The 230,686-nt window shown below is 40.2% G+C and carries 192 protein-coding genes and 5 pseudogenes (2 of these 197 only partly in view); 111 read left to right on the forward strand and 86 right to left on the reverse strand.

Going from position 1 to position 230,686, the window contains the following annotated elements; genetic code table 11:
- The 3 genes from PNIG_RS16825 to PNIG_RS16835 form a co-directional block, all read right to left on the reverse strand.
- Window positions 1-3,203 carry the 5' portion of an SbcC/MukB-like Walker B domain-containing protein gene (locus tag PNIG_RS16825; RefSeq protein ID WP_089369022.1) on the reverse strand. 451 nt of this gene lie to the left of the window's left edge, so the window shows 3,203 of its 3,654 coding nt (coding positions 1-3,203); it begins with the start codon at window positions 3,201-3,203; its stop codon lies off the left edge, out of view.
- Complete coding sequence (locus PNIG_RS16830) at window positions 3,200-4,447, reverse strand: exonuclease SbcCD subunit D C-terminal domain-containing protein (RefSeq protein WP_089369023.1); 1,248 nt, start codon at window positions 4,445-4,447, stop codon at window positions 3,200-3,202. Before PNIG_RS16830 ends, PNIG_RS16825 begins: the two co-directional genes overlap by 4 nt.
- A 92-nt stretch (window positions 4,448-4,539) precedes the next feature.
- Entirely contained in the window at window positions 4,540-4,782 is a 243-nt protein-coding gene (locus tag PNIG_RS16835; RefSeq protein WP_011329698.1) for a hypothetical protein, read from the reverse strand.
- Between the two features lie 471 nt (window positions 4,783-5,253).
- On the opposite strand from PNIG_RS16835, the gene PNIG_RS16840 reads away from it, so the two are divergent.
- The 4 genes from PNIG_RS16840 (at window position 5,254) to PNIG_RS16855 (ending at window position 10,097) form a co-directional block, all read left to right on the forward strand.
- The gene (locus PNIG_RS16840) at window positions 5,254-7,704 is read left to right on the forward strand and encodes a M1 family metallopeptidase (protein WP_089369024.1); all 2,451 of its coding nucleotides are present in this window, start codon (window positions 5,254-5,256) and stop codon (window positions 7,702-7,704) included.
- Window positions 7,704-8,198 carry a DUF6702 family protein gene (locus tag PNIG_RS16845; RefSeq protein WP_086995497.1) on the forward strand — a complete coding sequence of 165 codons (495 nt, stop codon included), beginning with the start codon at window positions 7,704-7,706 and terminating at the stop codon, window positions 8,196-8,198. The genes PNIG_RS16840 and PNIG_RS16845 overlap by 1 nt, the downstream gene beginning before the upstream one ends.
- 430 nt (window positions 8,199-8,628) lie before the next feature.
- Window positions 8,629-9,240, forward strand: coding sequence for an HAD family hydrolase (locus tag PNIG_RS16850; protein WP_011329701.1), 612 nt, complete (start codon window positions 8,629-8,631; stop codon window positions 9,238-9,240).
- A gap of 131 nt (window positions 9,241-9,371) precedes the next feature.
- Window positions 9,372-10,097: a YebC/PmpR family DNA-binding transcriptional regulator gene (locus PNIG_RS16855; protein WP_011329702.1), complete on the forward strand. Its 726-nt coding sequence runs from the start codon at window positions 9,372-9,374 to the stop codon at window positions 10,095-10,097.
- 224 nt (window positions 10,098-10,321) lie between these two features.
- Here the strand turns inward: PNIG_RS16855 and PNIG_RS16860 are convergent, their stop codons facing one another.
- Window positions 10,322-12,505, reverse strand: a complete 2,184-nt coding sequence (locus PNIG_RS16860) for a malate synthase G (RefSeq protein ID WP_011329703.1) — start codon at window positions 12,503-12,505, stop codon at window positions 10,322-10,324.
- A gap of 238 nt (window positions 12,506-12,743) precedes the next feature.
- On the opposite strand from PNIG_RS16860, the gene PNIG_RS16865 reads away from it, so the two are divergent.
- On the forward strand, window positions 12,744-14,345 hold the full coding sequence (locus PNIG_RS16865) for an isocitrate lyase (RefSeq protein ID WP_089369025.1): 1,602 nt from the start codon (window positions 12,744-12,746) through the stop codon (window positions 14,343-14,345).
- 1,115 nt (window positions 14,346-15,460) lie between these two features.
- On the opposite strand, the gene PNIG_RS16870 is transcribed toward PNIG_RS16865, so the two are convergent.
- Both PNIG_RS16870 and tnpA (PNIG_RS16875) read right to left on the reverse strand, forming a co-directional pair.
- A complete protein-coding gene (locus PNIG_RS16870) occupies window positions 15,461-17,209 on the reverse strand; it encodes a S9 family peptidase (protein ID WP_226898108.1) in 1,749 nt (582 codons plus the stop codon).
- A 140-nt stretch (window positions 17,210-17,349) separates the two neighbouring features.
- The gene (tnpA, locus tag PNIG_RS16875) at window positions 17,350-17,763 is read right to left on the reverse strand and encodes an IS200/IS605 family transposase (RefSeq protein WP_089369026.1); all 414 of its coding nucleotides are present in this window, start codon (window positions 17,761-17,763) and stop codon (window positions 17,350-17,352) included.
- 37 nt (window positions 17,764-17,800) lie between these two features.
- Between tnpA (PNIG_RS16875) and PNIG_RS16880 the strand changes: the two genes are divergently transcribed.
- Window positions 17,801-19,015, forward strand: coding sequence for an RNA-guided endonuclease InsQ/TnpB family protein (locus PNIG_RS16880; RefSeq protein WP_024605726.1), 1,215 nt, complete (start codon window positions 17,801-17,803; stop codon window positions 19,013-19,015).
- Between the two features lie 48 nt (window positions 19,016-19,063).
- Here PNIG_RS16880 and PNIG_RS16885 read toward each other — a convergent pair.
- The 6 genes and pseudogenes from PNIG_RS16885 to PNIG_RS16910 form a co-directional block, all read right to left on the reverse strand.
- Window positions 19,064-19,270: pseudogene (locus tag PNIG_RS16885) on the reverse strand (S9 family peptidase); the annotation flags it as partial.
- A gap of 152 nt (window positions 19,271-19,422) precedes the next feature.
- Window positions 19,423-20,151 carry a 5-oxoprolinase subunit PxpA gene (locus PNIG_RS16890; RefSeq protein WP_089369027.1) on the reverse strand — a complete coding sequence of 243 codons (729 nt, stop codon included), beginning with the start codon at window positions 20,149-20,151 and terminating at the stop codon, window positions 19,423-19,425.
- Window positions 20,152-20,162: 11 nt separating this feature from the next.
- The gene (locus tag PNIG_RS16895; protein ID WP_089369028.1) at window positions 20,163-21,962 is read right to left on the reverse strand and encodes a glycoside hydrolase family 3 protein; all 1,800 of its coding nucleotides are present in this window, start codon (window positions 21,960-21,962) and stop codon (window positions 20,163-20,165) included.
- A gap of 196 nt (window positions 21,963-22,158) precedes the next feature.
- The gene (locus tag PNIG_RS16900; RefSeq protein WP_089369029.1) at window positions 22,159-22,944 is read right to left on the reverse strand and encodes a heme ABC transporter ATP-binding protein; all 786 of its coding nucleotides are present in this window, start codon (window positions 22,942-22,944) and stop codon (window positions 22,159-22,161) included.
- The gene (locus PNIG_RS16905) at window positions 22,945-24,000 is read right to left on the reverse strand and encodes a FecCD family ABC transporter permease (protein WP_011329709.1); all 1,056 of its coding nucleotides are present in this window, start codon (window positions 23,998-24,000) and stop codon (window positions 22,945-22,947) included.
- A gap of 5 nt (window positions 24,001-24,005) precedes the next feature.
- On the reverse strand, window positions 24,006-24,923 hold the full coding sequence (locus PNIG_RS16910) for a heme/hemin ABC transporter substrate-binding protein (protein WP_089369030.1): 918 nt from the start codon (window positions 24,921-24,923) through the stop codon (window positions 24,006-24,008).
- Between the two features lie 124 nt (window positions 24,924-25,047).
- Here PNIG_RS16910 and PNIG_RS16915 point away from each other — a divergent pair, with 124 nt between their 5' ends.
- The 8 genes and pseudogenes from PNIG_RS16915 (at window position 25,048) to PNIG_RS16960 (ending at window position 33,426) form a co-directional block, all read left to right on the forward strand.
- On the forward strand, window positions 25,048-25,743 hold the full coding sequence (locus tag PNIG_RS16915) for an energy transducer TonB (RefSeq protein WP_157696012.1): 696 nt from the start codon (window positions 25,048-25,050) through the stop codon (window positions 25,741-25,743).
- A 14-nt stretch (window positions 25,744-25,757) separates the two neighbouring features.
- Entirely contained in the window at window positions 25,758-26,309 is a 552-nt protein-coding gene (locus tag PNIG_RS16920) for a MotA/TolQ/ExbB proton channel family protein (RefSeq protein WP_011329712.1), read from the forward strand.
- Entirely contained in the window at window positions 26,302-26,715 is a 414-nt protein-coding gene (locus PNIG_RS16925) for a biopolymer transporter ExbD (protein WP_089369032.1), read from the forward strand. Before PNIG_RS16920 ends, PNIG_RS16925 begins: the two co-directional genes overlap by 8 nt.
- Window positions 26,716-26,861: 146 nt before the next feature.
- Window positions 26,862-28,949, forward strand: a complete 2,088-nt coding sequence (locus tag PNIG_RS16930; RefSeq protein WP_089369033.1) for a TonB-dependent receptor domain-containing protein — start codon at window positions 26,862-26,864, stop codon at window positions 28,947-28,949.
- A 45-nt stretch (window positions 28,950-28,994) separates the two neighbouring features.
- The gene (locus PNIG_RS16935; protein ID WP_089369034.1) at window positions 28,995-30,047 is read left to right on the forward strand and encodes a hemin-degrading factor; all 1,053 of its coding nucleotides are present in this window, start codon (window positions 28,995-28,997) and stop codon (window positions 30,045-30,047) included.
- An 827-nt stretch (window positions 30,048-30,874) separates the two neighbouring features.
- On the forward strand, window positions 30,875-32,392 hold the full coding sequence (locus PNIG_RS16950; RefSeq protein ID WP_089369036.1) for an RNA-guided endonuclease InsQ/TnpB family protein: 1,518 nt from the start codon (window positions 30,875-30,877) through the stop codon (window positions 32,390-32,392).
- 42 nt (window positions 32,393-32,434) lie between these two features.
- Window positions 32,435-32,967: pseudogene (locus PNIG_RS16955) on the forward strand (GGDEF domain-containing protein).
- A 249-nt stretch (window positions 32,968-33,216) separates the two neighbouring features.
- Complete coding sequence (locus tag PNIG_RS16960; RefSeq protein ID WP_002959120.1) at window positions 33,217-33,426, forward strand: cold-shock protein; 210 nt, start codon at window positions 33,217-33,219, stop codon at window positions 33,424-33,426.
- A 352-nt stretch (window positions 33,427-33,778) separates the two neighbouring features.
- On the opposite strand, the gene PNIG_RS16965 is transcribed toward PNIG_RS16960, so the two are convergent.
- The 3 genes from PNIG_RS16965 to udk form a co-directional block, all read right to left on the reverse strand.
- Complete coding sequence (locus PNIG_RS16965) at window positions 33,779-34,762, reverse strand: IS110 family RNA-guided transposase (protein ID WP_089369037.1); 984 nt, start codon at window positions 34,760-34,762, stop codon at window positions 33,779-33,781.
- Window positions 34,763-35,640: 878 nt separating this feature from the next.
- On the reverse strand, window positions 35,641-36,864 hold the full coding sequence (locus tag PNIG_RS16970) for a NupC/NupG family nucleoside CNT transporter (RefSeq protein WP_089369038.1): 1,224 nt from the start codon (window positions 36,862-36,864) through the stop codon (window positions 35,641-35,643).
- Between the two features lie 17 nt (window positions 36,865-36,881).
- Window positions 36,882-37,511, reverse strand: a complete 630-nt coding sequence (gene udk / locus PNIG_RS16975; protein WP_011329721.1) for a uridine kinase — start codon at window positions 37,509-37,511, stop codon at window positions 36,882-36,884.
- Between the two features lie 191 nt (window positions 37,512-37,702).
- Here udk and PNIG_RS16980 point away from each other — a divergent pair, with 191 nt between their 5' ends.
- The 5 genes from PNIG_RS16980 to PNIG_RS17000 all read left to right on the forward strand — a co-directional run bounded on the left by PNIG_RS16980 (window position 37,703) and on the right by PNIG_RS17000 (window position 42,212).
- Complete coding sequence (locus PNIG_RS16980) at window positions 37,703-38,920, forward strand: phosphopentomutase (RefSeq protein ID WP_089369039.1); 1,218 nt, start codon at window positions 37,703-37,705, stop codon at window positions 38,918-38,920.
- A gap of 13 nt (window positions 38,921-38,933) precedes the next feature.
- A complete protein-coding gene (deoD, locus tag PNIG_RS16985) occupies window positions 38,934-39,635 on the forward strand; it encodes a purine-nucleoside phosphorylase (protein ID WP_011329723.1) in 702 nt (233 codons plus the stop codon).
- 530 nt (window positions 39,636-40,165) lie between these two features.
- Window positions 40,166-40,909: a ferredoxin--NADP reductase gene (locus tag PNIG_RS16990; protein ID WP_086995474.1), complete on the forward strand. Its 744-nt coding sequence runs from the start codon at window positions 40,166-40,168 to the stop codon at window positions 40,907-40,909.
- Between the two features lie 214 nt (window positions 40,910-41,123).
- On the forward strand, window positions 41,124-41,864 hold the full coding sequence (locus PNIG_RS16995; protein ID WP_089369040.1) for a nuclear transport factor 2 family protein: 741 nt from the start codon (window positions 41,124-41,126) through the stop codon (window positions 41,862-41,864).
- Between the two features lie 27 nt (window positions 41,865-41,891).
- On the forward strand, window positions 41,892-42,212 hold the full coding sequence (locus PNIG_RS17000) for a hypothetical protein (RefSeq protein ID WP_011329726.1): 321 nt from the start codon (window positions 41,892-41,894) through the stop codon (window positions 42,210-42,212).
- Here PNIG_RS17000 and PNIG_RS17005 read toward each other — a convergent pair.
- Complete coding sequence (locus PNIG_RS17005; RefSeq protein ID WP_089369041.1) at window positions 42,202-43,095, reverse strand: tetratricopeptide repeat protein; 894 nt, start codon at window positions 43,093-43,095, stop codon at window positions 42,202-42,204. The genes PNIG_RS17000 and PNIG_RS17005 overlap by 11 nt on opposite strands.
- A 454-nt stretch (window positions 43,096-43,549) precedes the next feature.
- Here PNIG_RS17005 and tnpC (PNIG_RS17010) point away from each other — a divergent pair, with 454 nt between their 5' ends.
- Window positions 43,550-44,989 (forward strand): IS66 family transposase, encoded by a 1,440-nt coding sequence (tnpC, locus tag PNIG_RS17010; RefSeq protein WP_089369042.1) that lies wholly within the window; start codon window positions 43,550-43,552, stop codon window positions 44,987-44,989.
- Window positions 44,990-45,741: 752 nt separating this feature from the next.
- On the opposite strand, the gene PNIG_RS17015 is transcribed toward tnpC (PNIG_RS17010), so the two are convergent.
- The gene (locus PNIG_RS17015; RefSeq protein ID WP_086995465.1) at window positions 45,742-47,343 is read right to left on the reverse strand and encodes an ABC-F family ATPase; all 1,602 of its coding nucleotides are present in this window, start codon (window positions 47,341-47,343) and stop codon (window positions 45,742-45,744) included.
- A gap of 571 nt (window positions 47,344-47,914) precedes the next feature.
- Here PNIG_RS17015 and PNIG_RS17020 point away from each other — a divergent pair.
- From PNIG_RS17020 to PNIG_RS17045, 6 genes are all read left to right on the forward strand, one after another.
- A complete protein-coding gene (locus tag PNIG_RS17020) occupies window positions 47,915-48,511 on the forward strand; it encodes a class I SAM-dependent methyltransferase (RefSeq protein ID WP_089369043.1) in 597 nt (198 codons plus the stop codon).
- Window positions 48,508-50,046, forward strand: a complete 1,539-nt coding sequence (locus PNIG_RS17025) for a S24 family peptidase (protein ID WP_089369044.1) — start codon at window positions 48,508-48,510, stop codon at window positions 50,044-50,046. Before PNIG_RS17020 ends, PNIG_RS17025 begins: the two co-directional genes overlap by 4 nt.
- Window positions 50,047-50,634: 588 nt before the next feature.
- The gene (locus tag PNIG_RS17030) at window positions 50,635-51,060 is read left to right on the forward strand and encodes an ASCH domain-containing protein (protein ID WP_089369045.1); all 426 of its coding nucleotides are present in this window, start codon (window positions 50,635-50,637) and stop codon (window positions 51,058-51,060) included.
- Window positions 51,060-51,554: an AAA family ATPase gene (locus PNIG_RS17035; protein WP_089369046.1), complete on the forward strand. Its 495-nt coding sequence runs from the start codon at window positions 51,060-51,062 to the stop codon at window positions 51,552-51,554. The genes PNIG_RS17030 and PNIG_RS17035 overlap by 1 nt, the downstream gene beginning before the upstream one ends.
- A gap of 64 nt (window positions 51,555-51,618) precedes the next feature.
- Complete coding sequence (locus PNIG_RS17040; protein ID WP_089369047.1) at window positions 51,619-52,857, forward strand: hypothetical protein; 1,239 nt, start codon at window positions 51,619-51,621, stop codon at window positions 52,855-52,857.
- 114 nt (window positions 52,858-52,971) lie between these two features.
- Window positions 52,972-53,475: a GNAT family N-acetyltransferase gene (locus tag PNIG_RS17045; RefSeq protein ID WP_089369048.1), complete on the forward strand. Its 504-nt coding sequence runs from the start codon at window positions 52,972-52,974 to the stop codon at window positions 53,473-53,475.
- Window positions 53,476-53,621: 146 nt separating this feature from the next.
- Here the strand turns inward: PNIG_RS17045 and PNIG_RS19975 are convergent, their stop codons facing one another.
- Together PNIG_RS19975 and PNIG_RS17050 are read right to left on the reverse strand one after the other, a co-directional pair.
- Complete coding sequence (locus PNIG_RS19975) at window positions 53,622-53,774, reverse strand: hypothetical protein (protein ID WP_157696013.1); 153 nt, start codon at window positions 53,772-53,774, stop codon at window positions 53,622-53,624.
- A 24-nt stretch (window positions 53,775-53,798) separates the two neighbouring features.
- Window positions 53,799-56,951: a DEAD/DEAH box helicase gene (locus tag PNIG_RS17050; protein ID WP_089369320.1), complete on the reverse strand. Its 3,153-nt coding sequence runs from the start codon at window positions 56,949-56,951 to the stop codon at window positions 53,799-53,801.
- 1,002 nt (window positions 56,952-57,953) lie between these two features.
- On the opposite strand from PNIG_RS17050, the gene PNIG_RS17055 reads away from it, so the two are divergent.
- The 3 genes from PNIG_RS17055 (at window position 57,954) to PNIG_RS17065 (ending at window position 60,727) form a co-directional block, all read left to right on the forward strand.
- Window positions 57,954-58,937 carry an IS110 family RNA-guided transposase gene (locus PNIG_RS17055; RefSeq protein ID WP_089369049.1) on the forward strand — a complete coding sequence of 328 codons (984 nt, stop codon included), beginning with the start codon at window positions 57,954-57,956 and terminating at the stop codon, window positions 58,935-58,937.
- Window positions 58,938-59,114: 177 nt separating this feature from the next.
- The gene (locus PNIG_RS17060) at window positions 59,115-59,591 is read left to right on the forward strand and encodes a hypothetical protein (RefSeq protein WP_089369050.1); all 477 of its coding nucleotides are present in this window, start codon (window positions 59,115-59,117) and stop codon (window positions 59,589-59,591) included.
- A 2-nt stretch (window positions 59,592-59,593) separates the two neighbouring features.
- On the forward strand, window positions 59,594-60,727 hold the full coding sequence (locus tag PNIG_RS17065; protein WP_089369051.1) for a DUF1570 domain-containing protein: 1,134 nt from the start codon (window positions 59,594-59,596) through the stop codon (window positions 60,725-60,727).
- Between the two features lie 382 nt (window positions 60,728-61,109).
- Here the strand turns inward: PNIG_RS17065 and PNIG_RS17070 are convergent, their stop codons facing one another.
- Together PNIG_RS17070 and PNIG_RS17075 are read right to left on the reverse strand one after the other, a co-directional pair.
- Complete coding sequence (locus PNIG_RS17070) at window positions 61,110-61,781, reverse strand: hypothetical protein (protein WP_089369052.1); 672 nt, start codon at window positions 61,779-61,781, stop codon at window positions 61,110-61,112.
- A 143-nt stretch (window positions 61,782-61,924) separates the two neighbouring features.
- Window positions 61,925-62,929: a nuclease-related domain-containing protein gene (locus PNIG_RS17075; RefSeq protein WP_089369053.1), complete on the reverse strand. Its 1,005-nt coding sequence runs from the start codon at window positions 62,927-62,929 to the stop codon at window positions 61,925-61,927.
- A 307-nt stretch (window positions 62,930-63,236) separates the two neighbouring features.
- Here PNIG_RS17075 and PNIG_RS17080 point away from each other — a divergent pair, with 307 nt between their 5' ends.
- Complete coding sequence (locus PNIG_RS17080) at window positions 63,237-63,635, forward strand: DUF6088 family protein (RefSeq protein WP_011329741.1); 399 nt, start codon at window positions 63,237-63,239, stop codon at window positions 63,633-63,635.
- Window positions 63,625-64,575 (forward strand): nucleotidyl transferase AbiEii/AbiGii toxin family protein, encoded by a 951-nt coding sequence (locus PNIG_RS17085; protein WP_041454885.1) that lies wholly within the window; start codon window positions 63,625-63,627, stop codon window positions 64,573-64,575. The genes PNIG_RS17080 and PNIG_RS17085 overlap by 11 nt, the downstream gene beginning before the upstream one ends.
- A 163-nt stretch (window positions 64,576-64,738) precedes the next feature.
- On the opposite strand, the gene PNIG_RS17090 is transcribed toward PNIG_RS17085, so the two are convergent.
- From PNIG_RS17090 to PNIG_RS17100, 3 genes are all read right to left on the reverse strand, one after another.
- Entirely contained in the window at window positions 64,739-65,719 is a 981-nt protein-coding gene (locus PNIG_RS17090; protein ID WP_086996885.1) for a YecA family protein, read from the reverse strand.
- Between the two features lie 208 nt (window positions 65,720-65,927).
- Window positions 65,928-66,878 (reverse strand): glutathione S-transferase family protein, encoded by a 951-nt coding sequence (locus PNIG_RS17095; protein WP_089369054.1) that lies wholly within the window; start codon window positions 66,876-66,878, stop codon window positions 65,928-65,930.
- Between the two features lie 75 nt (window positions 66,879-66,953).
- A complete protein-coding gene (locus tag PNIG_RS17100; protein WP_058374694.1) occupies window positions 66,954-67,409 on the reverse strand; it encodes a DoxX family protein in 456 nt (151 codons plus the stop codon).
- A 144-nt stretch (window positions 67,410-67,553) separates the two neighbouring features.
- Between PNIG_RS17100 and PNIG_RS17105 the strand changes: the two genes are divergently transcribed.
- Window positions 67,554-68,441: a LysR substrate-binding domain-containing protein gene (locus PNIG_RS17105; protein WP_089369321.1), complete on the forward strand. Its 888-nt coding sequence runs from the start codon at window positions 67,554-67,556 to the stop codon at window positions 68,439-68,441.
- 91 nt (window positions 68,442-68,532) lie between these two features.
- On the opposite strand, the gene PNIG_RS17110 is transcribed toward PNIG_RS17105, so the two are convergent.
- Window positions 68,533-70,260: a potassium/proton antiporter gene (locus tag PNIG_RS17110; RefSeq protein ID WP_089369055.1), complete on the reverse strand. Its 1,728-nt coding sequence runs from the start codon at window positions 70,258-70,260 to the stop codon at window positions 68,533-68,535.
- A gap of 588 nt (window positions 70,261-70,848) precedes the next feature.
- Between PNIG_RS17110 and gshA the strand changes: the two genes are divergently transcribed.
- A complete protein-coding gene (gshA, locus tag PNIG_RS17115) occupies window positions 70,849-72,366 on the forward strand; it encodes a glutamate--cysteine ligase (RefSeq protein ID WP_011329747.1) in 1,518 nt (505 codons plus the stop codon).
- Between the two features lie 181 nt (window positions 72,367-72,547).
- On the opposite strand, the gene PNIG_RS17120 is transcribed toward gshA, so the two are convergent.
- Window positions 72,548-74,092, reverse strand: a complete 1,545-nt coding sequence (locus tag PNIG_RS17120; protein ID WP_089369056.1) for a hypothetical protein — start codon at window positions 74,090-74,092, stop codon at window positions 72,548-72,550.
- A 69-nt stretch (window positions 74,093-74,161) separates the two neighbouring features.
- A complete protein-coding gene (gene dgt / locus PNIG_RS17125; protein ID WP_089369057.1) occupies window positions 74,162-75,628 on the reverse strand; it encodes a dGTPase in 1,467 nt (488 codons plus the stop codon).
- 334 nt (window positions 75,629-75,962) lie between these two features.
- Between dgt and PNIG_RS17130 the strand changes: the two genes are divergently transcribed.
- Both PNIG_RS17130 and PNIG_RS17135 read left to right on the forward strand, forming a co-directional pair.
- Window positions 75,963-77,183 carry an alkaline phosphatase family protein gene (locus PNIG_RS17130; RefSeq protein WP_089369058.1) on the forward strand — a complete coding sequence of 407 codons (1,221 nt, stop codon included), beginning with the start codon at window positions 75,963-75,965 and terminating at the stop codon, window positions 77,181-77,183.
- 184 nt (window positions 77,184-77,367) lie between these two features.
- Window positions 77,368-78,525, forward strand: a complete 1,158-nt coding sequence (locus tag PNIG_RS17135) for a benzoate/H(+) symporter BenE family transporter (RefSeq protein ID WP_089369059.1) — start codon at window positions 77,368-77,370, stop codon at window positions 78,523-78,525.
- Between the two features lie 704 nt (window positions 78,526-79,229).
- Here PNIG_RS17135 and hemH read toward each other — a convergent pair.
- Window positions 79,230-80,249 carry a ferrochelatase gene (gene hemH / locus PNIG_RS17140; RefSeq protein ID WP_011329752.1) on the reverse strand — a complete coding sequence of 340 codons (1,020 nt, stop codon included), beginning with the start codon at window positions 80,247-80,249 and terminating at the stop codon, window positions 79,230-79,232.
- 491 nt (window positions 80,250-80,740) lie between these two features.
- Between hemH and PNIG_RS17145 the strand changes: the two genes are divergently transcribed.
- Both PNIG_RS17145 and arfA read left to right on the forward strand, forming a co-directional pair.
- Window positions 80,741-83,284 carry a TonB-dependent receptor plug domain-containing protein gene (locus PNIG_RS17145; protein WP_089369060.1) on the forward strand — a complete coding sequence of 848 codons (2,544 nt, stop codon included), beginning with the start codon at window positions 80,741-80,743 and terminating at the stop codon, window positions 83,282-83,284.
- 421 nt (window positions 83,285-83,705) lie between these two features.
- Window positions 83,706-83,906 (forward strand): ribosome alternative rescue factor ArfA, encoded by a 201-nt coding sequence (arfA, locus tag PNIG_RS17150; protein WP_058374703.1) that lies wholly within the window; start codon window positions 83,706-83,708, stop codon window positions 83,904-83,906.
- Window positions 83,907-84,071: 165 nt separating this feature from the next.
- Here the strand turns inward: arfA and PNIG_RS17155 are convergent, their stop codons facing one another.
- Complete coding sequence (locus PNIG_RS17155; RefSeq protein ID WP_089369061.1) at window positions 84,072-85,571, reverse strand: phospholipase effector Tle1 domain-containing protein; 1,500 nt, start codon at window positions 85,569-85,571, stop codon at window positions 84,072-84,074.
- Between the two features lie 161 nt (window positions 85,572-85,732).
- On the reverse strand, window positions 85,733-87,037 hold the full coding sequence (locus PNIG_RS17160) for an NAD(P)/FAD-dependent oxidoreductase (protein ID WP_058374712.1): 1,305 nt from the start codon (window positions 87,035-87,037) through the stop codon (window positions 85,733-85,735).
- A 273-nt stretch (window positions 87,038-87,310) separates the two neighbouring features.
- Here PNIG_RS17160 and PNIG_RS17165 point away from each other — a divergent pair, with 273 nt between their 5' ends.
- From PNIG_RS17165 to PNIG_RS17175, 3 genes are all read left to right on the forward strand, one after another.
- Window positions 87,311-89,260, forward strand: coding sequence for a RecQ family ATP-dependent DNA helicase (locus tag PNIG_RS17165; RefSeq protein WP_089369062.1), 1,950 nt, complete (start codon window positions 87,311-87,313; stop codon window positions 89,258-89,260).
- Window positions 89,261-89,305: 45 nt separating this feature from the next.
- The gene (locus tag PNIG_RS17170) at window positions 89,306-89,632 is read left to right on the forward strand and encodes a YkgJ family cysteine cluster protein (RefSeq protein ID WP_089369063.1); all 327 of its coding nucleotides are present in this window, start codon (window positions 89,306-89,308) and stop codon (window positions 89,630-89,632) included.
- 88 nt (window positions 89,633-89,720) lie between these two features.
- Window positions 89,721-90,101, forward strand: a complete 381-nt coding sequence (locus PNIG_RS17175; protein WP_089369064.1) for a VanZ family protein — start codon at window positions 89,721-89,723, stop codon at window positions 90,099-90,101.
- A 421-nt stretch (window positions 90,102-90,522) separates the two neighbouring features.
- Here PNIG_RS17175 and PNIG_RS17180 read toward each other — a convergent pair whose 3' ends face one another.
- Complete coding sequence (locus PNIG_RS17180; protein ID WP_208619505.1) at window positions 90,523-90,918, reverse strand: FAD:protein FMN transferase; 396 nt, start codon at window positions 90,916-90,918, stop codon at window positions 90,523-90,525.
- A 176-nt stretch (window positions 90,919-91,094) separates the two neighbouring features.
- Here PNIG_RS17180 and tnpA (PNIG_RS17185) point away from each other — a divergent pair, with 176 nt between their 5' ends.
- Complete coding sequence (tnpA, locus tag PNIG_RS17185) at window positions 91,095-91,526, forward strand: IS200/IS605 family transposase (RefSeq protein WP_089369065.1); 432 nt, start codon at window positions 91,095-91,097, stop codon at window positions 91,524-91,526.
- Window positions 91,527-91,604: 78 nt separating this feature from the next.
- Here the strand turns inward: tnpA (PNIG_RS17185) and PNIG_RS17190 are convergent.
- A pseudogene (locus PNIG_RS17190) lies at window positions 91,605-92,158 on the reverse strand (FAD:protein FMN transferase).
- A gap of 262 nt (window positions 92,159-92,420) precedes the next feature.
- Between PNIG_RS17190 and kdpA the strand changes: the two are divergent.
- The 4 genes from kdpA (at window position 92,421) to PNIG_RS17210 (ending at window position 97,353) form a co-directional block, all read left to right on the forward strand.
- Entirely contained in the window at window positions 92,421-94,151 is a 1,731-nt protein-coding gene (gene kdpA / locus PNIG_RS17195; RefSeq protein WP_244181081.1) for a potassium-transporting ATPase subunit KdpA, read from the forward strand.
- 19 nt (window positions 94,152-94,170) lie between these two features.
- Window positions 94,171-96,171 (forward strand): potassium-transporting ATPase subunit KdpB, encoded by a 2,001-nt coding sequence (gene kdpB, locus PNIG_RS17200; protein WP_208619503.1) that lies wholly within the window; start codon window positions 94,171-94,173, stop codon window positions 96,169-96,171.
- Between the two features lie 2 nt (window positions 96,172-96,173).
- Window positions 96,174-96,767: a potassium-transporting ATPase subunit KdpC gene (gene kdpC, locus PNIG_RS17205; protein WP_089369068.1), complete on the forward strand. Its 594-nt coding sequence runs from the start codon at window positions 96,174-96,176 to the stop codon at window positions 96,765-96,767.
- A 97-nt stretch (window positions 96,768-96,864) separates the two neighbouring features.
- Complete coding sequence (locus tag PNIG_RS17210) at window positions 96,865-97,353, forward strand: TorF family putative porin (RefSeq protein WP_089369069.1); 489 nt, start codon at window positions 96,865-96,867, stop codon at window positions 97,351-97,353.
- On the opposite strand, the gene PNIG_RS17215 is transcribed toward PNIG_RS17210, so the two are convergent.
- A complete protein-coding gene (locus PNIG_RS17215; RefSeq protein ID WP_089368182.1) occupies window positions 97,350-98,486 on the reverse strand; it encodes an ISAs1 family transposase in 1,137 nt (378 codons plus the stop codon). The two genes, PNIG_RS17210 and PNIG_RS17215, sit on opposite strands and share 4 nt — an antisense overlap.
- Window positions 98,487-98,655: 169 nt before the next feature.
- On the opposite strand from PNIG_RS17215, the gene PNIG_RS19980 reads away from it, so the two are divergent.
- The 8 genes from PNIG_RS19980 to corA all read left to right on the forward strand — a co-directional run bounded on the left by PNIG_RS19980 (window position 98,656) and on the right by corA (window position 107,192).
- Complete coding sequence (locus PNIG_RS19980) at window positions 98,656-98,817, forward strand: TorF family putative porin (RefSeq protein WP_167376944.1); 162 nt, start codon at window positions 98,656-98,658, stop codon at window positions 98,815-98,817.
- Window positions 98,818-98,838: 21 nt separating this feature from the next.
- Window positions 98,839-101,508 carry a sensor histidine kinase gene (locus tag PNIG_RS17220; protein WP_089369070.1) on the forward strand — a complete coding sequence of 890 codons (2,670 nt, stop codon included), beginning with the start codon at window positions 98,839-98,841 and terminating at the stop codon, window positions 101,506-101,508.
- A 5-nt stretch (window positions 101,509-101,513) separates the two neighbouring features.
- Window positions 101,514-102,191: a response regulator gene (locus PNIG_RS17225; protein WP_089369071.1), complete on the forward strand. Its 678-nt coding sequence runs from the start codon at window positions 101,514-101,516 to the stop codon at window positions 102,189-102,191.
- A 325-nt stretch (window positions 102,192-102,516) separates the two neighbouring features.
- Window positions 102,517-103,317, forward strand: a complete 801-nt coding sequence (locus PNIG_RS17230) for an undecaprenyl-diphosphate phosphatase (protein WP_089369072.1) — start codon at window positions 102,517-102,519, stop codon at window positions 103,315-103,317.
- Between the two features lie 9 nt (window positions 103,318-103,326).
- Window positions 103,327-104,295, forward strand: a complete 969-nt coding sequence (locus PNIG_RS17235) for a calcium/sodium antiporter (protein WP_089369073.1) — start codon at window positions 103,327-103,329, stop codon at window positions 104,293-104,295.
- Window positions 104,296-104,365: 70 nt separating this feature from the next.
- Entirely contained in the window at window positions 104,366-105,217 is an 852-nt protein-coding gene (locus PNIG_RS17240) for a mechanosensitive ion channel family protein (protein ID WP_089369074.1), read from the forward strand.
- Window positions 105,214-106,236 (forward strand): FAD:protein FMN transferase, encoded by a 1,023-nt coding sequence (locus tag PNIG_RS17245; protein WP_089369075.1) that lies wholly within the window; start codon window positions 105,214-105,216, stop codon window positions 106,234-106,236. Before PNIG_RS17240 ends, PNIG_RS17245 begins: the two co-directional genes overlap by 4 nt.
- Complete coding sequence (corA, locus tag PNIG_RS17250) at window positions 106,203-107,192, forward strand: magnesium/cobalt transporter CorA (protein ID WP_244181082.1); 990 nt, start codon at window positions 106,203-106,205, stop codon at window positions 107,190-107,192. The genes PNIG_RS17245 and corA overlap by 34 nt, the downstream gene beginning before the upstream one ends.
- A gap of 521 nt (window positions 107,193-107,713) precedes the next feature.
- Here the strand turns inward: corA and PNIG_RS17255 are convergent.
- The 3 genes from PNIG_RS17255 to PNIG_RS17265 are packed head-to-tail and all read right to left on the reverse strand — an operon-like array spanning window position 107,714 to window position 111,202.
- On the reverse strand, window positions 107,714-109,078 hold the full coding sequence (locus tag PNIG_RS17255; protein ID WP_089369077.1) for a TrkH family potassium uptake protein: 1,365 nt from the start codon (window positions 109,076-109,078) through the stop codon (window positions 107,714-107,716).
- Between the two features lie 3 nt (window positions 109,079-109,081).
- Window positions 109,082-109,735, reverse strand: a complete 654-nt coding sequence (locus tag PNIG_RS17260) for a potassium channel family protein (protein ID WP_036983676.1) — start codon at window positions 109,733-109,735, stop codon at window positions 109,082-109,084.
- Between the two features lie 12 nt (window positions 109,736-109,747).
- On the reverse strand, window positions 109,748-111,202 hold the full coding sequence (locus PNIG_RS17265; RefSeq protein ID WP_089369078.1) for a TrkH family potassium uptake protein: 1,455 nt from the start codon (window positions 111,200-111,202) through the stop codon (window positions 109,748-109,750).
- Window positions 111,203-111,408: 206 nt separating this feature from the next.
- Between PNIG_RS17265 and PNIG_RS17270 the strand changes: the two genes are divergently transcribed.
- The 4 genes from PNIG_RS17270 (at window position 111,409) to PNIG_RS17285 (ending at window position 116,243) form a co-directional block, all read left to right on the forward strand.
- Complete coding sequence (locus PNIG_RS17270) at window positions 111,409-112,734, forward strand: DUF4118 domain-containing protein (RefSeq protein ID WP_089369079.1); 1,326 nt, start codon at window positions 111,409-111,411, stop codon at window positions 112,732-112,734.
- Entirely contained in the window at window positions 112,727-113,395 is a 669-nt protein-coding gene (locus PNIG_RS17275) for a response regulator (protein WP_036983682.1), read from the forward strand. Before PNIG_RS17270 ends, PNIG_RS17275 begins: the two co-directional genes overlap by 8 nt.
- A 201-nt stretch (window positions 113,396-113,596) precedes the next feature.
- Complete coding sequence (locus PNIG_RS17280) at window positions 113,597-115,711, forward strand: ATP-binding protein (RefSeq protein WP_244181083.1); 2,115 nt, start codon at window positions 113,597-113,599, stop codon at window positions 115,709-115,711.
- A 19-nt stretch (window positions 115,712-115,730) separates the two neighbouring features.
- On the forward strand, window positions 115,731-116,243 hold the full coding sequence (locus PNIG_RS17285) for a response regulator (protein ID WP_147207677.1): 513 nt from the start codon (window positions 115,731-115,733) through the stop codon (window positions 116,241-116,243).
- A 21-nt stretch (window positions 116,244-116,264) separates the two neighbouring features.
- On the opposite strand, the gene tnpC (PNIG_RS17290) is transcribed toward PNIG_RS17285, so the two are convergent.
- The 3 genes from tnpC (PNIG_RS17290) to tnpA (PNIG_RS17300) are packed head-to-tail and all read right to left on the reverse strand — an operon-like array spanning window position 116,265 to window position 118,504.
- Window positions 116,265-117,809 carry an IS66 family transposase gene (tnpC, locus tag PNIG_RS17290; protein ID WP_086960352.1) on the reverse strand — a complete coding sequence of 515 codons (1,545 nt, stop codon included), beginning with the start codon at window positions 117,807-117,809 and terminating at the stop codon, window positions 116,265-116,267.
- A gap of 39 nt (window positions 117,810-117,848) precedes the next feature.
- Complete coding sequence (tnpB, locus tag PNIG_RS17295) at window positions 117,849-118,202, reverse strand: IS66 family insertion sequence element accessory protein TnpB (protein WP_254910727.1); 354 nt, start codon at window positions 118,200-118,202, stop codon at window positions 117,849-117,851.
- On the reverse strand, window positions 118,199-118,504 hold the full coding sequence (tnpA, locus tag PNIG_RS17300; RefSeq protein ID WP_010555472.1) for an IS66 family insertion sequence element accessory protein TnpA: 306 nt from the start codon (window positions 118,502-118,504) through the stop codon (window positions 118,199-118,201). Before tnpA (PNIG_RS17300) ends, tnpB begins: the two co-directional genes overlap by 4 nt.
- Before the next feature lie 68 nt (window positions 118,505-118,572).
- Here tnpA (PNIG_RS17300) and PNIG_RS17305 point away from each other — a divergent pair, with 68 nt between their 5' ends.
- On the forward strand, window positions 118,573-119,619 hold the full coding sequence (locus tag PNIG_RS17305) for an HD domain-containing phosphohydrolase (RefSeq protein WP_244181084.1): 1,047 nt from the start codon (window positions 118,573-118,575) through the stop codon (window positions 119,617-119,619).
- 51 nt (window positions 119,620-119,670) lie between these two features.
- Here PNIG_RS17305 and PNIG_RS17310 read toward each other — a convergent pair whose 3' ends face one another.
- Together PNIG_RS17310 and PNIG_RS17315 are read right to left on the reverse strand one after the other, a co-directional pair.
- Entirely contained in the window at window positions 119,671-120,288 is a 618-nt protein-coding gene (locus PNIG_RS17310; protein WP_089369081.1) for a glutathione S-transferase family protein, read from the reverse strand.
- A gap of 48 nt (window positions 120,289-120,336) precedes the next feature.
- Window positions 120,337-121,365, reverse strand: a complete 1,029-nt coding sequence (locus PNIG_RS17315; RefSeq protein WP_089369082.1) for an NADP-dependent oxidoreductase — start codon at window positions 121,363-121,365, stop codon at window positions 120,337-120,339.
- A gap of 481 nt (window positions 121,366-121,846) precedes the next feature.
- Here PNIG_RS17315 and PNIG_RS17320 point away from each other — a divergent pair, with 481 nt between their 5' ends.
- The 7 genes from PNIG_RS17320 to PNIG_RS17350 all read left to right on the forward strand — a co-directional run bounded on the left by PNIG_RS17320 (window position 121,847) and on the right by PNIG_RS17350 (window position 135,639).
- Window positions 121,847-123,052 carry an anhydro-N-acetylmuramic acid kinase gene (locus tag PNIG_RS17320; RefSeq protein WP_089369083.1) on the forward strand — a complete coding sequence of 402 codons (1,206 nt, stop codon included), beginning with the start codon at window positions 121,847-121,849 and terminating at the stop codon, window positions 123,050-123,052.
- 637 nt (window positions 123,053-123,689) lie between these two features.
- A complete protein-coding gene (gltB, locus tag PNIG_RS17325; RefSeq protein ID WP_089369084.1) occupies window positions 123,690-128,297 on the forward strand; it encodes a glutamate synthase large subunit in 4,608 nt (1,535 codons plus the stop codon).
- 20 nt (window positions 128,298-128,317) lie between these two features.
- Window positions 128,318-129,808 carry a glutamate synthase subunit beta gene (locus PNIG_RS17330; protein ID WP_089369085.1) on the forward strand — a complete coding sequence of 497 codons (1,491 nt, stop codon included), beginning with the start codon at window positions 128,318-128,320 and terminating at the stop codon, window positions 129,806-129,808.
- 147 nt (window positions 129,809-129,955) lie between these two features.
- Window positions 129,956-131,635 carry a dihydroxy-acid dehydratase gene (gene ilvD / locus PNIG_RS17335; protein WP_086998204.1) on the forward strand — a complete coding sequence of 560 codons (1,680 nt, stop codon included), beginning with the start codon at window positions 129,956-129,958 and terminating at the stop codon, window positions 131,633-131,635.
- 190 nt (window positions 131,636-131,825) lie between these two features.
- Window positions 131,826-133,772, forward strand: a complete 1,947-nt coding sequence (locus PNIG_RS17340) for a hypothetical protein (RefSeq protein WP_089369086.1) — start codon at window positions 131,826-131,828, stop codon at window positions 133,770-133,772.
- Between the two features lie 94 nt (window positions 133,773-133,866).
- Window positions 133,867-134,325 (forward strand): thioredoxin family protein, encoded by a 459-nt coding sequence (locus PNIG_RS17345; RefSeq protein ID WP_089369087.1) that lies wholly within the window; start codon window positions 133,867-133,869, stop codon window positions 134,323-134,325.
- Between the two features lie 183 nt (window positions 134,326-134,508).
- Entirely contained in the window at window positions 134,509-135,639 is a 1,131-nt protein-coding gene (locus PNIG_RS17350; RefSeq protein ID WP_089369088.1) for a DUF2971 domain-containing protein, read from the forward strand.
- Between the two features lie 146 nt (window positions 135,640-135,785).
- Here the strand turns inward: PNIG_RS17350 and PNIG_RS17355 are convergent, their stop codons facing one another.
- On the reverse strand, window positions 135,786-136,664 hold the full coding sequence (locus tag PNIG_RS17355; protein WP_089369089.1) for a LysR family transcriptional regulator: 879 nt from the start codon (window positions 136,662-136,664) through the stop codon (window positions 135,786-135,788).
- Between the two features lie 121 nt (window positions 136,665-136,785).
- Between PNIG_RS17355 and PNIG_RS17360 the strand changes: the two genes are divergently transcribed.
- The gene (locus tag PNIG_RS17360) at window positions 136,786-137,856 is read left to right on the forward strand and encodes a YeiH family protein (RefSeq protein ID WP_089369090.1); all 1,071 of its coding nucleotides are present in this window, start codon (window positions 136,786-136,788) and stop codon (window positions 137,854-137,856) included.
- A gap of 29 nt (window positions 137,857-137,885) precedes the next feature.
- Here the strand turns inward: PNIG_RS17360 and PNIG_RS17365 are convergent, their stop codons facing one another.
- Both PNIG_RS17365 and PNIG_RS17370 read right to left on the reverse strand, forming a co-directional pair.
- Window positions 137,886-139,205: a DASH family cryptochrome gene (locus PNIG_RS17365; protein WP_089369091.1), complete on the reverse strand. Its 1,320-nt coding sequence runs from the start codon at window positions 139,203-139,205 to the stop codon at window positions 137,886-137,888.
- Between the two features lie 134 nt (window positions 139,206-139,339).
- On the reverse strand, window positions 139,340-141,067 hold the full coding sequence (locus tag PNIG_RS17370; protein ID WP_024605507.1) for a DUF885 domain-containing protein: 1,728 nt from the start codon (window positions 141,065-141,067) through the stop codon (window positions 139,340-139,342).
- 216 nt (window positions 141,068-141,283) lie between these two features.
- Here PNIG_RS17370 and PNIG_RS17375 point away from each other — a divergent pair, with 216 nt between their 5' ends.
- Window positions 141,284-141,871, forward strand: a complete 588-nt coding sequence (locus PNIG_RS17375; protein ID WP_089369092.1) for a DUF4202 domain-containing protein — start codon at window positions 141,284-141,286, stop codon at window positions 141,869-141,871.
- Between the two features lie 96 nt (window positions 141,872-141,967).
- Here PNIG_RS17375 and der read toward each other — a convergent pair whose 3' ends face one another.
- From der to PNIG_RS17425, 10 genes are all read right to left on the reverse strand, one after another.
- A complete protein-coding gene (gene der / locus PNIG_RS17380) occupies window positions 141,968-143,431 on the reverse strand; it encodes a ribosome biogenesis GTPase Der (RefSeq protein ID WP_011329772.1) in 1,464 nt (487 codons plus the stop codon).
- 93 nt (window positions 143,432-143,524) lie between these two features.
- The gene (gene bamB / locus PNIG_RS17385) at window positions 143,525-144,703 is read right to left on the reverse strand and encodes an outer membrane protein assembly factor BamB (RefSeq protein WP_011329773.1); all 1,179 of its coding nucleotides are present in this window, start codon (window positions 144,701-144,703) and stop codon (window positions 143,525-143,527) included.
- Window positions 144,704-144,713: 10 nt separating this feature from the next.
- On the reverse strand, window positions 144,714-145,334 hold the full coding sequence (locus PNIG_RS17390; protein ID WP_089369093.1) for a YfgM family protein: 621 nt from the start codon (window positions 145,332-145,334) through the stop codon (window positions 144,714-144,716).
- A gap of 47 nt (window positions 145,335-145,381) precedes the next feature.
- On the reverse strand, window positions 145,382-146,662 hold the full coding sequence (hisS, locus tag PNIG_RS17395; protein ID WP_011329775.1) for a histidine--tRNA ligase: 1,281 nt from the start codon (window positions 146,660-146,662) through the stop codon (window positions 145,382-145,384).
- A 179-nt stretch (window positions 146,663-146,841) separates the two neighbouring features.
- Window positions 146,842-147,960, reverse strand: a complete 1,119-nt coding sequence (ispG, locus tag PNIG_RS17400) for a flavodoxin-dependent (E)-4-hydroxy-3-methylbut-2-enyl-diphosphate synthase (RefSeq protein ID WP_086998188.1) — start codon at window positions 147,958-147,960, stop codon at window positions 146,842-146,844.
- A 5-nt stretch (window positions 147,961-147,965) separates the two neighbouring features.
- Window positions 147,966-148,829: a RodZ domain-containing protein gene (locus tag PNIG_RS17405; protein WP_011329777.1), complete on the reverse strand. Its 864-nt coding sequence runs from the start codon at window positions 148,827-148,829 to the stop codon at window positions 147,966-147,968.
- Window positions 148,826-150,568 carry a type IV pilus biogenesis/stability protein PilW gene (pilW, locus tag PNIG_RS17410; RefSeq protein WP_089369094.1) on the reverse strand — a complete coding sequence of 581 codons (1,743 nt, stop codon included), beginning with the start codon at window positions 150,566-150,568 and terminating at the stop codon, window positions 148,826-148,828. The genes PNIG_RS17405 and pilW overlap by 4 nt, the downstream gene beginning before the upstream one ends.
- 146 nt (window positions 150,569-150,714) lie before the next feature.
- Window positions 150,715-151,845, reverse strand: a complete 1,131-nt coding sequence (gene rlmN, locus PNIG_RS17415) for a dual-specificity RNA methyltransferase RlmN (RefSeq protein WP_011329779.1) — start codon at window positions 151,843-151,845, stop codon at window positions 150,715-150,717.
- 169 nt (window positions 151,846-152,014) lie between these two features.
- A complete protein-coding gene (gene ndk, locus PNIG_RS17420; protein WP_011329780.1) occupies window positions 152,015-152,446 on the reverse strand; it encodes a nucleoside-diphosphate kinase in 432 nt (143 codons plus the stop codon).
- A 143-nt stretch (window positions 152,447-152,589) separates the two neighbouring features.
- Window positions 152,590-154,206 carry an esterase/lipase family protein gene (locus PNIG_RS17425; RefSeq protein WP_231613386.1) on the reverse strand — a complete coding sequence of 539 codons (1,617 nt, stop codon included), beginning with the start codon at window positions 154,204-154,206 and terminating at the stop codon, window positions 152,590-152,592.
- Between the two features lie 309 nt (window positions 154,207-154,515).
- On the opposite strand from PNIG_RS17425, the gene PNIG_RS17430 reads away from it, so the two are divergent.
- Window positions 154,516-155,016 carry an acyloxyacyl hydrolase gene (locus tag PNIG_RS17430; protein ID WP_307724741.1) on the forward strand — a complete coding sequence of 167 codons (501 nt, stop codon included), beginning with the start codon at window positions 154,516-154,518 and terminating at the stop codon, window positions 155,014-155,016.
- 258 nt (window positions 155,017-155,274) lie between these two features.
- Complete coding sequence (trhP, locus tag PNIG_RS17435) at window positions 155,275-156,681, forward strand: prephenate-dependent tRNA uridine(34) hydroxylase TrhP (protein WP_089369096.1); 1,407 nt, start codon at window positions 155,275-155,277, stop codon at window positions 156,679-156,681.
- Between the two features lie 79 nt (window positions 156,682-156,760).
- Here trhP and PNIG_RS17440 read toward each other — a convergent pair whose 3' ends face one another.
- Window positions 156,761-157,645: a LysR family transcriptional regulator gene (locus PNIG_RS17440; protein WP_244181085.1), complete on the reverse strand. Its 885-nt coding sequence runs from the start codon at window positions 157,643-157,645 to the stop codon at window positions 156,761-156,763.
- Window positions 157,646-157,923: 278 nt separating this feature from the next.
- Here PNIG_RS17440 and PNIG_RS17445 point away from each other — a divergent pair, with 278 nt between their 5' ends.
- From PNIG_RS17445 to PNIG_RS17455, 3 genes are all read left to right on the forward strand, one after another.
- Window positions 157,924-158,190 carry a hypothetical protein gene (locus PNIG_RS17445; RefSeq protein ID WP_089369097.1) on the forward strand — a complete coding sequence of 89 codons (267 nt, stop codon included), beginning with the start codon at window positions 157,924-157,926 and terminating at the stop codon, window positions 158,188-158,190.
- 24 nt (window positions 158,191-158,214) lie between these two features.
- A complete protein-coding gene (locus PNIG_RS17450) occupies window positions 158,215-158,517 on the forward strand; it encodes a hypothetical protein (protein WP_089369098.1) in 303 nt (100 codons plus the stop codon).
- Window positions 158,518-158,858: 341 nt separating this feature from the next.
- Window positions 158,859-159,980 (forward strand): PD-(D/E)XK nuclease family protein, encoded by a 1,122-nt coding sequence (locus PNIG_RS17455; protein WP_089369099.1) that lies wholly within the window; start codon window positions 158,859-158,861, stop codon window positions 159,978-159,980.
- A 247-nt stretch (window positions 159,981-160,227) separates the two neighbouring features.
- Here PNIG_RS17455 and PNIG_RS17460 read toward each other — a convergent pair whose 3' ends face one another.
- From PNIG_RS17460 to PNIG_RS17510, 11 genes are all read right to left on the reverse strand, one after another.
- On the reverse strand, window positions 160,228-160,944 hold the full coding sequence (locus PNIG_RS17460; protein WP_089369100.1) for a hypothetical protein: 717 nt from the start codon (window positions 160,942-160,944) through the stop codon (window positions 160,228-160,230).
- Window positions 160,941-161,681, reverse strand: coding sequence for an iron transporter (locus PNIG_RS17465; protein WP_089369101.1), 741 nt, complete (start codon window positions 161,679-161,681; stop codon window positions 160,941-160,943). Before PNIG_RS17465 ends, PNIG_RS17460 begins: the two co-directional genes overlap by 4 nt.
- On the reverse strand, window positions 161,668-162,021 hold the full coding sequence (locus PNIG_RS17470; RefSeq protein WP_089369102.1) for a cupredoxin domain-containing protein: 354 nt from the start codon (window positions 162,019-162,021) through the stop codon (window positions 161,668-161,670). Before PNIG_RS17470 ends, PNIG_RS17465 begins: the two co-directional genes overlap by 14 nt.
- Entirely contained in the window at window positions 162,014-163,327 is a 1,314-nt protein-coding gene (locus PNIG_RS17475; protein WP_089369103.1) for an ATP-binding protein, read from the reverse strand. Before PNIG_RS17475 ends, PNIG_RS17470 begins: the two co-directional genes overlap by 8 nt.
- A gap of 26 nt (window positions 163,328-163,353) precedes the next feature.
- Window positions 163,354-164,013: a response regulator gene (locus PNIG_RS17480; protein ID WP_089369104.1), complete on the reverse strand. Its 660-nt coding sequence runs from the start codon at window positions 164,011-164,013 to the stop codon at window positions 163,354-163,356.
- Window positions 164,014-164,020: 7 nt separating this feature from the next.
- Entirely contained in the window at window positions 164,021-164,668 is a 648-nt protein-coding gene (locus PNIG_RS17485) for a tetratricopeptide repeat protein (protein ID WP_089369105.1), read from the reverse strand.
- 23 nt (window positions 164,669-164,691) lie between these two features.
- A complete protein-coding gene (locus PNIG_RS17490; protein ID WP_089369106.1) occupies window positions 164,692-165,462 on the reverse strand; it encodes an SDR family oxidoreductase in 771 nt (256 codons plus the stop codon).
- Window positions 165,459-166,148, reverse strand: coding sequence for an iron-containing redox enzyme family protein (locus PNIG_RS17495; protein WP_089369107.1), 690 nt, complete (start codon window positions 166,146-166,148; stop codon window positions 165,459-165,461). Before PNIG_RS17495 ends, PNIG_RS17490 begins: the two co-directional genes overlap by 4 nt.
- Entirely contained in the window at window positions 166,141-167,610 is a 1,470-nt protein-coding gene (locus PNIG_RS17500) for an AMP-binding protein (RefSeq protein ID WP_089369108.1), read from the reverse strand. Before PNIG_RS17500 ends, PNIG_RS17495 begins: the two co-directional genes overlap by 8 nt.
- Window positions 167,607-168,260 carry a thermostable hemolysin gene (locus tag PNIG_RS17505; protein WP_089369324.1) on the reverse strand — a complete coding sequence of 218 codons (654 nt, stop codon included), beginning with the start codon at window positions 168,258-168,260 and terminating at the stop codon, window positions 167,607-167,609. The genes PNIG_RS17500 and PNIG_RS17505 overlap by 4 nt, the downstream gene beginning before the upstream one ends.
- 221 nt (window positions 168,261-168,481) lie before the next feature.
- The gene (locus tag PNIG_RS17510) at window positions 168,482-169,009 is read right to left on the reverse strand and encodes a helix-turn-helix transcriptional regulator (RefSeq protein WP_089369109.1); all 528 of its coding nucleotides are present in this window, start codon (window positions 169,007-169,009) and stop codon (window positions 168,482-168,484) included.
- A 158-nt stretch (window positions 169,010-169,167) separates the two neighbouring features.
- Here PNIG_RS17510 and PNIG_RS17515 point away from each other — a divergent pair, with 158 nt between their 5' ends.
- From PNIG_RS17515 to PNIG_RS17535, 4 genes are all read left to right on the forward strand, one after another.
- On the forward strand, window positions 169,168-170,244 hold the full coding sequence (locus PNIG_RS17515; protein WP_089369110.1) for an efflux RND transporter periplasmic adaptor subunit: 1,077 nt from the start codon (window positions 169,168-169,170) through the stop codon (window positions 170,242-170,244).
- Window positions 170,245-173,319, forward strand: a complete 3,075-nt coding sequence (locus PNIG_RS17520) for an efflux RND transporter permease subunit (RefSeq protein WP_089369111.1) — start codon at window positions 170,245-170,247, stop codon at window positions 173,317-173,319.
- Window positions 173,312-173,617: a DUF3240 family protein gene (locus PNIG_RS17525; RefSeq protein WP_089369112.1), complete on the forward strand. Its 306-nt coding sequence runs from the start codon at window positions 173,312-173,314 to the stop codon at window positions 173,615-173,617. The genes PNIG_RS17520 and PNIG_RS17525 overlap by 8 nt, the downstream gene beginning before the upstream one ends.
- A gap of 880 nt (window positions 173,618-174,497) precedes the next feature.
- Window positions 174,498-174,749, forward strand: a complete 252-nt coding sequence (locus tag PNIG_RS17535; RefSeq protein ID WP_089369113.1) for a YfhL family 4Fe-4S dicluster ferredoxin — start codon at window positions 174,498-174,500, stop codon at window positions 174,747-174,749.
- A gap of 16 nt (window positions 174,750-174,765) precedes the next feature.
- Here the strand turns inward: PNIG_RS17535 and PNIG_RS17540 are convergent, their stop codons facing one another.
- A complete protein-coding gene (locus tag PNIG_RS17540) occupies window positions 174,766-176,088 on the reverse strand; it encodes a histidine kinase dimerization/phospho-acceptor domain-containing protein (RefSeq protein ID WP_089369114.1) in 1,323 nt (440 codons plus the stop codon).
- A complete protein-coding gene (locus PNIG_RS17545) occupies window positions 176,088-176,759 on the reverse strand; it encodes a response regulator transcription factor (protein WP_089369115.1) in 672 nt (223 codons plus the stop codon). Before PNIG_RS17545 ends, PNIG_RS17540 begins: the two co-directional genes overlap by 1 nt.
- A 160-nt stretch (window positions 176,760-176,919) precedes the next feature.
- Here PNIG_RS17545 and PNIG_RS17550 point away from each other — a divergent pair, with 160 nt between their 5' ends.
- From PNIG_RS17550 to PNIG_RS17575, 6 genes are all read left to right on the forward strand, one after another.
- Window positions 176,920-177,741 (forward strand): TlpA disulfide reductase family protein, encoded by an 822-nt coding sequence (locus tag PNIG_RS17550; RefSeq protein ID WP_089369116.1) that lies wholly within the window; start codon window positions 176,920-176,922, stop codon window positions 177,739-177,741.
- Between the two features lie 9 nt (window positions 177,742-177,750).
- Window positions 177,751-178,524 (forward strand): thiol:disulfide interchange protein DsbG, encoded by a 774-nt coding sequence (gene dsbG, locus PNIG_RS17555; protein WP_089369117.1) that lies wholly within the window; start codon window positions 177,751-177,753, stop codon window positions 178,522-178,524.
- 260 nt (window positions 178,525-178,784) lie between these two features.
- Window positions 178,785-181,712 (forward strand): TonB-dependent receptor, encoded by a 2,928-nt coding sequence (locus PNIG_RS17560; RefSeq protein ID WP_089369118.1) that lies wholly within the window; start codon window positions 178,785-178,787, stop codon window positions 181,710-181,712.
- 143 nt (window positions 181,713-181,855) lie between these two features.
- The gene (locus tag PNIG_RS17565; protein WP_089369325.1) at window positions 181,856-182,491 is read left to right on the forward strand and encodes a methyltransferase family protein; all 636 of its coding nucleotides are present in this window, start codon (window positions 181,856-181,858) and stop codon (window positions 182,489-182,491) included.
- 182 nt (window positions 182,492-182,673) lie between these two features.
- Entirely contained in the window at window positions 182,674-183,549 is an 876-nt protein-coding gene (locus tag PNIG_RS17570; protein ID WP_089369119.1) for a sensor domain-containing diguanylate cyclase, read from the forward strand.
- A 99-nt stretch (window positions 183,550-183,648) separates the two neighbouring features.
- Window positions 183,649-184,365, forward strand: a complete 717-nt coding sequence (locus tag PNIG_RS17575; RefSeq protein WP_089369326.1) for an SIR2 family NAD-dependent protein deacylase — start codon at window positions 183,649-183,651, stop codon at window positions 184,363-184,365.
- A gap of 89 nt (window positions 184,366-184,454) precedes the next feature.
- On the opposite strand, the gene PNIG_RS17580 is transcribed toward PNIG_RS17575, so the two are convergent.
- Window positions 184,455-185,681, reverse strand: coding sequence for an RNA-guided endonuclease InsQ/TnpB family protein (locus PNIG_RS17580; protein ID WP_089369120.1), 1,227 nt, complete (start codon window positions 185,679-185,681; stop codon window positions 184,455-184,457).
- A 38-nt stretch (window positions 185,682-185,719) separates the two neighbouring features.
- Between PNIG_RS17580 and tnpA (PNIG_RS17585) the strand changes: the two genes are divergently transcribed.
- From tnpA (PNIG_RS17585) to PNIG_RS17595, 3 genes are all read left to right on the forward strand, one after another.
- Window positions 185,720-186,115 (forward strand): IS200/IS605 family transposase, encoded by a 396-nt coding sequence (gene tnpA / locus PNIG_RS17585; protein WP_089369121.1) that lies wholly within the window; start codon window positions 185,720-185,722, stop codon window positions 186,113-186,115.
- 101 nt (window positions 186,116-186,216) lie between these two features.
- Window positions 186,217-187,014 (forward strand): response regulator, encoded by a 798-nt coding sequence (locus PNIG_RS17590; protein ID WP_086997245.1) that lies wholly within the window; start codon window positions 186,217-186,219, stop codon window positions 187,012-187,014.
- Window positions 187,015-187,456: 442 nt separating this feature from the next.
- Window positions 187,457-187,693, forward strand: a complete 237-nt coding sequence (locus PNIG_RS17595; RefSeq protein WP_089369122.1) for a hypothetical protein — start codon at window positions 187,457-187,459, stop codon at window positions 187,691-187,693.
- Window positions 187,694-187,932: 239 nt separating this feature from the next.
- Here the strand turns inward: PNIG_RS17595 and PNIG_RS17600 are convergent, their stop codons facing one another.
- The gene (locus PNIG_RS17600; protein WP_089369123.1) at window positions 187,933-189,246 is read right to left on the reverse strand and encodes a M20/M25/M40 family metallo-hydrolase; all 1,314 of its coding nucleotides are present in this window, start codon (window positions 189,244-189,246) and stop codon (window positions 187,933-187,935) included.
- 443 nt (window positions 189,247-189,689) lie between these two features.
- Here PNIG_RS17600 and PNIG_RS17605 point away from each other — a divergent pair, with 443 nt between their 5' ends.
- Complete coding sequence (locus PNIG_RS17605; protein WP_011329809.1) at window positions 189,690-189,947, forward strand: type II toxin-antitoxin system Phd/YefM family antitoxin; 258 nt, start codon at window positions 189,690-189,692, stop codon at window positions 189,945-189,947.
- Window positions 189,935-190,234 carry a type II toxin-antitoxin system RelE/ParE family toxin gene (locus tag PNIG_RS17610; RefSeq protein WP_089369124.1) on the forward strand — a complete coding sequence of 100 codons (300 nt, stop codon included), beginning with the start codon at window positions 189,935-189,937 and terminating at the stop codon, window positions 190,232-190,234. The genes PNIG_RS17605 and PNIG_RS17610 overlap by 13 nt, the downstream gene beginning before the upstream one ends.
- A gap of 234 nt (window positions 190,235-190,468) precedes the next feature.
- On the opposite strand, the gene PNIG_RS17615 is transcribed toward PNIG_RS17610, so the two are convergent.
- Entirely contained in the window at window positions 190,469-191,149 is a 681-nt protein-coding gene (locus PNIG_RS17615) for an SDR family oxidoreductase (protein ID WP_089369327.1), read from the reverse strand.
- Window positions 191,150-191,204: 55 nt separating this feature from the next.
- Entirely contained in the window at window positions 191,205-192,203 is a 999-nt protein-coding gene (locus tag PNIG_RS17620) for a DUF4382 domain-containing protein (RefSeq protein WP_089369125.1), read from the reverse strand.
- A 226-nt stretch (window positions 192,204-192,429) separates the two neighbouring features.
- On the opposite strand from PNIG_RS17620, the gene PNIG_RS17625 reads away from it, so the two are divergent.
- On the forward strand, window positions 192,430-193,296 hold the full coding sequence (locus PNIG_RS17625; protein ID WP_011329813.1) for a mechanosensitive ion channel family protein: 867 nt from the start codon (window positions 192,430-192,432) through the stop codon (window positions 193,294-193,296).
- A 244-nt stretch (window positions 193,297-193,540) separates the two neighbouring features.
- Here PNIG_RS17625 and astB read toward each other — a convergent pair whose 3' ends face one another.
- Both astB and PNIG_RS17635 read right to left on the reverse strand, forming a co-directional pair.
- Entirely contained in the window at window positions 193,541-194,887 is a 1,347-nt protein-coding gene (astB, locus tag PNIG_RS17630; protein ID WP_089369126.1) for an N-succinylarginine dihydrolase, read from the reverse strand.
- A gap of 400 nt (window positions 194,888-195,287) precedes the next feature.
- A complete protein-coding gene (locus PNIG_RS17635; RefSeq protein WP_089369127.1) occupies window positions 195,288-195,722 on the reverse strand; it encodes a MarR family winged helix-turn-helix transcriptional regulator in 435 nt (144 codons plus the stop codon).
- A gap of 132 nt (window positions 195,723-195,854) precedes the next feature.
- On the opposite strand from PNIG_RS17635, the gene PNIG_RS17640 reads away from it, so the two are divergent.
- The 5 genes from PNIG_RS17640 to PNIG_RS17660 all read left to right on the forward strand — a co-directional run bounded on the left by PNIG_RS17640 (window position 195,855) and on the right by PNIG_RS17660 (window position 201,416).
- Window positions 195,855-196,283: an organic hydroperoxide resistance protein gene (locus PNIG_RS17640; protein WP_011329816.1), complete on the forward strand. Its 429-nt coding sequence runs from the start codon at window positions 195,855-195,857 to the stop codon at window positions 196,281-196,283.
- Between the two features lie 156 nt (window positions 196,284-196,439).
- Window positions 196,440-196,784, forward strand: coding sequence for a metalloregulator ArsR/SmtB family transcription factor (locus PNIG_RS17645; protein ID WP_089369128.1), 345 nt, complete (start codon window positions 196,440-196,442; stop codon window positions 196,782-196,784).
- Between the two features lie 162 nt (window positions 196,785-196,946).
- Entirely contained in the window at window positions 196,947-197,960 is a 1,014-nt protein-coding gene (locus PNIG_RS17650; RefSeq protein ID WP_089369129.1) for an ArsJ-associated glyceraldehyde-3-phosphate dehydrogenase, read from the forward strand.
- A 12-nt stretch (window positions 197,961-197,972) separates the two neighbouring features.
- Window positions 197,973-199,199: an organoarsenical effux MFS transporter ArsJ gene (gene arsJ, locus PNIG_RS17655; protein ID WP_089369130.1), complete on the forward strand. Its 1,227-nt coding sequence runs from the start codon at window positions 197,973-197,975 to the stop codon at window positions 199,197-199,199.
- Window positions 199,200-199,295: 96 nt separating this feature from the next.
- Entirely contained in the window at window positions 199,296-201,416 is a 2,121-nt protein-coding gene (locus PNIG_RS17660) for a methyl-accepting chemotaxis protein (protein WP_089369131.1), read from the forward strand.
- An 83-nt stretch (window positions 201,417-201,499) separates the two neighbouring features.
- On the opposite strand, the gene PNIG_RS17665 is transcribed toward PNIG_RS17660, so the two are convergent.
- Window positions 201,500-202,084, reverse strand: coding sequence for a TetR/AcrR family transcriptional regulator (locus PNIG_RS17665; protein WP_011329821.1), 585 nt, complete (start codon window positions 202,082-202,084; stop codon window positions 201,500-201,502).
- Between the two features lie 110 nt (window positions 202,085-202,194).
- On the opposite strand from PNIG_RS17665, the pseudogene PNIG_RS17670 reads away from it, so the two are divergent.
- Window positions 202,195-202,479 (forward strand): annotated as a pseudogene (locus PNIG_RS17670) (carboxymuconolactone decarboxylase family protein); the annotation flags it as partial.
- An 82-nt stretch (window positions 202,480-202,561) separates the two neighbouring features.
- Here the strand turns inward: PNIG_RS17670 and istB are convergent.
- Complete coding sequence (gene istB / locus PNIG_RS17675; RefSeq protein ID WP_024603886.1) at window positions 202,562-203,317, reverse strand: IS21-like element helper ATPase IstB; 756 nt, start codon at window positions 203,315-203,317, stop codon at window positions 202,562-202,564.
- Window positions 203,318-203,331: 14 nt separating this feature from the next.
- Window positions 203,332-204,876: an IS21 family transposase gene (gene istA / locus PNIG_RS17680; protein WP_024600838.1), complete on the reverse strand. Its 1,545-nt coding sequence runs from the start codon at window positions 204,874-204,876 to the stop codon at window positions 203,332-203,334.
- Between the two features lie 209 nt (window positions 204,877-205,085).
- Between istA and PNIG_RS17685 the strand changes: the two are divergent.
- Window positions 205,086-205,346 (forward strand): annotated as a pseudogene (locus tag PNIG_RS17685) (carboxymuconolactone decarboxylase family protein); the annotation flags it as partial.
- Between the two features lie 73 nt (window positions 205,347-205,419).
- Here the strand turns inward: PNIG_RS17685 and PNIG_RS17690 are convergent.
- Window positions 205,420-205,947 carry a hypothetical protein gene (locus tag PNIG_RS17690; RefSeq protein WP_089369133.1) on the reverse strand — a complete coding sequence of 176 codons (528 nt, stop codon included), beginning with the start codon at window positions 205,945-205,947 and terminating at the stop codon, window positions 205,420-205,422.
- Between the two features lie 61 nt (window positions 205,948-206,008).
- Here PNIG_RS17690 and PNIG_RS17695 point away from each other — a divergent pair, with 61 nt between their 5' ends.
- The 6 genes from PNIG_RS17695 (at window position 206,009) to PNIG_RS17720 (ending at window position 210,789) form a co-directional block, all read left to right on the forward strand.
- Window positions 206,009-206,371, forward strand: coding sequence for a DUF1294 domain-containing protein (locus PNIG_RS17695; protein ID WP_089369134.1), 363 nt, complete (start codon window positions 206,009-206,011; stop codon window positions 206,369-206,371).
- A gap of 110 nt (window positions 206,372-206,481) precedes the next feature.
- Entirely contained in the window at window positions 206,482-206,976 is a 495-nt protein-coding gene (locus PNIG_RS17700; protein WP_370446755.1) for a DsrE family protein, read from the forward strand.
- Window positions 206,976-207,599 (forward strand): SGNH/GDSL hydrolase family protein, encoded by a 624-nt coding sequence (locus PNIG_RS17705; RefSeq protein ID WP_089369136.1) that lies wholly within the window; start codon window positions 206,976-206,978, stop codon window positions 207,597-207,599. Before PNIG_RS17700 ends, PNIG_RS17705 begins: the two co-directional genes overlap by 1 nt.
- A gap of 81 nt (window positions 207,600-207,680) precedes the next feature.
- Entirely contained in the window at window positions 207,681-209,249 is a 1,569-nt protein-coding gene (locus PNIG_RS17710; RefSeq protein WP_089369137.1) for an EAL domain-containing protein, read from the forward strand.
- Between the two features lie 57 nt (window positions 209,250-209,306).
- Complete coding sequence (locus PNIG_RS17715) at window positions 209,307-209,828, forward strand: hypothetical protein (RefSeq protein ID WP_011329828.1); 522 nt, start codon at window positions 209,307-209,309, stop codon at window positions 209,826-209,828.
- A gap of 271 nt (window positions 209,829-210,099) precedes the next feature.
- Window positions 210,100-210,789 carry a response regulator transcription factor gene (locus PNIG_RS17720; RefSeq protein WP_089369138.1) on the forward strand — a complete coding sequence of 230 codons (690 nt, stop codon included), beginning with the start codon at window positions 210,100-210,102 and terminating at the stop codon, window positions 210,787-210,789.
- Window positions 210,790-210,841: 52 nt separating this feature from the next.
- Here PNIG_RS17720 and PNIG_RS17725 read toward each other — a convergent pair whose 3' ends face one another.
- The 4 genes from PNIG_RS17725 to PNIG_RS17740 are packed head-to-tail and all read right to left on the reverse strand — an operon-like array spanning window position 210,842 to window position 213,977.
- Entirely contained in the window at window positions 210,842-211,615 is a 774-nt protein-coding gene (locus PNIG_RS17725) for a CsgG/HfaB family protein (protein WP_011329830.1), read from the reverse strand.
- Window positions 211,615-212,025 carry a curli assembly protein CsgF gene (locus PNIG_RS17730; protein ID WP_011329831.1) on the reverse strand — a complete coding sequence of 137 codons (411 nt, stop codon included), beginning with the start codon at window positions 212,023-212,025 and terminating at the stop codon, window positions 211,615-211,617. Before PNIG_RS17730 ends, PNIG_RS17725 begins: the two co-directional genes overlap by 1 nt.
- A 1-nt stretch (window position 212,026) precedes the next feature.
- Complete coding sequence (locus PNIG_RS17735; protein WP_011329832.1) at window positions 212,027-212,428, reverse strand: curli production assembly/transport protein CsgE; 402 nt, start codon at window positions 212,426-212,428, stop codon at window positions 212,027-212,029.
- 43 nt (window positions 212,429-212,471) lie between these two features.
- The gene (locus tag PNIG_RS17740; protein ID WP_011329833.1) at window positions 212,472-213,977 is read right to left on the reverse strand and encodes a curlin; all 1,506 of its coding nucleotides are present in this window, start codon (window positions 213,975-213,977) and stop codon (window positions 212,472-212,474) included.
- A gap of 564 nt (window positions 213,978-214,541) precedes the next feature.
- Between PNIG_RS17740 and PNIG_RS17745 the strand changes: the two genes are divergently transcribed.
- Entirely contained in the window at window positions 214,542-217,046 is a 2,505-nt protein-coding gene (locus PNIG_RS17745) for a S8 family serine peptidase (protein ID WP_089369139.1), read from the forward strand.
- A 108-nt stretch (window positions 217,047-217,154) separates the two neighbouring features.
- Here the strand turns inward: PNIG_RS17745 and PNIG_RS17750 are convergent, their stop codons facing one another.
- A complete protein-coding gene (locus PNIG_RS17750; RefSeq protein ID WP_011329835.1) occupies window positions 217,155-217,637 on the reverse strand; it encodes a putative 4-hydroxy-4-methyl-2-oxoglutarate aldolase in 483 nt (160 codons plus the stop codon).
- 277 nt (window positions 217,638-217,914) lie between these two features.
- On the opposite strand from PNIG_RS17750, the gene yddG reads away from it, so the two are divergent.
- On the forward strand, window positions 217,915-218,835 hold the full coding sequence (yddG, locus tag PNIG_RS17755) for an aromatic amino acid DMT transporter YddG (protein WP_089369140.1): 921 nt from the start codon (window positions 217,915-217,917) through the stop codon (window positions 218,833-218,835).
- Window positions 218,836-218,875: 40 nt separating this feature from the next.
- Here yddG and PNIG_RS17760 read toward each other — a convergent pair whose 3' ends face one another.
- Complete coding sequence (locus PNIG_RS17760) at window positions 218,876-219,409, reverse strand: ankyrin repeat domain-containing protein (RefSeq protein WP_089369141.1); 534 nt, start codon at window positions 219,407-219,409, stop codon at window positions 218,876-218,878.
- A 111-nt stretch (window positions 219,410-219,520) separates the two neighbouring features.
- Window positions 219,521-221,056, reverse strand: coding sequence for a catalase (locus tag PNIG_RS17765; RefSeq protein WP_089369142.1), 1,536 nt, complete (start codon window positions 221,054-221,056; stop codon window positions 219,521-219,523).
- A 353-nt stretch (window positions 221,057-221,409) separates the two neighbouring features.
- On the opposite strand from PNIG_RS17765, the gene PNIG_RS17770 reads away from it, so the two are divergent.
- The 7 genes from PNIG_RS17770 to PNIG_RS17800 all read left to right on the forward strand — a co-directional run bounded on the left by PNIG_RS17770 (window position 221,410) and on the right by PNIG_RS17800 (window position 229,633).
- On the forward strand, window positions 221,410-222,090 hold the full coding sequence (locus tag PNIG_RS17770; RefSeq protein ID WP_089369143.1) for an HAD family hydrolase: 681 nt from the start codon (window positions 221,410-221,412) through the stop codon (window positions 222,088-222,090).
- Window positions 222,091-222,269: 179 nt separating this feature from the next.
- Window positions 222,270-223,991, forward strand: coding sequence for a purine-cytosine permease family protein (locus PNIG_RS17775; RefSeq protein ID WP_010553603.1), 1,722 nt, complete (start codon window positions 222,270-222,272; stop codon window positions 223,989-223,991).
- Window positions 223,992-224,051: 60 nt separating this feature from the next.
- A complete protein-coding gene (locus tag PNIG_RS17780) occupies window positions 224,052-225,575 on the forward strand; it encodes a mannitol dehydrogenase family protein (RefSeq protein WP_089369144.1) in 1,524 nt (507 codons plus the stop codon).
- Window positions 225,576-225,577: 2 nt separating this feature from the next.
- A complete protein-coding gene (locus tag PNIG_RS17785) occupies window positions 225,578-226,492 on the forward strand; it encodes a carbohydrate kinase family protein (protein ID WP_011329842.1) in 915 nt (304 codons plus the stop codon).
- Window positions 226,493-226,794: 302 nt separating this feature from the next.
- Window positions 226,795-228,267 carry a carbon starvation CstA family protein gene (locus PNIG_RS17790; RefSeq protein WP_011329843.1) on the forward strand — a complete coding sequence of 491 codons (1,473 nt, stop codon included), beginning with the start codon at window positions 226,795-226,797 and terminating at the stop codon, window positions 228,265-228,267.
- 175 nt (window positions 228,268-228,442) lie between these two features.
- Window positions 228,443-229,135 (forward strand): cupin domain-containing protein, encoded by a 693-nt coding sequence (locus tag PNIG_RS17795; protein ID WP_011329844.1) that lies wholly within the window; start codon window positions 228,443-228,445, stop codon window positions 229,133-229,135.
- A 117-nt stretch (window positions 229,136-229,252) separates the two neighbouring features.
- The gene (locus PNIG_RS17800) at window positions 229,253-229,633 is read left to right on the forward strand and encodes a SpoIIAA family protein (protein ID WP_089369145.1); all 381 of its coding nucleotides are present in this window, start codon (window positions 229,253-229,255) and stop codon (window positions 229,631-229,633) included.
- Window positions 229,634-229,682: 49 nt separating this feature from the next.
- Here the strand turns inward: PNIG_RS17800 and PNIG_RS17805 are convergent, their stop codons facing one another.
- Window positions 229,683-230,582, reverse strand: coding sequence for a LysR family transcriptional regulator (locus tag PNIG_RS17805; RefSeq protein WP_010553616.1), 900 nt, complete (start codon window positions 230,580-230,582; stop codon window positions 229,683-229,685).
- A 97-nt stretch (window positions 230,583-230,679) separates the two neighbouring features.
- Here PNIG_RS17805 and PNIG_RS17810 point away from each other — a divergent pair, with 97 nt between their 5' ends.
- Window positions 230,680-230,686, forward strand: partial view of a DMT family transporter gene (locus PNIG_RS17810; RefSeq protein ID WP_010553617.1) — the beginning only. The gene runs 869 nt beyond the window's last position; only the first 7 of its 876 coding nucleotides appear in the window; it begins with the start codon at window positions 230,680-230,682; the stop codon falls past the right edge of the window.

A 230,686-nucleotide genomic window follows, 5' to 3' on the forward strand; every position in this document is an offset into this window, starting at 1 on the left:
TTACCGGTTGCATCGCCTAATACTTTATTAAGTAAATGCCACTGATCAACTTGCGTTTTAAGCGTAGTTAACTCAGCTTGTTTGCCTTTGAGCGTTTTAGCATTTTGGTTGTGTTGCTCAATAGCGGTATTAGTGGCAAGCAAGCTATTTTGTAGCTCTGTTTGCTGGGTATTTAATACATTTAGCTGCTCAGTTAACTCATCGTGGTTTTTTGAAGGTTTGTCAGTATTTTGATGCTCAGTGTACGATTTTTGTTGCTGTTTAAGCGCCGCATTTGTATCGGTTAGCGTTTGTGATACTTGTTCAAACTGTTTTAAGTGCGCTTTAATTTGCTCGCTACTTAAGGTTAGTAAAATAGTGACCTGTTCGTGTGTTGCATCGCTATGTTGCGCTTTAAAGTCAGTAAACCACTCTAAGTAACGTGCCTCAAGGCTGGTTAGCTCCTGGGCGTGCTCTTGCAAGCGTTGCTCAACATTTTTAAGTGTTATGGCATGCTCGTCGCGCTGTTTAATTGCTTTTTCGTGCGCTTGTTGGCTGGCATTTAGCTGTGTTTGACATTGCTCAAGCTGCATGGCTAGTTTGGTTTGATAGTCGCTTGCGCTTATTTGCTCATTATTAAATAAAGCTAAGCGCTCGCTTTGCGTAATATTTTGCTGTTGCTGCGCTTTGGCTAAATCGTCATTTAATGCTTTAAGTGCGTGCTCACTTTTAGTGATTAATGGCGTTAATTGCTGTAGTTGCTGGTTTGCACTGTCGAGCTGTTTTTGGCTTTGCTCAAGCTGCGTTAGTGTTTGCTGGTATTGCTCAACCTGTTTGTTTAAATCGCTTAGGGTAAGCGATTCACTTTGCAGCTGCTGCCAAAAATCGCTGTGTTCAAATTGCGCGTTAAGCGCTGCGCTTAGCTCGTTTATTTGTACGCTTAGCTCGTTATGTTTACGGCTTAATTGGTTTAGCTGATTAGTTAACTCAACATGCTGGTTTTGTAATTGCTGCTGTGCGTGTTGCTCGGTTTTTAAAGCATTAAACTGCTGATTTACTTTTTCTTGTAAGGTACGCAGCTGTGTTTGTACTTCAAAGTACTGGGCTTTTTGCTCGCTGAGTTGCTTATAGGTTTCATCAAGCTTCTCGGTTGTTAAATCGTTAAGCTCGGTGCGTGCGTCTTGCATGGTCGTTTTAATTTCTAGCTGCTTAGCCTGTGCAATTTGTATTGCTTGGCTATGTTGCGTTTGCTCGGCCACTAACACAGCATGTTGTGTTTGGTGCTGATGCAGCTGGGTTTGGGCGCTATCGCGTTGCTGTTTTGCATTGTTATAAGCTGTTTCAAAATCGGCTATTAAGTTATTTAATTGCTGGTTTTGAGTGCTTGCATATGGGTGCTCAGTTGCACCGCACACTAAACATGGCTCGTTAGGAGCAAGTTGTGTACGTAAGTGTTCTACATTTTCACTGGCGCGAAGGCGTGCTTGGCTAAGCGTGTATTCGTTGTGCTTAAGCGTTTGCTCGCACGAAGCCAAATTTTGTAATAATGCGTTTTGCGCTTGCTCACTTTGGATAAGTTTTTCTGCAACGCGTGTTTGCTGTTGTGTGCTGTATTTTAGTTCATGATTAAACTGTTTATAGCGCTCGCGTTGATCTTTTAAGTAATCAATATTTTTAAGCTTTACATCGCACTGTTCAATATTAAATTGGCGTTGCTGCTCATTTAATTGGTTAAGATTTTTTTGCTCACTAGCAAGTAGCTGTTCTTGTGACTCAACCTTTGCATTTTGCGCGGTTAAAAGCGTCGCTTGCTTAGCCTGCTCAGCCACTAACTTTTGGTTTTGATGTGCCGTTGTTTTTAATTGCTCAGTTGCGTTTAAAAACTGATTAAAACTGTGCTGATAGTAATTCCAATCATTGGCTAAAGGTTTTAATTGTGTATGCGTAGTTAACCACTGCTGATGCTGGGCACTTAATTTTGTAGCTTCATCAAGCACAGATTGGCTTTGCTTAAATTGCTGCTGCAAATCGTTTAATTGTAATTGCTCTTTTTCGCTTTGCTGGGTAAGGCTTGCAATGGTTTGTGCTTGAATAGCTAATTGACTGTCGAGCTCGCGCGCTTTAGCAATAATAGGCTCAGCAGTTTGTTTTTGTTCTTTAGCTGTTTGTAATATCTCTTGGTGCTTACTAAGCGTATTAGCATGCGCAGTAATTATTGCAGTGTGATCTATACTTTTTAAGTCACTTACTTTCGTACTTAACTCAATATTTTGAGCTGTTAAACTTTTAAAGCGACTGCGGTTATCTTTAATTTCAAGTGCGCATTGTGCTTGTTTAGCTTGCTCACTTTGCTGAGCAATAGCATTAAGCTCGTTTTGCGCTTGTTGCTGGTTTTGCTGTGCTTGTTTAAGTGCTTGCTCAAGCGTATTGGCTTGTTTATACCAATTTAAATTTTTCTCTGTAGTTGTTAAGGTTTTTTTAGTGTGTTCAATTTGCAGTTTTAATTCATTAAGCGAAGTTTGTTTAGCGGCTAATTCATCTTCACTTAGTAATGTGTAACTTGCTAAACTCGCTTGGAGTAATTCAAACTTTTCTTTTAGCTCTTTATTACGCTCAAAAATACGTACACCAATACGGCTAAATTTATCGGTACCGGTTAAGCATTCTAAAAGCTGTGCGCGCTCATCGCCGGTGGCTTTTAAAAACGCGGCAAATTCGTGTTGCGCTAATAACACTGCTCGCGAAAACTGATCAAAGGTTAAGCCTATTTTGGCTTCTATTTGTTTTACTGTTTTACTTTTATCTGATGAAATTAACGTATCATCAGGTAACAAATAAAGCGTATGCTGTGCTGCTTGTAAATTGCCGTCGCTTTTGCCTCGCGAGCGATTAACGCTCCAACACGCTCGGTAACTTTCTTTATCTTGTCCTACAAAGTCTACTTCAGCAAAGCCATTAGACGTTCCTCGCCTAAGTAAATTACGTGCGTCATTAAGCCTAATGCTGTCGCCTTGAAACTCTACCTTATTGCCTCTATCGCCACCTAACCTTGCGGTTTTAGCATATAAAGCTAAGCAAATAGCATCTAAAATAGTACTTTTACCTGCGCCGGTATCGCCGGTAATTGCAAATAATCCGGCGTCTTTTAGCGGGGCTGCTAAAAAGTCTATTTCGGCATCAACAATAGAAGCTAAGTTATGAATACGCACTGCGGTTATTTTCATAGTTGCTGTTGCTCCTCTAGTTCGTTAATAACATCGTTTAATAGATTTTTTAGTGCGTCGGGTACGCTTTCACCGTGCATATCTTTGTCGTTTGCAAATGCTTGTTCTAATAAATTAAGTGGGTTGAGCATTTCAACTTCAGTTAAATCTTCAAATACTGCGCCGCCTTCATTGTTAGCTGATTGTTCGCGCACGCGCTCTATGCCACAAAAACGAATATGTTTACCCTCAAGAGCTTGTTCTATTTGTTCTCTGAAGGTGGTGTCGGTATCGCTAGATTTAAGTTTTACCCGTAAATAGGGTGCTATTGTATTGGCTGTGGTGTCGAGGGCTTTAATTTCCTCGCATAGCTCAGCTAATGGTACGCACTCCCCTTTCGGTAAAACTATTACATCGGCTAAACGAGGAATGTAAAGGGGGTTTACAGTTACACTAATTTGCTGTTTTTCATCGCTATTAAATTCAACTACATTTACTTGGTGGCTGTAATTTCGCTCTGAAAACGACATAGGAATTGGCGTACCGCTGTATCTAATGCATTCATTTTTAGCAACTTGCTGCGCTTTATGTAAATGCCCCAGCGCAACGTAGTGTGCTTGTTTACCAAATACGTTGGCAGATATGGCTTCTTCGCCGCCTATTACTAAGTTGCGCTCAGAGTCACTCGATATATCGCCGCCTTTAGCATGAAGGTGCCCCATAACAATTAACGGGGTATTTTCACTTTGTAAAGTAGCTGCATGCTCAAGGGCAAGTTCATATGCCTTTTTAACGCCTTGGGCATAGCTAGGGCCGCTTTTGGTTTGACTGAGTGTAGTTACATCGCTTGCGCGCAAAAATGGCATGGCAACGATTACAGCGCGTTTTTTGTTAGTGTTAATAGTGATTACGCTATCAGCCGCTGCTGTTGCCTCAAAACGCCCTACAACATGGGTATCAAATTGAGCGAGTAACGGTTGCGCGGCTAAAATACGATTTGCAGAGTCGTGGTTCCCGGCAATAATTACTACATGTAAATTAGGGCACTGCTTTTTGGCATCTTTAATAAATTGATAGAGTTGATTCTCGGCGCTAGCACTGGGGGTTGCAGTATGATAAATATCGCCAGCAACGAGCAGTAAATCTATTTGTTGCTCAACGAGAGTGGCTAACAGCCAAGTGAAAAAAGCAAGGTGTTCATGACGACGGTCATATTCATAAAATTGTTGGCCAAGGTGCCAATCAGAAGTGTGCAGAACTTTCATGTAGCGCTCTTAAAAAATCGTAAGAGCGCCAATATACCCAAGGCAGTTAAAGATGCAACCTTATAGGCTCATCTTGCTAGGGTGAATGGGCTTTAGCTAGCTCCTAAGCTAAACCAACCAACATAAATAAGAGGCAAGGCTAAAAGTGCCATAAATAACGGCAGTTTAATTGCTTTGGCTTTTTTAGCTTGTAACGCTTTCAATGCATTTTTTTCGTTACAAGCGGCCACTTTGTCAATATACAAATAACCTGAGTTTAAATACTGCTTACAGTTTTGCGCGTCTGCTGGAATAGCAATTAGTTTTTGCTGCTTTTTTAGAACATAAAAATCCATACACCACCACACTTTTCAACACTAAAATATTAATAAACATATTTGAAAATAATTATATTAAATTACCCTCAAATGAAAAAAGTGGGCGATTCTAAGTACAAATGGATACAAAGATCAACCTTAAACTTCACTATTGGCGGTTTCTCATACAAAGGGATTAACTTTTTTGCTAAATAATTACATTTGGCTACCTTTGAAGCCAAAATACAGAGGGAGATTTAGTAGCTGTAAGCCGTTATTTTTAGCTGATATTTGGCAATTATTTTTATTTAAAACGACAAACTGTAAAGCCCCTTTACAGTTTTATTATTTTAATTCACGTTTAATTAATTTTATCTAAAAGAATAATGCGCTTTAATTGTAAAAAAATAGTGAAAACTAGCCTGAAAAAGTCGCACTTTATCGTTATTTTATTGAAGAAAAACGATAATTTTGTCAAAGTGCGCACACTAAAATCTAACAGGTTTAATAATGAAAAAAATAATTTATACGCTAAGTGCGGTTATATTGCCAATAGCAATGTCGAGCACTGTTTTAGCGTCTGCTATTGAGCAAACCAAAGGCAGCTATATCGATAAGTTTCGTCAACTAGACGAAGCATTGCCAACACCAAATGTTTATAGAAGTGCTGCCGGAGAACCTGGCGAAAATTATTGGCAGCAACGCGTTAATTACGATATTGACGTACAATTAGACGAAAAAAAGCGCCGTATAAGCGGTAGCCAAAAAATAGAATATAAAAACAATTCACCACACACATTAAAGTACTTATGGTTACAGTTAGATCAAAACGTTTTTAAAAATGATTCAATTGCAGAAACCACTCAAACGTTTAAAAGTACTTTAACAAGTTTACCAGCCGATAAACCCGCCAAGTTAAGTTTAGGCGACCTTCGTCGTCAACAGTTTATGAGTGACAACGAGCTTGGCTATACAATTAGCAATGTAAAAGATGACAATGGCGACGAGTTACGTGTAACCGTAGTTGATACATTAATGCGCATTGACCTAAATAAACCGTTAAAGCCAGGTAAAGAAGCCGAATTTAGCATGAACTTTGCGTTTAACTTAGTTGAAGAAGATGCAGTAGGCGCACGTTCGGGCTATGAGCACTTTGAGAAAGATGGTAACGATATATTTTTAGTGGCGCAGTGGTTTCCGCGTTTAGCTGCTTATACTGATTACGAAGCTTGGACTAATAAAACATTTTTAGGTGGCGGCGAATTTACCTTAGAGTTTGGTGATTACGATGTTGAAATTACCGTACCTGCGGACCATATCGTGTCGGCAACGGGTAAGCTTAATAACGCAAGTAGCGTATTAACGAGCACGCAACGCAAACGTTTAAAGCAAGCCGAAAATGCTAAACGCCCTGTGTTTATTGTTAGTGAAGAAGAAGCGCTCGATAACGAAAAATCCAGTACAGATAAAACTAAAACTTGGCACTTTAAAGCTAATAACGTACGCGACTTTGCTTGGGCGTCGTCACGCAAATTTATGTGGGATGCTAAAGGCTATCAGCAAGGCGGTGATGAGCAGCCATTGGTTATGGCTATGTCGTTTTACCCTAAAGAAGGGGGCGATTTATGGAAAAAATATTCAACCGAAGCTGTTATTCACACTATGGAAGTGTATTCAAAGTATTCATTTGATTACCCATACCCAACCGCGCAGTCAGTAAATGGCCCTGTTGGTGGTATGGAATACCCAATGATCACCTTTAATGGCCCGCGCACTAAGCTGCAAGATGATGGAACTCGTACTTACTCTCAAGCAGAAAAACGATTTTTACTCGGTGTAGTGATCCATGAAGTGGGTCATATTTACTTTCCGATGATAGTAAACTCAGATGAGCGCCAATGGACTTGGATGGATGAAGGTTTAAATAGCTTTTTAGACGGTGTTGCAGGGCGAGAGTGGGATCCAAGCATTCCATGGGGTGTTGAGCCGCGCGATATAGTGGCGTATATGAAGTCAGAAATTCAAGTGCCTATAATGACCCAGTCAGACAGCGTATTGCGTTTAGGCCCTAACGCGTACACTAAACCCGCTGCTGCACTTAATATTTTACGTGAAGTTATTTTAGGCCGAGAGCTGTTTGATTTTGCGTTTAAAGAATACGCCCAGCGCTGGAAGTATAAGCGCCCTACCCCAGCTGATTTTTTTCGTACCATGGAAGAAGCTTCGGGTGTTGATTTAGATTGGTTTTGGCGTGGTTGGTTTTTTACCACAGATCACGTAGATATTGCTTTAGATAAGGTATATCAACTGCGTTTAGACACTAAAAACCCTGATATTGATTTTAGTCGCCTACGCGATATTGAAGCAAATAAGCCAACTTCGCTGTTTGTAGAGCGTAACCGCGCACAAGGTAAAAAAACCTGGGTAGAAGAAAATCCCGATGTTACAGACTTTTATGATGAAAACGACCGTTTTACCGTTACTAATAAAGAACGCAACGCGTACAACAAGTTTTTAAAGGGCTTAGAGCCGTGGGAGCGTAAAACGCTTGAGCGTGCAATAAAAGAAGACCAAAACTACTACGTAATGGAGTTTTCTAACGTAGGCGGCTTAGTAATGCCTATTCTATTAGAGCTGACTTTTGAAGATGGCAGCAAAGAAGAGCGTTATATTGCGGCCGAAATTTGGCGTCGTAATTATAAAAATGTGCAAAAACTAATAGTGACAGACAAAAATAAATCGCTGGTGTCGGTTACTATCGATCCGCGCTGGGAAACGGCTGACGTAGATATTGAAAATAATAACTACCCACGTCGTATTATTCCATCACGCATAGAAGTATTTAAAAAAGAAAAGAGCAAAGCAAAAGTAAGCCGCGATATTATGCAAGATATTAAAACCGAGCTTAAAAAAGACGAATCTAAAGGCGACGAAAATAATAATAGTGAGGAGCAACAATAATGCGCATATTGCTAATTATTGTTGGTTTATTAATTGCTGCGCCTAGCATGGCGCATCAATTAAAGTCGTCTGTTACTACTGTGCTTTTTAATAAACGTACTAATAATATTGAGCTAATGCATCGTTTTTATTTGCACGATACTGAGCATGCTGTGGCGCACTTATTTAAAGGTAAGGTTGATATTATTAGCAATAAAATAGATCAACAACGCTTTGCTAAGTATGTAGAGTCGCATGTTGCGCTACAAACGTTAAACGGTGAACCACTGCCGCTTAACTTTGTAGGAGCACAAGTTGATGGCAAGTTTTTTTGGGTTTACCAAGAAGCGCCAATTCCGGTAAAAATTGCAGGAATTAAAATGAGTAACGGTGCACTGCGCGACTTATGGCCTTCGCAAGTTAATATGGTTAACGTTGAAGGACAAGGAAAAATAAAAACCTTAAACTTTACTCAAGACGACACTTGGCTTGAAGCAAGGTTTGAGCAACAATAATCCTACAAACTACGCGCACAGTCACTGTGCGCGTTTTTGTTATTTTCATTCCCGTTTTTCTGATCGACTTAATACTAAATTACGTTAATATACCTTGTATATTAGTGTGCTTTTTAGCAAGCAAGGTAACCTGAACTTTGGATAATAAATCTATCTCAAGCAGCTACTTTCAGCGCTAACTGCGTTGAATTTACTTGCAATAGGCCAGCTATTGACGCGTAAATTCGCCTTGTTTTCACTGAAAATCTCTGGCTAGAGAAAATAAATTTAAATATAACTATGATTTAGTATGTTAGTAAATCTCTTAACCAGAGGTCAGGTTAGGTATATAAATTTTGTTATTCATCAGTGATTTAGTTTTATAAACGATGAAGTTATTTTTATATAGGGTTTAATTCAATGGGTATTAAATACAAGGAAGGATATATAAATGCAGATTGAAGCGATTAAAGGTGTGATTTTTGATTTAGATGGCACTTTAGTGTCATCAGAATTAGATTTTTCATTAATTAAAGCGCAAATAGGGTGCCCGTGTGAGCAAGACTTACTCGATTATATTGCCCAATTGCCTTCAGCATATATGCGCGAAGAAGCAATGAATATTGTACATCAGCATGAGTTACTCGACGCTCAACATGCCAAAATGCTACCCGGTGTGAGTGAGGCTGTAAATGCCCTTAAAGCTAAAAACATTCCAATGGCGATAGTTACACGCAATTTTGACAAAGCGGCCGCTATTAAGTTACAAAATAATCCACTGCCAATAGAAATAGTACTTACCCGAAGTGACGCGCCAGCAAAACCCGATCCGAGTGCATTAAATAATATTGCTACCTTGTGGAATATGAGCCCAAGTAATTTATTGTATGTGGGCGATTTTTTATATGATATTCAGGCAGCGCATAATGCCAATATGCGTGCATGTTTATACGCCCCCGATGTTACTCCTAGTTATGCTAGCCAGGCCGATTATGTATTACATGATTTTACGCAGTTAGTTACTTTAATTGACAATTACGCACAAAAAGTTGTGTTATGTTAAATAGCGCCTTGTTTATTTTTTTATGTAATTAGTGTGGTGTTATAAACGTTATATATTAACGTGGTGCTAGCCCAATACGTTTTGAATTGGTAAAATGTCGACAAGTTTAACGTATTCATTAGAGGTACATGATGGGCAGAGCATTTGAAGTTCGTAAAAGTTCGATGGCTAAAACGGCTAACGCAAAAACTAAAGTAAATTCAAAATACGGCAAAGAAATTTACGTTGCAGCTAAAAACGGCGAACCTGACCCAGATGTAAACCAAACTTTGCGCCGCTTAATCGAAAAGGCAAAAAAAGATCAAGTGCCTGCGCATGTTATCGAAAAAGCAATTGAAAAAGCCGCCGGTGGAGCAGGGGAGGATTACTCAACTGCACGTTACGAAGGTTATGGCCCTGGAAATTGTATGGTTATTGTTGACTGTTTAACCGATAACCCAAATCGTACTATTAAAGATGTACGTTTGCCTTTTACTAAAACAGATTCAAAAATTGGTACACCGGGTTGTGTAGCGCATATGTTTGATCATTTTGCTGTGCTTGGTTTTTCAGGCGATGACGACGAAGTTGTGTTAGAAGCACTAATGATGGCTGACGTTGATGTAACCGATGTTGAAGTAGAAGACGGTAAAGTATCGGTGTTTGCCCCACATACAGAATACTTTAAAGCTAAAACAGCCCTTGAAGAGGCGTTTGAAGGCATTAATTTTGAAGTAGACGAAATTACTTTTGTCCCGCAAGTGCATATTGAAATTACAGATGAAGAAGTAATTGCTAACTTTGATAAGTTCATCACTATGCTTGAGGATTGTGATGACGTACAAAATATTTATCACAACGCAATCATCAAAAACTAATTAAAGCTGTATATTAAAGCGGTAATAATTTAAGAAAAAGCGTGTTTTGTGTAAGCAAAACGCGCTTTTTTGTGGTTAAAAACTAATAACGGCTACTAAGATGAATGTTAGCCATTCACCTTAGTTATTAATAATGGCTGGTATTTTTGGCAAATAAATAAAAACCAGCACTTTGGCTGGTTTTTGTATGCTAACTAGGGTGTTTTATTACTTGAAGTTAAGTGTTAAGTACCCTGCTGCGCTTTATATTTTAAGCGGTAGCTGTGCAATAAAGGCTCAGTGTAGCCACTTGGTTGCTTAGCTCCTTCTAACACTAAGGCTAGTGCAGCTTGGTAGGCAATATTATTAGCAAGTGATTGCTCACTAATTGCCATAGGCTTATAAGCACTGTCGTGTTCATTTTGGCCATCTACCACTTTTGCCATTTTAGCCATGGTTGATCTAATTTGTTGCTCGCTGCAAATACCATGATGCAGCCAGTTAGCCATATGTTGGCTTGAAATACGCAGTGTTGCTCTGTCTTCCATAAGGCCAATGTGGTTTATGTCGGGCACTTTAGAGCAGCCAATCCCTTGGTCAATCCAGCGTACTACATAACCTAAAATACCTTGGGCGTTGTTTTCAAGCTCGGTTTTAATATCTTCTTTGCTAAGTAGCTCAGGCTCGTCCATTAATGGCGGGGTAAGTAGCTCATCTAGGCTGGCAATAGCACGCTTTGCAATGCTTTGCTGCTCGCTAAATACATCTACATCATGATAATGCATAGCATGCAGAGTTGCTGCAGTAGGGGAGGGCACCCACGCGGTATTAGCACCTGATTTAGGATGAGCTATTTTTTGCTCCATCATTAATGCCATTTTATCGGGCATAGCCCACATACCTTTACCTATTTGTGCTTTATGGCTTAAGCCACAAGCCAAACCAATGTCTACGTTGCGATCTTCGTAGGCGCTGATCCACGGCTCTAATTTAATAGCGGCTTTAGGCAGTACCACACCGGCGTGCATTGAGGTATGAATTTCATCACCTGTTCTATCTAAAAATCCGGTATTAATAAATACTACACGCTCTTTTGCTGCATGAATACAGGCTTTTAGGTTAGCTGAAGTACGGCGCTCTTCATCCATAATGCCCATTTTAATGGTGTTTTTTTCTAAGCCAAGTGCTTCTTCAACCATGTTAAATAGCGTGTTAGTTAATGCCACTTCTTCAGGACCATGCATTTTAGGTTTTACAATATTTATACTTTGCGCACTGGAGTTTTTAAGCGCACTGCTAGAATTTAAATCATGCAGCGCCGCTGTTGCAGTAAACATGGCGTCCATAATGCCTTCAAACACATCGTTACCGCTTACGTCGGTAATTGCTGGATTGGTCATTAGGTGGCCTACATTGCGCACAAACATCATGCTGCGGCCTTTTAAGCTTAGGGTTTCACCATTTAGCGCCGTATATTGTCGATCGCTTTGCAGGGTACGTTCAACTGTGTTATCGCCTTTTTTAAACGATTCAACTAAGTTGCCTTGCATTAAACCTAACCAGTTTTTATAAACTTGTACTTTATCCTCTGCATCAACCGCAGCTATAGAATCCTCGCAGTCCATAATAGTGGTAAGTGCAGCTTCAAGTACCACATCTTTTAAGCCAGCTTTATCTGCTTGGCCTATTGGGTGATGGTGATCTATATGTAGCTCAAGGTGTAGGCCATTATTTTTGAGCAAAATAACGCTAGGGTTTTGTGCTTCACCTTGGTAACCCACTAATTGCTCAGGCTTTTTTAGTTTGGTTTGTGAGCTGTCGCGTAGAGTAATTGACAGCGCACCGTCAACAACAGAATAATTAGTGCTCTCTATATGCGAGCCGTTTTCTAGTGGCAAGGCTTTATCTAAAAACTGCCTCGCGTATGCCATTACTTTAAAGCCACGAACTGAGTTATAAGTACGGCCTTTTTCGGCACCATCTTCTTCGCTTAGTACATCAGTGCCGTATAGGGCATCGTATAACGAACCCCAACGTGCGTTTGCAGCATTAAGTGCAAAGCGTGCATTGCTTACCGGCACTACTAGCTGTGGTCCCGCTGTTTGTGCTATTTCGGGCTCAACATTCTTTGTTTCAATACTAAAATTTTCAGGTTCGTTTACAAGGTAACCTATGTCGGTTAAAAACGTCTGGTACTGGGCTTTATCCCAGCTTTTATTAGCCAGATGATACTCATCAATTTGCTGTTGTAGCTGTTCGCGTTTAGCAAGTAGAGCTCTATTTACTGGCGTTAATGTTTGTACAATATGCGCAAAGCGCTGCCAAAATTGCTGCTCATTTAAATGTGTACCAGGTAATAGCTGGTTTTTAACAAAGTCAGCTAGTTGGTTGTCTACGCTGAGTCCTGAGTGAGTGAGAGTATGGGGCATTTTAATAATCCTTAAACGGTCGCGATATTGTAAATTTTAGTGTGCGTAGTGTAACCATAACGTAAAAAAGAGGGGTTGAGTGCATTTTACTCATTCATGATATGTATAGCCGCAATAACAACTATAAATTTACTAAATCTGAAAAATAAGCCTAATGTTTAATTAAGCGCTGCAGAGCAACTAAAGCAGTCACTCTCATAACACTATAATAATTTACCCCGTTCAAAGGATTTTAATTATGACTACATATAAAAGCGAAACAGATACATTAGCAACACTTTGTAAAAAACAAGGTAGTGCATGGAAAACCATTAACCCTGAATATGCAACACGTATGCGTTTACAAAATCGCTTTCGTACTGGGGTAGAAATTGCACAGTTTACTGCTGACATTATGCGTGAAGACATGGCCGCATACGACGCAGATACAAGCCAGTACACTCAGTCTTTAGGTTGTTGGCATGGATTTACTGCGCAACAAATGATGATGGCTATTAAGCGCCATCAAAAAACAACTAAGCGTAGTTATGTATACTTAAGTGGCTGGATGGTTGCGGCACTTCGTTCAGAGTTTGGTCCGCTTCCGGATCAAAGTATGCACGAAAAAACCTCAGTTCCGGCACTAATTGAAGAAATTTACACCTTTTTAAAGCAAGCCGATGCACGTGAACTAGACCATTTATTTAATGACCTAGATGCAGCTAAAGCAAACGGCGGCGACGTACAAGCGGTACTAGATAAAATTGATAACTTTGAAACGCACGTAGTGCCAATTATTGCTGATATTGATGCCGGTTTTGGTAACGAAGAAGCGACTTACCTACTCGCTAAAAAAATGATTGAAGCAGGTGCTTGTGCAATTCAAATCGAAAACCAAGTGTCTGACGCTAAGCAATGTGGCCACCAAGCAGGTAAAGTAACCGTACCGCACGAAGACTTTTTAGCTAAAATTAACGCAGTACGTTACGCATTTTTAGAACTGGGCATTGATAACGGTATTATTGTTGCGCGTACCGATTCACTAGGCGCCAGCCTAACGCAAAAAGTACCGGTTTCACAAACTCCAGGTGACTTAGCTAGCCAGTACAATGCATTTTTAGAAACTACGCCAATTAACGGTGTTGATGACTTAAATGAAGGCGACACTGCAATGAAGCTTAATGGCCAACTTTGCAAACCAACGCGCCTTGATAATGGTTTATTCCAGTTCCGCGAAGGTACAGAAAAAGACCGCGTAGTACTAGATTGTGTAACTAGCCTACAGTCGGGTGCAGATTTACTGTGGATTGAAACCGAAAAACCACATGTTAAGCAAATTGCTGAGCTGGTTAATCGTGTTAAAGAGCAAGTGCCAGATGCTAAGCTTGTTTATAACAACTCACCGTCGTTTAACTGGACACTTAAGTTTCGTGAGCAAGTGTATCAAGAATGGCAAGAAGCGGGCCGTGACCTTAGCGCTTACCCAAGCTTGGGTGACAATAAAGGCCTTATGGCACCAGAAATGGATGCTACCGAGCTTGCAGTAGCAGCCGATTTACTAGTACAAAACTTCCAACGTGATGGTGCACGTGAAGCCGGTATTTTCCATCACTTAATCACATTGCCAACGTACCATACAGCAGCATTAAGTACGGATATTTTGTCAGAAGGTTACTTTGGTGACTTAGGCATGCTGGCTTATGTACGTGATGTACAGCGTCAAGAGATTCGTCGCGAACAAGCGTCTGTTAAGCACCAAGACCTTGCAGGCTCTAACATTGGCGATACACACAAAGAGTACTTCTCTGGTGATAATGCGCTTAAAGCCGGTGGTGAAGATAACACCATGAACCAATTCTAATTCAACTAGATAGTGTTACGTAAAGGGCCGAAAGGCCCTTTTTTTATGCGTATAATTAAGTAACCTGTCTGTGGGTAATAAAGCTAGCTTTAGTCGCTTTTTGACGTTAACTGCATTGAATTTGTTTGCAATAGGCCAGCTATGGGCGCGTAAAGCTGCCTTGTTTCCTCCCCACTCCTCAAAAACCTCTGATTAAAGAAAATAAAATTATCATTACAGTTTAATACTTTAGTAAACCTTTTAACCAGTTCAGTTAAGTAGCTACCCACAACAGATCAGTATTTAACTAGCTGGCTATAATTACGGATCAGAGTTTAACCAAGCTTAGTGTAAAGCCCATTATTTAACCTTTTTAGCACTTTTATGGCTTTATAAACTGTAAATAAAGGCCATAAGTGACTGATTTTAGCTTTTTGAGTGAACACTCACCTTATAATAAACCGATTTTTTACTAACTTGAGCAATCCACAAAACACTTTTTTACTAACTGAGGGCCTATAAACACTAGCTCAAACCGGTTTTTTACCAACTCAGTGGGTATTTAATTGTATAAACCGAAATTTTACCAACTCAAATAATAGTTAAGTCCGATACTTAAGCTAGGCATTAAGATAGCTTAAGTATTAGTAAGCATTTAGATGGCTTTATCTCTATATTGCTGATGTTAGCGTGTAGGTGAATATAGTTAAAGTGGACTATATCCCTAAAGGGGTAGTGAGTACTTTTTGGCTATATTAACCTGATCTCCGGATAATAAACTTATCTCAAGCAGCTATTTTCAGCGCTAACTGCGTTGAATTTACTTGCAATAGGCCAGCTATTGACGCGTAAATTCGCCTTGTTTTCACTGAAAACCTCTGGCTAGAGAAAATAAAATTAAATATAAATATGATTCAATACGTTAGTAAATCTCTTAACCAGAGTTCAGGTTAATTAACTTGCCGCGGCGTTTGTGGTTTGCCTTGGTGTTACTATTAAAAATACCTAATCTGAGTTTAGGTTACTTACTGTAAACCCCCTTTACACTTATTGGTAATGCAAAAAAGCCACTTTAAAAAAGTGGCTTTAACTTACATACCAAGGGGTATGTTTAGGTTATTTAGTGTGTTTATAGATTACCATTGAATATAGGCAACTTTAGCCATTAAATTAGACGGACGAGCGGTAATACCATGTGATGCATCGGGAATACGTACCATAGCGGTTTCAACACCTTGTAGCTTTAATGCTTGATAAAACTGTTCGGTTTCTGAAATCGGTGTACGGAAATCAGATTCACCAGTTAGTAGCATAGTGGGTGTTTTTACATTGCCGACATAACTAATTGGCGAGCGTTTCATATAATGTTCTATATGATCCCACGGCTTACCCGGAAACCAATAGTCAGCAAAGAACGGGTAAAAGTCGGCAGTTAGTACAAAACTGATCCAGTTAATTACAGGTTTAGCAACCACGGCTGCGGCAAAACGGTCGGTATGGCCAACTATCCACGCGGTAAGTACGCCGCCACCAGAGCCACCGGTAACAAACAATTTAGACTCATCAATAAAACCTTTGGCAATTAAAGCATCTACTCCAGTCATTAAGTCGTCATAATCGTTACTTGGGTAATTATGATGAATAGTTTGTGCAAACTCTTTGCCGTAAGAGTCACTCCCGCGAGGGTTCATATACAATACAACGTTCCCCTTAGCCGCATATAATTGTACCTCGGCGCTAAAGTGCGGGCCGTAATTGGCTACCGGGCCACCATGAATTTCAAGAATTAATGGGTACTTTTTATTACTGTCAAAACCAGGCGGGTAGGCTACCCAAGCTTGAATTGGCAGTTGATCGTGGCTCGATTTAAGCCATAGTTCTTCTACCTTGGCTAGTTGTTTATGCCCCAGCGAGTTGTCATTTAAACTTGTTAAGCGCTGTGCTTTACCACGTTTAATTGCCGCTACATCGGCAGGGCGCTGCGTGTCGGCTAGGGTAAACACAATTTCGTCATCTTCGCTCACATCAAAGTCGCCACCAGAATAAGGACGACCAAAGGAAACGCTGCCAATTTTTTCGGTAATAACTTTACGTGAACCGCTACGAGGTTGGTACGCTAACGTGGTTTGCCCTTGATCAGCGTAACTAAAGTAAATGCCTTTAGAGTTACCGCTCCATTTTATTTTAGCTACGCTGCGGTCTAAGTCAGCAGTTAAATTAGTTGTTTTACCCGAACGTAGGTCGCGAATATACAATTGGGTGTTTTCGTAATTAGTTTGTTTATCATCGTAACCGGTATACGCAAGATAGCGGCCATTAGGCGATACTTGAGGTTGGCGGTCGGGGCCGTTTCTATCGGTTACAGCGGTTACTTCAAGCGTAATTAAATTAAGTTTATATACTTCGCTGTTAGTTGGCTTTAACAAGTAATTGTTATGCCTATTAGCCGAAAAATATAACGCTTTTTTATCTTTACTAAAGCTAACTTCGCCGCCGTTATTAAATTCATCAAAGGTAAGTTGTTTAGCATTGCCGCCATTTGCGTCAATAATAAATAATTGCTCAAAGCCCTTTTTAGAGTAACCAGCACCATCAGCACGATAATACACGTCGTCAATATATTTAGCTGGCTCTGACCAAGTAGCGCCTTCAGGTTTACCAGGTAAGTTAATGGGTGAGCTTGATGTGGTGGCAACAAACATACTAAATGCGAGTTGCTTAGCATCTGGGCTCCAGCTTAGCGCTTTTGGCGTACTTGTAAGGTTACTTATTTTGCTAACCGCGCCAGTTTTAAGCCATTTCATGTAAATTTGGTTGCTACCGTCACGGTTTGAAATAAACGCTAAACGAGAGCCGTCCGGCGACAACTTTGGCGAATGATCCATATGTACGCCAGAAGTAAGCGGTTGAATTTGTCGTGTTTTATATTCTACCCAATAGCGCCAAGTGCTCCATCTAAATCTAATGAGCCAAAGCGAGTTAATTTAGGTGGTGGTGAAAGGCGCACCACCACGAAGTGGTGGCTTTAATCAAATCCTTCCTGCTGAGCTAAATATTGCTTCACGATTTCAAGTGGTGCACCTCCGCAACTAACCAGACAATAACTTCTGCTGTAAAAAACTGGCTTCCAGTAAAACTCACCCAAGTGTTCGGAAAACTCCTTTCGCACAAGTCTTGATGTAGCAGTTTTTAAACTGTTCACCATTTTACTTGGTTGCATCTTGGGATTAGCAGAAATTAAAAGGTGAAGGTGATCTGGCTCACCATTGCACTCCAAAAGCTCACAATCCCAAGATTTTAACAACCTTTTGTACTGAGATTCTAAGTACGCGGCAACCTCTGGCGTGATACAGCGACGACGATATTTAGTTACAAGAACTAAATGATAGTGAATATTATAAACGCTGTAATACAGCGTTTTTAGGGCTTGTTTTTTCATAATATTTTTTCATAACCACTAAATATAATTAGTTGTTATGAAAAAAGCAATCCGTAAAGTTACATATAAAATGAAATCATCAGTTTCTCAAGAAGAATCGCTGATGGATTTGTTTGTCCACCATCACCAGTTGTACAACTGGGCTTTACGTGATCGCATCGAAACATATCGTGATTCTAATTACAGTCTTAACTTTCACGAACAGTGCAAAATCAACACTCTGTGGCGTAATAATCGTAAAGCGCATGGCATTTTCAATGCTAATGCTCAGAGTGAGCAAGTCACATTAAAACGTGTTGCACTGGCTTTTGACGGTTTTTTTAGACGGCTCAAAAAAGGTGATAAGAAAGCTGGATTCCCACGTTTTAAACCATTTCAACGCTTTAAAGGTTGGGGCTACAAGGCTCATGGTGATGGTTGGAAGCTCAACCTGAAAGAAAAAAAGCATGGTGCTGTTTATTTGGCTGATGTTGGTATCGTTAAGATCCGAGGTAAAGCTAGAAACACAGGAGGCAAGCCGAAAACTGCCGAAATCATCCGAAAGAATGGTGAGTGGTTCATTTCAGTTTCAATGGAGTATGACACCATTGAGAGAAACTGTGGCACTAAAGCTGTTGGCTTGGATTGGGGTGTTTCTCATTACTTTTCGACTATCGATCAGGATGGTAATTTTGAGCAAGTCGAAAACCCCCGTTACCTCAGAAACAGCAAAGAGCGATTAACCTCTTTACAACGTGACCTCGCGTTAGCGAAAAAAGGCACTCGCACCCAGCGAAAATTAAAGCATCAAATTGCCAAACTCCACCAGAAAATCGCCCGTCAAAGACTCGATTTTACTCATAAAGAAACTGCAAAATTAGTTGAAGTGGCGGCATTGATCGCCACCGAAAAACTCACCGTTAAGAACATGACTCGTAGTGCCAAAGGTACTGTCGAGAAAAACGGAAAAATGGTGAAACAAAAGGCTGGTCTGAATCGGGAAATTCTGAACACCGCGCCAGCCATGACTCTTAATTTGCTGCGATACAAAGCGGAAGAAGCTAGTAGCGAATTTGTTGAAGTACCAACAAAGCAAGTTAAGCCAAGTCAAACCTGTCCAGACTGCGGAGCTAAGAAGAAGAAATCCTTAGCAGACCGCTGGCACTCATGCGAATGTGGTTGTGAGAAGCCCCGCGATGTAGCCAGTGCGCAAGTTAACTTAAACTGGGCGTTAGGTATTCAGGCTGGGAACCAGCCTAAAAAGGTAGCTTAGGCTTTCTTTTTGAAACTCCTTCAAAACGCGCAGCGTTTAGTGGGAGTTGTTCATTGTCCAAATATTACCTATTTTACGGTCGGTTTTTATATCCATTCTGTTACGTACAAAATAAACTGTTTTACCGTCTTTGGTAATGTCTAGCTGGTTAGCGTATTCAAGCGTAAATACATCTTCTAACTGTAGGGTGCTGCTATTGGCAAAGGCAAGATTACCCGTGCTTATTAATAGACTAAGCGCAAAAAATGTTTTCATTTAAAATCCCTGTGGTTGTTAATAATAATAGTTATATGTTAGAGAGTTTAAAAATAATAGCTAGGGCGATGAAGTAATTGCGTGGGTAGACTGAATCTGTAAAACGGTTCGGCTGTAAAGGGGGTTTACAGCTGAACATATTAAATAATGCTTTACCGTTTACACAATAATTTTATTTGTTGAATGAGTGCAATACCGGCAGGGTTATCGCCGTGAACGCATAAACTATCGGCATTTAAAATTAACTTTTTACCTGAACGCGTAGTTACACTACCATCAGCTAACAGTTGCTTTACTTGCTCGATTAAAGCTTGCTCGTTATGCACACTACCTGCTAACTGCCTTGACACTAAAAGCCCTTCGTCGGTGTATTGTCTGTCGGCAAAGGCTTCTAATATTAATTTTATCCCTAAAGTGTCGGCCATTTTTTGATGCTTTTTAGCATCAGCCGTTGCTAAAATCATTAATTTTAATGGGCTAGGGTAGTGTGCTACCGCGCTCATTACGCTAGTTAAAAGCTGCTCGTTAAGCATCATATCGTTATAAAGTGCGCCATGGGGCTTAACATAACTAAGGCTTAAGCCTTGTACTTTGGCCATACCTTCTAGCGCAGCAATTTGATAGTGCAGACAATTTGTAAGCTCGCTTGCACTAAGTGCCATAGATCGTCTGCCAAAACCTTGTTGATCTGGGTAGCTAGGATGAGCGCCAATTTGTACCTTATGCTGTTTTGCCAGCTTGAGCGTATTTGCCATTACATCGGCATCACCCGCATGAAAACCACAAGCGATGTTAGCCATATTAATGTGCGGCATAACCTCTTCATCTAAGCCCATTTTCCAAGCACCAAAGCTTTCACCTAAATCGCAATTTAATAGCATTTAAGTTCTCCTTACTTTTTTATTGTTACAGGCAAAGTGCCATTAGCTGGCAATTTTCCTAACAGTACGTGTGCTAAAGCGGTAAATGCGGGGCCTGTTACAATATCGTTTTTATCGTGATCAATATTATAGGCATACGATGCAAGTACAGCATGCGCATAATCGCTAAACTCAGCAATGTCGTAAGGCGCTCTTAGGCTAATAAATACCGTGTTTTTATTTTGCTTTTTGGCCACTTTTAATAACGACTCAAGTGCTTTTGGTTGCTGTGCGTTGCTAAGTGCAAATTGAGGATCGTTTTTTAAATCATCCATACCGCCAATTTCTACCGCACTTTGATTTGGCGTTGCATTGCCCGCTATAACAACATCGGCTTTATTAATGTCTGTGTGCGCTTGTTGCGGATCAAAGCCTTGCAAGCTGCTACAAGTATAGTTAAGCGTATGTTTACTAATGCTTTGCAGGGCTTGTTGTAGTGCCATACATTTGCGGGTGTCGGGCATTATAATATGTATATGTTGCCCGGCTTTAAGTGTAAGTGGCAGTGTATTGTGAGTGTTTTTAACTTGTGTAATAGCCTCTACCGCAAGTTGAGCTTCAATATTGCGATGCGCTTTACTACCAATAACATGCTTGGCGTTAACTAGCGCATTAATGGCGTTAAAACTGGTGTTAAGTTTAAACTTACTTTTAAGCGCTGTAATACGCTGCGCCGACTCAGTTATTTCTTGCTGATTAAGTTGCTTAGTTTTAACCGCTGTAACTAAATCTGTAATGAGCTGATCAAGTTTGGTTAAGTCATCTATGCTGCGAATTTCTATTGGCATTAAGGCAATATCGACCCCTGCAGCAAAGGTATTTATAACCGCTTGAGTAGGATTGAAAAAGTGACTAATACCTGCCATATCAAGTGCATCGGTTACTACTACGCCATTATAATTAAGCTCATGGCGTAAAATATCAGTAATTATTTTACGCGACATAGTTGCGGGCTTAATCATGCTTTTACCATCTACACTGGTAAAGGTACTGCTATCAAGCGCAGGGTACTGAATATGTGCGGTCATGATCATGCCAGGGCTTTGCGTGGCAATAATCTGTTTAAAAGGGGCTAGGTCTTGTTGGTAAATAACCTCTTTTGAATGGTTAACTCTAGGTAAGCCCGTATGGCTATCTACGTTAGTGTCGCCGTGGCCCGGAAAATGTTTAAGCGAACTAATAATGCCGTTATTTTCAAATCCAGCAACTTGAGCTGCACCTAAAGTTGCAACGCGCTTAGGATCCTCGCCAAACGAGCGTACATTAATAACGGGGTTATCTGGGTTCATATTTACGTCGATTGAAGGCGCATAATTAACGTTAATACCCAAAGCACTTAGCTCGGTGGCCATTACTTTAGCGGTTTGCGCGGCAAAATAACTGTCGTGTTTTTCAAAAGTAGCACCAATCGACATATTACCGGTAAACGAGGTTGCTACATCGCGCGGTAGGCGTGCAACACGGCCGCCTTCTTGATCTACCGAAATAAACAAAGGTAATGCCGAACTCGATTTACTTGCAGCATGTTGTAATTGTTGGTTAAGGGTAATTATTTGTTCAATAGATTGGGTGTTTTCAGAAAATAAAATCACCCCGCCAATATTGTATTTACTAATGGCGTTTGCCAGTTCATTGGGTAATTGAGTCATTGGCGTTCGGCACTGTTTGCTTGCACCTTGATGACAAAAATAGCGAAAGTCGAGTAATAGCTTTTGGCCAAGTTGTTGTTCAAGCGTAAGCGCAGGTTGAGCTATAGAAGATTGTAATGGCATTAAACACCCGATTAAAAAAGCAATAGACGATACAGCATACTTATTTAGCAAAACACACTCCAAAGCTAAATAAAATAGATAAGTGCATGCAGCTTATCTATTTTTTAGTGCAACTGCAAAGCAGATACGCAATAGCGGTGCGTTTAAGTCTTATTGATTTTTAAAGCTGAATAAACGCTGATATTAGTTAAGTATTTTAGTAACACATTTGAATGTGTGGCATAGCCTCGCTGGTGTTATTTTCAAGCCTGGCGTTAATATTATATACCCGTTTAAGTAGCGCAGGGGTAAGCACTTCTTTTGGTGTACCACATGCTGCTACCTCGCCATTATTAAGCATGTAAATTCGATCTGCAAAACTGGCAGCAAGCGATAGGTCGTGGATCACGGCAACTACTCCTGCGCCTTGGCTAGCAATACTTTTAGCTTGAGCCATTACATCGTATTGATGAAAAATATCTAAGCTAGAGGTGGGCTCGTCAATTAGTAAGTAAGGTGTTTTATTGGCAACTAGGCTAGGCTGAATTTGGCATAATACCCGCGCAAGTTGTACGCGTTGTTTTTCTCCGCCAGAGAGTTGTGTAAAGGTATGGGTTTTTAAGTGCGTTACACTAAGTGCTTGCATTACTTGCTCTGAAAAATGCATAAGCTGCTGTTTACTATAGTCTGCTTGATGGGCAAAGTGCGCCATATCAACCACTTCAGCTACGCTAAATGGAAAGTCGAGTTCGTAATTTTGCGTAAGCACAGCGCGTAATGTAGCCAAACTTGCTATTGAGTAGTCGCTAAGCAAGCGGTCATTAAGCGTAATATCGCCATTATTAATTTTTATATCGCCGCATAAAGCTTTTAATAACGACGATTTACCCGCCCCATTAGGGCCTATAATTACCACTAACTCGTTAGGTTTTACATAAAAGTTAATATGCTTGAGTAGTTTTTTTTGCCCAATTTGGGCCGATACATTATTAGCGCACAGCATTTATAAGCTCCGTTGCTGATAAGTTTTTAGCAACATAATTAAAAAGAAAGGGCCACCAATAGCACTGGTTATTAAGCCAATAGGTAACTCTGCAGGGAGCATTACAGTGCGTGCAAATAAATCAGCAAAGCTTAATAGCAGCGCGCCGCCTAAAATACTTGCTGGCATTAAGTAACGATGATCGGGCCCTAAAACAAGCCTTACAATATGCGGCACAATAAAACCAACAAAACCAATAATACCGGTAATAGAGACAGCTGCTCCGGTGCACAATGCCGTGCAAATAAATACCTGCTTTTTAAGCCGCGTTACATTAATACCTAAGTGTTTAGCTTGCGCTTCGCCTAGTAAATATAAATTAAGAGGTTTTGCTAGGCGTAGTAATAAAACCACACTCAAAACAATAATACATAAAGAGGGCAGCATCATTGCAAAGTGATTACCGGCTAAAGAACCCATACTCCAAAATGTTAAATCGCGCAGTTGTTGCTCGTTACTAATTAATGTAAGCCCACCAATGAGCGATCCCACAATGGCATTAACAGCAATACCAGCTAGTAATAAGCTAATAATTGTAAACTGACCACTGTGAGCGCTTAATCTATAAATAAATACACATACACTAATACAGCCAATAAATGCGCCAACCGGTACCGCATAAACGCCCAAGGTACTGCTAAAGTTAGCAAATAAACTACTGCCTAATACTATAGTGGCTACAGCGCCAAGTGCTGCACCACTCGACACACCAATTAAACCCGGATCGGCTAATGGGTTTCTAAAAATTGCCTGCATAGCACAGCCACACGCGGCTAACCCTGCACCTACCACCATGGCTAACACTATGCGTGGTAAGCGTATTTGCCAAATAATAGCGTTTTTTAAGCTATCAGTTTCAAGCTGGTTAATTATTGCGACTATTTCACTCAAGCTTAAATTTACGCCCCCTTTACTTAGTGCAATAAAAAACATAAAAACACAGGCTAAAAATAAACAGGGAATGGCCATTTTTCGCTGTTTTTGTTCGGTTAATAGCGTACTTCCTAATGCCAGCATAGTTATTACTCACTTAGCTCAATGTTAGGTTGAGAGGTTTTAGCAAAGCGAAACTTATACGTTGTAGGTAATTTAGCATTAGGGTGTAAAACACTTGCAAGCTCAACTACCGCTTGTGGTGTACGTGGGCCCATGCCTAATAAATAACTGCCATCGAAGCTATAAACTTGCTTATTTTTAACTGCATTAGAGAACTTAAAATGTGCTAGTTTTGAGACGTTTTCCATAGGGGTGTCGCCGTGTCGTCCCATAGTAATAATTGCGTCTGGATTAAGAGCAAGGGCCGCTTCAGTTGAAAGCGGTTTCCAATTTTGTATATGCTCTGCTGCAATATTAATTGCTCCAGCGGCATTTATTAATTCATTTGCAGAGGTATTTGCCCCGGCTACAATAGGTTGCCCGCTGCGTACATTAAGAATAAATAGTACTCTCGGCTTATAAGTACTTTGTTGTAAAACAGTGTTTAAAGCAGCTCTGTCTATTGCCAAACTATTTGCAAGTTGCTCTCCCTTTTTAGGTACATTGAGTAAACGTGCAATGTGTTTTATTTTAGCTTCAATACCTAAAAAGTTATCTTCTTGTGTAAGTATGGTCATGTTTATTCCCGTACTTTTTAGCTGCTCTACTACCTTTTGAGGTCCTGTGTCGGCTTCGCCTAAGAGTAAATCTGGGCTGAGCGATAATATCCCCTCTGTACTTATTTTTCGTACGTACCCTATTTGCGGTTTTTTAGTCGCAGCACTTGGAAATACACTGGTGCTGTCTACACCTACAATACGATGCTGCTCATTAAAGGCATAAATAATTTCAGTTATTGAGCCTCCCGAAACAACAATTCTTTGTGCCGAGAATGGAGCTGAATTACTGCTACAAGCAAATGTTAACAAGGTAAGCGTAATTAAATATGTGAATAGGGGTTTCATAACAAATCCAATGTTGATATTATCAATAAACACGAACAATAACAGTTATCATTTATATTTAAAAGCTATGAAGTTTACTATTTTTATATTACTGTCAGCAGTTGCTCATTATATTGGGTTGTTTATGCAACCTGCTCCCCCTAAAGCTATGACATTTTCGCAGGGGCAAAAAGCCGATCGTGTAGCAATTAATATTATTAACTCAACCCAGGTTAACGCCAGTAAAGTAGCTAAAAAAATACCAGCTGAGCCAAAACTAACAGCGCCTGTGGTTAAAAACGATAATGTTAGTACTGAGTTTTCGGGCACCAAGCAGCACCTTAAAATAGTAAAAAAAACACCTAAAAATATAAAAAAAATAATAGATAACCCGCCAAAAAAACCAGCTAAAGCCAAACCGGTTAACATAGCTAAAAGCACTGAACATAAAAAGTCTGTAAAAAATGCCCCTGCAAACAAAAATAAAATAAAGCCTGCTGCGCCCAGTTCTAGTACCACAAAACTAAGTAACCAGCACTCTGCTACTAATCAATTAGTTACCGTAACCGAATTACCATTATTTAAAGCCCCTAAGCCAATATTAACGTATCCGTTACGGGCTAAAAAAAGAGGTTACGAAGGGGTTACGTTATTACAAATTGAGTTGAATAAGCAGGGGCATATAGCAAAATTAACTGTGTTAAAAAGCAGCGGATTTACTGAGCTCGACAAAGCTGCTTTAAATAATGTAGCGCAGTGGCAGTTTCATCCTGTTGTTAAAAATAACCACCCGATAAAAGCACGATTTAGCGTGCCAATTCGGTTTTCGTTAAACGTATAACAAAGAGTAATAACATGCAGTCAACTTTTAATGCGGTAGGTATTATGGCTTGGCCATTACTATTGGTGTCAATTATAGCTTTGGCTATTGTGCTGGAGCGCAGCACTATTTTAATTATTGCTAAGTGGCAATTAAAGCAACATAAACTAGGGACAAGTCAATTTGCAATTACGCTGCAAGCTAAGCAGTTGCTGCACAGTGAGCAACGTTTGCAATGGTGTCAATTGTATTTACAAGACTGCTTAATTGATTGGCGAAAACGGCTAAACATATTGAGCTTATTGGCCTCTTTAAGCCCTTTAATGGGGTTACTTGGTACTGTGTGGGGGTTGGTCGTTATGTTTAAACGTATTGCCGAAACTAACCAAGCGGTTACGCCTGCTTTACTAGCTGATGGCTTGTGGGAAGCTATGTATTCAACTATGGCTGGATTAGTTATTGCTATTCCATGTTTATTAGTTAGCGGCTTATTAAACACCATACTAGAAGGGTTACAAAATGATTTTACAAGAATTATCAATCATTTAAATTATAAGTTTACCTATAGTGACTCACCTTATGCTTAGCTTGCCACCGCGTAATACAGCGGCGCAATTAGTGCCAGACTTAACCGCTTTGCTTGATGTGTTATTTATTTTATTGGTTTTTTTATTACTTACAGCAGCGGTTAAGTTAAATATGCTTGATGTAACGCTTCCCGATACAGGTAAAAACACCAGCACACCGGTACAACAAGCAGATGTACAGGTGCTTAGTATTCGGTTAGAGCATAATAAGCTTCAATACGCCCTCGAAAAAGAATCATTTACTACGTTAAATGAAGCGATTAACGCCTTAAAAAACAGTAAAGAAAGCTTACCTCTGTATTTAGCGGTTGATCAGCAAGTACCTAGCGGCGAATTAGTAAAGCTATTAGCTAAACTTTCTGCTGAAAAGTATCAAGTTGCAAATATTTTAGTTAAAAGCGATTGATAACTATTATCATTTAATGTTTATTTTGTTATAGTCAAGTTGCTTTAGGCAGTAGGGGCTAACCCAAAGCGTTATGTAATTTTTTTGCATTCAATATAAGTAGAGCAAAAGAGTAAACAAAATATAATTATTAAATGGAGTAAATAATGCGTATTACCAAACTGGCAGCTTGCCTTGCCACTCTGTCTTCGCCCTTAATGGCAGCTGATCTTGAAAACCCTAACCACACTAATATGCCGGTTACAGCACTTGATGCCGTAACCGTTACGGCAACCCGTACCGCAAAGTCTGCACTAAATTCAGCTCAAGCCGTTAATGTTATTAACGCAGAACAAATAGAGCAAGTACTTGCTAGTAGCGTATTCGACAGCCTTATTAGTATTCCTAACGTTACTGCAACCGGTGGCCCACGTAATATGGGACAAAAGTTTAATGTACGTGGTTTTAGTGACGCAGAAGATGTGTTGATAAGTGTAGATGGTGCAATTCAAACATTTGAAAAGTATCGAATGGGAAGTTTTTTTTCAGATCCTGAACTTTATCGCTCTGTAAATGTTAAACGTGGACCAAGTACTGTTTTGCATGGCGGTGGTGCTTTAGGTGGTGTGGTAGAAATGGAACTTAAAGATGCCAGCGACTTTTTAGCACCGGGTGAGCAAGGTGGCGTTAAAGTTAAGCTAGGTCACCATGGCAATAATAATGAAAATAACGGTACCGTATATGCTTATGCACGCCCTACTGACTCATTAGATATACTTACTTCGTACGTAAAGCGCAGCAGTGACGACTTTAAGTTATCAAATGGTGAAACGCTCGATAATTCGGGTATTGAGGCCGAATCGTTGCTTTTAAAAGCTGAATATTACTTAAACGAAGACTCCTTAATTGGATTGTCGTATACAAAAAGTGAAGACAATCAGCGCACCGAGTTTAATACTACCGATCCTGGCGCATGGGGTACGGTATATAGAGAAATTGAACAATCGGTTACTAATTTAAGCTATGAGCTTAACCCCGCCAATAATCCTTATGTAAATTTAACAGCACGCTTAGGGCGCACCCAAAGTCAGGTTGTTGAAAGTGATGGTTCAGGCACTTTAAAAGATTTTATTGGCTTAGAGTCTAACTACGAATACAACATAACTACACTTGATATTGCGAATACATCTTTAATTAAACAGCATACTTTAACCTATGGCATGCAGTATTCTGAAAAAGATCGAGTGGGAACCAAGTTAAGTTATCCATGCCTTAATTTAGACATGCAAACTTATCAATGTATTGATTATGCAGAGCAAGCAATACAAGACGAAATAACATCTCAGCCCGGAGGTACTCAAAAACGTATAGGCGTTTACCTACAAGACGAATTTACTTGGCAGGCATTAACGCTTACCACAGGGCTACGTTATGAAAAGTATAAAACCACAGCAACCTCTAGCTTTGCCAACTCATTTAATAATTTAGATACCGATGTTGATCACTCTCAAGTGGTGCCTGCATTAACCGCTCACTATCAAATTAATAACCAGCTAGCTGTTTTTTCAAGTTATCAGCAAGGATTTAGAGCCCCATTAATAGATGAGCTTTATGATCAATATGGTGGCCGTGATCCGGCACTCGAACTTAAAGTAGAAAACAGCACCAATAAAGAAATAGGTGCGAGTTACCAAAACCAAAACATATTTACAAACAGAGATGCTTTAACTGCCCGTGTTATTTATTTTAAAGTAAAAATAGATGACGAAATTCAATCAAACACCAATATAGCCACTAATCCCGAACCCGCAGCGCGTTATAACAATAGTGGCGAAAACCAACGAGACGGCATTGAGTTTGAAATTAATTATGCACATACCTTAGGTTATGCCAACTTTTCTTATAGTCGAATATCAGGTGAAAACCAAAACAATGAACCACTTTGGTATTTACCAGCAGATAAATTTGCACTAAGTAGCGGGTTAAACTTTTTTAACGACGTGCTAAAAACAGGCTTTAATATTCAACATGTTAATGATCGCACTGTACTTGTAGCAGGTATTGAGCAGCAACATAAAAGTTATGTTTTAGCCGGTATAAACGCCAGTTGGGATATTAACGACAGCTGGAATGCCCGCTTAGCAATAGATAATTTATTTGATAAAGAATACCAAGTTATAGCGGGTACTACAGGCGCCATTGGCGACTATGGTGTTGGCCGTAATATTAAAACGCAAATTAGTTTTAAATTTTAAGTTGCCGTAATGGTCACTTAGGCCATTACCTTTTAGGAGTAAATTATGAATACCTTAGTTAACCAATATCAAACATTAAAAGTAGCGCAGCCCAATATTCGCAGTGTAGATGCCGCCGTACAACTTGGCACCACAGAAGCACAACTTATTGCTTCTCAAGTAGGGCAGCAAGCAATTAAATTAAATATTAATCAAATCGAAAACATTCTCAAAGGGTTAAAAAAGCTAGAACATGTAATGGCACTTACACGCAACGGCGTTGTAGTGAGTGAAATTAAAGGCTGCTACGAAAAACTATATACTTCACAGCGTAATAATAAAAAAATGGGAATAGCAATTAACCCAGGAGGCATAGATTTAAGGTTGTTTTTATCGCAATGGGCCAGTGTATTTGCTGTTAAGTTAAATAACATGGTGAGCATTCAGTGCTTTGATAAACATGGCCGAGCTGTTCATAAAATATTTAATACCGATAAAACTAATTTAACTGCGTATCAGGCGCTAATTAGTAAATATAGCGACCCAGAGCAAAGCACTACATTAGTGGTAGAGCCAATCAAAACCCAAGAGCTTGAGACCACACCGCAAGAAAATATAAATGTAGCAGGCTTTTTAACCGCATGGGAAAACTTGCAAGATGTGCATCATTTTCCGGCATTATTAACCGAGTTTAAAGTAGGCAGAATACAAGCACTTGAACTTGCACAGCCCAATTGGGCACAAGAAATACCAACCGCAAGCTTACCATTAATATTTAGCACGTTAAAAGAGCAGCAAAGCGAGGTAATGATTTTTGTAAATAACAACGCCGCGGTGCAAATATACTCAGGAGCACTCAATAACTTAAAGCAAGTAGGCCCTTGGTATAACGTACTTGATGAAGACTTTAATTTACATATTAAAAGTGAAGGTTTAGCGCGTGCTTTTGTCGTTAAAAAGCCAACAGATAACGGTAATACTGTGGTGCACTCAATAGAGTTTTTTGATGAGAGCAGCAACACAGTGATGACCTTATTTGGCCGCAGGGTTGAAGGTAAAGAGCAACCGAAGCAGTGGATAGCACTGTGTAATAAATTGAGCGACAGTTATAAAAGTTAACTTGATACAACACATTTATAATTATTGTCTACCGATAGGTAGGCAATAATTAACCGGAACTCTGGTTAAGAGATTTATTAACGTATTGAATCATACTTATATTTAAATTTATTTTCTCTAGCCAGAGGCTTTTAGCGAGTTTACGCGTCAATAGCTGGCCTATTGCAAGTAAATTCAACGCAGTTAGCGTTGTAAATAGCTACTTGAGATAGTTTTGTTATCCAAAGCTTAGGTTAATTAGTACTTCACATTATTAAAGTTGGTTAGATTCTTGGTTTTAAAGCAGGTAGTATAAAATGTATTGAATATATTATGCATGCAAGTTGTACGTGAGGTATAGACAGAGTGTTTCACAAACTATTACCAACATTAAACCTCAGGTTTCTTATACTATTACTTGTTTTACTTGCCTCTATTTGCACCTTAGTAAGTAGTTTTTATGCTACTTACCAAGTGCAAAAAGAGCAGTTAATCAACTACACGTTACACAGTAATTACGCTTATGCTAATAAGCTTGCTTCAGCAACAGATAGCTTTCTTGAACATTTGCAGGGTGCATTCTCGTCGGCTTTAGCTACGAGTTAAGCCCTGCGGTTTTAGTGGTTGTGTTTTGCTACAGCTTTACTCTATTTTACAGCTAGTTCAGAGGGTGGCTTACGCTGCGAGCGAACACGTCACAGCGGTATTTTGCAACGAATGCTAGGTGTACTTGGTTCTTATAAACGCAGTTCCTGCCAGTTCTCCATTCGTGCATATTAAACTCATGATTGTTTTTTGTATAGCGCTATAATATTCTGTGTTTAGTGACTGTTCAAGGCATTTAATTAATGGCAATTCGTGGCTTTAATATCGAAATAACTTACAAAATGAGTAGTAAAGCAGCTACTCATTTTGCGCGGTGGATTGGTGGATCGAATGTCATGCGTAATCAGAGAATTGAGGAAAGCCTCGAACTTATCCGAGCCGACAAAGGCTCGGATATTGATCAGAAGTATGCAGGTATTAAGGCTAAACCTGAGCTTTCCTTCTTAAAAGAAATACCACCACAAATACTTCGAAACGCTGCAAGTATGTTATTTAGTGATATTAATGCGTGCCGAAGTGGGCTTCGGAAGTTTCCTAAGCCCAAAGGGCGTAATCGCAAGCGTAGCTGTGTAGTAACAAAGGAAATGTTCATCCTTGAGCCGCTAAACGAAGGTCGGGCACTTCTGACATTCTACGAGAAGGCTTCGAAGAAGCCCGCACGTATGTTTTCTATAAAGCTCGACTACGAACCCGACCAGCTCGCAAAGCAGTTCCGTATATCGCGCCAAGGTAGACGCTTCTACCTCTCAGGGTCGTATAACGACGGTGTTGAGTCTGCAACGAATGAGGAACTGTTGAAAGGCTTTGTTGCACAAAGCCTCAGTGATGACGAATTACTATCCCAAATCACAGGTATCGACCGTGGCGTTAAGCTGCCTATTGCAACAAGCGACGGTTTGCGCAAAGCCTATAGCCCTGAGACGACTGAAAGGCTAAAGCGATTAGTGCAAAAGAAGGCTCGGTATCAGCGTATTTTGGCGCGTAAAAAGCGCCAAAACAATAACAAAAACACTAGACGTGTTGAGTCTAATGAGCAGCAAAAGCTAGCAGATAAGATAGCTAACTTCGACGCCAAGACTGCGCGAATTAGGCACGACTTTTTGCACCAGACCTCGAAAGAGGTCGTGCTTTCGGCGAAGTCTATAATCGCTTTGGAAGACTTAAAACTCAAAAACATGACCAAGCGTGCTAAACCAAAGCGCGGCAAGCATGGCCGTGGCTATGCGCGTAACAACGCGAATGCCAAGAGCAGTTTAAATCGCTCATTATTAAATGTCGCTTTAGGAAAGCTTGGTGACTTCATCAAGTATAAAGCGAACGACTACGGTAAGGCCGTAGTCGAAGTGAGCCCCGCAGGCACGTCGCAGACGTGCCATATGTGCGGTGAAAAAAATACGATAAGACCTCAGCAAGATACATTAATTTGTTTAAATGGCTGCGGAACTTTTCATGCGGACGACAATGCCAGCATTGTCGTAGCGCAACGAGCTGTACCTTACATACAAGAGTCTACGTTTGCCCAGAAAGCAAAAACTCGTAAGAAAACAGCAGTACGTAAAAAGGCGGTAACACCGCCGTTGGGGAGCGAACTGGCCTCAACTGAAAAATCAGGGGAGTTAGAGACTGCATCAACTGATGTGTCCCTTGTGTGCTCACGCACGCAAGCTGACGTAAGACCGTCATCGACGGCAAGCCTTGTACAAAGAAACTCTCTTACAACAATGGACGCCAGTGTTACTGGCGTCTTGGAAACTCGATAGTTTTAGCTACGAGTAGTTCATAGTCAGCAATTAAGAACAGCAATGCTAAAAGGCGAAAGTATTTTACAGCTGCAAATAGGGCAGTTACGCCACGATGCACAAACAGATCCTCTAACGGGGATTCATAATCGCAGAAGTTTAAAAGCATGGCTTGATAAACTAATCCACGAACAAACGTTATTTACCATTTTAGAAATAGACATCGACTTTTTTAAACGCGTAAATGACACATATGGCCACGACAAGGCGATGAAGCACTCAAAGCATTAACCAAGCTTATTCAAAGTGTTGCTCGCAAAGACGATATTGTTGCGCGCATTGGCGGCGAAGAGTTTGTACTTGTAATACCTAATCAAAACAGTGAAGGTGCATTTAAAATAGCTGAAAGGCTGCGCCTTGCAGTTGAGTCGTCACATATAGATACAGTTGGTTACATAACCATATCAATAGGTATTGCTAGTTACCCAGAGCACGGCACTAATATTGAGCAAGTATTTAAAAAAGCCGATAACGCACTTTACTATGCAAAAGAGCATGGTCGTAACCGTAGCGTTATTGCTAATTTAATAGAGTAACTGCAAGGCCCTTAACTAATTTAAACAAGGTTTAATATTTTAAATTATTTAAATAATAAGCTTGACACAAATTAAAACTTCTATATAGTGGGCCGCAGCTAGAAAGAAAGTATGTAATCTATAAATCTCCATTTCGATGTTGTATAAGTAATACTTGTAGTACCGTCCTGAAGTTTTTAAAGTACCATCTCATTTTTTGCTATACCCGCTCATATGAGCATATTTTTATTTTTATATCAGGATATTACAATGTCAAACATCGTATCAGGTACAGTTAAGTGGTTTAACGAGTCTAAAGGTTTTGGTTTCATCGAGCAAGAAAATGGCCCAGACGTTTTCGCACATTTCTCAGCAATCAAAAGCGAAGGTTTCAAAACTTTAGCTGAAGGCCAACGTGTAGAGTTCACTCTTTCACAAGGTCAAAAAGGTCCACAAGCTGATAACATCACAGCTGTATAATTTTACTTTTTAAGTAAAATGAAAAAAAGCGCTTAAGGCGCTTTTTTTGTGCCTAAAATTTGGTATTCCTCGGTAACTCCCCCCACAGTATTGTATTTCAACGTATTAAACTTAACTAGCCAAGCTTCGCTAAAATACAGGTGCCAGGCTCCAAGCTTTAGGCTCTAGGTTTCAGGATTTATATCTCAGGCAGAATTTGCCAAGCTCAATGTGTATAGCTTTGGCCGTAAATGCAAAAGGTAGCGCTCAGACTTGAGCTATCAATCAACTATCAGCGAGCAGTTAGAACCCCATCCAAATTAATGGCTGCGAAAGTAGATACCATCTCTCATTTTATGCTTCAAGATCGTATTTAACTTTCTTGAAGCTTAAACGCTTCTTGATTCTTTACTACGCCAAAACATATATGAATGAGTTTACGCATATTGGCACCAATGATTTGCATCGATGTTTTGCCATGATTCATCAATCTTATTTTTTGCTGTTTTATTTGATAATTCCACTGCCCAGCGACTACTGCTGCCATATAAAGCTTACTTCGTATTCTCGAGGGCCCTAGCTTACTTAAAGTTGTACGGCCCTTCATTTTCCCTGACTCATGCAACTTCGGTATTAAGCCACAGTAAGCTGCTGCCTGCTTAGCTTGGTTGAATTTTTTAGCTGCGAATATATACGTGAGCTCTCGAGACATAACGGGCCCAATACCGGGGATTGTTTCTAGTAACGCTCTATCTTTTTTTAAATTAGGGAAGCTGTCTATGTGATTATCGATATCTAATTTAAGTTTTTTTATCTCATCATCAAAAAAATTAATCGTTTCTTTTAATGATTGAATAACTCGCTCCGACGCCGCATTAAACTCACTTGCTTCTAATCGATTATGCTCCCTTTGCTTGCTGGATTCTAATGCATCAAGTCGGCGCAGTAATGCCTTAAGCTCTCTAATTTCTTTTGCTTCAGGTTGCCAATAGTTAACAATTGAATGCTTTGCATAACCATAGCTTGCAAGCATTATCGCATCTGACTTATCTGTTTTATGAACAATATTTAGAGCCTCGGCATATTTCTTTGCTTTGCCTGGATTAGCGAGCACAATATTGAATCCTTGCTGGTATAAAAAGTACATCAGCGGTTCATGGTAAACACCCGTTGGCTCTACCGTGATAACGACCTCCTCAGCTACAGCTTGGGTTGTACTTAAAAGCCACTGCTCAATATCTTTGAAAGATAGCTGGTTGTTTTTAAATACTTTCGTTTTCTTTTTGTTGGTAGTTGGATCTCTCAGCCAGCATAAATCTACTTTATCCTTACTAATATCAAAACCGATAAACATCATCTCTACTTACTCCCCTTGTACATACAGCATCAACTTAATTTAAGTGTGCTTGGATACCATTCAGTTTGTTGAGAATTGGACGCTAGGGCTTAATCTACATCTCAGTATCGAGTACTGGGCGGGAATACAAGCTCACTAGCATCCGATGTAATAAATGATAGCTAATCATCTATTACTGAGAGATACAAGGCGGGAGTTTACCTCGCGCTTTTTGCTGTGTTTTCGATGCTGGGTATAAACTTACCCTGGGCGAGTAGCTTGTTACCTGCCGCACGCTCGTAGTACGAAAAACGTATTTGTAAAAGGTGATGAGATCACAAAGTAGTGATTTAAACCCTAGAGATGAAATGCCAGCATGAGGTAAAAACAGGTTTATATTTCATGTTTTAGGCGTCAGGTGTTTGATGCAAGCTCAATAAAGTAACTAAGCAAGCTCAATGTTTAGCTTTGGCTGTAAATACGAAAAGGGACAGCACTCAGGCTTGAGCTGTCTGCCAGTCAACTATCAACTTCTTAATTATTAGCGAGTAGTTATAATCCCACCCAAGTTAATGGTTATGGAAGTAGACGGGAGTTTATCTCGCACGCTTTTTACTGCTTTATATTACGCTTATGACAGGGGACTGTTATCTGATGTTGATCTCTGGTTGCTGGTGAATACCATTTTAGTGTTTAAAGGCGGTGGTTGGCAGGTGGTTCTTTATTTTATTATATGATTCAAAGATTAGCCTTTAAGCTCATTATAAGCCTATTTATAAGCCCAAAACGATAAAAGGGCCTTGCGGCCCTTGATGAAGTATCGTTCAAGTCAGATAGAGCTTTAACCCCTTAAAGCACTATCCTATTGTTTTGCAACAGTGGTTCATCTCATTAAGTTTCTAAGCTAGCGAGAGGAAAAATCCAGCAATTGCGGCGCTCATAAGGTTAGCCATAGATCCTGCTAACACTGCTCTGAGCCCTAAGCGAGCGATATCCTTTCGCCGACTAGGCGCCATACCGCCTAATCCACCTAGTAAAATGGCTATCGATGATAAGTTAGCAAAGCCACACAGTGCAAAAGTAACAATTGCTTGTGTGTGCGCACTTAACGTATCGCGATAATTTATAAAGTCTAAGTAAGCAACAAATTCATTCACTACTAACTTTTGACCAATAAAGCTACCGGCTAGTATTGCTTCATTCCATGGCACACCAAGTAACCATGCAACAGGCGCAAATACATAACCTAAAATTTCTTGCAGCGTTAATGTCGGGTAGTCAAACCAGCCGCCAATACCACCTAATAAACCGTTTAACAATGCAATTAATGCTACAAAAGCAAGTAGCATTGCACCTACGTTTAGTGCCAAGTGCATACCACTTGCAGCACCCGATGCAGCAGCATCAATAACGTTAACGGGCTTTTCATCATCTACATCTAAGTCAGCTAAATTGTCTTTAGGCGTTTCGGTTTCTGGTACAATCATTTTGGCCATTAAAAAGCCACCAGGAGCCGCCATAAAGCTAGCTGCTATTAAATACTTAAGGTCAATACCAATAATTACGTAACCGGCCATAACAGAGCCTGCTACCGTTGCCAAACCACCTACCATTACGGCAAATAATTCCGACTTGGTCATAGTGGCAATAAAGGGTTTAACAATTAACGGTGCTTCTGTTTGACCAACAAAAATATTAGCAGTGGCCGATAGTGATTCAGTACGTGAGGTTTTTAACAGCTTTTGCAAGCCGCCACCTAAAATCTTAATAACCCACGCCATAATGCCTAAATGATATAACACGGCCACTAACGCAGAGAAAAATACAATTACCGGCAGTACTTGAATAGCAAAAATAAATCCTAATGTATCTTGCGATGCTAAAGGTCCAAACAAAAAGCTTATACCGTCGTTAGCAAAACCAATAACCGATGAAACAGCGGAAGATACACTTGCTAATGCATTTTTACCTGCATCAAAAAATAATACAAAACCACCAATAATTACTTGCATCGCAAATGCGATACCTACCGTTCTAAGCTTTATAGCTTTGCGATTAGTTGACGCCGCAAATGCAATAGCTAGCAGCACAAACATGCCAACTACGCTCATAAAAGTTGTCATACAAATGTTTCCCGTTACTATTCTTGAAGAATATGTTTGATTTTACTTTTTATTATATCAATCGCAACGCGATTCATGCCGCCTCGAGTGACAACTAGATCTGCATTATGCTTTGACGGTTCTATAAATTGATAAAACATCGGTCTAACAGTTGCTTGGTATTGTTCAACAACAGATTGTAATGTTCTGCCCCTTTGCTCCATATCGCGTTGCATTCTACGCATTAAGCAAATGTCTAAGGGAGTGTCTATAAACACCTTAATATCAAATTCTTTATTAAGCGCTTTATCGCTAAGTAGTAAAATGCCTTCTACGATTAATATTTTAGCTGCAGTTACATACCGCGTTGTTTCGCTGCGAGTATGTTGTGCGTAATCATAAATAGGTACTTCTACAGCGTGGCCGTTACGAAGTTGTGTTAAATGCTCATGCATTAACTTATATTCAAATGCATCAGGATGGTCGTAGTTAGTTTGCGTACGATGTGCAAACGGTAAATGCGACTGATCCTTATAATAAGCATCTTCTTCGATAATGGCGATAGCGCCTGGTTCAAGTTCATTAACCAATTCATTGTAAATTGTTTGGCTAAAAAGAGATTTACCCGACGCTGATGCGCCAGCAATGGCTATAATAGTTCGTGTCACTAAAGTTCTCACCCACACAGGAAGATATATTGTTGGTAGATCACAATAGCAAAAAAGACACGATTAATCTCTTTTGCTTCGCTTAAGGACGTAAATTTATAATGTTTAGGTTATATGAAACAGGACTTATGTCCTGTGCGTAAAAATCGAAGAGCAGATAAAGTAACCATATTGAATAACGGGAGGTCACAATGGCAAGAGCAATTATCCTAATGGCAGACAGTTTAGGAATTGGTGCAGCACCAGATGCAGATAAATTTGGTGATATTGGCGCAAATACTTTAGCACATCTGCTAAAAGCATATTATGACGAAACAGGCACAGCATTATCGCTACCAAACTTATCAAAGTTAGGGTTAATTGATGCCTGCGAAGCGGCCGGTAAAGAGCCTTGTTTAGTGTCAAACCGTTCAGCATCGCAAGGTGCATGGGGATACGCTAAAGAGCTTTCGAGCGGTAAAGATACGCCATCAGGCCATTGGGAAATGGCGGGAGTACCCGTTTTATTTGATTGGGGTTATTTTCCTAAAACTCAGCCAAGCTTCCCACAAGAATTTATTGACGAGCTTATTGCTCGTACCGGTATTCCTGGCATATTAGGTAACTGCCATGCATCAGGAACCACTATTTTAGAGCAGCTAGGTGAAGAGCACGTTAAAACAGGTAAACCTATCTGTTACACCTCAGCTGACAGCGTGTTTCAAATAGCCGCGCATGAAGAGTCATTCGGCCTAGAAAAGCTTTATCAGGTTTGCGAAACTGCACGGTCGCTACTTGATGAAATGAATATAGGGCGAGTGATTGCGCGGCCATTTTTGGGTTCAAATAATCAAGATTTTGCCCGCACCAGCAATCGCCGTGACTACTCGGTATTACCGCCAGCTCCTACATTGCTAGACGTACTGGCAAAAGACGGTGGCGAAGTAATAAGCATTGGCAAAATTTCAGATATATACGCGCATCAAGGTATTACCCAAAAGCATAAAGCACCAGGGTTAATAAACTTGCTGAAAAAAACTAACGAATTAATGCAAAGTGCGCCCGATCACAGCTTAATATTTACTAACTTGGTCGACTTTGACGAAATGTTTGGCCATCGTCGTAATCCTGTTGGGTATGCAAAAGCGTTAAAAGAGTTTGACGATTACTTGCCAACTATATTAAACGCACTAAAAGCCGATGATTTACTAATTATTACTGCCGATCATGGCTGCGATCCAACCTTTCCAGGTTCTGAGCACACCCGTGAATACGTACCAGTAATTGCTTACCAACCGGCCATGACCGACACCCCACTTGGTGAGCGAAATAGTTTTGCAGACATAGGTCAAACCTTAGCACAATGGTTTAACTTACCTGCGCTTGAATATGGTGATGGCTTTATAGATAAGCTAACTACATCTAAATAAAAAGGAAAGATTAATGAGTACTCCGCATATCAATGCAAACGTAGGTGATTTCGCCGAAACAGTATTAATGCCAGGCGATCCGCTACGCGCAAAATATATTGCTGAAAACTTTTTAGATGACGCAAAACAAGTAACCAGTGTACGTAACATGCTTGGCTTTACGGGCACTTACAAAGGTAAGCCTGTAAGCATTATGGGCTCGGGCATGGGCATTCCATCAATGTCTTTGTATGCGCGTGAGCTAATTGTTACTTTTGGGGTTAAAAACCTGATTCGTATTGGCACGTGTGGCGGTATTGGTAGCGACGTTAAAATACGCGATGTTATTTTTGCACAAGGTGCATGCACCGATTCAAACGTAAATCGTGCCCGTGTGCGCGGTACAGATTTTGCTGCAATTGCTGACTTTGACCTGCTTTTAAACGGCGTAAATGCTGCAAAAGATCTTGGTATTAAAGCAAAAGTGGGCAACGTATTTACTACCGACACATTTTATCAAGCCGATGACACTTTTTATAAAGATTTAGATAAATTAGGTGTGCTTGCCGTTGATATGGAAACAGCCGGTTTATATGGCGTTGCAGCCGAATATGGCGCAAAAGCAATGGCATTATTCACTGTAAGTGATCATGTGATCACTGGCGAAGCAACTCCAGCAGACGAGCGTCAAAGCACATTTAACGAAATGGTTAAAATTGCCTTAGAGTCTATCTAAGTAATTAACTATTGTAGTAAAACAGTTCCTTGGTAACGTATTCACTAAATTTTGGAGACACGCCCAAAGTGAAGTGAGACTAAACCCCAAAGCCGCATTTATGCGGCTTTTTTTATAGGTGCAATCTTATATTAAGTGCAATTTCATATCGTGCGTTTTAGCTTAAAGAGAAAGGCGAAGAATTAAAGATAGCTAATAGTTAATTATTTGCTTAAAACAGCCCCATTGTAAAATTGACCGTAGGCGAGTAGCTTGCTGCCGCGCGCACGCAGTGCGAATCATTAAATATATTATATTTTAAAAAATATCAGATCTAAAAGTAAAAAAGCCAATCTAACGCAAAATAAACACAGACATTAACTACATATACCCTCTTTATTTTGACTGGTTGATCCTGATTGTTTTACCTGCAATTACACAGTGTTTTAGCTATAAGTATTTGTTACTTAGTGTTAAGGTTTAAGCTATAAAAACGCATGTTTAAAGTCAGTAACCTTAATACTTTATAGCTGATAATATAGGAGCTAACTATGTCTAATTGGGTTGATGCAACAGTAAAAAAAATTACTTGGTGGACAGACTCGTTATTTAGCATAACGGTAAATGCCGACGTTGAGCCATTTAAAGCGGGGCAGTTTACTAAGTTATCTATAATGGATGGCGATAAGCGTATTGCACGGGCTTACTCCTACGTTAATGCCCCTGATGACCCCAATTTAGAGTTTTATTTAATCAACGTAGTTGACGGTTTACTCTCATCGTATTTAGCCAAGCTACAACCAGGCGATAATGTATTAATAGAGCGCCGTGCTACAGGCTTTTTTACCCTTGACGAAATACCCGCCAGCGAACAGTTATGGATGCTAAGTACAGGCACCGCTTTGGGGCCGTTTTTGTCCATGCTACAACAGAGCGAAGTATGGCAAAAGTATCAACATATAAACCTAGTGCATGGCGTGCGTTTAAATGACGATTTAAGCTATCAGGAGCTTATAAACACGTTACTTGAAGCTCATCCCAAACAGTTAAATTACATTCCTGTAGTGAGTCGTGAGCAAGCTGATGTAGGGTTACATGGCCGAATAACGGATATGATTGCGAATAAGCAATTATTTTCGCACGTTGGGCTAAATGCAACGCCCGAAAACGCACAGTTTATGATTTGTGGTAATCCGCAAATGGTGAAAGACACCACAGAGTTACTCATAAACCAAAATTACCAACGCAATCGGCGCAGAACCCCCGGCCACATAACGGTTGAGCAATATTGGTAGTTAGGTGTGTTTATTTTACCTGTTTAAACGTGTAGCCGGGTGTTTGGTTTTTAGGTAAATAAGTACCTATTTAGTGTGGATATTCCTTTAAATGGGTAATAACCATGCTAAATACCAAACATGCCCTAGTACTAAACAGATAATCACTACCCCAAAACCGCAAAATTTGCTATGTTGCGCCCTAACAGTATTTCGTGCTCATTTTAGGAAAACTATGAAATCTTTACCTATCGTTTTTGCTTTTATATTTATTGGTGCCGCGGCACTTGTTTACGCAACAGAGCAAGAAACCAACACAACGGCGCAAAGCAGTACAGAGCAAGCTAAACCTGCAATTGAAAAAGAGCAGCAAGCTGCCGACGAGTCAAAACAACAAGCTACAGATAGACTCAATACCCTTGAGCATAAAGAGGCAGTATTAACAAAACCAGTTGTTGATCCTAACAAAGTAGACGACTCAAAAGTACTTGGCACCGAAACCCCTAAGCCAGTTGAAAAGATTAAAAATAAAGAGGAAAAAGCGGCCGCTATTGCCAAAGCTGAGCAAGTGGTAACGCAAGCAAAAGAAGCCTTAACGCAAAGGCAGCAAACAAAAGCCAAACAATCGCGCGAATCATTAGCTGTGGTTGAACAATTAGTTAAAGCCTATAACGCCCGTAATATTGAAGAGTTTATTCGGGTTTATGCCGAAGACGTTGAATTTTATATTTTCCCTAACGAGCTGCTATTTAAAGGTAAGGAAAAACTAATAGCCCGTTATGGCTTAATGTTTAAAAAGCTAAAATGCATTCATTCATCACCAATCAAACGCATAGTACATGGCGACATAGTAATTGATCATGAATTATCAGAAACCTGCTCAGTAGATGAAAACGTAATAGATAAACGCTCAGAGCTTATTTCAAGCTATCAAGTTAAAGATGGTAAAATAATTCGTGTGTTATTTTTTCGATAACTCATAACTAGGTAAGTAAGTATCAAAATGCAGTTAAACGACGAGAAAAAAATTCGCCTAGAGTATCGGGTAGAGCCAGGCTGTTTAGGCCCACAAGGGCTAAGCCACATAGAAGATTTTTGTCGCTATGCTAATAAGCATATTAAATCACCATATTATGCGCAATTTTTATTTACCCCTCGTTACGACAAGCAAAAAAGTGAACGTCAATACAGCGTAAATAGCCGCAACTTATCGCAAGTTCAGGCCAAGCTGTATTTTGATCACTTTCAAATAAATATAGTAGAGTTTGAAGAGCAGCTCGACGAGCTGCTCAGTAAAGCAATAGATCTGTACTTTAAACGCTAGTCGCACTCAAAATTTCGTTAAAGCTTTCGTTGTCGTGTAGGCTAGCAAACGCACTCTCGTGCAGTAGTTCATTGCGTAAGTTAGGTGAGTAATCTAACGCCATTTTTATATCGGCTAACGCATCGGCATGTTCATGAATTAACGCATAAGCACACGCACGTTGCCAATAAGCATAGCCATAATCACTGTCTATCTCTATTGCTTGGTTACATAGCTCAATAGCTTGTGTTGTATCGTTAATTTCTAGCAGCGCATCGGCTTTATAAGCAATGGCTTCTACGTCTTCAGGTTTACGTTTTAAAATTTCGTCAAAAATTTCAATTTTGTTAGCAAAATCACTTTCTAAATTAGCCCGCATCCACAGTGAGTGAACTTCATTAGTGACCGAAATCCGTTCTTGGTTACTGAGTATTTCTTCAGAGCGAACGCGCAGTTTTTCTTCAAGAATTTTTAAGCGATCTTCATACTCATCGGTAATAACGCTTACTCGGGTATTTACTATGTCTTCTACTTTATTTTTAACATCGCGCAGTGAGTTCCAACCCACTAATACTAAAATTGATGCGGTAGCCGTAATAATAAAAAATACATTATTAATGGTATCAGTAGTGTAGGTAATTGCACGGTCGGCGGTATCTAGCTGGGCATGAGTAACTTGTTTTGTTACATCCTCACGTAGTTTTTGCTGATCTTGACGCACAGCTCTAAGCTCATCAAGAATATAACGCTCCATTAGCGGCTTATACATAGGAGCAGCTAGCCCATCAACAGCTTGGTTTTGTTGCTGCTCGGTGGGAGCCGAAAAAGGGTCATCTTCAGCAGCAATGATCGCTGTAGAATTAAAAGTTACGCAAATAAACAATAGTAATAAAAAGTAACGCATAGTACGCCTAATAAATAAAATCAATAAATCGCTAAGGCAACTTTAACATGCACAGATTCAGGGTACTAGAGGAGGTTGCTGTTTCGTTAAACACTTTATAGCGCCGGTTAGGTAATTAACGTTAGTTTGCAGCAATTAGACATTTTTAGACGCTATTGATAAAAATTAGGCAAAAAAAACCAGCTCAAGGTGAGCTGGCAAAAACTACTTAAAACAACATAATGTCAAAGGGAAAAACAATAAGTTAGATTGCATAATAACGCGACTAAGCTGAACAATTACTTAACTCAATTCAATACTTTAAATTAAGTTACAAAAATAAATAAGGTGTATAAATCATCAAAAAATAGTAACTATTCACCAAGACAAATTATTTTCTAAGGATCTTTTTTAGCTATTGACTGATCCTGCCAGTATGCCAAGCTAGAGCTATTACCCTATCGCTCTAGCTTTAATGAATTTAAACAGCATAAATATCACTGAAATAGTTGAGCAAACTAAAACTCAGTTACAAGAAGATAAAACACTCTCGCCAGCGTTGAAGATGTCTATTGAACTCATTCTTGTTGTCGTTGTTATGCTAGCTAGTAAATTAGGACTTAATAGTCAAAATAGTAGCATTCCTCCATCAAAAGATATCAACCGAACAAAGCCAACGAGAGAGAAGTCAGAAAAATCAGCTGGCGGACAAAAAGGCCGAGTAGGTAAAACGCTGACTCAAACAGAAACACCTGATGAGGTACAAGTCATTTTAGTTGACCGAGATTTTTTACCTAAAGGTCACTATCGTGAGGTGGGTTTTCAAAAGCGACAAGTCGTCGATATAGATATCAGTAAAGTGGTGACCGAATACCAGGCTCAAATCCTTGAGAATGAGCAAGGGAAGCGGTTTGTTGGTGAATTCCCCCAAGGTGTTAACGGTCCTATTCAATATGGTGTTGGTGTGAAAGCCCATGCGGTTTACTTATCACAATATCAATTACTCCCTTATAACCGCATTGAAGAATACTTTAGTGACCAACTAGGTATTCCGATCAGTGCCGGCAGTTTATTTAACTTTAATGAACAAGCAGCGGCACTGGTAAAGTCATCGGGCGCAGAAGGTATCATCAAAGCGGCATTACAAAGCCCGCATCAAACTTTGCATGTTGATGAGACTGGCATTAATATCGGCGGTAAACGGCGATGGCTTCATGGTGCATCAACGACTTGGTGGACTTATTTTTATCCTCATGAAAAAAGAGGAAAAATAGCGATGGATGAGGCCGGTATTTTACCGCACTTTACCGGTGTGCTATGTCATGACCATTGGAAGCCATATTATCAATATACCCAATGCCAACATGCATTATGTAATGCTCACCACATCCGAGAATTAGAAAGGGCTTGGGAGCAAGACGGCATGCAATGGGCGAAGGATATGCAAACCTTACTTAAAGAAATGAATAAAGCTCAAATAGATAATCCCGACCTAGATAAAGGGGCTAAACAGAAATATCGTGAGCAATATCAAAAAATATTGCTTCAAGGTGACGCTAAATGTCCACCACCAGATAAAAGTAGCCGAGTGGAAGGTCAGCGAGGCCGATTAAAGCGAACCAAATCCCGCGCATTATTGGAACGACTAAGAGATTATCAAGATGATGTTTTACGTTTCATGATGAGCACTGGCGTGCCATTTACCAACAACCAAGGCGAGAATGATATTAGGATGACCAAGGTTCATCAAAAAATATCGGGGTGTTTTAGAAGTAAGCAAGGAGCTGAAATGTTCTGCTTGCTGAGAAGCTATTTATCGACTTGCAGAAAACAATATGTATCTGCAAGCCTAGCCCTTGAGTTATTATTCAAAAATCAGCTGCCTGATATATTCATTTCAGATGAGGCTGAATAGTTACAAAAAATATACCTTTTTTAACTTACATGGCGAAGGGGGATATACACAGTGACCTTGGTTACCCGACAGCCAACTTTTTAAGCCCTTCACATTACATTACGTCGCTTATTTTAAAAGCGATCATTTTTATTATTTAAAATGCGCGGCATAAAGCCCCAGCAACACAATTTTCACAAATAGAAGACAAAGAGAAGGCAATGAGAGTATATTTATTTTTCACACCACCCACAGCGCTTTCACCCTCTAAAAGCGCAGCGCCTCATAGTCTCTTTGTGAATAGGTTTTTTAATTTTAAATGCGCGGCATAAAGCCCTGCCTACAAAAATGGCACATAGAGAAGATAATGAGAGTAAATGAGTAGAGCAGTTCCATTTTATCCGCAGTTCGAAACTTACAGCTCTTTTCACCCTCTAAAAGCGCAGCGCCTCATAGTCTCTTTGTGAATAGGTTTTTTAATTTAAAATGCGCGGCATAAAGCCCCGCCTACAAAAGATTGCACATAGAGTAGGCAGCAAGAGTAAATGAGTAGAGCAGTTCCATTTTATCCGCAGTTCGAAACTTACAGCTCTTTTCACCCTCTAAAGCGCAGCGCCTCATAGCCTCTTTGTGAGTTAATTACTTAAAAGCGATTGCTCACAGGCCAAAGCCCAAGCTCGCAACTCGAAACGCAAATAACAAGCACAAAAAAACGGCGCTAAAGTTAGCACCGTTTTTACTTAATACTTAAATAAAGTATTTAAAGCCTGTTATTACGCTATTTTTTTCTCTTCGCAACTGGCTAGGTATTCGTCAAACGAGCCTTGAAAGTCGATTACTTGTTTATCTTTAATATCAATAATACGCGTAGCTAATGACGATACAAACTCACGGTCATGGCTTACAAAAATAAGCGTACCTTGGAAGTCTTTTAACGCATTGTTAAGTGCTTCAATGGCTTCCATATCCATGTGGTTTGTAGGCTCGTCCATTACGAGTACGTTAACGTCTTGCATCATTAACTTACCAAATAACAAACGGTTTTTTTCACCACCTGAACAGTTACGCGCTTTTTTGTTTGAATCGTCTGCTGTAAACAACAAACGACCTAACATGCCACGTACCATTAAATCGTTGTGCTTAGCGGTGCGCCACTGCGACATCCAATCAAACAAGGTTAAGTCGTTATCAAAATCTTTAGTGCTGTCTTGCGGGCAATAACCAAAAGTAGCATTTTCAGACCACTTAACTTCGCCCTCTAAGCTTTTAAGCTCGTCTACTAAACAGCGTAAAAAGGTAGTTTTACCCACACCATTTTCGCCAATTACTGCAAGCTTAGCGCCGGCTTCAAGTAATAAGTCGCCGCCAGAGAACAACATTTCGCCATCAAAGCCATGGCCAATTTTGTTAACTTCAAGCGCTTGGCGATACATTTTTTTACCTTCGTCAAAGCTCAGCGAAGGGCTCATACGGCTTGACGATTTAACTTCATCAAGTTTAATTTTATCCATTTTTTTAGCACGCGAACTTGCTTGTTTCGCTTTAGATGCGTTAGCACCAAAACGGTTAACAAAGTCTTGTAGTTCGTCAATTTCAGCGCTCTTCTTCGCGTTTTCAGCAAGTAATTGCTCGCGTTGTAGGCCAGCAGCTTCTAAAAACTTCTCGTAGTTACCAGGGTAAATACGCAGCTCGCCGTAATCAATGTCGGCCATGTGTGTACATACCGAGTTTAAAAAGTGACGGTCATGCGAAATAATAATCATGGTACATTTACGCTTGTTAAGCTCGTTAGCAAGCCAGGTAATTGTATGAATATCCAAGTTATTTGTAGGTTCATCGAGTAGCAAAATATCAGGGTTTGCAAATAACGCCTGTGCTAAAAGCACACGTAATTTCCAGCCCGGCGCTACGTTTGCCATTAAACCGTAATGAAATTCTTTATCGATACCCGCTTCAAGCAAAATCTCTTCAGCGCGGCTTTCTGCCGTGTAACCGTCCATTTCTGCAAATACGCTTTCTAGCTCAGCTACTTTCATGCCATCGTCTTCGCTCATTTCTGGCAAAGAGTAAATACGTTCGCGCTCTTGCTTTACTTTCCAAAGCTCCACGTCGCCCATAATTACAGCGTCAACAACGCTAAACTCTTCAAACGCAAACTGGTCTTGGCTTAGGTTACCTACTTTTAACCCTGGAGTAATAGATACATTACCCGCACTTGGCACAAGTGCCCCGCTTAAAATTTTCATGAAAGTCGACTTGCCGCAGCCGTTAGCGCCAATTAAACCGTAACGGTTACCGTTACCAAATTTAGCTGAAATGTTTTCAAACAACGGCTCTGCGCCAAACTGCATCGTGATATTTGCGGTGGAGATCAAAAAAATGTAATCCTAGAAAAAGTACTGACAGGGATAGGCCGCAGCAAAACGCCACAAACAAGAACCAGACAATAGGGTAAATTAGCTGGCGAATTATACAGATCCAAAGCCAAAGATGAAAGGTAAAAGAAACTTAAAAAATAGCCAGTAGGGCAAGAGCAGCTTTTAGGTGTCAGGCTTGAGGTTTTAGATAAAAATTAACCAAGGTTAATGTACAAGAGTAGGCGGAAGTTTACTTCGCGCTTATGGGCTGTAGGCGTTGAGCTTGCTGGCGCGAAAAGCACAGCTTTTGATGTGTAGGCACGATTATACCTTCGGATTAATTTAAACGTGTTGTGTGGTTTTTTAAATTTAGTAATAACAAAAGCTTGTACTTAATTGTTTAAAAGTTAAGGCTAAATTTACATAATTGTAAAAGCAGGCGCGTATTAATGATAACGGCGTAGTTTTTATTGGTTATATAACTAATAAGCCTATATTTATTTTTACCAATCAGGTAAATTGTTTTAAATGAATACTAACTTAATAATACGTTAGTTATTAACAGATAAACCAAGGAGCGGTGTGTCTCGTGTCAAACTCCACACTTAGTTACTACAATCAAAACGCACAAAACTTTAGTGACTCAACCCTAAATGTTGATATGTCAGTGCTGTATGCTGAGTTTTTGCCACACGTTACCGAACACGGCCATATTTTAGATGCAGGTTGCGGTAGTGCCCGCGATGCAGCTTATTTTAAAAAGCAGGGTTTTACTGTAAGTGCGTTTGATGCAAGCGCAGAGCTTGCCGCATTAGCAAGCAGTTACTTACAACAACCCGTCGACGTTAAAACCTTCCAACAGCTAGATTGCGTTAATAAATACGATGCTATTTGGTGCTGCGCTAGCTTATTGCACGTGCCAAAAGCTGAACTTCCGCAGGTGTTTTTAAACCTACAAACTGCACTAAAACCAAATGGTGTTTTGTATGTATCGTTTAAATATGGCGATACAGAGCGTGTGCATAATGGTCGCGAATTTACCGATTTAAACGAAAATTCTTTAACGCATTTACTTAGCCATACGCAGTTAAAAGCTATTAAACAATGGCAAAGTGTTGATCAGCGCCCAGAGCGCGAAAGCGAAGTGTGGCTAAATGCGTTGATTAAAGTAGTGCACGTTTTATGATTGGAGCAATGCAGCAACAGCTCGACTTTATTGCGTATATTCAACGAATGTTAGTTGAAGGGGACTTTAGCGCAACTTATAAGTTTGCCCTGCTGCATGCTATTGCCGATGTATGTGTAGAACAGCCGTTATTGTCAGATCAAAGTGAGTTAGTAATAGAGTTACCTACACTTGCCGATAAATTAATTACCTTATATTGGCATCATGCAATGCCGTTTCCGTCAGAACATACCGGTGAAAGCGCTCTGCTTTTGCAAAACACAGGCGCGCAATCAAAAGTAATTAGCGTATTGTTTGAATGCCAACAAAACAATATTCGTAATTTACGCCAGCTAAAGCAAAGTTCATTTTACAAACCAACATTTAACGCTGCTATGGCAACATTAAAAAGTGGTCCGCTTTGGCGATTACAAATACTTGCCAAACAAGAAGAATGCTTTTTATACCCACACACTAAAAACACTAAATTCATTACCTTAAACGCAGGTATCGCCAGTTGCTTTAGACGTTTTTATGATTTAGTCGTGTACTTAGCTAAAAATGCGTGGCTGCAAAAAATTCAAAGTATAAAGTACAACCAAACACTTATTGGCCCGCAAAGCCAACTGCATGATTTTTTATTTGGCTTTGACCGTAACGCACTCACAAAAGCAAAACCTGTGTTAGTAGAGCTGCAATCAAACTCATGCTTTTATTGCCAAAAGCCAATGAAAAACGATATTGAGGTCGACCACTTTATACCGTTTGCCCGTTACGCAAACGATCTAGGCCATAACTTTGTAGCAGCGCATCGCACATGTAATAACAATAAGCGCGACTTTTTAGCTGCGCAACAGCATCGCGAGCGCTGGCAAAATCAAAACTTGGTTGTTAACAGCCAAATTATTAGTAATGAGCTAAGTGCGTATTTTCACTGCGATGCAGATAAGTCACTCGCAGTAAGCAATTGGGCGTATCAGGTGGCACAAGCCAACAACGCTAAATTATGGCTTGGAAATAAAGACCATTTTGAGCAAGCAAAACCAACCGCCGATATAGTGGCTTTCCCGCAAGCAAAACAAACAGAGTTAAATCAAGTTGCAGAGCCTGTTATTAGCTTAAAATCAACTGATAATGCATTAAAGCTGCCGTATTTCCCCAATATAAAAATTGCTTGTGGGCATTTTAAAACAGGGGATGAGAGCGACATGGAATTAATGGATGCGCCACTTGGTGCAGGCAAGCTCGATCCGCAAGTACACTTTTTAGCGCATGCATCGGGTAACTCAATGAATGGTGGTAAAAATCCGATTAACGATGGCGATTTACTGTTACTTGAGCTTATAACCTCCGATAAAGCCGGATCGCTACGCGGCCAAATTGTCGCGATAGAGCGAGATGATATAGGTGGAGATGGCCAGTATTTACTGCGCAAAGTTAATAAATTACCAAATGGGCAATATGAGTTAATCGCTCAAAACCCAGATTACGAAGTAATGATTGCAGATGAAAGCATGCGAACATTTGCGCGGTTTAAACAAGTGGTTGCAGAGTAGTTTGTCGTCGCGCTTTAACTTGTAGGCGCAGAGCTTGCTCGCGCGAAAAGCGCAGCTTTTAAAATTGTAGGTCGTGCCGTAGGTGGGAGTTTACCTCGCGCTTTTAAAGTGTAGGAATTGGCTTGAGCCGTGATTTTTACATGGTTTTGGGAAAAGGGATTTAATAACCTCTATTCGAGGTTTTATCGCGTTGGCGATGGCAACCAAAGAGAGGCTGCCGCCGACCTCTCTCTGGACTCTCTCGGCGCGCCCGAGGATCACACTTGATCTTCAACATCGTTAATGATGTGAACGTAATCAGCGTAGATAGGCCATCCATGGCCAAGCTACGCTTTTTACAGCATCCATGCTGTAAATTACTCATCATTAACTCAGTTTCAGCTGTGATCACGGGGAGATGGAGTGTCTGATAGATTGGTGTTTATGAAGTTAGGCGGGAGTTTAGGTCTCATATTTAGATAGTCTTGTTTGTAGACTCAAAGGTTTTATTCCTTATAGATTGTTTAGGAGTTATTTCCTTAGTAAATTACTTGTGAGGAAGTATTATATTGTCAGCATAAACTTTGATTACAATTATTGGAGAAAGTCATGGCTGAAAGTAAGCATATAGTTATTAGTGTGAAGCCTAAGTGGGCTAAGCTAATCATGAGTGGTGAGAAAAAAGTCGAACTCAGAAAGTCATTTTCAAAAAGTGTGTCGCTAGGTAGTACAGCTATTATTTATGCATCAGCTCCTATATCTGCAATTATAGGTACCATTAAACTAAAAAAAATAGATGTAAATAAACTTGAAAGTTTGTGGAATGAATATGCTATTTGGACTATGGCAACTAGAGACGAGTTCTTTGATTACTTTAAAGGCAAAGAAACTGGAGTTGCTCTTATTGTTGAACAACCAATTAAACAGCATGAGAAATCACTTAAAGAATTGCGTAAAAATTATAACTTTACTCCACCTGTTTCTTGGCGCTATTTAAAGGAAACAGAGACTGAACTTATCCATAAGGAAAAGTAATGGGAAAAAGAATAATTTTAATAGTGGGGGTATCGGGAGTCGGTAAAAGTACATTATGTAAGTCTATTACTGAAAAGTATCCCCAGTCGCTTCATCTTACAGCCAGTAAGTTTGCTAAGAAAAATGATGAAATTGATTATAATCAGACTAACTTAACTCGTAGAATAAGAGCATCAATAGAAAGCTTCGATGGTAGTTTAGTTCTAATTGATGGACATTTAACCTTTGATAAATTTGAAATACCAGTCAAAGCTGTCCAGTTATTACAATTAGATTCTATTATCGTTTTAGAAGAAGACCCTGTAACTATTTTAGAAAGAAGGAAGAGTGATTTAAGTAGAATGAGGGTTGAAGAGACTGAAAGTTCTATTTTGAAAGCACAGAATAGAGAGATACAGTACAGCCAAAGTGTTGCATGCTCTTTAAATATCAACATTCAAATAATAAAACAGCCTACAGTTTGTAAAGTTATTTCTCAGCTATCTCTGATCTAACTGTGTAAAAATACTTGTAAGTATAAAAATAACAAAGTTCCGACTATTGGCTAAGGAGATTCATTTGAGCCAGGCAAAAAGCATCGCTATATGGTGTAAGACAGAAGATGATAAACTCTCTTTTCTGAATGAAAAAATGCAGATGCATGTTAATTATTGGCATTTTTCATATGAGAAAAGGGGAGCGATTACAAGGTTATTTAATTTTTTTAAAAGGACTAACAGACGCTCAAGTAGGGATACACCTGATTTTATCGATATTGGTTTGATGCTTCCCTTAGCTGAAAGTTTAGATAGTGTATCTATTTATCTGCCTTTCCTCGCTTCAATTAGTGATATTGAAGATATTTCACCACTGCTTAGTAATTATGAGGTTGCAGGTGCAATATTTAATGAAAATTTGAAAGTTGACCCCGGAAAACCTGAAGAGCAGCATTGTTTCAGTTTGATTAAAAACGGTAATGAATTATGCCGAATTCGAAAGTTTGCTAAAAATCAATCTAATATCATAGCTGAATCTAGTTTAATTTCTTGCGAAGAAATTGAAACTGGAGAAGGTTCAGTGCTTACCCTTAAAAAAGAAGCTTTCTCAGCTTTTAGAGCTTCAGGTTCCTTAGCTTATTATCGGTTTAGGGTTGCGTTAGAGGGAAATGATAAGCAAGTATTTCTTAGGGGGATTGATCCAAAAGATAAGCTTTTTAAAAGCAGTTATGAAAAAACCGAATTTATTGATTTTCGAATCAATGAGTTTAGATTATTACCGCAACTTGTTCAGAGAAAAATCGTTGATGAGCAAAAATGTACCGCTTTACCAATGAACCGAATTGATTTTTTGCTTGCTGTAAACTTAGTTGCTGATATAACCGGTGCAAGGAAAGAATTTCATAAATCTCGTTTTTTAGAGCCGCTACTATGGAAGGATTATTTTAAAGGAAATCATGAGTATGTTGCTGAGTTAATCACGAGAGGGATGTTAGTTTATCATTGGAAAAAAGTTAGAAATACTGTCTCAGAACCAAATGAGTCTTTCAATGATTTTGTAGCTTTTGTTAAGCTAAAAGTTAATTTAAGTAGTACATCTACTATACTTAAATATATGACTATTGCATTTTTAGTTGGTTTATTGGGAAGTTTGATTGGCAGCTTTATTTACACAGGGCCTGAAGGAATTACTAGCGCTAAGGAGAAGTGGTCTTTGTGGTTGCAACCTAATACAGTGGATATTGCGATACCATTAAGTAAAAATGTCGAAGAAAAAGAAGAAATGCCACAATCAGTAAGTGCCTCTGAAACTATTAACTGAAGTCTAGAATCAAATTATATTTAGTACTAGTTTTTTAAATTTATGGTATATTTGCCAAGAGGATGTTCTAGGATATTTGTTTTGCTTCAAATAGACTGAGCAAGGAGTTATTACATGTTAAATACAAAATTGTTAAAAAAAGATATTTTTTGCGTGGAAAGTAATATTGAAAAATCTTATCTAGATAAAGATGAAGCTGAATCTTTAGATTTTTTGTCTTGTCTATCAGGTGGTTACCCTGGCATTGATGGTTGGTTTATAAATAAAGTTGTTCCAGGCTTAAGTAATGGAACCCGTAAGCTTTTCATTTATCGCAGAGATGAAAAAGTAGTTGCATTGTGTATTGCTAAAAAAAGTGAAACAGAATTGAAAGTTTGTACGGTCAGAGTAATTCCTGAATATGCAGGTAAAGGCCTTGGTATTAAGTTATTTAAAGATGCTATGAACTGGTTAGAAACGGATAAACCACACCTAACTGTTAGCGAAGAGCGACTTTCTGACTTTACTAGAATTTTTGAATACTTTGGATATAAGCTGACCTCAACGCATAATGGTCTATACCTACCAGGTAAAGTTGAGTACTTTTATAATGAGCCATTATCTTTAAAGGTTAGATAGTCTTGCAAGATTGTACTCTTAACTTAAAAACTATCTAATCGGCTGTTTTTTACTCTATGCCAATTTCACTTGGCATAGAGCTTTTAATCCACATTTTATATTTTATCTATGGGTAGTGTTTTTCAACTTAATAGCATGATGAACTTCTAGTAGCAGAAATAATACTTTTTTGCATTTCTTTTATCATCTCGTCGAGATCTATAAAAGAAAGCAAATGCACCTGTAGATGCAATTATTAAGGCTGCTGCGGCTGTAATTAGAGCTGCAACAATTTTGGTGTCTTGAAAAAAATCACTCATTTACAATCCTCTAATTAAAAATCATCACCCAACCGCCAACTTTCCAGCCTCATGCCACATTTCACTTGGCATGGGGTTAGTTAATTCCCACGTTATATTCATCGGCTGGCTGCCGTTGTGGCTTTGGTATTTAACCTCGCCGTAGTTTACAAACCCCATGGTTCGGCCGTTTTCGTCTTTGCCTTGCTCGCGCACAAATAACAGGATGGTTTTGCCTGTTTGCTGGTGTTCAATATAACTTAGGCCGCGGCCGTGTTCTGGGCGGGCGCTGTTTTGTGTTTGCCAATGAAACAGGGTAGGGCTGATTGCGTAGTCGTGATACAGCGTGGTGGGCGAGTAGGTTTTTTCGCACTTGTTGAGTGTTACAAATAACAGCTCTAGGTTTTGATTTTTAAATTCTAAAACACCTTCGCGGGCGGTCGATTTTTTATCAAACGTGTGTGCGCCAAACGCGGCGAGTATTTGTTGGCGCGTGTAGCGGCTGTGTAATTTGATTGCGTGATTAGGTAGGCACGTTAAATCGCTTTCCTGCTGGTGAATACGGTTTATCAACAGCGCAATCACTTGGGCAAGTTCCTGCTGTAACTCTCGGTGTTTAAGTGCTTGTAAGCTTTGCTCAAGCGTTTTAACCCCTAAACTTGTGCCTGTGGTATCCCAAAAGTTGTAATGCGCCATAAGCGCGTACTGTTGGTTTTGAGCTGTTGGCGTAAAGCTAAAGTCGTTGTTACATAAATCACGTAAAAAGCATAAGTAGCTGAGCGAGTCGCAGCCGAGTAACTGGGTGTTGATTGCGCGGTAATACGCGGCGTAAATGTTGGTTTGCTCTGCGGGTATTTCATCGCCTTTTAGCCAGTGCCAGCCACCGAGCTTTTTATCTTTTGGTTTGTATATGTCTTCAAGCGTGACTTGTGGATTTATGTGTAAAAAGTTACTTAGCGTTAGCGCATCATTGGTATGTTGCGGGTAAGCAGTTATCAGTTGGTGTAAACGGCGTTTAGTGTTTATGGCTTGCTGAATATTTTTTAATATCGTTTTTTGCGTGCGCTCTTGGAGTTCAATACGACAACCCAGCGGTAAATGCGGGAAGTTGTTTTCGATCTCGGTTTTTATTGGTTGGTTGCTTTTACCAATTAACGCTCGGAACTTGCTGGCAAAGTCGTATTCTGGGCGAGCGTTGCCTACAAAGTCGAGTACGGTGCAGCACTGCTTTTGGCTATTATCTGGTAAACGCAAGCCACGGCCGAGTTGTTGTAAAAATAGCGTTAAGCTTTCAGTTGGGCGTAAAAATAACAGAGTATCGACTTCTGGAATATCGACACCTTCGTTAAAAATATCAACCACACAGAGTATTTGAATTTCGCCTTGGCGCAGTGCTTGTTGTTTGTGCGCCCGTTCATTGGTGTTTTTGCTAATGAGAACGTCGGCGTTTATGCCAGCTAAGTTGAATTTAGATGCCATAAATTCAGCGTGTTTTTGGCTTACGCAAAATGCCAATGCTTTAATGTTATGAACATTAGTCACTATATCAGCAAGACTCGATATAATTTTGTTAGCGCGGCTGTTCTCCCCTGTATAAAGGTTACTTAGCTCGCTTATATCGTAACGGCCGCCTCGCCATGTTATTTGACTTAGGTCGGTGTCATCATCAAGGCCAAAGTACTGAAATGGGCATAAGTGGCGTTGGTTTATTGCCTCTGGCAAGCGAATTTCAGCGGCTATTACGCCGCAAAAATCATCGAGTATATTTGCGCTATCTTGTCGCTCTGGTGTGGCGGTTAAGCCAAGTAATATTGTGGGCGTAAAGTGGTTCAAAATAGCGCGATAACTGGCTGCGCTTACGTGATGCACTTCGTCTATCACAATGTAGTCGTAGTAATCGTGAGTTAAATTGAGCGATTCAATTTGGCTGTTCAGCGTTTGGATTGATGCAAATAATTGGTTGTAGCGCTGCGGTTTATAGTTACCCACCCACAGCTCACCAAAGTCGTTATTTTTAAGCACACCACGGTAAGCGCTTTGTGCTTGTTTGAGTATTTCTTCACGGTGGGCTACAAACAAAAAGTTTGCGTTTGGGTTTTTATCGTAAACGGTTTTAAAGTCAAACGCCGATATGATTGTTTTACCTGTGCCGGTTGCGGCAACCACTAAATTTTTAAAGCGATCATGAACGCTACGCTCAACGCTTAGTTTTTCTAAAATAGCGAGTTGGTGGGTTTTAGGTGTTATATCAAAATAAAACTGGCTGCTTGCTTGGCCAACACCGCGTTGCTCATTAAGTGAATTTATGAGCTTTTCTTTACATTCAGCTTTGCCAGTAAACAGCTCGAAATCTGGCGACTGCCAATAGGTTTCAAAGGTACTTTTGGTTTTAGCTATGATGTGCGGAATTTCTTGCGCGGTAATTTTTAAGTTCCACTCAAGGCCGCTGGTAAGCGCCGAATGCGATAAATTAGACGAGCCAATATAACCGGTATGAAAACCCGTATTACGCATAAATAAGTAAGATTTAGCATGTAAGCGCTCTTGCTGATTGTTATAACTTAGCTTTACTTCGGTATTTGGCAGGCTCGCTAAAAATTCAACCGCTTTAGCATCTGTTGCGCCCATATACGAAGTAGTAATTACTTTGAGTTTGTTGCCGCTTTTGGTAAACGCTTCCAGCTCATTTTTAAATATGCGCAGCCCTGTCCATTTTATAAATGAGACCAACCAATAAATGGTATCGGACGATTTAATCTCGCGTTTAAGCTCTGTTTCGAGTGATATACCTGCATTAGCGCCGCTAAACAATTCGCTTTGCGTAAGGCCCGTTAGCGGGAATATATCGTGTGAGTAATCTTTAAGGTTTGCAGCAATAGGGTTTAGGGTATTAAACAGTGCAGTAAGTATTCGGCCTTGGCTGTCGATAAGGTTTTCGTTAATGAGCTCATCATCTTTTATATGATCTTTAAGCCAAAGAACAAGGTTGTTAGCAAGGCTAATTTGCTCTTGTAACCGCTCGTTTGAATTAGGAATAGCATCGATTGCATGAGCAACAAGTTTACCTAAAAATCGTGAAAGCCATGTTGCGGCTTCGGCCGTTTCAAGCTGGCGCTCACCTACATAAAATTGATCACGATTTAAGTTTTGCTTAATTACTTGCGTAATTAACTGCTCGTAAATACCAATTTGCTGCATTAAAACCACTCCCTGTTTGCGAACATTCAGTTTACTAAAAAATGCAATGTAAACAAGCATTAACTCATTGTTGAACTAAAGGCAGCTGCTAAGACAACTCCCCGTGATCACACCTGAAATTGAATTAATGATGAGTAATTTACAGCATGGATGCTGTTAAAAAGCGTAGCTAGGCCACGGATGGCCTATCTACGCTGGTTACGTTCATATCATTAATTACAATTGAGGAAACAGTGTGATCCTCGGGGCGCTGTGAGATTCCAAAGAGAGGCCGGCGTTTGCCTTTCTTTGGTTGCCGTCGCCAACGCGACATATAACTAATATTTGCAATTAAAAAATCGTATCATGATTTAAATTTTGTTCAATTACTTGCGTAATTAACTGCTCGTAAATACCAATCTGCTGCATTAAAGCCACTCCCTGTTTGCGAACATTCAGTTTACTAAAAAATGCAATGTAAACAAGCATTAACTCATTGTTGAACTAAAGGCTGGTGCTAAGACAACACCCCGTGATCACACCAGAAATTGAATTAATGATGAGTAATAGCTGCGCATGGATGCGCGATAAAGCGTAGCTTGGCCATGGATGGCCTATCTACGCTGATTACGTTCATATCATTAATTACAATTGAAGAAACAGTGTGATCCTCGGGGCGCTGTGAGATTCCAAAGAGAGACCAGCGTTTGCCTTTCTTTGGGTGCCGTCGCCAACGCGATATGTATAAATAATTTGCAATTTAAAAGCCCAAGTGCGAGGTAAACTCCCGCCTACAATTCAAAAGTTGCGCTTTTGGTGTCAGCAAACTTAACGCCTTGTATCTCTCATTGATAAATGATTAGCTATCATTTATCACATCGAAGTCAGTGAGCTTGCCTTTACGCCTAGTATTTAATACTGCTCGGTAGATAAAGCCCTGACTTTCTATTCTCACAAACTGAATGGTATCCAAGCACACTTTTATTTAAGTAGATGCTGTATGTACAAGGGGAGTAAGTAGAGATGATGTTTATCGGCATTGATATTAGTAAAGAGAAGATTGATATATCGTGGTTGAGAGACCAACTTACAAATAAAATTAAAACAAAAGTCTTTAAAAACAATCATCAAGACTTTTTAGCAATAGAAAAATGGCTGTTAAATACAACTAAAAGCGCTGCTAGTAAGCTCGTTATCACTCTCGAACCAACAGGTGTTTATCATGAAGCACTGATGTATTTTTTACACGAGCAAGGCTTTAATATTATTTTAGCGAATCCCGGTAAAGCTAAAAAGTATGCAGACGCTTTAAACATAATTCATAAAACAGACAAGTCTGATGCAACAATGCTTGCCCATTACGGCTGTGCTAAGCACGCAGTCGTTAATTATTGGCAGCCTGAAGCATTAGCAATTAGAGAGCTTAAAGCCCTTATCCGTCGTTTAGATGCGCTTGAAAGTAACCGGCAACGAGAAGCTAACCGATTAGAAGCAAGTGAATTCAGCAACGTTTCCGCGCGTGTTTGCCAATCGATAAAAGTGACTATCGCGTTTTTAGATGACGAAATTAAACAGCTTAAATCTGACATTGATAACCACATAGATAATGAACCTGATTTAAAAAGAAACAGGAAACTACTTGAGTCTATCCCTGGCATTGGGCCCGTACTATCGAGAGAGCTGACGTATTTATTTGCCGCTAAAAAATTTAATAAAGCCAAAGAAGCGGCGGCTTATTGTGGATTAATCCCACGGCATAATGAATCGGGTAAATTAAAAGGGCGAACATCAATCAGTAAACTTGGGCCAGCCAGAATTCGATGCAAACTTTATATGGCGGCCATTGTTGCAGGGCAATGGAATAAAACAATAAAGAGACACAAGTTAACGTTAATAAATAATGGTAAAACACCGATGCAAGCTGTGTGTGCAAATATGCGAAAGCTCATTCATATATGTTTTGGTGTAATAAAAAACCAAGAAGCGTTTAAGCTCCAAGAAAGTTAAATACGACCTTGAAGCTTAAAATGAGAGATGGTATCTACAAAATTACTTTTACTTTTACTATTGCGCTAAAGCACGACTTACCAATTCCCCTAAACTATCTGTTTCTATTTTATATCCAATCCCTTATATTCACTCTAGGAGCATAAAGGAAGAAAGCACTCAATTTAAGGATAAATAATGATTAAATGGATTTTATTGATACTACTTGGTCTATTTACTTCTTTCCCGCAAGCATACGAACCTTACTCGCAAGGGCATTGCGATAGTATTGAAAAAGAACGTGAAACAATACGTTCACGGTTGCGTCAAGGCTATAGAGTGAAAGAAGGTGAGCGATTAAAAGCACGATTCAAATCTTTATTTGAAGAACTTGCAAAGCATTGTGATAACCCCAAACAAACCAATCGAACATATCAACGATCTTCCGTTTATAGCACTAGTAATAACGCGTTATTACACACAAAAATGCCGAATATGCAATTTTATAGTGATAGCTATAACGACCCAGGTAAGCTTAAAGCTTGGTCTGAGTTTTATACTTTACCTAAACGTTGCCGAGCTAAGGGAATGGAGTCATCCGATTTTGTATGGTGCAGTGAGTACCGCGGTGAGCAAAAACGATTATTTGAAGAGCAGTGGAGTAAGCGGCCATAAATATGTTAAACACACAATGGCGAGTGCTATTTGTATTTATTGTGCTGTTAATTGCATCGGCACTTATTGCTAATCATTTGACAGGACGGGTATTTAATTATCATGATCCTATTGGCAGTGTTAGGGCTATTTACGAAGATATAAAAACTAAAATCGAAATGGCTGAAGAGTCTGAACTAACCGCTATTAAAACGATTGCCGCTCCGTCACTTTCTGCTAAAACTGCAATGCAAAAACATTTACCACAAGCCGACACTACGCGCTGTGTAGATGTGTCATTAGGTAAGGTTAAATATAAGCGTAATGGCAATATTTACACTTGGACAGATAGTAATGGCGTGCCACATTTTAGTGATGAAAAGCCTGACTTTGAGGCCGCAACACTCGACACAGACTTTGTTGAGCCGCTCGATTACTTTGAATTAACGCTACATGCAGCTAACTTACCGCCCTCGTTTACTGAAGAGTTACGTATAAAATTGAATACTGTTTTTAAGGTGTATGGTCAAATTATAGGTGTTGATGCATTAAAAAAAGTAAGGTTAAATTTAACTGTATTTGCAACACGAAGAAGCTATGAGCAAGCAATTAAACTGCGCGGGGCCGATCCAACAAACACCGATGGTATGTATTTTCATTCTACCAACTCAGCTTTAATAAATTATAGAAATGAGCAAAGTGCTATGCGCACAGCGGTACACGAAGCGGTGCATGCGGTTAACAAAGCAATATTAGGCTCTACTCCTCGCTGGCTCAATGAGGGGTTAGCTGAGTATTTTGAATATACCAAAAACAGCATGCAACTAGTTAGTGTTGAGCCACATCCTGGCTGGGTAAATAATAAGCGCGTAGCGCAAAGTGTTTTTACTATTAATTGGTTGATAGGTTTAGATGACACGTGGCAAACAGGCGATGACACTAAACTTTATGCGAGCAGTTGGGCTGCTATATATTTTATGATGGATTCTAATAAAGGCAAACAGTTTTTAAAAAGCATCATGCTAGCCGAGCAAAAATCGCCATGCAGTAAACTCACTGCAGCAGAGTTAAAAAATATGCTGTATCAGCATTTTCCGCAATTGGATAAAGACTATAGACAATGGTTGAAAACCCCATTTAGAAAACAGAGTTTTTAAGGAGTTATGCAAAGCACTACGCGAATTAAACTCGGATCTAAAAACAAAGCGCGAGGTAAACTCCCGCCTACAATTTGAAGGCTGACGCTGAGATATTTCCCCGTGATCACACCAGAAATTGAATTAATGATGAGTAATAGCTGCGCATGGCGGAATTTTGTTCCCGACAAATTCCAAGTACCTAAATCCCTTTAGGCAATGCGCGATAAAGCGTAGCTTGGCCACGGATGGCCTATCTACGCTGATTACGTTCATATCATTAATTACAATTGAGGAGATAGTGTGATCCTCGGGGCGCCGTGTGGTTCCAAGGGGCGGTCGGCGCTTTAACTTGGTAAAGAGCGCCCCTTGGTTGCCGTCGCCAACGCGACTTTTTCTTTAGTTATTTAGATTGTTTATTAATTTCTTCAACAGTTCTAATTACAGCTTTTTTTAAAGCGCTGCGCATAACTTCGTTAGTTAATTGATCTAATAATGTTTTATGGAGAACTCCCATACCTTCATTATTGGCCATAGTTGCATCAAATAATTCACGTGTAATTAATTCTTCCCCTAGCTTATTTACTAATGAAAGTGAAAAAGAAACATTTCTATTGCAGTCTAAAGTCCATGCACCATGACAATTAACATCAAAACTCATAAGGTCTGCAGAAATTAACATTTCTACTTGATTATTTATTGCGATATTACTTAATAGCTTCGCATCACTAGATGCAGGTATTATGTCAATCTTTTTTGCATTTACACCTAAAGATTGAAGCTCATTAATAAAGGCATTTCTTATAAAGTCAGCAACTCTTACAAATTCCTGTCCATCACTTGTCATGCCGATTGTTGCAGGGCCCATCCGCATAACTGCTTTTTCTGCTAATTCATCTTTAACAGTGGCAAGGTTTCTTTTATCTCTCCATTGGGTTACACCAATAGAGTCGATATTTTTAACCTCAACATTTTCAATTGTTTTTTTATGGTATTCCACAGGGAATGAGTTTTGTATAGTACAACCAGATAAAATGGATAAGAAAGCGGCAGTTATAGTGAGTTTCTTTAACATATATTTATTTCCATATAAGGGTAAATATCGCACTTTTACCAAGTGCAAACCTAAAAGCTTTGATTAAGCGCCATGATACACAAATTTTTATGAAAATAAGATCAATACTTTCAAATGGCTAAGTTATATTATAAATTTTATAACTAAAACCGAATTGGCACAGTCTCGTCACAATTCCCGCACACTAATGAGTAACTATCCTTACGCTTACTTGCTTTAGTATGGGCGTTAGAACATTGCGGGCAAGGAGCTTTCATTGGTGTATTAGCTTCGCAAATGCCACAGGTAACAAAGTAACCATAGCGACCAGAACGTGGTTGTAAACTGGCTGAGCTATTACACTGTTTACACGTTAAAACTATCTCTTTGCTTAGTGTTACTTCAGGCTCGGTCTGTGCCTCAATAACAGGTTCAGTATGCGTTACTACTTGTTGATAGGGCGGTTTAAGTTCATTTATTTGTGTCGTGGCATTTGAATGATTTTGTGAACTAAGTGATATGTTTTTCTCTAAAATAAATTGGCAAATTTTGCCCAAACTTTCTTCGTTAAACCATGGTCTAACGTTAGTGGATAAAAAATGTAAAGCATTAGGTGTCGATGCGGGTAGTTTCATCATTTGTAGTAGTTTATCAGCTATGAATTCTGATTTAACTAACCGCTCTTGTGTTGCTTTTGGTGTGTGATCCCTGTTGATAATAGCATTGCTCGATATTGCACAAACACTTTGCCATTCTCGGCCACCAAAGCCTTGTTGTAGTTTACCAAATATTTTTGGCAGTAATAATGGGGCATTGGCTCGTAATAGGCTTTTTAGTACTGCTAGTTGTAGCTCAACTTGCTTTATTGGTGAGGGCATACCTTGCCAGTTACCACGGTAACTTCGGCTCCATTCTTGATGTTCATTAATCGTTACTTCCCCTGTAATGCTTTTAGATTCGATGAGAATAAAGCCGTAGGTATATACAATAAGGTGGTCTATTTGAGCTGTTTCGTCGTTGTGTTTAAATTTGAGGTCGTTAAACACAAAAACTTGAGGGTGATCTTTAAATGCACGGCGTAAATAAAATGCCACGTCGAGCTCTTGTTTTTGGCCTGCTTGTATTTTTGCAGAGTTACTGGTGGTGAGTATTTTATCTTTTAAAATCATGAGGCTTCCATTCAATCATGCGTGTGGATAGGATATCACTGATGTACCTAATAGCAATACGATTAAGGCTTTAATGTTGATTAGGAAGCTTTAAAGTCATCGACAACGCGACATATAACTAATACTTGCAATTAAAAGCCTAAACGCGAGGTAAACTCTTGCCTACAATTTAAAAGCTAGGCTTTTCGCGTCAGCAAATTAAGTGTTGATAGCTACCTTACCCAATCTATTATTAAATGTCGTATGTTTGCGTTGTTAAGGTGTCGTATATTTGCTATATTTAATACAAGAAACGAGGGTATTTATTATGACAATAGCAAGTAAAGTAACAACAAGAATAAACCGCTCAAAGCGTTATGTTTTTGATCGTGCTGATTTTGCAGATATTGCTGGTTACGACCAAGTTGGCCGGGTATTAAAAAAGCTGGTTGATAATGGTCATTTATTGCGTATTGGTTATGGGCTTTACACTAAAGCGAGAGAAAATCGCATTACGGGTAAGTTAATGCCGGCATCTCCTGCGGGAGCTGATGGTGTTATATTAGAAGCGATTGAAAAGCTAGGTGTTGACTACAAATTTGATGAGTTTTCACAACGTAGTATCAATGGTGAAAGCTTGCAAATTCCAGCGTCTCTGAAAATAATTACAAATAATCGCTTTAAACGCAAAATTGTCGTAAATAATAGTGCTATTAATGCTAATTGATAGTGACCTGTTTTTAGATGTTGCCGATGCTCTTGGTATGGGTAACCCTGCTATTGTTGAAAAAGATTATTATGTTGTTGCATTACTAAAACTACTTTCTGAATTGTCTTTTGATACGCACTTATTGGTTTTTTCTGGTGGTACCGCATTAACAAAGTCGGGCATTAAAACTCATCGAATGTCTGAAGACATTGATATTAAAATCATACCTACAGATGTGTTTGCTAATATTTCAAAAACACAAAAAAGAAAGGCTAGGAAAGAGTTACATCTTCAATTACTTAATGCCATTAGTCTGCACAACTCTTTTTCGGTAGAAAACCGCCCTACTATTTATGATGAATATCGTTATCAACAAATTGATATACGTTATCCTCAAGCACATTCAAAAGTTCCATGCCTAAGGCCGTTTATTAAGTTAGAGCTGATAGAGACCTTGCTTTATGATCAAGTAGTGAGTAGAGATATATGTTCTTTAATGAATGAGGTCACTCAAAAGCCTCCTGAAGTTGCGCTAATGGGGTTTTCGAGTATTAAGAGTACACAAGCGGAAAAGCTAGTCTCTATGTTGAGGCGAACAGCAAGTTTTGCGCGCGATAATATAAGAGATGATGATCCTGCATTAATACGCCATATTTATGATACGTATTATATTCAACAAGCTGGGCTTGCGAGTGCTTCTGACGTAATGTCTTTGGTAAGTAAAGTTATTGCGGAAGACTTAACGCGTTACTCAAACCAACACGCTGAATTTATGAAAAGTCCGATTGCTGAACTGAAGTTTGGCTTAAGCTTACTACAAACCAATACATTATATGAAGAACGCTTTAACCAATATGTAGTACCTATGGTTTATGGCAATAATAGCCTTAATTGGCAGCAAGCATTTGATGTATTTAAGTTATATTGCAATCAAGTGTTAAATAACATAAAGCTTTAGCTGCCGTCGCCAACGCGACATATAACTCAAATTTGCAATTAAAAGCCTAGGCGCGAGGTAAGCCCCCGCCTACAATTTAAAGGTTTCGGGCTTAGCGCAATGAGGCAATTAGTTATACTATTCGCCTCATTGTGTGAGGCGAATAATAATTGTATGTGTGGTACTAAATTGCAAACTGAAAGGTTTGCGTTAGCAATGGCTGTATATTGGCATTTCCCCTACGCTTTGGATCGATGCTAACAAATCCCCAAAATTCTAAAAAGCGATTGATGAATCGAGATTCAATCAGTCTGCCTAATAGCTCACTCGGACTTGAGTATTGAGACGCTGGAGCGTGACTAAGTAACGCTGGGAATGCGGTAATGACTTCGTCAATTAGTTGCTCGACCGAGGCATGTTTTTGTAGTCGCCACAGCATAAATAGCCAAAATGCGCGCAGATCCACGCTATCGGTAAAGCTGTCGAAGTAACGCCAATTGTATTGCATGATGGCGGCTTCGAGCATAGGGAGGTAAAAAGCATTAATCCCCTGGGTTTGATACAGCTTTTGCACCGATTTTTTAATATGAAAATGGCCACTTTTATAGTAAATAATACCGGCAACATCAGCCAAAGTACGCGTGTAGTGTAGGGCGTTAAACTTATCTTCGTTACTGCCTGCAAATTCACTAATACTGATATGGATGGGGTATTTAGAAACAGCAAAGTTAGGTAGTAGCTCAGAGGCTTGTTTGACTAATTTAGCAGGTAAATTGCCTTTAGCCGTTGCTTTAATTGAGCCGCCTTGTTGCATGGCTTCAGTAAAAATTAATGCTAAATAGCTCATCACTGGGCTACTTGATAAATCTGCTGGAGTATTAAAAGTAACTTTTGTTAATTCGTTGAACGGGGCATAGAGCCAATTAGATATTTGCGTTGGGCAAAGCCCGCAAAAATCACTATCGGCTTGGTTGTTTCGCGCAGCTATTGTTTGTTCTGCGACAAGGTTTAGCTCATCTAAACTTAACTCTGGATTCATGGCTAAAGTTTGCGTTATGTCATCAAATATTTGTGCATGCTGTTTAGTAGATACAGTGTTCATACAACAATGTTTGTGCTTTTTGCCACTGCCACATGGGCAGGGATCATTTCGTCCTAGTTTCATTTATTAGCTCGTTCTGCGCAATATGGGTTTAGTGTTACATCATTATATTTGTTAGTAAATAAAAGCTACGAGCAGAGGGCTAACTGGAAACTGACCGTGGATTGTTTTTTCTCTAAAGCGCAGCGCCTCATACCCTCTTTGTGAATTTTTACTGGTTGTTTACTTACTTTAGAGCTTCGGCATAATTTTGCCGAAGCTCTAAGCCCGATTAATACCGGCGGTCGCGATCGTGCGGTTGCTCAAATTGTGTTTTAGGCCCTAGCGGTACTACGCCGGTGGGGTTAATAGTTTTGTGGCTGGCGTAGTAGTGTATTTTGGTGTATTCCAAGTCAACAGTGTCTTTAATGCCTGGTACTTGGTACAGCTCAGTGACATAGTTATATAGGTTAGGGTATTCGCTAATTTTTTGCTGATTACACTTAAAGTGGCCATGATACACAGCGTCAAAGCGCACTAAAGTAGTAAATAAGCGCCAATCGGCTTCGGTAATTTGCTCACCAACTAAGTAGCGCTGTGTAGCTAGGCGTTGCTCTAACCAGTCTAGGCTTTCGAATAATGCATGGTAAGCGCTGTTATAAGCACTTTGCGTGGTGGCAAAGCCTGCTTTATATACGCCGTTATTTACCGTGTTGTAAATGCGCTCGTTTACGCTGTCGATTTCTGCTTGTAGTGCTTGCGGGTAGTAGTCGTCGGTATTGCCGGTTAGCTCGTTAAACGCGGTATTTAAAATGCGCATGATGTTTGATGATTCGTTATTAACTATAGTATGGGTTTTTTTATCCCATAAAATAGGAATAGTGGCGCGGCCTTCGTAATTGGCATCGGCTTTTAAATACAATTGGTAGGCGTAATCTAGGTTATAAAGCGGATCGCCGTGCTCACCAAATTCCCAGCCATTTTCGAGCATTTCGGGCTTTACTACGCTAAGTGTAATTACGTTTTCGAGTTGCTTTAATTTACGCATTATCATGGTGCGGTGTGCCCATGGGCAAGCTAGCGACACATATAAATGGTAACGTCCCGCTTCGGGTTTAAATTTGCTATCGGCGGCGTTTGAAATTTGTTGGGTAAAGCGGCTTGCTTGGCGCTCAAACTTACCGCCAGATTTTTTGGTGTCGTACCATTGGTCAACCCATTTTCCGTCTACGATTAATCCCATTATTAACTCCTTAATGTGCTGTAAATGCATAAACACACCGCATAGCTATGTGGTGTGTGTTTTAAATAACTAATATTACGCTTTGTTTAAGTTACGGTTAATTACGTTATCAAGTGAGAATTTACCGCCACCTTGGATAACTAAAGCCAGTGTGATTGCTAATAGCGCTAGGCCAAATTCGTAACCGTTGTTGCTCATAAATAAGCCGTTATCAATGTGAGTGGTAAATATAGCCACAACCATAGTAATAGCCAGTACAAAGCTAGCAGGTCTTGTTAGTAGACCAACAATTAAAAATAAGCCACCAAAAAATTCTGCACTACCTGCCATTAAGGCCATTAAAAACCCTGGTGCTAGGCCAATTGATTCCATCCATTGTCCTGTGCCTTCTAAGCCATAACCACCAAACCATGCAAATAATTTTTGTGCACCGTGAGCGGCAAAAATAATACCTGCAATAACGCGCAGTGGTACTGCAGCCAGTGATTGTTCAGTTTTAGTGATAACATTAGCAATATTTTTAATAGTCATAATTTTTGCCCTTATTGATGTTAAGTAAGTATGTTTAATTGAGTATGTAGCCATTGTAGTTGTTGTTATGTAATTAAATAACGCCTATTATTTGCTTGATATGTTCAAATAATTTGAATAGTTGTTATTTGGATGAAAAAAACCATGAGTACACCTCCTATTAGTATTGAAGCGTTACTGGTGCTTGACGCTATTGAGCATCGTGGCAGTTATGCGGCAGCCGCAGAGCAATTAAATAAAGTACCTTCGGCGCTGTCCTACATAGTACAAAAACTAGAAGAGCAATTAAACGTGACTTTGTTTCAGCGTCAGGGGCGTCGTGCTGTGTTGACTCCTGCGGGCAAACATTTACTGACCGAGGGGCGCAAGTTGCTTACGGCGATTAATTCATTGTCGGAGCAAACACAAACAATTGCGAACGGCTGGGAGCCAAAAATTCGTATTGCTTTGGATTCTATTATTGATATAAAACCGATATTTACCAGTATAGAGCAGTTTTTAGTAGAGCATAAAAATATTGAAATAGATGTACAAGAACAGGTAATGAACGGCAGCTGGGAAGTGCTGATTGAAGATAAAGTTGATTTAGTTATTGGCGCGCCGTCGCCAGTGCCGAACCAAAAAGGCATTCGCGCGGTTAAAATAGATGAGTATCAAAGTGTACTTGTGGTAAATAGCACGCACCCGTTAGCAACGCAGCAGCAACCACTCGATATGAGTAGCCTTGCTCAGTACCGCAGTGTGATAGTACACGACTCTGCAGAGCAAGAAATTCCATGGTCGGCAAATATAATAGAGGGCACCCAGCGCTTTTTTGTTAGCTCTGTTGCGCAAAAAATTGCGGCTATTATTGCCGGTATAGGTATTGGTTATTTACCCAAGCGTTTAATTGAGCAGTATATAGGGTCGGGGCAGTTAGTGGAGGTAAAGCTAACCGAGCAACGACCTTGCCAAGATCTATTTATTGCCTGGAAAATAACTAATAAAGGTAAAGGGTTGCAACGACTTACCTCACTGTTACTACAACCTTAACGTTGCGCTTTTAAAGCTAACAGCCGTGTAAGGCTGTTAGCTAATAGCTGTATTAAATGTAATTTACTACTTAAAAGCCATGGTAAGCTCTTTATTCTTCTAGGCTTTCATCTAGGGTAATTATAATACCAACGGTAATAATACGGTCGCCAACCATTTCACAAATAGTGAGTTTTACGTCATCAAGTTCAATAAAGTCATCTACCTTAGGTAAGCTGTTTAGCGAGGTTTTTAGTACTTGCTCTAGCGTATCGTTTGGTTCAGCCGCAATATGAATATCGTAAGAATAGGCTATGCTGGCTACGCTGGTATTGCCTTTAACTCTTAGCTCTTTTGCCGAAAGCTCGGTAATATCTTGATCAATCGTGCTTGAAAAAACACAGTCAACAAACTCGCGGGTATGCGGTTTTAGTACCATAAATAGCTGATCGTCTGCCTGTAATAACGTAGAGCCGCGCGGGGCAATAATATTATTATTACGACTGATCATTGCCATTACTGTGCTATCGGGTAGTGCTAATTGCGATAAACGACGGCCAACAGCGCGTGACATTTTGCCTATGGTGTATTCAACAATATCGGCGTCAACATCGCCTAAAGCAGTGATCTCTAACGTGGCTGCGGGAGTCACTGGCGGTGGTAAAGTAAGCTTTAGTTTGCGGGCCATTAAAGCAAGCGTTGAGCCTTGCAGTGTGGCTGAAATTAACACCACAAAAAATACTACGTTAAATATGAGTTCGGCGCCAGGCAGGCCAAACATAAGAGGAAATATTGCTAAAATAATAGGGACTGAGCCGCGTAGCCCAACCCAAGACACTAAGGTGATTTCACGCGCTTTAAAACCAAATAGCGCTAACACCGGAATAACCGCCAAAGGGCGAGCAATAAATATAAGCACTAATGCAATGATCAGTCCCTCAAACCACACATCTAATAACGAGGTTGGGTTTATTAATAAGCCCAACACCACGAACATGGTAATTTGACCTAACCAAGCTAACCCGTCGTGGAATAAAAACGTACTGCGCTGAAACACAAAACGGCTGTTGCCAATAACCACACCGGTAATAAATACCGCTAAAAACCCGCTACCACCAATGTTTGCGGTAATACCAAATGAGAGTAAACCACACGCAGCAACCAATACCGGATACAAACCGGTAGCAACTAATTGAATTTTATTAATTAATTTAACAGAGCTCCAACCCACGGCTAAGCCGACTAATGCGCCTAAGCCCATTTGTGATACAAACATGAGTAATAGGCCTGTGCCTAGCTTCATGTCGTTTACCAGAACCTCTAGTAAGCCTACGGTTAAAAATATTGCCATGGGGTCGTTTGAGGCACTTTCTATTTCGAGGGTGGCTTTTAGTTTGGTGTTTAAATGAATACCGGCATTACGCAGTAGCGCAAATACGGCTGCGGCATCGGTTGAGCCTACAATAGCGCCAAACAATAAGCCTTGTAGCAAAGGAATATCAAGCATGTATGCGGCAGCAACTCCAGTTACTGCGCTGGTAATTAGTACCCCAAGGGTGGCCAACACGGAGGCGGGTTTCCAGACTTTTTTTATCGCTTTTAAGGGCGTTTGCAAACCGCCATCAAATAATATCATTGCTAATGCGAGCGTACCTAAAGAATGCGCCGCTGCTGCATTGTCAAAAAATATGCCTCCGGGGCCATCTTCACCAGCGAGCATACCGACCATTAAAAACATTACCAGTACAGGCAAACCGAGACGAGCTGATAATTTACTGGATACAATACCCAGTAAAATTAATACCGCGGCTAACAATATTATTTGATCAATCAAAAACATATATTATTCTCATTTGTAGCTAAGGGCTGGGTTAGGTCGTTATTGTAAGTTATGCACTAGAGCATGGGATAGTAGTTACTCTGCTGCTAAGTATGAACTGGTTTTCATTTTTTAATAGGTAAAATAATAAGCGATAATAAACATGGGTTTGTTTACACAAAAATGTTTTTAGCTTTTGATATTGTAGCATTATTCTCATTAAATAGGGAGGGCCAGCGTTATAAATAGCAGGTATTAGTAATCTGCTAAAAACTTGCCAAGCTCGGTGTTAAAGGGCCATTTTTAGATGTCATTTTAGCTCGCGCTTTAGGTTTAATATTTACAGTGAGAGTTTTGGGTCAACTTAGCCGCTTTAGTTTTTAACCTTTTAGATTGCTTTTTAAATTTGCACTTCGCCTTTGGCACTATTACCACTTAGTAAAAGTCATTTACACAATGAGGGGATTATTTATTAATGCATAAGAAATATAATGCTCTACTTATTTTTACTAGCACAGTAATCGTATGCCTAGGTTAAGGCGCGAAAGCAGCACAAGTAAAAAGGATCAGGGGAACTTCCTGATTAACTGAATTATTACAGAGGTTTTTATGACGTTATCCCTAACTCCACGCCTAACACAGTTAGCCAATGCTGATTTGATCCAACCATTGGCGCATATTAAAAGGGGTATCGAAAAGGAAGCTTTACGAGTAACTACAGATGGTTTGTTGGCACAAAACCCTCATCCTTATAATTTAGGCTCGGCGCTAACTCATCCTCATATCACTACAGATTACTCAGAGTCGTTATTGGAGTTTATTACCCCAGCAGTTGAAAGTATTGATGACACACTCGACTTTTTACAACAATTGCACCGTTATACTGCCACTGAACTAACCGCGCAAAATATATGGCCAGCAAGTATGCCGTGTGCGCTTCAAGGTAATGATAGTGTGCCTATTGCTCAATATGGTAGCTCGGTGCAAGGACAAATGAAGCACACTTATCGTCGTGGGCTAGATATGCGCTACGGGCGTATTATGCAAAGTATTGCGGGTATTCATTTTAATTTTTCATTACCGGATAGCTTTTGGCAGGGGTATCAAACTCTACAGGGTAACCAAGACTCGCTTGCTGATTTTCGTTCTGCCCAGTATTTTGCGCTGATCCGTAACTTTCGTCGCTATGGTTGGTTATTGCTTTATTTATTTGGTGCATCTCCTGCGTTAAGCCGCTCGTTTGTTGATGGCCGCGCGCATCAGTTAGCCAGTTTGGGCAGCGATACGCTTTATATGCCTTATGCAACTTCGTTGCGAATGAGTGGTTTTGGCTATCAAAACGATGCCCAAGCGAGTTTAAATGTAAGTACCAATAACTTAGCTGAATATAGCCGCGATTTAACACAAGCGCTTCACACGCCACATGCACCTTATACGCGTATAGGGGTTGAGGTAAATGGTGAAAAGCGTCAGCTAAACGATAATATTTTACAAATTGAAAACGAATACTACAGCGATATTCGCCCTAAACGTGTTACCCACGCGGGTGAAACACCACTGCAGGCTATGAACGATCGCGGGGTTGAATACATAGAAGTACGTAATCTCGATATTAACCCCATGTTGGCGCTAGGTATTGATGACACTCAAATTCGCTTTTTAGATACATTTTTACTGTTTTGCTTATTACAAGATAGCCCAGAAATTGGCGAGCAAGAACAACAGCGCTTGGCACGCAATCATACCCGTGTGACCGAGCAGGGGCGATGCCCTGATTTACTGCTAGAAACTGCTAATGGTGAGCTTAGTCGCAGTGCTTGGAGCGAACAGCTATTTGCAGAGCTAGATGCTATAGCAGAGTTACTTGATCAAGCTGGTAGCGGCTACAGTGAGGCGATACAACACTACAAGCCATTATTACAACAGCCAGAGCTAACTCCGTCGGGGCTTATGTTGACGCAGCTTGTCGCTAATAATCAGGATCACAGTGATTGGGTAGGGCAGCGCGCCACTGAGCTCACTGCACAATGGAAAAAAATGCCACTGAGCGCAGCACAAAGCGATTACTTTAAACAGCTTGTAAGCTCATCACACGCAGAGCAGCAAAAGTTAGAGGGTAAGGTTTAGCAAAAGAGCAGCTTTTAGGTGTCGGGCTTTAGCTTTTAGATAGATGATACGACCCCGATAAAGTAAACCGCACTAGGGTCGTATCAAGGTCAATACGCCCTATCAAGCTTGGTACTTGGATTTACTTGTAGGTGCGATTTTATATTGGCACTTAACTTACCAATGTATAAAACCTTTAACTCTATTCTTTAGTTTGCATATTTTTAGCACGCTGCTCGGCTTCGATCAGGGCTTGAGATTTAGGTTCACGTTTTTTCTCTGCTATTTTAGGTTTTACCGATGAATTTGGATCCCAGCTATCATCCAGCGATAGGTTAGCAAATGGGTTGCTGTTGTCTATTTGCACATTTTGCTCTTTAGGCTCAGCTACTGGTTCTGGCTGTTGGTTTGTATCTGCTTTTATTACAGGCTTTGCTTTACTACCTGGTAGCGGTGCATCGGGATCGAAAGTACGTACTTCGGGCTCTTTAAATTCGTGCTCGGTATTAAATGAAGTTGCTTGCTCTGTGGTGCTGTTTACAGGGGGGTGTATATTCGTTGTTGGTTGCTGCGCAATAATTGGCTCTGGGCTGATATTGGCGGGCTCAATTGTATTTTGAGCTGGCGTTTGATCATTAATTGCTGCTGGCACTTGTTGAGTAACCTGTTGTTGGCGCTGCTTTTTAGTAGGCAGTGGTGCATCGGGATCGAACATGCGTACTTCTGGCTCGGCAAAGTCGCTGGCATTTTTTATTCGCTCTAAGGTGTTTTTAGCCGCGGCTTCAAACTCTGCGGTATTGGGCTCTGCTTTTGTTTTTGTTTTTGTTTTGGGTTTTTCATTACTAAATGTTGTATTTGTTGTTTTAGCTACGGTTTCTGGCTCGCTAGTACTTGCTTGTGGTTTTGCCAGCGCGGCATCAATTTGCTGCATTGAAACAGATTCTGCCGCAATTTGTGCTGTTGTCGTATTTTGCGTATTTACGGCGCTAGGGCTTGGCTTAGCTGCCGATTTAACTACTGATTTAACTACTGATTTAGGAGCGGGTGTGGTAACAGCTGGGCTCGTTGGCAGTACTGTTGCCACCTCAGAATTACTTTGTTTAGAGCGGCGCATACGTACTAAAACCATTACGCCAATAAGTACTATTAGCAATAATAATAAGCTAGGTAGCAGTAGTGAGGCGGCGCTTTCGGTGTTTGGTTTTGATACTGGCGTAGGTTTTATATTTGCCGGCTTTTGTGCTGCTGCGATGGGCTCTGCGCTTATTTCTGTAGCGTTTGCCTGTGTACTTTCAGCCACAGGATTTTTTATATCAGTGCTTTTTACATCCGAACTTTTAATATTGGCAATAGGTTCATCAGTTGTTACTTGGCTTGTTTGACTAGGGCTTGCTTGTAACTCGGTATTAATACTCGCGGTATTGTCTGTCTCAGAGTGTGTTTTTAAAGGCTCAACAATAGGCGCTTTAACCGACTCAGTAATAGGCTCGGGCAGTGCCTTCTGCGGCTCTGGATCATTAACAATAGCATGTGGCTTAGGTTTTGGCTGAGTTGGTGTTACTACCGGCTTATTGCAATTTTTATTATAGTCGCGCGCGGCATTGCGGTAGCTGCGGCCCGTTTTGTTATTACTGTGCTGCTGCATTTCTTGTTTTATAAGTATGCACATAGCTTGGTTATAGGCTGCGCTATTAAAGCTATAAAATAGGGCAACACAAAGGGTCAGGCGTGTGAGTATTTTTATCATAAAGTTCAGTAGCGCTTAAGCATCAATAGTTTGATTTTAAGCGCTAATTTAAAATATATCTACTGTGGGCTACTCAATTACCATTAGGCTGCGATATTCGTCGTAGGCAAATTGATCGGTCATGCCGCTTATATAATCTTGAATTAACCGGCAGCGGTAATAAAACTCATAGGCGGTAAAGTGATCAGGCTCTTCTTGCATTGCATCTATGGCGTGCTGATAGCTGTTTAAGTGCTTTTTAGAAAGCTTTTTAACCAGTCGCGATTCTATTAATAAGCGTGAATCGCCATTGAGCGCTCGTTTAAAATCGTCACTGCTTAATAATAGCAGTGGTTTGTAACAATCGAGCAGGCCGTTAATAATGCGGTAGCCTTGTAGTTCGAGTTTTTCTACTTCTTTGTTTGAAAATACATATTCAAGCGCCACTTGTTTAAGGGTTATGGTGAGTGCGTGTAAATAGCTGCGATCCTCAAGTAGTGCTTGGTTAAAATCGCCATGATAAATGGGTTCTATGTGTTTAATAAAGCGTTTAGCCACATGATTAACTAACGGATGCAGCAGCGCTACGCGTAAGTATATAAAAAATTCACTATTAAAATTATAAGGTTGTGCGTTGGCACGCTCAAGTGCGTAGTCTACGGCTTTATTTACAAAGTCTTGATGTTGGCTGTCGTCGATAGTGAGGTTTATAAGTACTTTTGTATAATGACTTTTAAGCTTTTGGCATAATAGTTCGGTGCTTATTATGTCTTTTTCTACGGCGTCTTCTATATCGGCTAGGCAATAGGAAATATCATCGGCAGCTTCCATAATATAACTTGCGGGGTGGCGGCAATACGGCTGAATTTCAAGCGCAGTTTGCAGTGCCTCTACAAATTTTTTTTCGCTGTAGTAGTAACCGACCTTTTTCATTAAATAATTTTTGTTTTGTGGTATCTCTTTTTTGTCGAGCCCTGCAGGGCGGGTATATTTTAAAATACCGGCACTTTGGCTGTAGGTTAAATTAAGTAATTGTAATGAGTGAATAATACGTATGCCTTGGGCATTGCCTTCAAAGCTGCAAATGTCGTGTGCTAGGCTTTTAAAAACAACCCCAATACCAGAATTAGGCTGTTTACAGCGCTCGGGGGTTACACTTGCTAAATTATTATTAAACCAATGGTTTATGGCGGCTTCACCAAAGTGACCAAACGGCGGATTGCCTATATCGTGCATTAGGCAGGCCATTTCAACTAGGCTTTCTAACGGCCGCTCTAGCTCGGTGAGTCCGTAGTCTTGCAGCTGCTGATAACTTAGTGATGCAAAAATACGTTGTACTATAAAGCGCCCTACTTGTTGTACTTCTAACGAGTGAGTAAGGCGAGAACGTACCGCGGCGTTGCGCTCTAGTGGAAACACTTGGGTTTTTTGTTGTAGGCGACGAATAGCGGCGCTGTTTATAATTCGGCCCCGATCGCTCTCTAGTGCCATTTGTAAGTTAGCGGTAGTGCGATACATACGTGCGGGGGTTATTTTTTTACTAAAATCGATCATCATCTTGTCCTTTTTTAAGCTGATGACAGGCATAGTTTTAGCGCATCGTCATATGTTTTTCATTAATTTGCTTTAATCTATCAGTTTGTATCTTAAATTAATATATTGCTTTAAGATCGAATTACAAAGCAGGTTTTTAGATGTCAGGTAAAGGTTAGCCAAGTGCGGTGATTGTAGGTAGGCGGGAGTTTACCTCGCGCTGTTACTTTGTAGGCGCATAGCTTGCTGGCGCGAAAAGCGTAGCTTTTAATTTTTAGCGCTTTGGTAGAGATGAGCCAAACGTGCTCATTTGCACACATATTTTATAAATAAACGTTATGTTAAACAGGGTATTAAAATGAAACAGTGGATTGTAAAGGCAATATCGGTTTGCCTTTTATTAGGGATGAGTAATGCGTTTGCCGCAAAAGAGCAAACGGTAGTACTTATATCAATTGATGGTATGCGCTGGGATTATATAGAAAAACATGGTGCGCCTAATTTAAAAGCAATGGGTGATCGCGGTGTAAGAGCGCAAAAGTTGATTCCGGTTTATCCTACCAAAACGTTTCCTAACCATCTTTCAATTATTACCGGCTTACTCCCTGTTAATCATGGCATTGTTGACAATAGATTTTGTGATAAAGCCCGTAATAATGAATGCTATAGCATGGGCAAAGGCTTTACCGATAGTACTTGGGTTAGCGGTACGCCGTTGTGGAACTTGGCTAAAATGCAGGGACTTAAATCGGCAGTTTATTTTTGGCCTGAGTCGGATGCGCGTTTTAACGGCATGACCCCTGACTACTATTTTCATTACTCGCAGCATAGTGACTATCAAGACCGGGTTGATCAAATAGTGCAGTGGTTAAGTTTACCTAAAGCGCAGCGCCCGCGGTTTGTTGCAGGTTATTTTTCATTGGTAGATAGCATGGGACATAAATATGGGCCCGATGCGATTCAAACGCGCGATGCAGTTAAACAACTCGATGAGTTAATGGGGCAGTTACAAGCGCGTTTAAGCAAATTAGATCAAGAAGTAAACTTAGTGATAGTGTCGGATCATGGTATGGCGCAGCTTGATCCAGCTAAAAGTATATTAGTTAGTAGTTTACCTAAAGATGACAACTTTTTAGTAAAAAATACCGGCCCGCGGTTACTTATTTATACAAAACCTGAGGCGGTTAATGCCGATATTGAGGGCTATAAAGCGCGTTTACAACAAGCAGCTAAAGGACGTTATACGGTATTAACGGCTGAGCAGTTAGCGGGCTATCATTATAATAAAGGCACCCGTGTAGGCGATATTGTAGTGCAAACAACGGCACCAGCAATATTTGCTAGTTCAGAAAAAGCAGGCCCTATAGGCACCCACGGTTATGCTTATACCGATGATATGGCAGCAACCTTTTTAGCTGTTGGCCCTGCGTTTAAAAAGGGTATGAGTATTGAGCAAGTTAATAACTTAGATATTTACCCGGTATTGGCAAAAATAATGGGGCTAAAGTTACTTAGTAAAACCGACGGCGACGGTAAAAGCTTAATGCCCGCTGTGCAGCGAAAAATGATAGTGCATTAATCTGTAGTCTAAAAAATAACAGCTTAGGCTGTAAACTACATAATACCTAAGCGGCTAATTAGCCGCTTTTTTATGCCTGTAAACTGACATGACTATTTTTCACTCAAATTAGACCTCTTGCTAATTGCAAAGTATTTAACTGCCACGTATGTTAAAAATATAACAATAATATATAGAGAAACTTATGGCAGGGATTGATCAGTTAGTTAGCCGTGTAATGGCAGGGTTGGTGGCCGTTATTATTGGCTTTACCAGCTCAGTAGCACTGATTTACCAGGTGGTTATTGTGCTTGGTGGCACGCCTGAGTTAGTAGCCAGCTGGATTTTAATGCTGGGCTTAGTAATGGGCAGCACCTCTATTATTTTATCGTATTATTATAAAGTGCCTATATTAATTGCGTGGTCGACTACAGGGGCTGCACTGCTAATTTCTACCGCCGATGGCTATAACCTAAATGAGGCCGTAGGGGCATTTATGCTCTGTGCACTATTGGTATTTTTATCGGGAGTGACGGGCTGGTTTGAAAAAGTTATGAACCGTATTCCCAGTGAGCTTGCCTGTGCCATGCTTGCGGGCGTATTAGTTACTTTTGGCATTGACGTATTTAACTTTATGAACGAATTACCGTTAATGATTGGCTTAATGGTATTAGTTTACTGCATAGGTAAACGTTACTTTGCACGTTTTACTATGTTAAGTGTACTAATAACCGGCGTATTACTGGCGTGGAATATGGGCCATATTGATACCAGCAACTTGCAATGGCAAGCTAGTAGTTTTGCTTATATAGCCCCAAGTTTTAACTTTCAGGCATTTATTAGTATTAGTATTCCTTTATATATAGTAACCATGACCTCACAAAACTTACCCGGTATTGCAGTACTAAAAGCCCATAATTATAAAGCGCCAATTTCGGCGTCACTTAATGTAACGGGTTTTATTAATTTAGTAACAGCGCCATTTGGCACCTATTCAATTAATTTGGCTGCCATAACAGCCGCCATTTGTATGAGTGAAGATGCAGATAAAAACCCCGATAAACGTTATTGGGCGAGCATAGCCGGTGGCGTTTTTTATATTATTATGGCGCTGTGCGCAGCAACATTAGTAGCCGTAGTGGCCAGCTTACCGCAAGCATTAATTTTAGCTTTAGCGGGTATTGCATTATTTGGCACTATTGCTTCAAGCCTGCAGCAAGCACTGCATAGCTCACAATATAGCGAAGCCGCCATAATTACATTTTTAGTCACCGCGTCAGATTTAACCCTGTGGTCGGTAGGCTCAGCTTGCTGGGGAATTATAGCCGGCGTATTAACGCTATTTATTATCCGTAAGGGTTAAAGCATCGGGCAAAGGGCATCGAGCTTAGAGCAAAGGCTCTTTAAGTTATTAATTCACAAAGAGGGCATGAGACGCTGCGCTTTAGAGAAGAAAAAGGATTTGGGCGACGATCTAAGGGCAAAATAAACAGCTATGCTGCTCACGTGTGGGCGCAGCCCGAATGTTTTTCTGATATTAGATTTCTTCTTTTACTGATATCTATTTTATATGTGTCTTTTCATTCACTCTCATTGTCTGCTTTTTGTGCAAAAGTGTTTAAGCCCACTTATTCACAAAGAGGGTATGAGACGCTGCGCTTTTAGAGGAATGATAATGGCAAGAACGATGTATTTTATATTTGCTCATTCACTCTAATTGTCTACTTTTTGTGCAAAAGTATTTAAGCCCACTTATTCACAAAGAGGGTATGAGACGCTGCGCTTTTAGAGGAATGATAATGGCAAGAACGATGTATTTTATATTTGCTCATTTACTCTCATTGTCTACTTTTTGTGCAAAAGTATTTAAGCCCACTTATTCACAAAGAGAGTATGAGACGCTGCGCTTTTAGAGGAATGATAATGGCAAGAACGATGTATTTTATATTTGCTCATTCACTCTCATTGTCTGCTCTTTGTGCAAAAGATCGTTAAGTGATTTATGCACAAAGAGGCGAAGGGCTTCGAGCCTAAAGCCTGATACCTAAATCTGCTCTTTTACTGCCTTTAAAGCATTGGTTTTAATATATCAAACATGGCGTCTATGTGATCGTCTCGCTCGTTTAGTGCAGCAATGTAACGGTATTTCTCACCGCCGGCATGTTCAAAAATTTCACGGTTTTCGCCCTCTAACTCCTCGAGGGTTTCTAAGCAGTCAGCACTAAACGCGGGGCTAATTATGGCAATATCTTTTATGCCTTGTGCAGGAAAGCTTTCAAGGGTAGCGTCGGTATAAGGCTTTAACCATTCTGCTTTACCAAAGCGGCTTTGAAAGGTACTTATTACTTGGTCTTTATCAAGGCCAAGCTTTTCGATTACTAAACGTGTGGTTTGTAGGCATAAACAGTGATACGGATCGCCTCGTTCTAAAAATAGTTTAGGCATACCATGGTACGAAAAAACGAGTTTTTGTGGCATACCATTGGCTGCTAAATCTTCGCTAATACTGTTAGCTAACGACTCTATGTAACGCGTGTTTTTGTGATAGCCGTTTATAAAATGCAGCTCAGGAACCCAGCGCCATTTACGCAGCACGTTTGATACCGCGTCAAAGGTTGAGCCCGTAGTTGGGCTTGAGTATTGTGGGTATAACGGTAATACAATTATGCGCGTAAGGCCTTTATCGCGAAGTTGTTCCAACCCAGCTTCAATTGAAGGATTGCCGTAACGCATAGCCATAACCACTTCGGTATTGGTATAGCCATGCTCTTTTAATAGCGCATTTAATTTTAGGCTTTGCTGGCGAGTAATATGGGTAAGTGGTGAGCCGTTTTCGGTCCATATACTTTCATAAAGCTTGGCAGAGCGTTTTGGGCGAATACGTAAAATAATACCATGGAGAATAATCATCCATACAAAACGTGGTATTTCTACAATACGTGGATCTGATAAAAACTCACGTAAATAAGTACGCAAAGCACTTGCTGTTGGCGCATCAGGGCTGCCTAAGTTGGTGAGTAATATGCCTGTTTTTTGATTGAAACGCCCATCATGGGGATTATCGGTAACGGCAGAAAATCGCGACACGTTATGCTCCTTCAAGCAAAATATTCAGAAATAACTATTAAGGCATAGTGTAACGAAAAAAAGCACTGTTTAGATCAATCATTTAGTTGTTTTAATTATAATTTTAAAAAATCAGCACGATTAGATACTTTGAGGTTATTACTTTTTATATAAAAACTAAAAAACCTGCCATTTTAGTGCACTGTAAACACCAGGTTACAGGCTGTAAAGATAAGTAACCATGGTTTGGCTGTAAAATGAGCAGTCAGTGAGTTGAAGGTCAGTGTAAACAATACGTTAACTTTTTAATATTTAAAATAAAATGCCGAGTTGCTGGTATTTTAATCTATTTAAGGTGTTAATTTTCTATTTTAGAAGTTATTTGCATACATAGACTAATTATTTATGTATTTTAGTATCTTTTTATTTACATATGTTCTAGGATGTTGGCAGCAAGGTTTGTATGTAACAACCTTTTATAAATTATAAGAACACAAAACAGGGTCGTCACTATGTCAACATATCGTTTAAACACACTCGCTGTTGCCGTTGCTTTTGCTTTTAGCGCGCCAAGCATGGTTAACGCACAAGAAGCACCGGTTAAAGCTGTAAAAAATATTGAGCAAATATCAGTATTAGGATCACGCGTATCAAATCGTACTTCTACTGAATCTTCATCTCCTATTGATTTAATTGACGCGGACGATCTAAATAAAGGTGGCTTTACCGAACTTGGGCAAAGCTTACAAGCAACCGCACCTTCATTTAACTTTTCGCGTACGCAAGTATCTGACGGCTCTGATTTATTTAGACCTGCCACTTTACGTGGTTTACAGCCAGATCAAACACTAGTATTAATAAATGGTAAGCGCCGTCATAATCAAGCCATTTTTGGTTTAACCAGTACGGTTGGTGGTGGTTCAGCGGGCACCGATATGAATGCGATTCCGCTAGTTGCTTTAAAAGGTGTTGAAGTACTACGCGATGGCGCTGCAGCACAGTATGGCTCTGATGCTATTGCAGGGGTTATTAACTTATCGCTTAACAATTCAACCGGCGTTACTACAGGTTATGTACAATATAGCGAAACCGGCGAAGGCGATGGCGAAACAGTATCGGTTGGCTTAAATCGTGGTTTTGATTTAGGCAGCGAAGGTGGATTTATTAACCTATCACTTGAGCACCGTGATGCACAAAGCACTAACCGTGCAGAGCGCGATATTGGCGGCTCACTTGATGTAGCACCTGGTACGCTTTCTAAAGATGTACGCTGGAGCCAAGGTAATGCAGAGAGCGAATTTACCTCACTATTTTATAATATGGCACTGCCAGTTGGTGGCGATAATGAACTTTACTCATTTGGTGGCTATTCTGAACGTACCGCTTTAGGTAATGGTTTTTACCGAAACTTTAATGAAGCTGGCAAAAACGTAACTCAAGTATACGCAGATGGTTTTTTACCGCAGATTTTTAACGAAGCACAAGATATTTCACTTGCACTTGGACTTAAAGGCGAAATTAATACCGACTGGGGATACGATGTATCGGCGGTGTATGGTGAAAACCAATACGACTTTACTTCACGTAACAGCATTAATGCCTCGTATGCGGCAGAGTATGTTGCTAATAACCCAAATGCGAGTGACGCTGATATAGCGGCTAATGCGGGCCCAAGTGGTGGGTATTCAGGTGGTTTCCGTTTTGATCAAACTACAGTTAATGCCGACATTAATGGCATTATAGATATTGGTCGTAGTGAGCCTCTTTATTTGTCGTTTGGCGCAGAGTACCGTAAAGAAAATTACGAAATAGTCCCAGGGGAAGAAGCTTCTTATGCGTGTGGTTTAGCTAATATGGATACCTCGTATCCGTCAGTTAACGATCCTAATCAATTTGCAGAGTGTGGTTTTCAAGCTTATAACGGTTTGCGCCCTGAAGCGTCAAATTCACAAAGCCGCGACAGTTATGCATTTTATGTAGATGCTGAAACCATGATCACCGATGCATGGAACGTAAGTGGTGCACTGCGCTACGAAGATTTCTCGGATGCAGGCGATGATTTAATTGGTAAATTAGCAACGCGTTATGAGTTTAATGATGACTTTGCCGTGCGCGCTGCTGCATCTACAGGCTTTAGAGCACCGTCGTTACAACAAAGTGGCTATACAGCGTTTACCACTAACTTAGGCTCAGACGGCACGTTAAGCCAATCGTTTACAGCAACCACAGGTTCGGCATTTCCTTCTGCTTTAGGGGTTAATAGTTTAGAGCTAGAAACATCTAAAAACTTAAGCGCAGGCTTTGTTTATGATGTAACCAGCGAGCTTTCGTTAACGGTTGATTTTTACCACGTAGAAATTAAAGACCGTATAACGCTAGGTAGTTTATTATCAGCAGATGATGTGGCATTTAGTGCAGAGGCAGTTGCTGCATTACAAGCAACCGGTGCAGTGCAAGCAAACTATTTCTCAAATTCTTTAGATTCAACTACGCAAGGTGTTGATATTATTGCATCTTACCGTACTGAACTGGACGGTGGTAACTTAGGTATTACTTTTGCGGGTAACCTAAACGAAACTAAAATTGATAATGTAAATGCAGCACCCGGTATTCCAAAAAATGTCGCGCTTGATGATATACAAAGCAGCTTTTTAACAGACGGCCAACCAGGTGAGCGTGGTACGTTAACCTTTGATTATGAGCGCGATGCTTATAGTTCAATGATACGCTTTAACTACTTTGGCGAAACCGATGTTAAATACTTTGCTAACGACCATATTTCGTTACCTGGGTTTTTATCACCTACGGGTTCATTTAAGCCTACCAGCACGGTTGAGTCAGCAGTATTGGTTGACTTAAACGTGACTTACCAAATTAACGATACGTTTGCTGTATCGGTTGGTGCTGATAACGTATTTGACGAAACGCCAGATGAATTAGGTGATGATGAAGTACTTAACTTTATCTCTAATGGCGGATTTAAATACCCATTACGTGCCGTACCTTATGGTTTTGATGGCCGTAGCTACTATGCAAAATTAAGCTTTAGCTTTTAATATTTAATAGCAGCTAAACAGTAACAAGCGCAGTTATTTACTGCGCTTTTTTTTGCCTTAATTTTATACAAATGAGGGCTGTGAAATAGGGGGGGAAGGGGGAGTGACATATTTTTTAAATGGCGCTTTAAATCACTTGCAAGCTTGTAAATTAAGCATACAATCGCCATATATAATTAACCTGAACTTTGGATAATAAATATATCTCAAGCAGCTACTTTCAGCGCTAACTGCGTTGAATTTACTTGCAATAGGCCAGCTATTGACGCGTAAATTCGCCTTGTTTTCACTGAAAATCTCTGGCTAGAGAAAATAAATTTAAATATAACTATGATTTAGTACGTTAGTAAATCTCTTAACCAGAGTTCAGGTTAAGTAACATACAATCTATTTTATAATTAGTTGGTTTATAGGAAAAATGATGACTAAAAAATCGAAAACAAAAACGGCCACTAACAGCGCCGTAGATACTGGCCGCGGTGTTATAAGGCACAATGCGTTGGCTGCACTGGTTACCTCTAAAGTGTTTAAACCACAAGTGGTTAAAGCTAAAAAAGGTAAAGGCTCTTTTAAGCGCAGCAACAAGCATTCAGGACAAGAGTCCTATTTAATCGCCGCTTAAATAGCTGTGATCAAATAGGGCTTTTGCTAATGCTTTTAGTTATTAGAGATTAGGTACTAGCTTAACTTATTACTTTCGCCTCGCACTTGTTGCTAATAGTGCTATGTAAACTTCCACCTTCAGCTAGCCTAGTCTCTACCTGAAACTTAATGCCTGAGCGCTGTTTTATTTTAACCTCGTTACTTTTACTTTAATTTTACCGGCGTTAGCGCCATAAAATTTGCTTAAGTCGTTGGCAAATGGAGTAAATTCGCCTGATTGCACTATTTTAACATCTGCGCCGTCGGCTATTGCAAATAAGTTCTTGTCACTTTTATTAATAGCGCCAATTAACGAAAACCACTGTGCATTTGGCAGTCGTCTAAATGGCTCGAGCAATGCCATAGAGATTTCTTTTACGCCAAGTTGCACGTCATCGCGGTGCCAGCCAAGCGCAGTACATTTTATACCGTCGTCGAACCAATACTGATCATGGTAAGGGGTAAAGCGATACGTTGCGCCTTGCTCTAGCATTAAACCAGTGGCGTTGTAGGCTTCACTGGCAAATACCACCACATCTTGGCTTTGCTTTACTGCCAGTACGCTCATATTTTGGTTAGCAAGCATAATATGTGCACTTAACCCGGTAAAACTAAGTTGGGTATTATCGTTATAGATTATTTTATAAGGCAGGTTTTTAAGTGACTCTGGGCGGTAACTGGTGAGTTTGTTAATGCGTTCGGCCACGCTGTGGTGCACTAATGGCTCAAGGGGACTTGGTTCGTTATCTATCAGTGCATAGCATTCTCTATCTACTAGTTTAAAAAATGGGTTAAACCAAAAATAATTTTGCTGATGGCTTAATGCCAACGGGTCGGGTGTAATTGTTATATCGTCTTGCGCGATTACTTTATTGTTAGGTAGTAAGGCTATATAGTCAATATCGTGACTGGTTAAAAAGGTGATATTTAACGGCTGCGAGATTAACCACTCTATTGCATAGCGTAAGCAAATATCGGCTAAACCATCGCGATAGTAACCGCCACCAATATCAGAATGCGCACCGGCAAACCACAATTCGGTAATGTTGCTTTGTTGGTTCATTAGTGTGGGTTCAAACGCGCGACGCTTTTCATCCAGGGCTACAAAATGTAAGGCTTGAGTAACATTACTTGCTATGGTGTGGTTTTCAAAAATTACATGCTCTGCGCCACGGGTCGCTTTGGTTATTTTTGATAAACCAATAGAGGCAATAGTGTCAAATACACACAGGTATACTTGCTCACTTATTAATGGTTCTAATAATTTTGCTAAGCGCCTAGCGAGTGCAGCGCCTCGGCTAAAACCAGTTAATAAGACAATGTCGCCTAGCTTATAATGGCTTTTAAAATCACTTAGGGCTTGTTTTAAAATGCTAGCTACATCGTCGTTACGTGGTGCGAGTGTTTGATTTAAAAAACGTTTTAAGCGGCTGCCTTTAGTACCAATACCTTGATAATAAAAACTAAGTTGATTGGTTAATTTAGTATTAGGAGAGTTATTAAGTTGTCCGCCAGCGAGTAAGTGTAGTTTAAGAATATTAGAAATACTGCTGTCTTCTTTAAAATGATCAGCACTAAACTGCTCGGCGTCTCTAGGCTCAGCACCGGTGCCATCAAAGTTAAAAATGAGTGTTTTAGCCGTCATTGCATATTACCTCCTAAGCTTTTTTACTTTATACCCAAAGCAAGCCTTTGAAATGCTGAACTTTGCATTTTGAGATGGTTTGGATATATAACGTAAAAGTGTTAAATATTAATGACAGCGGTAATAAATTCACCGCTGTGGTGTTTAAACTCTGCAAAACTTTAATGTAACTTCATTTTAGGGCGTACCACGCGCAGTATTTTTTCGCTGATCCACAAGGCAAAGGTTTTTGCACTGCCGTGAATGGCGCGTTGATGCATGCGATAGAGCGAAATATACATAAAGCGGGCAATTTTACCTTCAATAAAAAAGCTATTACTGGTGAGATTACCCATTAAATTACCAACTGTACTGTAGCGAGACAGATTAACTAAAGAGCCGTGATCGCTGTACTTAAAGCCACTCAATGGTTGCTGTTTTAATGTGGCTATAAGATTTTTTTCAACACATTGCGCCATTTGATGCGCCGATTGCGCCCGCGGTGGCACTTGTTTGCCGTCGGCTTGGGTAAAGGCGCAGCAATCGCCCAATACAAAAATGCTGTCATCAACCGTGCTTTGTAAAAATTGGTTAACTTGAATTTGATTGCTGCGAGTGAGCTCAAAAATACCTAGGTCTTTAATAAAATCAGGAGCTTTTACTCCTGCAGCCCAAAGCATAATATCGGCATTAATGTGCTCATCGTCTTTGGTAATGAAGCCGTGCTCGGTGGCCTCTTTTACTTGCGTTTGTTCGCGTACATTAACCCCTAATTTTAGCAGCTCGCGCTTGGCACTAACGGCAATGCGCTCGGGCAGTGCGGGTAAAATACGTGGCCCGGCTTCAATTAAATGAATATGTAAACGTTTGGACGACATATTAGTTAAGCCGTATAGCTTTAATAACTCAGAAACATGATACAACTCAGCCGAGAGTTCTACACCGGTTGCGCCGCCGCCCACAATGGCAATGTTTAAAGATTGTTGTTGATTGTCGTCTTGGTGCAGGCGGGTAAAACTGTCGAGTAACGAATGCTGAAAGCGCTCTGCTTGCTGATTAGAATCTAAAAAATAGCAATGCTCTTTTATACCAGGGGTATTAAAGTCGTTACTTACGCTGCCTATGGCAATAACAAGATGGTCGTAGCGCACGTTGCGCTCGGGTAAAATAGTGTGGCCTAATTCGTCATAAAGTGGTGCGAGGGTAATAGTTTTATTGCTTTGGTCAATATTACAAAATGTACCAAGCTGAAAGCGATAATGATGTTTAGCAGCATGAGCGCTGTACACTACGCCATCTAAATCTGGGTCAATAGAACCGGTCGCTACTTCGTGCAGTAACGGCTTCCATATGTGGGTGCGGTTTTTATCTATGAGTAGTATGTCTGCGTGTTTTTTCTTTCCTAGTTTATGTCCTAGTTGGGTTGCAAGCTCTAATCCGCCAGCCCCACCGCCAATAACGACGATTTTAGGTGTGGTAATATTCATAACGCTGCCTTTAAAAATAATATACCCAAATAATCTATGTAGAATTATTTTTTTGAGGTTACTTGGGTATGAATCAAGTTATTTTGGCAAAGGCTAAACTCATTATTTATATGGCTATATTCTGCGCCTAAATAAAGGATGTGTCAGCAAAAAATAATGAATAAGTTATACTCACACTTTTAAAGCTAAATAGTGTGTATCTTTATACTTACTTAGGTTTTACCGTGTAGGAATATTTTTCCTTTTGAGGGAAATATTTAAACAGGATATTTTATGACCCCTTCATTAATTCAATCACTTGAGCAACACTTTGGCTTTAATCAGTTTAGAGGCGGGCAGCAGCAAACCATAGAGCAGCTGTTAAATGGGCAATCGTCGTTGGCTATATTTCCCACCGGCTCGGGTAAGTCTTTGTGTTATCAATTAACCGCGTTGCATTTACCACATTTAACCTTAGTGGTGTCGCCATTATTGGCATTGATGAAAGATCAAATTAGCTTTTTAAACAGCAAAGGTATTTATGCTGCCAGCCTTGATTCGAGCCAAGACCAAATGCAAAGCAGCACAGTAATGAACGATGTTCGCAGCGGTAAAATTAAAGTCTTAATGGTGTCGGTTGAGCGCTTTAAAAATGAGCGTTTTAGAGAGTTTATTAACCAAATAGCAGTGTCTATGTTGGTTGTTGACGAAGCGCACTGTATTTCTGAGTGGGGACACAACTTTAGACCCGACTACTTAAAACTACCACGCTACCGTGAAGAGCTTAATATTCCGCTGGTATTATTATTAACCGCCACCGCGACTAAAAAAGTAAAGCGCGATATGGCCGAGCGCTTTGCCATTGCCCCAGAATGCATTGTACAAACCGGTTTTTACCGCGCTAATTTAGACTTAAGTGTGCTGAGTGTAAAAACGGCGGATAAAAATACTGAGCTTACTGAAATTGTCCGTGCGCAAACCGGCCCCGGTATTGTGTATGTCACGCTGCAGCAAAGTGCTGAGCAAGTGGCCAATATGTTAAGCGCACAGGGCCTGCAAGCGGTGGCGTATCATGCAGGGCTTGAAGACACCCTACGCGGGCAAATTCAAGATGATTTTATGGCAGGAAAAATAAATGTAGTGGTCGCCACTATTGCCTTTGGCATGGGGGTTGATAAATCAGATATCCGTTTTGTTATTCATTATGATTTACCAAAGTCGATTGAAAACTACAGCCAAGAAATTGGTCGTGCAGGGAGAGACGGACAACCATCGCAGTGTTTTACATTGGCCAATTTAGATGGCTTAAACACGGTTGAAAACTTTGTTTATGGCGATACCCCAGAGCTTAGCGGTATTGAGCATGTGATCAACGATATTCGCCAACACCAAAGCGATCACTCAAAAGAAAGTCAGCAATGGGAAATGCAAGAATACAGCCTTTCAAGTGATAGTAATATTCGCCAATTAGCGCTTAAAACCTTGTTAGTACAATTGGAAATGCAAGGTGCAATAACACCACTTTATGCTTATTACGCCGACTTTAAATATAAGTTTTTGGTTGATAAAGCCGCTTTACTTGGTCACTTTGATGCTGATAGACAAGCATTTTTACAGTTAATATTTAGCCATACCCAATTTAAAAAAATCTGGGGCACACTAAATTTTGACACGCTTACCCAAGCCGCTCAGGTGGATCGCAAACGCGTTGTTGCAGCGCTTGATTATTTAGCAGAGAAGAATTTAATAGCACTTGAAACAAAGCGAATCACCCAAGTCTATCAAGTACATAATGAGGTAATCAATAACCCTGAGCTGGCTAAGCAATTACACAGCTATTTTGTTGATAAAGAGCAAGCTGAAATTAAGCGTATTGCGGCACTTATTCGCTTTTTCGAGCTTAAAACATGTTTGAGCTATAACCTTGCTCGTTATTTTGACGACCATCAAGCGCCACAGCAATGCGGCCATTGCTCAGTATGTAGAGGCCAAGCTGTAACACTTGAATATTCACTCGCTCATAGCTTTGCTAACGATGCTGTAATTTATCAAAAGGTTGATGAGTTACTTAGTCACCTCGCCAGTAAAGGTATACATAATATAGGTATTGAAACCCAATGCCGCTTTTTAGCGGGAATGAGCGTACCGTTATTTGCGCGTAACAAAGTGCGTCAACTCAGTGGTTTTGGTTTGTGTGAGCAGCAGCGTTACAGTGAAATAAAAACGAAATTACTGGCGCGTTAAATTCACTCAGGTATGCTAGGGGCTTATTCTTAAAAGTAAGCCTTTATGCCCCAGATTGTTCACCCCGATGAAACCGTCATTGCAGTAAAAAATATTACATCAGCCCCTGAGCCTGTTACTTGTGCTAACTGCCAAGCATGTTGTTGTCAGCTTGAGGTGCGTATTGTGACCGACACTGGCGTGCCGTTTCATTATATTGAATATGATAAATGGGGCAGCGAAGTGATGAAACGCGCCGATGATGGTTGGTGCCAAGCACTCGACCGCAATACCTTAATGTGTTCAATCTACGAAAACCGCCCGTTAGTATGCCGCGAATTTGAAATGGCATCGGACGAGTGCATCACCGAGCGTGACCTTGCAGGGATCTGATGGTTGCTTTAGCAGTAGAATACTAAGTGATTGAATCATAATCACTATTCGGCTATGGTTGGTAACTCAACAATAACATTAAACAATCATGCATAAAATAATCACTATTGTGTCAGTTACTTTTCTTAGCTTTATTATATGGGTCATATATCAAGCTAATACGGGGCAACATAGTATTTTCTTTGAGCTTGTTAGAAGTATCCCTTATGGCGATAAAGTAGGGCACTTTTGTTTATTTGGTTTGCTTACTCTAGGTGCTAATTTTGCGTTTAAGCTAAAATCATATTCAGTATTGTCATGCAATTTGTATATTGGTTCGAGCGTCGTGTTTCTATTCGTTTTATTGGAAGAGCTAAGCCAATACTTCATACCTAGCAGAACCTTAGACATCGCTGATCTACTTGCTGATGCTTTAGGTATCCTCACTTTTAGTTTGATAACCAAGCTGATAAATAAAGGTTCGCGATGACGAGTTTTGTTAGCTTACATTAGTTGATTACTGCAAATGAACAGCTTTTTCCCCTGCATATAAAGCGCTGGTTTGAAGGTTGTTTTGTCGTTAGTTTATAAATGTATTGATAGTTAAATTTTATTCAATTCAATTCTGCCCCATTCGCCAAACTCATATTCACTATGTCGAATCTCAACCACCATGATTAATTTTCGGGTTTTTTCCATAAATTTAAAATGGGTGTCTTCGTAACTTTCTTCTTTATTACATGTTATTTGTGATCGAGGCGATTTATTACTTTGCTCACACTAGTAAGCACTTAGTGGCAAAAAGTGCCGATGGAGAGTTTGCTATGCTCGCCTCGGCAGAATAGGAGCTTGCAGTTTCTAAATAAGCGGCCCTAACGAGCAACGTCATAATTTGCTCGCCACTTTCATTTCTAGGGGTATTGTGGCTGAGTGAGGGTAATGGCGCGGTTATGTTGCAGCGCTGTTGAGCTGTATTCAGTAAAAGTATCCTGATGTTGATCAATAAATAATACCGATAACCCGTATTGCTTAGCAACATCCATACCTGCTGCGGAGCCTAGGCACAATAATGCTGTTGACCATGCATCGGCTTCGCTCAGATCATCATGAAACACAGTAACCGACACCGTGCTATGCGACACGGGCGCTAAACGACGTGCATCAATAATATGGCTATAACGGTTACCTGCCTGATCATAATAATGCCGATAGGTACCCGAGGTCATAATGGCGAGCGGCTCAGGCTTGATAACGTCAACAATTTTTTGTAGTTGCTGTTGCTGGGGTAATGGCTTATCAATTGCGATACGCTAGTGTCTGCCATCAGGTTTGCTATCTTGGGTTTGTAGTTCACCGCCAATTTCAATCAGGTAATTAAACATTGATAAACCCCCAGCTCAGCTGGGGTGACTCGCATAGGTTTGACCGTGACAACGGTAGGGGTATCTTCTTTGCTCGACCAAAAGTAAAGAGGAAATAACCTATGCGAGACTATAAGAGTTTGTCTCATACTCGTTGGGATTGTAAGTACCATATTGTATTTATCCCCAAAAAGAGACAAAAGTTGATTTATGGAGCGATTAGGAAGCATTTAGGTGAGACGTTTCATGAATTAGCTAAAAGAAAAGGGGTAATAATCGAAGAAGGGCATTTAATGAAAGATCACGTTCATATGTGTCTGAGTATACCCCCAAAATTTGCAGTTTCTAATGTTGTCGGTTATTTGAAAGGAAAAAGCGCAATTTCGATAGCAAAAAACTTTCGAGGGCGACAACGAAATTTTAATGGGGAAAACTTTTGGACTCGAGGTTATTTTGTATCGACAGTTGGTTTAGATGAAAATATGGTTATAGATTATATTCGAAACCAAGAAAAGGATGATGAACACCGAGATCAATTAAAGTTTCAAGTGTAGTTCGCCTTGGGCGTTTTCTTTAGCCCTTTGAGGGCGTAATCAAATAAGCCTCCGGCTTTGCCGGAGGTCAGTTAACTGCTAATACCATAGTTTGGCAATATCCACTAAACGCTGTACTGAATAGCCTTGCGCGATTGATGATAAATCAATACTAACAGCAGGATGGCTTTTGGCAAGTTGCTCAGTTGCGACGATATTAACTGAGTTGAGACCAATATGTGGGGCAAGTTGTGCCCGTTGGGAATTGTAAGCTGTTGATCACGAAACCCCCACAATGAAAAAAGCGGGGCAATGGTTAAATCGTAACAACCTGATGTAGCCTCACTTATTTGTTTTGCGATAGTAACGAGCTGGACAATTTCAGGCCCCACATTGATAGCATCCGTTGTGTGTTGTTGATTAAATTTTTCGATAATAGAATCATTACGATAATTAGACATTAAGCTGTCTATACGCTGTAACTCTTGCTCTACTGCCCGCAGAAAAGCGGGTTGACTAATCGGTTGTTCGCTCCAGTAACGAACATGATAAGTCGTGCCTTGCGCCGCGCCTGAAAAAGACTGCACTTGCTCTGTTGGCTGACAGCCCAGTAAACAAACGGCGATAGCTAATAGCATCAGTGTGGTTTTCATTCAAATTCACCTCTTAAATAATGTCGCTAAATTGTAACCTCTACAGCTACTTTTTTGCGCGGCGTTGCATCATTTTTACGAAATCTTTACGCCTTCGGCGACTATCAATCTGGAAAATTTACACCGATCCCACCTATTGTACAGCCTTAAGTTTTCTCACTAAGGAACGTTATGGGCTGGTTATTGTTATTAATACTTGGCGTGTTAAGCGCCATTTTGATTGTTGCCATGTTGGCACCTGAAAAGTTTTAAGGAATCACTGATGGAAGTGCTACTAATATTTACATTAGCTGTGCTGTTAGCATGGCCATTGGGTCGTTACATGACCGGTATATTCTCTGCGGGATCACACTGGAGTGATAAGGTTTTTTTGCCAATAGAAAATGGCATATTTAAACTACTGGGTATTAACCCACGTCATGGCATGACATGGAAAAGTTACGGTATCGCGTTTTTGTTAAGTAATTTAGTGCTCGGCATTATCGCCTATTTACTGTTGCAATTTCAGCATATATTGCCCCTTAACCCTAATGATATTGAGGCATTAGATTGGGACTTGGCGCTGCATACGGCGGTTTCGTTTTTAACCAATACAAATCAACAGCACTATTCTGGGCAGGCTCAGCTGAGTTATTTAAGCCAAGGCTTTGTCATTCTTACCTTGCAGTTTGTTACTCCGGCAATGGCATTGGCGGTTTGTGTTGCGGTATTACGCGGTATGTTAGGAGGCCGTAATGCAACAACCGCAAAAGAAGGTGAAGAGCGTAACTTAGGTAATTACTATCAAGATACCGTGCGTGCAGTGCTGAGACTGATGCTGCCACTGGCTGCGATTGTTGCACTTGCGCTAACCAGTCAAGGCGTGCCTTCAAGTTATCAGGCGAGTCCAACGGTGGACGTGGTTGAACAACAACAAACGTTGAGCGAACAAATGATCCCACTAGGGCCGGTTGCGGCTATGGTCTCAATCAAGCAATTAGGCACTAATGGCGGCGGCTGGTTTGGCCCTAACAGTAGTAATCCTTTAGAAAACCCAACCCCAGTCAGTAACGCGATTCAAACCATTGCCTTGGTATTGGTGCCGATGGCGGTGGTGTTTATGGCCGGTGGCCTATTGCGCCGACAAAAATTTACCTTGTTATCGCTTGCGGTCATGGGATTGCTTAGCTTGGCCTTTATTGGTGCCGCTGTTTATAGCGAGCAGCAGCCTAATGCCGCCTTTGCTGGGTTAGCTCAAGAGGCCGGAAATATGGAGGGTAAAGAAGTTCGCCTTGGGATTGACTTATCGGCGCTCTGGGCCACGTTTACGACTCAAACATCTAACGGCTCTGTGAATGCCATGCATGATTCACTTAATCCGATTGCCGGGCTTGTTACCCGCTCGGGGATGTTGATCAATGGTATTTGGGGCGGTATTGGATGTGGTTTTGTGAACTTTCTGGTGTATGTGTGGTTAGCGGTATTTATTGCCGGCTTGATGATTGGCCGCACCCCTGAAATTTTTGGTCGTAAGTTAGAAAAGCGTGAACTCAGTTGGTTAGGCGTGCTCTTAGTGCTGCCAAGTGCAGTGATTTTAACCTTTACTGCGATCACAGTGGCATTTCCTACATTAACAGGCAATAGCAACCCAGGCTTACATGGCGTTGCCCAAGTGTTTTATGAGTACACCTCTGCCTTTGCAAACAATGGTTCTGGTTTTGAAGGACTAGGGGATGACACCACATGGTGGAATCTAAGTTGTGTGGTGGTACTAATCTTAGGCCGTTATGTCCCTTTGGTTATTCCACTACTAATTGCTGGTTCGTTAGCGAAAAAGCGTCAAGTGCCTACCAGTGCCGGTACTTTACCACTGTATAACGTCACTTTTGCTGTCACTTTAATTACAGTGATCCTGATTATTAACTTCCTGTCATTCCTACCGTCTATGGTATTGGGTCCGATTGGTGAAGCTCTTGAGATATCACAGCAAGCCGCTGTGGTGCTAGCGCAATAGCAGTATGCAGGTGAATAAAATGAATAATACATCAAAATTAACACAAGCCAGTTGGCAGGCTTTTGCCAAACTTCATCCTAAACTGGCGGTTAAAAACCCCGTTATGCTAGTCGTGTGGGTGGCCACCCTGTTAGCTATGGTTATGACGGTGCAACAGTTTGTTGCCGGTGACAATATTGCGTTTGCTCTGGCAAGTAGTTTAGTGCTGTTTTTTACTCTATGGTTTGCCAATTTTGCGGAGGCCATTGCCGAAGCTCGAGGACGCGATCAAGCGAGTAGTTTAAAAGCAACGCGTCGAGACTTAACTGCTTTACGGGTTGATGGTAAAACGCAAAGCCAGATTTCTGCAAGTCAATTAAAAGCCGGTGATATAGTTTTGGTTCACAGTGGTGAGCTGATCCCAGCCGACGGTGAAATTGTCACCGGTGTGGCAACTATCAACGAATCGGCATTAACCGGTGAATCAGCGCCGGTACTTCGCGAAGCGGGTACCGATCATTCCGGTGTTATTGCCGGTACTAAAGTGCTAAGTGGCACAATTACAGTGCAAGTAACCGCAGAATCAGGAAACAGCTTTCTTGATAAAATGATCAGCCTAGTTGAAGGCACTAACCGTCAAAAAACACCTAATGAACTCGCCTTAACGGTACTGTTGGCTGCCCTGACTTTAGTGTTTTTAATTGCTGTTGCCACTTTACCGGCAATGGCGGGGTTTGTTGGTATTGAGCTGGATTGGTTAATGTTAATTGCACTGGTGGTGTGTTTAATTCCTACCACTATTGCAGGCTTGTTACCGGCGATTGGGATTGCGGGTATGAACCGTGCTTTGGCTGAAAATGTTATTGCAAAGTCAGGTAAAGCCGTTGAAGTTGCTGGTGATATTGACACCTTACTACTTGATAAAACAGGCACGATTACCTTTGGTGATCGCCAAGCAACAGCGTTTCTACCAGTCTCAGGTGTTGCTGAAAGTGAATTAATTGCTGGTGCACTTTGGAGTTCATTGCAAGATCCCACTCCAGAGGGGAAATCAATTGTTCAGCTTGCTAAGCAAGATGAATACAGCATTCCAACGTTAACTGAGCAAGATGAGTTTACCCCATTCAGTGCGCAAACGCGTCTTTCATCAATACAACTAGCAAGCGGTGAATGCTGGGTAAAAGGGGCAACTGATGCGGTAAAAAATTGGGCGCAACAACGTGACCTCACAGTGCCAAAAAGTTTAGATTCAATCGTCACGCGCGTTGCACAACAAGGTGCGACCCCTTTGGTGGTTGCCAGCGAGAAAGGAATTTTAGGGGTTATTCAACTGTCTGATGTGATCAAACCTGGTGTTGCCGAGCGCTTTGCTGAGTTAAGAGCATTGGGCGTACGTACTGTCATGATCACCGGTGATAACCCTATCACGGCTGGTGCAATTGCGGCCGCGGCAGGGGTGGATGACTTTGTGGCTGAGGCAAAACCTGAAGATAAACTTGAGCTGATCCGCAAAGAGCAAGCACAAGGTCGACTCGTAGCTATGGTGGGCGATGGCACGAATGATGCGCCTGCACTGGCGCAAGCAGATGTGGGTTTAGCCATGAATTCAGGCACGCAAGCTGCGAAAGAGGCGGGTAACATGGTGGATTTAGATTCCGATCCCACTAAATTACTTGCTGTTGTTGCGGTGGGTAAACAAATGTTGATCACCCGTGGCGCATTAACCACCTTCTCATTAGCAAACGATGTAGCAAAATACTTTGTGATTGTACCTGCGGTGTTCGCCAGTGCAATGCCAAGCATCAATGCGTTAAACATTATGCAGTTACCCGATCCGAAAATGGCTGTGTTGTCGGCTCTGATATTTAATGCAGTGATTATTCCAGCCCTAATTCCACTGGCATTAAAAGGTGTGAAAATTAAGCCTATCAGCGCAGAAAAGCTGCTACGCAACAATATGTTGATCTTTGGTCTGGGCGGGATTGCGCTGCCGTTTATCGCCATTAAAGTGATTGACCTACTACTTAACGGAGTATTTTAACCATGAATAGATTACATCATAGTTCTGGACAGGCACCGTGGCGTCCTGCAATCGGCTTGGCTGTTAGTATGTTGGTGATTTGCGGCGGCTTTTATGCGGCGATTATAACTGGCCTTGGCGGTCTGTTATTTCCCACTCAAGCAACAGGCAGTTTAGTGATGGTTGAAGGAAAAGCAATGGGATCGGCGTTAGTCTCCCAGCCATTTACGAGTACCGTGTATTTTCATGGCAGACCAAGCAGCGCTGATAATGACCCTATGGCAACGGGGGGCAGTAATTTAGCGCCATCAAACCCTGAGTTACGCGATAGAGTAGCGCAGCAAAGCGCTGCACTGGCTTCGACTTATCAACTTGAGCCTGAACAGTTACCGGTCGATTTGCTGGCCAGCTCTGGTTCGGGCGTAGACCCTCACATTAGCCCAGCCGCTGCGGCGTTACAGGTGGAGCGTGTAGCGCAAGCTCGGGGGATCAGCACAGAGCAAGTATCGCAATTGGTTGCGCAATATAACGAGCCTGCACAATGGGGCATTTTTGGTCAGCCTCGGGTTAATGTGCTGCTATTAAATTTAGCACTTGATAACAATTACCCTCTATAAATTAATTAGTTAGTCGATTGTGATGCGGGACAATCGACTGCCGCTCTCGTCTTAGTACAGAACGGTTTCTCTCCCGCTTTTTTATAGGAAAACAATAATGCGTTTTATACTTTCTTTAGTAACGGCTACAACCGTAATGACCAGCGCTGGCGTCGTGGCGGCCCCTTTCAGTAGTGAAGGCTCTGTAACCTTAGCATCTAATTATTATTTTCGTGGTATTTCGCAAACTGAGCAGGGGCCTGCAATTCAAGGTAGCGTGAGTATTAATCATCAGGATGGTTGGTACGCCAGTGCTTGGGGGTCAAATATTCGCTTTGGTGAAGGCAGTATGGAACTGGATTTATCACTGGGTCGTAATTGGGCTTTAGATGAAAACTGGGCTTTAGATATGGGGCTAGTACAGTATCGATATCCAGAAGGTGATAATGAGACTACAGGCTATAACTACATGGAAGGTTACGCTAAGTTAAACTATCAAGATTGGCAACTTGGTTTAGCACTAAGCGATAGTTATTTTGGTAACGATGTGGGCAAATTTTGGTATTTATCGCTTGATTGGCAACAAACATTAACCAGTCACGGCTAGCGCATTTTAATCCCAGACTCTAGCAGGGTTGAGCGGTAATCATCGTCTAGCCCTGCCATTTTCTTTTTCCTCGCCATACTTGCTGACTTAGATGCATCTTGTTTAAAAAGCGCCATGGCTATCTTTCGCATTACATTAAACATTAATGGCCCTTGAAGTTTGCGTATTCTCGATTCATCTTCTCTGAAGTTCATATCAAGCATCCAATGCATGCTTTCAACCTGCCAGTGACTGCGTACCGCATTGAGTACTTGCGCTGCATTTAAGTCTAATGAACTTATATACCAGCGTGTTTCAGTGGTATCCGACCCTGCCGACTTATCATGAACTTCAGCCCTGACCTTAATAATACTCGTTAAGCCAGGCCAACGATAATCCTTGCCTAGCCAGCTTTTATCTATAAGTAACTGCTGGCATGTACGTGTTTCAACACGCCCATGTCCTGAGCTTATTTCGGTATGTTCATCACAATTATGCTTAGTTAACCTTTCACGCTCGCACTTGTGCCACCACGCTTCTAGTTCCTTTTGCATGCCTGAATGATTACCTTTAAGTGCAAGAATATAATCTGCTTTTTGTTGGATGATTTGTTTTGCTATTTCTTGTTGGCATCCCATCGCATCTAACGTAATGATACTGTTTTCAATATCGAGCAGGGTGAGTAATTCTGGTATTGCGGTGATTTCATTTGTTTTATTATCAACAGCCGTCTGCCCAAGCACTAACTGGTGTTGGCAACTCCATGCACTGACCGTGTGTAAGGCACTTTTTCTGTCTTTTGTGGTAAATGAACGCCGTGCGGTTTTGCCATCGATAGCGATGATATCTGCACCTGTAGTTTCAATCAGTGATGATATCCAAGATTGAAATGCCCTTTCTATTTCATTTGCTTTTAACCGACACATGACGCGAGCAATCGTGTCATGTTTTGGAATTCCTGCGTTGAACGTACCGTATTTTTTTAACCAATCAAGCTTTAGGTGCCCAAAGTCTTCAATATCTTCCCATCCTTCTGCACCAGAGAGTACAGCGCTAATAGCAAGGAGAAGAATATCGATAAGTTCATGCTTTTTACAACGTTCAATGCGAGGATCTGTAATTGAATTAAAATGTTTCAGAAAAGTAGTGCTCATATTTATGCGACCAAGTAATTATTATGCCTTGATCTGATCACTACTTGCTCTATAAGTTCAATTTATAATGATCTTGCCGTGATTAACCAGTGAGCTACAGCTAAATTGGCATTTAGGGTACAATCAATTCGATAATGATCAAGAGTTTAAAACTTTTTTAGGCTCGCCAGTGATGGATGGCTCAGGGTATACTGATTGGGGGCTGACGCTGTCGACTGAGCAACTAGGGCTAACTTGGTCAGTTGGCTATGTTGGCAATTCAATTGCCAGTGATGCCTGCGCTGATATATGCGATAACCGTTTGCTATTAAGTGCAGCAAAAAGTTTTTAATTCCACTGAAAAGGAACTGTCGTGGCCGTTGATCCTCGTAACCAAAAAGCCGATGCGCTACTAAAAATCTTGCAACAACATCAAGGTGGGCAACTAAAAATTTTTATTGGTGCCGCCCCTGGCGTTGGAAAAACCTGTGCTATGCTTAATGCGGCCAGAGAATATATGCAACAAGGCGCGTCGGTAAAAATAGGTTTGATTGAAACCCACGGCAGAGCCGAGACGCAACGTTTACTCGAGGGCTTTGATATTTTACCTCGACGTGAAATTAGTTATCACGATCAACAACTGAGTGAATTTGATCTAGATGCCGCATTGGCAGCCAAACCGCAACTGATTTTGGTCGATGAACTCGCTCATACCAATATTCCCGGTAGTCGCCATAAAAGGCGCTATCAAGATATCGCCGAATTGCTGGAAGCGGGCATTGATGTGTATACCACGATGAATGTGCAGCATATTGCCAGCCTCAACGATTTGGTATTACAGATCAGTGGTGTTAGGGTTAAAGAAACCGTACCTGATCAGTTTATTGACCGCGCTCAGCAACTGGTGTTCGTCGATTTAGCTCCTAATCATTTATTGGACCGCCTAGCCCAAGGGCAAGTGTATCTTGGCGACTATGCCGAACAAGCGATACAGCAATTTTTTCAATTAGAAACGTTAACCGCACTGCGTGAAATGGCGATGAAGCGGGTGATCGGGCATGTTGACGATCAACTAAAAAATGAACAAGAAGCCAAAGCGCGCAGTAACGATTATTTAATTCAAGATAAGGTGTTGGTGTTGATCTCGAATCGCCGTGATCATGAACACCTTATTCGTATTGGCCGACAAATGGCAGAAAAACGCCACACACCTTGGATTGTGGTGTGGGTGGACACTGGAAAAATACATAACCAGCTTGAGCAAAAACGATTGCAATCGGCTTTTGCATTGGCAAAAGAGCTGGGAGCAGAAACCGATACATTACGTGGTCCCTCCAGCATACAAACTATTTTACCCTATATTAGTGAACATAGGATCAATACCGTGTTAGTGGGCGCGGGCACTAAGCGGCGCTTGCAACCATGGCGTAAACCTTTATATCAACAATTAATCAATAGCGGTTTACCGATAGAAGTGTCGGTTTGGCAAGCCAGTAAACGCCAGCACAAGTACGTAACAGAAGCCGCTCCGTCACTGGCATTTGGCCAAAAAATGGGCTATTTGTTTGGTTCACTTTTGGTTGCTGTAGCCAGCGCGGTTGCACTTGCATTATCAAGTTGGTTGCAAAGTGGTAACTTAGTACTGGTGTATGTATTAGCTGTGGTATTTTGTGGCTTAAAATACGGCGCGCGGCCTGCGATTTTTACCGCTTTATTGTCATTTCTAAGTTTTAACTTTTTTCTTACCGATCCGTATTACACCTTTTTCGTTAATAAAAATGATGATATTGCCACCTTACTGTTTTTATTTGTGATTGGTGTTGTGTGTGGGCCTGCGGCATCGCGTATTCGTCAACAGTTCTTATTATTAAAAGAGGCGAATCGTTATACTGAGCTGCAACGTGATTTTGCTCAGCAATTAACGGTGATCAATCAAGCCGATGAATTGTGCCTAACCTTGGCTGGGCAGTTACAGCAAGCACTGGACTGCCCAGCTCATGTGGTGGTTTTTGAGCATCATCAGCAACAGATCAGCCCTCGTTTAGGGCAGCCTTTACAGTCACTTGATCAAGCTATGGTTGATTGGTGTTATGCCCACAATCAAATGGCTGGTCGTTTTAGCGATACCTTAAATGCCAGTGATTGGACGGCATTTCCAATACAAGCTGATAATAAATCGATTGCAGTACTATTGCTAAAGTTTGCCAAAGAGCAGCAGGTGTTCACAGAGCAAGATAACAATTTGATCCGTACCTTTGTACAGCAAATGGTTAATGTGTGGCAACGTATTCATCTTAATAATGAGCTTGAAGCATCGACTCGCAAAGCGGAAATGGAACAGCTTCGTTCGGCATTATTAGCCTCAGTATCCCATGATTTACGTTCACCTTTGTCTGCCATGATGGGCTCGGCAGAAAGCTTAAAAGTACTCGATAAACAGCTATCAGCGCAAGACAGAGTGGATTTACTTGAAACCATCATACATGAAAGCCGACGTCTTGATCGTTACATTGAAAACTTGCTCGATATGACCCGCTTAGGTCATGGTACCTTAAAATTAGAGCGCGATTGGGTGCCTGTGGCTGATATTATTGGCAGTGCTAAACTGCGCTTAAAATATTTATTTCCTGATATTGAAGTGGACTATCAAGAGCAAAAAAACTTGCCTTTGCTGTATGCTCATGCGGCTTTGTTAGAGCAAGGCATTTTTAATATTTTGGAAAACGCAGCAAAATACAGCCCAATTGATGAGCCGGTGATCATTACTGCGAATCAGGATGGCCGACTGTGTCGCATTGAAATCGAAGATCATGGCCCTGGTATTGCTGAAGAATTACAAGAAAAAGTATTTGATATGTTTTACGTGGTCGCCGATGGTGATAGTAAACGGCACAATACCGGTATGGGCTTAGCCATTTGCCGTGGTATGATTGCGGCTCATGGCGGTAAGGTTAAGGCTGATACAGCCCGCTCTGGCAGTGGTTCGCGTTTTATTATTGAACTGCCCTTACCCGATCCCCAAGACATCCCAGTAAGAGGTTAACCTGCGTGTCGGCACATATTTTAGTTGTAGATGACGAATTTCAGATCCGTAAAATGTTGCGAATTGCACTGAAAAGTGTCGGTTATGAGGTCTGTGAAGCTGAATCAGTGAGTACTGGGTTGGCAGCAGCTGTTCGCCAACAACCAGATTTAGTTATTTTGGATTTAGGCTTGCCAGATGGCGATGGCTTAGCGCTATTAGCCGAAATTCGCAGTTTTTCGAGTGTGCCGGTGATTGTGTTATCAGTGCGCAGTGCAGATCTCGATAAAATCAAAGCCCTTGATATTGGCGCGCAAGATTATGTTACTAAACCGTTTAGCGTGGAAGAGTTATTAGCTCGGGTGAGAGCCCAGCTGCGAGACCGATTTCCAGATAAAACCGCCTCTGTACTTGATGATGGTCATTTAAAAATTGATTTAGCGCGGCGTTTAGTGACCTGTAACGGCAAATTAGTAGAACTGACTCCAAAAGAATATGCGGTGCTTGCCAAGCTTGCTCAACATCGACAATGTGTTATTACCCAAAAACAGCTGTTAGAACATATTTGGGGGCCAAGTCATGCACAAAATACCCATTATTTACGTATTGTGGTCAGTCATATTCGCCATAAAATAGGCGATGATCCAACCACGCCACGTTATTTGATCACCGAAGCGGGTATCGGCTATCGCTTAATGTTGTAAAGTTGTGTGTTCTATAGCAAGTCAAAGATGAGCCAACATACTGCGTGCAGATTCAATACTTATTACTAAGTTGTAAATAAGTATAAATGATTATACCATATATCTCTAACCTTAGGGGAGTAGTCTCTCAGCTCTACTGAGATAATCGTCAACAGTCCCCGAACAGCAGTTCGTGGCGGTTATGTCCAAATTGGATTGACAAGACTTAAGGCAAGTGTCGCTCTCGGGGTGGAGGGTTTCGCTTGTCTTTGTTCTTGCCGCCCCAAGGAACTGTTCATGAAGATATTCAAAAGCCAATGCGTACGCCCTAATACAGGGGATATGCATGGATTCTATTAATGCTATTTTACTTGGCATCGTTCAAGGTATTACAGAATTTTTACCGATTTCTAGTTCTGCTCATTTGATTTTGGCACCCTTGTTCGCTGGATGGCAAGACCAAGGCGTAGCATTTGATCTTGCAGTACATGTTGGAACGTTGTTTGCTGTACTGCTTTATTTTAGAAAAGATGTTAAAGAATTAACCCGAGATGGATTGTTGTCGTTACAACATCGTCAATGTGTTGGACAGGGAAAACTCGCGTTTTTTATAATGGTTGCAACCATTCCCGCTGTATTAGCTGGGTTATTGTTGATGGATCTTATCGATAATCAACTGCGCTCAGTAGCTATTATTTTTGCCACTACATTGTTCTTTGGTCTTTTATTGGGATGGGCTGATTGGAAACCCAATAAACAGCGTCAGTTAGACGATTTGAAATTCAAAGATGTGCTTTTTATCGGCGTCGCGCAAGCGGTTGCGCTCATTCCTGGCACATCACGCTCTGGGGCTACCATTACCATGGCTTTATTGCTGGGACTAAGCAGAGAAGCCTCGTCTCGCTTCTCCTTTTTGTTAGCAATACCCATAACTGCGCTCGCCTCTGCCGCAAAACTGATAGATGTCGCTCAGTCAAACGCAAGTGTTGACTGGCTGGCTTTCCTTATTGGGGGCATTACATCATTTTTGATGGCATTAACAGCAATTCACTTTTTCTTAAAATGGTTAAATCAGTTCGGTATGTGGCCCTATGTCATATATCGCATCCTCTTAGCTGGCCTAATTTACTTTTTCTTTTTAACGTAAGGTAACACTATGACACTCGCGATTTTAGCCATTTTAGGTGGCTTTATTTTATTGGTTTGGAGCGCTGACCGCTTTGTTGATGGTGCGGCCGCGACTGCAAAATATGCTGGCATGCCGTCACTGCTAATTGGAATGGTCATTGTTGGTTTCGGTACGTCTGCGCCTGAAATGGTGGTCTCTGCCATGGCGGCCATTGATGGCAATCCTGATTTGGCCCTTGGTAATGCGCTGGGTTCAAATATTGTTAATACCGGATTGATACTGGGTATTACCGCCATTATTACGCCAATTTTAGTGCAGTCAAAAATAGTCAGAAAAGAAATCCCATTATTATTACTGATAAGTTTAGCGCTGGGTTATTTTCTTTGGGATGGCGCGTTAACTCGTGTTGAATCAATCCTTCTTTTGGTAGGTTTTTTTACCTTAATTGGCTGGAGCATATACTCTGCCATGAAAGGCAAAGGAGACATATTAGAAGGCGAAATGGACCAAGAACTGGCAGAACACGCCATGCCGATAAAAAAGGCGGTTTTTTGGCTAGTACTTGGGCTGGTATTACTGATAGTGAGTTCGCGAGTACTTGTCTGGGGAGCGGTTAGTATTGCAGAAGCACTGGGTGTGAGTGATTTAATTATCGGTTTAACAATTGTCGCATTGGGCACCTCGCTACCTGAATTAGCCGCATCCATCATTGCGGTTAGAAAAGGTGAGCATGACATCGCTATTGGCAATGTGGTGGGGTCGAACATGTTTAACTTACTGGCAGTAACCGGTATTGCCGGAGTCATATCACCCATGACTAATTTGTCTTCTGATGTGCTATCTCGCGACTGGTTGGTTATGATGGGCTTGACACTCGCGTTACTATTCATGGCGTATGGCTTTCGTGGCGCTGGACGGATTAACCGATTTGAAGGTGCGGGCTTGTTGGTCGCATTTTGTGCTTACAATGTCTGGTTAGTTTCGTCTGTTATTTGATAACGACATTTAAAAATTAAGAAATTTGCATTTGAATTCGCTTCAAATGCATATAAAGAAAGAGATATATATGAAAGATTCACTTATTCAATTTTGGCAAAGTCATTCTGAGACAATAATAGCACTCGGTTATAATTTAATTTTAGCGATTGTTATTTTGGTGGCTAGCTCATTGATAGCAAGAGCAGTACGTAAGGCGATTAAAAATACCAACTCTAAGCTGAATAAAATTGACGCGACCCTGATACCGATCTTTTCAGCGGTTGCCAGTTATGCGGTATATGTCATTGGTGGTGTATTTATTTTAGATATCTTTGGCGTAAATACCGCGAGTCTTATCGCTCTGGTTGGTGCCGCAGGCCTAGCAGTTGGTCTTGCGCTTAAAGATACACTCAGCAACATCGCTGCTGGGATCATGCTATTGATATTACGACCTTTTAAAACTGGGGATTTTATCGAGTTTGGCTCAACCCAAGGGACAGTAAAAGAAATCAGTTTATTCACTACAGTGCTTGAAACCATAGATGGATTGTACATTGCCTCGCCGAATAGCGTCTTGTGGGGTAATAACATCAAAAACTTCACGCGCAATGGTAAGCGACGAATGGATATTGTTGTGGGTATTTCCTATTCAGACTCGATAGATGACGGGTTTAAAATATTGCAGGCTGTAGCAGCAAATGAATCAAGATTGATGACTGAACCAGCGCCTCAAGTCATGGTTGCATCCATGGCCGATAGCGCAGTAAATATTCAGCTTAGAGCATGGGCAACAAATGAAAACTATTGGTCTGCTTATTGGGATTTGAATAAACAAGTAAAAGAAGCCGTTGAAGCGGCTGGTCTAACGATCCCTTTTCCACAACGCACACTGCACGTTGTGTCTGAGCAACGTTTATCTACTGTAAAGGATAAGTCATGAAGCGATTAACTTTGGTGGTGTTAATCAGCTTAATGCTTGGCTTGGTGGCGTGCTCTAAGCCTGTTGAGGTAAAAATGTTAAGTGGCGCTGCACAAGGCACCACTTGGCATGTTTCAGTGTGGAGCAACTCCGCAATTGATACCGAAAGATTACAGGAAGAGATAGAAGCTGAGTTCCTGCGAATTGATAAAATGATGTCGAATTACCATTCAGACTCAGTCATTGAGCAGTTTAATCGCAGTGAAAACCCTCAAGCTATTGAAGTTGGGGAAGAAATTGTCAGCTTGGTTAACATTGCTCGACAAGTGAGTCAGGCAACCAATGGCTGCTATGACTTGACCGTTAAGCCGCTCTTTGATTTGTGGGGGTTTAGCAAAGATGTATTTAATGCCCCCTCTGAAACAGACATCCAAAATGCCATAAAAAAAATTGGCCTAAGTTATCTTACTTCACCAACACAAACCAGCCTGTTAAAAAAACAGCCAGAATTAAGTGTTGATCTATCCTCGATAGCACAAGGTTATAGTGTGTCGCGTATTGCAAAGGTAGTTGAGAGCGCTGGAATAACCGATTACCTAGTTGAAATAGGTGGTGAGATGCAAACTCGCGGGCACAAACCAGATGACTCGTTCTGGCGCATTGCGATAGAACGCCCCTTACCTGGCGATAGGGTTGTTCAAAAAGTGATTGATATTAAGCAGGATGATTCAATTGCTATTATGACGTCAGGCACTTACCGACACTACTTCGATGAACAAGGCAAGCGCTTTAGTCATGTTTTGGATGCACGAACAGGCAAACCGGTTACTCACTCTACCTTATCTGTTACTGTACTTCATGACGACCCCACGCAAGCAGATGCGTGGTCAACAGCCCTACTGTGTCTCGGTGAAAGTGACGCTATACGAGTCGCTAACGAACATGGCGTTGCCGCTTTTATTGTGAGGGAAGAGAAGGGTTCGCTAATCGAGAGCAGCAGTAATGCGTGGAATACGATGAAAAATATAGGGGTAAACTGATGTTAAGACTATTCTCAATTCATCAGAATGTTATTCAGGAAATTGAACATGATGCTGAAAATCTATCTAGTGTCATAAATGGCGCGCAATGGATTGATGTTCATGAGCCTAATGAATTTGATCGTTCGTTATTGATGGAGCTATTGCATACAGAGCTTCCTGAATCCAACGATATTGAAGAGATTGAAGCATCAGCACGCTGTTTTGTTGATAAATCCGGTATTCATATCCATTCGTTGTTTATGACGCAGTCTGAGGGACGTCATCAGACGGTAAGTGTTGCGTGTATTTTACAGAAAGAACGATTGATCACGATCCGCGATGGCGATATTGCAGACTTTCGTTTGCTGAGAATGCGAGCGCGTCGTGGGCAAGTGGAGTCCCGTTCGCCGCAAGACTTGCTAGTGACATTATTGGAACAAAAAGTTGAGAATCACGCTGACTCGCTGGAAGACTTACATCGAGAGTTAGAGGCCGTAAGCTATTTAGTATTGGAAGATGAGACATCCGAACTGGAAGACGCAATAGGAAAGCTGGCTAGACTGGAAGACACAAATGGTAAAATCCGTCTGTGTTTAATGGATACACAACGAGATATCTCATTTTTACTCAGGCACTTGACTGTTCAATCGTCAGAACAGGAAACGCTTAGAGAAATCATGCGGGATATTGAGACCTTGATGTCACATACCACCTTTTTATTCGATAAAATCAATTTTTTGATGGATTCAACACAAGGTTTTATCAATATAGAACAAAATAAAATTATAAAGATTTTTTCTATTGCAGCCGTCGTGTTTTTGCCTCCAACGCTTATCGCTAGTATGTATGGGATGAATTTTGAATTTATGCCAGAGCTTAAGTGGGCATTCGGTTATCCATGGGCTATTGGGTTAATGATTGCTGCGGGTTTTTCACCTTACTTGTATTTTAAACGCAAGGGGTGGCTTAAATAATGGAATTGTGAATAGTAAATAAGCTGGCTCAGCTTCTTAGTCCAAGATGGCCATAAACACTGGCCAATTTCTTGTGATTAGTTCGTTTGACGTCAAACTAATTTTATTTTGCAAAACTTGAAGCAGTGGCGTTTTCCCCAGTGTGGTTTGCAGAAAACGCTTGTTTTTCTCCTGCGAACTTTCCACCATAACGGCGCAACAATTCAAAACAGCCCAAGCAAAGTGAATATTAATATGCTTTATATTCATGATTTTTTGTTCTGAAAATAATGTCTAAATGAACTGACCGATACACAAGACTTCAACAACTAATAGGGCGCTTTTTATGATAACAATAAAAATACCTGGCGGGACAACTAAGATTATAACAGACAACGTTGCTAGCCCTTTTTATTAACAATGTATTACAACCCTTGTCCTAAAATTATTTTTTCGTCTTTGTGATATTTTATTTTAAACGGGTATTGTTTGGTATTTGGACAACTCGGGTAATTTGATAAGGCTAATTACCCGAGTTTTAGTTAACCAATAGAGAGTTGCGCGCTTGGGTACCTTAGTTTTTTACTACGTGGACTTGCTAAAAAATAGGCGATTGTTAGCGGACCTATTCTGCCCATAAACATTAAAAACATAATGATAAATTCACCTATTGGTGACAGCGAACCTGTTAAACCTCGAGATAAGCCAACAGTGCCTATTGCTGATACCGCTTCGAATGCAATATCAATAAAAGGTGCATCTTCGACTAACAATAAAACGAAAATAGCAAGCCAGGTAACTCCTGCAGAAATAATAGTTAAAGCTAATGCTTTATACACAGATTCTTTGTCTATTTCTCGGCGTAACACAGTGATCCCTTTATCACGTCTGAGGTAGCTATAGGTTGCTAATATTAAAACAATAAACGTAACGACCTTTATGCCACTTGCGGTACTCAAAGAGCCGCCACCAATAAACATAAGCATCATAGTTAAAGCGGTGCTGGCATTTTTTAATTCTTCAATAGCAATGGTATTGAATCCCGCAGTACGGGGAGTGACAGCTTGAAACCAAGCAGCTAACCATTTACCTACTTCAGACAGTGGTTGCAGTGTTTTTGGATTATCGTATTCAATCGCGTAAATAAGCAATAATGCAATAACGTTAATAATAACTGTGCTGATCAACATTAATTTACTGTAAGTACATAGTTTTGCCCAACGTTTCGATTTATATAAGTCCATTAATACGGTAAAGCCTAAACCACCAATTATAAACAAACCAGTTATAGTAAGGTTAATCACAGGGTCGGCCACATATGCCATTAAACTGTTTGGGCTCAATGCAAAGCCAGCATTATTAAAAGCACTAATAGTATAAAATACTGCATGCGCAAATGCTTTTAGCCAGCCCATTTCTTGGCCCCAATATAAGGTTAAAATGGTAATACCAAGGCTTTCTACTAGCAGTGAAAATAATAAAACTGACTTAGCAGTGCTGACCAAAGTAGAAGTATCGGTTTGATTATAAGCCGCTTTAGTAATAGTTTTTTGCATAAATCCGACTTTGTTACCAAGTGCTATCAGTGTGACCACAGCAAACGTCATCAGTCCTAAACCACCGAGTTGAATCAATAGTGCAATAACACCTTGCCCAAAGGCGGTAAACGCAGAGCCGGTATCCACAACAACCAACCCGGTTACAGTAACAGCAGACGTTGCCGTGAATAAACTTTGTTCCCAAGAAATAGGAATATGTGCAGCAAAAGGGAGTTTAAGTAATATTGCACCCAGCAATATTAAAAAAATAAAACCAGTGCTTAATATAACCGGAGGTGCGGCGTTTAATTTTTTATTTCCTCTTGGCTTTCGCTCAATTGGAGTTTGTAGGGGATGCCACTGAACCATAGTTTATACCAGCCTTGGTGCAATATGTTTTAATTCAGCTCTATTACCTGTTAATAGTAAGCTATCACGTTCATTCAGGCTAAAGTGGTGTTCAAGTTTTACAAATGTTTGTTTGCCACGTTTTACCAGTAACGGCTCTATTTCGCCTTTAAGATCTTTTAATAGTTGGCCAATCGTTACACCGTGTAAATTAGGTTTTATATGAACTTCAACAACATACAATCCATTCCCTAAGGCTATATAATCGTTCACCATCGGGTAATTAAGCGCTTGTGCTACGCGTACGCCCATTTCTTCTTCTGGATGAATAATCCGTGTAACACCCAGTTTAGAAATAATAGTATGGTGGGCTTTAGTGCTCGCTTTTACCCATATTTGCTCAACCGCTAGGTTCTTTAATGCAAGCGTACACAGAATGCTCGATTGCATGTCTTCACCAATGGCCACTAAAACGGCTTGGCTATTGGCTAAATCAAGCTCTTTAAGTGCGGCTTCATCGGTGGAGTCGCATACTACGGTTTCAGATAAATGCTCGACATATTTCTCAGCGAGCTTAGGGTTGCTATCAACCCCTGTGACTGTATGCCCTAAATGAATTAACTCAAGACTTGCAGCGATACCAAATCGTCCGAGTCCAATAACAGTAAAGTGAGCCATAATTTTCCTTTATTATTTTTGCCAAAAAGCACGTGTAAATAATGCAAATACGGTAAAGTATTCTAATCGTCCTACGATCATAGCGATAGAGAGAATAAGTGTCCCTGTGTCTGTAACAGGTTGAAAATTTGAACCAACTTCACCAAATCCAGGGCCCAGCACATTTACACAGGCAGCTACCGCTGTAAATGCACTCCAAAAATCAAGACCTGTAGCCATTAATAATAAAGTAAAAAGTAGGCTTGAACCTGCAGCAAAAGTCATAAATGCCATAATGGCATGGCGAATATCTTCTGTTACAGAAATACCTTGGTATTTAATGGTAAAAATAGCTCGCGGGTGTATAGTTTGTTTAATATTTAGATTAATTATTTTGGCAACAATAATATTACGTATAATTTTATTTCCTCCTGCTGTTGAACCTGCGCACCCGCCTAAATAACCTACAAAAACAAGCAAAAATCCCGCTACAGGAGGCCAGTCGGTGTAGCCTGCGGCACCAAATCCTGTACTGGTAATAAAAGAGATTATATGAAACATAGAAAAGCTAAATGCCTCTAATGTATTTGTATAGGTATCTTTTAATAACAGCAATGAAGTTAAAAGAGCTGTTAATACCATGATTATGTAAATGAAGTATCGGGTTTCTTCATCGTCATAGTAACCACGTATACTTCTTTTATGTGCAACACGAAAATGCAAACCAAAGTTTACAGCCCCAGCGATCATAAATAAATTTGAGATCCATAGTAATAAATGACTTTGGTAGTACCACATACTGGCATCATGCGTTGAAAACCCCCCAGTTGAAACTGTGGTAAAAGCATGCGCTATCGCATCATAAAAGCTCATGCCACCTACATAATAAGCTAAGGTACAGAGTAGAGTAATTGTTAAGTAAACACCCCATAAATAATGAGCGGTACTGGCAACTCGAGGAGTTAATTTTTCGTCTTTAATGGGGCCTGGGGTTTCTGCTTTTAGTAGTTTCATACCGCCTACATTCAGCATAGGTAAAATGGCGACAACAAAAATCACAATTCCGAGTCCACCCATCCATTGTAAAAATTGTCGATAAAGTAAAAAGGTAGGGGGCATACCATCAAGATCTGAAAGTATTGTAGCGCCCGTTGTGGTTAGCCCACTTATGGATTCAAAAATACCGTCAACAATGCTTACATCAGTGACTAAAATAATCGGTATTGCACCTAATATGCCAATTACAGCCCATGTGATGGTTGCATAAATAAGGGCATCTCTGAAATTAGCTTTTGCTAAGTTGGCCTTACGTAAATTTATTAATAAAAGTAAGGCAATAAAAAATAGGCTAGCACCGGGGGCTATAAAACTAGTAACTACACGATCTTTGAAAACAAATAGCGAAAGCGCAGCAAAAATTAATTGCACACTCGCCATCCAAATTATAGGAAAGGCGAGTAGCCTTAACGTCACTCTCCAATTTATCATTACAGCGCCTTTTAAATATGAAAACGTGACATACACACAACACAAATTAAGTAAGTTAGAATATGACTAAATGCAATGGAAAAGTCAGCGCTGGGTATGAAGCTTTATAAAGATTTAATGAATAAAGTAAAAAACTTTATAAAAATTTTATAAAGTTAACGTTAAAAAGATAGTAACCTAGTCTGGCAGTAGTAGAGGAATGACGAATGAGCCAATTACAGGCTAAATCAAATAGGTGTAAAGCATTTTTTTTAGCGGTAGCTATGCCATTTATTGTGGCTATGGTTATTTATCCTTTTAAAAACTGGTTTACCACCACAGACATTGTAATGCTGCAGTTGTTATGGGTTACATGGGTTGCTGTGCGAAGCAATCGCCGAGTCGCTGCCTTAACCACTTTGGTGAGTGTTGCCTGTACTGACTGGTTTTTTGTTTTACCCTATTTTACTTTTCATATTGAAAACATTGAATATTTAGTAACCTTCACGGTTATGCTTATTGTTGGGCTTGTTATTAGCCAGCTAGCAGGGGAGCTCAATACTAAAGTCAGAGATGTGCAATTACATGCCAGTAATAGCCGCACCTTGTATGAACTGGCCAAAGACCTAAATAGCCTAGATACGCTGGATGAACAAAAAAAGTACTTTGTACAGCGGATCGGTAAGCATTTAAATGCATCTTGCATATTTATGCCTGCAGCACCGCGAGGCAACAGTGAATTTATATTACTTAGTGAGGCTAACCCGAGCTGGGGCGGGTTTAATTTTACTAAACGGTTAACGCAAGGGCAAAAAGCCTTTGCTGATACCGCTATTTCGCTGCTTTATCAAGTACATGAAAAAACGTTATTACGCCAGCAGTCGGCTGCTATTTCGGTGCAAGCGGAATTAGAACGCGCTAAAAATGCACTTTTACGTAGTTTGTCACATGATTTACGCACACCACTGGCAACCATTATGGGCGCATCCAGCATGCTTGCAGATGATGAAATTACCCTCAGTGACAGCGTGATAAAAGAGCAAGCGAGTAATATTTATGAGCAAAGTAAAATACTTAATCAGCACTTTGATAAAGTCATGGAGTTAAGCCGAGTTAATAAAATGGGTGAAAACCTATGTTGGCAAACAATAAACTTACAAGCATTACTCAGTGAAGCCAAAGCTCGCAGACAGCAGCAACTCACTCATTTTGTTATAGATACCAATATAGACGCTCAGTCAAAATGCGCAGGGGATGTGACTTTATTAGAAATTGCGCTGGCTAATATGCTCGAAAATGCATGGCGTTATGGTGATGGGAAGGTGAGCGTTGAATTTACGCAAAGTAGCAATCAGCAAAAGGTATGTTATCAGTTACTTCTCACTAATAACGTGATCACTAAAGCGCAAACAAGTAGCGATGAAGGCGTTGGGCTGGGCAGTATTATTTGTGATGTGGTGGCTAAATTTCACCAAGGTACATTTACATTAACAATTAACAACGAGACACAGATGGCGTACGCAAAATTGATCTGGGAAAAAGACAATGACTAAAATCTTAATATTGGAAGACTCTCCCCCTTTACAAAGCTTTTTAAAAACCTTGTTGCAAGCCAGTGGTTACGAGCTAAGTATTTGTGATAAAGGCTTAGATGGTTTTGCACGTTTAAGTGAGCAAAGTTATGATCTTGTGTTATTAGACTTAGGCTTGTTAGATATGGACGGTCAAGACTGGCTGATTGAGTTTCGACAATGGAGTGCCTTACCTGTTTTGGTGCTGTCAGCGCGAGATGGCGAAGTTGAAAAGGTAACCGCGCTTGATAATGGAGCAAATGACTATATTACCAAACCGTTTAGCGCGAATGAGTTACTCGCCAGAATTCGGGTGTTATTGCGCACCCAAAGTCAGCCGAGTGTGGCGTTTACCTGTGGGAATATAAAAATAGATCCACAAAAGCACATAGTAACCACCTCGGGGAATGAGATAAAACTGACTAAAAAAGAGTACGCAATATTATTATTGCTGTTTCAAAATAAAGATAAAGTACTCACTCATAATGCAATTTTAAGCCATATTTGGGGAGCGCAGTACATAAACCGCCCTGAATATGTGCGAGTACATGTAGCGCAGCTCAGACAAAAACTAGAAGCTAACCCTGCTAGTCCAAAATACATATTAACTGAACCCGCTGTGGGTTATCGGTTGGTCGATTAAACAATAAGAACTTTTCAGTCTGCTCTACAACTCAGCGAGTCTGATAAATTATATTAATAACGTCATCGCAGTTATTTTAATACCCCGCTTTTGCATTAATTTCTACACAATTCATTTGCCTAGAAAGTTTTTATAGTCTAATTTTTAAGCTTAATACTTCAGATCCTCAGGATGTTGGCTTGCTTGTTTAAGCCTAAAATTATGCGACTACCACTCATACACTCTTTGCAAGGAAAGATGCTGCTGTATTTGGCATTGCCCGTCATGCTCATTATTGCCAGTATCTTGAGTTATTGGTATTCAACTAGCCTTAATCAGGCTGTTATACAAGCAAAACTAAATTTAAGCCAGACGGCAGATACGATTGCCGCGAAAGTAAATGAAGAAACGCAATTAGCGGTACGCACTACAGAGATTATGGCCTTAGCACAGCAAAATGGGTTGTTTGGTGATAGAGAGGCAAGTATTAATTTTGTTCGTGCAGTGCTTAAAATGAACCCTTCATTTGTGGGGGCTTCGTTTGGTTATGAGCCTAATGCCGATAATCAAGATCAAGCCTATATTAATGCTCCACCGTTAAAAGAGGGCGTTTATGTAGACCAAACTGGCCGTTTTTTACCTTATTGGCATCGTGATTTTAATGACTCTGAACGTTTGTTACTTGAGCCCTTGGTCGATATGGAATCAAGTCTTTATTATGAGGGAGTACGTCAACAGTTTTTACGTGATGGTAATACCGAGACGATGATCACTGAGCCTTACGTTTATGAGGGAAGAATGCTGGTTGAACAAAGTTCGCCAATTATTATTAATGGCGAATTTGTCGGTATGGCAAGTGTAGATAGAGCACTTACTGATATAACGGAATTCTTACAAACCATAAAGCAGCAACTAAAAATTGATGTTTTGTTACTCAGCCAACGTGACAACGTGATTGCCACGACATTAAATCATTCAGGACTAAAAACGAAAGCCATTTTAGACACAGATTATGCAAGTATAGCCAAACAGCTAAAATCACAGGGGCAAGCAAGAGAAATATTATCTGCTAACGATCCTTTTGATTCTGGAATATTCTATTTTGATAAAGCCAAGGTTGCCACTGGGCATTGGACAGTGATAGTGCGTCGCTCTGAAACCGATATTATTGGGCCTATTCAAGCGCAATTTAGCCCATTATTGGCAGCGGCTTTTGCAAGTGTATTACTGGTGTTTTTACTCTTTTGGTATTTTATTAACCGAACAACCAAGCGTATTAATATTGCGATTAAATCTGTTGAACAGCTAGCTAATGGAGATTTATCTATTCATGTTCAAAAGTATATGACTCAAAAGGATGAGCTTGGCACCATGTTTAGAAGCTTTGAGCGTTTAATTAAAGCCAGTAAAGATATTGATCAGGTTTGCTCTGCGATTGCAGCTGGGGATTTTTCTCAAACAGTTTCTAAGCGCAGCCCTTATGACAGTTTAAGTGATTCTATTAATTTAATGTCGAGTAAACGCCATGAGGCAGAGCAGGCTCTACTTGAGCAAACCATAGAGCTTCGTCGCACTCAGCAGGAGCTTGTTGAAGCAGAGAAAATGTCTTCACTTGGAAGTTTAGTCAGTGGTGTGGCACATGAGGTGAATACACCGTTAGGTGTTTGTGTGACAGCGACATCTCATTTGCGAGAAATGTTAATCGAAACTAAAAACAAAGTGGCTTCTGGCACCTTAAGTAAAACAGAGTTTAGTGAGTTTATTAGTGAAGTTGATTTAAGCTGTGACATTTTGCTAAAAAACATGCAACGTGCCGCTGATTTAATAAGCAGTTTTAAACGTGTAGCGGTTGATCAAACAACCGAAGAATTACGTAATTTGTATGTAAGTAGTTATTTTAATGAGGTGCTAAAAAGCCTCTATCATACCCTTAAAGCAACACCGGTTGATATTACCATTAGTGCAACGGAGCCTGAGCCAGAAGTGTATTCTGATCCCGGTGCCTTAGCGCAAATTTTCACTAATTTAGTAATGAATTCAATTATTCACGGTTTTCAAAATGGTAGAAAAAAAGGGCAGATAAGTGTTCATATTGAGTACTCAGACTCTGTCTGTATTCATTATCAAGACAGTGGTCAAGGCATGACAGATGAAGTTCAGAAAAAAGTGTTTGACCCGTTTTACACTACAAATAGAGCGGGTGGCGGCAGTGGCTTGGGGATGAATATTGTTTATAACCTCGTAGTTCACCGCCTGAAAGGGCAAATTGCAGTAAAGCAAAAAGAATCCACAGGCGTTTATTTTTTCACTCAATTTCCGGTAACGCCACCGAATTAATTAATAGCAGGGTGTGTTTATGGAGTGGTTACAAGATGATGTAGTGTCAGATAAAGCGGTTGCCAACAGCAATGCTAAGCCATGGAAAATCTTAATTGTTGATGACGATGACTCTGTGCATCATGTAACTCAACTTGCAATGAAGCGCTTTGAATTTGAGCAACGCCCTGTTGAACTACACAGTGTTTACAGTGCATCTGAGGCGAAAGAGAAACTACAAAGCTCAGAACGTTACGCATTAATTTTACTAGATGTCGTAATGGAAACAGAACATGCAGGATTAGATCTTGCGCGATTTATTCGCCAAGACTTACAAAATGGTTATAGTCGAATTATTTTGCGAACAGGTCAGCCTGGGGTTGCGCCTGAGCGCAGTGTTATTCGCGATTATGATATTGATGGCTATAAAGCGAAGAGCCAACTGCAAAGCCAAGATCTTGAATTGATTTTTTATACCTCTTTACGAGCCTACCGCGATATTTGTATGCTACAAACTCACCGCTATAATTTAAAAAGACTAATAAAAGCGTAAGCGCGCATTTAAGCAGTGCGCTTAGCTATAATCGAAGTCTAGCTGCACATTCCACGGCATTAGGTCGGTAAAATCATCATCACCCTCATCTCGATTCGGCAACGTTTTAAATAAATGCACAAAGTAGTAATAAGGATTGATGTCATTGGCACGGCAGGTCATCACAATACTATAAAGTATCGCGCTGGCCTGAGCACCATTAACCGATTTTGAGAATAGCCAGTTTTTTCTACCAGTGGTAAACGGCCGAATATCTCGCTCAGTAATATTATTATCAATCCCTAGTTCGCCATCTTCACTATACCGCATTAATTTCGGCCATTGATTAAGCGTGTATTTTATCGCTTTGCCAATATAACTCCCCGCCGTTACTTTACCTTCGGCTTCATCAAGCCACGCTTTAAAGTGCATTAATATGGGTAAGGCTTTTTCTTGTCGTAACTGATACCGCGCTTGAGGAGATAACTGTTTGTTTTTAGCGTGGGTTTCCAGTTTATATAATTGGCTGATAAAGCTGATGGCTTTATGCGCTCGACCTTTGTTTTTCGACTCTGCTTTTAAGGCATCGTTATATTTGCGTCTAGCGTGTGCCCAGCAACCAACAGGGGTAATGCCTTCAATACCGTCATAAACACGGTAACCGTCGCACTGTAAATAGCCTTGATAACCGGCAAGAAATTCTTTTGCGCAAGCGCGACTTCGACCTGCTTGGTAATCGTAAATCACGACAGGCTCACGGCTGACCTCATTGCTGCGATAAACCCACATGTAGGAATTGCTGCTAGGGTTGTCACCTTCATCTAACACTTGTGTACGGGTTTCATCGGCACATAAACTATGCTCACTAAGCAAGTGACGTTGCATGGCTGCCACTAAGGGGCTGATTAGCAGGCCCGCTTTAATACACCAATTAGCTAATGTTCCGCGCGATAGTTCAAGGCCGCCACGGCCCAGTATGTCAACGAAACGATAAAGCGGTAAGGCATCGCAGTATTTGCCCGTAACAACCGCCGATAACGCTTCTGGACTCGCAATGCTGCCAGGAATAGGCTGCTTGGGTTTAGGCGCGGTGATTATTTTACTGGCCAATTGTTCATGCTCGCAATGTCTGCAAGCATATTTAAATTGTTTGTGCTTAATGACACTGACTTTCGCCGGAATAATCTTCACTTGCTCGCTGTCTTCACTACCACATTGATGTAGTTGTTCACCGCAACACTGACACGTTAACTCGGTTAAGGTGTGCTCAACTTCTTCTCGTTCAAAGTGCTCAGCCAGTATTTGTTTACCTTTCTTATGGTGTTTAGGCGGCTCAGTCGTTTTATGCTGCTCCGCTTCGTTGAAGGTACCTCGCGGGGCTTTTTCACTTTTTTTACCGTATTTTTGGGATTTACTTAACTTAAGCTCAGCAAGCAAGTGGTCAATCCGCGATTGCATTTCAACCTTATCTTCTTGCAGTGAAATTTTATCTTTTTCTAAGCCATCAAGCTTAGCCTGCATAAGTGCAAGCTGATTTTGTAGTTCGGTGATGAGAATAGTGTCTGGCATTTTAATAGCATGACACATGGGAAAGATCGTTCAAGTAAAAAAAACGATCTGGTTAATTTATATCACTGATAACCCTGATAAAGTTGAGTGGCGGGTTTTATTATTTACCGGTAAGCCAGATAATAACCATTGTAACTGCCGTTGTTCAATCCCCATGGCTACGTGTGCTTGAGCATGATTTGGCCATTGAAATCGTCCTTGCTCTAAGCGACGATAATAAAGCCAAAAACCATTGGTATCCCAAAACAAAATTTTTAATTTATCGCGTTGTTTATTACAAAAAACGAACCACGCTTGGCTTAAAGGATCGAGAGATAGGGTATCGCTGACAATAATACTTAACCCATTGATTGATTTTCGCATGTCGGTGAATCCCGTGACCAAGTAAACTTGGTGGGTGCAAGGTGTCACAGTACGCTCAATAATTTGGCGAGTGCTTGGTGCGCTAATGTCGACTCGAAGTCTATTTGATAGCCGTTTGGTGTGGTGAGTTTAATGATTGAAGGGTGTGTAAAGGCTTGCTCATGAATAACAAACGGGATCACCTGTTGCTTTTTAACCCTTATCGTTTCGTCAGAAAGGCGTTTACGCCAAACATAGAAAGTCGATGCGTTAATGTTGTTATCACGACAAAATTGAATGATGGCTAAACCACTCGATTTTTGCTGCTCAAAAATGCCTTGCCAGTGTTTTATTTTTTGCTGTTTATTCATAATTACCTCAGGTTAATATGCTGAGTAAATTATGCATAGGTAGCATTAATATTGGTATGTGGGTTTAATTGCGCGCTTACATAAAAGCTATCTCTACCATTACCCAAATTGGTGACTTGGTAGAGTTTACCTCTGTTGTCATGGAAGAGTTAAAACTTGTACTGAATATGAGCTCGGCCAATTTATATATTGATGCGCCTAAAGTATTTGGTATTTGTCAGTTAGATGAAAAGTTGCAAATGATTGAAGGGGAAGTCTCAGGTATACATCTGTTCACGGGAAGTGGTATTGATAGTATTCCGAAAAAGCATCAAGAGTACTTTTTAAGGGCGAAACAAACCAAGCAGAATTTTATTGCAGAAGATCATTATGTTTATTTTCATCATTCACAAAAAGGTCTAGATTCAATACTCGCATTTCAATCATTGCAACCGGTTAAAAAAGAAGCGCAACAGCTTGTTGACTTGTTTTTGGGCAATGTTGTTCTCACATTTGAAAGTTTATTATTAGCTAATTCAATTGAAGAAACCCAGCAGCTGGCTATTTCACTGATGGGAGGTGCCATGGAGTCGCGCTCCAAGGAAACGGGATCTCACGTAATTAGGGTTGGCTTATATGCAAAATTACTCGCGCAGCTGCATAATCAAAATCAAGCGTACTGCGATAAAATTAGCCTAGCTGCGCAATTACATGATGTAGGAAAGGTAGGTGTACCAGATCTCATTTTAAACAAGCCGGCAAAATTAGATGCTGACGAGTGGGAAATTATGAAACAGCATACCACTAAGGGCTGGGAAATTCTCAAAGGGACAGCTAATCCTGTTATTGATATGGCTGCAAACATTGCGATTGATCATCACGAGCGTTGGGATGGAGCCGGTTATCCGCACGCAAAAAAACAGCAAGAAATCAGTTTAGAGGGACGAATTACTGCGATTGCTGATGTGTTTGATGCGTTATGTTGTCGCCGTTGTTATAAAGAGCCTTGGAGTATGGATGACGCAAAAGCGGAAATAATTAAAGGTGCAGGTAATCATTTTGATCCAAACTTAGTTGCACTTTTTGAAGCACATTTTAATGATTTTAAACAAATCTACCTGGATAGGCCTGAATAGAAAAGCGGGCATCGCTTTGACTGTGAAACCACAATCAAAGCGAAAGGTAGGTTAGTCGTACTTGGCTTCTAACTCGTTAGCGGTATGAAATTTTTCATGAGATTGTAATTGCTCATCGTATTTAACCAGGTTTTTAAAGTGCTCTAACTGGCCTGCATTTTTAACGATTTCAACAATAAACGACATCATAAAATCGGCACCGGTTAGGGTCTCGCCCACTAAATAACGCTTGCCTTCAAGACGGCTGTTAAAATAGCTAATCACTTTAGCGGTTTCTGCATCAGCATAGCCCTCTAAAAACTGGGTTTTAGCACCATCTTTTTGCACAAACATTTTGAGTAAAAGCGGTAAAATTGCTGAGCTTTCTGCAAAATGTAACCATTGCTGGTAGTCAACGTAATCAGGGGTGCTTGCTTTTGGGGCAAATTTACCTTTGCCATATTTAGTGATCAGGTAATCTGTGATAGCGCCAGACTCGGCAATCACTAAGCCATCATCTTCTATAACTGGCGATTTACCCAGCGGATGCACATTTTTAAGCTCATCAGGGGCTAAAAAAGTCTCAGTGTTACGTTGGTAAGCAACAATTTCGTAATCGACCTCAAGCTCTTCTAGTAACCAAATAATACGTTTAGAGCGAGATTTATTTAAATGGTGTAGTTTAATCATTTTCTTCCTTATTGAGCTGTGTTGAATTACAACACAGCCTGAATGTTATTATAGTGGGCTGTTAATCTTTACTACGGTTTTACCAAAGTTCTTCCCACTGATCATATCGTTAAATGCACTGATGGTGTTTTCAATGCCTTCTACTAGATGTTCGCGGTATTGAATTTTTCCGTCTTGTAGCCATTTTTGCATGTCGTTTGCAAATTCGTCATAGCGGTGGCCGTAATCATCAAAAATAATAAAGCCTTGCATTTTGATGCGCTTAGTTAGTAATTGCCCCATTAGCATGCCCATGCGGTCTGGGCCCTCAGGCAAGCTGGTCGCATTATATTGCGATACCAAACCACAGATAGGCACGCGCGCTGAGGTATTAAGCAAAGGTAATACGGCGTCAAACACTTTTCCGCCCACATTTTCATAATAAACATCAATACCTTGGTCACATGCTTTTTCTAATTGTTCGGCAAAGTCATCGGCTTTGTGATCAATACAGGCATCAAAACCTAATACTTCTACTGCGTGCTTACATTTTTCACTGCCACCGGCAACGCCGACGACTCTACAGCCTTTAATTTTTGCAATTTGGCCAACGGTAGCGCCCACAGGGCCTGTTGCTGCAGCAACGACCACGGTTTCACCTGCTTTAGGTGCACCAATATCAAGTAATCCCATATAAGCGGTAAAGCCCGGCATTCCCATAATACCTAGTGCATACGAAGGATTAGCAGGCTCTTTGCCTAATTGCATTAACCCTTCGCCGTTGCTAATAGCGTAGTCTTGCCAACCAGTGTAAGCCAATACCCATTCGCCTTCGCTAAAGGAGTCGTTTTTAGACTCTTGAACTTGGCATACAGTTGCCCCAACCATCACGTCGCCAACATTTACTGGGTCGGCATACGATTTAGCGTCGCTCATGCGGCCACGCATGTAAGGGTCAAGGGATAAGTAAATGGTACGCAGTAATACTTCACCATTTTTTAATGGCGGCAGCTCTAGTGTTTTTAATGCAAAGTTTTCATCGGTAGGAGCACCGTGTGGGCGTGATGCTAACGTGAGTTGTCGACTGGTTACTGACATATAAAATCTCCAATAGATGAGTGAACTACTTTGATCTGAATGTTTTAGTTTGTGTTTAAAGCAAAGTTGAAACTAAACAATAATGCGCAGATAAGTAGTAAGAAACCTGAGCTCCGGATAATAAACTTATCTCAAGCAGCTATTTTCAGCGCTAACTGCGTTGAATTTACTTGCAATAGGCCAGCTATTGACGCGTAAATTCGCCTTGTTTTCACTGAAAACCTCTGGCTAGAGAAAATAAAATCAAATATAACGATGATTCAATACGTTAGTAAATCTCTTAACCAGAGCTCAGGTTAAGTATGTATATCTTAATACAGGAGTTTTGGGCACACGGTTAAAAAATCAACCCCAAGGTGTGAGTATTTACTCTAAGGTGAGTTTATAAGTGGATTAACTGATTTCTATAGCGCTATAACTTTTATTTAAACTACTCTAAAATGAATGCTATTAACTTAACAACAATAGATGCGAAATTATTATGCACCCACACATTAGTAAGCTTTATAACAGTGCGTTAAAGCCAAGCCGATTAATTATAGGCCTAATGAGTGGTACCTCGTTAGATGGGCTTGATGTTGCCTTATGTAAAATAACTGCCGCGGGTGTGCATACCCAAATTGAGGTTTTAAAGTTTACTACGGTTGATTATAGCGATGATTATAAAACAAAAATAAAGCAGGTATTCGCCAAGCGTGAATGCAACTTAGAATACCTTACGTTACTGCACCCTTGGGTTGGTAAATTACATGGTGACATGGTTAATCAGTGTTTAAAAAGCTGGCAGATAAACCCAGCCAACATAGACGTAATAGCCAGCCACGGACAAACTATTTACCATTGCCCTAAAAGCCAGCATCAGTATAACGACTTTAACAATGGCACTTTACAAATTGGCGATAGCGACCAAATAGCCGTTACTACAGGTATTACTACCATTGGCGATTTTCGGCAAAAGCATATAGCAGCAGGCGGCGAGGGCGCACCACTTGCCGTGTATGGTGATTATTTGTTTTTTTCAAGCTCTGACGAAAACCGTATTTTACTTAATATGGGCGGTATAGCTAACCTCACTTTTTTACCCCAAAATGGCGATAGCAGTGCAGTATTTAGCTCTGACATTGGCCCATGCAATACCATTATGGACGCCTATGTGCAGCGTTATTTTAATAACATGCATTACGATGAAAACGCTGCGATAGCGAAAGCGGGCGTTATTAATACTGCGTTACTAACAGCGCTTTGCGACAATCATTTTTTAACCCTAAAAATGCCAAAAACCACTGGCCCTGAAGTGTTTAATTTAGCTTATTTAGAGGCTGCGCAACAGGCTTCAAATACCCAAAAGTTAAGTCATCAAGACGTAATGGCCACCTTAAGCCGCTTTACCGCAGAGGTTATTGCTAATGCGTTAAATACGTGCGTAAAAATGGCGCCCAATAGTGTGGTGTATGCCAGTGGCGGCGGCATTCACAACTTACTCTTAATGCAACATTTGGTAACGCTTTGTCCGGCTATTAAAGGTTTTAAAAACACTCACGCATTAGGAGTTGATCCCGACGCGAAAGAAGCGGTGCTTTTTGCTATTTTAGCTAACGAATGCCTAGCCGGTGAGCAGCTACACCTTAATAATAAAGCTCAAGGAATTGCAGGCGTTACTATGGGTAAAGTGAGTTTTGCAGATTGAAACCACATATTCTAGGCTTAATTTTTAACCTTAATTTTTTAGGTGAGACCTAGCCAAACTCACTGTTTGGCCTTTGCATAACTGCGACTTACTGTTATAGGGTAAGCTTATTTTTTTGCGCTGCCATTAGCGTGAATATTGTTTTGTAGTAATTAATTGCAGCTGCGCTTTAATTATTATAAAAATGTTATTGCTTATTTACTTTTTAAAGATGCACCAATCCTCCCTTAGTTTCGCTCCTCAGGCCTTAGTGGTGCACTTTTATAACTAAAAAGACCAAACCCATCCAAATCAACTATGCGCTTTTTTAAAACATAAGGCATAGTTATTAAATGCAGTGTAAATGGGCTGTTAATAACTATTTTTGACTATATATATTCATATAATCTGAATGTATATTCATTTCTTAGTTGACTCAGCGTTATTTTACGGCTAGTTTTTATCCCCCTTTGATTAAAGTTTTCACTAATAAATACTGCACTATACTAATTCAAAAAGATTTTACAGTGGCTGTTTTAGGCATTTTAACGATTTTTTGAATGAGATAAGCGCATACCTCGAGTATATAAAAATATATGACTTAATTAGTAAGCACAATTTAGCTGATAGCAATAGGCTGATGAAATAGGAATAAGTAATGAATGATATGAGCAAAAAATCCCAAGGTCTTTATCGCGCTGAATTTGAACATGACAGTTGCGGCATTGGCTTTGTCGCTAACCTTAAGGGTAAAAAGTCACACGATATTATCGAAAATGCACTCACCATGCTCAGCTGCATGGAACATCGTGGTGGAACAGGGTTTGACGTTAAAAGTGGTGATGGTGCTGGTATTCTTATTCAAATTCCTCATGAGTTTTTCCGTCAAGAAACCGCAAAGCTAGGGTGGACGCTGCCAAGCGCCTTAAACTATGGTGTGGGGATGATTTTTTTCCCGCGCGATAAAGCACTTAGCGACGCGTGTAAAAAAATACTAAATCAAAATATTGCCGAACTGGGTTTAACCTTAATAGGGTATCGGGATGTTCCGGGCGATAACTCTATGTTAGGCGCGGCTTCATTTGAAAGCGAGCCAAATATTGAGCAAGTGTTTATTGCTAAGCCGCAAGCGCTAAGCGCACAAGAATTTGAACGTAAGCTGTTTGTGCTGCGTAAATACACCTCGCATAAAATTAATGGTTTAGATTTCACCGAACGTGACGAATTTTATGTAACCTCAATGTCATCTACCAAAATTGTTTATAAAGGCCAGTTTACTACCGAGCAAGTGCGCCAGTATTACCTTGATCTGCAAGACGAGCGTACTATTTCGGGAATGGCGATGTTTCATTCTCGCTTTTCAACCAATACTTTTCCTGCTTGGCGCCGTGCGCAGCCGTTTCGTTATATAGCCCACAATGGTGAAATTAATACGGTACGCGGTAATATTAACTGGATGAATGCTCGTGAGGCATTGTTTAGCTCGGTTAATTTTAGCGATGCTGAATTGAATATGTTAAATCCGGTGTGTAATAACGATAACTCAGATTCGGCTAATCTTGATATGGCTATTGAGCTATTAGTGCTCAGCGGGCGGTCTTTGGCGCAAGTAATGATGATGATGGTGCCAGAAGCATGGCAAACACAAACCAATATGGATGCCACCAAGCGCGCATTTTACGAGTATTATGCCTGTATTATGGAGCCATGGGATGGCCCAGCATCTTTATCGTTTACCGATGGCAATGTTATTGGTGCAACCCTTGATCGTAATGGTTTGCGCCCTTCGCGTTACTTGTTAACCGAAGATGGCACGCTAGTGATGGGCTCTGAAACCGGTGCATTGTGCGTTGATCAATTAACGGTTGTTGAAAAAGGGCGTTTGCAACCGGGTAAAATATTTATTGCTGACTTAGAGCAAGGTCGCATTATTAGTGATGACGAAGTAAAACAACACGTTAGCTCGGCTCAGCCGTATGCTCGTTGGTTAGCTGAAAACAAAATTGAATTAGACAATTTACCCGTTCCTAGCGCGTCTTTTGCCCAGCCGCCATTGGCAGAGCTGCGAAAAATACAAAAAGCATTTGGTTACACCAGCGAAGATCTTAACCTAGTACTAGCGGGTATGGTTGGTACGGCTAAAGAGCCACTAGGCGCTATGGGTACCGACACGCCGCTTGCAGTGCTGTCGCATCGCCCGCAACAATTATCACATTATTTTAAGCAGTTATTTGCGCAAGTAACCAACCCACCTATTGACCCTATTCGTGAAGAATTGGTTATGTCGTTGCGCGGTTATATTGGCCGCTCACTTAACTTGCTCGATGAAACACCTGGGCATTGCCATAAGGTTGAAATAGAACAGCCTGTATTGACCAATGAGCAATTACGCAAACTACAGTATATAGATAACAATCATCTTCAAGCTAAAACGATCGACATTACTTTTAAAGCCAGCGGTGGGCCAGGTGCACTAAAAAGAGCACTGGATCGTATTTGTTTATATGCCAAAAATGCCGTTGAAGATGATTATGAAATACTCATTTTAAGTGACCGTGGCGTAGACAGCGACCATGTTGCTATACCTTCGGTATTGGCAACAGCTGCGGTGCATCACTATTTAATTCGTGAAAAACTACGCTCATCTGCCGATATAATTTTGGAGTCGGGTGATATACGCGAAACGCATCATTTTGCTACTGTTATTGGTTATGGCGCTGCGGCAGTTAACCCGTATTTAGCCCTAGAGAGCATGTATGGTTTACGTGATGAAGGCGTACTTGATACTAACTTAACGAATGAACAAATTACCCAAAAATACACCAAAGCGGTAGGCAGCGGCTTGTTAAAAACCTTCTCTAAAATGGGTATTTCAACGCTACAGTCGTATTTAGGTGCGCAAGTTTTTGAAGCCTTAGGCATTAACTCAGAGGTTATTGATCAGTACTTTACCGGTACGGTTAGCCGCATTGAAGGCTTAAGCCTAGATCAAATTGCCCAAGAGGCGCTATTACGCCACCGTGAGGGTTTCCCTGAGGCCAACCGCATTGCTATAGATAAACTACTGCCTACAGGCGGAGAATACTCGTGGCGTCATGATGGTGAACGGCACTTATTTAATCCCACGGTAATTCGTTTACTGCAGCATTCAACAGCCAGTAATAATGTTGAGCAATTTAAACAGTATGCAAAAACGGTGGACGATCAAAGTAAAGAAGCCTTTACCTTAAGGGGTTTATTACAATTGAATAGCGATCGTCCTGCTATTGCCTTGAGCGAAGTGGAACCGGTTGCCAATATTTTCAAACGCTTTGCCTCGGGTGCCATGTCGTTTGGCTCAATTTCGTGGGAAGCACACACTACTTTAGCCATAGCTATGAACCGCATTGGCGGTAAAAGTAACAGCGGTGAGGGCGGCGAAGACCCAATTCGTTATACTGCGCTTGAAAATGGCGATTCGATGAATTCGCGAATTAAACAAGTGGCTTCGGGTCGTTTTGGTGTTACTAGCCATTATTTAGCGAATGCCGATGAGCTACAAATAAAAATGGCGCAGGGCGCAAAACCGGGCGAAGGTGGGCAATTACCCGGCGATAAAGTAGATGCATGGATTGGTAAAACTCGTGGCTCTACGCCAGGGGTGGGCTTAATTTCGCCGCCGCCACACCATGATATTTATTCTATTGAAGATTTATCGCAACTTATTTTCGATCTTAAAAACGCCAACCGTGACGCGCGCATTAACGTTAAATTAGTATCAGAAGCAGGTGTAGGTACGGTTGCATCGGGTGTGGCAAAAGCCTATGCCGATGTGGTACTGATTGCGGGCCACGATGGCGGCACCGGTGCGTCACCACTGAGCTCAATTAAACATACGGGCTTACCGTGGGAACTGGGTTTGGCTGAAACGCATCAAACTTTGGTGCGTAATAAACTGCGTAGCCGTATTACGGTACAAACCGATGGGCAACTTAAAACGCCACGCGACTTAGCCATTGCAACGCTACTTGGTGCAGAAGAGTATGGTATGGCTACCACAGCATTGGTGGTTGAGGGATGTATTATGATGCGTAAGTGTCATTTAAATACTTGCCCAGTTGGTATTGCCACACAAGATAAAGGCCTGCGCGACAAGTTTACTGGTCGTGCCGATATTTTAGTGAACTTTTTTACCATGATGGCAGAAGGTTTACGCGAAATTATGGCTGAGCTTGGTTTTAGAAGTATTGAAGAAATGGTAGGCCAAACTCAGTGCCTTACACAGCGCAAAGATGTTGACCATTGGAAGTATCAAGGCGTTGACTTAACACCACTATTGCACAAAGCAGAGTGCGCTGAAAACGAAACTCTGTATCAATCAATAAAGCAAAAGCATTTAATCGACGACATTATCGATCGCAAAATGATCAAAGATGCTCAAGCGGCACTAGAGTCTGGGCAAAGTGTGGCGCTTGAATACGATGTGATTAACACCGACAGAACCATAGGGGCGATGATCTCTAACGAAATCTCTAAAAAGTACCATGCAGATGGCTTACCGCAAGATACTATTAAGGTTAAGTTTAACGGCTCGGCGGGGCAAAGCTTTGGTTGTTTTTCAACCAAGGGTTTGCGTTTTGAACTTGAAGGCGATGCTAACGATTACTTTGGTAAAGGACTTTCTGGCGCAAATTTAGTTGTGTACCCTAGTAAACAAGCCAAGTTTGCTGCAAGTGAAAATATTCTCATTGGTAATGTGGCCTTTTTTGGAGCAACTTCGGGTAGCGCCTTTATACGCGGTATAGCGGGGGAGCGTTTTTGCGTACGTAACTCGGGCGCAACAGCCGTTGTTGAAGGTGTGGGGGATCACGGTTGTGAATACATGACCGGCGGTAAAGTTGTTATTTTGGGCGCAACTGGTCGAAACTTTGCTGCAGGTATGTCGGGCGGTGTTGCTTACGTACTTGATGTAAATAATGACTTTGCGGCTAAATGCAATATGGAAATGGTTGCACTTGAAAGTGTAGATACCGATGCTGAAAGCCACGAATTAAAAGCTTTAATTAGCCAACATCTTGATGCTACAGGTTCAGATGTTGCCAGTGATTTATTAAAAGATTGGGACAGCAATGTTAAGCGCTTTGTTAAAGTAATGCCGATTGATTACAAACGCATGCAAGGTTATATGAATGATGTACGCAGTAGCGGAAAATTCACCTCGGAATATGATATTGCCGTTGAAGCATTCGACATTCATTTAAACAACATAGCTAGCGCTAAAGCTTAAGCTGCCAAGGAGAATATATTATGGGAAATCCAACAGGGTTTATCAACGTAGGTCGTGCCTTGCCAACTGAGCGTAACGCAGGTGAACGTTTAATTGACTGGCTGGAAGTATATGAAGAAATACCACAAGCAGATGTAGAGCAGCAAGCTTCGCGTTGTATGGATTGTGGCGTGCCGTTTTGTCAGTCGGCAAAATCAGAATTTGCACCGGCAGTAGCTGGGTGTCCGGTAAATAATGTAATACCGGAGTGGAATGACTTAATTTATCGCGGCCGCTGGCAAGATGCAGTAGAGCTATTGCATAAAACCAATAACTTTCCTGAGTTTACTGGGCGTGTATGCCCAGCCCCTTGTGAGGGGGCATGTGTACTGGGTATTAACGCCGATCCGGTGGCTATTAAGTTACATGAAAAAGAAATTATTGATCATGCCTTTAAGCAAGGTTGGGTGGTTGCTGAGCCACCTGCATCTCGCACTGGTAAAAATGTAGCCGTAATTGGTTCGGGCCCAGCGGGCCTTGCCGCTGCAGCACAGTTAAATAAAGCTGGCCATATGGTTACTGTATATGAGCGCGCCGACCGCATTGGTGGCTTGCTAATGTATGGTATTCCAAACATGAAGCTACAAAAAGAATTAGTGCAACGTCGGGTTGATATTTTAGCCCAAGAAGGCATTGTTTTTGTTACTAATACTGAAGTAGGCAAAGACATTAGTGTGGCGCAGTTAGAAACTGACTTTGACTCAGTCGTGTTATGTATTGGTGCCACAGTACCGCGCGACTTACCCGTTGCAGGGCGCGAGCTTAACGGTGTGCATTTTGCGATGGACTTTTTAACAGCCAATACCAAAAGCTTGCTCGATAGCGAACATCAAGACGGAGCGTTCATTAATGCGAAAGGCAAAAATGTAGTGGTTATAGGTGGCGGTGATACCGGCACCGATTGTATTGGTACTGCGCTTCGCCATCAGTGTAAAAGTGCTATTCAGCTAGAAATTATGCCTCGTCCACCCGAGCAACGCGACGAGAGCAGCAATCCTTGGCCACAATGGCCGAAACGTTTGTTGGTTGATTACGGCCAAAAAGAAGCTATTGCAGTACAAGGCCAAGATCCACGTCAATATTTAGTGATGACTAAAAAAATTGAAAGTGACGGGCAAGGTAATGTTAAAGCTGTGCACACTGTAGATATTACTTGGCAACTTAACGATAAAGGGCAAATGGTGCCACAAGAAGTAGCGGGCAGTGAAAAGATAATTCCTGCCGATATAGTACTGATTGCTATGGGCTTTATGGGGCCAGAAGGTGGCCTTGTTGCACAATTTGGTTTAGAGCAAGATGCTCGCTCTAATATTGCAGCACAGTACGATAAGTTTGCTACAAGCAAGCCTGGCGTATTTGCCGCAGGCGATAGTCGTCGCGGACAAAGCTTAATTGTGTGGGCAATAGATGAAGGTCGACGCTGCGCGCGTGAGGTTGACAGCTATTTAATGGGTAAAAGCTATTTGCCTTAAAGCGATTACAAGTCTGTAAACTTTAACTGCTTTAAAAGTTAAAACCATCTATTATAGCAAGCCCTACCGCATTAATTATGCAAGGTGGGGCTTGTTTTTATAATTTGTTCTATTAATAAACCTTGTAAAAAGTAGGTAAGGTAAGAAATGACTTCTGAAAAACCACGTAAATATTCACAAAAAATTGTAGATGGTAGCGCTCAGGCTCCTAGTCGTTCTATGTTACGAGCGGTAGGTTTTAATGATGACGATTTTAAAAAGTCTCAAGTTGGTATTGCCTCTACATGGTCTATGGTAACGCCGTGCAATATGCACATTAATACACTTGCCGAAGAAGTGGGTAAAGGCGTAGATAGCGCCGGTGCGAAAAGCGTTATATATAATACCATTACCGTATCCGATGGTATTTCTATGGGCACCGAAGGGATGAAATATTCTTTAGTATCACGCGAAGTAATTTGCGACTCAATAGAAGCGGTATCGGCGGGTATGGGCCACGACGGTATTATTGCTATTGGCGGTTGTGATAAAAATATGCCGGGTTGTTTAATGGGTTTAGCACGTTTAAACCGCCCCTCTATATTTGTGTACGGCGGTACAATTTTACCCGGTGAAAATCATACCGATATAGTCTCGGTATTTGAAGCGGTGGGCAGCTACGCGGCAGGCGATATTCCAATTACGCAATTAGAACATATTGAAAAAACAGCCATACCAGGGGCCGGTTCGTGTGGTGGTATGTACACGGCAAATACGTTAGCCTCAGCAATTGAAGCTTTAGGCATGAGTATGCCAAATAGTTCTGCGCAAAATGCTATTTCACAAAACAAAAAACAAGACTGTATTGATGCGGGTAAAGCGATTGTTTATTTGCTAGAGCATGACATTAAACCTTCCGATATTATGACCAAAAAAGCGTTTGAAAATGCAATTACGCTGATCATTACCTTAGGCGGCTCAACCAATGCGGTGCTGCATTTAATTGCTATGGCTGATGCGGTAGGCGTTGAAGTAACATTGGATGACTTTGTGCGTATTGGCGATAAAACACCAGTAATTGCCGACTTGCGCCCAAGCGGTCAATATTTAATGTCGGAGTTGATTGAAATTGGTGGCATTCAGCCACTGATGAAGCGTTTATTAGATGCCGGTATGCTGCACGGTGACTGTATGACAGTGACAGGCAAAACCATGGCCGAAAATTTAGCCGATGTAGCAGATTACCCAGCAGGGCAAAATATTATTTTACCTTTTGATCAGCCAATTAAAAAAGACAGTCATTTAGTTATATTAGCTGGCAACTTAGCGCCAGAAGGAGCAGTGTCAAAAATTACGGGTAAAGAGGGTTTACGCTTTACCGGCAACGCAAAAGTATATGACTCAGAAGAGCAAGGCTTTGCCGCTATTATAGATGGGCAAGTAGTAGCCGGAGACGTTGTAGTAATTCGCTATGAAGGTCCTAAAGGTGGCCCAGGTATGCGTGAAATGCTAAGCCCCACTTCAGCTATTATGGGTAAAGGTTTAGGTAACGATGTGGCGCTTATTACCGATGGTCGTTTTTCAGGTGGTAGTAGGGGTTTTGTTGTAGGGCACGTTACACCAGAAGCTTACGAAGGCGGCGCCATTGCACTAGTAGAAAATGGTGACAGCATTACCATTGACGCGCAAAGCCGTGAAATGACTCTTAATATTACTGATGAAGAAATGGCCAGTAGGAAACAACGTTGGCAACAACCTGCGCCAAAATACACCCGCGGATTACTAGCAAAATATGCCAGAACAGTAAGCTCAGCTTCTACCGGAGCCGTGACCGATAAGCCAAGTTAAGGCACAATTAATCGCTAAAATTAGCGATTAAATTCCCCTAAATAGAGCGAGTTTTAATCCGCAAAGATCAACACGCCCTAGATAACCTTGTTACTTTATTTGTAATTTAAGTAACAAGGTTATAAATCGCTCAAGTTTTTAGTTGGCCGACCGATATATACTTAATAGCAGTTTGCGATTAAGGATGATCATGATTAACAATGGGTTAAATAACCACTCTAGTTTAGCGACAAAGCAAGTACTGCCAGTTGATAATGCAAACCATACCCTTAGCAGCAAACTGCAACATAGCCCACTCGAAATAGCGCCAAAATTAATACCAGAGTTAGCAACAGAGCTATCACCCAAAATAACGTCCGATTTTCTCAGTCAGTTTAGCGACGAAAAAGTTGCCCAATTACTGCAACAACAACTTTCGGTGCTGATCACTCCTGCAAAAAAAGCAAATATATCGAGCTACCACTACAGCGCTGAAGAGTTAGCTATACGCACTGTAATAACGAGTCAGCAAGAAGGGCTACTTAAAAATGAACATAGCGATAAGCTCATACAACGCTTAAATAAATCGGTAACAGATATTCAGGGTGCTTACGCCAACACCAGTGATATTTTATTTAATCTGGGGCAATTAGGGCATCAACAAACATCATTTTTAGCCTCTAGTCAGCAGCGTGTTGAGCGTGCGCTTAACCCTTATATGGAGAGTATTAATCGTAGCAAGCATGAGGATGACGATAACTACCGCTTTCAATTATCAGTAAAAACCAAAGAAGGCGATACCATTAATATCACCTTTAACTCATCGCAAGGTTATGATGAAAGTGCCGGTAAAACGGCCGATAATTTTAGCCTTAGCTATGAAGTAGAAGGGGATTTGTCAGAGGCTGAGCATCAGGCGCTAACTGAAGTACTTGCAGGTGTAGGTGAAATGGCTGATGAGTTTTTTAAAGTCAGTCAATATGCTAACAGCCGTTATGTGCCGGTAAACCAAGGCGATATAAACTTAGACTTTTTAGCTGATTTTAATCATCAGCAGTTATCTGGTTTTAATGTGTCGTTTTCAACAACGCAAAATGATGTGCTTGATATAGGCGAAAACACGCTTGATTTAAGTTACTCAATTGATGAAGCATCGAATCAGCAAGCACTTGTGTTTAAATCAGAAAGTGGGCAAAACGAAATAGACTTTGCACTCGATATGTCGACCATTGGTGCTAAAGACACGCAGCAAGTGCAGCGGTATTTAGCGTCGCTCGATCAAAGCCTAGAAGATAGCCGAGTAAACAGCACCAAAGACGATAAAGAGTCGGCATTTGGGCGCAAAGGCGACGAGGCAATGCAGCAAGGTTTTGCATTGTTTAAAGGCGCTTTTACGAGTATGTCATCAGCGGCTGAGCGTTATAGCAATTTGGAGTCACTTGCAGATCAGCACTTTAATGACGGGCGCGCCATGGTTGCCGATTTGGTTGATAACATGATTACAAACGATGCCCGTTACCAAGGGCTTGGTAATAAGGCGCCAAATACATTAGGAGCGGGTATTTCTAAGCTCGCTGATTTTGATGCTACATTTTCTTATGCGCTTGATAACGGCGATTATCAGCCTAAAAGTACAATTGAGCTAAGCCAAGCGACTGAACAAGCCCAATTAGGGGATCTTAGCGGTGTAACGCAAAGTAAAAATGTAAGTAGCCACTTTGATTATCAATACAGTCGCCCTGATTACTACAACAAAGAAGAGAGTTATAACGTAGGTACTGCGGTTAAAAATAAAGAACTTGTGGGGCTTGATCAGTCTCACGAGGTTGATGTTGATACAAAAATGTTTGAGTTTAATCCGCAAACCAATCAATACGAGCTGCAAATGGCGATGCAAGAACAAACCATTAGTAAAAGCAACATTCGCTTAATTGACGATATTTGGCTTGAAGAAAACGAAAACAGCTACAACATGAATAAAAAAGAGCGTGTTGAGAGTGACGAAAAGCAAGACGAGTTTAAAAAAACAAGCAGCCATTCTCATAATAAACTAGTTACCTTGATTTGTGATTTAGACAAGCTAGCTGAGAATAAAAACGTAAGGCGAGAATATTTAACTAACTTATCGCAAGTTAACTTTTTTATGGATAAAAAGTAACGGTTTTGAGTTGTTCACTCCACACTCAATATTGGGTATAGTCGTTAAATGCTTTATTTAATACTTAATTAAATACCTACTTAAAGAGTACCTTATGTTTAAACAATTAATTTTACTGTGCGCTTTAAGCATGCCGCTTATAATCTGCGCTGCTACGGCGCCATTTTCGGGCGAGATAAGTACGCAAGCACTGCTAAGCGACTACGACAAGTTTAACGAACACTACAAGGCGTTTACGCCAACGACGCAAGATATAGCGCTAATGCAAAAGCTAGAAGGCAAAGAGCTTATTGTATTATTTGGAACGTGGTGCCACGACAGTGAGCGCGAAGTGCCAAAGCTCATTAAGTTACTTGATGCATCGAAAGTACAACTTGCAAGCATTGACTATGTGGCCGTAGGTTACAACAAGCAAGACGATGCAGGCATTGCACAGGCTCACGACTTACAATACACACCTACGTTTATTGTTAAACAAAATGGCAAAGAGTTAATACGCGTAATTGAAAAACCAACGGGTACGTTAGCGCAAGATTTAACTCAGGGTTTGTAAGTTCAGCTTGCTCGTATTTGGTTTACCGATTTAGCAAATAGGTTTATGAGGTAGCTGCTGGACTCATATAACTAGTCTCCTGGTATTTTAATGTGTGAAGTCGAGGTATGACCCATTTGGCTATCTTTGATTTTTGCATGATGGGCGCACTATAAATTGTTTCTTCTAGTATGAGTGGTAAAGGTGAACTTAAAACAAATCAAACAGCTTAGAAAAACTCACTCTCTCGAGAAATTTGAGTTGGTTAACTGTGAACGAAATATTACGGGGCTCAATACCCATTACAGCGTCTCAGTTACGTTAGGTGATTCTGTAACAAATTTCAATATACTTGCGAGTGATACTGATACCGTTTTATATATTGAGCGGTGGGCTGATGAAGTTAGTTTTGTGCGAACAGAGCGATCTGAAGAGATTTCCAAAAATGTTTTTCAGCCATTTACAAATGGCGAAACCCTATATGATGATACAGTGATTTGGAAGTACATGGATTTGAGCAAGTTTATTTCTTTACTTTCAACTCAATCCCTTTGGTTTGCAAGATTAGATAAAAACTGGGAAATTGACCCGTTGGAGGGGAAAGTTCCAACTGCACATTGGGAATCACTTGTAGAAAGAATTCTAAATACCAAATTTGCTCCTCAGTTTTTTGGTAACAGTAAAGTTCAGTTTGGCGGAATGCCAGAAGCAGGAATGGCGCAAGTTCCGCAATCCGAACAAAAATCGAGGGAGATCGATTTACAAAGAAATATGTATGAGGCTGCCATCTACAATTCTTATGTGACTTGCTGGAATATCAGCACTCATGAGTCTTATCATATGTGGAAGTTATACTGTAATCATCACAACGGAATTGCAATTAAGTCTACTATAGGTCGACTTAAATCATCATTAGGAAAAAACAAAAACTATACTGTACTAGGTGGACTTATTGAATACTTAGACTTTAAAAACCAAATGCCAGCTAGAGGCGACAACCTTTTAACACACATTTATTGCAAAAGCATGCCATATTCTTTCGAGAATGAATTTCGTTTATGTTTCAGAGACTTTGGTTTTGTAAATGATGTCATAGGGGGACACGCCCCGTATTCAGAAGATCCAGAAGAGATTAGATCTATCTTAGATTCCTACAGAGCAGGATATACTGTCAAGTTGGATTTAAATACTCTCATTGAATCAGTCGTAACATCTCCCCACTCTGACCCTTGGTTTTTTGACTTAGTCACTTCAATCGTAGGAGATGGTCGAGAATTTTCGAATTCACTTAGTGGTTTAAATACGCTCAGTGTAACTTCCTCTAACATGAATTAATACATTAGATAAATGGAGTAACAAGCGCATGTTTTCGAATTGGCTTTCCGGCGCGCTCTTAAACAACCACGATATGGGTATAACCAGTGTCTTCAAACCGCTCATTCGTTACTTACAGATCAGTTCTAGTTTAACTCACATAATCACTATTCACTAAACAGGCTTTTTTCGAACGCTTGCGCAGCGTGTGAAGACGGTCTGTCTTTATAATGCAGTTGATAAAGTGGCCGAGAGAGTTGCTCGTTATTTTTTTGGCTCAGGCGCGTTAATTTACCTAACTGCACTAAATCCTCAGTAACTACGTTTGGCAATAAAGCGACCCCCATACCTTGAGCAACAGCCCTTGCTATTGCCTCGTTGCTGCCCAATTGCATACTGCGCTCTGCTATTACGCCATGTTGGGCTAATAACTTAACCGACATTTCTAAAGTGCCCGAGCCCGGCTCGCGCAGTAGCCAAAACTGTTTGTTTAACCATGCATTTAAGTTTTTAGCGGGCTTAAAGTTACTGGGTATAACGATACTCATTAAATCGTTTTGCCAGTGCTTACTTATAATATGCGGCTCGATAGGTGTGCCTTCAACCAGTGCTAAATCGATAGTACATTCTAGTAGGGCAAGCTCAATTTGCGCGGTATTAGCCACTTGTACTTCTACTTTAATATGGGGGTACTGCGCGCAAAAATTAGCTAAATAGGGCGGTAGCCAATAGCTGGCAATGGTTGTACTAGTGCCTATAACGAGCGTGCCACGCTTAAGCCCTGTGCGCGATTTAATATCTTCAATGGCGGCTTTCTCAATGGCAAAAATACTACGAGCATGTTCAAAAAGTGCTTGTCCGCCTTCACTCAAGGTGAGTTTTTTACCCTTAGATGCGCGCTCAATAAGTTGTATATTTAGCTGATACTCAAGTTCTTTTAGCGCTTTAGATACCGCAGGCTGGCTTATAAAAAGCGCCTCAGCTGCGCCTGAAAAACTACCAAGCTTTGCTACCGTATAAAACACCCGAAGTGCATGCAAGTTCATTGTGTCTCTCAAATCACATAACTTTAAGTTATCGAATCATGATTTTAATGTATTGGAGTTATATTTTGCGCTTTCTTAAAATGAAGTCAACAGTTTAACGTTGTTCAATTGAGAGAATATTATGCTTAGCGCTATTAAAAATTTGGGTATTAATACTATGCAATACGGCGATGCGCGCTGGTGGTTAGGTATGCTGCTGGTGGTTGTTTTGGCGGGGGCATCTGTTGCATTAAGTAAGTTACCTATAATGCAAAGTGCGCAATTTAGCTCTTTAACTATTGGTATAGTGCTTGGCATTATTGTGGGTAACAGTGTGTTTTCGCGTATTGCTACGCAAACCGATATAGGTGTTGATTACGCTAAAAGTATATTACTCAAAGCGGGCGTTATTTTATTTGGGTTTAGAATTACTTTTGCGCAAGTAGCGGGTGTAGGCTGGCATGGCCTATTAACCGATATAGTAATGCTGTTAGGCACATTTATTTTGGCAGTGCAGCTAGGTAAGCGCGTATTTAAGCTTGATGAGCAAACAGTAATATTAATTGGCGCAGGTAGCTCTATTTGTGGCGCAGCAGCTGTAATGGCAACCGAGCCAGTTATAAAAGCGCAGGCACATAAAGTATCGGTAGCGGTGGCAACGGTGGTGGTGTTTGGCACGTTAAGCATGTTTGCCTACCCAATCATGTTTGAGTTTATGGGACTGAGTGAACACGCTTACGGTATTTTTGTAGGCTCAACTATTCATGAAGTAGCGCAAGTGGTTGCAGCGGGCACTGCTGTAAGCGCCAATGCTGCAGATACCGCCGTTATAGAAAAAATGCTACGCGTAATGATGCTTGCGCCATTTTTAGTGGGTTTATCGTTTTGGCAAAGTAAAAAGCATGCAAAAACAAACAATAACGTGCATGGCGGCGAGCAAAAAACGGGTATTACCATCCCTTGGTTTGCAGTGTTATTTATTGTGGCAAGTGGTGTGCATTCACTCTCTATTATTCCTCAAGTGGTTACAAGCGCTATTGTATGGTTTGATAATATATTACTCACTATTGCTATGGTGGCTTTGGGTTTACGCACACATGTTGGGGCAATTCGCCAAGCGGGTATTAAACCGCTGTTACTGGCGCTGTGTTTATTTTTGTTTTTAACGTTAGGCGGCTTTGCCATTAATATAGGCATTGCTGAGCTGTTTTAAACGTTATTTGGTAAAAGTTGATTGGCGGCTTAAATTGGCCAATCAACTTCGTTTAAAGTATCCAGCTGTGTGCTGGTATTTTCATTGCCTTGCCATTTATTAGTGTAAACAGCGTGCGGATCAAACTGCGCGGTTTGTTTTTCAATATTAAAGTGCCTACCACCACGCGGGTCGACCCCTACACCCGCTATATATTGCCAATTACCCCAATTAGCGGCTACATCGTAATCAATCAATTGTTGTTCAAAATAAGCCGCGCCATAGCGCCAATCAAGGCCAAGTTCGTTAACTAAACAACTTGCTGCAACTTGTCTTGCTCGGTTTGATATATAACCAGTAGCATTAAGCTCATTCATAATGGCATTGACTAATGGGTAGGGCGTTGAGCCATTACACCACGCTGCAAAGCGATTTGGCATAAACGTAGTAAGGGGCTTGGTTTGTTTTTGGCCTTTAAAGCTAAACAGGCTGTTGCCCGCATTGAGTGCATGCCATTTAAAATACTCTCGCCATAGCAATTCAAACTTAATCCAATAAGTAGATTCGTTTGCAATATGTTTATGTTCGTACTCTTCAACCGCTTTATAAACTTGCCGTGCACTTACACAGCCAAAGGCAAGCCAGGTACTAAATTTTGTGGTGTTATTAAAGCCATCAAGCTCGTTTCGAGTTGTTTTATAGGTACTTGGCAGTAAGCCCGAAAAGTACTGCGCTAAATGAGCTTGCACACTTTTAAATCCGCCGTGCATTATCGCGTTGTTGTCATCAGTATATTCACTAAGCTCAATTGGTTTGGCCGCACATAATGTTATAGGTTGAGGGAGTAAACCTTTAGGCAGGGTTGAGGTTGTTATAGGTATGTTTACCGCCTCTACTTTTTTTCTAAATGGGGTAAAGCTTTTAGGTAGCTCGTTTAAATCAAAAGGGAGATCACTTTGTTGAAATAGAGTATCTTGTTGAGTTGTTTTAAATATGACATGTGAGCAATGTGCTTTTAGTCGGGCGAGTTGACGCTGCTCATAGGTTCCAACATGTTCACTGCACACTACTTCGTCAATGTGTTGCTCAGCTATGCGCTGCTTTAAAACACTAAAAGTTTCGCCCTCAAGTACGTGAAGAGTTTGCCCGCGTTCAATAAGTGCTTGTTGCAGCTCAAATAAGCTTTGCATTAAAAACTGTTGTTTGTGCACGCCATATGGCTTTTGTTGGTGGTTATTATTTTTAAACCAGTGCGGGTTTATTACAAATACAATATCGAGCGCACATTGCCCAGTAGCAAGTTCGCTTAAAATAGGGTTGTCGTCTATTCGTAAATCGTTTTGTAGCCAATATAAAATACGTTTGCTCATAGGTTTGCTCAGGTTTTTAAACTCTAAAGTGGTACGAAGCAAAAGCGGGTGAGGATTAATGGTTAGGTATTTTAATTAGCTCGGCAGTTTACTTAACTAATAGAGACGGCTAAGTAAGCCGTCTCTATTAAAATTTAAATAGCTGATTTTTGCTCTGTTATCCAATCGTTTATTACATCTTCTAGCACTTCCATAGGGAGTGACCCTTGGCCGATTACGGTGTCGTGAAAGCTGCGTATATCAAACTTAGCACCTAGCTCTTTTTCGGCTTTTGCACGTAGTTCGCGTATTTTTATTTCGCCCATTTTGTAAGAGAGCGCTTGGCCTGGCCATGAAATATAACGATCTATTTGATCCTCGACCGCGCTTTGTGGCAAAGCAGTGTGATCTGCCAAGTAGTCAATTGCCTTTTGGCGGCTCCAGCCAAATGCATGAATACCGGTATCAACAACGAGTCTCACGGCACGCCACATTTCGTAACCTAAACGACCAAAGTCGCTGTATGGGTCTTGATAAAAGCCGGCTTCTTTACCTAAACGTTCGGTGTAAAGTGCCCAGCCTTCACCAAATGCTGAATGGCTAAGTGTGCGTCTAAATTCGGGTACATCTAACTCCATTGCAATAGCGTTTTGTAAATGGTGCCCTGGTATTGCCTCGTGCAGGCTTAGCGCTTCTAAATTATACAAAGGTTGCAATTTAGGTGTTGAGGCTAAAAAGTAAGTGCCAGGGGAGCGGTTATCAGCAGGTGGCATATAAAACGCGCCGCGACTCGCTGAGCCTTTTATAGTAAAGGTATTACGTGGTAAATGATTAAAATAGGTTGGTAACTTGCCATACATTTTTTGCGTAATAAAGGCTGTTTTTTCAAGCAGGTCTTGCGCGTCTGTTGCGTAAAATTGCTCGTCGGTTGCTAAAAATTCTAAAAAATCGCTGTAAGAGCCATCAAAGCCTACTTTATCAATGATGTTTTGCATTTGTGTTTTTATACGTGCCACTTCTTTTAAGCCAAGCTCGTGTATTTGCTTTGGTGTGGCATTGGTTGTGGTGTAGTAATTAACTGTATATTTGTAATACTCAAGCCCGCCTTTAACGCTTGAAATACCCGGCTGCGCTCTACAGTTAGGCATGTAATCGTTTTCAAAAAAGTCGTAAAAGTGTTGATAAGCCGGAACTACTTTTGAGCTAATTAAGGCTTTTGCTTTGTTTTGGTATGTTGCCTTTTGCTCTGCTGTAAATGTATTTGGTATGCGTGTAAAGGGCTCGTATAAGGCGCTGTTTTCAGGTTGCTTAACAATATGAGCGTTAATACTCTGGCTGTAATTTTCAAATGTTTTGCAGTAGTGCGTGTAACCCTTTTCAATACCTTCTTTCATCAAGTTAATGTTTTCTTGATTAAAGCGAGGGTAGTCGGCAAGGCTTACTAAAAATGCGTTGTAATCATCAGGCGTTAAAAACGCCATATTAGCCGGTGCTTCGGCAAAGTAAGTATGCCAGCCACTTAAAAAGTTAACTTGAAAATACTTATCTTGAAAAAGGTAGCTTTGCTGCTCTGTTTCTCGCTCATATTTAAATAAACGATAGTTCATTAGCTGCTCGCTATTGAGCGTTTTAGGGTCAATACTAGCTAAGTTTTTTAACACACTGTTGTTGTAAGCTTGGCGCTTCGCAATGGCTTGCTCGGTCCAATGTGGCAATGTACCACTGGGTTTCCAGCCGTCTGGATCGGTACGAAAGAATATTTTTTCGGCTTTTGCATTTTGCCAATGGTTATCAATAATCGTTTTTAAATCAGTGTTACTGTCGGCTAGGCTTGGTAGTGGTGCAACAGCTAAACAAATAGCTAAAATACTTTTTTTAAACATAGTCATCCGTTATTGGCGAGTTAGTCGCGCTTTTTTATTTTAATTTGTGCTCAATATAGTACCAAGTTAACTTAATCAATGCGCTTACTTTTATAACTTGTGCCTCTAGGCTTTACTTTTTGATTGAACAAATTTCACTTCATAACTGATTGGGGCACTAGTTTATTGTTTTATCAGCGTTTAGAATGATAAAAACTAATTATAATAAAGGTCGTCATGTTTAATAAAGTAATAACGCTGATTGATGAAGCGAATAACCAAGACCCAAATACTGAGCAGCACAATGGAGAAAGTTTTCCAAAAGAGTATTTATACTCACAGCGTATGAGCGAAATGCTAACTCGCTTTAAACCTGATGCCGATGAGCTTATGCAAATTGCAGTGCGTGCACAGCATATTCAGCGTTGGAAGTCGCCACGTAGCGATTTTGAAATGAATAAACAGGGTTATCATCAATGGCGCAGTGCTCTTTATATTTTTCATGCGTCACTAGTCGTTGAATTAATGAAACAAGCTGGGTTTAGCGATACAGACCAAAACCGTGTTTATAACGCTGTTGCTAAAAAAGATATTAAGCGCAATCTAGACAGCCAATTAGTAGAAGATGTAGCAAGTTTGGTGTTTATTGAGCATTACATGCTTGGGTTTGCCAATGCAAAACCAGATTATAATGAAGAAAAATGGATGGGTATCATTCGCCGTACATGGCAAAAAATGTCTGATGAAGCGCATGAGTTTGTACTTACAGGTAAGATTACATTACCGGCGCCGCTTGTTGGGCTTATTCATAAAGCGGTTGCGTAATACTTTATTTTAAACAAAAAAATGGCGTACATTTAATGTACGCCATTTAATATTTTAGTACCTAGTACCTAGTACCTAGTACCTAGTACCTAGTACCTATTTGTTACGGTTTTCTTTACTAAACGCACGAATTTTACGTTTTTGCGATAGTGTTATTTTATTAACACGTCCGGCAAATGGGTTATCACCTTCTCTAAATTCGATTTTGATAGGTGTGCCCATAATTTTCAGTGCTTTACGGTAGTAGTTCATTAGGTAGCGTTTATAGCTATCAGGTAAATCATGAACTTGGTTACCATGAATAACGATACGTGGTGGGTTATAACCACCGGCATGCGCATATTTAAGCTTAACACGGCGACCACGAACAAGTGGCGGCTGATGATCTGCTTGTGCCATGTCCATAATACGACGTAACATTGCGGTGCTTATACGCTTAGTAGCTGATTCGTACGCTTCATCTACCGACTCAAATAAATGACCTACGCCAGTACCGTGTAATGCCGATATAAAGTGCAGGCGGGCAAAGTCGATAAAGCCTAAGCGACGATCTAGTTCTGATTTAATACGATCTTTAACATAATCGTCTAAGCCATCCCATTTGTTCACCGCAATAACCAGTGAACGGCCAGAGTTAAGTGCAAAACCTAATAAGCTTAAATCTTGATCAGAAATACCCGCACGAGCATCAACGACTAATAACACTACGTTACAGTCTTCAATTGCTTGTAGGGTTTTAATCACTGAGAACTTTTCAACCACGTCGCTTACTTTTTTACGCTTACGCACACCAGCTGTGTCGATTAAAATATATTCTTTGTCGTTACGGGTCATCGGAATATAAATAGAATCGCGGGTTGTGCCTGGCATATCGTAAACAATTACACGTTCTTCACCGAGTATACGGTTGGTAAGTGTTGACTTGCCTACGTTAGGACGACCAATAATGGCTAGCTTTACAGGTTTGTCTGCAAATGCTTGATGAGAGTCATCTTCACTGTCTTCTTGGTATAAATCGATAAGCTCTTCATCATCGTTACTTACATCTTCATCAAGCGCCGCTAATTCAGCAATTAAAGGCTGTAGCGTTTGCTCAAGTAATAACGTAATACCGCGGCCATGTGATGCAGCAATATGATGAATTTCGCCCAGCGATAATTGATAGAACTCAGCGCAGTTTGAATCGGCGTCAATACCGTCGGTTTTGTTAGCAACCACAAAGCATTTTTTCTCTTGCTTGCGCAAGTGATTAGCAATGGCTTGGTCAGCTACTGTCATACCTACACGGGCATCAACTAAAAACAGTACTATATCGGCTTCTTCAATGGCGAGCAGAGACTGATCAGCCATTTCGATTTCAATGCCTTCTTCAGAACCATCAATACCACCCGTGTCTACCACGATAAATTCATAGCCATCGTAATTTGCTTGGCCATATTTTCTATCACGAGTTAAACCTGGAAAATCGGCTACGAGCGCGTCACGAGTACGTGTTAAACGGTTAAATAATGTGGATTTGCCCACATTGGGTCGCCCAACTAGAGCGATCACGGGAAGCATAAACTACCTCTTTAAAAAACAACAAAAGGCTTCGCGTTGCGAAGCCTTACAAAAAATAATTAACTATTAGTGGGTTATACTAATAATCATAAGTTAGTTTGGTATTTGTACCGCACTAACTTCCCCATCTCGGGTATATAAAATCAGTTTATCGTTGGCAACAACAGGCTCAACAAAAAAGCCTGAACTGTCAAAGTCTTCACGAGATACTAGCTCGCCAGTGACTTTATTTAGCCAATGTAGGTTACCTTCTTGATCACCTAACGCTAAATATTCACCTGCAACTGCAGGGCCTGTTAAATACCAACCACGTAGAGCGGGTTGGCTCCAACGTTCAATACCTGAATCTTTATCCAATGCGTAAATAACACCGTTGCTATCTACTACATAAATACTTTGTGCATCCATGGCAATATCGCGGTAACTGCTGTATTCACGTTTCCATACAATATTACCAGAACGAATATCAACTGCCGCTAGGTTACCATTATAAGCAATAGCATAAGCGTATGGGCCGCTAATAAGTGGTTGTGTGTCTACATCAACTAGACGCTCAAACTCTGAAGCACCTTTAGCAACTGCAATTTCGGCACTCCATGCAGAGTAACCACTGTCTGAAATTAATACGCTTAATTTGCCGGTTTCTAGGCCAACTAATACACCACCATTTGCAACAGTAGGCGCGCTTTGTCCACGTAAGGTTAGCGCAGGTACTTCTTGCTCAAAGCGCCAGCGTTCTTCACCCGTATCAGGATGAAGGGCTAATAACTTACCCGAAGCTAAATTTACAAATACCAAACCGTCACCGGCAGCTGGTTTTGAAAGTGCTTCACCGGGTACGTTTTTACGCCAAACTTCTTCACCAGTTTCACGATCTAGAGCAATAACATAGCCATGCTCCGAACCTAAATATATTTTACCATAAGCTTGTAATATTCCGCCCGATAATTTTGCACTATCGTTATCGGCCCATGGCCAAAACGATACATCTTGGCGCACATCGCTTTTCCATAGCGTATCGCCATTTTCTAGCTTAAGTGCTTTTACTTGGCCTTCGCGGTTAGCAACGTATACGGTATCTTTATATACAGCAGGTGATAAGCGTGAAAAATAATGCTCTACACCATTACCAATTGATTCTTGCCATACAATATTAGTTTCGAACTGGTTGGCTATTTCAGGCAGAACCAGTTCTTCTTCGTCATCACTTGACGAGCAACCCATTAAAGTTGCCATGCAAAGTGCAAGCGTTGCGATTGTTATTTTTTTCATAGCTAAAACCTTATGCCGCTGGGCTTGTTACTGCTAGGTCATCTAACTTAATTTGTAATAGTAGATTACTGGTTAGTCCACCGGCATCAACCGCTGCTTGATATGCTGCGCGAGCTTGTTTTTTGTCGCCTTGCTTAGTGTAAATATCACCCTTAAGCTCTGCAACATTGGCAGAAAATGCGTCAGGTAATGATGCATTTAACGACGTTAGCGCTTCATCATACTGCTGCTGGGCAATTTGAACGCGAGCTAGGCGTGTAATAGCAATGGCTTTTAATTCATCGTTTTTTACGTTAGACACTATCCAGCTTAGCTTTTCGCTTGCGGCGTCTAGGTCATTTGCTTCTACAGCATCTTTAGCCGCTACAAATGCAGCTAACGTTGCGTAGTTGGTATCTTTATTTTCGCTAATAAACGTATCAGCTGACGATAATACACTTTCGCCTGAAACCAATGTTGTGTAAGCGTCTGATGCTTGCTCAGCTGTGGTAATTTGGTTTTGGTTATACGCTTTCCAGCCATATAAACCACCTAAACCTACAATTACACCTAGTGCAAGAGAAAGGCCGTTTTCACGGAAAAAGCGCTTTATGGCTTCGGCTTGTTGTTCTTCTGTTGAATAAATATCCATTTTTACCTCTGTGATAGCTTTGGCATTAATATGCTTTTATTAAAATATTAGCTATTAATAAGCTCTGCTAATAGCGCTTTAGCTTGTTCTAATTCTAATGTGACTTGTTCTTTACGCTCGCGTAAATACTTAATGGTCACAACGCCTTGTTCTAATTCATCTTCACCGATAATAACGGCAACGAGTGCATCGCTTTTATCAGCACGTTTTAATTGTTTTTTAAAGTTGCCGCCGCCAGCATGCACCATAACGCGTAAGTTTGGCACATCGCGTCGAAGCGTCGCTGCAATAATAGGTGCTTGAATACTGGCTTTGTCGCCCATTGATGCTAAATATACATCAGCATTACGACGAATATCACCTACACACTCAAGTGCTTGTAGCAGTAGCACTAAGCGCTCAAGGCCCATTGCAAAACCTACTGCAGGGGTCGCTTTTCCACCAAGTTGCTCAACTAAGCCATCGTAACGGCCACCGGCACACACAGTACCTTGCGCGCCTAAGCTGTCGGTGATCCATTCAAACACAGTGCGGTTGTAATAATCTAAACCACGTACCAGTTTTTCGTTAATCGTGTATTTGACGCCGGCTGCGTCTAAACGTTCACATAAATTTGCAAAATGTTCTTTTGATTCAGTGTCTAAATGCTCAGATAGCTTAGGTGCATTAATTAAAATTGCTTGCACGTCAGGGTTTTTGCTATCAAGTACACGTAGCGGGTTTGAATACATGCGACGTTTTGAATCTTCGTCTAGTACATCAAGGTGTTGCTCAAGATAGGCAACCAGTGCATCACGGTAATTGGCACGTGCTTCGTTTGAACCTAACGAGTTAAGCTCTAAACGTACATGTTCGCTAATCCCAAACGATTCCCATAATTGCGCTGTAAGTAAAATAACTTCTGCATCTATGTCGGCACTCGCAATACCAAAGGTTTCTAAACCAAATTGGTGAAACTGGCGATAGCGGCCTTTTTGCGGACGTTCATGGCGAAACATTGGGCCCATATACCAAAGGCGTTGCTCTTGGTTATACAGTAAGCCATTTTCGTTTCCTGCGCGTACACACACAGCGGTGCCTTCTGGGCGAAGCGTAAGTAAGTCGCCATTACGATCGGCAAAGGTGTACATTTCTTTTTCTACTATATCGGTTACTTCACCAATAGAGCGTTTAAATAGGTCGGTTGATTCTACAATTGGAAAACGAATTTCTTGATAACCGAACGACGCAACGGTTTCGCGTAAAATATTTTCTACTTTTTGCCAAACTTGAGTATCGCCTGGTAGGCAATCGTTCATACCGCGAACTGCTTGAATTTGTTTTGCCACTGCTAAATCCTAAAAACTGTTGTTGTACAATGCTTGACTGCGACAACATAAAACTAAAAAAATTGACCCGATATTATAACCCTAATTTACACGTAAATGCGAGCTTAGAGGCGCGCTATTGCTAAGTTACCCAGCGATAGCACAATTTAAATAAAGGCCAAACTAACTAATTAAAGGTGTTACTCAACGATTTTAATATCGATAGGTGTTTGGTTTTGTTTTTTTGCAATAAAATCGCGCACGTAGCCTTCAAGTTGTTCAACAATATTATTGTTATCTATGCGGGCTTTTTGGCGTTCGCCATTAATATATAATCCTGAGCGACGACTAGCGCCGGCTAAACCAATATCACTTACCAATGCTTCGCCAGGGCCGTTTACTACACAGCCAATCACTGAGACCGAAACCGGTTCAATAATATCCTCTAAGCGCTCTTCTAATTGGTTCATGGTGCTAACTACATCAAACTCTTGGCGAGAGCAGCTAGGGCAAGCAATAAAGTTAATACCGCGAGAACGAATACGCAGTGATTTTAAAATATCAAAACCAACTTTAATTTCTTGCACCGGATCGGCTGCCAACGAAACACGTAGCGTATCGCCAATTCCTTCGGCAAGTAACATGCCTAAACCGACTGCAGATTTAACTGAGCCTGAGCGCATGCCACCGGCTTCGGTGATACCTAAATGCAGAGGTTGGTCTATTTCTTTTGCTAGCAAGCGATAAGCACCTACAGCTAAAAACACGTCAGACGCTTTTACTGATATTTTAAATTGATCAAAGTCTAAACGGCGCAATATATTTACATGGCGCATTGCCGACTCTAATAATGCCTCGGGCGAAGGCTCGCCGTATTTTTCTTGTAAATCGCGCTCTAATGAGCCGCCATTTACACCAATACGAATAGGAATGTTGTGCTCGCGAGCCGCATCTACCACAGCCCTAATTCGCTCTTCGCTGCCAATATTACCTGGGTTAATACGCAGACAATCTACGCCATATTTTGCCACTTTTAAGGCAATTCGGTAATCAAAGTGAATATCGGCTACTAACGGTATAGTTACCTGCTCTTTAATGCTTTTGAATGCTTCGGCGGCGTCCATAGTTGGTACAGATACGCGCACAATATCGGCGCCGGCATCTTGTATTGCCTGAATCTGTGCTACGGTTGCATCCACATCCATAGTGTCGGTGTTAGTCATTGACTGCACGGCAATGGGTGCGCCATCACCTATAGGTACATTACCAACATTAATACGGGTTGATTTTCTGCGTTTAATTGGGGATTCTGAAAACATAGCGGCTACTCTGCTAGTGGTAATTTAAATTTAGCTAAACGATTTTTTGGAAAAGCTGATAGATCAACAGTTTCACCGTTTAGAGTAATATTAACTGCATCATGCTTACCCAGCACAACCGAAAAAGGAGCTATGCCTGTTAAGGTCATTTCATAGCCTGCTTTTTTTACTCCAAACGCAATTTTTTCACCTTCGGCATCATAAATTTCTACCCAGCTCTCATCATTAAAAAGCATAACGATAGTACTACTATTGTTTGCTTCATTAGGGGCTGTAGTAGTGGTGTTAATTGTACTATTACCGCTAGGTAGCGCACTTAATTGCTCACTTTGCGGTAATGCTACATTATTTATTTCCTGAACTTGCTGCTGTGATGCGCCAATATTACTTTGCGCAGCCTGTTCTTGTTGCTCACTCATTATCGAGTTTTCAACATTAATATTACTTGTTTGTTCTTCAATTGGCATAGAATTTTGCCACCACCATAAGGCAGAGGAGCCAATTACAATGGCTAAAATAATATAGCTGGCAATCATTAAACGACTGTCGTTAGCTTCTTTTTCAGTACGACGCGAAAAACTCTGCATATCAACGGGTTTTTCAGGCGTTGTAGGTGCAGGTAGCATAGCCAAAATAGGTGTATGATCAATTTTTAGCTCTCGGCAATAATTTTTTATATACCCTTTTACAAAGGTTGTAGGGCCAAGTAACTGATATTCATCATTTTCCATGCGTTGTACTTGTAACACAGTCAGTTTTAAATGTGTTGCCATAGTAGCAAGGCTAATGTCAGCGTTTTCTCTGTGTGTTTTTAATATTTGCCCAAGAGAAGGTTGTTCGCTTTGGGGCTGAGTAATTTCTTCATTCATAATAGGTATGAGTCTGGATCCACTAGTAAAAGATTGTGCCCTGGTGTTAGTGCTATATCAGGACTTAATTTATTCCATCGCATTAATTCATCAATTAATACCTGCCGCTGGGTAGCTATTTCAAAGAGGGTATCACCAGCTTTAATTTCATAATAAATATTAGGATCGTTAAGGTAAATTTTACTGCCATTCATTACCCGATCTGACTCTTTTAATCCATTCCATAGTAGGAGCTTTTGTAGTTTAACATTGTATCGTACCGAAATGCTAAATAGGTTTTCACCAAACTCTATTATATGAAACGGTACTGTAAGTGGCGCAACCTTAGGATTGAGCATAGGTAGCTTATTGTCGTTACTTGTTGGCGCATTTCTCAGCTCTATGGTGTCAAGTTCGTTGCTGTTATTGCTAGTAAATACATCTGCATCTTTAGTGGCCTTATAAAAAACCACCTGACCATTATTACTAGGTTGAGCACTCGTTTGGCTGAAAGTAGTGTTAGTTGTATTTGCTTTATTAGCGCTGTTATTAGCAGGTTGAGGAGCGCCAAAAGAAATTATTTTAACGTTATTATTAACTGCTACCTGTGCTGCAGGCAAGGTGCTTGGTGGTGTCTCAGGCTGCGTACTTAAAGGGCTAACAATAGCTTGCTTGCTGCTTTGGTTTGTTGAGTTTGTTATTAGTTTTGCGTTTAGCGCAGTGTTCGTCTGGCTTGTTGGCGCGACAGTTTTGCTTGACGGCTGAGCTGGTTTAACTTCGGCTATTACTGCAGCTGGGGCTGTTACTGTTGCAACGGGCGTTTTATTAGCACTAATTAAGCTTGTTGAGTCATTTTGTGATGGACGCTTTTTACGAATTATTTTTATTTTAGGCTGTGAACTTAATTGCGCTTCGCTACCATCTTGTTTTAATTCATTGAGCTGCGCTTGACGATATTTTTCGCGCAAGACTTCAAATTCGGTTTGTTTTATTTGGCTATCTCTAATCGCAAAAGCCTGATCACTACTTGGGTAAGTTTGTAGGATAGTTGCAGCAATTTTCTCTGCTTCTTCAATTTTACCCATGCGCTGTTTAATTAAATAACTAAGTAATAAAGCACGCGGAGATATTTGCGCGGTATCGTCGTAGCGCTTTAACAGTGCACTTGCTTTGTATAAATCGCTTTTAGCGTAATATAAAGCCGCTAAACTAATTAGCGTTGAAGCGCGCTGAGAACTGTGATTTATTGCTTGCTGAAAATAAGTTTCGGCGTTATCAAAGTCGTCAAATTCTATAGCGCACAACGCTAAGTTTTCGTAGCTTTGGGCAACACGGATATAGCTGGGTATTGCGATTGCTTTTAAAAACTGGTCAGTAGCACGGTCGTATTCATCTATACCACATAAAAATACCCCATAGTTATTTAAGGTATTAGGATCGTCAGGTTTAATAGCAAGTGCTTTTTGATAGGCTAAATCGGCAAGTTTATTTTCACCAACTTGTTGATAGTAATACGCTAAAGAGTAGTGGACTTCGGGTAGGTTTGGCGCATATTCGCTGGCACGTTCAAGGTTATATTTTGCTTGAGAGTTATTACCCGTATTTAAATATTGTAAAGCAAGGGCAATGCGAGTTCGAGCTGCGCCTGCGCTATTAATTTTATTTTCGACAACGGGTTTATCACTGCCGTTATAACTATTTTCTGTAACGCAACCGCCTAAGGCGAGCGTAGATATAGTTAAAACTAGTAAAGGTCGCATTACCTTGTCTCTTTATTTTTTGTCCATAGCGCCTATCTTACCTAAAAGCATCTATGTTGCATCAATTATTTAAAAATAAACGACTTAAAAGCAATCATTCTTGATGTGGGGTATTAATTAAGACTGATTGCTATTTAGAGATGAGACTATGCTTGGTGAATATTAACGGCAATCGCGTTATCGTCACGCATTTTCTTTTTAGCCAAGCGTTTTGTTCTATCAACAACATCGCCAGCTAATTGACCACAGGCTGCATCAATATCATCACCGCGAGGGCGACGTACAATACAAGTAATGCCGGCTGCTTGTAAAACCTTAGAAAAACGGTCAATACGACTATTACTCGAACGCGTATATTCGTTACCCGGAAATGGGTTAAACGGAATAAGGTTTACCTTACAAGGAGTACCTTTAAGCGTTTGTACCAATGCGTGCGCTTGGTCGGTGCTGTCGTTAATACCATTGAGCATAACGTATTCAACGGTTACGTCTTTATTTGCTTTAGAGCCATCGATATAACGACGACACGCCGCTAAAAACTCTTCAATAGGGTATTTTTTATTAACGGGCACTAAAATATCGCGCAGTGCGTTATCAGGAGCATGCAATGAAATAGCCAGTGCTACGTCAATTTTTTCTTTTAGTAAATCCAGAGCCGGTACCACGCCTGAAGTACTTAATGTTACGCGGCGCTTAGATAAACCAAAACCCCAATCGTCCAACATCAGTTCCATCGCGGGGACTACGTTTTTAACGTTAAGGAGTGGCTCACCCATGCCCATCATTACCACGTTTGTTACCGGGCGTTTTTCGCTGTGACCATCAAGGCCAATATCTTTAGCTACACGCCAAACCTGGCCAATAATTTCAGATACTTTTAAGTTACGGTTAAAGCCTTGTTGCGCTGTAGAGCAAAAAGTACATTCAAGCGCACAACCAACTTGCGACGATACACATAACGTAGCGCGTTCTTTTTCAGGGATCCAAACAGCTTCTACTTCTTGGCCGCCTTCAAGCACTAATGCGTATTTGATCGTGCCATCTTTAGCTTGTTGACGCACTGATATTTCTGGGGCAACAATTTCGCATTCAGCTTTAAGTTTTTCTTTAAGCTTTTTGTTTACGTTGCTCATATCGTCGAAGTTATCTACGCCAAAATGATAAATCCATTTCATCACCTGGTCACTACGAAACGGCTTTTCACCGAACGATGCAAATAGCTCGCGCATCCCTTCTCGGTTTAAATCTAATAAGTTAATCTTTTTTTGTTCGGTCATGAAACAACCTCAATCGGTGACGGTGGAGATAAAAATTTACGAGGACGAATTGTACACAATTCACTCAGCTTAATCATTAAGTAAAACATTATAAGTTTACTGATTAATACCTTACATAATGACTAAAAAAGGGCCCGAAAGCCCTTTTCAATATGTTAACGAGTTCGAATTAACGAGTACGTGAACAAAGCTCTTCGTCAGCGAAGAAGTACGCGATTTCGCGAGCAGCAGATTCAACAGCGTCAGAGCCGTGAACAGCGTTTTCGTCGATGCTGTCAGCGTAGTCTGCACGTAAAGTGCCTGCTAGTGCGTCTGCAGGGTTAGTAGCACCCATGATTTCACGATTTTTAAGAACAGCGTTTTCGCCTTCAAGAACGGTAACCATTACTGGACCAGATGTCATGAAAGATACTAAAGCACCGAAGAAAGGACGTTCGCTGTGTTCAGCGTAGAAGCCTTCAGCTTTCTCTTGTGAAAGGTGAACCATTTTAGCTGCAACGATTTTAAGGCCAGCAGTTTCGAAACGGTTGTAGATAGCGCCGATGTGGTTTTTAGCAACTGCATCAGGTTTTACGATTGAGAAAGTACGTTCTAAAGCCATCTTAATGCTCCAATAATTTTAAGTGAAAGTGTGAATATTAACGGGCGCGAATTATACGCGTTTTAACGTAAAAATACTAATTATTATTAATAACCATCTTTGAATATATTTAGCAGGCTTTATTTATATTTTGTTTTGTGCGCTTACTGCGATTTTAACTTTGTTAAAATATACTCAATTGCACTAGGGTTTTGAAAGGAGTTATGGCTTGATTTAACTATAATAGTCTCTTTAGCTTTGTCGTAATAAGCGCTAGGGTAGTCAACTACGCTGTCGCTGATATTACTGCAATCATCGCTTGAATCGCAGATTAGACGATTAGTAGAACCAATAATATTATACGCTTCTCCTTGCACGGGTAATGTGCCCAACGCATCCATTAAAGGGTGCCCTGGTCTGAGTACTTGTACGCTATTTGGACCATAATCTTTTAAAAAAGGCAGCATACCTTTAGTTAGTTTAGCTATGCCAACCTTATCGATAAGTGCTTTAAAAAGGCCAGTAAACTCCAGCGGCAAAGTAACTAAGGACGCGCCTATGTAGCCTAATGCTGAGCTGGCAATACTGGAGCCGCGATGTGGGGTATCTAAAAAGAATACACGGTTGTAGTTAAACACCGGCTCAAACACAAAAATATCTTTAATATCGCGTTGTTTTTCGTTGAGTAGCAGTTCGGGTCTGTCGGTAAAAGTGGCATCCCACAATGCGTAGTTGCTATTTGTTGTTAATGTTTTACTGATCACTCCGCCCATACTGTGGCCAATTATTGTTGCGCGCTCAAAGCCTTGCTCCCCGCTAGCAACTTGGCTCAGTTCACTGAGTAAATGACGCACTCTCATGGCATTAAAAAACGGTGGCGGACCTGAGGGATAATACACATGCCAAATTTGATAACGTTGGCTTAATACTGCATCATTTAATATGGCCATGGTTAAGTAACGCCAAATCAGTGGATCAGAATTTAAACCGTGGATCATTACTAATGGTTCTTTGTCAGCAGTTAATTGGGCAAGTGAAAATATGCCACGACGCTTTTCGGCTTCGCTGGCAGAGACAAAGCCTAGCCAACTAAATTGGTCTATGGTGGCATCTTCTAGCAGCATTAAAAAACTTGCTGCGGGTGAATAACTTAATGCGTAGCGATTATTTCCTAGGCTAATTTCTTTGGTGTTGTTTTGTTGTTCAATATCTATGGTAACTAGGTAGGTTAAACCCTGTGTTTCAATTGTTTTTAACTTAGCATTGTAGGCGCGGTAAATACCTTCTTCAGGGTAAAATTTGGCTTTTGGGTTGTCGGGCTGCTGTTTCTTTACCACTAAGGCAACCCCCAACTCACCCAGTGTTTTAGCCGCAAGGCGTGGCTCTAAAGGTAATAGGTTACTTACAAAGGTAAATTGTTTTTCACCGTTTATTGCAACCGAAACAAGGTTTAATTGTGTGGGATCGCTTTTTAGTAGTTTATAAAGAGAGCTGTTGTAGAGGCTCAGTGCATACGTTTTTAAATTAGAGGGTAATTGCGGTCTGGCCAACAGAGTTTGCGCACATTGTAGGCTCAATACTAGGCCAATATCTGTATCATCACTCACGCTCAGACAATGGCTGTGTAACGCGCCTAGCGATAAGGGCGCTAAATTAGGTAAAACAGCATAGCCCAACGCATTGCTAATTTGTGGCTGTTGGTCATTTAATTGCAAAAAACGCCCAGAAGAGCAGCCATTGAGCATAATAAAAATTGCAATAATAAAGAATAATCGAACCATAGTCACAGTGCTAAAAAATTATAAAAACAATATTAAAATCTACACCTTAGTCGTTATTTTCTCAAGTATTAAACGGCTATTAACAAATTAACTTGCCTGTTTGTGCAAAAACTTGCTCATATAATGGCTATTGTTCGTGTAGTTGTGTGCTGCAGCAATAATATTGGCGGTTAATTAAATTCTATTAAGTCGATTGTTTTATACTAATTAATTAAATTTTAACCGTGATAAATGTCATTAAAATAGCCGCCAAATTCAACTTAACACGCTTATATTGCTATGAAAAATATTATTCTAAGTTTGACACTAATGTTTGGTTTTGTATTTTCGGCAGGCGCAACTCAAAACAAGAGTTATTCGATTGATTACGTTCAAGGTGAAGGAGATGTCAAAGGGATTAAGCTAGCGCTGCAATACCACGTTGACTGGTTAAAACAGTATTCAGAGAATTTAAATATGTATTTTGAATCAAGCTTAAACCTGTGGGAGTATGGTGCTGAAAATGACTACGACAGTAACCTAGTGCTTGCTATTTCGCCAGTGATCCAATACCCGATAACCCAGATGGCAGATAAACCTATTTTAATAGAGTTTGGGATTGGTGTTTCGTTACTCGACGATACTGTGTTTGCGGGCAAAAATGTCAGCACCCATTATCAATTTGAAGACCGCTTAGGTTTAGTGATGAAGTTTGGCAAAAATAATCGACAAAGCGTGGCTATACGCTACTTTCATTATTCTAACGCCGGCTTCAAAAAGCCAAATCCAGGGCTAGATTTTATTGCCCTAAATTATACCCGCTTTTATTAACCCCTGTGACTAAGTAGCCGCAAGTATCGCAATATAAATAACTGCGGCTACTACAAAAAATTAGCGCAAAACGTTACTCAGTTTTTCGTTAGTGAGAGGTGTTTTAAATAAGGGCTAAATTATTGTGCTTTTAACGCTAAATACTCAGTACATGATGCTGATCAATTATCCTTAAATTAATACTCTATATACTGCCGCGCTTTGTTATTTAATTATTCATGCAACTGGCTTGTAACCAGTTTTATGTATGGAGCGCTCATGCCATCAACTACTGTTAACTCTTCAAAAAATACACCGCCGTTTGCGTTTACCCCTGAACTATTATCGCCCGCGGGCAGCTTAAAAAACATGCGCTATGCCTTTGCCTATGGTGCTGATGCAGTATATGCAGGGCAGCCACGCTATAGCTTACGAGTACGTAATAATGAGTTTGATCTCGAAACATTAAAAATAGGCATAGATGAAGCGCATGCACTAAATAAAAAGTTTTATGTGGTATCGAATATTGCGCCGCATAACGCTAAAGTTAACTCGTATTTACGCGACATTGAGCCGGTTATTGCTATGCAGCCCGATGCGCTGATCATGTCTGATCCGGGTTTAATTATGTTAGTGCGTGAAAAATGGCCGACTATGCCTATTCATCTATCGGTACAAGCGAATGCGGTAAATTACGCGAGTGTACAGTTTTGGGCAAAACAGGGGATTGAGCGAGTTATTTTATCGCGCGAACTGTCGCTAGAAGAAATTGCCGAAATACGCAGGCTTTGCCCAAATACCGAGCTGGAAATATTTGTCCATGGTGCCTTGTGTATGGCGTACTCTGGACGCTGTTTATTGTCGGGTTACATAAACAAACGCGATCCAAATCAAGGTACATGCACTAATGCTTGTCGTTGGGATTACGATGTAAAACCGGGCGTTGAAAACGAAACGGGTGAAATGGTACATAAGTTCGATCCTAAAAGTATAATACCTACGCTTGGTGAAGGCGCTCCTAGTAGCGAAATAGTCATGTTAGAGGAGCAAGGTCGCCCCGGTGAATATATGCCTGCTTATGAAGATGAGCATGGTACTTATATTATGAACTCAAAAGATTTACGAGCAGTACAATATGTAGAGCAACTTACCCAAATGGGTATACATAGCTTAAAAATAGAAGGGCGCACCAAGTCTTTTTATTATGTAGCACGCACCGCGCAGGTTTATCGCAAAGCAATTGATGACGCAGTAGCTGGTCGCCCGTTTGATACCAACTTATTTAAAACCTTAGAAAATTTAGCCCACAGAGGCTACACCGAAGGCTTTTTAAAGCGCCATGCGCACCAAGACTATCAAAATTATGAATACGGCCATTCGGTATCAACTAAACAACAGTTTGTTGGCGAAGTGCTGGGTAGAGATGCTAACGGCTTAGTTGATATTGATGTAAAAAATAAGTTTTGTGTTGGCCATTCATTAGAGTTAATGACCCCACTAGGTAATATTAGCTTTGTACTTGAGCAGATGGAAAATAAAAAGGGTGAAAGTATTAGCGATGCTAAAGGTTCCGGCCATATTGTTAAAATAGCGCTGCCTCAAGCACTAGATTTAGCGTACGCTATTTTAATGCGTAATCTTGATGAGCATCAAGATACTCGCAATCCGTTTAAGCAAGCCGTTTAGTAATTACAGCAATACTTTAAGCGACTTTTATAGCGTTATGGTACTGAGGCTGAGTTATTAAAAAATACCTTGCAGCGCTTTAGCTAAAGTGTTGCAAGGTATAGTCTATTAGTAACCTCACACGATGAGGGATTTGTTTTCTGTCGCGATAAAGCATAGAAAAAGGCTGCCCTTCACTTTGCCAATCAGGAAGAATACGCTCAAGCGTTCCTGACTCTATTAATGGCAATGCAATATAATCAGGTATATAACTAATGCCAACACCCGATTCTACGGCATGTTTCATCATTTGAATTTCATCAACTTCAAGCCTAATGTGTTTTTTTGGCTCAACGTTATACACTTCATTAGTCAGTTTATTTTTTAATTGCCACGGGGCTAATCCAAAGCAAATAACTTTGGGTTGTTCTTCTAATTGCTCAGGGTGGGTAATTAAATGAGTGGTTTGGTTAGGGCGGCCACATATTATATTATGGGTGAGTTTCAACTCTCTAATAACCCAATTATCAATAGCAGGGTTTCTTACTCTAAAAGCAATATCAATGCCTTTTTTTTCGATATCAATTAAGTCATTTGAAAAACGTAAATCTAACTGTATTTCTGGATACAGCAGTAAAAAATCACAAAAAATAGCGCTTAAAAAATGCTTGCCCATGTAAATTGGCGCAGAAATTCTAATTTTACCTTTTGGTTGCTGCTTCTCATCAGATAACGCTTGCTCTATGGCGTCTACTTCCTCAAACAGTTTGCAGTAGCGAGCGTAATATAGCTCCCCTGTATGAGTTAATGTAACGCGATGAGCGTCTCGATTAAGTAAGGTTAACTGTAGAGTTTGCTCCAATAAACGTATTCTGCGGCTTAAGGTTGATAATGATACATTTAGACTTTCGGATGCTTTTTTAAAGCTACCTAATTGCACTATAGTGCAAAAATAACGTAAATCATCAAGAGAGTAATTAGGCATTATTAAAACCGCTTATCATTTCAAAACTTAATTATTGTTGAAGTTATGTTTAATCATAACAGCGGCGCTGTTAAATATCATTAGATGTTAAAAGTAGTGATTTAAAATTGGCCGCCCCCCCCGTGATTAGGGCGAAGCGATATCGCTGGCTAGTTCGCATTATGATATCTTGAGACAAAATGGCTTTGTTAAACAAGTATGCCTAGCTTTTATTTTCTCACTAGCAATTGTTTGCTTATGTTTGTAGCGATAAATTGAGACTTAAACTTAAGGGTATTATGAATTTTTGTGATGATATTTTTGAAGCTGTATTAGCTTTAGATGAGTCTACTAGCAACGTAGCTGATAGTGATTATAACCTCAACTTAAAAGAGGTTAATTTGGCTCACTACCTCAGTATTTCAAACAACGAAAAGCTAGTTTTATTAGAAAAGTGCGGCCTTTTTGATTTAGTAAAATTAGACAATAAAATTGCATTATTAAAACATGATACTCAAAGAGTCCACTTAAACGTTGTAACAAATACAAAAGTAACTAAAAGTTAGGGCATAAAAGTTACAAATTGCATTATGACGCGCTTTGATTCGGTATATACCCCAAGGGATATTGCTGATCATGTAATGTTCAAACACATACTCGCGAGCACAGAGGTGTTAATTACAGATTTCCATAAAGGAGGTAGTGATGGACGCTTTTCGAGTTCAAGAATTAACACCGCATTCGAATTAGGGCACTTTGTTTATTTTTTAGATTTTGAAAAGCCTGAAGTTTTGCATGCTACTGACGCAGAACATTTCAATGCCCTTGCCCGTTCTATGGAAATTAAAGGATCAGATATCAAAAAACTTAGAGTGATAAGAGCTAATAAATAGTGTTTAAATGGGAGCACAGCTTCAACTTCTAATTTAATAACAAGTACGCATTGGATTATAATCTCCAAAATGCATTAAACATTGCGCATAGGAATAAAACTATGCACTTGTTTTACATCGGTTTTAGGTGCTACTTCGAAGTTAAAGAACACCTAAAAATGAATTATTGAAAATTATAGATAAAGAAGTAAAACTAAATTATTTTAAGCATGTAATTTATTTTTTATCCCATCGTTCTAGATCGAAAGGCAAATTCGTAAAATATAATTTAATTCATTTTTTAACGAAATTTAAGTTAGTTTATATTGTTAACTAACAAAATACTTTTACAGGTAATAATTATGGAAAGCCTTTTAGTCAACTTAAGAAAGTATCGTCCTCGGGAAAATACGGATCCCCTTGAAAACTTTATAACAGAAGCATTTGCTTGGCTGTTGCGAAGTAACCGCGAGGTTTTACAGAGCGTATTCGAATGTATAAATAATAAATTGCAATCGTCAATTAGTGCACCCGATGGTGAAGTTTTTATATCAACGCAGGAAAATTTTAATAATAAGTTCCCTGATTTAGTTATAAGTTGGGAGACCTGCACCTTAGTGTTCGAACATAAAGTAAAATCAGACTTACATCAAAACCAGCTGAAAAACTATCGTGAGTATGCATCTGAAACTTATGACGATTACAGAATTATATTAATAACAGCTACTCCTTTTCAACATGCTCAAAATCCAGATGCAGCATTGTGCTGGGAGGATATTTATAAATGCTTAATAAGTTTAGTTGATAAAATAAATTATGAGCACGCAAGTTGGGCAATAGAAGATTTTTTATCATTACTTAAATCTGAAGGATTAGGACCAAAGTCCCCAATGAATCGTTTCTCTATTGCTCATTATTTAGAAGCAGTAAAATTTATTGAGCAAGTTGACTCGATCTTTAAAACGGCTCAAAAACGAGAATGGCCGTTACAAACTATCGGGATGGAACCCGTATTTAAACGCCAAGGAACTGAGTCAAGAGTTGGGTTAGAATTTTGCCCTATCATTAAAAATAAAGGCAGGCAGTGGCTTCCCGGTATATTTTGCGGTGTGTTGCTCGATGGAAGAGATCACGGAGTTAAAGAATTTATAAATAATGAATTAAAATTATGCTTAGTTTTTGATTTCAATCGAACAGGCCAAGAGATGATAAAAAATTCAGACAATTATAATAATTTAAAAGCGTGTTTTAAATTATTATTTAATGATTGGGAGTATATAGATACTGCTGTAGATCCGAGAGCCAAGCATAATAAATGGCATCCAATTGTTATTTTAAGGTCAATGCTTTCTTTGTTTGAACATGCCAATACTCATCAAGAGCAAGTAGATATAGTGCTAGAAGTTTTTACAGAATTACAAAATACACTCATGATACAGCCTGAATTTATAAAGCTAGTTGAAGAGCTCACAGTGACAAAATAAAACGTTAGTGATTATATAAATGGGTTTAATAATAATCTTAGACCATATCATTATAGCGCTAGCGTAGTGCTAAACGAGTTTAGGTTAGATACAAAAACTCTAAAACTGTGGCCAAATTTTATTGACCACTTGTATCTTGAGGCTTCTGGTACACAGTCAATGGGAGTGATTTTTTAATGAATGGAAAATCTGTTGTGGAGCCTGTACGGATTCTGTGTAACTGCCCGTTTTTAGATTTTATTCATTATTAAAATTCAAATTCTAATGCGAGCCTAAAACTATGATTTTTTTCTGATTGGCTTATCTCAGTGATAAAACCCGCTTCCCATTTTAATTGTTTTTGTCCATCAAAACGTTGCAAACCTATAAAACCAGGGCCAATTCCTACAAAGTCTTCACCTACGTAAACCTCAATAGATGGTTGAAAAGCAGAACGATACCGGTAGCGATATTGTGCTCTAAACTCACTTTCCCATTCGTTTTGAATATCCTGCCCCCATTCATAAACCAAAAAAGCGTTTAATGTTAGGCTTGTTTTTCCAAACTCTTTTTCGATCACAAAACCCGAGGTTGCTTCGTATACATCTTCGTTATGTTTTTTTTCAAGCTCAAATAATGCGCCCCAATCAGCCCATAACTTACCTTGCTCAATTAACTGCCAGCGCAATTCAAGCTCGTAAGCTTCTAAGCTAAAATCGCCGTTATCGTCTCGCTCACCAACTAAATACCCTTCTAGTGCCATTGTATCGCTAATAGCACCACCACCACCTAAGCGCTGCGCTAATATATTGCCACTATCAGTTTGATGCGATACCAGTCGCCACTCAAACTCACGTTCAAAAGGTAAAACATAGGGGTGATATACCTTATCAACAACAATACCATCAGCACTTGCCTGGGTTGGAAGTAACAACACACAAAAAGCGGTAAAACTAAGCGCTAAATATAGGTTGAGTGCTTTCATACACGTTCCTTAGTCATTGAAGCTGGAATAACGTAACAAATTAATAAAAATAACACGCTGCTTGTACTATATATAAGTACACTCATTAAATCAGGAGTGGCCTCGTAACCAACAAGAGCACGCAGTACGCGGCCTAGCTCAGAGTTTTCGCTTAACAAATCACGTAAATCCCACACGGTTGAGGTGTTGGTAATTAAGTCTATTTGGCTTGCCAAATCCAGTGCGACTAATAACTTAGCCGCGCTGTTAAAAGCAAGCAAAGTAAAAAGCGGGTACATACCAAAACGGTGCTTAATTGCATTCATTAAAAAGTACAGCAATACGCTAAAACTTAAACAAATTCCAACACCTAATAAAGTGCCAATAAATAAGCTTTGCCCTGCATCATTATTTTGCCAAAAACTGGTGAGGTAAATAATATAGTGGCTTAAATACAGCGTTATTGTGCTTATAACTGCGATATAAAATGCCGCTGACTTTTGCTTTAGTGCAAATACCAACACAGCAATAAATATAGTAATACATAGCCCTATTTGTGAGTACTCTAACCCTTGGTATTCAAACCACTGGCTCACCCACGATGCGCTTTGCATGTACAAAAACGACATTACCGCGCCAATTAATACAGCAGAGCATATTCGCAAAGAACTCTGTTTTTTTACTACTTGTAGTAGCACTAATAAAATAGCCACAGGTAGTAATTGATTAAGGCTCATGACTAAACTATTTATTAACATGCTGTGCCCCTTCATCGCTAACTATTACAACGCCCCTAGCTGTATTTGGCGAAAACTCACCAAAAAACTTGTAATACCCTTTACTAAGCGGTCCTATATAAATAATGCTTTTACGATTTGGGTAGAGCACTTTTTCTCTGTTTAGATCAAAACTATCAAACTCTTCTGGTGTACTATCTTGGTTTTCTATCAATAGCTTTACTTTTTTATTCGCGGGAATAGTAATTTGTGAGGGATAGAACAAGTGATCTTTTAAAATAATAAGGTACTCTTTACTCGCCGCGTTAAACGACAAAAATAGCAAACAACAAAGGCATTGATTAAATAAACGTCTAGTCACTTTTTACTCCTGTAAAAGTAATCTTCACGGTTAGCCCGCCTAAATGACTATTCGCTAAATGAATATTTGCGTCATAAATAGCAATTATGTGTTGAACAATCGCCATGCCTAAACCCGCGCCTTGCTCGCCTGATGGATGCTGATCGCCACCTACGCGATAAAAGCGATTAAATATTCGGTCTTTTTGCTCTTCAGTCATGCCTGAACCTGAATCATCTATTTGCCAACTATAGTCATTATTACTAGATGCTAATTTAATTATTATTTGACCATCATTAGGTGTGTATTTAATAGCATTACTGAGTAAATTAGAGATAAGCGTCGTTAATGTAAACTCATCACCATTAATTACAAAATCATTACCTTCGAGGCTAATAGTTTGGTTTTTTTCGTCTATTTTATCGTATTGCTCCGACACGGCTTGTTGAGTAATAGTTAGCAATGACTGTTCACTAAACTGCTTTTGCCACTGTTCTGGCTGAGTGCGTCCTAAAATTAGCATTTGTTCAACAATATTACTTAAGCGATTAATACCTTGTGACATTGCTTTTAATTCTTGATTATTTTGCGAGTTACTTTGTTTATTAGCTAAATTATGTACATTAATTTTTAGACTACTAAGCGGAGTACGTAACTCATGAGCTGCATCTGAGGCAAAAAAGCGCTCTCGTAAGTAGGCAGTTTCTACTCGTTTAAATAAATCGTTTAAACGATTAATAACAGGTTTAATTTCTTCGTCGGTTACTTGCCAGTTAATTGGGGTAAAGTCGTTTGCTTGGCGAGAAGCCAACTGCCTAGACAGTCGGGTAAGAGGGGCTAATGCGTATTTAACAAAAAAGCTTATAAAAATAGCAAGCAGAGGAACTGCCCATAACATAGGTAACATTGCCGATAAAATAACGGCTTCAGCTAATTCAAACCGCTTTGCCATAGGTTCAGCAACGATAACCTTACGAGTATTTTTTCTCATTACAAACACTCGCATACGTTGCCCTGCTAAATTTGCAGTTTGAAGTCCTTCACTAAAATTAACACAGTTATTTGGTAAACTCGATGAGCCACTAAGTAAACGATTATTATGCCAAATTTGGTACAACAACTGAGCACTATTACTACTTACTTGTGCTGCATTTGTGGTTAGTGCTAATGGTTGTTCAATTAAAACGCCAGCCACTATTTTAAGCTCATTATCAAGTAAGTTTTCACCGTGGTGCATGCTTTTTTGATAGCCTTTTACTAATGCTAAAAAACAGGTTAGCACCATCATTGAAAGTAAAATTAAGGTCAGGCGTTTACGAATAGACATTTTCAACCTCGAAATATAAACATACTCTAACGCTTACCAACCACGTAGCCGATACCACGTAAGGTTTTAATAAAATCGCTAGGGAATTTTTTACGAAGATGATGAATATGTACCTCTATGGCATTAGAGCCAACTTCTTCACCCCATTGGTAAAGTTTATTTTCGAGCTGTTGTTTTGATTGCACCCTTCCCAGATTTTCCATCAGCGCTTTTAAAAGCATGTATTCTTTTCGTGGTAGGGTAAGTGATTGCCCACTTAGCAATACTGTATGGGCAGAAGTATCCATTACTACATCACCACAGCGCAATAAGCTTGATTGTGTTTGATTAATGCGCCGACTTGCTACTCGCAATCGAGCAAATAACTCAGCGGGGTCAAACGGCTTTGCAAGGTAGTCATCAGCCCCCATATCAAGCCCTTTAACTTTGTCGTCAATACCGCCGCGAGCAGTTAAAATAACCACCGGAATAACTTTTTTTTGCGATTTAATATGTTTTAAAACTTGCGAGCCGTCGCCATCAGGTAATCCTAAATCGAGAATAACAAGCTCAATTTCACCACTAGAAAGGCACTCTAAGGCGTGTTTTACTGTGCCACTGTGCTCTACGCTGTAGCCCTCTTGGCGCAAAGAGCGAATAAGCCCTTGTGCCACTAAGGCATCGTCTTCAACAAGTAATAAATGCATTGTGTGTTTATCTTTTTAGTTTTTTATCTACTTTTACTAATAGCTGGCTAATTGCTTGTTGACGATATTCATCTGCTTTTGCACGAGTATCACGAATGCCCGCTGCTTGTGCTACAAGTAGTCGTGCTTTAGCTTGTTTATAATCGCCTTCGCCATACAAGTATTCACCGTATAAGTAATTAGTATCAATGCCTTTGAGATTAAAAGCGAGTGCTTGTTTAAATAATTTTTCAGCTTTGTCGTCATCACCAAAACCAATTGGCCAACCAGGTACTTTGCTGTAAAGCGTTGCAAGGCTTGCGTAAGCCGATCCATTTAATGCAGCACCATCTATTGAAAGTGCATTTTCAAGTGACGCTTTTGCCTCTTTTGCTAAACCAAGTGCACCCAAGCCACCTTTTGCGCCGGCAAAACTAGCTAACACAATACCATTCCAAATATGCGGTTGTGCCGAGTTAGGGTAGTTTTCAACAAATAACGCGCTTTGCTCACTTAATTGCGTAAACGCATCTATTTGCGCATCGTCTTCAAGCTCGTAGTTGGCAATAGCCCACTTTTGTTGAATAGAAATTAGGTCTTGCGCTTCATCTGCCTGTACTACGGTGGTAAATATAGCCGTTAATATTAAATAAAATGCGAGTGTAAATTTATACATAATTTTGCCCTTGTGTGTGTTTGTTAACTTAAAAAGCGTTTAATTTTAGGAAGTTGCTTTGCAATAGCGTTATCAACAACGCTTGGGAATACGCCATTTATGCGTGCAAATAATTTTTCAGGAAAACCAATAAAGCGCCTTGTTTGGTTTGAACTTATTAGTGCTAATAACTCTTGAGCAACTAATTCTGGCGAGTCCATTTTATTACCGAGCTCTTTATTTATTGCCCGCGCTTTACTGCTATTAATAGATGTATCTGTTGCTCTTGGTGCTAAATAGGTCACTTTAACGCCTGAACCATTCAACTCACGTGATAATGCCTCTGTAAAGCCACGTAAACCAAATTTACTGGCGCAATAAAGCGTTTGAAACGGGTAGCCAATACTGCCAAACGATGATCCCACATTAACAATAGTGCCTTTGGTATACTCTAACTGTCCTAAAAATAGCTGGCATAGTTTAATAGGCACCGACAAATTAGTCATGAGCATATTATCTATTTGCTCATTACTTGTGTGCTCAAGGCTTTGCATTGTATTTATACCTGCGTTATTAATAAGTAATTTAACGTCACCGAGTTGCTTGGCTTTTATTGCTAGGTCAATACGTGTTGTATCGTCGGTTAAATCGCCTGTAAATATTTCACTGTCTGGGCATTCACGGCTCAGTTTTTCAAGGGCTTGGGTATTTCGCCCTACAAGTAGTAACTTCCACCCTTTTGCATATAGGGCTTTAGCAATTGCTTGCCCTATTCCGCCTGTTGCACCAGTGAGCACACATAAAGAACTACTCATGCCAATTTGCCTTGTGCACTTGCTTTAAAAAGTGGTTCGTCATCGAGTCCACGAAATATATCGCCGTATAAACGATAAAAGCGCTTTGCACCATGAAGTATGGCTTGTTGATCCGCCTCGTCTGTTATTTGGTTCATAAGGTTTTCAAAAAACTTTACATGCTCTATATCAAGTGCACCGTGAGAGGTTAAATAACTAAATGCTTTTTTAGGTAAGCCCACAGCATTTGCAATGTTTGAAGCCGCGCCATCAGCAAGCGCTATAGAAGTGCCTTCAAGTACATGCACCATGCCAAAAAAACTCAGCGGGTTTTTACGTGCAATGGAGTCGTACGCATACGACACCATCATTTCGGTAGCAAATTGCGGCTGACTACACCGTACTGTTTCTTTGTCAAAACCACAGGCTGCAATATCATTAAGTACCCATTCTTGATGACCTATCTCTTCTTCAATGTATTCTGCGACGGCTTCGCGCAGCCACTCTTGTTCGTCGGTTAATCGTGCACCAACCGACATCATTAAAGGCACAGTGTGCTTAACATGGTGATACGCTTGCACTAAAAACGAGGCATATTCTTCAAGTGATGCTTCGCCTTTAAAAACACGCTGGATAATCGGCGCTGCAAGCAGGTAATTTTGCTCTTGTTTAGTTTGCTCTTTAAGGGTGTTAAAAAAATCACTCATTAATTACTTCTCCAAGTCGGTAAAATTGCTCAAACACATCATGGTACTGCTTACTTATGGCATCTCGTTTTGGGCGATTATTTGTTGTTAATAATCCTTGTTGCACACTTAATGGGGCAGCTAAACGATGCCACTTTTGAATTCGAGCATAGTCGGGTAGTTGTTTATTAATTGCGTTAATGTATTGAGCTAACACTGGGTTACTTAGCTTTGTATCGGCGTAAATAATGGCACTCAGAAAAGGTCGCCCCTCACCAAACACAACCGCTTGTAAAATACCGCTTTGACTGAGTAATAGTGATTCAGGCCACTCGGCACTGATGTTGCGCCCCATGCTGGTAATAATTAGGTTTTTTAATCGGCCTTTAATAAATAAGGTATTTTGATGCTGCTCGACTAGATCACCGGTTCCATACCACTGTTTTTTGTTGTGAGGTTGATGGTTTAAGTAGCCTAAAAACAAATCGCCTTTTATAAAAAGCTGGCCATTTTCAATTTTGGTTTGAATATGAGGTAACACAGAGCCTGCACTTTGGCGGTTATCGTTTGTGGGGGTATTTAAACTCACTACAGATGCCGCCTCAGACAGCCCATAACCTTGATACACCGGTAAGTTTAAGCTACGCGCTTTAACTATTAGCATTTCGCTGACAAGCGCTCCACCCACTGCAATAAACTGCAACGAACTAGGCGGTTGCCAACCTTGCTCAGCAAAAGTAACTAAGCATGCTAATAGTTCAGGTACTAAAATAAGCGTATTTGGCTTAACTTTATCAATAGCAGCAATAAGCTGTGCGGGCTGTTTTAATGCAGTTCCAACAAAGCCTAATTCATTTAATGGTATTAAGTGTACTGTACCGCCACTTTTTAAAGGGGCATACACACCAGCTATATTTTCAAGCAATACAGCTAGTGGCAATAAACATAAATGAACAGGCTTTTTAATATTAATTTTATCGCAAAGAGATTGAGCTACCTGCATTTGGCTCTTTGCAGATAAACACACGCCCTTTGGCTGCCCAGTTGAGCCTGATGTAAATGTTACTTTTTGAGTTTCAGGAAAGTAACTGTTCGGTTTAGCCACAACTATTTCGTAAATATATAACGTGTAAAGTTCAAACACAGTAATAGAGGCAACAGGCTCCTCAAGTAAATGGTTTAGCGTGTCGCTAATAAATAAATTAGCGCCGCATTGCACTAATACATATTGAGTTTGTTGTTCACTGAAAAAGTGAGCAATTGGCACAGCCACTTTATTAGAAACCGCTGTAGCAGCATCAATAACAAGCCAAGCGGGTGTATTATCAAGCTTATAAGCGATACCTTTGCCGCTAAAGCCTTGTAGTATTTTTACTACTTTTTGTATTTGCTGGTTAAACTCATCGCCGTTAATTTCACGTGTTTGATCTTTATTATGGGCAATAATTAATGGCGATACTGAATGAGTATTATAGTAATTCATACATTCACCAATGCATTTACCAAAGAATTGATATTGCAGTGGTTTTGCTGCATCAAACTATAAAGCATTGGGGTATTTAATACTTGTTGGTGAGCTTGCTCTAGGCTCACAATGCATACTGTTGGTTGGTTGGCGTAATAGCTGCCCCACTTTAATGGGTTCTCAACTACAAAACTGCTCGCAAGTGCAATTTCAGTACACGTAACACCAAGTAAGCGCAATAAAGCACGCACTTTGTTGGTTGCACAAAACACTAAATGTTTTGCCCCCACACTTTGCAGAGCTTCGTTAACAATAATAAAATGTGCAAGAGTTGCTCTTCGATTTGTAGAGCAGAGATTACCAAGTTCAAAAATTTTATTGCGAGAAATGCTCTCATCTAAAAAATCTTCAACGGGTGATGCTAAATATTGCTCAATAAACAATGGCGAAGTTGCTTGCCTTAGCCCTAACGTGCACTTTCCTTGCTTGGTAACATATTGGCAAAGTAGTGGCATAAAAGAAGTAAGCTTAGCGTTATACGCAACTAAAAAACCTTCTTTCACTGTGTTTTCGAGATTTTTTCGATGCACATCATCAATACGAGCACTAATAAACTGACTGTTATTTTGTGTTAAACCTAATGATGTAGAAGTGTGGGCTAATTGCATAAGCTCGCTCATTTAAACCTGTTTATATTTCAGGGTTTAAACTTAACGAGTGAAACTTAAAGAAAACTTAAGAAATTTAATTTAAATGAAAAAAGCGCCTAACCACTACAATACAGATTAAGAGTAGAGCCTGCTTCTATTTATAAGTGATTCTATTACTTTTGGTTGGATGACCGAGTGGACTCGAAATACCGACTCTAGCATGTCAAGGCTTTTTTAGATTAATTTATAGCTGTACTTTTTGGTTGATAATGGTTTTGTTGCATAAAATCTTCTAAAAACCATGCAGCAAACTCGTGTCGGCCTTCTACATCGGCTTTGCTGTAAATATCGGAAGCTTGTTGACGGACGGTTTTTTCTTTTGTGCTTCTTAGCGCGCTTATTTCTTTAAAGCTTAGGCCTTTAAGTAACAACATGGCGACTTCTTGCTCACTGCGTGTCAATGCCCACTGTGAAAACTGGGTTTGAATAACGCCACTGTATTCATGGCGCGCATCCATCATTGTTTGTGATATGTTTTTAAGTTCTTTTTTTGAATGAGCTAATTTTTGTTTCAGCACATTGATATTGGCGGTACTCGAACGAATATCTCTAAATAAGTAAATAGCACCGGCTGCGGAAATGGCAACGATTAAGCTCTCAGAAAAAATATGCCACAGTGGTACTCCTAGTTTCAAATCTATTATCACATCAAAAAAGTTTAGCACCATTATTATTAACAAGGTGGCTGCGATTAACTTGTCTTTCATTAAATCCTCTATTATCAATTGTTTATAAATACAATGGACATATGTCCCATACCGTGAGTCACGCTTTTTTTGGGTACGTACGGCGTTTGCCTGATGATTTAACAGTCTAAAAAAGTCATGGTTCATTCTATGAAATTAATCAAATGTGAACAAACGCAATGCTGTTAAATTTTACAACAAAAATTCTTCACTTTTTACGTATTCAATATACGTTATTTTTATTCTTTATGGTGGCTTTATTAACACTTATCCCTGTGCATGCTTCACAAAATTTAGCACCTGTAGAGCTTTCTTCACTCAGTGGTTTTGATGTCGAATTTGCGCCAATTCAAAAAACAGAGTTTATTAACGGGCAAAGTTTAATTGGTGAAGTCAATTTCAAACCCGGGGTCAATTACACGGTGCTGTTTGCGTTTGATGTACAGCAGGTTCGTTACTTATACCCTAACGGCAGCATGGTAGAAAAGGGCGCCACTATCGCAAGCGTTGAGGGCAGCGATGTACACCATTTTTTAGATGCCTATCAATCAGCAAAAGACATGCTCGCTATTACTAAAAGCCATTACGACATAAACCAACAGCACTTAAAAAACAAAATAATAAGAAGCTCTGAATGGGTTGAAATTACTAAAAGCTATTTTGAAGCCAAGCTAAATTTTGAACATATGCAACATCAAATGGCATTTTTAAACATTGATGATAATGAAAACGTGACCTTAGTGAGTCCAAAAACGGGCATTTTAAAACTCACTAATGAGTCGGGAAACCGTGTGATGGGTGACACCGCGTTTGATATTATCGATGCAAGTAGTATTCGCGTTAAGATTAATGTCCCCCTTAGTTTTACCAACACGTTAGCGCATTTTAAGCTGTCACAAAATTGCAGCTTAAATATTGAGAGCTATGACAGTATTGTAGATAAATACCATCAAATAGTATGGGCGTCGCTAAGCTCGAATGAGTGCCAGCTGACACTGGGGCAAACCATCAAAGTCACACCGGTAAATAAATTAACAGGCTTTAAAATAGCAAAGTCAGCGGTGTTTGAATTTGAAGATGTTAATTACATTGCTTTAAAATCTGGCGATAACCTTGAGTTACTGCCGATTGAGCTCAAAGGTACACAAGGCAAAGACTACGTGTTTACTGCCAATAAAAACCTAGATGATCAGAAGATACTAATAAGCTCGGTAAGTGCGCTACAAGGTATGTTGCTTCACTTAGGGGGAGAGTAAATGTTAAACCAGCTTATTAAGTTTTCACTTACTCAGCGTTTGTTTGTTAGTATTTTTGTTATTGTTGCTATGGCCATTGGCGCTAAATCTTGGTTAAGTATTCCGGTGGATGCTTTTCCAGAAATATCGCCCACCCAAGTTAAAATAGTTTACAAATTACCCGGCATGAACGCCCTTGAAATAGAATCGCAAGTAACACGGGTGATTGAAACCGAATTACTGGGTATTCCGTCACAGCAAATGCTGCGCTCTACTACTAAATATTCTATTACGGATATTACCATTGACTTTAAAGAGGGCACCGACATTTATTGGGCCCGTCAGCAAGTTAATGAGCGTTTATTAAATATTTTGCCCACCTTGCCCAGTAATATTAGTGGCGGCATGGCGCCAATGAGCACGCCTTTGAGCGAGGTGTTCATGTTTACTATAGAAAGTACTCACTTATCGCTGATTGAAAAAAGAGAGCTTTTAGATTGGCAAATTCGTCCATTGCTGCGCACTGTAACCGGCGTTGCAGATGTGAATAGTCTTGGCGGCTTTTCAAAAACCTATGAAATACTTCCCAACACCTTATTGATGCAACAGCATCAAGTTAGCTTTGATGAAATGAAGTTAGCAATCACGCAAACGAATCAAAACGGTGGCATAGGGCGCTTAGAAAAAGGCAACGACACTTTTATTTTGCGCACTGAGGGCAAATACACCGATATAACCGCCATTGAAAATACTGTGATTAAGTCCACTCAAAATAAGGTTATTCGGTTAAGTGATATTGCCACGGTACACGTTGGCAGTTTAACCCGTTATGGCGCAGTCACTAAAAACAGTGAAGAGGCGGTACAAGGGCTTATAATTGCGCTTAAAAATAGTAATACAGCGCAAGTTGTTGAAGATGTAAAAGATAAACTTCGCACCATTGAAGCTTCATTACCGCAAGGCACAAAAATTAATGTGTTTTACGACCGCTCTAACTTAATAAATACCGCAATTAGCACCATTACCAGCGCATTAGGCCAAGCTATCATTTTAGTGATAGTGCTACTAGCCTTGTTTTTAGGCGATATTCGCTCTTCATTGGTGGTATCTTTGTCTTTACCTATGTCGGCATTGCTGACGTTTATAATGATGAATCAGTTTGATTTATCGGCTAATTTAATGAGTTTAGGTGGCTTAGTGATTGCCATTGGTATGCTGGTGGACTCATCGGTAGTTATTGTTGAAAACATAGTAAATCGGCTGGCTAATAATCAGCACCTCCCTCGGCTGCATGTTATTTATCGCGCATGTAAAGAAGTCGCGACGCCAGTGTTTTCAGGCACAATCATTATAATTATCGTGTTTTCACCGCTATTAATGTTAACAGGGCTAGAAGGCAAGTTATTTACCCCAGTGGCGTTAACTATCGTGTTTGCCATGCTAAGTGCGCTGTTGTTGTCGTTAACGGTTATTCCAATTTTAGCCTCGTTGTTATTAAAAAATGAACCCGTAACCCAACCTAAAATGGTGACGCTATTACAAGGCTTTTATACTAAAACACTTGCCCAAGCAATTAAAAAGCCGGTGGCTATTAGTGTTATATCAGTCGCTGTTTTAGTGCTCAGTGGGGTGTTATTTCAGGGGCTTGGCAAAAGCTTTATGCCCGTTTTAGATGAAGGCGACATTATTGTGCAACTGGAAAAATCGCCGAGTATTTCCTTGCAAGCCTCGCTGGATATCGATAAACAAATTGAAGCCACACTGCTAAAAAACACCCCAGAAATCGTACAAATTGTTGCCCGTACCGGCTCCGATGAACTCGGGCTTGATCCTATGGGGTTAAACGAAACCGATGTGTTTATGGAATTAGCACCAAAAGATACGTGGCGTTTTGACTCCAAAGCGCTGCTAATCGAGGATATTCGACAAACACTTACGCAATTTCCAGGGGTAAATATTGGCTTTACTCAGCCAATACAAATGCGGGTATCAGAAATGCTCACCGGTGGTACCGGTGATATTTCGATTAAAGTATTTGGTAATGATATTGCGACACTTGCCTCATTAGCTGAAAAAATCACTGCACTTGCCACTAATATTGACGGCGCAAGTGATGTGCAAATGGCGCTTATTGAAGGGGGTAAATACGTAAATATTAAACTTATTCCTGAGGTTGCTAGTCAGTTTGGTTTAACCACCGAAGGATTAAGCGATTATTTAAAGTCGCAATTAGAAGGCTTGCAGGTATCGGCACTTCAAGAAGGAAACCGCGTGATCCCAATTGTGTTTAATGCACAAAAAAGCGAAAGCGCAGCACACTTTGAGTTATCGTCAATGAGCGCATTAAAGCAAAAGCTAATTTTAATGCCCGACAACAGCCTACTACCACTTGAAGAGGTGGCTAATATTAGCTTTAAAACGGGGCCATTGTTAATAGAGCGAGAAAAAGCAAAACGCTTTGCTTCTGTAAGCGTTAATGTGGATAACCGCGATGTGGTTAGTTATGTGAATGAACTGGAAGCTAAAATTAATAGCAGCATAAAATTACCCAGTGGTTTTACCTTGTCGTTTGGTGGCGAATTTGAAAGCCAGCAACGTGCAACACAAAACTTGCTGGTGCTTATTCCGGTGGCATTAATACTGATTTTCATTATTTTATTTACCACGTTTAAATCGTTATCTAAATCAACGCTGATAATTGCTAATATTCCGTTTGCGTTAATGGGGGGAGTGATTGCCCTGTTTATTAGTAACGAATACCTCTCGGTGCCTGCATCGGTTGGTTTTGTTGCTTTACTTGGCGTAGCGGTACTCAATGGTATTGTGATGATCAGCCACTTAGAGCAAATGAAAATGTTTTCTGCCAATGTAATGCAGCGCATTTTAGATGGCGCAAGCAGACGCCTTCGCCCAGTGTTAATGACAGCCACAACCGCAATGTTTGGTTTACTGCCACTGGTATTCGCTACCGGCCCTGGCGCTGAGATTCAAAAGCCATTGGCGATTGTGGTTGTTGGCGGGTTAATTACCTCAACAATTACAACACTTTATTTACTGCCTATCTTTTATGGTTGGTTGGAGAAAAAACATGGCTGAACAGTTACTTTTTACCCTAAATGTACCCACAAACATAAAAGATGAAGTGGTTGATATATTAATTGGCATAGACTGCATTACCGGCTTTAACTTAAAAAACATTGAAGGCTACAGCAAGGAGCACAGTGAATTTGATATTGCTGAGCAAGTAGAAGGGCATCGCAGCTTTTATCAGTTTGAGGTGCATATATTATTAGCGCAGCTACAAATTATCAAAACAGCATTAAGCCCTGTATGCCAACACACATCATTAAAATACTGGGTTACGCCTATATATGAAAGCGGGCGTCTTAGATAATTAATACCCTTATAGTTAGATCATGATATGTATATTTAGTTAGGGGCTCTCTACACGGTCAGATACATAAAAGTCGTCAATATCAGCTGCTGGGTTATTGGATTCTGCCTTATTGATGTTATCAATAACTTTTTCTAACTCTCCAGCTGAAAGAGATTGGAACGCTCGCTTAAGCCGGGAGATGATGCCTGAGCTTTTTTATTCTGCATTGATATGTTCTGAGCGATGAAGCTGCAAATTTGGTAGGTGCGGTGTTATGGCGCTCTATTAAGCTTTGTTCAGTAAGCTTACGCGCTTTTGCTATCGTTAATTCAGGTACTTCACCTAATTTGGTATTGGCTATGCCAGATGGTTTAGGGAAATTAGAATAGAAAATGGCTGTACCAGACTTGGTGAAAATTAGTCGAATATGGTGTTGTGCTTCGTATTTCGATAATTTTTTAGTCCGACTAGATTTAAGGCCTTGTTTTCCAATGCTTTTTCTTCAAAAAATATGATATTTTGAGCCAGCGTAGCACACCGATTTATGTGCTGCATAGAAAACGGCGGTTTGAGCTGATTCCATTCTATTTTTGCCTTAGTGTACTGAGCCTTGGTAAGTGTTGATAAAGAGTTTTTCACTTTGTTGTAACCTATATAAATAAAGGCCTTACGGCTATTTTTATTGATTAAGATCAACAAAGAAATAGAGAGAAATAGGCATAATTCGCGGCTGTAATTTACACCCAAAAGTAAAACGGTGTGTTAGGAATGTGTGCTACGATTTAATGAAAAATAAAGGTTTATTATTGAACTGGACTTGTATTAAAAGTAGTCAAAAAACATTTAATTTAACTCTATATTTATGTTTTATAATGATTTTAATTAGAAAGGCTAAATAGTGGCTCTACTCATAAATAGTAAATGCATTAACTGCGATATGTGCGATCCAGAGTGCCCAAATGAGGCTATTTATATGGGGGCTAAAATATATCAAATAGATCCCAGTAAATGCACTGAATGCGTAGGTCATTATGATAAGCCTACTTGCGTAAGTGTCTGCCCAATTGATTGTATTAAGCCAGACCCAACCCATAGTGAAACTATTGATGAGCTTGCCGATAAGTACGTAAGGTTAACTAGTAGTTGTTAGGTAATTTGAAGCTAACTTATTGAGGATTGACATTTTTAATTGGCAGATTAAAACTCACTATAAATCTGTCTTCGTCATTTGTAAAAGCAACTGAACCTTGGTACTTTTCGGCGATGCTGGCCACAATTGATAGGCCAAGCCCAGCGCCGTTTGCTGCGCCTTTACGCCAAAAACGAGTTGCCATATTAGCTAAATCAGCTTGGTTAATATGGGCGTGGTTACTAATGGTTATTTTTAGTGCTGTGGCTGTTAAATTAGCGGCTAAAATGACTGGTGTATTCGCTTTGCTGTACTTAAATGCGTTATCAAGTAAATTACGACACACTATAGTGAGCATGGCACTGGGAATACAGTACACTGGCTGGCTTGCTGTTATATTATAGGTTAAGCGGGCGTTATTGTTGTTTGATTCTGTTACCACAGTAGTAATTAACGAATCAAGCTCCCAAGGCTCTGTAATGTTTAGCGGCGTGTCGGCATCTACATGGGCTAACACCAGTAGATTGTCTAAAATAGTATTTAATCTATGCGCACTTTTTTTAGCTTGCCCTAGTGCTTTTTGCTGGGTGGTATCTTGCGTAAGCTCAGCTAATTGTATTTGCGCTAAAATGCCGGCTAGTGGGGTTCTTAGCTCATGCGCGGCATTACTGGTAAAGTGTTTTTCGCGGCTGATCCCTTTTGCTAAGCGGGCCATTAAGGCATTTTGGCTAGTTATAAGCGGTTGCAGTTCTTTTAAAGGCTGGTTTAACTGTATCGGTTCTAAGTCGTGACTGCCGCGTTTTTCAAGCGCGTGTATTAATAACTTTATTGGCCGTATTCCTGTGCCAATTGCAAACCAAAGTAATATTAGGGCAACAAAAATAGCTAACGCCGGTGGAATGAGTATGCTAATGAGCAAGTCGTGATAGAGCACATCGCGCTCGGCCACTTTATCGGCAATGGTAATTTTATATTGCGCAGTAATTAAGGTGAATGTACGCCACTGCGCTTGCTCAGAGCTTAAATAACTAAAACCTTGGTTTAAGCTAGGCTGATTGGGAAACGATTGGCTGTTACTGCTGGCAATTATACTGCCTTGCAGGGAGCTAATTTGACAGGTTAGGCCTTTTTCAGTGTTTACCCCACTGGCATTTATAATATCAGGGAGGCTTTTACTGAGCGCATCTTTGGGTACGTGGGCTAAAATGTTACCTAACATAAAAGCGGTTGAGCGCAGGCGCTGATCAAAGTTAACCTCTAACTTATTGTTTAACCCCGATATCATCCACACACTGGCGATAAGCCAAAAGCCTAAAAAGACCGCTGCAACCAATACCGTTAACCGTAACCGCAAGCTCATTAGTGGCTCACCTCTATTGTGCCTAATCTAAAGCCTAGGCCACGTATGGTTTCTATTGCCGGTGCGCCTAGTTTTTTACGTAAATTAAAAATATGTACGTTAAGTGCGTTACTCGCTACATCATCGCACACGCCATAAAGTACATTTTTTAACTGGCTTTGGGTTAAAATTTGTTGCGGACTATTTAAAAAGGTTTGCAGTAATAAGTCCTCGTTACGTGACAAGCAAACAAGCGTGCCATTGAGTAATGCTTTATGTTGCTCTAAATCGTATTGCAGTGCGCCGTGAGTAATTGTATTGCTGAGCCTATCGCTTGCGCGGCGCTTTAAGCTTAATAGCCGCGCTAATAACTCTCTTAAATCAAAAGGTTTTACCAGGTAGTCGTCGGCGCCTTTTTTTAATCCAATAACTTTGTCATCTATGGTATTGCTGGCGGTAAGAATAAGCACGGGTAGCGAAAAACGATTGTCACGCAGCCAGCTTAACCAGTTAATGCCATTACCATCGGGTAGGTTTAAATCAAGAATGCATAAATCAAAATTGCTCGATTGCATATAAGTAGTGGCTGCGCTTAGTGTACTAACGTGCTCAACGGCTAGCCCTTGGTGGGTTAAGTAAGTACAAATAGCGTCGGCTATTACGTCGTCATCTTCCACTAACAATACAAACATACTCGCTACCCTGTTTAAAACACCCTAGCTAGAATACCTGTTTCCATTGGTGAAGTAACTGCTATGTGCTTATTTACTATTAATTTTTGCTCTTAATATTGGCTTAATTAACGCTTTGTATACTATAGCGGCTAACCGTATTTAAAGAAGATTTATAGCCATGTTAAGTATTTCACTCGGGCCGTTTGTTATTGCCATTTCGCAGCTTATTATTTTATTAGGCTTAGGCGTATTTTGGTTGCTTACCTATTTACAAACCCGTAAGCAACCACAGCAAAAAGCAATTTTAGACACTGTATTTAAAGCGTTTGTAGTGGGCTTTATTGTTGCGCGATTAATGTTTGTTTTGATTATGTGGGATGCGTATCAAGAAAACTGGTGGCAACTTATTAATATAAGTGATGGCGGCTTTATGCCTTCTTATGGCTGGGTGGCGGGTGCGCTTGTGTTGGCGCTGTATGCGCGAGGCAAAAAAGCAGTGCTGAAAACCTATTTCATAGCGGCTATTGTCGCGTTGTTTACCATTATGGTGCCTACCTTTGCTGCCTCTATTTATAAAGCTGGGGTTGAGCTGCCACAATCTGCGGTATATAACCTGCGTGGTAAAGAGGTTGATTTACAGTCATTTAAAGGCAAACCTGTCGTTATTAACTTTTGGGCGTCGTGGTGCCCACCGTGTCGTAAAGAAATGCCGGTATTACAGGCTGCGCAAAAAAACAATCCTAATATAGCCTTTGTTTTTGTTAACCAAGGAGAGGATTTATTTACGGTACAAAAATTTATTAATGCTGAGCAGCTCGACTTACGCAATGTGTTTTTTGATCAAAACAGTAATGTAAGTCGTGAATCCGGAGCTGCTGGGCTACCAACCACGCTTTTTTATAGCAGTGATGGCAAATTAGTAACCAGTCACATGGGAGAGCTCTCACACGCGAGTTTGCGTTATTACATGCAAGCTATAAATCAACAGTCTGCACAATAAGGATGCCTCATGAAGTTAATTTATTTATTGCCATTACTTGCGTTTACCTCGCCCATATTGGCTCAACAAAAAGCACTGCCAGCACCCCTTAAGTTAGTTACTGAGCAAGGCGGCGAAATAGTCAGCGAGTTTGCAGCGCCTGCCAACATGAAAGGCTATGTTGCCGACTTTAAAGGCCAAGTTATTACTTTATATATCACCGCCGACGAGCAATATTTATTTACCGGCCCTATGCTTGACGCCAATGGTAATAATGTAGGAGAGCAAGCAGCAAACGACTACGCTACAGGCCCTAAAGCGCAAAAAGACTGGCAAACATTAGAGAGTAGCCATTGGATAGTTGATGGTTCAGCCTCGGCAAAGCGAGTAGTTTATACCTTCACTGATCCAAACTGCCCTTACTGCAGACAGTTTTGGCAAAATGCGCGTCCTTGGGTGGATGCGGGTGAGGTACAAATACGCCATATTTTAGTGGGTATTTTAAAAGCCGACAGCTTAGACAAAGCGGCGGCTATTATGAGTGCAAGCAACCCTGAAGAAGTGTTAAAAAAGTTTGAAAACGATAATTTAGTGGGTACATTACAGCCGCTAAAAAATCCACCTGAGCACATAAATGCGCAATTAATGAAAAACCATCAAATAATGATGAGTGTTGGTGCCAGAGCCACCCCCGCTACTTTTTATCACGATGCTAATGGTGCGGTAAAAATGCAAATGGGTTTACCGCCTGCGTCATTAATGACTGAGATCCTCGGCCCACTGCCAAGTAAGCCAACCAAGTAAGCCAACCAAGTAAAAACCCAACTTAGTACATAGTGTGCAACGTCAAGCCGGTAAAAGTTTTACCGGCTTTTTTATAAATAACGTTAAACATTGTTACACTTTGTTATTTACATAAGCTATTCAGTAAGTTATCGACTTTATTAATCGGCCATTAAGTTTGGCGCTGTAGACTTAGCAGCAATTTTTGACCCGCTATTGACCTTTATTGATAGCGCTGCCGCTAAGTATCAAAAGCGCATAAAACGGAACCGCACACTGTCATGAGTACTTGCAATAATCGCCCCTTTTCACTACCAGCATTAACATTTATAAAATCAGCGCTGTGTTTATCTGTTTTATCTGCCATAGGTAGCGCGTATGCGGCGCAACCAGCCCTCACCGCTAAAAATAATGCCGATATAGAAGTAATAGAAGTACGAGGGATTCGCTCCAGTATGGCCGAAAACCTCGACATTAAACGCATGTCTAGCTCAGTTGTTGATGCTATAACCGCAGAAGATATTGGTAAGTTTCCAGACAAAAACGTAGCCGACTCATTGCAACGTATACCAGGGGTAATGATTGAACGTGATGGCGGCGAAGGCGCATCGGTAAGTATTCGAGGTTTGTCGTCTGAGCTTACTTTTACTCAGCTTAACGGTAATTTTATTGCCTCGTCACCAGGTGAGCCTTCGCGTTCGTTTGATTACACGCTACTCCCTTCAGCCATGATAGCCAGTGTTGAGGTATATAAATCGCCCGAAGCGCGTTTAGATGAAGGCGGTGTAGGTGGCACAGTATTAATGCATAGCCGTAAGCCGCTCAGCATGGAGGCAAATTCTGGAGTGCTCAATGTTGAAGGGACTTACAGTGACGTAACGCAAAACAGTGAGCCACAACTAACCGGTTTATATTCTTGGAAAAACGATGCCGAAACACTTGGCTTTTTAGTGGGTTATACTCGCCAAGAACGCACTAATCGTACCCTCTCGGGTGGCACCGATGCCAATGTATGGCGCTACACAGGTGATGGTCAACCGGTAGATGTAAATGGTAACGCGGTCAATAACAATAATAGTTGGGATACAATTACCGATACCAATGGTAATAATTATGATGGCGTGTGGTTTCCACAAGTCGTGCGCGGCTCGGTACTTAATGAAAAACGTGAACGTGAAGGCATACAGTTTAGTACCCAGTGGCGTCCAACCAATCGTGTAGAAATAGGATTAAACTATTTTGGCTTTACGCTGGGGCAAAACAGAACTGAGTCGGTTATTGATATGCCAGAGTGGTCGTTAAATCCCGATTACCTAACCGATGTGAACTTGGATGAATCGGGCACGATTGTTAATGGTATGCAGTTTGATGCTACAGCGAGTGGCGCACAAGGTGACATGCAGTTTCCGTGGATGCGTGGCAGTTATGTTCGTGAGGAGTCGAGTTCAGATACCTTCGATTTTAATTTAACTTACGAAGGTGATGATTTTAAAGCGCGCTTTGTTGCGGGCAATACTCGCTCAAAAGGCGGCCCAGAAGAAAGTTGGGAGGCCGCCTATAAAAGCTCAAATACCAGCGAAAACCCAACAACCATTGAAAACGCAGCGCAAAATGCTGGTTGGCAACTTGGTAAAAACGATGTAACCCTCAATATAGACCCAAATACACTGGCTAATTTACTCAGTGGCGTAGGCGGTGGGCGCGATCCGGGTTCATCAAACTCAAGCTTTGTACGCAGCGAGCTTGAAGAAAGTTACTACCAAGGCGATCTAGATTTTTACACCGATTGGGGCTTTTTAACAACCATTAAAACCGGCGTAAAATACCGCGAAGCCACATTACACCGCGAAACCGGTAATACCTTCTTTTTAGATCCTCGTTTTGATATTGTCGCTGGGGAAGCCAAAGAGGGCGGCATAACTCGCTTTGACAGTTACCAGTGGAATAACGGTATGCCGGCAGCGCAAGATGTTTTTATTAACCAAGGCAATATTGCAGGGGGCTTTAATATAAACCAAATGCCCAGTATTGATTGGGATAAATACCGCGATATGATTACCAGTAACTACGTGCCTTACACCCGTATGGAAGACAACTTTGTATACGATATAGAAGAAAAAATAGCGGCTTTTTATCTGCAAGGTGACTTTGAATTTAATCAAGTTAGAGGTAATTTAGGAGTACGGGTTGTACGCAGCAAAACCATGAGTGCTTCTACCGATTTATATACCTACTTTTTAGATCATACCAATGATGAAACAGGGGAGCCTGTTACCGGTGATGATCGCTCAGTCGAGGATTACCAACTTGTAGTGCAACAAAACACCGACACCCAAGTACTGCCTAGCTTTAACATTGCCTGGGATGCCACAGATGACTTAGTTATTCGTGGCGCGGTTGCTAAAGTAATGTCGCGCCCCGATTATGCTGATTTAGGCGCGCAGCAACGCATTAGTTATATTTCAGACGAGTGGGCACAAGACAGAGCCGATTTTAACGAGCAACCTGGCTTTAGTGGCAGTGGCGGTAATAAAAACTTAAAATCGTTTATATCGGTACAAGCCGATTTATCTATCGAATATTATTACGCTGAAGGCTCAGCAATTGGCTTAGCGCTATTTCATAAAAAAGTTGATAACTTTGTAGTGCCAGTGGTAATTAACGCCCAACAAAATTTTGCTGGTAAAAACGGTATTGTAGAGGCGGGTAATATAAATATTACTCCTTACAGCACAGTAGGTAATGGCACTAACGCGGTATCTAAAGGAGCCGAGGTGTTTTTGCAACATGCCTTTGATAGCGGCTTTGGTTTTTACGCTAACTACACCTATAACAAAACCAATAAAGCAGAAGTAACCGTAGATGGCGAAGCATTTGGACAATCGCCACTGATCGGCAGTGCTAAGTATCAATATAATACTTCGGTTTATTTTGAGGGTGATGATTTTAACATACGTGCCTCATACAATAAGCGCGGCGAAACGGTACTGGGCTTAAATAGTGGCTTAAACGTGTACCAAGACCCATACGATCAAGTTGATGTTAATGCCTCAATTAACTTATACGAAGGCCTTAGTTTTACCGCAGCAATTATAAACTTAACCAAGTCAGAGTCGGTTACCCGTTTAGGTAACGATAGTGACGCACGGTTACTAAACTCAAGCTACTCGGGCAGGCGTTATTACGCTGGGTTTAACTACAGCTTTTAAACTGCTCCCTAAAGCAACTTTTAATAAGCCGGCTTAAACATAAAGTTGGCTTATTATTTGTGTTTACCTTGTTTCTTAACGGTATGAATACTATGATGAATTTATAATTAAAATTGAGTAATCACCGCGAGTAACTAATATTGATAACCTATCAGCCTTTAATTAATGACTCTGCGTCCTTAATCGAATTTACCCGCATTTATTTAGCCGTTTTTTATACCTTTGTAGCGGGGTTCTACACCGTTAGAATACTCTATAAAAACAGCAATACACCATCGGGAGTGATTTTTACAGGGACAAAATATTGCGCTAATTGGTGGAATCACTTCGTTTTTCGTTTTTTTAGAGCTGCTATTTGGTTGGTGTGTGTTGTAAGAGTATTTATACCTGCAACCGATAACTACCTCGGAATTTTTGTGCCGTTAAATACATGGCCAGGCGTAATGCTAGGTAATGCTTTATTAACTGTTGGTTTTATATTAACTATGGTGGTGCATTTTAATATGGCATCACTTTGGCGTTCAGGAATAGACCCACAAGGGCCCGATGAGCTAAAAGTAAACGGCTTTTATGCGTATTCTCGTAATCCTATGTATTTAGGCGTTGCTGCGGCGCAGTTAGGCTTTTTTTTAGCATTGCCGAGTGTGTTTAGCTTAGTGTGTTTACTGGTTGGGCTTACTGCGTTATATCGTCAGGTGTTGATTGAAGAGCAGCATTTAGTGAGCATATTTAACACCCAATATAAAAAATATAAAGAATTAGTACCACGTTGGTTATAATAATTACTCCGTTATTTTGCAGCAATGAGGGTTTTAGTTTAACTACCAATGAGTAATACTTTACTTTTGCTACAAAAAATCATGATTACAAAAGCAATTTATTGCTATTTTTACAAGTATATTTTAACGTTAATATATTGAATACTTAACTAGCTTCACCTTGCTTTAGAGGCAAACATAGTATGACAAAAAATGAGTTAATAGAACTAGAAGATGTGCTTGATTTAATGCTTGATGCTGTGTGCGTGGTAAATAAAGTAGGTAAGTTTGTATTTGTAAGTGCCGCGTTTGAACAAATATTTGGTTATAAAGCTGCCGAAGTAGTAGGCAAGCCTATGATTGATTACGTTTATAAAGGCGATCATAATAAAACTTATAATGCCGTTGCTTCACTTTTGTCGGGCGAAACAACTCATTCACGGTTCGAAAACCGCTGGGTTCGTAAAGACGGTCAAATAATTCATATTTTGTGGTCAGTGTGCTGGTCATCAGATCACCAAGTAAGAATTGCAGTTGCTCACGATATTACCGAGCGAAAAAAAATGGAAGAGCAGCTTCATTATATGGCTGGCCATGATGGGCTTACAGGTTTACCAAATCGCTCATTACTAATGGACAGGTTACAGGCTGCAATAGTAAAAGCAGAAAGAGAAAATACACTATTTTCGATATTATTTATTGATATTAATGGCTTTAAAGCTATTAATGATACGTATGGCCACCTTATGGGTGATAAGTTACTGCAACACATAGCACAGCGGCTTTTAAGCGTAGTAAGAGAATACGATACAGTAGGGCGCTTAGGCGGAGATGAGTTTTTGATTGTGCTAGAGGGCTTAAGTAGCGCTGGCGATACCACGGCTATTAAAAGAAAAATAATTGGGCAGTTCCAACAGCCATTTAAACTAGATGAGCTATCATTAAATGTATCTCCGAGTATTGGAATTGCAAATTACCCCACCCACGGAGAAACAGACCATCAATTAATAAAACACGCAGATCAAGCCATGTATAAAATCAAAAGAATGAGTGCCAATAGCATAGATTACCCAACTTAAAATTAAACGCTCAAATAATAAAAAAAGCAGGCCAGTTAGGTAAGTTAAGTATTTTATGTTACATAACTTGGATTCAAATAGTAAGTGCAGAGGTTAGCAATTAATACGTTATATATTACAGGCGCGGGCGTTAGCGCAGCCAGCGGTATTCCTACCTTTAGAGGTGAAGATGGTTACTGGACTATTGGTAGTAAAAATTATACACCAATGCAAATGGCCACACGCGCTATGTATCAAAACGCCCCTAAAGAGTTTTTAGCTTGGTATTACCACAGGTTTGCAACGTATAGAAACCACGGCCCTAACGACGTACATTATTGGCTAAAAGATAAAAACCTAATAACGCAAAATATAGATGGGCTTGATGGTAAAGCAGGAAATAAAAACTATATTGCAGTCCATGGCAGGTTAGATCAAATGACCCTGTTTCATCAGCAAGGCGAAAACGTAGAAACGGTGATTACCCCTTGGAATGAGGTAGATGAGGCTCATTTACACAACTCATTATTTGAGGTGTTTAATATTCAAAACCAAGCGCCAGTGATTAATCACTCTTTTAAACCGTTTGTATTATTATTTGATGAATACTACACCGAGTTATATAAAATTAGCGAAGCACAACAACGCATGGTCAATGCCGATAAAATTGTATTTATGGGTACATCGTTTAGCGTTAACATTACCCAAATGGCGCTGGAAATAGCCCGCGAATACAATATTGCGTTAGAAGTTGTAGATCCACACCCAGCACATATTTTACATCCAAATGTAAGTTATAAAAAAATGACCGCGCTTGAATATATTCAGAGTAATTAAAGTTTTAAACCGAGTGTTAGCTCCTTGTGAACTACCCATCGACGCCACTCCGTGTCGATCAATGGGCTTCTACAGCCTTGACTTAGAGACTAGGCTGCTTCTTTTTTCTCAGTTCCAACAGCAAACTTCGATAGCTCGAAGACTTTCGTTTTAATGGCTGATTTCTGCTGAGATGTGGGGGTAACCCTTGCGACGATCCCAGCCGCAATCAAATCTAATTCACCTGTTTTTGCTATGCTTTTAGCCGCTGACAAGTCTCGGCTTTGGTTAGTTTCACAAGCCGTACATGTGAAATTTCTGTCGTTCAATGTTAAAACATGATGTTGGCCGCATTCAGAACAAACCCCAGTGGATTTTTCAAACCTGCCAATCTCGTGATAGAGTTTACCTTCAAGCTCAGTTTTGTATTTTGAAAGCTGAGTAATTAAGCCCATCACATTGTCGGCAACCATGCTGCCATTGAACTTTTGCATCCCTTTTACGTTTAAATCTTCGAACACTAAAATGTCATTTTCATTGGTTATCTGGCGTGAAATTTTGTGTGCAAAGTCGAGCCTTTGCCGTGAGATTTTGCCATGTAATTTGTTGATGCGTTGTTTGGTTTTTTGCCAGCGATTTGAACCTTTAGTTCGGCGTGCAAGCTGGCGTTGCAATTGATTTAACTTTGTTTTTGACTGCTTTAAAAACTTGGGGTTATCGACCACAAAACCATCTGAGCCAACAACAGTTTGCTTTGAGTTAATGTCAAAACCTGTGATTGTTTTTAAAACTTGTTTAGCTGTTTTGCACTCAACTTCCTGAGTGATGCTGCATCCCCATTTTCCGTGGTGATACTGGATAGTTACAGTCTTGATTTTACTTGCTAGTTTGCGATGCAAGATAATGGGTATCTTGCCTACCTTTGGGATACTGATAGCGCCATTTTCAATGCGGATACAGTTCGAGTTATTGACCGCTCGAAAACTATCGTTGTGACGTTTTTTCTTTTTATATGAGATCTTGTGCTTTGGAAAGCGTTGCAAGCGACCTTTAGTAAAAGCATTCTTGAGCGCTAATTCCAGGTCGCGGGCAACTTGTTGAGCTGCCGCAGAATCGAATGCTTTGATCCAGTTAAACTCTTCGAACGTCTTGATATCTTTAAGTAGTGAGGCCATGTCTTTGTAAAACAAAAACGTTTTATCGTGCTCGTATCGACGCATGTTCTCAGACAACAATAAGTTCCAAATGCCACGCGCTGTCGCGCCAAACTCAACGAGTTTAGCTTCTTGCTCTGGCGTAGGATTTAGCCTGTAGTTGTATCTAAGCGTCTTTTTCATATACTGTATAGACTACTGTATGCAAATGAGTTGTCAAGATGGAATATGACACTAAATCTCACTATAAATATTTAATAGCACTACATTTAATACTTGTGGTTAAATATAGAAAACAATTGTTAAAAGGTGATGTAGGTGATTTTGTAAAACAAAAAATCACTAAAATTGCAGAGCGCTCAGAATTTAATATCGAAGAGATCGAGGTGGTCAAAGATCATATACACATATTGCTAACGATCTCTCCCAATATCAGTGTTGCGAGTTACGTTAGGAGAATTAAACAATCTACAACGCAAAGTCTATGGTCGAGATTTAAATGGTTTAAAAAGCAATTCTGGGTTAAAAAAACATTTTGGTCTGACGGATATTTTGTTTGCTCTGTTGGAAATGCGGCTGCTGATACAATTCGAAAATACATTCAAGAGCAGGGCTAACTATTCCGATTCATCCCATCGACGCCGCTTCGCGTCGATCAATGGGTTTTCTCGGAAAATTTCGATAAAAACAGCAAGATTATAATAATAAAGAGATATAAATGAGTGACTTAACTGCAATAGCTAATCTATCAATATTATTGGTCGAGCCTTCAGAAGTGCAGCAAAAACTGATCATAAAATCATTAATACAAAGTGGTGTAAAACAAATAGAAACCGCCACTACACAAACCCAAGCTTTAACCCTACTTGCAAATTACCAACCAGATTTAGTTATTAGCAGTATGTACTTAGCTGACGGCACCGCCGATTCACTGCTACAAAACATTAGGTCGAACCCGCGCACAGAGCACCAAGCATTTATGTTGGTGTCGAGCGAGCGTAATAAAAAGTATCTTGAGCAATTAAGGCAATCGGGCGTGTTAGCTATTTTACCTAAGCCCTTTACCAGCGAAGCTATTACCCGAGCGCTTAAAGCTACCTTAGATATAATTAGCGAACAAGAAGTAGAGCTTGAACACTTTGATGTTACTTTGCTGCGCGTATTAGTGGTTGACGATAGTCGCTTTGCTCGTAAACATATTATTCGGGTGCTTGCTGGTATGGGAATACCTGCGCCGGTAGAGGCTGAGAATGGCAAACAAGCAATTGAGCAGCTAAACGAGCAAGCGTTTGACTTAATAGTAACCGATTACAATATGCCGGAAATGGATGGCAGAGAACTAACCGAAGCGGTTAGAGGCTCAAATAGCTACTCGCACATTCCTATTTTAATGGTGAGCTCAGAAGCCAATGAAACCCACCTAGCAAACATCTCTCAAGCCGGAGTGGATGCCATATGCGACAAACCGTTTGAACCAGCAACAGTGAGAGATTTACTATTTAAAATAATGTCTTAACAAGTTTAAGCAAGTACTCGAAGAAATAGCAGTATTTTAAGTTATTAACCTGATCTCTGGTTAAGAGATTTACTAACGTATTGAATCATAGTTATATTTAATTTTATTTTCTCTAGCCAGAGGTTTTCAGTGAAAACAAGGCGAATTTACGCGTCAATAGCTGGCCTATTGCAAGAAAATTCAACGCAGTTAGCGCTGAAAATAGCTGCTTGAGATAAGTTTATTATCCGGAGCTCAGGTTTATTACTTTACCCCGAATATTTAGGGTATAAAGCAATAAAGAGACAATTTTATTTTTGCTATTTATATACTAAAGTATAAAGGTTAGTAACTCCTGACTACTTTAGCTAAGGACACATTATGTCTGATCCCGATATCAATAATCTCAATAGTAAAGACGCTGCTGGTGAGCAAATAGAGGCAATTGTTGCAGCAAAAAAAAATGGCTATAGATGAAATTCTCAAAGAAAAAAGAATTGCAATTGCAGAGATCAGAGCTGAAATGGACTTAGCTATAGATGAAATACTCTGTGAGTCGGACAACCCTGAAGAAGGGCTTAAAGTTAATGATATGGCCGAAGCAGTTAAAAGAAAACGCAAAAAAGGCAAAAGAGACAGTGATAGAAGAGTGCGCGATGCTGATTACGACAGCCATGAGAAAAAGCACCGTGAAACATAAAATTAATAGTACCAGCGTTGGTTATTGTAATAGTTCAATGGTGAGTTAACTACCCAGAACACCTTATACATGCAACATTACTTATGCAAAAGGCCAATTTTATTGGCCTTTTGCATACTTATTACCAGAATTAAAGCTAGACTAAAGAGTAGGGTGGCAGAGTTAATTAACCTGCTCTTGGGTTAATGGCATTAAACATAATTAGTTGGCTCACTGGTAGAAAACATTAAATAATAATCTTACAGCTGCCCTAACCTGTAAATAAGCAATGCGGTTTTTTTTATGTTTTTATCAAGGCTAGTTAAATCGGCAGTTTCGTTTTTAGTGTGCGCGCCACTGCCCATTAAGCCCAAGCCATCAAGCGCCATATTAACATGGCTTGCGGCAAACGAAATATCTGCAGCGCCTGCATTGCGTGGGTTGGCAGCTACTACTTTGTTGAAGCCTAAGTCGTGGCTTGCGTCGCTGTATAATGCTAATAGCTTTTTATTGCCATCAGTTAATGCCATTGGCGGGTAACCGTCTTCAAAAATAAGCTCTGCTTTACTGCCATTTAAACTGTTGCTAGCAATGAGTTGCATTGACCTTTTTGCGTTTTCGAATTGTTTTGGTGAAAGTGCGCGTAAATCGCCTGCTATATGTACGGTTTGTGCTATTACATTACTTTTACCAAACGCAGTTGCTGACGAATTAGCGCTGTCGTAGTCGGCATTTGTGCCACCCACAATAAGCCCTGGGTTAAAAGTTAAATTAGGTTGTGTGGCAAGTTGTTCTCTAAAGCTATTTAAAATACGCGATGCTTCGTAAATAGCGCCATAGCCTACATTATCACTAAATATTTGCGACGAATGCGCCGCTGCAGCACTTACGTTTAGCGTCCAGCCGGTATAACCACGGCGCGCCGCCATGGCGGTTTTAATATTGTTATCGCCATTTTCAAAGCCTAAAGCAACGTCTGCCCACATTGCCGCATCAACAATGGCTTGTTTAGATAAGCTAAGCGGACGACCGCTGCTTTCTTCATCGCCAGTGAGTATTACTTTTATGCTTACATTTTCAAGTAAGTTAAGCGCTTGCAAGCTTTTAAGTGCGGTAATTATTATCGTGTTACCGCCTTTCATATCGGCAACGCCTGGGCCACTGGCTGTATCGGCATCAAGCTGTTTGTAGGTTGTAAAATCATCGTGTTTGGCAAAGACTGTATCTAGATGGCCGATCATCAGTATTTTTATTGCATCGGGGTTTTTACTCTCAAAGGTAGCCAATACATGCCCTGCGCGGTTAAACGCACTGCCATCCAGCCATTCTACTTTAAAACCAATGGCCTTAAGTTGCTCGCTTGTAAGCGCGCCTACTTTTTTTACACCTTCAATATTAAGCGAACCGCTATTAATATTTACGGCTTGCTCTATTTCTTTAAGTGCTTGGGGAATGTTTTTATCGACCTGTTTTACTATTTCACGCTCATTTTTATCAAGCGCAGCATGACTTATAAGCGGTAAGGTACTAGCAAGTGTGAGAATGATTGCATGGCTAAATTTTAAAAATGACATAACAGCATAATAAGTGAGAAATAAGAGTATTTAATATGAAGTAAAATTAATAAGGATTCAATAGAAGTAGATTGTGATTTTTAACTAATTTTATAAGCAATAACGAGTTACAAGTTTAAGGGTGAACGCGTTATTAGTTTAAACACAGGTATTTAAATATAACCACTTAATTAATAATCAACGGGTATAATTAATCAGCTATACGTCTGATATTACTGAACTCCACCATTTTGGGGTTTTGCTACATTTAGAAAAGGTAAGGCGAAGCTAACTAACTGTTTACAGTTGTTTATTTTATAGCTTGGTTAAGTTTTTGTAATATAGGGGTATTTCGATTTGTGAAATGACAAATATCGTAGGCTAATTTTTAGTCGTGCCGTTGTAACCTCCGGCTGCTGTGATACTATAGTGATACATTACTTAAGTTCTAGATAGGATTTTTTATGAAAGTTGAGCTAGTTACGACTCTTAAACGCCAAGCTACTAAAATATTAGCTGATCTTCATACTTCAAAAGAGCCTGTGTTAATTACAGAACATGGTAAACCATCTGCTTATCTAGTTGATGTTGATGATTATGAATTCATGCAACAACGAATAGCAATCCTTGAAGGTGTAGCGCGCGGTGAACAAGCTATTAAAAATGGCCATTTATTCTCTAATCAAGAAGCAAAAGAGAAAATGAGTAAATGGCTGAAATAATATGGACATCTCCAGCTCTCGATGATTTAAATTATGTTGCTGAATATATTGCTTTAAATAATCTGATTGTGGCTAAAAAATTGGTTCAAAAAGTATTTGAGAAAGTATCAAGGTTAGAAAATCATCCAGAATCAGGTAAAAGGCCTGCTGAGCTAAATAACTTAAACTACCGAGAAGTTATTGTTAATCCGTGTCGTATTTTCTATAAAATTGAAAATGATAAGGTTTATATTTTACATGTAATGCGACAAGAGCGAGATTTACGCAGGTTTCTTTTACAGAATTAAATACGGTTAACAAGTAAATCCACTAGTATGAAAATTTGGCTGAATCCATCTTGATTACTAAGAAAATCGCAAATTAAAATAGAGCGACAAGTGCAGTTTAAAAAATATAACAGGGCTTTTAAACGACCAAAATTTTTCTCTTAAACAGCTCTCAGCCCATATTTAGGACAAGCAACCACCAGGTTTAATACCACTTGTATTAAACCTGACAGCCAAACTCTACCAACTAACGCTTTAATTAGTCGGCATTAAATAAATTTCGCGTACGCTGTTGCGCTGGTTTGCTTCAATAGCAAACAGTACGGCGTCGGCTACATCTTGTGGGTCGAGTTTGTCGGGTTTAGCTTCATCAAAAAATGGGGTATTTACCATACCTGGTGCTATGGTTGTACAGCGGCCATTCCACTCACTCATTTCCTCAGCTAAGTTTTGTCCAAAGCCATAAGCAAACCATTTAGTTGCACCGTAAATAGAGCCGCCAATTGGCTTACGGCCAGCAGCAGAGCTGGTTAAAATGAAGTGTCCGGTGGTTTCGCGTAAATATGGCAGTGTTAATTTTGCGCTCCACAATAGGGCTTTAATGTTTATATCGATCATGGTTGACCACTCATCCGGATCACCTTTTTCAGTGCCAGCAGTTGAAACCCCCATGCCTGCGTTAGCAAAGGCTACATCTAATCGGCCAAACTTTTCAATGCCTTTGGTAACTACGTTTTCGAGCGCGGTAAAGTCGGTGGCATCTGCGGCTACAGCCATTGCGTTATCTGATCCTAGCTCGGCAACAAGTTGGTTAAGTTGCTCTTCTCTACGGGCGGTTAATATAACTTTATGACCGTTGTTTACTAAGGTTTTTGCCGTTGCTTCACCAATGCCACTAGAAGCGCCGGTTATGAGTACTATTTTCTCTTTTGCCATGGTTTTTTCCTTATTAACAAATGAATGAAGGCGCAGCTCAATGTGCGCCATGCAGTTATTGCGCTATGTCAAAATTGACTGATAAATCGTCAGCTTGCGTTAGACTAATTTGTTTCAGTTGATAAATATTAAAGTCTGCATCTACTTGCTCTGCATCGTCTATGTGTGCGCTACACGTATAACCAAGTTGGTAGTCGCCTGGTGTTATGAATGCGAGTTCAAATTCGTATTCATTATCGTCCGCATCAAATACAACATTGGCAGTCGCCAGCGGAGCGTTATCAGGCGTTTGGTCATCTATTTCATGCATATCTGTTGGGGTTTGTGCCTGCGCAGAGTAAAGGTAAACAGCATGGCCAAATGATGAATCATCAGCGGCAAGACCAATGTTGTCAGTCTCGCAATTGTTTATAAGTGTTTGGCTTACAGAGCCTTCAATATCTTGTGATTCAGAAAGGTTTTGTAAACGCACACCGCGAGGTTTTAAAAATATTTCGTCATTATTTTGTGGATCAACTAACGATTTTTTTAAATCAAACTCTAATACAAACTCGTTGTCGGTTTGATTGAGTGTAAAGCCATCTAGCTGAATTTCACCCACGCCATCGTTACCTTTTCTTTTTACTATAAGCGGTGCAATGCTGCCGTCTTCATAAACTACGTGAGATGTTAAGCTAAGGTTGTTCGTGTCGCCGTTTATCACTTGTGCGCGGATCCACGAATAATCCCCAGCAGGTACTTCTTGATCGTCAAGTAATTGAAAAATATCGTCGCCCGTATAGTCTAGTAAATTGACCATTTGCGCTAAGGTGGAATCGTTTTTAGAGCGAGTTGCAAAGCTAACTTCTTCACCTGCTTGGGCTTTAATTGTTATTGAATCAAACACTACGTTAACTTGTTTTAAACCAGTGACTGGTGCGTCGGAAATGCCTAAGCTAAAAGTGGTTTTATCACTTGCTTGCGGTGGGGTTGTTTCAGCCTCGTCATTTGATGAGCCACAGCCTGCTAAGGCAAAAATAATAGCGCTACTTAATATTGTTGATTTAAAGTTCATGCTTGTTTCCTTTTATTTGATTTGTTAAGTGTATGTATTTAACCCTTAACCTAAATTGAATTAAAAATATGAAGAGTTAGAACTTTTAACATGCTGTTTTAAATGGTTTATAATTTTATCGATTTAATTGTTTTTTACTATATACTCGCGCCACTTCTTTTGAAGTCGTTTTTATTAAATTTAACCATAATTTTGCTGAGTTTCAGCCACATTTATCGGAACAAACATGAAAGATAAACTTTTAGCATTTTGGCAAAGCCATTCAGAAACAATCATCACTTTAGGATACAAAGTGATTCTAGCTTTGGTGATTTTAATTGCCAGTGGCGTAATTGCCCGCGCTGTTAAAAGAGCAGTTAATGGCTCTAAATCGCCGCTTAATAAATTAGATAAAACTTTGCTGCCTATTATCTCTCGCCTTTCGAGTTACTTGGTTTATATAATTGGCTCGTTATTTATTTTAGATATTTTTGGGGTCAATACCGCCAGTTTAGTGGCACTAATGGCCGCTGCAGGTTTAGCAATTGGTTTGGCGTTAAAAAGTACGTTAAGTAATATAGCTGCAGGTATTATGTTATTAATACTGAGACCTTTTAAAGTAGGTGACTTTATTGATGCCAGTGGTACATCGGGTACGGTGAGCGAAATTAACTTATTCACTACTATTTTTAAAACCACCGACGGCCTTTATATAGCCTCTCCTAACGGCAAAGTGTGGGGTGGTAATATTAAAAACTTTACCCGTAACGGTAAAAGACGCATGGATATTGTAGTGGGTATTTCGTATGCCGATTCAATAGACGATGGCTTAAATGTACTTAAACAAATAGCCAGCTCAGAAGGGCGTTTACTAGCAGAGCCAGCGCCAAAAGTAATGGTGGTATCTATAGCCGAAAGTTCGGTAAACCTACAATTACGCGCATGGACTGTAAATGGTGATTACTGGCAAACAGTGTGGGATCTTAATAAGCGCGTTAAAGAGTCTATTGAGCAAGCAGGGCTAACAATTCCATTCCCGCAGCGCACTTTGCACTTACCTGAGTCGCTAGCAACAAGCGTTACAATTAATAAAGACACTGCAAAAGTAGATTAATATTAGCAGTATCAGCACACATAAAAATAGCGAGCTAAGGCTCGCTATTTTTTGTTGTATCGTTTGTAATTATTTAACCTGAACTCTGGTTAAGAGATTTACTAACGTATTGAATCATATTTATATTTAATTTTATTTTCTCTAGCCAGAGGTTTTCAGTGAATTCAACGCAGTTAGCGCTGAAAATAGCTGCTTGAGATAAGTTTATTATCCGGAGCTCAGGTTATTTAGCTTAAGTAAGTAATTAACCTTCTAATTGAAAGTCGTACACTGAGCCTAAATTAAGTAGTTGGGTTAGCTCATCAAGTGCTTGGTAACTTTCGCTCAGCAGTGCTGGGTCGGCAAAGTCTTTAGCACCTAATTGATCGCGGTAGTTACGTTGTGCCCAGTTACACAATTGCGTGTATTTAGTGTCGGTTAAAATAACGTCTGGGTTTACTGCAGCGAGTTCTTGCTCGTTCAAAGCAACCCGTAAACGCAAGCAAGCTGGGCCGCCGCCATTTTGCATACTTTGGCGTAAATCAAAAAAGCGTACTTGGTTTATAGGATTATCGGCCATGATCATTTCTTCAATGTAGTCGTTAACCGCGCTATTACGTTGGCACTCTTTTGGCGCTACTAATAACATAGAGCCATCACTTAGGCTTACTAGCTGGCTGTTAAATAAATAACTACTAACTGCATCTTGAATACTTACTTTACTTGTAGGTACTTCAATAATATAAAATTGTTTATTACCAATGTAGGCTTCGCGAATATCTTGCAATGCTTGCTGCTGATTTAAAAATGCTTGCTGATGACACAGCAGTACGTTGGCATTACCTACAGCAATAACGTCGTTATGAAACACCCCTTGGTCAATCACATCTGGGTTTTGCTGCAGTAAAATTTGGCTGGTATCTTTTAAATTATGTAAGCGGCAAATAGCTTCTGAGGCTTCGAGGGTTTGCCTTGCAGGAAATTTAACCGGTTTTGGTAAATGGCTGTTAAATGCACTGGCCCCAAACACAAACATTTCTAGGCCTTGCTCGCCATGGCTGTCGCAAAAACGGGTGTGGTTTGCTGCACCTTCATCACCAAAAAAGCCTTGATCGGGTAAATGGGTATGATGCGCAAAGTGGTTTTGGTTATTAAACATTGCTTTTAACAACCGCGTTGTGGTGGCAGGCTCTAACGAGCGATGAAACTTATTGTTTAAATTTGCAGCGGTAAAGTGCACTTTACCATCGGTTGTATCGGGCGATGGCGACACAGTAGCGGCGTTTGCTGTCCACATTGCTGAGGCTGAATAACATGCGCGTAATAAAATAGGATCGGCGTTAAAAGCTTTATTAATAACTTGCGCGTCGTTACCGCTAAACCCTAGGCGGCGCAGTATATTTAAGTCGGGGCGTGCATGGGGTGCAAATACACCTTGAGTTAAGCCTTTATCGTGCATGGCTTTCATTTTTTCAAGGCCTTGAAGTACCGCCTCTTGGGGATTTGAAAAGCTAGCGGCGTTATTTAACGAAGCAACGTTACCATACGATAACCCCGCATAATTGTGAGTAGGGCCAACTAAACCATCAAAATTAACTTCTAAGGCAGGCATACACATTCCAAATAAATTGTTTAATAGAACTAACAATACAATGCATTGGGTTTACTTGCAAAGCGACACCAACAAGAAAAGCTTAACGGCTGAGAATACGCTCTTTATCAGCGGTAGTACGCGGATTATTTGGCTCGTTTACTTGCCAAAAACTAACATCTAAACGCCATAGTAAATAAAGTGTGTGATATAAATTAAACATAGCTTTTCCTTTGATTTTTTTTAAACACATAAAGTAATAGGAAGAAGTATGCCAACGTTTAATTGAATATTTTATGAATACGAATCAATGAATTAGTGTTTTATATAAAAAAGTTGCTAGCTTTTTGCACTTATATGGTGGGTTTTTTGGGCTGTATGCACTTATTTGATACACGCGCTATTTTAAACGGTTTATGCATTAATCAGATAAATCGTTAACGACTAAGTCGAGTAACTGCATTAGTTGTTTTGCTTGCTCTGTATTTACGTTATTAAATTTACACAGCACTTTGCTAGGTATATCAGCCGCTTTTAGCTTTAGTGATTGCCCCTGTTGAGTGAGTTGCACTAAACGCTTGCGCTTGTCGTGCTCGTCTTTTACTACGGCAAGTAATGACTTGTCGGTCATTTTTTTTAGTATTTGGGTCATTGCACCGCCATCAATCGCGGTGTTATTTATAAGCTCGGCAATGGTTATTTGGTCCTGCTCCCACAATGCCATCATTACTACATACTGCGGGTAAGTTAAATTAAGCTCAGCTAACGGCTCCCGATAAGCGCGAGCAATACTATTAGAGGCCATATATAAACGATGACATAACTGATTTTTTAATTTTAACTGCTCAAATGACATGCTTTAACCTCTTTGCTGAATAAAGTGCATTTTAATTTGCATGCAAAGTATTTGCAATCTATATTTAGTTGCTCTATTATTTTGCACACAAACTAAATAAGTTAATTAATTTTTTAAATTTTGGAGTTCATTATGAATGTATTACAAAACGTTGCCTATACAGCAAAAGCAACTGCAACCGGTGGCCGTGAAGGCACTGCTAAATCTGATGATGGTCGTTTAAATGTAGATTTATCAACTCCTAAAGGCTTAGGCGGCGATGATGGTAAAGGAACTAACCCTGAACAGCTATTTGCAGCAGGTTACGCGGCATGCTTTATTGGTGCGCTTAAATTTGTAGCGGGCAGCGAGAAAATTACTCTGCCAAGTGACACGCACATTAACTCAGAAGTGTCGATTGGCGCTATTGACGGTGGTTTTGGTATTGCAGTTAAGCTAGCGGTGTCGCTGGGTGATATGGATAAAGCGCAAGCACAGGAGCTTGTAGATAAAGCGCACTTAGTATGCCCATATTCAAACGCAACACGCGGCAATATTGAAGTTGAGCTGTCGGTTATTTAATAACGGCACTCGCTAATATTTAAAAAGCACACAATAACCTTGTGTGCTTTTTTGTTTTTGAGGTCATAAAAATAAATATACGAAAAATCGTATATTCACTATTTCATATATTCATTTTTTGTTTTATTGTGTACATATTAACGATACGAGGACGCTATGGAACAATTCAACCCCCTGCAATTTTATAAATGCCTAGCGGACGATACACGGTTAAAGGCCATACTGCTTATTGCTGATCAGCAAGAGTTATGTGTTTGCGAATTAGTTGCGGCACTTAATTTAAGCCAACCTAAAGTGTCACGTCATTTAGCACAGCTTCGCCAATGCGGATTGCTTACAGATCGAAAACAAAACCAATGGGTGTACTACAGTATTAATAAGGCACTACCAGATTGGGCACAAACAGTAATTACGCAAACACGTGTTGCAACAGCAGCATTTTACAAAAGTGATTTAGAGCGCTTAAATGCTATGGGTAATCGCCCTGAGCGCTGTTGCTAAGTAACCTGATCTGTGGGTAATAAACTTATCTCAAGCAGCTATTTTCACTGAAAACCTCTGGCTAGAGAAAATAAAATTAAATATAACTATGACTCAATACGTTAGTAAATCTCTTAACCAGAGTTCAGATTAAGTAATTAATATAACAAAAGGTATTTTATTATGACCATTAAAGTAGGCATTAACGGTTTTGGCCGTATGGGGCGTTTAACGCTGCGCGCAGCGGTTGACTGGCCAAATATAGAGTTTATAAAAGTAAATGATATAGCGGGCGATGCTAAAACCCATGCCCATTTATTGGAGTTTGACTCAGTGCATGGGCGTCTACATCATTCTGTTACTGCTACTAATAATATTATTGAGGTTGGCAAACACAATATAACTGTAAGCAACCATAAAACCATTAACGACAACGATTGGTCTGGTTGCGATGTAGTAATAGAAGCCAGCGGTAAAATGAAAACGACCCAGTTACTAAATGCGTATTTAGCCCAAGGTGTTAAACGCGTGGTGGTGACCGCACCGGTAAAAGAAGAGGGCATTTTAAATATAGTAGTAGGGGTGAACGATCATCTTTATAAGCCAAGTGAGCACAAAATAGTTACTGCGGCCTCATGTACCACCAACTGCTTAGCGCCTATTGTAAAAGTGCTGCAACAAAAAGTGGGAATTAAACACGGCTCCATAACCACTATTCATAGTACTACCAACACGCAAACCATTATTGACGCACCACATAAAGACCTACGCCGAGCACGTTCTTGTGGCACAAGTTTAATACCAACAACAACAGGCAGCGCAACAGCCATTACGCATATTTTTCCTGAGCTTAAAGGCAAATTAAACGGCCATGCTGTACGTGTACCACTTACTAATGCCTCAATTACCGATTGTGTGTTTGAACTGCAGCGCAGCGTTAGTGAAGATGAAGTAAATGGCTGGTTTAAAAGTGCGGCTAATAACGAGCTTAAAGGTATTTTAGGTTACGAGGAAAAACCACTGGTATCGATTGATTACGCAACCGATCCGCGCAGCAGCATAATAGATGCGCTTTCAACTATGGTAATTAACAACACTCAGCTTAAATTATACGCTTGGTACGATAACGAGTGGGGCTATGCAAATCGTACTGCAGAGCTAATGCTTAAAGTTGGTTTAAGTGATCAATCAAATTAATAGGCTAATTTAATGTTTGCGCAACTAGCTAACTTACCAAGCTCACTAAAACAGTATTTTATCATTACCGGCAATTATTGGGCTTTTACTTTAACCGATGGCGCACTGCGAATGTTAGTGGTGCTGTATTTTCATCAGTTAGGTTATGGCGCATTAGCGATTGCTATGTTGTTTTTGTTTTATGAAATATTTGGCGTGATCACTAACTTAGTGGGGGGATGGTTAGGAGCGCAACTTGGCTTAAATAAAACCATGAATATAGGCTTAGGGCTGCAAATACTTGCGCTTGCTATGCTTTGCGTGCCAACAGATTGGTTAACGGTTGCTTATGTAATGGCAGCACAAGCGTTAAGTGGGATTGCCAAAGATCTTAATAAAATGAGCGCCAAAAGCGCGATTAAATATTTGGTGCCGCAAAACAGCAGCGGGCAAAGTAAATTATATAAATGGGTTGCCATACTTACTGGCTCTAAAAATGCATTAAAAGGAGTGGGCTTCTTTTTAGGTGGGGTACTGCTTACTTTATTTGGTTTTGTTGGTGCGTTGTTTACTTTAATCGTTTTATTGAGTGTTGCCTGGGTTATAAGTTTAGTCTTTTTAAAAGGCGATATAGGTAAGGCCAAAAACAAACCTAAATTTAAAACGTTATTCTCTAAATCTCGCGCTATTAATTTACTTAGCACAGCACGATTGTGTTTATTTGCCTCGCGAGACGTGTGGTTTGTAGTGGCTCTGCCTGTGTATTTAGCCACGCAATTTAACTGGAACCATACTTGGGTGAGTGGCTTTATGGCACTGTGGGTAATAGCGTATGGGTTAGTGCAATCGCAAGCACCGCGAATTACTGGGCAAGTTATTACCTCTGGTTTTAATACAGTTAATAAAGCATATAAATGGGTTACGCTATTGTGCGTTGTAACTGGCATTTTAGCGCTGCTAATGCAATTTAATAGTGCGGTAAATTATCCGCTTATAGTGGGCTTATTTATTTTTGGTGGGGTGTTTGCTGTTAACTCATCGCTACATAGTTATTTAATAGTGAGCTTTGCCAGCAGTGATGGTGTGTCGCTCGATGTAGGCTTTTATTACATGGCCAATGCCATGGGGCGCTTACTGGGTACTGTGCTTTCTGGTTGGGTATTTCAGCTTTATGGGTTAGTGGCGTGTTTATGGGTTAGTGTTTTTTTACTCATTATGGCTGCAATAGCCACCGCTTTTTTGGCTAAACATGAAGGCTAAACTTTTGTATGAGATTGCTGTTTTTACACTAAATTAATAGCTTCATTTTATAGAACAACTAAACTATATACGTTAATTAATTAAAGGGTGTGATGAATGCGGGAAATAGCGTTAGCAAAAAAGTTATTGTGGCTCTCAGTGGGCAGTATATTTATAACTGTATTAGTACTGTCTAGTATTTTATGGTGGCAGTTATCATTAAGTAATAAAGATTTAGCGGCCAAGTCTGAAGAATATATAGTTGCTGAAGTAGAAGAAAAACTTAATGCAAACGCGGCTGTTTACGGTGAAAGTATAGCTGGGTTTATTAACGAAGCCTACCGAATTCCCTATACATTGGCAGCATTACTTAGCGACGCAGCCCAGCAAAATAGCTTAAACCGAGATACAGTGGTAAGTATTAACCACGCTATTATTGAAAAAAACACTCTTTTATCATCGGTTTACTCACAGTTTGAAGCCAACGCTTTTGACGGCCAAGACGCCTACTTTCAGCAAGGCTATAAACATTCTGTTGATGGTGCTGGCACACTTGAAGTATATATTACCCGCGACGAAAACGGTGTTATTGAACAGCAAAAAGTAGCTAACGCCGCAGATAAATACATTACAACACTTAACGAGTTTGGTATTCGAGAGGCACATTGGTATTTATGTGCTAAAGACACACTTAAGCCGTGTATTATGGAACCCTACCTATACGAAATTCCCTCTGGCGATTCGGTTATGCTAACGTCTTTAACAGTGCCTATTTTAAAATCAGGGCAGTTTATTGGTATTACTGGCGCTGACTTAACACTACCTACATTTCAAACCATGACAGAGCAGCTTTCTAAGCAACTTTATAATGGCAAAGCAAAAGTAACCTTGCTGAGTGATTTGGGGTTAGTGGTTGGTAGCAGCCATTATAAATCTAAATTAGGGCGTCCTTTTAAAGAAGCTGTTAACGCAGTAACGATTAATAATTTAGAAAAGCTAAAAGATCACAGTGGTATTTTTAAAGCTAACGATCAGTATTTAGTTAATTACCCAATTAATATTAAGCTTGCTAATAGGCAGTGGTCGTTAATTATAGAAGTACCAGCAGAGCTTGCACTGGCAGGGCCGCAAGCTCTTTCGCAAAACATGCAGCAAACTGCGCAGTCACTAGGGGTTATTATTTTAATAACCGGTTTAGCAATTGCAGTTGTTGCTTTTATTGTTATGAAGCTAGTTATTGGCAGTATTGTTGCTCCACTGCAGCAAATTCAGCAACGCGTTGATAACCTTGCCAGCTCAGAGGGCGACTTAACTCATACGCTGCATGTAGAGTCGCATGCAGAGCTAATTGCATTAGCCGATGGCTTTAATCGATTTTTAACTAAGCTTAGAGTGTTAATTGCACAGCTAAAAGATGTGTCTGATCAAACTAAGCAGCAAGGTAAAATTGCCCAGCATATTGCTATTGATACTAAACATAATGTACAGGCGCAGTTTCACGAAATTGAAAGCGTAGTTACCGCAATGAATGAAATGAGCGCAACTGCGCTTGAAGTTGCTCGCGCATCAGAACAATCGGCGCAACAAGCGGGTGAAATTAATAACTTAGTGGTAAGCAGTGAAACGAGTTTGTCATCAGCCATGAGCCAAGTTAAAACCATGTCTGAGGAAATCAAAGAAGCTAACCAAGCGGTGCAAAAAGTGGCGTCGCGCAGTAACGATATAACGCAAATTTTAGATGTGATTCGTACTATTTCAGAGCAAACCAATTTACTTGCGCTAAATGCTGCAATTGAAGCTGCACGAGCGGGTGATCATGGTCGAGGCTTTGCGGTTGTTGCAGACGAAGTGCGTGCACTGGCGTCAAAAACGCGCTCATCAACCGATGATATTAGTCGATTAATTGATAGCTTGTTGCTTGAAGTAGGTAATGCCTCAACGGTTATCGAAAAAGGCGTAGTACGGGCACAAAGTGCAGTTGATGAAACTTCAGTAGCGTTTGATGCACTGCACAGCGTGGTAATTAAAGTGGACGAAATTACCAATCAAATTACGCATATTGCTACCGCAGCTGAAGAGCAAAGCTTAGTGAGCGAAGAAATAAACCGTAATTTAACGCTGATATCAGACGCGGCTTCGCAGCTATCTGATTTATCTTCACAAGCAGGCGACAGCAGTGAAGTACTTAATAAATTAGTTGCGCAACAAGACTCAGAACTTAATAAGTTAAAAACGTAATAGTTATTTAGCACTGAGACAAAATAAAAACGGCAGTAATTTAAATTACTGCCGTTTTTGTTCAAATAACTAAAATGAGACGTTTATAAGCTTTTTATGATCTTAAACATTTGATCTATCATTGGCTGAGCCAGTGACTCAACACCCGGGCGATTAAAATAACCACGTAAACCAGTAAACTGCACTTCAAAAAAGCGTGCATACTCTTGCGCAGATATATTATTACTTAACTCATTTTTTGCTATTGCTTGTTCAAAAAGAACCGAAAGGTAGTTTTCAAATTTATCAATTAAATCTAAGCTTAGTTGATATAAATTGCTGTCTTTATCTGCAAATTCACAGTTGGCCTTTACCAGCATACAAATAGCACTAGGCGCACTTTCTTTTTTTGTTATTACATTTTCAACAAAAGCGCGCAGCCCACCCAAAATAGTATCTGATGTGGATAGGCACTCTTTAATCTGGCTCTCCATTTGTACTGTGTAGTCTCGTAAAGACTCAATATAAAGCCCTTCCTTAGAGCCAAAAGCAGAGTAGATACTGCCAGGTCGCATATTAATAGCTTCTTGTAAATCACGCGTCGATGTTGCATGAAAACCCTTTTCCCAAAATAGCTGACTTGCAAGGCGGACAACTGTCTCACGCTCAAACTTAATCTTATTCGCCATCTCATTTCTCAATTATTTGAACACATGCTCAATTTTAACTTGAACAACTGCTCAAAATAAAATGGTATGTGTCTCGAAGTTAACTAACTAATTATTTATTGGAGCTAAACATGACAGAATTTACTTTATATACAGCAGAAAATGCACCTGAAGAATCAAAATCTCTTATGGCCGATTCAGTAGCTGCGTTTGGTATGGTACCGAACCTACATGCAGTAATGGCAGAAGCACCTACTTTACTTAAAGGTTATCAAGTACTGCATGAGCTGTTTCAAAACACGTCATTTAATGCTGAAGAATTAACGGTTGTATGGCAATCAATTAACGTTGAACATAACTGTCATTATTGTGTGCCAGCCCACAGTGCAATTGCAGCGTCAATGAAAGTTGATCAAGGTGCATATTCCGGTGATGGTGAACACCGATTCCGGTTTTATCGTGAACACTTAAATTCCACGCATTGGGTTCATGACATTTTTAACCTAAGTGTTCACGATGGTCAATTTTAGATTGAATTTTTCTCATAGACTCCCCCTTTAATTTTATCCGATGAGCATTGTGCATTAGTCGATCTAAAATGGCATCGGCTAAGGTATTATCGCCGATGGATTGATGCCATTCTTCGGTGGGTAATTGACTGATGATGGCGGTTGATGAACTGCCGTGCCTATCATCCATGATCTCCATTAAGTCATTTCGTTGTGCCGCTTTAAGTGGCTCAAGCCCCCAATCATCTAAAACGAGTAAGTCGATCTTAGCGAGTGACTGTAACATTCGACTGTAAGTGCCATCTGCTTTGGCTTGTGTCAGCGCAAGCATCAACCTTGAGAGTCGGTAATATTTAACGCTGTAGCCTTTCATGCATCCTGTATGCGCAAGCGCACAAGTGATATAGGTTTTACCGCTACCGCAAGGGCCTGTGATGAGTAAGTTTTGTGATTTATTCAGCCAATCACATTGCAGTAGCGATGCCATCATCGATTGATTGAGACCTCGCGGGTGATGATAATCTATGTCTCTGGCGTTAGCGGCTAATTTAAGTTTTGCCGCTTTAAGTAAGCGTTGTTGTTTTCGGCTCTCTCGGTCTTGGGCTTCACTGTCTGCTAGCAGTTGTAGTCGCTCATCGAAGGACAACCCTTCATAAGTACTTGGTTGTTCTATTTGGCTCACTAAGGCGTTGGCCATACCACTGAGTTTGAGTTGACGAAGCTGAGTTATCGTTTGTTCTAACATAGAATTTCCTTACCTTAATGGAAGCTTTTAGGACCACGGATATTTTCATGGGATTGTGGCAATAACGTCGACGGCTCTTCTTGCGTTCGCGGCAATTTATCTTGGTTGCTACTGAGTATGTCTTTGATATGTTTTAACCGATATAAACTGTATTGATTGGCTATCGCACAGGCGTTATTGAGCCGATCGGCGGGATAGCTTCTTGATAGGTTGAGTAAGCCTAAGCACACACGATACGCTTGTTCTTCATGTTGTTTCTGTGCCAATTGTGCTTTCACCCAGAGCAAAACGTCATCTCCAATATCTTTCGCCCAATTCATTAAACGCCCTGGTGACCATTTATGATGCTTCTCATGCTTTACAGGCATGTGCTCGGATGTGGTGGTCATGCCCGGATGATATTTTCTCGGGTGACTGGTGATGCGTTTATGCTTGAAATAAGCCTCAATCAAGTTGTCTTTGGCATGAAGTTCAAGCTTTTCACCCACCAAGTGATGGGGTACCGAGTAAAGATGGTTATCATACTGAACGTGATAATCAATATTCACTTTGACGTGTTTAATATCCGTGAATTGATAAGCTAGTTTGGGCATGGGCGCGAGGGCGGGTTTGTCGATTGACTCGAACCATGATTGTCGTGTCCCACTCAGTTGCTTAAAGGGCTTATTATTGACCTCAAGCAGTAAGGCTTTGATGCAATGGTTTAGCTCAGCTAATGAGAAAAAGGTTTGGTGTCGTAACTTGGCGAGTATCCAGCGTTCAATGATTTGCACGCCCACTTCGGCCTTGGCTTTATCTTGTGGTTTTCTGGGACGAGCAGGCACAATCACGGTGCCATAATGCGCGGCCAATTGCTGATAACTCGGGTTAACATCAGGGTCGTAGCGACACGCTTTACTGACACCACTGCGTAAATTATCGGGGATAACCATGTCAGGTATACCGCCGATAAATTCAAATGCTCGCACGTGACTGCCGATCCAGTCGGGTAGACTTTGGCTCCAGGTTGCTTCACAAAATGTATAATTTGATGCGCCCATCACCGCCACGAATATCTGGGCGAACTTCACTTCACCCGTCGCATTACAAACAATGGGCATCGTTTGACCCGCATAATCGACAAAGAGTTTTTCTCCTGCTTTATGCACTTGTCGCATCGAACGTTTTTGCTTTTTAAGCCAGGTCATATAGCGATCGCAGAACTGAGAATAGCTGTAACAACGATTCGGATATTGCTGAGTATATTCTTCCCAGAGTAAGTTCTTGGTGACGCCTTTGCCCGTTAATTCTTTTCGAATGGCTGGCCAATCTGGCACTTCAAATCGCTGGGATGGCCGAGTGTCGGCGCGAGGATAGAACTGACTAGCAAGCACAGAATCATCAAGCTCGTCGGGCAGTGGCCAACTTAACGATAAAGCTCTGGCTTTAGTGAGTAGTTTTTGAATACCACCGACACTGATCTTAGTGCTGGCACTTATTTTTCTGACACTGAGTTGGGCAGCAAAATGTAGCCTCAACACTTCTCGAATTTTACGCATTGTGATCCTCTTAGTCGCCATATCCCTTCCTCAGTAATACAAAAAGGAAATAGCTTAACAAAGTAATTAATAATCAATGCGTTGAAATTGTACTGGTTTGGTGTGAACACCGATTCCGGAAAATCAGTCAAAAGTGTTCACGATAAAACCGGAATGAGCGTTCACGCTAAAACCAGAACGGGTGTTCACGATGGGCCGGAATCACTGTTCACGATGCTCCGGAATATGCACAAGGTATTGTTGATTCGCTAGTAAATAAAACACCACTTGCTGATCCTAAGCTTGAAGCACTTCGTGAAACCACACTTGCAATGGCACGTGACCGCGGTGTGATAAGTGATGAGCAGATTGAAAAGTTTTTTGCAGCGGGTTATGGCAAGCAACAACTGCTTGAAATTATTGTAGGCTTATCGCAAAAAGTAATGAGTAACTACACTAACCACCTTGCAGATACGCCAGTTGATGAACCATTTAAAAAATTCATAAAGTAGTTTATAAATTCTAAGTAGTTATGAAAAAGGCAGCCTTGGCTGCCTTTTTCAATTAAATGTTGTTATAAACGCTTTATTGAAACTTAACCTGCTGGTTACTGCGTGTATAGGTTCGGGTTGCAGGTTTAGTCCACTCGCCTTTTTTTAAGTACGAGGTTGATACAATAAATTCATCACCTTTAATTTCGCTGGTAGACTTAACTTTAGTTATGCCTTCTTTATTTCCCGTTACTTCTTCATAGGCTACAAACTGAGTAGGGCTAAGTATCTTCATTGTGCCTTTAGTGTAAAACCCCGCCGTAGTGAAATAATAAAATACTAATGAGTCTTTTTTACTATCGTAAAATATCATCGACTCGCCGCCATACTCTCCTTCATTGATTGAATGTATAGTACGAATAGCTTTACCGTTTAAAGCCCGCTGCCATTTACTAATGTCTTGCTTTGGCTTTGCGCCTTCAGGGACTGTAAAATTAGCCTGCCATGTGCCTAAATATGGCTTAAATGCGCTGAGCTCTTTAGCTAAATCAGCTGGATGTGCATTTACAATGGTTGTAAATACAATGCAAAAGGTTAGTATCAGTGTTTTTAAATATGACATAATTACTGCCTAGTATAAGTGAATCTGGGTATGGCCTAGATACAGTATAGGTGAGAGTTACTTGATTAAAAAAGCATTATTACTTTTTTCGATTGGTTTTTTGTGTGTATTAACCGTAGGAGGGCTGTTTAGCTATTGGCCCACAATTGCCGCAAGTGTGTACGTAGTTATGAGTACAATTACCATTTTAGTTTATAAATGGGACAAACGTTTGGCCATGAGTAAAAAGCAGCCAGTGGTGAGAGTGCCTGAGCGAACTTTACACCTTTTAGCATTATTATGTGGCTGGCCGGGGGCGTTAATCGCTCAGCAATGGTTTAGGCATAAATCACAAAAGCGTATTTTTATAGCCGTACTTTGGCTCACCATAATTATTAACTGCAGTGCGTTATTTGGCGGCTACTATTATTGGCAACTAGGGTAAAACATTACTCGTAGATAGCTTAAAGTAGTTCAAAAAATGACTATTAATTAAAATATTAAAAATAAAAAGGAATAATATTAATGAAATCTTTTATTTTAGGTCTTGGCCTAATGTTTGTAAGCCTGCCAGTATTTGCGAATGACTTAGAGCCCGCAATAAAAGACTTTGGCTTTTTTTATAATGTACCCTCACATGCACCTATAACGCAAAACACACATTTTAAAATTGCCTTTGATGTTGGTAAAGGCGCGCAAAAAGGTGAGCAAAATAATGGTATGAATTCTTTAGCGCGGTTTATTAATATGCATATAGCACATGGTATTAAACCAGAAAATATAGAGCTGGCACTCGTAATACATGGCAGTGCAAGCGTAGATGTGCTTGATAATAATACATATAAAAACCGCTTTGAAGTCGATAACAAAAATCAAAGCTTAATTGAGCAATTACTTGTTAATAATACGGTGGTTTATGTATGTGGGCAGTCGGCCACGCACTATAAAGTAGCTCCTGAGCAGTTAATAAAAGGCGTAAAAATGTCGTTATCGGCAATGACAGCACATGCGCAGTTACAACAGCAGGGCTATACGCTAAACCCTTTTTAATGATAAAAAACATATTATGCTTTGGGGATTCCAATACTTGGGGTTTAAATCCGCAAACAGGAAAACGATTTAGTGCTACAGTGCGCTGGCCAGCGAAGCTTGCTGTAAAGTTAGGGGCTAATTTTACAATAATAGAAGCTGGGCAGCCTAACCGTGCTTTAGTAAACAACCCACCGTTTGCAGGTGAGTTATCGGGCGTAACTTATTTACAGTCTTACTTAAATGAACTTAAAATAGATTTAATTATTATAGATTTAGGTACTAACGATCTGAAAAATCGGTTTAGTTTAAATGCGCACGATATTGCCGCTGGGTTAACAGCATTAATAGATTCAATATTGAATTTTTATGAGCAAAGCAATGCGCCAGGCTCTCCAAAAATTTTAATACTTAGTCCCGCTCATGTACGAGAAGTCGGAAGTTACGCAGGCGTGTACAAAGGGGCAGAGCAAAAAGTAGTGCAATTAGCTGCAGCATTTGAAAATGTTGCTAGTATAAAACAATGCTCATTTTATGACTTGGCAAGGATTGTGAGTGTTTCAAATGAGGATGGTGTGCATTTAGACGAAAAACAGCATCAAAAAATTAGTGATGCATTAGAGGCGATTATTCGTGAGTTTTAATTTTTAAATATTTATTGTAAATATATTATCAGAAACTTGAATTTTCAGTTACTTATGTAATTATTAAAGGACTTTGCATAAATGGGGATACCTCAATTTACAATGAAACAGCATCCTAAAAAAATAATAGTAGTACTGCTATCAGGTGGATTTATATTTGCATTAGGTTGCTTTATTTTATTGTACTTTGCGGGTCAAAAATTAGTAGCGCAAACACATTCAGACTCACAATATTTACTCTCCCAAGTAGACGATGGTGTAGAGGAAAGCGTTCGTGTTTTAACTAAATTAAATAACCTAAATTTTACTACTTGTAACGAAGCGAATTTACTTGCTATGCGGCGGATGCTATTTGATGCCAAGTTTGCTATTGATATAGGCTACTTTAAAAATAATACATTAACCTGTACTACAGGTACTGGTATGCTTGAAAATCCTTTACCAGATAACCAACCAGATTATATTGTAAATAAAAATAAACCCTCACAAATAGGCATACGCTTTGAGCCTGAACTTTACTTATTACTCTTTACCGAGCGCCCACTAAAAGTACTAATTATTCGCCAAGGCAATTATAACCTCATACTAAAATCAGAAGTATTCGATCCTAAAATTATTGTAACGCCTAATTGGCAGGTTTTTTATAAAGAATCTGAAAACTTATTTCATTTAGCTGGGCAAACAGGGATTCATAATAATATAAAAAGTAATGACTATTTACATTACGAAACGAATATAACGTGCAGTAATAATAATAGAAATTATTGTGTTGCTTTGTATTTGCCATGGGATATATTTTTTGCCGATAATCGTCAACTATTTATTATTTCGTTTATTTTAATTTGCTTGGTGAGTATTTCGTGTGGCTTATTAGTTGATGAGCACCTAACTACGCGCCGCTCAATTGTAAGCAGGATACGTAGGGGATTAAAGAGCGGTAATTTTTATTGGGTTTATCAGCCAATAGTTAATTTACAAAGCGGAAAAATAATTGGTTGCGAGGTACTTGCGCGCTTTAAAGATGATTACGGGGTGCTTACACCGGATCAATTTATTCCTATACTTAGACAAATTAATTTAACTTGGTCTTTTACCAAAATAATGATTAACACTGTACTTAATGAGTTAGAAAGTGCAGAGCAGTTACCAAGTGGATTTAAGGTGTCATTAAATATTTTTCCTTGTGATGTAGAGCAAGGGAATGTGTTGTCATTACCGAAAATAACCGGATTAATGCAATCTAAATTTGTAATTTGTTTAGAAATAACCGAAGACGAGTATTTAGATTCAACTATTGCTCATGGCTATTTTAAAACATTAATCGAGTCGGGTTTTCGCTTGTCGCTTGATGATTTTGGCACTGGGTATTCAAACCTAAAAAACTTACATAATTTGAGTTTCCATCAGCTTAAAATAGACCGTTCATTTGTACAAGACATAGCTACGGAAGGCTTAAAAGCCTCTATGATCCCTAATATTATGGAGTTGGTACATAAATTTGGTTATACCTGTGTGGCAGAGGGCATAGAAACAACAGAGCAAGAAGTCATTTTAAAAGAAGCAGGGGTACATTACGGGCAAGGCTGGAAGTATGGCCGGCCTATGCCTATTTTAGAATTTAAAGAGTATATAGCTAGATCGATAAAGTAACGCTTAGCGTATATAAAAGCACAGGTATTACTTTAAAAATTATAATTAGGATTTACTATGGCTAAATCAATACTCACTGCTTTTTTATTTATATTTTTAGCGGCATGTTCTACTCAGTACCCAAATCAGCAAGTAATTGGTAAACAATTTCCAACGATTGACGGCGAAAGTTTAACGCAAAATAAAGTGACTATTCCAAGCGATTTTAATGCAGATAAAACACTTTTGCTTATAGGCTATAAGCAAGATAGTCAGTTTGACATTGATCGCTGGTTAATTGGCTTAGATATGAGTGGTGTAGTTATTCCTACCTACGAACTACCCACTATTGCTGGTATGGCACCTCGCATGTTTAGTGCATTTATAGACAGTGGTATGCGCAAAGGAATTCCAAAAGAGCTTTGGGCTGGGGTAATCACTATTTATAAAGACGGCGAAAAAGTACAAAAATTTACTGGTAATCAAAATCCCAATAATACCCGTGTAGTCCTTATAAATAACAGCGGTAAAATACTTTATTTTTACGATAGAGGCTTTTCAGTTGATGCGTTAAATAAGTTAAAAGCGACTATAAACTAAATTTATTGATTGCTTTTGTTTTACAGCTTTATTCTAAATGACTATTACTAGTTTTCCTCTACTGATGTTAATTTTGGCTTCGTTAATTACGGTGTGTTATGCAATAAGTAATAGTTAGTTTGGGTTAAATAAATAGATACGTAAGGCAGCAAAGCATGCTTATCGTGAGCTGTAAAACAGGTGGTTAACAACTGTGAACGAATGTAAAAACTGTATTGTAAGTTGTTCAAAAATTAGGTAGTGTTACATAAGAATTCTAAGGAAGAGTTTTATGTTACAGCAATCAGCATTTATAAAAACAAATTTAAAATCATCGGCTTGCTCGTATAATTATCAAGATATTTTAAGAACTCTCCGAGCCTTATTCAACACTATAAATATGGATGATGCACTGCCAAACGTTGAGCAACGTTCACAATATACTTTGTATTTAATTGATGGCGCCACGCATAATTGGCACAACCTTGTACCTGCAGATTTAATCGCTTTAGCGAGGCAGTATAATGTGGTGATATTTAATGTTGAGCGTAAAGCAATATGTGAGAAAAACTTACTACTTAACCATGTTAATGGTGTGTTTTATAAATCGACGCCAAGTGAGGAAGTTTTTAAAGGTTTAGTTAAAATAAATGCAGGCGAATTATGGTTTACTAGAATGATACTCTCCCAAGCATTCAGCGACATTTTAGTTGCGACCTCTTCGTTTAGTAGTTTACACGAAGGCATAGAATTAAAGCAGGACGATTATCAACATTTAACTAAACGAGAGCGTTCAGTTATTCATCTTATCGCGCAGGGGGCGAGTAATAGTGTTATCGCAGATAAATTAAATATTAGCGATCATACAGTCAAAACTCATTTATACAGTGCATTTAAAAAAACAAGTTCTCGTAATAGGGTTGAGCTGGCCAACTGGGCGCAGCGTTACATATCGGTTTTATTACCAATGAGTAAACAATAATTACATACATTAAAAATGGCTACTTTAATAAGTAGCCATTTTTATTTGTTACTTAACTTGCTTTTTTAGCCCACAAGCCTTTATCAATACCTTTAGTTATAAGATCAGTGAGTGCTTTTTCAATTGCTTGAGTAACACAAATACTCATTGGCTCGTTATCACTATAACCGGCTTCTGCCTCGGCAAGGCGCTTATAACTTACATATCTAAAAAAGCCTGCACGCATCTCTTGGCTCAATACTTTTTTACTGGTTGCTACCGAGAGTAATACTTGCCCTGTACGTACGTCTACGGCACGTAAATAAATAGATATAGCATCTTCTCTATATAATTCAGATGCACCTATACCAAAGTACTCCATTCCTAGGCCACCGGTTTTTACATTGGTGTCATAACTAATAATACCGCCTTCTAAAATAATTTTAGCTGTTGTTAATGGCGGTAAATCGGCTTGATTTGGGTTTTCTGACTGGGCAGCACGAATGATTTTCCGCTCAGTTAGAATGTTTTGTAACCCTTCGCGCTCAACCGGTGTAAACCAATCTGATTCATGCAATGCCTGAATTAATATGGAATTAGCCCCTTGAGTAACTGCGGTTGAAAAAGAGCTAACATTCGTTTGCGGTTTGTATTGACCCGTTTGATCTCTAAATGAATAAACAGAGACGGGAATGCTGCCCATTGGCTTGGGTAAGTTTTTTAAATCAGCAAAAATCTCAGTAGGCTCTAAACTTATGGCTTTTTGTTGCGATGGCGGAATTAAATTTCCTATCGTTGTACAGCCCGTTAAAGTAAGTAATATTATTGTTATTAGCAGTTTATACATTATCCAAACCTCGGTACTTCGATGATTACAATGGTGCCATCTAGCATATTTGTTATTTTTACAGTAATAGTATCTGTGGTACTGGTGATCACTTCAATTTGGTAGTCACCACTCATAAATATAGAGTCTTGATTAAATATGCTGTCTTCAGAGTCTTCACCAAATGCCATATTGGTAATTTCTCTGACCATTCTATTTAGGTAAGTACGCTGTAAAGAGTCTTGAAATTGTTCTGCATAATCTCTTTCGATGACAGGTGCTTTGTGTTTGTTTTGCGCTTGAGCTTTACTCAACAACATATTTGCATTGAGTGGGTTGCCGCCAAAACTTGGGTTAATTGGGGTGTAAATTAATTCAGTTGCACTAGCTGAAAAGCTTAGAGTTATTATTATAAGTAGTATTTTATTCATTTTACCATCCGTTTACAGCCATATCGGGAGACGATACAGCCATGTTTGAGCGAGCCATTGCATCTATTACAATATAAACTGCTTGTTCAACGCGTTCGTCAAGAGGCTCTAACCTACGACCTAAATAAGTTGCATAAATAAGTTGGTTATTCATTATTAAAGAAAGCCTGGTGCCAGCCTTAGGTAGCACGGTTTCTTTTATTTCAATATTAAACCCCGCAGTTGAAGGTAAGTCTCTCCAGTAGTTTGAAAACTTGTAATAAAACTGATGGCCAAAACGGCTAATACTTCTATCGAGTAATAAGCCATCTATTTCTAGTTCATCATTTGCAAATGCTGCAGGTGAGAAGCACAGTAAAACTGATAGTAAGTAGCTAATATATATGCTTTTATTATTTTTCATATTATAAAAGGGGGGAAGTATACCTCCCCCCCCACCTTAGCAATTACATTTGCGTAACTGTAGCTGTATTTCCGTCACCAATTTGCGTAACGGATACCATGTTATTCGAGCCGATTATGCCGCCTTGAACAAGGTTATCGTTACCAATTTGATTAACAGTAAATGAAACATCCTCTCCAGCAATTAAAAAGGCTGACTGATCCATACCTGTAACCCAGTTTCCTTCACCTTCTTGTGAAATATCAATGCTATGGCCGCTACCTTCAACCATAATGTCAACTAAGTTGATTTCACCGGTTTGCGATATATCAATTCGGTTTGTATTACTATCTAATATACCAGCAAGAGTAACCATGGTTTCATTTGCTACACCACTTTGCATGATATCAATATTGTTATCATTAGAAGTTAGTGCCGTATTAGGGTAAGAAGACTCTACAACTGTTGTATTTTCGTCACCATTTTGAAATACATCTACATCGTTACCAGTACCATTAAAGTTAACCAGATGTGCGGCATTTAAATCACCAACTTGGTTAATTAAAAACTCATTATCTGAACCAATAACACCCATGTATGCTTCGTTCCCAAAGCCATTTTGAGTTGCAGTTAATTCGTTATTATCACCAATTAATTCAGCTGTAGCTGAGTTGAGAGTATCTAACTGAGTAATAGTAATTTCATTATTATTGCCTAAAAATAGAGCCGAATCTGCTGTATTGCTAGTACCTTCTTGATCAAGGTCTATTTCGTTATCACTACCAACAATAGCAGCAAAGTTAACTGCATTAGATTCACCATCTTGCTCAACTTTTAGCTCATTAGCATCACCCGATACATCGCTAAAGGTTGCTATGTTGCGCGAGCCATCTTGTTCAATATCAAGGTCGTTATCATTACCTTGTAAAGAATTGATTGTAAATGCGTTCCAATAAACCCCTGATTGCTCAATATCAATAGTATTTTGATCACCGGTTAATGACGTTATTTCAGCTTCGTGCCATTCACCAGTTTGTACTGCACTGATTTCGTTGGCATTACCTTGCATATCAAGGTTATAAAACCAATGGCCACCAGCACCCTGAGCTACATCAATCGTATTATCGTCACCCGTGATAATGTTTATAGCTTCGTTATTTACTAAAAAGCCAACACCCTCTTGGGCAACAACTAAAGAGTTGTAATCACCGGTTACTTGCGAGATTAAACCGTTAGCAACACCATCTTGAGAATACTCTTCTGTATTACTATTGCCCACAGTAGCAACGCCTGCGTAATTACCAGTTTGGTTTTGCGTAATTTCTGTGTAATTTTCATTACCATCAATGGTAGCAAGCATGGTGTTGTTATCACCTACTTGTACTAATAATGCATCGTTATTGTTGTTGTTTTGTATCAAAGTCATGTTATTTGATGCGCTCATTACAGAAATGGCCGTACCTATTTCTGAATTTGAGGCTGATTTAGTATCTGTATTTGCATAAGAAGCGAAGCTTGCACCCATTGCAACTGCAACTGCGCAGCTTAAAATTGATTTAGTTAATTTCATTATTTATTCTCCTTGAATAGTAAAAATAAAATACCTAGATATTATCTGTTTTAATTAGGTATTTTCTGTTTCAGCATGCCGTGCTGATATAATGTGTTGTGATCCACTTGATTACTTTTAAGTATGTAAAGTGTTAAGTATGACCAGCGCTCACTGCTTATTTGCATCTTAGATAAAGTACAAGCTGCTCACAGTGAAACAATAATCATGGTGTTAACTGTATTAGTTAATTTTAATTTGTTAAATCATCATTTTTTACCAATTTTAAAGTGCTTATATTTCATGTGCTTATGGTTGTTTTTTGTTTTTATTATGGTTTTATGCAAAAAGCAGTAAAAAAGAAGGAGGTCTACGCTTTTTAACTTATTTAACAAGTTCATAACAACGGCTGTATTTTATGTTTTTCCGATGAAAATCTAGTCAAAATGATTGGTTTTTGCTTTTCTTGCTTGTGTAATTTTATCTTTAGCTGTTTTCTAATAGCTTGCCATGTGATCCCTTGTACTGAAGTAGTAAATAAAATTACTTAGTGTTACTAAGTTAACCCAAACTATGGATAGAACAATGAAAACAAAATTATCTATTATTACACTTGCACTCCTACCTTGCTTAGCCGCCGCTAAAGTGCCCGATGTTGGTGTGATGCAACAACAAGATGCAGCGACTAGTGATTCTTTAATTGTTAAATATAAAAAAAATGCCACCCCAGCAATGCGAAAGCATGCAAGATCTTTAGTTAGAGCTAAAATTTCAGATTTAAATAATGATGAAATAGATGACAGCTATACCTCATTACTTTCAGGTCGCCTTGCTAAGTTTAAAGTAGCGGGCATGAGCACCAAAGAAGCGATTGAGCGCTTAAAGTCGCACCAAGCCATTGAATATGTAGAACCTGATTATAAAGTTAGTATTGCGAATGTACCCAATGATCCCCGTTTTGATGAACTTTGGGGCTTACATAATGTAGGCCAGTCAGGTGGTACCGTTGATGCAGATATTGATGCTCCAGAAGCATGGACTATTTCTATTGGTAGCCGAGATGTAGTGGTAGGTGTAATCGATACCGGTGTTGATTATAGCCATAATGACCTTGCAAGTAATATGTGGGTAAATACCGCTGAAATTGCAGGAGATGGTATAGATAATGACGGGAATGGTTACATAGATGACATTTATGGTATCAATGCAATTACTGATAGTGGCGATCCAATGGACGACCAAGGGCATGGTACTCATGTGTCAGGGACTATTGGTGCAAGTGGCAATGATGCGATCGGTGTTGTAGGGGTAAACCATGAAGTGTCTATTGTTGGCTGTAAATTTTTAGCTGCTGATGGCACGGGGAGTACTTCTGGGGCAATTAAATGTATTGATTATATGATTAGCCTTAAAAATTCAGGTGTTAACCTTCGTGTGCTAAACAATAGCTGGGGCGGCGGCGGGTTTAGCCAAGCACTTGCTGAAGCGATTGATGCAAGCGAAGCGGCAGATATACTTTTTGTAGCTGCGGCAGGTAACGATGCATTAGACAATGATCTTAACCCTCATTATCCATCAAGCTATGAGCACGATAGTATTTTATCTGTAGCAAGTACAGATCGTAATGATGCTATGTCGAGCTTTTCACAATGGGGCTTAACAAGTGTTGATTTAGGTGCCCCAGGTACTGCCATTTTATCTACTGTGCCAGGAAACGCTTATAGTAGTTACTCAGGCACCTCTATGGCAACGCCTCATGTTGCTGGTGCTGCAGCACTTGCTTTATCAGTTAACCCAGATCTAACAGCGTTAGAATTAAAAGAGTTATTAATGAGTAGCGGCGATGCCAACGCAGCACTACAGGGTAAAACGGTTGCTGGTACACGATTAAATGTAAACCAAGCGCTAATTGACGCAGATCCAACCCCAGGCTTTAAACTCAGCGTTAGCCCTTTGTCACAGGAGATCACTGCGGGTGAGTCAGCAAGCTATACGTTTAGTGTAGGCTCAATTGCCAATTGGGATGGTGATGTTGCGTTTGCATTGACAGGTAATTTAGATTCAGCGTCACTTTCACGAAACACTGCTCGCCCAGGTGAAGAAGTACAGTTAGTAGTACCTACCACTGAAGAGACGCAGTGGGGTGAATATGAGTTTACCGTTACAGCAACGTCGGATGATAGAGTTAAGGAAAGCACTGTAAAATTAATGGTTAAACCTATGGGGTTGAATGATTTTACTTACAGCAGTGATGAAAATATTGCTATTCCTGATAATGCGCCAGAAGGTGTAAGCTCTGTAATTACGATTGCAGATGAGTTAACCGTTTTTAATACAGTTGCCGATGTTAACATTAGTCATACTTGGTCTGGTGATTTAATTGTAAAGCTTATCTCAGCGCAAGGCACTACAATAACGTTACAAAATAAAGAGGGCGGTAGCTCAGACGATATTATTAAAAGCTTCACTTCGGATGCATTTAATGGCGAAGTAGCCACTGGCGATTGGGCATTACATGTACAAGACACTGCCGGTGCTGATACAGGTAATATAAATGGCTGGTCACTTACTTTAAGTGCAATTGGAGAGGTAAGCCCGCAACCACCACGTGCTAGTTTTAGCGTTGAAACACAAGGCTTAACGGCTTCGTTTACCGATAGTAGCACAGATGCTAATAACGATATTACACAGTGGCAGTGGAGCTTTGGTGATGGTGCTACATCAACCGATGCAAGCCCTTTGCATGCTTATGCAGTGGCGGGTAGCTATGAAGTTGAATTAACTGTTACCGACAGCGAAGGCAATACCAACGCATCAACTCAAACTGTAGTAGTGAGTGATGTAGAGATTGAGCTAAGCCTTAAGCGCGCTAATAAATCACGCTTAGGCACAATGCGTGTAGAGCTAAGTTGGCAGCAAGTGGGTGCTCAGTCATTAAATGTATATCGTAATGGCGAGTTAGTAGGCACAACCTCAGATAACGGTCGTTATCGTGATTATGTACGTGGTGCAACACTACCTGCGTACGACTATCAAGTGTGTGTAACTGAAAACGTGTGTTCAAACATAGTGACGGTAACTTTTAACTAATAAAATAGTTACCTATTAATATGACACAAGCCCAGCAATGCTGGGCTTTTTTGTTTCAGATTTTATTAAAAAAGCGGCAGCTAATCTATTTTAGTTGTGATTTAGCAACTAACTAAGTTTATATTTACTCACAATTAGCCCGTTCACATCGGCGTAAAGCCAATCATTAGGCTCAATGCAGACGCTTAACATGGCAATAGCTTGATTATTTTCACCACAACCTCGCTTTAACGTACAGCGTGGTGTTGAGCCAAGCGCCATAATAGGTAAATTTAAGGTAGCAAGAATCTCAATATCTCGGCAACAACCATTTATAACTATACCTTCCCAGCCATTTTTTAAAGCACGCTCTGCCATAATATCGCCAATAAATGCAAAGCGTTTACTAGCAAAGCCGTTAATAACCAGCACTTTACCTACGCCATTTTGATGAAGTATTTCAGCGGCAAACGAATTGTCATCGGGGCACGTTACAGTAACGACTTGACCACTAAAGGTGGTTTTGTTGCCAAAGTGCTGTAATCCACAGTCGGCTACTTGTACGCTATCACGGTGTTCGTCGTATAGATCGGGAGTCGTGAACTTGTTCATATTTGCTTTCTCTGTTTAGTGAGTTATTTAACCACACCACTGTAAAAGTGGTAATACGAGACAAAAGAGTCAGTAACTTTAATTTATCTAGCGTTTGTGCTGCTTTGCTAAATTTAAACACTGAATGGCTGTTTACGCTTATTGCTTATAACTATAGTGATAATATTTAGCTTTGATAATGCTAGTTATGCACTGCAGATTAACGGCATGTTATTGTTAAAACAAAAAATTACTGTTAGTTTAGCTGCAAATTATTAAGTAGTACTTTAGGTTTAATATGGATTTTATAAGCAAAAATAAATATACACTTTATGGAGTCGCTGCAATATTACTGTGGAGCTGCTTAGTGGCATTACTACGGGATATTTCTGAGTTGTTTAGCCCCATTGGTGGTGCTGCGGCTATGTACTCTGTAAGTGCGATATTTTTAATTTTGGTTATGGGAGTGCCTAAGTTTAGTGGATTTTCGAAACGCTACTTGGTAGTAGGTACTTTATTATTTGTGTCGTACGAAATTTGCTTGGCACTTTCTATCGGTATGGCAAATAGCCGCCATCAGGCTATGGAAATGGCGGTAATTAATTATTTATGGCCCACGCTGACTATATTGCTCTCTATTATTATTGGGCGTAAAAAAGTAAGTTACTGGGTTTACCCAAGTATGATCATTGCTTTTTTAGGGGTTGCTTGGTGTATTACGGGCGATCAAGAAATGTCAGTCGATACGTTAGTTACTAACTTTGCTGATAATCCTGCTACTTATTTAATGGCATTAGCTGCCGCGTTTATATGGGCTATTTATTGCGTAGTAACGCAAAAAATAAGTAATGGTAAAAATGCTATTACGTTATTTTTTACTGTTACGGCAATGAGTTTGTGGGCGCAATATGGTTTTAGTAATGAAGCGCCATTAACGTTTTCAATCAGCTCAAGCATGACATTGTTACTTGCGGGTGTAGTTGTTGGCAGTGGTTATGCACTGTGGAATCAAGCGATTATTGGCGGTAACTTAATGCTGCTTGGAACGCTTTCGTATTTTACGCCGGTGTTTTCTACTATTATTTCGGCGTTGTATTTGTCTATTACGTTAAGTACTTCGTTTTGGCAAGGAGTGGTGCTGGTAACACTTGGCTCGCTAATTTGCTACTTTGTAACGCGAGATAAACCCCAAAAATATAATGTAGAAGTAACGACTTAAATAAGCAGTCCGCTAAAGTTTAGTTACACCTAAAGCTCTTTTATAAGGGCTTTTGAACTTTATTTAGAGTTTTAACCTGCGTGAGTAAATTGAGCACTTTTTGCTGGCCAAATGTGTGTGCAAATTGCTCGGCTGTTTGGCCTGCTTTGTTTTGATGTGCGTTGTCGCAATCAAGTGATACCAGTGTTTTGGCTATACTAAACTCACCTCTAAAAATAGCGGCCATAAGGGCTGTGTTACCTCGGTTGTCTTCCATGCAAGCATTAGCGCCTAAGTGTAAAAGTGTGTTTACCGTATTTTTATTACCATGGTAAGTGGCAATCATTAATGCGGTGTAACCTTTATTGTTATAGCTGTCGATAGGAATGCCGGCACTTACAAATTGCTTAATTACAGCGGTATCGTTGGTACGTGCAGCAGCAAAGTAATAAGCAAATAAACTCTCGTATTGTGTTTGCGCTGAGTGTTGGTTTTCAAGTTGTGTACTAGGTGTTTGTGTATCCGTTGTATTTTGAGCGTAAACACTACTGGTAAAGCTTATTAGTAGCACTACTATAATTAATAAATTACGCATTACTTTATACCTTTTAAAAAGAGGAAGGGGATTGGTTGCCTCCTTCCTCATGGTTGTGGTTACTTATATAACAGCTTGTTTAGTTGGGACTAATGTTTTGTAACTTGCTAATTACAGGTTAGCTGCAAGCTGCTTAACTATTTTAATATCGCCATTAACGGCTTTAGTTAAACGTGTACCGTACTCACTATCAGCTTTGTAAAAGTGGCTAAGCATTTTGTGCTTAACGTTACTGTCTTTTATTTTTACTAAATCGCCCGCTAGGTTATTGATCAGATTAGTACGCTCTTGCTTACTAAAACCTCGGTATAAAACACCTGCTTGCGCGAAGTTTTGCTGCTTTTTAATGGCGGCTTGTTGTACGTAACCTTGCAGTTGCGTTTGGCTTCTACGGGCAATTGGGTTTTCAGCTACGTTTTCTTGGCTTGGTTGATAGTTTACGTTGCTTTGAGTATTACCATAGTTCATTGCGCCGTCTTGGTTGTAGTTAACTACCTCCACTTTTGCACGGTTAATTGGCAACTGTTGATGGTTAGCACCAAGGCGATACATTTGCGTATCTGCGTATGAAAATACACGCCCTTGTAATAACTTATCTTCTGAGGGTTCAATACCCGCAATAATGTTAGACGGTGCCATTGCTACTTGTTCTGTTGACTGAAAAAAGTTAGTTGGCATGCGATTAAGCGTTAATGTACCTGCCTTCACTTCTTTTACACCTAACCACATTTTTGTTGCATCTAATGGGTTGTAATCAAAGTCGTCAAGCTGCGACGGATCAAGCGTTTTAATGTATAGATCCCATTCTGGGAAGTTACCTTTATTTACTTCGCTGTATAAATCACGCGTTAAATGTTGAAAGTCTTGGCTTTGAACTTCAGCGACTTCTTTTGCATTTAAATTCTCAATGCCTTGTTTACTTACCCAATGAAATTTAACGTACTTAACATCGCCCGATTTATTGATCATTTTATAAGAGTGAACACCCCAACCATCCATTTTACGTAAGCTTGCTGGTGTGCCGTAGTCGCTATAAACCCACGTTAACATGTGAGTAGAGCCTGGTTCGTATGAAAAAAAGTCAAAAACACGGTTAGGATCTTGAATGTTATCTACAGGTGATGGCTTTAATGAATGGATCATATCTGGAAATTTAATTGCATCACGAATAAAAAACACCGGTAAGTTAAGGCCCACTAAATCCCAGTTACCTTGATCGGTGTAAAATTTAATCGCAAAGCCACGTGGGTCGCGCAGTGTTTCTGGGCTACCTTTTGAGTGAATTACCGATGAAAAACGTACAAAAACGTCAGTTTCTTTACCGGCCTCGGTAAAAGGTGCTGCCATGGTTAAATCATCTAAACTTTTAGATGCCACAAATACACCATGAGCACCCGTACCACGCGCATGTACCACACGCTCAGGAATACGTTCACGTGCAAAGCGTTGTAGTTTTTGAATTAGTTGTACGTCTTCTAATAACACACTGCCGCGCTCGCCTGCAGTTATTGAATTTTGGTTGTCGCCAACAGCTGCACCGTTGTCTTTAGTTAATGTAGCCGCGCTTGCTGGTAATGCCATCGCAAGTGTTAACGCGCTTAATGTTAGTTTTGTATTCTTGTTTATTGCGTTTAATAAAATATTCATGTCGACCTTATTATTTAAAATTGCCGGCAGTGCTGCTGGCTGTTTAACTGTTGAGGAGTGTATGAATATTCCTTTGTTCGGTAAAGTTGATTAAATAGATTGGAATAATTCATAAATAAGATTGCAAGAGGGGCTTAAAATATACTTTTAGATCCAATTTTAGGTTTATATATTTTTTGTAAACTTGATTAAATACAGCGGCTTTTAGTTTTGTTTATTTATGTTTGTAGTAGCGACAAGTAAATTCGTTCACTTTTTGTTGACATTCAAAAACAATAAAGGGAATATGCTCGCTAGCCGGGCTTATGCTCATCTGGTGTTTTGCACAAAAAGTAAATGTTTAAGGTAACCCAATGAACGCTAAAATTGATTTAGTAATATTTGATTGCGATGGGGTAGTCATCGACAGTGAAATACTCAGCGCTCAAGTGTTGATTGATATGCTTGCGTATTTAACGGTTAACATTGACCGCGGATATGTACAGCAACACTTTTTGGGGTGTAATTTTAAAACCGTAAGTCAAAAAATCCAAAACGCCTTTAATGTCACTTTGCCAAATAGCTTTGAAGATGATTACCGAGAAGCGCTCTTAAACGAGTTTGGTTCAGCGCTCAGTACAACCGATGGCATAAACGAAGTACTTAATAACTTAGCTGTGCCCAAATGTATTGCCACAAGTAGCAGTCCAGCACGTACAGCTAAAGCATTAGATATAGTTAATTTAAGTAACTGTTTTAGCAATACGATATTTACCAGCAGTGAAGTAAAGCGTGGTAAACCCGCCCCCGACTTATTTTTACATGCAGCTAAGCAAATGGGCGTAAAACCAGAGCATTGCTTGGTAATTGAGGACAGCGAAGCTGGCGTATGTGCAGCCATAAATGCCAATATGCAAGTACTGCATTACAGTGGCGGGCAGCACATGCAAACGGCCATTAACTATGTTCATAAAGCGTATCCAAATATTGCTCACTTAACTCATTGGCAGCAGTTTTTTACAGCTTATCCTGCACTTAAAAGTAAAAACATTTAAACATGGCTACTTATACCAACACACATTTATAGGGTTTATAAGTGGCAAAATATAAGCGTTGTTAGTACTGGTATTAATTATAAAAACTAAAACAAGTGGTTACGCGTTTATAAAACTAAATTATAAGAAGCAAAGTCTTTAGGTATTAAGTACTTTGCTGTTAACAACTAGGAAATACCATGGCAACGAGTCCACACACACACACATTTAAAGATGTAAACGAAGAGCAACTTCCGGTTGCTAATAATAAGCTTCACGGCTGGAAACATTTTGCAGGGCTATACGCTGGTGAACATGTTGCTGCCACTGAATTTGTTATTGGCGCAACCTTTGTTGCATTAGGCGCATCAACCATCGACATTCTATTGGGGTTATTAATAGGTAACCTGTTAGCAATGTGTTCTTGGTGGCTAATTACGGCACCCATTGCAGTACAAACCCGCTTAAGTTTATATAACTACTTAAACAAAATTGCTGGTAACTCAATGACCAAGCTCTATAACTGGGCTAATGTAGTTATTTTTAGTGTTATATCGGCGGCCATGATCACGGTATCCTCCACCGCCGTGCGGTTTTTGTTCGACATACCCGCGCAGCTTGATTGGTATCCAAACAGCTTTTGGTTTGTCGCCATTGTTTTAGCCGTTGGCTCAATTGTTGTATTTGTTGCTATGTATGGCTTTTCAACCGTTGCTGACTTTTCAAAACTGTGTGCGCCCTGGCTATTTGTTATATTTATTGCAGGCTCGTTCGCGTTATTCCCTGAGCTTTCAAACCACGTATTGGGTTCTACCTCTTTAACTAGCTTTAGCGACTTTATGACCATAGGCGACTCCTCCATCTGGACGGGCACCAATGCCGATGGTGAAAAAGGCATTGGCCTATTAGAAGTGATTGGCTTTGCATGGGCTGCTAACTCAATTACTCACTTTGGTTTAATCGACATGGCTATTTTTAGATTTGCTAAACGCAAAAGCTATGGCTTGTTCTCTGGTGTGGGTATGTTTTTTGGTCATTACTTAGCGTGGATCTCTGCCGGTATTATGGGCGCAGGTGTTGCGGTATTACTTAAAACAACCATTTCATCACTTGATCCGGGCGATGTTGCATACCATGCATTAGGTTGGACTGGCTTTGTTATTGTAATTATTGCCGGTTGGACTACAGCTAACGCAAACCTATACCGCGCTGGCCTTGCAGCACAATCTATATTTGTTAATCAGTCACGTGAGCGCACCACCGCCATAGTAGGTGTGGTAACCGTAATTATTGCGTGCTTCCCGTTTGTATTTTCACAAATGCTACCACTACTTACCTACGCCGGTTTATTAGTTGTGCCAGTGGGCGGCATTGTATTTGCCGAGCATGTGTTATTTCCTAAAATTGGCTTAACACGTTACTGGGCTAAATATAAAAATATTACCCGCAGTATCCCTGCTATTGCCTCATGGGCACTTGCACTTGTGTTCGGTTTTGGCTTAAACGCAATTGATGTAATGTCGTTTTACTACTTGTTTATTCCTACCTGGATTTTCACCATCGTTATTTACACACTTTTAGCTAAAAAATACGGTGCCGGTGAAGATTACACGCAAGAGATTGCAGCAGAAGAGCAAGAGCAACGTGATATTAAAGAATATCAAGCAGCTGAGGCTAAAGACATTCCAAAGCCAGTAATTGATAGCTCTGTATTTACCAAAGTTCTTAATGGCATATCGACTATTTCATTAGTGATTATTTTTATATTTGCCAGCCAAGTGATGTTTTTCAGTGACACTATGGTGATGTACAGCGCTAATAAGTCGCAGTTCGAAATTGCCTGTTTTATTTGTACTGTTATTTATTTTGTTACTGCGTACTGGTCGTTAAAACGCCATAAAGTACTCAATACAGCATCGTAATTACTTATCGTAATACAGTATCGTAATTTATATTTTATTTTTGTTTAGTAAGGTCGCACCATGACGCAACATCAACACACAAACGCTCTTGTTACAGGGCTAAACCAACAAAGCTTGGCTCAATTACCAAGCCATGTTGACACACCAAGTTACGACCGTAGCGCCGTTAAAGCGGGGATTATTCATATTGGCGTGGGCGGTTTTCATCGTGCTCACCAAGCGGTATATGTTAACGAGCTTTTAAAAACCCCAGGCTCTGAGCAGTGGGGCATATGTGGTGTTGGCCTGTTAGAGGGTAACCGTGGTCTGCGTGATATTTTAAAGCAGCAAGATTACCTTTACACGCTAACTGTTAGACACCCAGACGGTAAAATAGATAACAAAGTAATTGGCTCAATGATCGACTTTTTGTTTGCTCCAGAGGACAAACAAGCGGTAATTAATAAACTCGCACACAGCGATACTAAAATTGTATCGCTTACTATTACCGAAGGCGGTTATAACTTTAACCCGGCAACGGGTGAGTTTGATTACAGCAATCCAGATATTATTAACGACATTAATAACCCGAACGACCCAATTACGGCGTTTGGTTACATTACTGCTGCGTTAAAACTGCGTAAAGAGCAAGGCTTGGGCGCGTTTACAGTACAGTCGTGCGATAACATTCAGCATAATGGTAACGTAACACGTAAAATGCTTTTAGCCTTTGCCTCAGAGCAAGACAAAAACCTAAGTGAGTGGATTGAGCAAAACGTATCGTTTCCAAATGCGATGGTTGACCGCATAACACCGGTATCTAAAAAGAGTGATATTGATTACGTGGTTGATGCCTATGGTGTTAGCGACGAGTGGCCAATTACTTGTGAGTCGTTTACACAATGGGTAATAGAGGACACATTTAGTGACTCTCGCCCAAATTGGGATGTTGTTGGTGCACAGTTTGTAACTGATGTGACGCCTTATGAAACCATGAAAATACGTTTACTTAATGCTGGGCATTCTGTGCTTGGTTTATTAGGTTCAATTCATGGTTATGGCACAATTGACGAAACGGTATCTGATGAATTATTTGCCACATACCTACGTACTTTTATGGATAAAGAAGTAACGCCAAACCTTGAACCGCTTGAAGGTATTGATCTTCAAAGCTACAAAGATACGTTAATAGAGCGTTTTGCTAACCCTAATATTAAAGACAGCCTGGCGCGTATTTGCAGTGAAAGCTCAGCTAAATTACCTAAATTTATTATTGCTACAATTAACGAAAACCTAGTACAAGGTCGAGATATATCGTTGGCAACACTTGTCATTGCTACTTGGTGTTTATACAGCGATAAAGGTGTAAGTGAAAAAGGCGAAAAGCTTGAAATTCAAGATGCGATGTACAAAGAGCTTAATTCTTACGCGCAAGAGACTCAAACTAGCCCGATTGCATTTTTAAAGTTAACGAGCTTGTTTGGTAAGCTTGAGCATAACGAAGCTTTTACTGCAGAGTATAAAAAATCGATTGCCGCGCTATACGCACCTAATAGTAAAATTAAAGCCATTATGCAGGCTGTACTTGAGCAAAAGAGTAACTAATTATGAGTATTTTAATTAATCATAAATCAGGCGAAAACGTAAGTGTTAGCTGCTTTGGCGAAGTGCTGTGGGATTGTTTTGACTCTGGTAAACGCTTAGGTGGCGCGCCACTTAATATGTGTGTGCGTATTAACTCACTAGGCATTAAAGCCGACATGATCAGCGCTGTTGGCAACGACGAGTTAGGCGCTGAGCTGCTCGGCGAAATTGCGAGCAAAGGCGTAAGCTGCGATTATATTGCTATTAATAGTGACAAAAAAACCAGCACGGTTGAGGTAACACTCGATAGTGGTGGCTCAGCAAGTTATGAAATAGTGGCAGATACAGCGTGGGATAATATAGCGCTTACAGATGAGTTACTGAGTAAAGTTAAAAGTAGCGATGTATTTGTATTTGGCAGCCTAATAGGGCGAAGCGAAACGTCTTTGGCAACATTAAATCAATTAGTTGATGTAGCAAACTTTAAAGTGTTTGACGTAAACCTACGTGCGCCTCACTACACATTAGCAACACTCGTAGATTTAATGAACAAAGCCGACTTCATCAAATTAAACGACGAAGAGCTATACGAAATTGCTAAAGCTATGGGTTGTAAGTTTCATTCGCTTGAGCAAAACTTAGCCTTTATTGCTGCACAAACTAATACCGAATATTTATGTGTAACTAAAGGCAGCCATGGCGCATTACTCACCATTAAAGGCGAAAACTACTATAACTCAGGCTATTTAATTAGTGTTGTTGATACAGTTGGCGCAGGGGATTCGTTTTTAGGCTCGTTAATTTATCAGCTGTGCAGTAGTGATTGCGCACAACATGCGGTTGACTTTGCTTGTGCTGTTGGTGCTATGGTCGCCGAAAGTGCCGGAGCAACACCTACTTTAACGCATCAACAAATAAATGAGTTTATGAACCCATAAATAAATTGGTGATAAGGTATTATTAATTTTTATCGATAACTTATCGGGCAGAATAAAAAAGGCAGATTTACTCAGTAAAACTGCCTTTTTTATTACTCTAAATCTTTACATTCTGCACAGTTAACGTTCAATAAGGCCACGAAATAGGTCTAAGTTATTTTATTCGACTATAGTATTAGCTAAACGTCTTATAGTAAGAATATTAATCCTTTGTTAATGTTCGTCGATTATTCACGGAATGAAAGGCCGGAGCGGCAAACAGTGCGCTCTTTAATACAAATACAAAAAGAGAAACATGCTTTATGATCATCTTTTTTATCTGCATCACAATTTTAATACTGGGTTATAAATTTTATAGTCCCTTTGTTGAAAAGCAAGCAGGTTTAGACTCAACGATTGAAACACCACAACAGCGCTTTAGCGAAGGTGTTGATTACGTGGCTATTCATCCTGTGCGTGCATTTTTAATTCAATTTTTAAACATCGCCGGTGTAGGTCCTATTTTTGGTCCTATTCTTGGTGCTTTATACGGGCCCGTTGCACTAGTTTGGATTGTACTAGGTAACGTGTTAGGTGGTGCTGTTCACGACTTCTTCTCAGGTGTTATGAGTATAAAAGAAGACGGGAAAAGCCTGCCAGAAATAGCCGGACATTACTACAACATTGTATTTAAAGGCTTTATGCTGATATTTACTGCCATGCTACTATTTTTTGTAGGCGTAGTATTTATTATGAGCCCTGCGGGCTTATTAAGTAACCTTGATTTTTTTGAAGGTACAATGCTGGCAAATAACACCTTTTGGGTGTTGGCTATTTTAGCGTATTACTTTTTAGCTACCTTGCTACCAATTGATAAAATTATTACTAAGTTTTACCCAATTTTTGGCGCTTTAATGATTGTAATGACAGTTGCTATTGCAGTTTCGTTATTAATTAACGCACCACACTTACCTGTTGCAGGTGACTTTTTAGCTTACTTTAGTGGTGATCATGCACATGACTTTTTAGAGCCCAACCCGGATGGTTTACCTACGTGGCCATTGTTATTTATAACAATTACCTGTGGCGCTATTAGTGGTTTTCACTCAACACAAGCACCTATTATTGCACGCTGTTTAACAAACGAAAAATATGTACGCCCGGTATATTACGGCGCCATGATGTGTGAAGGTATTGTTGGTTGTGTTTGGGCACTTGCTGGTATTGCAGCATTCCCAGAAGGTTATGCAGGTTTAAAAGCATTACTTGATCAAGGTGGCCCAGGTTTAGTAGTTAATCATATTGCTAATAGCTACTTAGGTGTATTTGGTGGTGTTATGGCTATTATTGCTGTAGCTGTATTCCCAATCACTTCAGGTGATACTGCGTTCCGTTCACTGCGTTTAACTGTAGTTGATGCGTTTAATATTCCACAAAGCTTACGTAACCGTTTATTAGTAGCGATTCCAATTTTAGCAATTGCTTACTTTATGACTAAGCTCGACTTCTCGCTTATTTGGCGCTACTTTGCGTTCTCAAACATGCTGCTTTCTACTAGCGTATTATGGCTGGCAACTAAGTACTTGTTTGACCGCGGTGCATTCCATTGGATTGCCAGTATTCCTGCAGTAATTGCCACAGCAGTGACGCTTTCATATATTATGACAGCGGCAATTGGTCTTAACCTATCAAGTGATATGGGCAAACCAATTGGTGCAGTGGTAGCAGTGATTGGTTTTATTACACTTGCCATAGTGCACTCTAAGCACAAAGGTAGAGTAAAAGTTATTAATTAAAAAATGACTATAAATCATAAGTGTTAATTAAAAACGAGCAGTTAAACCTGCTCGTTTTTTTATGCCTAATAATAAAAGCTCCATCATACTTACGGCTAAATAACATGACTTAATTTAATGCTACCAATATAACTGTTATTATTTGTTAATTGCTTTAACTGAGTTAGGAAAAAAAATGAAAATAGCCGCTGATTTTAGTAAGCGCGTTGTTGTACATAGTGAAAAACTAGAGTGGGTAGCCTCGCCAATGGCGGGAGTACATAGACGCCCTTTGGACAGAGTAGGCGATGAAGTTGCCCGCGCTACAAGCATAGTGCGCTATGCGCCTGGAAGTGAATTTTCGCCGCATATACATACAGGTGGTGAAGAGTTTTTAGTGCTCGATGGCGTATTTCAAGATGAGCACGGCGATTACCCTGTAGGTAGTTATATTCGCAATCCTCCCCAGTCAAAGCACAAACCGGGATCTCAGGGGGGCTGCGTAATATTTGTAAAATTGTGGCAGTTTCAACCACAAGATAGACAGCATGTGTGTTTACACACTAAAAAAATGCAAGGCGTTACGCACCCCCAGTTTAATAATGTTAGCGTAATTTCTTTATATAAAGATAACTTTGAAGAGGTAAGCTTACTGCACTTTAAACCTAACGCCGACATGGTTATAAATGCAAAGGATGGGGCTGAGCTGTTAGTACTTGAGGGGTTGCTTAACGAGCAAACAGATACCCTTATTAAAAATAGCTGGTTAAGAGTGCCTATTAATAGCACTGTTAATGCTAAAGCAGGAAGTACAGGCGCAACAGTCTGGCTTAAAACCGGTTATTTAACTGATGTAGCAAACCAAATCACTCGATTAAAAAATGCATAATTAACCACTTCAAATGAAGTAGCAAAACACCCGTTATAGCTGATCTTTGAGTTGTATCAGTATGAGCGCTAAGCTATCACCTATACTCAAAGTACATTTATTGTAAGAGTACTTATTATGGTTGGTTTAACGCACGGTTTATCTATTGGCATTGAACGCTCAGGAAGTGAGTTTTTTTTAACACTAAAAGCAGTAGGCACATTAACTCACAAAGATTATAAGATTATTACGCCCATGATCGACTCAGCCCTAAGTAAAGTGGATCACCCTATAGTTAAAGTGCTGATAGATGGCTCACAATTAGAAGGTTGGGAGCTTAGAGCTGCATGGGATGACTTAAAGCTTGGGTTAAAACACGGTAACAATTTTAAAAAAGTGGCTGTTTACGGCAATAAAGAGTGGCAAGCAACCTTGGCCAAAGTAGCGGGCTGGTTTGTAGCAGGTAAAATAGCCTACTTTGAAAACGCCACCACAGCCATTGAGTGGCTAAAAGAGTAGTATTAATGTGTGGTAAGTATAAATAAAATAGCAGTAAAGTTATGTGTTTTTATTTTTTAACCTCGGCCCACTGGGCTTTTAGCCAGCGGCTTAGGGTAATAATATCGGTTTGTTTTGCTCGCGATTTTTTATATACAAAATAAAATTTACAGCCGGTTTCAACTCCATGCAATGGCAACTTAACTAAGTGGTTATCGTGCTGTGAGGCAATAAAAAACGCATCAATAAGCGTAATACCTAAATTATAACGCGCGGCTTCTGCGGCCAGTATAACGTGACTAAAGTGATTAACTCTTACGTTTTTAGGCAGCTCAAAGCCGCCGCTTTTACACCATTGCTGCCAGTCATTGGTGCTACGTTGCTCTGACTCATCATACTGCACCGACAACAGCGGGTGCTTCCATAATTCATTGGGCAGCGATTGATTTTTTAATTGCTGCCACATGCCTTTGCCACAAGCAGGGTAAAGCTTTTCTGCAAATAAAAATAAGCTGACAAACTCACCTTTAGGTGGCGTTGTGGTAATAAAACAATCGGCAACACGGTCGCTAAAATCCGCCTCATCTACAATCATATTTAAAGTTAAGTCGATATCTGGCGAGTCATGTTTAAAGCTTTCTAATCGCGGTATTAACCACTTTACAGCTAATGAGCTATAAAGTGCTAAACGAATATGCCCAGGCTCGCCGTAACGTATTTTTTGTGTGGCAGAGGCTAAACTGGTTAATGAATGACTCACTTCTTGATAGTAACGATTGCCCGCGTCGGTTAACGAAAAGCTACGACCACTGCGGTTAAATAGCGGCTCGTTTAAATATTGCTCTAGTAATTTAACCTGATGGCTCACGGCACTTTGCGTCACATTAAGGTGTTCAGCCGCTTTAGAAAAACTATTTAATCGCGCTACAGATTCAAAACACTGAACAGCACGTAATGGGGGTAATTTCATTATTAGTTAAACTCATACTAAAAGTATTTTAATCATTATACATAATTAAACGAATTGCTCTATGCTAGCGTTTTTAATTTGCGGGCACGGAGTAACAATGCAAA

Source organism: Pseudoalteromonas nigrifaciens, from assembly GCF_002221505.1.
Classification (GTDB): domain Bacteria; phylum Pseudomonadota; class Gammaproteobacteria; order Enterobacterales; family Alteromonadaceae; genus Pseudoalteromonas; species Pseudoalteromonas nigrifaciens.

Excerpts from the sequence above, each read along its gene's own strand:
- PNIG_RS16830 (WP_089369023.1), bottom strand. The coding sequence starts at position 4,447 with ATGAAAGTTCTGCACACTTCTGATTGGCACCTTGGCCAACAATTTTAT.
- PNIG_RS16835 (WP_011329698.1), bottom strand. The coding sequence starts at position 4,782 with ATGGATTTTTATGTTCTAAAAAAGCAGCAAAAACTAATTGCTATTCCA.
- PNIG_RS16840 (WP_089369024.1), top strand. The coding sequence starts at position 5,254 with ATGAAAAAAATAATTTATACGCTAAGTGCGGTTATATTGCCAATAGCA.
- PNIG_RS16845 (WP_086995497.1), top strand. The coding sequence starts at position 7,704 with ATGCGCATATTGCTAATTATTGTTGGTTTATTAATTGCTGCGCCTAGC.
- PNIG_RS16850 (WP_011329701.1), top strand. The coding sequence starts at position 8,629 with ATGCAGATTGAAGCGATTAAAGGTGTGATTTTTGATTTAGATGGCACT.
- PNIG_RS16855 (WP_011329702.1), top strand. The coding sequence starts at position 9,372 with ATGGGCAGAGCATTTGAAGTTCGTAAAAGTTCGATGGCTAAAACGGCT.
- PNIG_RS16860 (WP_011329703.1), bottom strand. The coding sequence starts at position 12,505 with ATGCCCCATACTCTCACTCACTCAGGACTCAGCGTAGACAACCAACTA.
- PNIG_RS16865 (WP_089369025.1), top strand. The coding sequence starts at position 12,744 with ATGACTACATATAAAAGCGAAACAGATACATTAGCAACACTTTGTAAA.
- PNIG_RS16870 (WP_226898108.1), bottom strand. The coding sequence starts at position 17,209 with ATGGATCATTCGCCAAAGTTGTCGCCGGACGGCTCTCGTTTAGCGTTT.
- tnpA (WP_089369026.1), bottom strand. The coding sequence starts at position 17,763 with ATGAAAAAACAAGCCCTAAAAACGCTGTATTACAGCGTTTATAATATT.
- PNIG_RS16880 (WP_024605726.1), top strand. The coding sequence starts at position 17,801 with ATGAAAAAAGCAATCCGTAAAGTTACATATAAAATGAAATCATCAGTT.
- PNIG_RS16890 (WP_089369027.1), bottom strand. The coding sequence starts at position 20,151 with ATGCTATTAAATTGCGATTTAGGTGAAAGCTTTGGTGCTTGGAAAATG.
- PNIG_RS16895 (WP_089369028.1), bottom strand. The coding sequence starts at position 21,962 with ATGCCATTACAATCTTCTATAGCTCAACCTGCGCTTACGCTTGAACAA.
- PNIG_RS16900 (WP_089369029.1), bottom strand. The coding sequence starts at position 22,944 with ATGCTGTGCGCTAATAATGTATCGGCCCAAATTGGGCAAAAAAAACTA.
- PNIG_RS16905 (WP_011329709.1), bottom strand. The coding sequence starts at position 24,000 with ATGCTGGCATTAGGAAGTACGCTATTAACCGAACAAAAACAGCGAAAA.
- PNIG_RS16910 (WP_089369030.1), bottom strand. The coding sequence starts at position 24,923 with ATGAAACCCCTATTCACATATTTAATTACGCTTACCTTGTTAACATTT.
- PNIG_RS16915 (WP_157696012.1), top strand. The coding sequence starts at position 25,048 with ATGCAACCTGCTCCCCCTAAAGCTATGACATTTTCGCAGGGGCAAAAA.
- PNIG_RS16920 (WP_011329712.1), top strand. The coding sequence starts at position 25,758 with ATGCAGTCAACTTTTAATGCGGTAGGTATTATGGCTTGGCCATTACTA.
- PNIG_RS16925 (WP_089369032.1), top strand. The coding sequence starts at position 26,302 with ATGCTTAGCTTGCCACCGCGTAATACAGCGGCGCAATTAGTGCCAGAC.
- PNIG_RS16930 (WP_089369033.1), top strand. The coding sequence starts at position 26,862 with ATGCGTATTACCAAACTGGCAGCTTGCCTTGCCACTCTGTCTTCGCCC.
- PNIG_RS16935 (WP_089369034.1), top strand. The coding sequence starts at position 28,995 with ATGAATACCTTAGTTAACCAATATCAAACATTAAAAGTAGCGCAGCCC.
- PNIG_RS16950 (WP_089369036.1), top strand. The coding sequence starts at position 30,875 with ATGGCAATTCGTGGCTTTAATATCGAAATAACTTACAAAATGAGTAGT.
- PNIG_RS16960 (WP_002959120.1), top strand. The coding sequence starts at position 33,217 with ATGTCAAACATCGTATCAGGTACAGTTAAGTGGTTTAACGAGTCTAAA.
- PNIG_RS16965 (WP_089369037.1), bottom strand. The coding sequence starts at position 34,762 with ATGATGTTTATCGGTTTTGATATTAGTAAGGATAAAGTAGATTTATGC.
- PNIG_RS16970 (WP_089369038.1), bottom strand. The coding sequence starts at position 36,864 with ATGACAACTTTTATGAGCGTAGTTGGCATGTTTGTGCTGCTAGCTATT.
- PNIG_RS16980 (WP_089369039.1), top strand. The coding sequence starts at position 37,703 with ATGGCAAGAGCAATTATCCTAATGGCAGACAGTTTAGGAATTGGTGCA.
- deoD (WP_011329723.1), top strand. The coding sequence starts at position 38,934 with ATGAGTACTCCGCATATCAATGCAAACGTAGGTGATTTCGCCGAAACA.
- PNIG_RS16990 (WP_086995474.1), top strand. The coding sequence starts at position 40,166 with ATGTCTAATTGGGTTGATGCAACAGTAAAAAAAATTACTTGGTGGACA.
- PNIG_RS16995 (WP_089369040.1), top strand. The coding sequence starts at position 41,124 with ATGAAATCTTTACCTATCGTTTTTGCTTTTATATTTATTGGTGCCGCG.
- PNIG_RS17000 (WP_011329726.1), top strand. The coding sequence starts at position 41,892 with ATGCAGTTAAACGACGAGAAAAAAATTCGCCTAGAGTATCGGGTAGAG.
- PNIG_RS17005 (WP_089369041.1), bottom strand. The coding sequence starts at position 43,095 with ATGCGTTACTTTTTATTACTATTGTTTATTTGCGTAACTTTTAATTCT.
- tnpC (WP_089369042.1), top strand. The coding sequence starts at position 43,550 with ATGAATTTAAACAGCATAAATATCACTGAAATAGTTGAGCAAACTAAA.
- PNIG_RS17025 (WP_089369044.1), top strand. The coding sequence starts at position 48,508 with ATGATTGGAGCAATGCAGCAACAGCTCGACTTTATTGCGTATATTCAA.
- PNIG_RS17030 (WP_089369045.1), top strand. The coding sequence starts at position 50,635 with ATGGCTGAAAGTAAGCATATAGTTATTAGTGTGAAGCCTAAGTGGGCT.
- PNIG_RS17035 (WP_089369046.1), top strand. The coding sequence starts at position 51,060 with ATGGGAAAAAGAATAATTTTAATAGTGGGGGTATCGGGAGTCGGTAAA.
- PNIG_RS17045 (WP_089369048.1), top strand. The coding sequence starts at position 52,972 with ATGTTAAATACAAAATTGTTAAAAAAAGATATTTTTTGCGTGGAAAGT.
- PNIG_RS19975 (WP_157696013.1), bottom strand. The coding sequence starts at position 53,774 with ATGAGTGATTTTTTTCAAGACACCAAAATTGTTGCAGCTCTAATTACA.
- PNIG_RS17050 (WP_089369320.1), bottom strand. The coding sequence starts at position 56,951 with ATGCAGCAAATTGGTATTTACGAGCAGTTAATTACGCAAGTAATTAAG.
- PNIG_RS17055 (WP_089369049.1), top strand. The coding sequence starts at position 57,954 with ATGATGTTTATCGGCATTGATATTAGTAAAGAGAAGATTGATATATCG.
- PNIG_RS17060 (WP_089369050.1), top strand. The coding sequence starts at position 59,115 with ATGATTAAATGGATTTTATTGATACTACTTGGTCTATTTACTTCTTTC.
- PNIG_RS17065 (WP_089369051.1), top strand. The coding sequence starts at position 59,594 with ATGTTAAACACACAATGGCGAGTGCTATTTGTATTTATTGTGCTGTTA.
- PNIG_RS17070 (WP_089369052.1), bottom strand. The coding sequence starts at position 61,781 with ATGTTAAAGAAACTCACTATAACTGCCGCTTTCTTATCCATTTTATCT.
- PNIG_RS17075 (WP_089369053.1), bottom strand. The coding sequence starts at position 62,929 with ATGATTTTAAAAGATAAAATACTCACCACCAGTAACTCTGCAAAAATA.
- PNIG_RS17080 (WP_011329741.1), top strand. The coding sequence starts at position 63,237 with ATGACAATAGCAAGTAAAGTAACAACAAGAATAAACCGCTCAAAGCGT.
- PNIG_RS17085 (WP_041454885.1), top strand. The coding sequence starts at position 63,625 with ATGCTAATTGATAGTGACCTGTTTTTAGATGTTGCCGATGCTCTTGGT.
- PNIG_RS17090 (WP_086996885.1), bottom strand. The coding sequence starts at position 65,719 with ATGAAACTAGGACGAAATGATCCCTGCCCATGTGGCAGTGGCAAAAAG.
- PNIG_RS17095 (WP_089369054.1), bottom strand. The coding sequence starts at position 66,878 with ATGGGATTAATCGTAGACGGAAAATGGGTTGACCAATGGTACGACACC.
- PNIG_RS17100 (WP_058374694.1), bottom strand. The coding sequence starts at position 67,409 with ATGACTATTAAAAATATTGCTAATGTTATCACTAAAACTGAACAATCA.
- PNIG_RS17105 (WP_089369321.1), top strand. The coding sequence starts at position 67,554 with ATGAGTACACCTCCTATTAGTATTGAAGCGTTACTGGTGCTTGACGCT.
- PNIG_RS17110 (WP_089369055.1), bottom strand. The coding sequence starts at position 70,260 with ATGTTTTTGATTGATCAAATAATATTGTTAGCCGCGGTATTAATTTTA.
- gshA (WP_011329747.1), top strand. The coding sequence starts at position 70,849 with ATGACGTTATCCCTAACTCCACGCCTAACACAGTTAGCCAATGCTGAT.
- PNIG_RS17120 (WP_089369056.1), bottom strand. The coding sequence starts at position 74,092 with ATGATAAAAATACTCACACGCCTGACCCTTTGTGTTGCCCTATTTTAT.
- dgt (WP_089369057.1), bottom strand. The coding sequence starts at position 75,628 with ATGATGATCGATTTTAGTAAAAAAATAACCCCCGCACGTATGTATCGC.
- PNIG_RS17130 (WP_089369058.1), top strand. The coding sequence starts at position 75,963 with ATGAAACAGTGGATTGTAAAGGCAATATCGGTTTGCCTTTTATTAGGG.
- PNIG_RS17135 (WP_089369059.1), top strand. The coding sequence starts at position 77,368 with ATGGCAGGGATTGATCAGTTAGTTAGCCGTGTAATGGCAGGGTTGGTG.
- PNIG_RS17145 (WP_089369060.1), top strand. The coding sequence starts at position 80,741 with ATGTCAACATATCGTTTAAACACACTCGCTGTTGCCGTTGCTTTTGCT.
- arfA (WP_058374703.1), top strand. The coding sequence starts at position 83,706 with ATGACTAAAAAATCGAAAACAAAAACGGCCACTAACAGCGCCGTAGAT.
- PNIG_RS17155 (WP_089369061.1), bottom strand. The coding sequence starts at position 85,571 with ATGACGGCTAAAACACTCATTTTTAACTTTGATGGCACCGGTGCTGAG.
- PNIG_RS17160 (WP_058374712.1), bottom strand. The coding sequence starts at position 87,037 with ATGAATATTACCACACCTAAAATCGTCGTTATTGGCGGTGGGGCTGGC.
- PNIG_RS17165 (WP_089369062.1), top strand. The coding sequence starts at position 87,311 with ATGACCCCTTCATTAATTCAATCACTTGAGCAACACTTTGGCTTTAAT.
- PNIG_RS17170 (WP_089369063.1), top strand. The coding sequence starts at position 89,306 with ATGCCCCAGATTGTTCACCCCGATGAAACCGTCATTGCAGTAAAAAAT.
- PNIG_RS17175 (WP_089369064.1), top strand. The coding sequence starts at position 89,721 with ATGCATAAAATAATCACTATTGTGTCAGTTACTTTTCTTAGCTTTATT.
- tnpA (WP_089369065.1), top strand. The coding sequence starts at position 91,095 with ATGCGAGACTATAAGAGTTTGTCTCATACTCGTTGGGATTGTAAGTAC.
- kdpA (WP_244181081.1), top strand. The coding sequence starts at position 92,421 with ATGGAAGTGCTACTAATATTTACATTAGCTGTGCTGTTAGCATGGCCA.
- kdpB (WP_208619503.1), top strand. The coding sequence starts at position 94,171 with ATGAATAATACATCAAAATTAACACAAGCCAGTTGGCAGGCTTTTGCC.
- kdpC (WP_089369068.1), top strand. The coding sequence starts at position 96,174 with ATGAATAGATTACATCATAGTTCTGGACAGGCACCGTGGCGTCCTGCA.
- PNIG_RS17210 (WP_089369069.1), top strand. The coding sequence starts at position 96,865 with ATGCGTTTTATACTTTCTTTAGTAACGGCTACAACCGTAATGACCAGC.
- PNIG_RS17215 (WP_089368182.1), bottom strand. The coding sequence starts at position 98,486 with ATGAGCACTACTTTTCTGAAACATTTTAATTCAATTACAGATCCTCGC.
- PNIG_RS17230 (WP_089369072.1), top strand. The coding sequence starts at position 102,517 with ATGGATTCTATTAATGCTATTTTACTTGGCATCGTTCAAGGTATTACA.
- PNIG_RS17235 (WP_089369073.1), top strand. The coding sequence starts at position 103,327 with ATGACACTCGCGATTTTAGCCATTTTAGGTGGCTTTATTTTATTGGTT.
- PNIG_RS17240 (WP_089369074.1), top strand. The coding sequence starts at position 104,366 with ATGAAAGATTCACTTATTCAATTTTGGCAAAGTCATTCTGAGACAATA.
- PNIG_RS17245 (WP_089369075.1), top strand. The coding sequence starts at position 105,214 with ATGAAGCGATTAACTTTGGTGGTGTTAATCAGCTTAATGCTTGGCTTG.
- PNIG_RS17255 (WP_089369077.1), bottom strand. The coding sequence starts at position 109,078 with ATGGTTCAGTGGCATCCCCTACAAACTCCAATTGAGCGAAAGCCAAGA.
- PNIG_RS17260 (WP_036983676.1), bottom strand. The coding sequence starts at position 109,735 with ATGGCTCACTTTACTGTTATTGGACTCGGACGATTTGGTATCGCTGCA.
- PNIG_RS17265 (WP_089369078.1), bottom strand. The coding sequence starts at position 111,202 with ATGATAAATTGGAGAGTGACGTTAAGGCTACTCGCCTTTCCTATAATT.
- PNIG_RS17270 (WP_089369079.1), top strand. The coding sequence starts at position 111,409 with ATGAGCCAATTACAGGCTAAATCAAATAGGTGTAAAGCATTTTTTTTA.
- PNIG_RS17275 (WP_036983682.1), top strand. The coding sequence starts at position 112,727 with ATGACTAAAATCTTAATATTGGAAGACTCTCCCCCTTTACAAAGCTTT.
- PNIG_RS17280 (WP_244181083.1), top strand. The coding sequence starts at position 113,597 with ATGCGACTACCACTCATACACTCTTTGCAAGGAAAGATGCTGCTGTAT.
- PNIG_RS17285 (WP_147207677.1), top strand. The coding sequence starts at position 115,731 with ATGGAGTGGTTACAAGATGATGTAGTGTCAGATAAAGCGGTTGCCAAC.
- tnpC (WP_086960352.1), bottom strand. The coding sequence starts at position 117,809 with ATGTGTCATGCTATTAAAATGCCAGACACTATTCTCATCACCGAACTA.
- tnpA (WP_010555472.1), bottom strand. The coding sequence starts at position 118,504 with ATGAATAAACAGCAAAAAATAAAACACTGGCAAGGCATTTTTGAGCAG.
- PNIG_RS17310 (WP_089369081.1), bottom strand. The coding sequence starts at position 120,288 with ATGATTAAACTACACCATTTAAATAAATCTCGCTCTAAACGTATTATT.
- PNIG_RS17315 (WP_089369082.1), bottom strand. The coding sequence starts at position 121,365 with ATGTCAGTAACCAGTCGACAACTCACGTTAGCATCACGCCCACACGGT.
- PNIG_RS17320 (WP_089369083.1), top strand. The coding sequence starts at position 121,847 with ATGCACCCACACATTAGTAAGCTTTATAACAGTGCGTTAAAGCCAAGC.
- gltB (WP_089369084.1), top strand. The coding sequence starts at position 123,690 with ATGAATGATATGAGCAAAAAATCCCAAGGTCTTTATCGCGCTGAATTT.
- PNIG_RS17330 (WP_089369085.1), top strand. The coding sequence starts at position 128,318 with ATGGGAAATCCAACAGGGTTTATCAACGTAGGTCGTGCCTTGCCAACT.
- ilvD (WP_086998204.1), top strand. The coding sequence starts at position 129,956 with ATGACTTCTGAAAAACCACGTAAATATTCACAAAAAATTGTAGATGGT.
- PNIG_RS17340 (WP_089369086.1), top strand. The coding sequence starts at position 131,826 with ATGATTAACAATGGGTTAAATAACCACTCTAGTTTAGCGACAAAGCAA.
- PNIG_RS17345 (WP_089369087.1), top strand. The coding sequence starts at position 133,867 with ATGTTTAAACAATTAATTTTACTGTGCGCTTTAAGCATGCCGCTTATA.
- PNIG_RS17355 (WP_089369089.1), bottom strand. The coding sequence starts at position 136,664 with ATGAACTTGCATGCACTTCGGGTGTTTTATACGGTAGCAAAGCTTGGT.
- PNIG_RS17360 (WP_089369090.1), top strand. The coding sequence starts at position 136,786 with ATGCTTAGCGCTATTAAAAATTTGGGTATTAATACTATGCAATACGGC.
- PNIG_RS17365 (WP_089369091.1), bottom strand. The coding sequence starts at position 139,205 with ATGAGCAAACGTATTTTATATTGGCTACAAAACGATTTACGAATAGAC.
- PNIG_RS17370 (WP_024605507.1), bottom strand. The coding sequence starts at position 141,067 with ATGTTTAAAAAAAGTATTTTAGCTATTTGTTTAGCTGTTGCACCACTA.
- PNIG_RS17375 (WP_089369092.1), top strand. The coding sequence starts at position 141,284 with ATGTTTAATAAAGTAATAACGCTGATTGATGAAGCGAATAACCAAGAC.
- der (WP_011329772.1), bottom strand. The coding sequence starts at position 143,431 with ATGCTTCCCGTGATCGCTCTAGTTGGGCGACCCAATGTGGGCAAATCC.
- bamB (WP_011329773.1), bottom strand. The coding sequence starts at position 144,703 with ATGAAAAAAATAACAATCGCAACGCTTGCACTTTGCATGGCAACTTTA.
- PNIG_RS17390 (WP_089369093.1), bottom strand. The coding sequence starts at position 145,334 with ATGGATATTTATTCAACAGAAGAACAACAAGCCGAAGCCATAAAGCGC.
- ispG (WP_086998188.1), bottom strand. The coding sequence starts at position 147,960 with ATGTTTTCAGAATCCCCAATTAAACGCAGAAAATCAACCCGTATTAAT.
- PNIG_RS17405 (WP_011329777.1), bottom strand. The coding sequence starts at position 148,829 with ATGAATGAAGAAATTACTCAGCCCCAAAGCGAACAACCTTCTCTTGGG.
- pilW (WP_089369094.1), bottom strand. The coding sequence starts at position 150,568 with ATGCGACCTTTACTAGTTTTAACTATATCTACGCTCGCCTTAGGCGGT.
- rlmN (WP_011329779.1), bottom strand. The coding sequence starts at position 151,845 with ATGACCGAACAAAAAAAGATTAACTTATTAGATTTAAACCGAGAAGGG.
- ndk (WP_011329780.1), bottom strand. The coding sequence starts at position 152,446 with ATGGCTTTAGAACGTACTTTCTCAATCGTAAAACCTGATGCAGTTGCT.
- PNIG_RS17425 (WP_231613386.1), bottom strand. The coding sequence starts at position 154,206 with ATGGTTCGATTATTCTTTATTATTGCAATTTTTATTATGCTCAATGGC.
- PNIG_RS17430 (WP_307724741.1), top strand. The coding sequence starts at position 154,516 with ATGTTTGGTTTTGTATTTTCGGCAGGCGCAACTCAAAACAAGAGTTAT.
- trhP (WP_089369096.1), top strand. The coding sequence starts at position 155,275 with ATGCCATCAACTACTGTTAACTCTTCAAAAAATACACCGCCGTTTGCG.
- PNIG_RS17440 (WP_244181085.1), bottom strand. The coding sequence starts at position 157,645 with ATGCCTAATTACTCTCTTGATGATTTACGTTATTTTTGCACTATAGTG.
- PNIG_RS17445 (WP_089369097.1), top strand. The coding sequence starts at position 157,924 with ATGAATTTTTGTGATGATATTTTTGAAGCTGTATTAGCTTTAGATGAG.
- PNIG_RS17450 (WP_089369098.1), top strand. The coding sequence starts at position 158,215 with ATGACGCGCTTTGATTCGGTATATACCCCAAGGGATATTGCTGATCAT.
- PNIG_RS17455 (WP_089369099.1), top strand. The coding sequence starts at position 158,859 with ATGGAAAGCCTTTTAGTCAACTTAAGAAAGTATCGTCCTCGGGAAAAT.
- PNIG_RS17460 (WP_089369100.1), bottom strand. The coding sequence starts at position 160,944 with ATGAAAGCACTCAACCTATATTTAGCGCTTAGTTTTACCGCTTTTTGT.
- PNIG_RS17465 (WP_089369101.1), bottom strand. The coding sequence starts at position 161,681 with ATGTTAATAAATAGTTTAGTCATGAGCCTTAATCAATTACTACCTGTG.
- PNIG_RS17475 (WP_089369103.1), bottom strand. The coding sequence starts at position 163,327 with ATGTCTATTCGTAAACGCCTGACCTTAATTTTACTTTCAATGATGGTG.
- PNIG_RS17480 (WP_089369104.1), bottom strand. The coding sequence starts at position 164,013 with ATGCATTTATTACTTGTTGAAGACGATGCCTTAGTGGCACAAGGGCTT.
- PNIG_RS17485 (WP_089369105.1), bottom strand. The coding sequence starts at position 164,668 with ATGTATAAATTTACACTCGCATTTTATTTAATATTAACGGCTATATTT.
- PNIG_RS17490 (WP_089369106.1), bottom strand. The coding sequence starts at position 165,462 with ATGAGTAGTTCTTTATGTGTGCTCACTGGTGCAACAGGCGGAATAGGG.
- PNIG_RS17495 (WP_089369107.1), bottom strand. The coding sequence starts at position 166,148 with ATGAGTGATTTTTTTAACACCCTTAAAGAGCAAACTAAACAAGAGCAA.
- PNIG_RS17500 (WP_089369108.1), bottom strand. The coding sequence starts at position 167,610 with ATGAATTACTATAATACTCATTCAGTATCGCCATTAATTATTGCCCAT.
- PNIG_RS17505 (WP_089369324.1), bottom strand. The coding sequence starts at position 168,260 with ATGCAATTAGCCCACACTTCTACATCATTAGGTTTAACACAAAATAAC.
- PNIG_RS17510 (WP_089369109.1), bottom strand. The coding sequence starts at position 169,009 with ATGAAAGACAAGTTAATCGCAGCCACCTTGTTAATAATAATGGTGCTA.
- PNIG_RS17515 (WP_089369110.1), top strand. The coding sequence starts at position 169,168 with ATGCTGTTAAATTTTACAACAAAAATTCTTCACTTTTTACGTATTCAA.
- PNIG_RS17520 (WP_089369111.1), top strand. The coding sequence starts at position 170,245 with ATGTTAAACCAGCTTATTAAGTTTTCACTTACTCAGCGTTTGTTTGTT.
- PNIG_RS17525 (WP_089369112.1), top strand. The coding sequence starts at position 173,312 with ATGGCTGAACAGTTACTTTTTACCCTAAATGTACCCACAAACATAAAA.
- PNIG_RS17540 (WP_089369114.1), bottom strand. The coding sequence starts at position 176,088 with ATGAGCTTGCGGTTACGGTTAACGGTATTGGTTGCAGCGGTCTTTTTA.
- PNIG_RS17545 (WP_089369115.1), bottom strand. The coding sequence starts at position 176,759 with ATGTTTGTATTGTTAGTGGAAGATGACGACGTAATAGCCGACGCTATT.
- PNIG_RS17550 (WP_089369116.1), top strand. The coding sequence starts at position 176,920 with ATGTTAAGTATTTCACTCGGGCCGTTTGTTATTGCCATTTCGCAGCTT.
- dsbG (WP_089369117.1), top strand. The coding sequence starts at position 177,751 with ATGAAGTTAATTTATTTATTGCCATTACTTGCGTTTACCTCGCCCATA.
- PNIG_RS17560 (WP_089369118.1), top strand. The coding sequence starts at position 178,785 with ATGAGTACTTGCAATAATCGCCCCTTTTCACTACCAGCATTAACATTT.
- PNIG_RS17570 (WP_089369119.1), top strand. The coding sequence starts at position 182,674 with ATGACAAAAAATGAGTTAATAGAACTAGAAGATGTGCTTGATTTAATG.
- PNIG_RS17580 (WP_089369120.1), bottom strand. The coding sequence starts at position 185,681 with ATGAAAAAGACGCTTAGATACAACTACAGGCTAAATCCTACGCCAGAG.
- tnpA (WP_089369121.1), top strand. The coding sequence starts at position 185,720 with ATGGAATATGACACTAAATCTCACTATAAATATTTAATAGCACTACAT.
- PNIG_RS17590 (WP_086997245.1), top strand. The coding sequence starts at position 186,217 with ATGAGTGACTTAACTGCAATAGCTAATCTATCAATATTATTGGTCGAG.
- PNIG_RS17595 (WP_089369122.1), top strand. The coding sequence starts at position 187,457 with ATGGCTATAGATGAAATTCTCAAAGAAAAAAGAATTGCAATTGCAGAG.
- PNIG_RS17600 (WP_089369123.1), bottom strand. The coding sequence starts at position 189,246 with ATGTCATTTTTAAAATTTAGCCATGCAATCATTCTCACACTTGCTAGT.
- PNIG_RS17605 (WP_011329809.1), top strand. The coding sequence starts at position 189,690 with ATGAAAGTTGAGCTAGTTACGACTCTTAAACGCCAAGCTACTAAAATA.
- PNIG_RS17610 (WP_089369124.1), top strand. The coding sequence starts at position 189,935 with ATGGCTGAAATAATATGGACATCTCCAGCTCTCGATGATTTAAATTAT.
- PNIG_RS17615 (WP_089369327.1), bottom strand. The coding sequence starts at position 191,149 with ATGGCAAAAGAGAAAATAGTACTCATAACCGGCGCTTCTAGTGGCATT.
- PNIG_RS17620 (WP_089369125.1), bottom strand. The coding sequence starts at position 192,203 with ATGAACTTTAAATCAACAATATTAAGTAGCGCTATTATTTTTGCCTTA.
- PNIG_RS17625 (WP_011329813.1), top strand. The coding sequence starts at position 192,430 with ATGAAAGATAAACTTTTAGCATTTTGGCAAAGCCATTCAGAAACAATC.
- astB (WP_089369126.1), bottom strand. The coding sequence starts at position 194,887 with ATGCCTGCCTTAGAAGTTAATTTTGATGGTTTAGTTGGCCCTACTCAC.
- PNIG_RS17635 (WP_089369127.1), bottom strand. The coding sequence starts at position 195,722 with ATGTCATTTGAGCAGTTAAAATTAAAAAATCAGTTATGTCATCGTTTA.
- PNIG_RS17640 (WP_011329816.1), top strand. The coding sequence starts at position 195,855 with ATGAATGTATTACAAAACGTTGCCTATACAGCAAAAGCAACTGCAACC.
- PNIG_RS17645 (WP_089369128.1), top strand. The coding sequence starts at position 196,440 with ATGGAACAATTCAACCCCCTGCAATTTTATAAATGCCTAGCGGACGAT.
- PNIG_RS17650 (WP_089369129.1), top strand. The coding sequence starts at position 196,947 with ATGACCATTAAAGTAGGCATTAACGGTTTTGGCCGTATGGGGCGTTTA.
- arsJ (WP_089369130.1), top strand. The coding sequence starts at position 197,973 with ATGTTTGCGCAACTAGCTAACTTACCAAGCTCACTAAAACAGTATTTT.
- PNIG_RS17660 (WP_089369131.1), top strand. The coding sequence starts at position 199,296 with ATGCGGGAAATAGCGTTAGCAAAAAAGTTATTGTGGCTCTCAGTGGGC.
- PNIG_RS17665 (WP_011329821.1), bottom strand. The coding sequence starts at position 202,084 with ATGGCGAATAAGATTAAGTTTGAGCGTGAGACAGTTGTCCGCCTTGCA.
- istB (WP_024603886.1), bottom strand. The coding sequence starts at position 203,317 with ATGTTAGAACAAACGATAACTCAGCTTCGTCAACTCAAACTCAGTGGT.
- istA (WP_024600838.1), bottom strand. The coding sequence starts at position 204,876 with ATGGCGACTAAGAGGATCACAATGCGTAAAATTCGAGAAGTGTTGAGG.
- PNIG_RS17690 (WP_089369133.1), bottom strand. The coding sequence starts at position 205,947 with ATGTCATATTTAAAAACACTGATACTAACCTTTTGCATTGTATTTACA.
- PNIG_RS17700 (WP_370446755.1), top strand. The coding sequence starts at position 206,482 with ATGTTTGTAAGCCTGCCAGTATTTGCGAATGACTTAGAGCCCGCAATA.
- PNIG_RS17705 (WP_089369136.1), top strand. The coding sequence starts at position 206,976 with ATGATAAAAAACATATTATGCTTTGGGGATTCCAATACTTGGGGTTTA.
- PNIG_RS17710 (WP_089369137.1), top strand. The coding sequence starts at position 207,681 with ATGGGGATACCTCAATTTACAATGAAACAGCATCCTAAAAAAATAATA.
- PNIG_RS17715 (WP_011329828.1), top strand. The coding sequence starts at position 209,307 with ATGGCTAAATCAATACTCACTGCTTTTTTATTTATATTTTTAGCGGCA.
- PNIG_RS17720 (WP_089369138.1), top strand. The coding sequence starts at position 210,100 with ATGTTACAGCAATCAGCATTTATAAAAACAAATTTAAAATCATCGGCT.
- PNIG_RS17725 (WP_011329830.1), bottom strand. The coding sequence starts at position 211,615 with ATGTATAAACTGCTAATAACAATAATATTACTTACTTTAACGGGCTGT.
- PNIG_RS17730 (WP_011329831.1), bottom strand. The coding sequence starts at position 212,025 with ATGAATAAAATACTACTTATAATAATAACTCTAAGCTTTTCAGCTAGT.
- PNIG_RS17735 (WP_011329832.1), bottom strand. The coding sequence starts at position 212,428 with ATGAAAAATAATAAAAGCATATATATTAGCTACTTACTATCAGTTTTA.
- PNIG_RS17740 (WP_011329833.1), bottom strand. The coding sequence starts at position 213,977 with ATGAAATTAACTAAATCAATTTTAAGCTGCGCAGTTGCAGTTGCAATG.
- PNIG_RS17745 (WP_089369139.1), top strand. The coding sequence starts at position 214,542 with ATGAAAACAAAATTATCTATTATTACACTTGCACTCCTACCTTGCTTA.
- PNIG_RS17750 (WP_011329835.1), bottom strand. The coding sequence starts at position 217,637 with ATGAACAAGTTCACGACTCCCGATCTATACGACGAACACCGTGATAGC.
- yddG (WP_089369140.1), top strand. The coding sequence starts at position 217,915 with ATGGATTTTATAAGCAAAAATAAATATACACTTTATGGAGTCGCTGCA.
- PNIG_RS17760 (WP_089369141.1), bottom strand. The coding sequence starts at position 219,409 with ATGCGTAATTTATTAATTATAGTAGTGCTACTAATAAGCTTTACCAGT.
- PNIG_RS17765 (WP_089369142.1), bottom strand. The coding sequence starts at position 221,056 with ATGAATATTTTATTAAACGCAATAAACAAGAATACAAAACTAACATTA.
- PNIG_RS17770 (WP_089369143.1), top strand. The coding sequence starts at position 221,410 with ATGAACGCTAAAATTGATTTAGTAATATTTGATTGCGATGGGGTAGTC.
- PNIG_RS17775 (WP_010553603.1), top strand. The coding sequence starts at position 222,270 with ATGGCAACGAGTCCACACACACACACATTTAAAGATGTAAACGAAGAG.
- PNIG_RS17780 (WP_089369144.1), top strand. The coding sequence starts at position 224,052 with ATGACGCAACATCAACACACAAACGCTCTTGTTACAGGGCTAAACCAA.
- PNIG_RS17785 (WP_011329842.1), top strand. The coding sequence starts at position 225,578 with ATGAGTATTTTAATTAATCATAAATCAGGCGAAAACGTAAGTGTTAGC.
- PNIG_RS17790 (WP_011329843.1), top strand. The coding sequence starts at position 226,795 with ATGATCATCTTTTTTATCTGCATCACAATTTTAATACTGGGTTATAAA.
- PNIG_RS17795 (WP_011329844.1), top strand. The coding sequence starts at position 228,443 with ATGAAAATAGCCGCTGATTTTAGTAAGCGCGTTGTTGTACATAGTGAA.
- PNIG_RS17800 (WP_089369145.1), top strand. The coding sequence starts at position 229,253 with ATGGTTGGTTTAACGCACGGTTTATCTATTGGCATTGAACGCTCAGGA.
- PNIG_RS17805 (WP_010553616.1), bottom strand. The coding sequence starts at position 230,582 with ATGAAATTACCCCCATTACGTGCTGTTCAGTGTTTTGAATCTGTAGCG.